The sequence below is a fragment of the Streptomyces inhibens genome, assembly GCF_022221585.1.
GTDB classification, from domain to species: Bacteria; Actinomycetota; Actinomycetes; order Streptomycetales; family Streptomycetaceae; genus Streptomyces; species Streptomyces inhibens.
The window spans coordinates 9,520,226-9,696,490 of record NZ_CP084681.1 but is presented as its reverse complement, the minus strand read 5'-3'; the positions used below and the strand labels follow the sequence as shown (position 1 = coordinate 9,696,490).

Here is a 176,265-nt window from a genome sequence, read left to right as displayed (position 1 = left end):
GCGCGCCGCTACGCGGCGGGAGATTCGCCGCGCTCCGCGCGGCGCACCGGCGGCTCCGCCGCCGGATGCAGCCAACTCCGTTGGCTGCGGCACGAATTGCTCCGCAATTCGGCCTAACGGAATTCGCTCCGCGAATTCCTGGGGCTGGCTACGGGGTTGAGGGTCGGCCACTTTCGGCTTTCCATAGATTCTCTGATGGTCCGTCAAAATAATTTCAGGGATTCTGGAGTTTCCCTTAACTATTGTTCCCGCCATCACTCCGTTGAATTTGTGAAAAGCCTCCCCTGTAGGGAAGTTCAAGACTGCGAATGGCCCGGTCCCAGTGCTGGCGCCGCCGCCCCGCCTCATCGTGTGACGCCATCAGCTAATGGGCTGTGAGATCGGCCCAATGATCTCCCTGACGGGCGTAGGAAGTGCAGGGGTGGGAGGTGCTGCCACAGGCGCTCCAGGGCGAGGAAGGCTCGGCCGTACGGGAGAACGGCATCGGGCAGGTGGCGGCGAGCCCACGTACTGGGAACCGTGGTGCGTTCAGGAGATGATGGAGCGGGCTGTTCCCGGTCGCACGGGTTCTGCTGATATGTGGTCAGACCTGAGATGCGCAGCCGACTTTGTAGCCTGCCATACCGTCAGGCCGCGAACCCGATGTTGGTGACGTACTCGTACTGGCCCCACTGGGAGCCGAGGTCGACGACGGCGTCGTTGACCCATGCGTCATCGAGGGATGCATCGTCCCCCTTGGCCCAGGCCTCGACGATGCGGTCCCAGCGGCGGACGTTGAGCGTACGGAACTCGACCACGCGCTGGAGCGGCCTGGACACCTGGGACTGGTTGAGCGGGTGGAACTCCACTCGAGTACCGCGGCCTTCGCGGTTGAGGCGGGCGATCAGGTAGCGGGCGACGTTGTGCCGACGCACCGTGAGATAGGCGGTCTCGATCTTTTCGAGGTTCTTTTTCGACGGGCGGCGCTTGCCTTCCATCCAGGCTTTGATCGTGCGGTCGGTGACCGTCAGGCCGGCGGCGCGGGCGGCGGCGCGGGCGTGGTCGGTGCGGGTGAGGTAGCGCAGCCGGGCCATCAGGCCTCGCCGGGTGGTAATGGGGGTGGTGATGTAGCCGGCGAGTGCATCGAGTTGGCGGGCGACGGCGGCGTGTCCCTTGATGCCGCGCGCGCCGTATTTGCCGAATTCGATGGTGTGCTCCGGCATCCGGTGCTCTCCTTCTTTTCGCCTCATTATTCGACGCGGTCCAGGGGCGCGATCCTCCCCGGTAAATTCGCGTTAGTACTCGCCAAGTATACTCAGAAGTAAGCCTTCATGGCGCTAGATAGAAAACACTAAGGTCCGTTAGAAGGGCGAACGCATTCACTCAGTTGCAGGGAAGAAGAATTCAATGAAATCCGCTCCCCGCTGTCCTTGATGCCGGTGGCGCCGGACTTCCCGAAGTCGATGTTCTTCTCCGGCATTACTCCTGCTTCTCCCCCGTGATCGTGTGGGTGTTGGTGCCGGTGGTGTAGGTGTCCTTGACCTTGACCTCGGTAACACCGCGTCCTGCGGGGAAGACGCGGCGCCAGTCGCCGATGACGTGGAGTTCGTCGGTGCCCATCGCGCGGACGACGGCGAGGCCTTCGTCGTGGGCCTTGAAGGCCTTCATCCAGAGGTTGGCGAAGGCCTGGCTGCGGATGATGTGCATCCAGTCCGGGCGGTAGAGCTCCCGGTTGTAGTTCGACTCGCCCATCGTGGAGACGAACTTGGAGTACATCGCCTTCACGTACTCCAGTGTCACCTCGTCGTTCTTGGTGATCGCCGTGTCGCGGGCGTCCTTCAGGGCGACGCGGAACTTCTCCAGGAGGTTCTCGGTGGCTCCGGATGTGTACGACTCATGGATCTCCGGCGGCGCGCACAGCCCGTACTTCGGGCCGGACAGGCGCAGCAGGAGGCGCAGGGTGGGTTCGGTCACCCACAGCGGGCCGGGCTCGTCCCGGTTGCCGATCGGGTTGGGCAGTACCGCCTCGTGGTCCCAGGGGGGTGGGGTGATCAGGTGTACTCCGGCGCGGCGGCGGTCGTGGGCGGGGCCGGCGGAGTGTTCGAGTTGGCCGAGTGGGAGGTGGGTCTTGAGGGCGGAGAGGTAGGCGCCGTTGATGTCGAGTGCGGTCACCTCGTGGCTGCCGGGGGGGAGTTCGTGGCGGGTCCACTTGGGGCGGGCCTCCCAGATCTGGTCCGCGCCGCGGGAGGTCTGCTTCTTGAGGATGTCCGGGATCCAGGGGTGGGCGATGACGTCGTAGCGGGCGCCCTTGCGGGTTTCGTCCAGTAGTCGCATCGCGTCGGGGATCGCCTTCTTCAACAAGGCTGTGGTGGCCGTGTCGACGTCGCCCTGGTGCTCGGCGAGCGCGTCTTGAACCGTTTGGTGGATCAGGTCGGCCGGGCCGGACGGTTTCTGGAAGGCGCGCCGGGCCGGCTCCTTGGCACGCTCTACCGGACGTGTCGTGCGTGAGGGCTGGTTCGGGGTTTGTCGTGTGGGCTGTTCGGAGGCAGGCGCAGGTGCCGTGGCCGTGGTGGGCCGGCAGTCGGCTGGGTCCAGGTGCTGGACGAACCCTGCCACCCGGTGGTGGGCCGGACGGCCGCACAGCACACAGGGCTCGGCGGTGGTGAGGGCTTCTTCCTCATCGATGCTCTGGTTCTGGTTGAGATCCGGCGAAGGGGCGGCGGCTGCTGTGGTGGCGTCCGGTGCCGCGGGCTGTTCCGCAAGGGGCGTCGCCGCGGTCTGGGTCTGGGTCTCGGCGGCTAGTTTGGCGCTCAGACCGTCCAGCAGATACGCGTACTTGGTGCGTGTCTCGCCGACGGGCTCCCGGCCGCTTTCCCATCCGCCGACCGTGGACGGGCTCACGCCGAGGGCGCGGGCCACCTGTGCTTTGGACAGTCGCGCCCGCTCCCGCAGCTCCCGCCGGGCGTCAGGAGCCGGGAGGCCGGCGTGTGGGCCGACGGCGGCGAGCAGCGAGTCGATCGCGTCGAAGTCACTCACCGGGCCGCTCCCTTTCAGATGTAGGTGATGGGGTTGCGGGACAGATGCGGGCTGGGGGTGGGTTTGCCGACGCGGGGGTCGCCGTGCAGGAGGTCGCCTTCGAGGGCGTAGCGGTCGCCGCGCTTGGAGATTCCGGTGATCGTTGCGACGGCGAGAACGGTGCCCTCGGTGTTGATGATCTGCACCTCGTTTTGAGAGAGGGCCCGGTCGGCGTTGAACTTCCAGATGCCGCGGCCGGCTTCCCAGGCCTCGTGCTCGCTCATGCCGGGGCGCCAGCCGATGTCGGTCCGTCCCAGGCCGTCGTCCGCGTCTGCGGCGCGCTCGGCGCCGATCTGGATCTGAAGCACTCGCCCACCCCTCGAAGCAATACTTTTTTACTTGTTACAAAGTTGCCATGTGTGAGGTAACTTTGCAACAAGTTGCCAGAGGTGGCCGACCTGGCCTGGTCGGTGCTGGGGTTCGAGCAGGGCAGCGTGGTGTGCAGGACCGATCACCGGCCTCTACGCCGTCCCTACGGCACGGACCGGTGGGCGGTGCCGAGTGACAAGCCATGCCTTGGCGCGCGCGCCGTCGGGGAGGTTCTGGACGGTTTTTCGAGCCCCGGTTTGGGAGCATGGCCGTGTGAATGGAAATCCGGTCTTCGGCGGGGCCGAGCCGGTAGATGTGCTCGAGGTGGCGCCGACGGCCCGGACGGCGGTGGCGTGGCTGCCGCCGCGGAGGCTCTGGCCGGTGATTCAGGACATCCGCTGGGAGCACGATCCGCAGGTCCGGCGGTGGCCGCCGCATGTGAATCTGCTGTTCGGCTTCGTGCCGGAGGAGGCGTTCGCGCGGGCCGTGCCGCTGCTCTCCGCCGGGGCGGCGCAGAGCACGGCGTTCACGGCGCGCCTGGCCGGAGTGCGGTACTTCCGGCACCGGCGCTACGCGACGTTGTGGCTCGATCCGGCTGCGGCGGACTCGGCGCCGTGGGCCCGTCTCTACCGGGAGTTGGGGCTGCGGTTTCCCCTTTGCCGCGGGCGCGTCGGTGGCTTCACCCCGCATTTGTCTCTCGGTCGCACCCAGGACCCAAAGCGCTTGGCCGCCGAGTGTGCTGTCCGGCTCGGCGCGCTGTCGGCGGTGGTCGAGGAGGTGGTCTTGCTCTCCCGGCGCAGCGAGGGGCCCATGCGGCCCCGGGCCGTGATCGCACTGGGCACGGGCGAGGTCCGCCGACCGTTGGAGTGAAGGGGTGTCCGGACCGCCTGTGCGGTGACAAGGGGTACAGCTCGCGTCGGGACAGTAACTGGCCTGTGGCACTGAGCCTTGAGCGTGTGCCGACGAAGTTTGATCGGCGGCCCACTGAGCTCTTCGGCTGCAGTGCCGCTCGGCTAGGTCACCGGGGCGTGGTTGCTGCCCGCGAGAGGCGGCAACCGCCTGTCCGTCACAGCCCGCAGTGGCTTTTGTGCGGGCGGCTCAGGGTCACTTCGTGTCGTAGACGGCGTCTTCCCAGTCGACGCCGTACGAGCACTCGGCCTTGGCGTAGCCATAGCGCCAGGCGCTGGTGTTCCGCTGTCCGTCTACGCAGGTGATCGTGATTTGTACGTAGACGCCGGGGCGCTTTTGTGGGCCCGGCCGGCGCCGCCGGGCCCGTTGTTGTCGAACCACGTGCTGCAGTTGTCGGCGGCGGCCGTGGGGTCACGACAATGGCATCGGTTCCGGTTCCAGAGGTGGGTGCGGCAGTCGCGGACGGCGCGGTAACGAAGAGGCTGGTGGTGAGGCTGGTTGTGGCGGCCCGAAGGCAAGCAGCGTGCGTTCGCGGCTAACGATCCGGGTGGCAATAGACCAGGACAACTGGACGGTTCGCCTCGTCGTGGTGTTCTGCGGCGCAGGGGCTGCTGCTCTCGGCGCATGCATGGTCAGTGCTGCGCGGTAACCGAGGTCGAAGTGCGCGCAGTGGTGGATCGCGTGGCCGCCGCGAAAGAACGAGGCGTACGGCAGATCCCGTCCGGGCACGGACGATGGCGCAAGTGCAGTTGTTCGGGCAGCGGCCGAAGGTGAAGGATGTCCGGGCGCGGTTGGGCGCCCCGGTGGCCAACAAGCACGCACGGTGGCCAACTGGGGTGCTCAGTCACACAAGCTGAGACGTAGCGGCTCGGTTGGCCCTTTAGCGTCCGAGTTGGGCGGGCTGGGCGTCGCGGTTGGCCCGCCAGGTGGGGTGGGTACCTGGCCTGGGCATTTCGGGGTCGGGTCGGGTGGTGGGTGTTCTTTGAACGTCAGTTGAGGCGTGCTGGGATGACGACGTTCCGTGGCTATGGGCGCTGGAGCAGCACTTGGAAGTGGACGACCGTGGTCTCGTCGTCCGCTGCGGTGTTGGGGTGGTGCTGCGGAAGCCGGCCAGGAGGTTCGCTGTCTCCCTTCGGTGGATGGTGATATGTCTGGGATCGCTCCGCCCTGCGGGCCGCGTACGTGGCACCTCGGGAGAGGTCCGTCACTGTGCGTCGCGTAGCTGAAGAAGGTATGCCGCAGTCAGTGCAACGGCACGGTCTTCGTCGTGTGACAGTTCCACGAGGGCGCGTGACGCCGTCGTTCCTGGGACGGCGGCCAGCGCTTGGGCCAGCCGTCCGCGTGCAGGCGCTTCAGTGGTGTCGTGGGCGAGGTGGTCGACGAGCTTGGTCGCGATCTGATGCGCCGTTGCGGTGTCGCTCGCCAGCGCGTTCAGTGCATCGGCTGCATCGGTGTCGTTCTTTCCTTCGATGATCATGTCGATGAGGGTCGGGACCGCGTCGGCCACTCCGCGTGTCCCGAGTGCCAGAGCCGCATACCCGCGGACCACGACGTCGGTGTGCGCGAGAGCGTGCCGCAGTTGCGCGGTAGCCTCATCGCCGGGCATCTCGGCGAGGGATTGAACGGCACGTTCCCGCACCGCGGCCACCGGTGAGTCGAGGCCCTTCGCGAGCAGTGCCGGGCCGCCGTCGCCCGATCGCGCCAGCGCCCATCGAAGGGCTCCGGCGACGTTCGGCTCCGTCTCGCTCAGTACCGCCTCGACCAGGGCCTCCACCGGCACCGGAACCTCGTCGGCCGAGGAAAGGGCCGCGCGCTGGCGTGCGTCGGCGCTCTTTGACCCCAGTGCCTGGAGGAGCGCGACGACCTGGAGGACGTCCTTCCAGCCGGCGGGGTCCGCAGCATCGATCCGGCGCAGCCGCGTGAGCAGCTCGGTCTCGGCCGCGATGCGTTCGCGTGTCTGACGGATGAGGTCGCCGACGAGCGCCGAGGGCGTGAAGCTGGGATCGTCGAGTGCGCGCCCGATCTCACGCAGTGACAGCCCCAGTGACCGCAGGCTCTCGATGTGGAAGATGCGCCGGATGTCCTTTGCGGAGTACTCCCGATAACCGGAGCCCGTACGGCCCGAAGGCTGCACCAGATTGAGCGACTCGTAATGCCGGAGCATGCGGGCACTGACCCCGGACTGTCGCGCCACCTCACCGATCAACACGTCTTATCATCCCTCCTGGCCGGACCTGCCGAGGGCCACAACGCGCTTCGCCTCCTCGATCGCGAACTCGAATCCGGTGTCCGGTTCGCGCAGCAGCCGTTGCGTGGCGAGTGCGTGTGTGCGCACGCACGGGTCGGGGGCCGTCGTCGCAGCGTGCAGAGCCGGCACGATCACTTCCCCCAGCGCGACCAGCGCCCGGCTGAGACTCAACTGTGTCTGGCGCCCACCGCGCCCGAGCTGCCTCGCCAGCACCGCGGCCAACGCGGACTCTTCGCCTTTCGGCACGAGCACGACCGCGGCGCGCCAAGCGCTCCGCGCCACCTCGTCGTCGGCGTCGGACAACAGCGCCCGTGTGATCGCCGGCCACGCCTGCCGGTCCCCGATCTTGGACAGCGTGTGCAGTGCCTGGCTCCGTGCTTGCGCACGCTGCGAGCGGACTTCGCGGACCAGCTCGGGAAGCGTCATGGACACTGGGTGGCGGGTGAGCGCCCAGGTCAGCATGTCGCGGACGAAGAACTCGGGCTCGATCGCGCATCGCTCGATGAGTTTGTCGACGAAGCGTGGGTCAGGCGTTGTGCCGACGGCCAGAGCAGCCCGCAGTCGTACGGACGAACGGCTGTCCTCTAGCCCTTGGAGCGCTCGTATCGCATTCGTGTCCTGTCTCGTGATCGTCATCGAGACCACCTCCTTGGCGAGCAGTGAAGGCCTTGTCACCGTGTCAAGGTCAAACAGGGCCCGCTGCGCGAGCATCAGTTGCCTCTGCGTTCCGAGCGCGCGCTTTGTGCGCTGTGCATCGTGAAGTTGCTGGCCGCGGGGCTGGTGTGCGCGGCGGGCGGCGGGCGGCGGGCGGCGGGCGGCGGGCGGCGGGGTAATCGTGCTGGCCTCGGGGGATGACTTCGGCAAGCACCCGGGCCCTTCATCGTGCGGAGTGGCTTCGTTCGCCTTCAGCGACAGCGTTTGTCGATGAGTTTCAGCAGCAGTGGGCCATCAACTTGCTTGGGAATGTTCGCGAGTGGTGACGGCGATGCTGTGTCGCCGAGATGGATGGGTCGGTCGGCGTTCGTGAGGGGGCTGGGCTGGGCTGGGCTGGGCTGGGCTGTCCGAGTCCAGTTCACTGCGCTGCGCTACTTCGCCCTGACGGCACCGACCATCGCAGCCACAAAGAGCAAGGCAGCATGATCCGCCGCTGCATCATCTGGCGAAACCGCCGCGCCGTCGACACCCGCCTATGTCAGGTCGTCGCCCGAGCCAACGTGGCTTGACCAGCGGCTACCCGAACGCCCGGTCCTCAGCCCGCGGTTTTGGTTTTGATGAGCGGATGAGCGGCACGTCCCGCGTGAGCTCCCGGAACCCGACGCTGTAGTACAGGCCGCGTGCCTTGGGATGCCCCGGCGCGCCCAGGCAGGCGACCGTCATATGAGTGGCCCCGGCTGCCCGCGCCAGATGCATTCCGTGCAGAAGCATCGCCCTTCCCAGCCCCAGACGGCGGTAGTGCGGATGCGTCCCGACCGGCTCGAACTCAGCGGTCTTGTTCGCTTCGTCGAGCCACATGATCGTCGAGGATGCCATCGTTGCGTCCGGCGCCTCCACCAGGATGTGCAGGTCGCCGCGGTACGTCGCCGTCCTCCGGACGCCCTGGTAGCCCTCGGCCGTGTACGTCGAGGGAGCCCAGGCGTCCAGATGGGCCTGGACCGCGGCCTTCGGCCCGGCCTCGTCGGCGGTGCGGAACCGGAATCCGGCTGGCAGTACCGGCTGTTCCACGTCGGTGAGGTCCCGCTCGTTGAGCTGGGTCCAGGACCCGGTGTCGCCGAGCGAGGCCGGGTCGGTCTCATAGCCGTGCGCCGCCCATCGTTTCAGGGCGAACTCATCGGCGGCGCTCGGCATCACCGTACGCTCGATGTCCGCCGCCGTACCGTCGTACCAGTCGATCACCTCGTCAACCAGCCCGGCGTGGTCGGGATGGACCTGATACGCCAGATAGGCGCCGGTGATGTCCTTCACCGACCCGTCGCTCCGCTTGACCTGGTGCGGAAGATAGGCCCAGCCCCACGCCACCAGATTCCCGCCGGAAAACCACAGCCGACGCGGCCAGCTTGCGCCGTCGCTGGCGTGCCCCTTGCCCCAGTTCCAGGCCAGCTCGCCGTACGTCGCGTCGCTGTTCACCAGGTCCGGGCGGGTGGCGGTGACACGCTGCGCCAGACCCTGCATGAGCTGCACGTCCGCGGCGGTCACAAGCTCGAAGTTCGGCATGGTGCGCCACTGTGTCAGGACCCCGCAAAGCCGTCGAACCGTTTTCCGGGGCCGCCGATCGCGGCAGTCAACAGCACAACGCGCGAAGCGCAGCGTCGTGGTGGCGGAGCCGATGGCAGGCCGGGCAGCCATGTCCCTCGGTTACGCTGGCCGGTTGCGGACATCGCCCGACGGGCGTCACGGTCTACAGGGCGAACGTTGCCTGCTACGGCACTGGCCGGCCTCGGCTTCGGCCCGGGCTCGGCTTCGGCCCGGGCTCGGGTGCTGGCGAGGCGGTAGGAGTCGGTGCCGGTCTCGATGATGGTGGCGTTGAAGGTGAGCCGGTCGACGATGGCCGCGCACAGGCGGGGGGGTGAAGGTCTTCGTCCAGCCGCCGAACGACTCGTTCGAGGCGATGGCGACGCTGTTGTTCTCCTCGCGTTCGGTCAGGGCTTGGAAGCGGAGTTCGGCGCCGTGGCGATCGCGTTCCCTGTGGTACGAGGTACGACGACAACGCCGCCACTTCGCACGCAAGGCGGCGAGGATGCGCAAGCAGCAGGACGAGGAGCAGAGCGCATGGTGGAGCGGACCACGTACCTCGACCTTCGTGTTGGGTGACGGCCCGTGTTGGGTCACCCTGTGCGTTCAGTTCCCTCATGTCGAGGCTACGGGCGAAGCGCTGCGTGTAGCCGAGCTCGACCACGACTACAGCAGCTTCACGCGCTCGCCGACCGGCTCGCGTTACCCCTTGACGGCTGGCTTGCTCCCGGCGGGCGGGAGCTGTTCCGTGGCGTCGACTTCGACTCGTTGCCCGGCGCGTTCCTGAGGTTCCTGCGTGGACAAGCCAGGGGGCGCGGTGTGTGCCTCAACGGTCGGGCGACCGCCGGGAGGGTGTGGCTTCGCCCGACGCTGTCGCCCGCCCAAGAGCGGAGACGGGGGGTTCCCCGAGCGGTCCCCCGGGTGGGTGGACCGCTGGACCGGGTACGTCGAGTTGGATGAGGCGCCCATCCGGCCCTGGGTGGGTGGCAGAGACCAGAACCTCAGTTACGGCGCGACACCCGTCAAGTTTCGCGCTGTGACGATGCCGAGCGGCGGCAAGTGCCTCTGTGGCGTGAACCTGCGAGAGCCTTGGGGCGGCGGTAGGGAGCACACCAGACTGCCCGCCATGCGGCGTGGGCGTTCGGCATCCGGGCGCCCGCCAGCACCGCCGTTGGGATCTGATCGGCGGGTCACGGTGCGGCGAGCAGGATGACGCCTTGCGCCCGCGCATCCTCCTGGTCTGGGTGGCGGACGCCTACCGGCGCCAGCACGTCGGCGCCGCGCTCGTGCAGGCATTCGCCGACGACTTCGGGGGCAGGTCGCCGAGGTGTCCTGGCCAGCCCGATCGGCGACGCGGCCGGTGCCTCGCACGCCGGCTCTCGCCCGAGGGCTCTGGGTCAGCTGATGCGCCAGCAGGCGGCCGTGCCGCCGATCAGCGGGCACCAGCGGTCAGGTACCGAAGGGAGGCGCTGCTGCGGAGGTAGTCCGTTGAAGAGGCGACTGACCTGCCGGGCACTGCCTAGCCCTCGCCGCCCGCCAGGGCGCGTGCGCCGGGAGCGCAACACTCCCGCAGTGCGGCGAGTTCAGCCGTCGGCAGCCGTTGGGAGGTGCCCCGGCGGCTGCCGTCGAGGCGCGCGCTCGCGACATCGAGCCATTGCGGGAGCGGTTCGACGCCGATGAAGTCTGCCAGTCGCGTCAGCTCTTTGCGGGGCTCGTCGAGCAGGTCCTCGTAGGCGAGCGTGGTCCGCATCGGTGCAGGCACGTCGCTGAGGTGGTCCACGCCGCGGGCGATGAGCTCCGACCACAGCGCCCCGAATCGGGTCAGCGGCAGGTCACTGTCCAGCACGAGTGCGGGGTCGAATCGCTCCGCCAGCAGCGACGCCAGTTCGGGCGGCAGGGAACGGATTTGGTCCTGTGTCAGGTCGTCGGGGCGCTCGGCACCGGTCCGCGCGAGGATTTCCCGCAGCAGGAGGATCAGCCGGTAGCCCGTATGCCGGCTCATGGACAGGGCGCAGTCGGGCCCGTCCCTGAAGAGGTGCACGAAACGCGCCCGGGGGAAGACCCTGCGCAGCAGTGGAACCCGCTCCGTCGAATAGCCGGACCGCTCAACAACCGCTGTCCGCCCGAATCGGGCGCACAGCAGATCGAACAGGGCCTCGTAGTGCCCCGCGGCAGTACGGTCCGGCCAGCGGCATACCTGCTTCTCGAGCTCGTCGAACAGCCCGTCCGGATCGTCGGTGAGGTGCGGAAGTACCATCAGGGAGAGGGCGGGGATGCCGGTGGTCTGCGTCGCGAACCGTCCGGGGCGGCGGGTGTAGACGAACTCCGGCATCGGCACGCCGCTGCGGATCATGGACTCGAACTGCGGATTGGGGTCGGCGAGCAGCCGCCAGAACTCCCCACCGCCCAGGAGGCCTTTGGGAAAGCCCCGGCTCTGCACCGACGACAGCAGCTCATTGAGGCTGAGCACGTCCGGATGCGCGTTGACGATGCCGGACAGTGCGGTCGACCCGCTGCGGCCTGTACCGACGACGAACGTCAGGGTGCGCATGTAGCCATTCTCCTTCGACGACCGACCGTGCCCATCGCGAACAGGATTCCCGCGGCTTCGCCTCCCGACTCCTCTGCCGAGGCGAGGGGTGCAGAGGCGAGGGGTGCAGAGGGGCACCGCTGGTGACACGCCGGTCGACTAGGACGGCCAGTACCTGCGTTACGGCCTGATCGCCGACCGCGCCGACCCGGCTACCCCTGCGCCGTCGAAGGTAGCTGGCCCCTTTTCGGCTAACCCACGTACTCTCCTGCGTCTGTGCCGACGGCAGCCAACGGCGGGCGACGGCGGGCGAGACCAGGAGATCGCCCTGATCGGCGAGGCCGGCCTGCCCGATAGTGTCATCGAGCCGCTCATCCGCCAGCTGAAGCGCTCAGTGACACGAGCTGTGACTGAGCGCCCTCGTTGGCCCGAGTGGCCAAGTAGGTTTTCAGAGGGGCCGGGGCAGCAAAGCCAATCGCGCCCCACCCCGACCCTGCGGGCCCTCTCGCGCGCAAAAGGGCCAACTACAGCGCTCAGTGCGGGGCCGTGCACTCAGAGGAAAGAACTATTTCGAAGCGTTCCTCAAGGCCCCGCTGGCGTGGAACTTGCCGACGGCCGGCCCCGCGGACCTGTACCCGAGGCGCTGCTGCCACTGGGGGTCGGTGGCACGCACGTAGGTCCGGCGCAGACCGGCGGGGACCAGACCAAGGCGCGCGTCAGGGACGGGATGGCCGTTGGCGGATGCCCAGGTGCACACAGCGTCGAAGTCCGCAGCAGGCGCCCCGTTGACCGCGTGCACACGAAGACGGGCAACGGTGAACACGGTTTGGGGCAAGGAGAGGCGGAAGCGTTCCTCGAAGACGGCCAGGGCGCGGCGCTCACGATCGCTGTCGTCGTCGCTTTCGTCGTCTCGAAGAGCGGTGCCGTCGGCCGTGAGGATCTGGGCGGCGACGAGATCGGGTACCAGCAGATCGGGCTCCTGGCCCCAACGGACCCGCTCCTCCCCCAGCCCGAAGCCGCAGATGCTGCGGCCGTCGCGCGCGTAGAGGACGATGGTCGGCGGATGCTCGGGGTTGTACGAGTAGTACACGGCCTCTACGCCCTCGCGGGAGACCTCCTCAAGACGCGACAGGCTCTCGCAGTGGCCGTACTCGATCGCGAATGCCCACCCGGCGTGTTCGCCAACGCGGACCACACCGTCACCGGATTCACCCGGTCTGTATGCCTCCACATCCAGATCGCAGACCTCGGCGTCGGTCATCGCATCGCCGCCCGGCCCCTGCGGTGCCCCCAGCCGCACCGCCAACTCATGGGCATCGATGCCGCGAGCGAAGACCACACCAACCATCGGTTCCCTCCCGGTGTTCCCGTCCATCAACCACTGAATCCCGTCGCTCACAGCGCCCTCCCGAGGTTCGCATGCAGATCCCCTGCGCTTTCGCCGAAACCCTAAGAGGCGGCGCTGACACCCCACCCCGCCCCGCCGGTCTGCGGTCTGCGGTCTTGCAGGACCTGAACCGCTCAGGCGGGCCAACCAGAATGCTCGGTGCGGCCAAATATCCTGGTCACTGGCCAACTGGGGTGTGTCCGATAGGTCTGCAGGAGCCGTTGGTTGTTCTGGAGTGACTCACGCGGGTGAAGCTGTGCGTGGCTCGGCAGCCGAGAGGGGAGTCACTGTGTTGGTCACGGCTTCGGCCGAAAGGAAGACATCATGGCTCTCGGCGACACCGCCTCTACCAACGTCTTCAGCGTCGAGCTGGGAGAGTTCCAGGTGGAGACGGTGAAGGGTGTCGGCGCGCCGTGCAGTAGCAGGACTGCTGTGCCGTCGGCGGGCGATGGCCCGGGCGAAATCACGATCACGCGGGGTGCGGAGGCAAGCACCGCATCACCGAGTGGTCCGCAAGACCTCCTAGCAGCAGGGGTCCGTTCACGACGCTCCCAACATCACGATCACTCAGCACGGTGGGAACAAGCCGATGGTCCGGTACCACTTCGTGAAGGCGTGGACAGCAGCTGGCAAGGCTCGACGCTCGAAGCGGGGAACGTGAGCCCGGCGACAGAGACCGTCACCATCAGCTACGAGGAACTCACCATCGAGTGATCACGGCCGGCGGTGGCTTCACGGGCCTTGGAACGAGCTCGGCCCGCAACAGCCAGGCAGGTTGGGCGCGTCCGCGTTGCTCCGCGTGGACGGATAATCTGGGCCCGTCAGCGAAGATCGCAGAAGGGCGGAGCACATGGCAGACATCGTGGAGACGGCGGCGCGGAAGGTCTTCGAGCGCTACGACATCGACGGGGACGGCCAGGTCACCGCGGCCGAATACCGGAAGGTCGTGGCGGAGTTGGAGGGCTCGGAGATCACCGAGTCGCAGGCCCAGGAGCTGATCGACTCGCTCGACACCAACGGCGACCGTCAGATGTCCTTCGAGGAGTTCTGGGCGGCCATGAATGGCTGACACTGCCGGGTCCGGCACGTGAACTGCCGGACCTGGTTCGTCATCCCGCCGATCCTCGTGTGTGCTCGTCGCCGAACGCTGCATCCGCCGGATCGCTGATTTCTGCCAGGCTCCGGAAGAGGGGTGCGGGTATGGGCGCCCCCGAGGCGCAACACGAGCTGGCTCCGTCGCGCTGGGCGGATGGCCAGCTCGCTTGCTCAGTGGATGGTGACGTAGCCGTTGCCGTCACGGGCGTTTCCGTTCCTGGTGTGGGAGTGGACGTCGAGCGACGGTGGCCGGGCTGAGCCTGGTGCTGGCGACGTTCACCACCACACGCCGGGGCCGCAGTTCTCCACCCCGCAGCTGGTCTTCGCCGCCCTGGCCGCGCTGATCCTCTGCGGCATACGTGGCTGCCGCCGGGCTTGTAGAGGTAGATGGTGTCGCGGTCGTTGTTCCAGGTGATGTTGCAGTTGTCGTGGTAGACGGCGTAGCCGCGTGGCATCCCCACCTGGCGTGCTGTGCGAAGGCGATGATCTGGGCGAATGGCTGGAGCGGCAGGCCGGCCGGTGGGCGCAGCTGTCGACGGAGCAGCACGGCGGCTGTCGCAGTTGGGCATCAAGCCCGCTGAGTGGCCGTCTGTGGCCACGGCCGAGAAGAGCGTGGTAGCGGCAAGTGAGTGGTGGGGTGAGTGGTGGGCGTGGGGTGGGTGGGGCGTAGCACCGTCGTGTGGGTTGCTGTGGCGTTTCTCGGCTGGCGGTGGGTGTTTTCGGGGTGGTTGAGGTGTGCGCAGTGGGATGTCGCGGGCAGTGCGCCGCTTGGTGATCCGGTTGTGCGTCTTGTTTTGTTGTCTGAGGGCGGGGTGTGGGCGCTGTGCGGTGGGTGTGGGGGGCCTCATAGGGTGGTTGAACTCGAGTCGGCGTCAGATAGCCGCGTCGCAACAGGGGGATGTGTATGTCCGCGTATTCACCGCCGCCCCATGGCCCCACGCCTTATGGCCCCACGCCCCATGGCCCCACGCCCTATGGTCAGCCCGGTCCGGTGCCGTACGGGGCGCCTGCCGGTCAGGGTGGTCCTGCCGCCTACGGCGCGCCTGCTGGTGGTGGTCCGCTCCCCTACGGCCAGCCGCCGGCTTACGGCCAGCCGCCGGTACAGCAGCCAGGTCGGCCGATGTTCACGCCGACGGGGCCTGTGCGGCGTCCGTGGCTGCGGCCGCTGATCGCTCTCGGCGCTGTGTTCGTTGTCGGGGCCGGGTTTTGGGTGCTGACCGTCGTCAGCGACGACGGCAAGCCTTCGGCGAAAGTCGCGCGCGATGCCGTTGTGGGGGATTGCCTGGAGAACCGCGGTACGCATGCGGACCCGGTCCTTTTCACCATCGGTTGTAGCGATGCCAAAGCCGACTACAAGGTCATGATCAATGCGACTCGTCGAGGTGCGTGCCCGCCGGAATTCGACGAGTACACCGAGCGTGGCGGCCGCCTTGGACAGACCACTTTGTGTTTGACCCCGGTGCGTCACTGAAAGGCGGAGCTCCCTGAGGTGAGCTGCGGCGTGCCGTTGTCAGGATGTGCGGGGCCGGCGGCGTGCCTTGTGGGAAGGGGGCGTCCGGCCAGCAGTCGGCATTGGCCGTTCATGCGCGAGCAGTGGGCCGTGCAGGCGCGCTGCCTGGTCGACGTGGGGCGTCGCATGTCCGGTGCCCGGTGCGGTGGTGAGGAGCGCGCCGATCGGCGTGCTGACGGTCGCCGGCCGGTTCAGTTGGAGCGTGCCGGTCAGTGTCCCCAGGTCGCTGATCGCTTGGGTGGTGGTGGTGGTGGCGTTCTGGGCCGGGTGGGTCGGCTGTGTGGGAGTGCTCCAGGACGGTGTCCGGGCGGGTTGTGGGCACGGCACAGGGCTGTCGTGCCCGTTGAGGGCCGCGGGTGCCTTCTGGTTTGTCGCCGGTCGCCGTCGGCTGCGTGTGCTGCGTGACCTGGGCGGTGGTGGGGGAAGGGGCTGGGAGCGTGGCGTTTCAGTTGGTGGCCGGTTTGCCGGTGACCGCCGGGTGGACCTTGGTGAGCATCAGGGTGAGGAACTGGTCGGGGTGGCGGAAGGACGCGAAGTGGCTGGCGCCCCGGATGAGTGCGAAGTCCTTGACCGGGGCGGTCACGTCGTCGAAGAGTCGCTTGGCCGGCCGGGGCGGTGTGAGGACGTCTGCGTCGCCCTGGAAGATGAAGAAGGGGATGTCGAACGTGGTGCCCTCGGCCCACTCGTCGATGGCCACGGCTTCGAGCGCGAGCGGCTCGGAAAAGGTCATGGCCTTCAGGTAGGTGCGCAGGCCGCGCAGGGTGTGCAGGGGTGAGAACCACAGGGAGCGGATCACCACGGTTTTCATGGTGTCGTAGGACAGCGGGTCGGTGGTGAGGACGAGCTTGTTGTATTGCGACAGCTGCTCCACGCTCCACGTTGACTTGTCGGCGCTCATGGCGGTGACGGCGGCCAGGGCCTTCTTCTTGCCTGTCTTTTGGAGTCGGGCCACCAGCGAGCGGTAGGCGGAGTGTTCGCGGCCGCCGGCGATGATGTTCTGGTCGGTGCCGACGTAGGCGGAGTACAGGTCGGGGTGGTTTCGGGCCAGGCGCAGGCCGAGGACGGTGCCGAAGGAGTTGGCGACCAGCAGCACCTTCGCGACGCCGAGCCGGGTGCGGATGTGTTCGGTGACTTCTACCGCGTCGTGGTAGAGCCGGTCGAGGCTCATCTCGCCCTGTCCGGCGGGGCCGGTGGCGGCGAAGGTGTTGGCGGCTCCGCGCATGTCCCACCGCACGATGGTGAAGTGCCGCTCCCAGGCCCGGGTGCGGGACAGGAAGATGAGGTTGGAGGCGCCGGGGCCTCCCAGGATCTCCAGGATCACGGGGTTGCGGCGGTCCTCTCCGCGGACCGAGACCCATTGGTCGATGCCGCCGATGCGGACGAAGCCGGATTCGTCGATGCCGTTCGGGGTGGTGATGCGCAGGTGTTTAGCGTTCGCGGTGCGCTTGAGTTGGCGGTGGCCCAGCAGGCCGGCGAGGGGCGTGGCGAGGGCGGTGGCGGACAGGGTGAGGATGGTGCCGAGCATAGGTGCTCCCCCTAAACTGTTTATGTCGTCAGCAGTTGTGTTTAAGGTATATACAGTTGGAGGTGGCGTCAACCGACCCGCCAAATCCACCGAGAGGGAGGCCGCATGGCGACGGAGAAGGCTCGTAACCTGCGCGAAGGCATCGCGCTGCTGTGGGGCGAGCAGGACCGGCCGACCCGCGGTCCCAAGCCGAGCCTGACCCCCCACCGCATCGCCGAGAAAGCTGTGGCCATCGCCGACGCCGAGGGCCTGGACGCCGTCTCCATGAGCAAGGTCGCCGCCGAATTCGGCCTCTCGGCGATGGCCCTGTACCGCTACGTGCCCGGCAAGACCGAACTGGTCGAGCTGATGGTCGAGTCCACCCTCGCCCCGATCCCCGACCTGTCAGCGGCGGGAAGCGGCTGGCGCCCACAGATCGCCGAATGGGCCCGCCAGTCCGCCAAGACCCACCAGGCCCACCCCTGGCTGCTGGCAGCTACCGCGATGCGCCGCCAGCTCATGGGCCCCAACCAGCTCGGCTGGCTGGACGCGGCACTGGCCGCACTGGAGCCAACCGGCCTGACAGCGGTCCAGCAGCACCGAATCTTCATTCTCGTCGCCGGCCTCGTACGCACCCTCGTCCAGCAACTGATCGACTTCGACGAGGAGCACAACAGGCAGTGGAACCACCTCACCGGCGAACTGCTCAACCGCCACGCCGACCGCTTCCCCGCCCTGACCCGCGCCATCACCGCAGGCGCCTTCGCCCCCGACGCCGTCGACCCCCTGGAATTCGGCCTCGACCGCATCCTCGACAGCATCCAGACCCTCATCGACCGCAACCAGACACCCTCACCCTGAGCAGACACATCACCGTGAGCAGACACCATCACCGTGAGCAGCGCCCGGCGCCGAAGCCTGGAACCTGCACCGAAGCCTGGAACCGGCACGGCGCGCGCCGCCCCGCTCGCACCGCGTTGGTCCCTCCCTGACCGCGGACCGCCGACCGCCGACCGCCGACCGCCGACCGCCGCGAACGCGACACCCTTCGGCAACTTGCTGCCAGCCGCACGGACACCGACGTCGAGTCGAGCGGGTGCAGCCGACACGGACGCCGGCACCTCAGGCACATGACGGCTCTTGAATGCGGCGCTGACCCGCCGCAGGCCCAGGGCCTGCGGCGCACCAGGGGTGGCGGGTGGGAGTGAAGTGACCAAGTCCCGCCCACCGGGTTAGGGACGGTCAGTGGCCGTGGCCCCAGTGGCCGTGAACCCAGTGGCCGTGTCGTCCCCAGCTTTCGGAGTCGACGAAGCGGCGGTGGGCGGCGGTGGTCGTTGCGCAGGGGGCGGTGTCGCCGTCGTTGTCCCAGACGTAGGCGCGGCGGTCCTGGTCGAGGTCGCTTCGGGTGTCACGGCCGATGCCGGTATGGACGCGGACCCGGCTGTGGCCGGCCAGAGTCGGACAGGGCCGGCCCATGATGGTCACCGGCCAGCGGCCGGTGTCTTCACGGTGGCCTCTCGGCGTTCAAGCTCCGGTGGGAGCGGTCCTCGCGTCCGGGCTGTCGTACTGGTTCGGGCCCAGGAGCACCGTGGGGCGGACCTGGTGGTGCGGGGCCGGAGCGTGGCGCCGAGGTGGCCGGCCGCGGCGGCAGGTAGAGCAGCGGTGGCTGCCGTGCCACGGGACCAAGGACGGCAGCGGCCACAGGCGAGGCGTGAGGGAACCCGAAATCGTGCTCCAAGCCAACCCACCTACCGGATCGGTCGCCTCGGAACGGTCGCCTCGGAACGCTCTCTGATCGCAACAGGCTCCAAGCTGGTTCCAACGGTTGCAGTGGGCCGGGTCGTCTTCGATGGCCCGGCCCACTGCAACATCGGCGTCACCACGGTAGGCGTTGATCCAGGATTTTCCACTCGTCGCCCAACTCACCGCGCAGCGCTTCCAGTGCAGCGTCCGCCTGCCGGCTGAACAGCTCCTGCTGTTCATAGGGCCACGGAGACGGACCCGGTGGGTTCTTCCAGTCGATGGAGGACTGAAACCACTTGCACAGCCTCGCCAGTTCGGTCCGGGTGGCCGAGCTGATCGGCAAGCGTTCCAGATCGCAGGGGTAGCCGTAGGGGCTGTCGATCTCGTGTGGCCACAGCGGGGTGTGCGGGACGCCGGGTTCGAAGAAGAACCGCAAGGAGTTGGACATGCAGCACCTTCTCACAGCGCGTGCTGACGCTCTGCTCGGGCGTCAGCCAATGCCGCGTCGCCCACGGCAGACGCACACCGTGGAACGGAACGAAGAGCGCGCCCCGGCCCATGTCAATGGACAGCGTGGGGAAAAGCCGCAGGTCAACGGAGGGCTTGCCGCTCGTGACGCTCATGGCCGTCGTCCCGCTCCAGGCTCTCGCTGAGCTTGCGTGCGCCAGCTTCTGCGAGCGTGTGTGGCTGTTCGGCTGTCACTGCGCGCGGCCGTCACCGATTTTCTCAAGGGCCGAGGACGGGACGTCGTCTTTGACGTCGTCTGCGGCCTTCACTGCTGCAGCCGCCACCAGCGCGTGTGCGTGGGATTCCCTCTGGGCACGAGCACTGGCGCGGAGGCAGAGTTGAAGCGGAGGTAGAGGTGAGGCGGAGGCGGAGGCGGAGGCAGAGGCAGAGGCGGAGGCAGAAGCGAGGCGGAGATGGACGAGGCAGAGGTGAGGCGGAGATGGACGAGGCTGCCGCCGGATCCGACGCCGACCGGCACCGCTGGCCGAAGCTTGCCCTCACCGCGCCAGCCATTGGGCACGTCCTGCACCGCGGCGCCCACGCGGCCGTCAACCGCTTCGACACCCCCCTACGCCCCCGCTGCCGGCGCACCTGACCCACCCCGGGCATCACCGACTGCTGCGCTGAGCGCGTGTCCATCGGCCGGGTCGGCGAGGCCGTCCACCAGGTTGGTGTGCCGGTTGCGCCACCACAGCACAAGCTGAACGACGCCGAACGCCACCTCGACGACGAAGAACAGCCACAGCAGCCGCGTGGCGCCGTGGGCCACCGCGTACGCCTGCCATGTCGCGAACAGCGTGCGCGCGACGCCGTCGAACAGTGCGTGCACCCCCAGCGGCTTGACGATGCGCAGGAGGGCCCAGACGACCACGACCGAACCCAACAGATTCGCGTACAGGGTCTGCATCGGGTCGCGGTCGGGCAGGACGCCCAGCCCGAGCGCGCCACCCAACGATGACAGCGCGCCGTGCAGCAGAGCGTATGTCCACGGCGTCGCGAATCCCGCCGTGACGACGAGGTCGTACCAGGCACTTGCGCGTACGACGCCAAGACAGGCGGCGCGGGAAGGGGCGAAAAGACGGATCACGATGAGCTCCTGCTGGTCCGACGGCAGCGACGGCTCACGCTAAACAGTGGAGTACGCTCCAAGGTCAAGCCCATCATCCGACGGAGGGTCATGCTGATCGGGGAACTGGCCGCGCAAGCGGGCATGACCAAGGACACCCTTCGGTTCTACGAGAAGGTCGGCCTCGTTGCCGGCCGACGGCTGCCCAACGGCTATCGCGACTTCCCGCCCGAGACAGTGGCCTGGCTGCACTACATCCGTACCGCGCAGACCCTCGGATTCTCCCTGGCGGAGATCTCCCGGCACGGCGAGGAACTGCGCGACGCGCCGGACGCCGCGGAAGCACTCTCTGCACTGTTCGAGGAGAAGATCCAGGTCATCGACGCGCGCATGGCCGAACTCGCCGCCCTGCGGACCGAACTCGATGCGCGTGTCGGCACCGGATGCCCGTTGCGAGCGGCCGCCGGCCAAGGCGGCTGAGCACGAGGGGAGATGGGCACAGTCGCGTGTTCGCGTGTCGCGGATTGCCCGAAGCAGCGGAACATACGGCAACGTAGCGTGACCCTGCCGGGCAGTATCGGAACACACCGACGTGCCGGTCCGTCAGCCGGCCACCCGGCAATGCCGACGTTGTGCAGGCGGGCGATGCCGCGCATGGCGTGGTGCACGCCGTCGCCGCGAAGCCGGCAGCACACGCGCAGCAGCCCGATCACCCGAACCGTCGCCCAACGCACGTACCTCGGGCGGCGGTTCATGAAGAACCACCGGCCCAGCCACACCGGATGCCTGTGGCCTTCGCCACCTCACGCACACACCCACCACCCACTCACCGGGCGCCGAAGCCCACTGTCGGCGCCGACGCGAGAGCGAAGACCGGCACGCCCACGCCCTGCCCTGGGTACCTGTTCAACCGCACGCTCGGCCAGCTCCACCACTGCCTGCCACGCCGATGCCAGTCGAAGCCACGTCGATGCCAGTCGAAGCCACGTCGATGCCACGTCGATGCCACGTCGATGAAGAGACGGCGTCTGCTCACCTGCCGCCGCCGGCGAGCCGCATCTCAAAAGCCGATGTCCCGCGCTTCGTAGCCCTCCAGTCCAACGGCCACAAGGGGCGGCACCAGCGTATGGAGGTACCACCCCACGTCGGTGAAGGCAGGTGAGCCGGGCAGGCTCCGCCGATTGATGGTCGGGCTGAAACTGCAGGCTGTGCGGCGCGGGAAGAAGAGGAGCTGACCGCCGGTGTCCGCTCGCACGTGGTAGACGCAGACGGCGACGTGGTAATCCGCGTTCTCGGGCGCGTCCAGGAGTGTCAGGACCTCTTGCGCGCGGTCGCTGGTGGTGGACTGCCAGTCGAACATGTCGTTGTCGTTCACCACGTACGAGATGCCCAAAGGCTCCTTGAGGGACCACCCTGCGGCCGCCAGGGCATCGACGGTCGCCCCGACCGTGACCTCGCGTGTGAATGTGAAGTCGATGTCTGCGCTCCTGGACGACACACAGGCTCCCGGGTGAGGCGATCAGTGACATCGCATCGTCCCCGATGACGCAGAGAGCGGTCGATCGAGGTGACGGGTTAAAGGGGATGAGGTGGCTTCCTGAACGCCAGGAAGCGGCGTGGTCTTTACGTGAAGTCGCCGGCTGCGTGGAGGTGGGCGGTGGCTAGGAAGGGGAGGCTCTGCGGTGACCACGTGGGAGTTCGTCAGGCGCCGCACCACACCGCACCGCACTGCATTGTTGCCGCACTGCATTGTTGCCGTACTGCATCGTTGCCGCACTGCACCGTTGCCGACGGCGGCTGCGGCGCCCTCTGGCGCTCGGCGGACAGCTGCCTGTTCAAGCGCACCGGCGGCAAGAGGTGCACGACGAGGCCGAGCTGCAACAGCGCCTCGCCCCCTGCGGCCATCTGGTACCCCAACAGGTCGACCGCGGCGGTGAAGACGACGGCGCCTGCTGCTTCACCGAACGCAGCACAGGGAGTTTTCGTTGCGTGAGATGGCCATTGCGGATTGCCGGCAACCCCGGCACGCCATACCCGCCCCGCCAGCGCTGGTGCGAGCGGGCCGCCTTCGCCGCCGACGTCTACGTCTACGTCTACGCCGAGAACGTGGACCTGGACACCGATGGCACCCGCGCTGTGATGGGCACCGCGCTTGAGCGGCCGCGCACGGTGGCGATGTGCGAGAACCGCCTCGCTACGGGATGCCAACGCCTTCCCGGGCAGCGTGATCGGCTGGCAGCACCACGCGCTCGCCCCGCTCGGCTACCCGTCCACCCAGTCTGGACATTGCCGCGTTCACGACCGGCGGCAAGGGCTACGCCTCCCCGGCCAGGCGGCAAGGGTTACGTCTTCACCCCGCCCAGTGCGCCCGCCACCTCCAGAGCCTGGACCAACAGACCACCAACCTCCTCGGCGGTCGCGGCCGAGTGAGCACTTGGGCGACTTCCTGCTGGTGAAGTGCTTCTTCTTCCTCGCGCTGATGCGCCCCACCAACCCTGCCGCCAGGCTCCGGCCAATCGGCCAGGCACGCCAAGCACGCCAAGCACGCCAAGCACGCCAAGCACGCCAAGCACGCCAAGCACGCCAAGCACGCCAAGTGGCAACACCGCCGCGCCCTGTTCCGTAACGGACTCGCCCCTACGAGGCGACCCTCACGATCGATACCGCGGCCTCCGAGGTGAGATGACCAGCCTCGTCCTCGGCATCCCGGCACTCTGCTGCGCTAGGCCGGCGCGCTGACGCCGATGCCCTGGCACACGCCACGTCCACACCCGATGCCCTTGGCCGCTCCCGCGCCCACTCGGTGATGACAGAAGAGCACACGACGTGACCGGTTTTGAGCTGTGCCGGTCGCCGCCTCCCCGGCTCGGGCATTCTCGGGCTTGGCATATGCCGCACAGCTCGCCAAGGAGACGTCATGCAGTGGCAGACCGAGGAGTTCGGGTCGTCCCACGAACGGATGGCGGGGGGCAGTCCTCGCCGACGGCAGCGAGCCCGAACCGGTGTACCTGGACATTGGGAGCAGCAGCCACATGCACCAAACCAGTCAGTGGTGGGCCTACGACGGCAGGCGGGGCAGGCAGCGGGCGGACCACATGCGCAGCTCGTGCTCATGCGGCTGGCGCGGCGCGCGCCACTACCCGATCGACTGGGACCAAGCGAACGGCGCACGCGCCTACGACCTCGACACCCCGGGGCCGTACGAAGACTGGAAAGCGCACATCGGCGAGGTCGAGTCACGGTCGGTTCCGCTGCCCGCCCAACTGGCGGACCTGCTGGAGCGGCTGGACGAGCAGCTGAGCGCTCTGGCCGACCAGGCACCGCTGGCTGCGCTGAAGGCCGTGGCGGCGCTGGAGCGCACGAGCGGCCGCGTCGGCCGTGAGGCCGCCCACGCCGCCGAGGCCGATGAAGCATCGTGGGAAACGATCGGGCAGGCACTCGGCCTGCCCGCGAAGGACGCCCGCGCACGCCTGATCCGCTACAGCCTCAGGCACTGACGTCCCCAGGGCGGGAGCCGGCCACCTCCGGTGGACGTGGCCCGTCTCGCAGTGACCGCAGCTGCTCCCTCGCTGCGCCGCCAGCCGGACCAGGCCGACACCTCTGGCGCCTTGTCGGGCATGCCCCGCCCGACTCTGACCGGCGGGCGAGGCGGGAAGGGTGTCGCAGCCAGGGTGCACCGGTGCGCCGTGGAGGGCGCCACCAGCGCCGAGGGCTGTGAGCCGCTCCAGAAAGGACTGTTGGCCAGGGACCGTTGACCGGTTTCATGGTGAGCCGTTGCGGAGCGAGCCGCGTTCGAACCGCTCCGCAGCAGCAGCTGTAGGCGGTCAGTCGTTCCGCCTGAAGCCACCTCGACCGGCACCGTCCGATGCGGGTCGAGGCGCTGAGGCCGCGGCCGGTGGGGAGCGCCTGCGACGTGCGGGCGTCCGGCGTCCCTTCCAGCGTGTTCCTACGGTGCTGTCGTCGCCTCGGAGTACTTCTTGATGAGTTCGTAGGAGCGAATGCGGTCGCGGAGGTCGTAGACGGGCGTGGTCAGCATCAGTTCGTCCGCTCCGGTCTCACCCGCCAGTTGCGCAAGCCGGCGTACGACGGTCTCGGGCGTCCCGACGGCTTGCTGCGCACGGAAGCCGGCCAGCGCCTGTCGCTCCGTTGCTGTGAAGGGGTGGGTGGCCGCGTCCGCGGGCGTGGGGAAGGCGATCTCACTGAGGCCTTTGAGGAGCCCGGCTTTGACGACGTCCATCGGTCCCACTCGCCACGCGGCTTCCTCTTCCGTCTCGGCACACACCGCCTCCACGCACACCAGCACCCGAGGCCGCTCGCACCAACGCGACGGGGTGAACGCCGCCCGGTAACGTTCCAGCGCCGCTTGGGTGTTGTCCGGCCGGATGTGGTGTGCGAGGGCGATCGGCAGGCCGAGTCTTGCGGCCAGGGCGGCACCTGCGGTGCTGGAGGCCAGCAGCCATGGCTGCGGCAGCGGGCCGAGTGCGACTTCGTCGACCAGAAAGGACAAGATCGCGGCCACGTCGCCGTGGTACTCCGCATCCGTCGTCGGTCCGGCTCCGCGGCGCAGTGCCCGTGCGGTGGCCTCATCGAAGGTGCCAGGGCCGCGGCCGATACCCAGGTCGATGCGGTCCGGGTGCAAGGCAGCCAGCGTTCCGAACTGCTCCGCCAGCATGATGGGCGCGTGGTTGGGTGCCAGTACACCGCCCGAACCGAGACGGATGACCGAGGTCGAGGCGGCAGAATGCGCGCTCAACACGAGGGGTGGGAACGCGCCGATCGCGGGCGAATGGTGATGCTCGGCGTACCAGATCCGGTGGTAGCCCAGCCGTTCCAGTCCCTGAGCAAAGGCGGCGGTATCGCGTAGGGTCTCCACGGCCCGGGCGCCCGATTGGACCATCGCGACTTCCAACGCTGAAAGAGGTACATCGATCATGCCGCCAGCATAAGATCACGTGTTCGACCAAGGTGCGGTGATCTCCCTGATCGCGCCAAGGTCTCGTGGCTCGGCCGGCGCCGGCACACCACAAAGACACGTGCGGTGTGGTGTGCACGTGCGGTGTGGTGTGCACGTGCGGTGTGGTGTGTGTGCCGGTCACGTTCGGGCCGGCGGGCCATCTGCTGCCCAGCAGCGCAGAGTTCACTGAGCGTGCCCGACAAGGATCATCATGCCTCGGGCGGAGACCGTCCGCAGATCCAGCCGGTGCCCTGCCCGGCATCAGGTCCGCATCGCCGCGAACGGCGAGATTCACCTCACCGGCGGTCAGCTCTTCCGCGGCTACTGGAACCCACACGCGGGCGAAGCCGAGTGGTGCCGGCGAGCGTGGACGGCTGGTTCCCCGCCGGCGGCATAGGGAGTTGGACGACGAGGGCTACCTGACGGCCACGGCCGCCCGCAAGAAGGAAACCTGATCCTGATCACGACGGGCGGCAAGAACGTGGCCCCGCCCATAGAGAACTGGCTTCGCTCCCCCACTGGCCCCCCATGCATGGTGCTGGGCGAGCACCGCCCGTACGACACGGCCCTCATCTCCTCGCCCCGGAGGACACCACCCCTGGCGCCACACCAATGGCAAACACGACCTCCCGCCCGAACTCCCCTGGACGACGCCCCAAATTGGGGGCAGCGCGACAGCGGGCGGTCGACAAGGCGAACAAGAGGCCTCCCGCCCCCCCCCGAGTCAATCCACCGATTCGCCGTACTGCCACGGGACTTCGCAAAGGAGATCGAGGGATGTATGAGGTTGGGGAGCGGCGCCGACCCGGTCGAAGTACACCGAAGTGCTGCACGACGCCCTCTCGAATCGCCGAATCTTCATGACTAAAACGTCGAGGGAAGCACAGACAGCGCGCACGATGACGCGATGACGAACAAAGGCGGAGGCGGGCACGGAGGCGGAGGCGGGGCGGGGACGGGGACGGAGGCGGAGGCGGGGCGGAGGCGGGGCGGAGGCGGGGGAACGGTCGAAAGTACACAACCACACTGATGGGGCCGTAGTCGGTTCCGTTGTGCAGGCCAGATCAATCATCCCGGTGAACTCTTCGATCCAGGCGCGGGGCGGTGTCGATCGACGAGGCGGTCCGTGACCCGAGGGCAGTGTTGGACATGTGCCCGGCAGCGGATTCACCAGACACAGTGGATAGTCGAACGGATGGAGAGTTCCTCGACAGACGGCGACCCGGATATCTGCGGATCGAGGCCGCCGCCGGCAGGGGAAATCCGCGGTAGCGGCTCACCTGATGCGTGAACGCGGCCGGTTCGGTCATTCGTCCGCTCCGCCAAGGCAGAAATAGTTCGGGCCGGATGCAGAACCCGGCCGGACCGTTGATCCAACACTACGGACTGTCGGATACGGCTCCCACCCACATGCTGCCGGAACAGACCATCCTCCCGAAAGGTTCGAAGCCATCCCGACCGTGCGACCCAACAGGCCCGCAAGAAACACGGCCATGTACCGCTGGTCGTGTACTGCTGCTCGTGTGCCGCTGCTCGTGTACTGCTGCTCGTGAACAGACGGAGCGGACAAAGCCGAGCGCCCACCGGGAGTCCTGCCCCGGGGTCTGCCCTGCGGTCTGCCCGGCTGCTGCGGACGACGTGCTCGTGATCGGCATCTACCGGACGGGACACCCGCCGGGCCCAGCGCCCCTCCCCCGCCCCGCCGTGCTACGGACGACGCCGACAGCGAGCACAACCAGAGTGACCTGATCACGTACCTGCGTGCGCGTGCGCAGGTCCAACAGGACGTACTGGAAGCCCAGCCAGCCGAAGCGGACGTGCGGCCGAGCAGTTCGTCTCCCGTGTGGCACACACAGCGGCGGAGAGTGGACATACCTGCGCTACGTCTGGACGAGACCGCCTGAGCCTGCGCCGCACCAGTGCCCTGGCGACCTCCTGACGGCAGTGCTTCTCCTACGCCACCCATCTCAAGGACTGGAGCCGCGACGAACACGGGCAGACTGGTCTACTGCCACTGCCACCCGCGCTGCCACTGCCACCGCCACTGCCGGCGACACTCGCGGCAACCGGTGAACCGCCCTGCGCAACGGCGCCGGAAGCTCTGGCCGCCGGCCCGTGGACCGGACGCGACGGCGGTGCCAGTACCCGTTGCAGCCCTTTCCGGCCCCACGCCCCACACTCCCCGGCGGTTCGAGACCACCACGCCGCCCTCCGCGAAGTCCTCACCAGCGTCCCCCTGACCTGGCGACCGGGCGGTGCAGCGAGCAGCAGTCATGGGCGAAGGCACTGGAACCGGTGATCGGCTCATCAAGGACACCTCCGTGCGGATCGTCACCAGCGAAATCGCCGTCGAAAGGCGTCCCTCTCGACACTGGAAGAAGATCCGTCCACCAACCCCTGGAACGGATCAACCGCGAGATCAAACGCCGCACCATGTCGTCCAGGCCTTCTCCAACCCGCCGCCCTCGAGCGGCTGACCACCACCGCGCCCCGCGAGATGCACAACGAATGGATCGCTCCCCCGCCGCTACCTCCCCAGGGCAACACGGACGAGCTCTACACCGCCACCCAACCCAACCGGAACTCACCACACAGCCGACAGACCAACCCGGCACCACCACACCACCACACCGCCACACCGCCACACCGCCACAAGGCCACAGGGCCACAGGGCCACAGGGCCACAGGGCCACAGGGCCACAGGGCCACAGGGCCACAGGGCCACAGGGCCACAGGGCCACAGGGCCACAGGGCCACAGGGCCACAGGGCCACAGGGAGCATGCCCCAACCAGGCGACGACGACGGCTTCGCCAAAGGTAAGGCGACGTACTCGAATCCCGCCCTTGAACTTCGCCCCGGCTCTCATCCGAGTGATCACCCGAGTGCTGCGCCCCGCATTGGGGCGGCGCGGAGGGTTCGCCGACGCCGGCCTGCGCACCGACAGTCCGCGCCATGGTGAGCTTTTCGCCCCGACGAGACACCCCCTTTGCATGATCATGCGCGGTTAGGCATACTCTTCCTATGTCTAAGGTCCTCACCTCCCTCCCCGCCGGCGAGCGCGTCGGCATCGCCTTCTCGGGCGGCCTCGACACCTCGGTCGCGGTCGCGTGGATGCGCGACAAGGGCGCCATCCCGTGCACCTACACCGCCGACATCGGCCAGTACGACGAGCCCGACATCGCCTCGGTGCCCGGCCGCGCAAAGACCTACGGCGCCGAGATCGCGCGCCTGGTCGACTGCCGCGCGGCGCTGGTCGAGGAGGGCCTGGCCGCGCTCACCTGCGGGGCGTTCCACATCCGCTCGGGCGGGCGCGCCTACTTCAACACCACGCCACTGGGCCGCGCCGTCACCGGCACCCTCCTGGTCCGGGCGATGCTCGAGGACAACGTACAGATCTGGGGCGACGGCTCGACGTTCAAGGGCAACGACATCGAGCGGTTCTACCGCTACGGCCTCCTCGCCAACCCGCACCTGCGGATCTACAAGCCCTGGCTGGACGCGGACTTCGTCACCGAACTCGGCGGCCGCAAAGAAATGTCGCAGTGGCTCCTCGCCCACAACCTGCCCTACCGCGACAGCACCGAAAAGGCCTACTCCACCGACGCCAACATCTGGGGCGCCACCCACGAGGCCAAAACCCTCGAACACCTCGACACCGGCGTCGAGAGCGTGCAGCCCATCATGGGCGTGCGGTTTTGGGACCCCGAGGTCGAGATCCCCACCGAGGACGTCACGATCGGCTTCGACCAAGGCCGCCCGGTGACCATCAACGGCAAGGAGTTCGCCTCCCCCGTCGACCTGGTGATGGAGGCCAACGCCATCGGCGGCCGCCACGGCATGGGCATGTCCGACCAGATCGAAAACCGCATCATTGAGGCCAAAAGCCGCGGCATCTACGAGGCACCCGGCATGGCCCTCCTGCACACGGCCTACGAACGCCTGGTCAACGCGATCCACAACGAGGACACCCTCGCCCAGTACCACAACGAGGGACGACGCCTGGGCCGCCTGATGTACGAAGGCCGCTGGCTGGACCCACAAGCACTCATGGTCCGCGAATCACTCCAACGCTGGGTCGGCGCCGCCATCACCGGCGAAGTAACCCTGCGACTGCGACGCGGCGAAGACCACTCGATCCTCAACACCACAGGCCCCGCCTTCAGCTACCACCCCGACAAACTCTCCATGGAACGCACCGAAGACTCCGCATTCGGCCCCGTCGACCGCATCGGCCAACTCACCATGCGCAACCTCGACATCGCCGACTCCCGCGCCAAACTCGAACAATACGCCGGACTCGGCCTCATCGGCACCACAAGCCCCACCATCAGCGCCACCCAAACAACCGCCACCGCACTCATCGACACCCTGCCACAGACACCCCAAGGCGACGCCGACGCCATCGCCTCCCGCGGCAAACCCTCCACCACCGACGAAATGCTCGACCACGCCGCAATGGAATCCGGCACCGACTAGGAGCTGTCCGGCCGATCATGTGACTGCCGCCTGGCCGGATCGTTGTCCCGTGTATGGGGTGGGGAAAGCGCGGTGATTTGTCGGACGCAGAGTGGGAACGGCTGCAGCCGTTTCTGCCGGTGAGCAACGGTCGGTGCGGGCGGTGGCGTGATCACCGGCAGGTGATCGACGGGATTCTGCACCGGGTCCGGACGGGGGTGCACTGGCGCGATCTGCCGGAGCGGTTCGGGCCGTGGAAGACGGTCTATGAGCGTCATCGGCTGTGGTCGGCCGACGGCACCTGGGAACGGCTGTTGCAGCAGGTCCAGGCTGAGGCCGATGCGGTGGGCGAGATCGACTGGGATGTCTCGGTGGATTCCACCATCGTGCGGGCGCACCAGCACGCGGCTGGCGCCCGCACCGACCCGCCGCCTGCCTTGGCCGCCCCAAAAGGGGGCGAGCCGCTGGAACACCAGGACGAAACCTCGTGGCGAAGCCTCGTCGACCGGCTGGTGGAGGTGGTGCAGGAGGCGAGGGCCTGGGGCGTTCGCGCGGCGGCTTCACCAGCAAGATCCACCTGAGCGCGGACGGCCGCTGCCGTCCGTTGTCCCTGATCGTCACGCCGGGGCAGCGGGCCGACTGCACCCAGTTCACGCCGGTGCTGGAGAAGATTCGGGTCCCCCGGTCCGGTTCGGGCGGGCCCCGCAAGAAGCCGGACAGTGTCGCGGCAGACAAGGGCTACAGCAATGGCCCCTGCCGTCAACACCTGCGCCGGCGCGGCATCCGGCACACCATTCCGGAGAAGACCGACAGTCGGGCCGCCCGCATACGCAAGGGATCACAAGGCGGACGGCCGCCGGGGTTCGACGAGGAACGGTACAAGAAACGCAACACCGCGAACGGGCCGTGAACAGGCTCAAGAACTTCCGCGCAGTGGCTACGCGGTATGACAAGCGCGGCTATGCGTTCCTCGGCACCGTCTCAGCTGCAGCTGTCATCGTGTGGCTCCGCTCATGACCGGCCACTCGTGCTCAAGTCGAGTGCGGAAGCTCTGCCGACCGCGGCAAACAGGATGAGTGGCAACTCCTTATCGGCCTGGCCGATCGCCAGCGCGAGCCAACGACCGCTGTCAGGGAGCGGCCACACCTGCATTCTCACGACTTGTTGGCTGAGGTAGTCGAGTGGCTCGGGCACCGGCTCGCCCTCGCAACTGGCGCTGAGATACGGTCCGAGGTCCACGACGAACGCATTGCCCCACCGAGTCGTCAGGCGTGCGGCCAGGTCGTCGAGGCAGGTCTGCAGTTCAGCTTCGGCTCCGACCCAGGCCTGCCCGTCGTCGTCATCCCAGAAGTCCCGACTGACCATCAGTACGCGCACATGATGCTCTGGCCCGCCTTCCCCGGAGGTGTCGGCATAAGTCGCCTCCGGGAACGGCTGCACGGCCAACTCGTCAATTGTCGCGAAGTACTCCTCGGTGGTCATGGGCGCAGCCTATGAGACCGCGCAGACACCTACCGCCGACCGCGCGCGCCAACCCATGATCGCCCGGACAGTTCCTAGTAGGGCTTTGTTACGTGGCCTTGTCACGGTCGGTGTCTGGTAGTTCGCTGGTTGTATGAGGTCTGGTGAACTTGCTGCGTGTCGGGGCCGGTTGGAGGAGTTTGCTGGGGAGGTGTTCGCGCCGCTGGTGCGGCGGGATCAGCGTGAGAAGGGTGCCTTGTATCTGAGGGGGCTGTTGCTGGACGGCCGACGCAAGTCGATGCAGCCGATGGCCGAGCGCCTCGGGGTGGACCACCAGCAACTCCAGCAGTTCGTTACGTCCTCCACCTGGCCCTTCGATGCGGTGCGAGCCCGGCTGGCGTGGCGGGCCGTGCGGGTGGTCCGTCCGCAGGTGTGGGTGGTGGACGACACCGGTTTTCCCAAGGACGGCATCTCCTCGCCCGGTGTGGCCCGACAGTACTCCGGCACGCTGGGCAAGGTCGGCAACTGCCAGATCGGCGTCAGTGTCCATGCCGCTTCCGACACCGCCTCGTGTCCCCTGTCCTGGCGGCTTTTCCTGCCCGAAAGCTGGGACACGCCCGAGGCGGACGGCCGCAGGGGACGTTGTCGCATTCCCGACGACGAACACCACCGTCCCAAGTGGCAGCTCGCCCTGGCGATGCTCGATGAACTTGCCGGCGTCGGCCTGAGGCCCGCCGCGCTGGTCGCGGACACCGGATACGGCGCCAACGCCGACTTCCGCCGCGGCCTGGAAGACCGCGGCCTGGCCTACGTCCTGCAGGCCAAGGCCGAGATGACCGCCCATGGTGAGGCTGCCGAACCCCACCAGCCTGCCTACAGCGGCCTCGGGCCCAGGCCCCTGCCGCGTTACCGCACCCGGCCGGTGTCCTTGCGTGAACACGTGCTGGCTGCAGGGCGAGGCCAGGGGCGGACCCTGACCTGGCGCAAGGGCTCCAAGGCCGCGATGAGCTCGCACTTTGTGCTGGTGCGGGTTCGTCTTGCAGGGCGTCGGCCCAAACCCGCCGCTGACGGCACGATCCCGCTGAGCTGGCTGATCGCACAGTGGCCCGAGGGCGCGGACGAACCGGTCAAGTACTGGGTCTCCAACCTGCCCGCCGACATCCCCGCCCGCGACCTCGTCCGCATCGCGAAGTTACGGTGGCGCATCGAGCACGACTACCGCGAGCTGAAGACCGCCCTCGGGCTCGACCATTTCGAAGGACGCTCGTTCACCGGCTGGCACCGGCACGTCACCCTCGTCACCGCCGCCCACCTGTTCCTGACCGAAGCGCGGAGGAGCCCAAAAGCCCCTGCCAGGGCCTGACCCTCTACCAGGCCCTGGACCTCCTCCAACACCTCCTGGCCACCTGGACAGGCACCTGCCCCACCTGCCACCAACCCACCCCATGGCAGCCCTACGACACCACCTAACAAAGCCCTACTAGCAGGCGGGCGCGCGGGTTGGACCAGCGGTGCGACGGGGCGGCGAACACATCGCGGTTGTTCAGAGCCCGGCGCAGCTGCTCCAGCACGCATACCACGTACGCGTCCCGGTCCACCGCGCCCTGCGGCAGATCCGGGTTGGCGTATACCGCCTTGCGCCACGCCGGCGGCACGAGCTTGTCGTCCACCTCGCGCGGCAGAAGCGGCTTTACCCCCATCTTCCGCCGCGCCAGCGCCGGAAGCCCACGCACCCCGGCCAGGACCCGCTTCCCGGCGCTCGCCGCGTCCAACGCCTTCGACTCGCCCAGCAGCGACAGGAACGGGCGCACCGTGGCGTACCGGGTCGCCAGCGCGGCCCGCATCGCGACCTCGGCCGTGTTCTCGTCCTCAGGCACCAGGGTCACCACGGTGGCCGCGGCGCTCAGCACGGCGGCACGCGGGGCGACCCCCTCGACCGCCGCCCACAGCGCGGCCACGTCCAGGTCCGCACCGTGCTCCTCGACCAGCTCCAGCTCCTCGAACAGCACCTTCGCCGCCCGCGCGAGCGTGCGCGACGCCTTCTCCAGCTGCGGCAACGTCGACAGCCGCTCCTTCTCCGTCTTCCGCTTCGCCGTGTTCAGCAACCGGGTGGCCATGAGGACCTGGAACAGGTCCAGGGCCTCGTCAATCGCCTTCGCCTCCAGGTGCCGCATCACCGCGGTCAGCATCGCCGTGCGCTTCGGTTCCGCCGCCCGCTCCAGCAGCGGCGCCTTCGACCCCAGCGCGTACCGGGCCAGCGCCGCCATCCGGTTCGGCGGGATCTGCGACAGCCTCAGCCTCCCCAGCCGGTACGCGCCGATCTCGTCCACCCGTTCCAGCGCGCGGGCGAACGCCGTCCCGGTCGTTCGCGTCGGCGGCCGGCGCAGCCGCTCCAGCTCCGAGAACCGCGACCCCTCCGGCGTCTTGAGCGTCGCCACCAACTCGCCCGGCAACGCCGGGTCAGCGCGGCGGGCGGCACCCGCGACCGTGGCGTGCAGCCGCTTGTCCGCGACCTTCCGTACCTCCGACACCTGCCGGGCCAGCACGCTCACCCCCGGCAGCAGCACCCGGTTGCGGCGCAGCCAGCCCACCGCGTGGTCGAACAGCGCCTTGGGGCCCTCGGTGTGCGTCCAGGCCCGGCCGTGCAGGAAGGTACGGAACCGCCGGGACCACTCCGGGTCGTCGTACTCGTGGTACTCGTAGGCGTCCCGGATCTCCCACGCGTGTTCGTACGCCGTCTTCGGCCGCTCGGTGTACCGCTTCACCACCGACGGGTCCTCGATGTCAAGCTGCCCAGCCAGGTGCTCGACCACCGGCCACGGCGAATCCAGCGGGTCGTCCGGGAGGAACCGGCCGATGTAGCGCAAGGTGCACATCTGTAGGGCGAAGCCGAGCTGGTGATGCTTTGAGCGCCGTAGCGCGATCAGATCCCGGTCCACATCGTCCAGGAAGGAGAACCGCTCCAGCTCGGGGCTGGTCGGCTCCTCGGCGAACTTCCCGTAAGCCTCGGCCTGCTCATCAGTCAGAAACTCCACCGGCACGAGGGGACCGTAGCCAGCGCCGCTACCCGCCCGGCGATCTTTCCGCGAACCCCGGCGGAGCCCTCAACCGGTGTGCTAGCTGACCATGATCGTTCTCAGCGCCAACGGCTGTACCGATGTTCACCGAGGCCGTGCTCGACCCGGACGCCGAGGCCGGCCAGACGACCGGCGTCACATCCCGTATCGACGACAGCATCGATGCCGCACACGTCAAGCGTGAAGGGGCCAGCAGCCACTCAGGCCGATAGCGCCGGGGCGGCTGTCCGGCAGTAGCCCGGCTCCGGGGAAGGGCGGCCGCCGCCGGCTGACACGGCTGGGTCGCGGCCCCCTGAGCCGGTCCGCGTCATCCTTCAGGTCCTGTCCCGGCCCAACGGCGCCTCTGGCGCCCCCCCAATTTCCCGCTGAGCACAACGTCCCAGCAGGTCATAGCGGGGGACATCCCAAAAAGTCGTCATGGGCCACGATCCCTGTCGCCATGGGACGCCGCCCGGCGACAGGCTGTTCACCGACCGACGGCCCACCGGGGCCCGGCCAGGGAACCGGCCGTCGGCGAAGGAGGACCCATTTCATGAACGCACGCAGGATGACCATTCGGCGCGGCGTGGCGAGCGCCGCCGTCGGAATCGCGATTCTCGGCGGGATGACCGTCGCTGCGCCCGCCCATGCCAGCACCACGGCCCAGGGAGCCTCTCCGGCAGCCGCCGAAACGGCCCGGCTCGCTTCCGGCCCCCGTGCAAGATCCACACCCACGGCTTCTTCCGTCTGGGCGTGCACACCTACTGCTCCAACCAGCCCTCCTGGCGCAGGCACCGCGCACGTGCCACCTGCGTCAGCCACCGCAACCCCATGGTCAAGTACACGCGGTGGGGCCCCTGGCGCAAGCCCGGCCAGAAGTCCTCGATGACCTGCAACTTCCAAGACGGCTACAAAGACGCCCGGGTGGACTTGAGGTGACAGAGCCGCAGCTCTATGGCTGTGGCCCCGTCTCTCGGCGGAAGCTACGCAGCTCCCGAGCGAGGTGCCCCCGGCTCGCGATGGTGCCGCCCCTGGAACAAGATCGGTAAGCGGCGGCGCGCGGCCGGATCGACGACGGACCACGCAGTGCTACATGACCGTTCGCCGTAGCAATACGAACGGACCCCCGTCACCGGTGTAGTGCCCACGACAGCCACACCAGCACTGCGATCGGGACGGCGAGAGCCACCGTGCCTAGCGCGACTCCAGCCCGTGCCGGACGGCGGTCGGCTCCCTCATCGCCCCGCATTCCGTACAGAACACTGACTCCGAAAACGATCGCGCAGATCCCGAGGGGCACGGTGAGGTACAGGGGGAAGGAGCGGATCCACGGCGGCAGGAAGAAGAGAAGTGGGCTCCCGTACATCGCGACAGCGGTCAGGCCCAGTACCAGCGAAACCGTGCCTGTCTCCCCGCGCCCGACCTGGGCTTCCTCGGGGTGCTCGTGGGAGTTCATGACCTGAGGCTAGGTGGCATGCGGCCGACGCTGCATGGGCGTGATGACTCATATCGGTGTAAGTACCGCCACCTCCCCCTCCAGCCGGCTCCCTGTCGGAGGGGGAGGTATGAGCAGCAGCTCACCGCCGCGGGCGGTGTGGACCGGGGCGCTGACGGTCGGGCTCGTCGTCCTGCCGATCCGGCTGTACACGGCGACCGAGGAGCGCTTCGTAGGGGCATGAAACGAGAAGATCCCAGCAAGACGACAGACACACTGCGGCTCACCTCCGCTCGCGCGGAGAGCACAGCTCCAGGCGACCGGCACGGGCGCCCTTGGCCGGCTCACCTCCGCTCGCGCGGGATGGTCCGGGCCACACGACACCGCGTGACGGGTCCACTGTGGCTTCGTTCGCTTCAAGCGACAGCGTTTGTCGATGACTTGCGACGGCAGTTGGTGATCAACGGCTGAGGAGTTGTCGACGCCTTATGACGGCGCTGCCGACGACTGTGGCTGTCCGAACTCCGGAGAGCCCGGGAGGGGCATGGGACACTTGATCATGCCTGTGACCAACCCGTGGCTGGCTGGCCCGTCCCCGAAGAAGCGGCTCGAACCCGAACGCCTGGAAGAGCGAATACTCAACCTGCTGTCGTCGCAGAACATGTGCGTGATCGCGACGGCCGGACCGGAGGGGCCGCTCGCGACTCCTGTCCGGTACTACCACCTCGGCTTCGCGGTGATGTTCTCCGCAGCCGCTGGTTCGCCGAAGATGAGAAACCTCGCCGCGGACCCCCGGGTGTCAGTGGGAATCTTCGCTCCGCTGGTCGGTCAGGCAAGCAGCCGAGGCGCTCAGCTCTTCGGACAGGCCCGCGTGCTGTCCGAAGACGACCCCGACTTCGAGCACTATTGGCCGGCTTTCCGCTGGCAGTCCGACCATGTCGAGCGGTCGCGTTCCCTCGACGAACCCCCGTTGGGGCCGCTCATCGTGATCGAGGCCGAGCGGATCGTTTATACCGAGCACTGGCTGCGGCGCGAGGGGTTCGCGCCGCGTCAGTTCTGGACCAGATCGGGCAGGTAGCCGCGAACCCTTGGCTGACCTCTGCCACCACTGTCCAAGAAGCGTGCGAAGCGTTCGGGGAGCATTGGCGAGGATGGCTGCCATGACCTACGTGATCGAAGTCCCCCACGCCGACGACGCCGCGTTTCTGGGGCCTCTGCAGTTGAGGATCTGGCTGCAGACATATCCCAACGAGGCGGCGGGGATCGATGAGACCTGGATCCGTGAGCACCGCGGCGCCTCCGCCACCGCGGAAGGCATCGCCCAGTGGCGGGAGTTCATCGAGGCGGCAAAGCAGCGACCGGGCCTGCTGTTTTGCCGTGTTGTCCGCTCCGAGACGGAGATCGTCGGCTTCCTCTGTGGTCGCCGGGACGAGGTGGTCACTCTCGGGCCGATGTATCTGCTGAACGAAGCCCAGGGCCAAGGTGTCGGAGGCTGGATGATGAGCGAGTTCCTCACCTGGGCGGGAAGCTCACCTATGCGCCTGTGGGTCACCGAATACAACGAGCGAGCGGTCCACTTCTACGAGCGCTACGGATTCAAGACCACAGGTGAGCGAGAGATCTGGCGAGGAAAACTGCCAAATGTGCGCATGACTCGCGACTCCACGCTGAGCGACAACCTCAGTCGAACCGCACGGGGCCAGATCACCTGAGATCGGGACCAGTTCGGCTGACGCATGACGGCTACCTGCCCCGCTGGCCAGCCGCCCTTCGAGTGGGTGGTGCGCTTGGTCGAGCAGGCCCGCTAAGCGGGGTGCCGCGTGCATCTGAAGCCGAACCTGGTCAACGGCGGCAGTCCGGGAATGCAACTTCCCAACGAATACCCGGTCTCACGCATCGCCGCGCGACAGGACATCGCCGTCCTGATCTCTCACGGAAAAGGTCCCTTCCCCGTACGGGGAGGGGACCTTTTGTGGAGCGCCCGGCAGGCCTTGCACCTGCATCTCCCACCGGTTGGTGGACGTCTTTCCTTGGACCACAGACGCGCGACTCCCGCCCGTGGGCCGAAGCTGCACCATGATCATACTGGATTGGAGGACAGGCTCCCGCTCACTTCACCGACGACCGGAGTGTCCAGGCCATCGGCTCAGTGGACGATCCGGACCGTGGTGACGACCAGGATCGAAGAGCTGACGTAGTAGACGACGAAGGCACCGGCGACGGTGACTTCGCGGTAGTCGCGGTCGCCGCGCTTGACCGCGGTGGAGCCGTGGCCGTACGGGTCGATGCCCAGCGTCTTGGCCAGGGCCCGCTCGGACGCCGCGTGGGCTTCCGGCATCATCGCTTTCCGTGCGGCCTCGGCCGGGTCGGCGTACTGGATCCGGTAGCGGCTCACGCCACCCCCGTGTGGTGCTCGTCGCCGTCCTGCGGGATGCAGCCGGTGAAGTCGCCGGCCTTCAGCCGGGCCACGATCGCCTCGTCCTCATCCTCGGCCGCCGTCGGCAGGGCCCAGCGGGCAAGGACGCGGTGGAGGTCCTGGGCCGGCGTCTGCCGGACCTCGGCATCAAAGGCGTCACGGTCCTCCTTAGGGAGAGTGGCGCGGATGCCCTCTATCGTCGCCTGGACCTCGACGAGCTTCCCGTCGATCACGGTTTTCCACGTCGCCGTCGCGATCTCGCCCATGCTGAACCTCCTCGGCTACGGACCTCAAGCTACCCGCTGCGTCCAGGCGGCAAGGGCTGATCGTTACGCCCGAGGGCCAGGTCGAGCTGGTTGTTCAGGCAGAGCTCGAACCCGCCGTGGGACGGGCCGCCCATCGAGATCCTTGGCCAGTGTGGCCCGGCTGGGGGCGGATGCCGCCCCCGCAGGCGGGCGGAGGGTCAGGTCTTGCCGGCGGAAGTGGCGGAGGGGGCCGGGGCGACCGCGTCATCGACGACCGCCTGGGGACGGTCTGCGGGGGCCTGCCCTGCTGGATGTGGTCGACCACGGGGGCAATGGCGTCGTACATACGCCGCGCCAGCGGCTCGTTCTCGTCGGGACTGTTGTGCCAGTCGGTGCCGCCGTGGGCGTCGTGGTCGAGTTTGCGCAGGTACTCCACCAGTTGCGGGCCGGTGAGCGTGACCTCGATCAGGCCGCGTTTGCCTTGCTGACCGCCGAGCTTGGCGGGTTTGACCTTGTCGAACTTCTCCGAGGCCGGCGTGTCACGGCCACTGTCGCGGGTCTGGTCCCGGTCGTGTCCCTCGTGATGGTGTAAGGGATCAACTGGTGGGCTTGTTCGTGGCATTGGGTAGCGCCGGGGCGCTTTCGGGGAGTTCGGGGTAAAGCTCGTCCATGCTGCCTTCGGACAGGTAGCGACGGGGGAAGGCGATCCACTCGTCGTGCATCTCGAAGAGCACGGCGGTCAGCCTGCCCCGGTTCTGCAGCAGGAGGACGAGGAAGAGAAGCCTGGCCGCGCGCATGAACCAATCATTCCAGGCCCGGGTCGCGTTCGGGCACCTGAGATCGCCCTGGCCCCCGCTTCTACCACCTCGACGATCACGGCCCTGCCTTCCACGGAATGGCCCACCGGGGTCACGTAGTCGTACGGCACCCGCAGTTCACCACTCTCGGCCACCTCCTTGACGTACCGGGCGGCGGCCGCGAGCCCGCTGCGCCAGAAGTCGGTCTCCGGGTGTAGCACCCGCAGCGCGACGAACTGTGCCACCTCCGCAGGATCACGCGGCGTGGAGAACTTCAGCAGTTCCCGACCCAGGTTGCCGTGGCGATCGGTCTCTCTGTGGGAGAGGTGTGTTGACCTGCTGTTTCAAGGTTTCCGCAAGGTTTATGCAAAGCGGTACCGGCACCGTGGAACTGGCACGAGAGCCGGAGCTTACGGCCCGGATACCCCTGGTTCTCGCTTGCGGGACAGGGGCCTGGCCTGCTCGAGAACCGACCGACTACGCTTGGGAGATCTCATCGTGAAACTTCTTCGGACAGTCTCTGTCGCAGCGGCTGGACTGGCGCTGACTGCTGGCACGGTCGTGATGAGCGGCAGCTCAGCGGTGGCAGACCCGTCCTCGGCTTCGGCAGCGGCCAGCTGTCGGAAGTCGCAGGACTCCAACACCTTCGGCACCTACTGCAGCTCCGCGGAAGGCCGCTACTTCCGGGCTGTCGCGGTGTGCAAGAACGGCCAGGAAGTCCGTGGCCAGCAGTGGAAGAGGGTGGGCAGCGGCAACTGGTCCTGGGCATACTGCACCCAGGTGAACTCCTCGCTCTCCTGGGGATATGCCGAGATCGGCAACTAGCCCTCGAACCTGGCTGACGGTCCTCGTCAGCCTCGCTGACGAGGACCTCCTTGATTTTCGCCGTTCTGACTACTCGCTCGGCCTTCCCAGTTCTGATCGGTCGTCAGGCCAGGTCTGTGCTGGCTGAGGCCCAAGCGTCCACCACGCTGCCCGCGTCCTGGCTGCGCGATCGTGCCGGTGTTTCAGCGCCCCTGCTTTCGGTCTGGGGCAGGCAGTTCGGCGTGCAGGCATCCGCGGACGGGGTGGCGGCGGGTTCCGGCGCTCCATGGGGCGTGGAGCTGGATTGGGCTGGTCGCGTAGCGGCTCGCGGTGGTGTGGGACAGGTTGAAGACCAGGGCGAGATGCAGCGGATCGGCGCCGATGGTCAGGGCTTCGTGCAGTACCCGGTCGCTGCGGATGTGTTCGAGGTAGACGCCCTGGTGCAGCAGGTGCCACTTGAGGTATTCGGCACTGACGGGCCCGGTCCCCAGGGCGGTCTTCGCGTTGATCAGGACGTGCCGGTTGGGGGTCTTCGGCCAGATGATGCGGCGTTGGTCGAGCCAGGCCAGCAGGGTCTGGTGGGGGAGTTCGCCGAGTCGTTGAGCGTGTCCGGCGATGGAGATGCGGCGGTTGGGCAGGTCCACTCTGCGCCGGCTGTACCGGCAACTGTCCAACGACCGCTGCCCTTTGCCCGATGCCGGCATCCAACCACCGGCTGTGGGACAGGCGACGGAACTCAGTGAACGGGTTGCGGTTCCCGGTCACCGGCTCTCGCGACCGTCTGCTGGCTCCGCAGCCGTCGGGCCGGAGCTGAGCGCCTGAGTTGGTTAACCCGCCAGCAGAAGCTACCCGACCGCAACCCCCGGCCCACCGGCTGAGTCAGACACCCGCCCGGACGACGCGGAATGCGTGTCGCGGTCTGCGGAGCCACGTTCTGCGCGTAAGCCCGAGACACTGCGCATAGCAGCGCCCACCTGGCGTCCCACCGCTCTCCGAGGGGCCGGCATGCCCGCATCCGTCATCGACATTTCCCACCTGAGTCTGGTTGTGCACCAGCGTCCCGTAGTGAGCGCTTCAGCTGAACTGGTTCGGTGCTGGTCCGGCGACCTGGACGAGCTGAAGGAATGCGTCCTGGAGCACTTCGCACCAAGCGGGGGCTACTGCGAGGTGGGTAACGATCTTCATTCGGTCACGATGGGGAGTGCCGAGACCCGCCTGAGGCCGGGACCGGACGACGCCTCATGGCACGCCGACCTCTTCCACGCTGGCTGGCACGACTTTCCCTACAAGGATGTGCCGGTGAACTACCGTCGCCAGGTGGCCGACTACGTCGACCGCAAACACGAGCTGCGTGAAGGGTGCGTACAGGAGTCCGACCTTCGCGAGGCTGCCGGAGAGGGTGGAGCACCGGCCGTCGAGCGCCTGGCCCGATATCACCGCGACGTGCTTGATCAGCAATATGCGGCTCTGGACACCCTCTTCAGTGATCTAGTCACCCCAAAGGGGAAACTGCCAGCTTGGGCGCGGAAACTGGCGCACGCCGAGGTCCAGGAGCATCACATGCGCAGGGAGTGGCTTGGCAGCGCCGTGATCGCTTACCTCTGCGGTGGCTCAGCGGGCCGGCGACCGGACACTATCTTCGGCGGCGTCCGGTACGACTTCACTGATGGCTCTTTGGATCTGACGCGCCTGGCCCCGGTTGAGTCCCAGGGGTAGCTGGAAAGCCGCCATTGCCACGAGGACCGTCCACTGCCTGATTGTCCCCGACTGGGCCGAGGCGGCAGCTGGTGCGCTACGGGCGGCACATTCTGTGCTGAGAGGTCGTTTTCATCTTGGATACCCTTGTATCTGCGGATTCTCGGGGTGCGGGGTTGTGGTGGGGGTGATGCTCTCAGTGTGGTTGAGGCTGGTTGGCCGGGAGGGGTGACCGCTGGGGCGGGATGTGGTTTGTGCCTGTCTCATCCCAGGACGCCCGACCTTCGTGACTGTGCTTCCGTCGCCGGTGTCGTGCGCCTGGGCGCACTCGGTCCGGGGCGGTACGTCAGTAGCATGCCTACGCGACGTCCGTATCCGAGTGATCTGTCCGATGCCCGCTGGGAGTTGACCGAACCGGTGCTGTCCGCCTGGCGCTTCGAGCGCCGCGGCAGGGCCCTGGACTTCGGGCGCCCGCCCGAACACGACCTGCGCGAGATCATGGACGCGATCTTGTACGTGGACCGCACCGGCGTCCAGTGGCGCTACCTGCCGCACGACTTCCCGCCCTGGGAAACGGTCTATGGATACTTCGCGAAGTGGGCGAAGGAAGGTGTGTTCGCCCAGCTCATCGGCCTGCTCAGGGAGCTCGTGCGGCGGAGGGAAGGACGTGATGCGGAGCCGTCGGCCTGCGTGATCGACGCCCAGAGCGTCAAGACCTCCACCAGTGTTCCCGTCTCCAGCCAGGGCATCGATGCCGGGAAGAAGATTGTGGGCAGGAAGCGGAGCATCGTGATCGACACGATCGGCCTGCTGCTGGCTGTGCTGGTCACTGCGGCCAGCGTGCAGGACTCCGTGGCCGGCACCCAGCTGCTCGACCAGGTCGCCGCCGACCACCCCGGCATCCGCAAGGTCTGGGTCGACGGCGGCTACCGCCAGCACCTCGTCGAACACGCCGCCACCCTCGGCATCGACATGGAAATCTCTGCACGCACCCCCGGGACCAGGGGATTCACCCCGATACCGAAGCGATGGGCGGTAGAGCGGACCTACGGCTGACTGATGTTCCACCGCCGCCTGGCCCGCGACTACGAAACCCTCCCCACTCGCTCCGAAGCCATGATCCACCTCGCCATGACCGACCTGATGGCCCGCCGCCTTACCGGCGAGGCCACCATCTCCTGGCGCGACCCGACGCCACAGGATCAAACATCGATTCCGGGATAAAACACTGGGAGAAAACGACCTCTGAGCGGCAACACCGACGCCCGTGCCGCCGCCAGGGTGCGTCGCTAGCGGTTGTCCTCAGGGTGCGGTCCCGTCGCGAACGGGTTCGGCTCATCTTCCGCGAGCACGCCCACGAAGGGTTCGCCCTCCCCCGCGAACGTGTACGCGCCGCCTTCGATCCGCTCGATCAGAGCGCGCGTCCATTCCGCGCCGCCGTCGGCCGAGTGCACCCACAGGTTCATGATCTCGCCGATGTGCCCGAGCGGCTCGGGCCCGTCCTCCGGCGTGTAGTACTCGGTGACCGCGGACCGCCACTGCTCGAGCCCCGCGATCCTCTTCTTGAGGAGTGCAACGGCCTCGCCCCGCGGCAGGTCGACGATGAAGCCGATGCCGGCCGAGAGCACGTCGGTCTTCTGCTCGTGCGAGCTCAGGGCCTCGCGCAGCAGCGTGAAGTACTCCTCGGTTCCCTTGTCGTTGATCTCGTACTCGACGCGAGGCGGGCCGCCGACGGTGCTCGGTGCGACCTCGTGGGCGACGAGGAGTCCTTGCTTGTCCATCTGCTTGAGCGCGTGGTAGATCGAGCCCGGCTTGGCGTTGGACCACTCGTGGGCCCCCCAGAACTCCAGGTCGTTGCGTACCTGGTAGCCGTGCGCCCGTCCGTGTTGACGGACCGCGCCGAGGATCAGCAGCCGGATCGCTGACATGCACATCTCCTCTCTAGGTAATTTTCACTATGGAACTATACAAGTTTGACTAGCAGGCACCTCGCAATGTAATCAAGTTTGACTAGTCGATCCAAGGCGCCGTACCTTGCAATCTCTAGTCAAGTTTGACCACTGACTGAGGGAGGGTGTTTTGTCTGACTACGATCTGGCGATCGTCGTCGAAGGTCTGCGGAAGAGGTACGGGGACAAGCAGGCCCTCGACGGCCTCGATCTCACGGTCCGAGCCGGGACCGTCCAGGGGATTCTCGGCCCGAACGGCGCCGGCAAGACCACGGCCGTACGCATCATGTCCACGCTGCTGCGTCCTGAGGAGGGACGTGTCGAGGTGGCGGGCATCGACGTGAGGACCCGGGCCGACGAGGTGCGCTCACGGATCGGGCTGCTCGGCCAAAACGCCGCCGTCGACGAAGAGCTCAGTGGCCGCCAGAACCTGGAGATGTTCGGCCGCCTCTACCATCTCGGCGCGCGCCGCGCCGGCACGCGGGCCGACGAGCTCCTGGCCCGGTTCGGGCTCGCGGACACCGGCAACAAGGCCATCAAGCAGTACAGCGGCGGTATGCGGCGGCGGCTCGACCTGGCGGCGTCTCTCATTTCCCGACCTCAGGTGCTCTTCCTGGACGAGCCCACGACCGGGCTCGACCCCCGCGGCCGCACGGAGGTGTGGAACGCGGTGCGCTCACTGGTGGGCGGCGGCACGACCGTCCTGCTGACCACGCAGTACCTGGAGGAGGCCGACCAGCTGGCCGACCAGATCGCGGTGATCAACCACGGAAAGGTCATCGCGGAGGGCACGGCGGACGCGCTGAAGTCCAAGACCGGCGGTGACCGCATCGACGTGGTCCTGCACGACACGGCCCAGCTGGCACGCGCGGCCTCTCTCCTGCCCGGTGACGTGGTGGTGGACGAGGACCGGCGGATGGTCAGTGCCTCGGTCACCGACCGGATGGCCGCGCTGACCGAGACCGTGCGGGCGCTGGAGGCAGCCGGCATCGAGGCGGAGGACATCGCGGTACGCCGGCCGACGCTCGACGAAGTCTTCATGCACCTGACGAAGGAGGACGCCGCATGAGTGCGACCCACGGTGTGAGCACGGCGCACGGCACGGGTTCGAAGCTGAGCTGGGCGGCCGTCGACTCCTGGACGATGACCAGGCGCGAGCTGGCCCACTGGGCGCGCCAGCCCGTGCAGGTGGTCGTCGGGTTGGTCTTCCCGGTGATGATGCTGCTGATGTTCAGCTACCTGATCGGCGGCGGACAGGGCATCGACGGGGACTTCAAGGCCTACCTGGTGCCCGGCATGCTCACCATGACCATGGCCTTCGGCCTTGAGGCGACGATGCTCTCGGTCACCCAGGACCTCGGCAAGGGGGTCATCGACCGGTTCCGCTCGATGCCCATGAACTCCGGCGCGGTCCTGGTCGGACGGAGCGTCGCCGACATGCTGCAGTCGGCGGTCGGACTGACCGTGATGATCGCCGTCGGATACGCGATCGGCTGGCGCTGGCACGAGGAATTCACCTCCTTCCTGGGCGCGGTGGGACTGCTGTTGCTGCTGCGGTTCGCGATGCTGTGGATCGGCATCCACCTGGCGATGGTCGCGGGCAAGCCGGAACTGGTGCAGGCGGTGCAGATCCTGGTCTGGCCGGTCAGCTTCCTCTCCAACGCCATCGCCTCGCCCGAATCGATGCCGTCGTGGCTGGGCGCGATCGTGGAGTGGAACCCGATGTCGGCGACGGCCACCGCGGTACGCGGTCTGTTCGGCAACCCGGGCGCGGGTGGCGACTCCTGGGCCGCGACCCACGCGGAACTCCTCGCGGTGGCCTGGCCGGTGGCCCTGATCGCGGTGTTCTTCCCGCTGGCAGTGAAGCGGTTCCGGTACCTGAGCCGCTAACGAACCCGGCCCCCGGCCCCCGGCCTCCGGTCCGGTTCGCCGGATCGGAGGCCGAGGCCCCTGGCGCAGTCTGCGGTGCAACCGAGGTATCGGCTGCACCGCAGACCGCATCGAGGCGGACGACGCCGGCCTACCGCGCGACAGCCGCTCCGCGAAACCAGTGACGGCCACGGATCCGCACAGCCACTTCGGCCCCACAACAGTCTTGGAGCGGCGGCTCCCTGCCGGATCGTCAGCAAGAAAGGCTGAGGGGCGCTCTGCGCAGCGGCCTGGCGCACCGGCGCTCGCAAATTCCGCAGCGCTGCCGCCGCCGCTTCGCCGGACGCGCGTGCACCACGATCACCACGCCGTCGGCGTCCTCTCCGTCCGGATCGGACTCCTCGACTTCGACCATCTCGATCAGGATCTTTTCGACACCGAACAGCCGAGTCCATATCCTTGTAGATCGCACGCCGTATCCAGGTTCTTCCGTTTCGCACAGTCGCATGTCGAAACGTACCCGGGATACGGCGTGTTCCGTCCATCGTCCCTGTTCAGCGACCCACGGAAGGAGCGCCCTTTATTGCTCGTCGCTCTCAGATAGCAGGCTCGCTGATGTACGTGAAATCGATGGTGGCGGTTCCGCCGGGTGTGATGACGGCGAGTGGGACGGTACCCGCGATGTGGGCGGGAGCGACAGCTGTGACCTCGGTATCGGAAATAACCGTGAAGTCTGCCGGCGCGGTGTCGAAGAGGACCTGACTGGTATAGGTCAGATCGGTGCCCGTGATGGTGACGTTGTTGCCGCCGGCGCTCGCTCCGGTGGCCGGGTTAACGGCGGCGATAGTGGCGCTACCCACGATGATCACGCCGCAACCAAAGCAGCATAGGGGGTTGCCAAAGCCGATGCAGCATCCACACGTGATGATGGTGCCCCAGGGCAGGCTCAGGCTGACCGGGCCAGGGCCGGGATCGTGGGCCGGGGTGGTGAAGACGAGTTCGGTGTCGGAGATGATCGTCGGAACAGCTGTGGCTGTTCCGAAGTTCACTGCCGTGACGGCGGAGAATCCCGTGCCGAAGACGGTAACGGTCTCGCCGCCGGCGGCGGACACCTCGTTGGGACTGACGCTTTCGATCTGCCCCGGGGGGAGGTAGTAGAACGGCCGCGGGTGGCTCGTTCCCCCGGGGGTGGTCACTCGGACGCCGACCTGGCCGGTACCTGTGGGAGAAACGGCTGTGACCTGGGTGGGGGACACATTGGTGACGTTGGTTGCGGGTTTCAGTCCAAAATACACCGCGCTCGCGCTGGACAGATTCACCCCCGTGATGGTGACGGTGATTCCTCCTGAGGTGGGACCTTGGTTCGGAGATATGGACATGATGCACCCTCCTTGCGAGCCTCTCTCGCGTTTCAGCTCTAACTCGATTAGTTAATCGAACCTGGCAGGCGAAAATGACGCAAGGTGGAACAGATGCGAAATGGGGGGCGCGAAAATAATAGTATTAACCGATGAACGCAATGCTGCTCCTTGTGGCGCGCCTTCGTCGCTCATGCCTCGATCATTCATGTGCGTGCGCCGGCGTGAAGGGGCGGGGAGCTGACACCGCTCGCTCACAGCGGCGGCCCGCCCCATCCTGGAATCGAGGGCCTTCGGCTACCTGTGGGCTGGTACGCGGTGAGGGCGATCTAAAGCTGGCCGATGACTCTCGACGGGGCGCTGAACTGTCCAGCGGGGCAGGCGTTCACGGCCGCAGCGCGAGGAGAGCGTCTCGGAAGCGGATATCCCACCCGGTACGTACACGCTGAGCTGTAGCGCCGGGTACGCCCACGCGGGGCACTGTGAGTGCGGCCAGGAGGTCCACGCCAGCTCCCATCGGTTGCCTTTGCCCCACAGGCGCCGGGCGCCCGTCACTTCGGCCGTTGCCGGGGCGGTCAAGGGGGTCGGTGAACCACATCGCGATGTCCCAGCTGCCGCTCGGGTCCTTCGTGGACATTCGGGTGGTGAGCGCGCCCAGCAGAGTCTGAGCTGGCGCGGACATTGCCGGCAGGCTCTCAAGGACGGTGCACTCCTCCTTCGTCAGGGGGTGGTCATCGCGCCACAGGCCGGTATGCGGTGTGGCGTCATGGTCCAGGCGGTCGGCGCGGTCGCGGGTAACGGTCATGCGTGCCCCGGTCGGCAGGTGCACCAGCTCGGCACCATTGCCGCATTCTCGCTTTACTCGGAGGCCGGGAAGTCCCCATTCGGGAAGGTGGTCACGGGGCACCAGGCGACCGACGATGGGGCGATCCCGCGGGCGCGGGGAGCAGTTCCGGCCTGCGTCCTCAACCCCCTCGCGGGCGGGGCCATCCCCGCGGGCGCGGGGAGCAGTACGACGGCAAAGTCGGCTTCGCCCGACTGCTGGGACCATCCCCTGTGTTCCATGCCGGGCGGGTTGTCGGCGGCCATCAGAGGGACTCCACTGGTCGTCTCCCGCACGCTGTGCATGAGCTTCTCGGTGTTTCCAGGGGGCAGCTGGGAGCCGAAGTTGCCATAGGTGCGGACGGCCAGCTTGCCGCCGGAAGCTCCTTGTAGAACGCCATGGTTGGCTTCGCTTCACCTGAGAAGCTGATGTACGGGCTGAGACGAGAGTTCATTGCTGCTCCTGCTGTGACGGTCCGTCGAGTCGGCATTCGTTCCGTCGCCAACTTGGCCGACCAGCACACGTGGCGCGATGGTCAACTGGCCGACCAGATGCCATCGTTGAGTCGAAACCGGCGTGATCTCCTCCCTGTGCCCGCACGATTCGTCGATGTCATGGCGGTCGGCAGTCCGTCCCGCGACGGCCCCTGGGCTGTACGTCATACGGCATACCGGCCACCTCTCAGACTGCTGCTGTCGGTGTCCGGAGCATTAGAACGACGCCGTACGGCACGTTCCCGCCATCCCCGCCCCGGCCGCCAGATTCCGGCTGCGAGATCCCGTCTCCAAGGCCCTATGACCGGGCACCGGACTCGGGCAGGCTGACTCCATGGACTTGGCCGAACACGCGAACGCGCGTCTCGTCGACCGGCCCGCACTTTCGCGCGGGCGTGCAGGGTGCGGAGCACAGTACTGCTTGTGTGCCGGATCCTGGGAGATCGTCCACTTCCACAGCGGCAGCGAAGTCGACGTCCACATGACGCGGCACATGATCGACCGGCTGGGTCCGGCCCTGCGGGGCTCCAGCGCCCTCAAGCTGCCGTCAGCGTCCGGATGGATCATGGTCCGGCTCGAGACACTCTCCGACATCGACCTGCTCGCCACCCTCGTCAGCGCCGCCCTGCTCGCGACCGGAAGCGCACCAGGGTTGACCGAACCGGACCGGACCGATCGTTGCAGCCAGTGGCCAAGGGAGAGGCCCACTCGCTGTCCTGGCAGGGGGCCCGGATGGCCATCAGGTGGCTTTGCAGGCCCCTGCGTGACAGGAGGCGGTGGCAGGGCCGCCGCGTGCCCTCCTCACGACACGGCGGGGCCCGACTCTGACGCCGTCGCCGGCTTCTGGGTCGCGGTGGCACGCATGGCGGCAGGAATGTCGGTTCGTCGCGGTGTATGCAGGTGCGATGGACCGTGGACGGCTCACGGGTTCTGTGTTCTGGCCCCCGGGTCGGGGCGTGGCGCTCTCATTCGTCGGGCCCGGCGAGTTCGAAGTCGTCCTGGCCCAGGGCGCTGCGGAGGCGTTGTTCGGCGATGCCGGCGTAGGGGGCGGAGAGTTCGGCGCCGATGAAGTTGCGGCCTCCTTTCAGTGCGGCGATGGCAGTGGAGCCAGAGTCAGAGCCGGAGCCGGTGAAGGGGTCGAGGACGGTGCCGCCGGGCGGGCAGACCTGGACGAGTTGCTGCATGACCTCGATGGGTTCTGCGCGCCACGCTTCCCATCCGACGGATCGTCGGACGTCGCCGCGCTGGCCGTCCATCTCATGTGCAAAGACGCCCTCATCGGCGGCACGTACGACATCGACAGCGGACAGCAGCTCCTCACCCACTGATGACCCGATGCAGCCCAGGACGGTTGTCTCCAACGCCTCCTGCCCAATCAAGCAGTCGCCGGCCGTCGGCCGATGACCTGGCGTTCGGGTGGTCGTATGCAATGACGTCCAGGACCCACGAACGGTGATGGCGCGCGAGAACCCCAGCGCAGGCCGCGTGGCGACGGTGCTACTCCAAACCGAGGGTCGATACTCACGCAATGCGGCTGTTTCGGATGCATTCGGCAATGCCCGGAAGCGTGACGCAGGAGGAGATCCCGGTGAAGCTGAACCTGACGGACAAGGTCGCCGTTGTCACTGGTGGCAGCAAGGGCATCGGCCTGGCCGTCACCGAGGCACTCGGCCGTGAGGGCGCGCGCGTGGTCGTGGGCAGCCGCACGGAAACAACTGAGCTGACAGCCCTGCGCAAGCGGTACGACGTCGCCTTTCACGCCGTCGATCTCGCCGACGCCGACGGTGCCGACACGCTGGCCCGGGCGGCAGCGGACCGACATGGCCGGATCGACGTACTCGTCAACAACGTAGGTGCCACCAATCCACGCTCCAGCTTCCTCGACGTCGAGGACACAGCATGGATGCAGGCCCTCAATATGACATTCCTGAGCGCGGTGCGCGCCAGCCGTGCGTCGTTGCCGCACCTGCTGGCGCATGGCGAGGGGGCGATCGTCAACATCAGCTCAGTCAACGCCCGACTGCCTTTCCCCATGGTGGTGGACTATTCAGCGGCCAAAGCCGCCCTGAGCAACCTCACCAAAGCGCTGTCGGAGGAGTTCGCTCCCCGTGGTGTCCGCGTCAACGCCGTCGCTCCCGGCCCCGTACGCACCCCGTTCTGGACTGCCCCCGGCGCCTTCGCCGACACCGTCGCTGCCAGTGCAGGCGGCACGGCACAGGAGGCACTGGACCAGGTCGTTCCCCAGCAGATGGGCATCTCCACCGGACGCATCACCGAACCCCAGGAGGTGGCTGACCTCGTTGTCTTCCTGGCCTCCCCGCGCGCCGGCAACATCACCGGTGCCGAATTCGTCATCGATGGGGGCCAGATCAAGACCATCTGACGTGTATTCGAGGCAACCGGGCCAACCGGGCCGGTGGGCAGGCCTGTTGCTGCCAGGGGCGGGACCATCCTGTGTGCTGGGGAAACGTGGCCTGGCGGCTGCGCCGGTGTCGCCGCCAGCAGTTGGTCACCGTCACGGCGACCAGGAAGTGACCGTGGCGATCAGCCCGTAGTCCAGCTCTGCACCGTCGACGAGCAACGCCTCGACCGTGCGCGTACTGGGGTCGATGTCGGCCACGATCCCGTGCCCGGCGTAGCGGGGGTAGCCCGAGGCACCCGTCTCCCCCGTCGCCTCGACGACCGCCGATCTGACGGCTGAGTCCTCCGCCAAGGCACCGCCCCTGTCCTCCACATGTTCGGGAACCAACAAGATCGTGAAACGCCGCGGCTTTGTAGTCACGCTCCGACATTTAAGTGCCTGCGTCATCAGCCGTGGGACAGGCGCGCGACACCGGGGCCCACATGCGGGCACTGCTCACCGCCTCGGCCGCAGGACACGGGACTCTCGCGCCGTCGCCACCGTGGTCAACAGCGGACCTCACCTCTTGGACAAGATCACCGAGGCCGCGTCCGACGGCTGACGCGATGGTAAGTGCCGTACTGCCATCGGCGTGCGACGTCGACGACCGGGCCGAATGAGTGCGACAGGAAGCCGCATTCTTGATCTTGGATAGCAAAGCATGGCATTCACCCATAGGATGGATATTGCTGGCGCACTGGCGTGCCAGACAGGCACGTGAAGTCGGTGCGGAAGGGCCATCGACTCGGGTACGGGATGCCTATGGATCGGGCCGCCGGTCCAGTGCGGACCGTGATCCTGACCGTGGACGACGACCCGGGCGTGTCGCGGGCTGTCGCCCGCGATCTGCGGCGACGCTACGGTGCGTCGTACCGCATTGTGCGCGCGGAGTCCGGCGAGTCCGCCCTTGCCGCCCTGCGGGAGCTGAAGCTGCGCGGCGGTCCCGTAGCGGTGATCGTGGCCGACTACCGGATGCCGGAGATGAACGGCATCGAGTTCCTGGAGCAGGCTCTCGACATCTACCCCGACGCCCGCCGGGTGCTGCTGACCGCGTACGCGGACACCAACGCGGCCATCGACGCGATCAATGTCGTCGACCTGGACCACTACCTCCTCAAGCCCTGGGAGCCGCCCGAGGAGAAGCTGTACCCCGTCCTCGACGATCTACTGCAGGCCTGGCGGGCCACCGACCACCGGCCGGTGGCCATCACCAAGGTCGTCGGGCACCGCTGGTCGGCCCGTTCGTCGGCCGTACGGGAGTTCTTGGCCCGCAACCAGGTGCCGTACCGCTGGTACTCGTCCGACGATCCGGAAGGACAGCGGCTGCTGTGCGCCGCAGGCGAGGAGGGCCTGCGGCTCCCGCTTGTGATCACTCCGGACGGCACGGCCCTTATCGAGCCCGAGGACCAGGAGCTCGCCACCCGGGTCGGCCTCGCGACGACCCCGGCAACCGACTTCTACGACCTCGTCATCATCGGCGGCGGACCAGCGGGTTTGGGTGCGGCGGTGTACGGGGCCTCCGAGGGCTTGCGGACCGTCCTCGTGGAACGCTCCGCCACCGGGGGCCAGGCGGGCCAGAGCTCGCGCATCGAGAACTACCTCGGCTTTCCGGACGGCGTGTCCGGGGCGCAGCTCACCGACCGGGCCCGGCGTCAGGCGGCGAAGTTCGGTGCCGAGATACTGACCGCGCGCGAGGTCACCGGCCTGGAGATCAACGGCGCGTCGCGCGTCGTCCGGTTCTCGGACGGCTCCGCTGTCGCCGCGCACACCGTGATCCTCGCGACCGGCGTGTCGTACCGGCAACTGGATGCACCCCACGTGACCGAGCTGACCGGCTGCGGAGTGTTCTACGGCTCGGCCCTGACCGAAGCGGCCGCCTGCAAAGGCCACGACGTGTACATCGTCGGCGGCGCGAACTCCGCAGGTCAGGCCGCGATATACCTCGCCCGCAGCGCCAAGTCGGTCACCGTACTGGTGCGCAAGCCGTCGTTGTCCACGTCGATGTCGCACTACCTCATCCAGCAGGTGGACGACACGCCCACGATCTCCGTGCGCACCAATACGGTCGTCGACGCCGCCCACGGCTCGCATCAATTGGAACAGATCACCCTGCGCGACACCGCGACCGGTCACACCGAACTCGTCGACACGCAGTGGCTGTTCGTCTTCATCGGTGCTGCGCCGCTGACCGACTGGCTGGAGGGCACGGTGCTCCGGGACTCCCGTGGGTTCATCCTGACCGGCCCCGATCTGACCGCGGACGGGCGCCCGCCTGCCGACTGGGAGTTGGACCGGCCGCCGTACCACTTGGAAACAAACGTCCCGGGCGTGTTCGTGGCCGGGGACGCCCGCGCCGAGTCCGCCAAGCGTGTCGCTTCCGCAGTAGGCGAAGGAGCCATGGCGGTCATGCTCGCCCACCGGTATCTGGAGCAGTCATGAACGGCCGGCCGCTGCCGTGCAGCCGGGAGGAACTGGGCTCGCTGTTCCTGTTCGAGAAGCTGGCCCCCGACCAGATCGCCCGGCTCTGCCGCGAAGGGCGTGTGGAGGAGTTCGGACCCGGGCCCGTGTACGAGGAGGGTGACGCTGCCACGTGCTTCTACGTGCTGCTCGAAGGGACCATCGTTCTCTCGCGCCGGATCGGGGACTACGACGTGGAGATCACCCGGAGCTCCAGCCGCGGGGTGTACGCGGGAGCCTTCCAGGCCTACCTGGGTGACCGCCTGCGCCAGGTGTACAACAGCTCCCTGCGTGTCATCGAGCCCGCACGCTTTTTCGTGCTGCCCGCGGAGACCTTCGCCGCGATCATGCGCGAGTGGTTTCCCATGGCCGTGCACCTGCTCGAAGGTCTCTTCTTCGGCGCCAAGAGCACCCAGGAGGCCGTCGGCCAGCGAGAACGGCTCCTGGCTCTCGGGTCGCTGTCCGCAGGGCTGACCCATGAGCTGAACAACCCTGCCGCCGCGGCCGTGCGAGCCACCTCCGCGCTCCGCGAGCGTGTCGCCGGGATGCGCCACAAGCTCGGCATCATCGCGGCACGCCCCTACCGGCGCGACAGCCTGGAGACGCTCATCGACGTCCAGGAGCGCACGGCCGAACGCGTCGCCAAGGCCACCACCCTGAGCCCGCTGGAAGCCTCGGACCGGGAGGACACGATCTCCGACTGGCTGGACGACCACGGCATCGGGGACGGATGGCAGCTCGCACCGACCTTCGTACAGGCCGGCCTCGACACCGACTGGCTGGACCAGATCGCCGCAGCCGTGGACACGGACACCCTCGAAGGTACCGTGCGGTGGCTCAACTACACCGTCGAAACAGAGCTGTTGATGAACGAGATCGAGGAGTCGACCACCCGCGTCTCCGCCCTCGTCACCGCCGCTAAGCAGTACTCGCAACTCGACCGAGCACCCCACCAGGTCGCAGACGTGCATGAACTGCTGGACAGCACCCTGCTGATGGTCTCCGCGAAGATCGGTCCCCACATCACCGTCGTCAAGGACTACGACCGCAGCCTGCCGAAGATCCCGGCCTACCCCAGCGAGCTCAACCAGGTATGGACGAATCTGATCGACAACGCCGTCTCGGCGATGAACAGCACCGGCGCCGACGGCACATTGACCGTACGCACCGCGCGGGACGGCGACCATCTGCTCGTCGAGTTCTGCGACACCGGCCCCGGGATCCCCGCGGAGATCCGCGGCCGCGTCTTCGACCCGTTCTTCACTACCAAACCGGTGGGTGAGGGCACAGGTCTCGGCTTGGACATCTCATGGCGCATCGTCGTCAACAAACACCAAGGGGATCTGCGGGTCCACTCCGTCCCCGGCGACACCCGCTTCCAGGTACGCCTCCCGCTGGCCTCCGCCGACCCCCATCCCCCACAGGAGGAGCCCCCATGAGTTCTCCCGACGGAATCGACCCCACGGTCCCACCCAGCGGAACCGGATGCGCCGAGTGCGACGCCGCCGGCGGCTGGTGGTTCCACCTGCGACGCTGCGCACAGTGCGGCCACATCGGCTGCTGCGACGACTCCCCCGCCAAGCACGCGACGGCTCACACACGGGCCACCGGGCACCCGCTGATCCGCAGCTTCGAACCGGGCGAAACCTGGTTCTACAACTACGAGACCTCGGAGATGTACGCCTCAGGCCCGCCCCTCGCTCCCCCCGAGAGCCACCCGGCCGATCAGCCCACCCCCGGCCCCGCGGGACGAGTCCCGGAGGACTGGGCCGACCGGCTGGGATAGGCAGAAGGGCTGAGAACTCATCGCGCGGGCACACGGGCCGAGGACAGGGCATCAGTCCGGTGCCCCAGCCGAGCACCGCCCAACCGAGCACTGGCCAAGATGGCGAGGCGATGGACCTCGTGGCACCTGGTCGGACGGGTATTCCGCGGCCGTCTGGACAGACCGGGTGTCCCACAGGGCGGGCGAACAGGCCATCCGGAGGGAGAAGGACGCTACGTGAGCCTGGAACGGGTGGGCATCGTCGTCCACGGAGGACGTCCCCGTGCCCTGGCAGCTGCCGACATCGTCCGACGATGCTGCGAACGCCCGTAGGTCGGCTGCGTCGCCATCGATGTGTGGAGTCAGGACGAACAACGGCGGGACGCGCGGGAGGATGTCGACGCTGCCAGCAGCCCCGATCTGATCGTCACGCTCAAAGGAGATGGCACCTTCCTCCGCGGCGCACGGCTGACCTCACAGAACGACGCCCTTGTCCTGGGTGTCGACCTGGGCACCCTAGGGTTCCTGATCGAGGTGCCGGCCGATGACGTCCTCGCCGCCACACCCACCGGGTCCACGGCCTACAGCTTCGCCGCCGGCGGCCGCATCATCTCCCCCGGAGCCGACACCATCGTCTTCACCCCTGTAGCTCCGCACATGGACTTCAACCGCTCAGTGGTCGCCGCACCCCACGAACTCGTTGCTCTACGCGTCCTGGGCCACTCCGGCTGGGCCGCGGTGAGCGTCGACGGCCAGTCGCACGGTGTTCTGGATCCGGGGGACTGGATCGGTGTCTACGCGGCTCCCCAGCACCTGCGCATCTCGCGAAGCGGCTGAAGACGCCGCAGGAACTCTCGTACTGGGCGACGGATGACTCCGCGGCGAACTGCTGGCCCTACTGATCTGCGGCCCGAAGGCGTTCGAGCGTGACGAGTTGGACGCCATGTTTGGCCGAGGCCCGCGCACCCAAGGTGCACGGCTGGCTCGTGAACTACGTGGTGGAGAAGAACCCGCATTCGGAAGAGATCCGCCTGGCCTGGTCCGCCGATCCGGATTTAGTGGTCGCGAGGGCCGGCCGGGCGCTGACCACCGAACGCCTGACGAAGAAGCACCTGGCAGACGTTTCATCGCCGTGGAGACCTCCGGACCTCTACAGGGCCCGGACCCGGTGAGACTGCCACAAGCCCGAACAGCGGCCCTGTCATGCCGCCCTGCGCCGGCCAGTGCTTGTTAATGATCGACGGCCGACATCACGGCGGCTTCGTCGCTTGGTCTTCGGAACCTCGTCGATCGACGTCCGCAGTCGAGGATCGCAAGGGCCGCGACTACGATGGGCATATCGCCCCATCGAGGGCTTGACCAGGGGCTCAACCCGAAACGGGGAGCGCGGTGACGCCGATGCCCTTCGGACGGGCATGACGCGCCTGACTCTCTTTACCATGGGCTTCTCGGCAGTGACAGGGAGCATTGTCATGACTGCTCGATCCTCCTCGATCGTCCTGGAGCGCCCGGCACAGGAGCTTGCCGACGCGACTTCGAACCACCCGTTTCTGTACGAGCTGAAGCCGACCGAAGCGCGCAAGGTCCTGGACGACCTGCAGGCCGCGCCGGTCGACAAGCTGCCGGTCGACGAGGAGTGGATCACCGTAACGGCCTCCGTGGGCGACGTGCGGGTGCGCATCGTCAAGCCGAAAGGCGCCTCCGGAATGCTGCCCGTCGTGCTGTACATGCACGGCGGCGGCTGGGTGCTGGGCAACGCCGACACCCACGACCGTCTGGTTCGGGAGCTTTCGGTCGGGGCCCGCACGGCTGTGGCCTTCGTGGAGTACACACCGTCACCAGAGGCCCACTACCCCGTGGCCATTGAGCAGGGCTACGCCACCGCACAGTGGATCACGCGCGAGGGTGCGTCGAAGGGTCTGGGCGCGCGGCGCATGGCGGTGGCCGGCGAGTCGGTCGGCGGCAACATGACCGCTGCGCTGGCCCTCATGGCCAAGAAGCGCGGTGACGTCACCTTCGTGCAGCAGTCGATGTACTACCCGGTCACGGACGCGGCCATGGACACCGCTTCCTACGACGAGTTCGCCGATGGCTACTACCTCAGCCGCAAGCTGATGGAGTGGTTCTGGGACGCCTACACCACGAACCCGAAGCAGCGCGTAGAGATCACCGCCTCTCCCAATCAGGCCACGGCCGAGCAACTCACCGGTCTGCCGCCCGCCCTGCTGATCGTGGACGAGGCCGACGTACTGCGCGACGAGGGCGAGGCGTACGCCGCCAAGCTGCGCGGCGCCGGCGTTCCGGTCACCACGGTGCGCTACGACGGCACGGTGCACGACTTCATGATGCTCAACTCGCTCAGTCAGTCCAAAGCCACCCGAGCAGCCGTCGATCAGGCCGTCTCGCTCCTGCGCGAAGCCCTCGGAACTGTCTAGTTGTTGCGGGTCATGACGTTGTTGACAGCGCGTCCGTGCCAGTCACTGGCACAGGGCAATAGCCATTCTCATGAGCGGATGTCATGGTCGGGTAGGTCTGGTCGTACACGCGCAGCGCCTCGGCAATGCCAGCACGATGGGCAAGTGACCAGTCGGCGAGCGCCTTGACCAGGTGGGTGAGGCCAGCCCCGGCATCGGTCAGGCGATAGTCGACCGGGACAGGGACCGTCGGGTACACGGTGCGCAGCACGAGGCCGTCGCGTTCGAGCCTGCGCTGGGAGGCGATCCAGTCGGCAGCGTAGGTGCAGGCGTGGTCCTTGGCGGGCGGCATCCACTCGGCAGGATCCTTGTCCCCTGGGGATGGTGCGAACCCCGGTGGACCGCGGCAATGCGTCGCGGCTCCGAGATCGTCGTACTACTCAACGCCCGTCGCTGAGTTCGGCACGGCACTGACTGCAGCCGACCGCCAGCGACCGGCCCGCGCCGTCGCGTTGGCGGCGATCCGGAGCGGCACTTAGCGTGAGAGGGACGGCGGTTCGCACACACGTTTCGGTGTGCGCGGCCGGACCGCTTTCGACGTGGAGGACCGGGATGGCATCTGTCTCCTTCCTGCTCGTGGCCGTGATCCTCACCGCCCTGGCCTTCGACTTCACCAACGGATTCCACGACACCGCCAACTCGATGGCCACCTCCATCGCCACCGGGGCCCTGAGCCCCCGGGTCGCCGTCGCCGTCGCGGGCCTGCTCAATCTGGCCGGAGCCTTCCTCTCCACGGAAGTGGCCAAGACGATCTCGGGCGGCATAGTCCAAGACAGCGAAGTGTCGCTGGTGATGATCTTCGCCGGGCTGATCGGGGCGATCCTGTGGAATCTGGTCACCTGGCTCCTCGGGCTGCCCTCCAGCTCGTCCCACGCCCTGTTCGGCGGGCTGATCGGCGCGGTGTGGGTGGGGGCCGGGGGATCCGCGGTGCGCTTCGGCGCGATCATCGAGAAGATCGTGATCCCGGCGGTTGCCTCACCGGTGGTGGCCTGCGTGATTGCGCTGCTGGCCACCTACCTCGCCTATGTGATCACCCGGAGGACCTCGCGCCGCGCCGTCGGGAAGGGCTTTCGCGCGGGCCAGATCGGGTCGGCGTCCTTGGTGGCGCTGGCCCACGGCACCAATGACGCCCAGAAGACGATGGGAGTCATCACCCTCGCGCTCATCTCGAGCGGGGTGCTCGCCCATGGCGCGGGGCCGCCCTGGTGGGTGGTACTGAGCGCGGGCCTGGCGATTTCCCTGGGCACCTACGTGGGCGGCTGGCGGATCATCCGGACCATGGGCAAGGGGCTCACCGACATCCAGGCCCCGCAGGGCTTCGCCGCCGAGACCAGCGCGACCGCCGTGATCCTGGCCTCGTCGCACATGGGGTTCGCGCTGTCGACCACCCAGGTGTGCACGGGCAGCATCCTCGGCGCAGGGCTGGGCCGCAGGCTGGCACACGTGCGCTGGGGCGTCGCCGGGCGGATCGCGGTGTCCTGGCTGCTGACGCTGCCGGCCGCGGCCGCCGTGGGAGGCGTGGCGGCGTGGGTGGCCGACCAGGGCGACGCCGGGGTGGCGCTGGTGGCGGGCGTTGCGCTGGCTGCCGCGGCAGCCTTCTACGTGCTCTCGCGCCGCCGTCCGGTGAGCGCGGAGAACGTCAACGAGGTGCCGGAACCCGACGCGGAGCCCACCGTCCGGTCGGCCGCCTGAGCCGGCCCGGCGGAGCGGCCCGTCGCCGAGGAAGGGGATACGGGATGGACATCGACTGGGGCGCTCTCGCCGGGGTCTTCGGAGTCAGCCTCGGGATCACCGTGGTGGTCGTGGTGATGTTCTCGCTCGGCCTGGCCGCAAGGGATCGCGCCGGACACGGAGAGCCCGCCCCCGACGTGCCCCGGGGCCGGCAGCAGAAGGTGGCGGCCGCCACGGCCGTGCTGTGCTTCGCCACCTGCCTCGCGGTCGCGGCCTACGGGATCGACCTGATCGTTCCCGTCTGAACCTGCTCCGGTCACCTCACTCGCCCGGTGCGCGAGGTGCCCCGCACGCCGGGCCCGGGAGAGTGGCGGCGCTAGCAGGTGTCGGAGGCGGACTGAAGAACTGAGCAGCGTCGGAGTGCTGCTGGGCACGCGGCTGGGCTTCCAGACCCGTGGCAGTACCGAACTCGACCTCGGTGAGGCGCTGGGCGGCTTGAAGGCCGTCGACTGATACCGATGACCAAACCATGCGTCCGACCCTGCAGGTACTTCGAGCCAGGGCTATGACGCCGATTGGCCGCGTCGATCATGGCTGGGATGGCGTCCGACCCTGCCAAGCTGGCCCTCCTCATCACCGGCGGACGGACGCCCTCAAAGCCGTCCTCATCGCCGGTCTGACCGCGCTCGGCGTGACGGTCCTCCGCCACCTCGGCCGTGCCCGTCTACCAATCACTCACGCTCTGGCCAACCTCTCCGCTGGGCTCCGGGCTGCGCCTGACGCCCAGCCATTACCGCCTTCGGAGCTGAGCTGCAGCGGGTATCGGTGCGCCGCTGATTGCGCTGCACTCGCGTTGCGAGGCCCCTGTCAGCAACCCCGCGGCCCTCGCGTACCCGTCGATCACCGCGGGGCCGTTCCACCGGCTGCGTCGTCTCGCCGCATGGTCGACAGAAGCAACCCTTCCGGGTGTGCGGCGGTTTTACCAGGCGTCGCGCTCAGAGGGGCAACCTCTGTCGAGAGGTACTGGTAAACCGACTGGAAAGGGCGTACTGCATGGTGCTCGATCCCAACTTCAGCTTGGACGTTCCAGAGGGTTTTGACGATTCGGATGCTGAGACCGGGGTGCATCCCATGGCCAGGAAGCTGTTCCTCGGCGCAACTGCCGCGGACACCTTCGGGAAAGCCCATGAGTGGCTGCGGGAACAAAAAGTCCGCCTGGTAGACGTGTCGTGGACTGTCTTGGACGGCGAGGACGAGCCCTACACGCTGAGCATCTATTTCACGTTCGAGCTGGATCCCGAAGACGCCTGACCATGACTGTGCAGTTTCGTTTGGGTCAGCCGGCCGGTCGTTGGCCGGGGCGATGCCGGACAGGTCGACGGCGTCGTCCCGGTAGCCGGGCAGGGCCGGCGCGGGCCCCTGCGGCGTGCCGGTGGGCACGGCAGGCCACCGGACACTCCTCAGGGCAGGGGGTCGCCGGCGGAGTCGGTGGCCATGGCGCGGGTGTCGCGAAAAACACCGAAGCCGCCGTGAGGATCTCCTTCGCCCGCCGCAACTCGGCTATTTCCTTGCGGAGTTGGGCCAGTTCGGTCCATTCGGCGGTGGTGAGCAGGTCGGGCTGGCTGCCCTGGTCAGCTTCGGCCTGGCGGACCCAGCCCCTCAGGGCTCCCTCAGCACTCCAGCAGCGGTTCGTGTCCTGAGCTGGTTCTTCTGCGGTAGTGGCAGTGGCGGGCGATGGCTTGGCGGTGTCGTCGCCAGGCCGACCATGTAATGCATGGGCGATGGGATCGCGGTCGGCTCGTGGGTGGGGCAGGAGAACGTCCAGGAGCCGCCGGATCTCTGCCACGGTGAGCGGGACGAGGGCTGATCCGTTTCTGCAGCCCCCTTTGCGGTGTTGCCGGCCTGGGCTGCGAGTGCGCCCAGGACTGAGTGGCGAGCGTCGCCAGGGTGATGTGCCGATACCGGCCGATGTAGCGGCGGACCTCGTACTGGTCGAGGCCGCATTCGTTCTTCGCGGCCTGGAAGGATTCCTCGATCGCCCAGCGGGAGCCGGTGATCCGGACCAACTCGGCAATCTCGATGCCGACGGGTGCGTAAGCGAGGTAGTAGGCGGGTTCGCCGGGGTCGGACAGGCTGCGGCGAGCCATCACCCAGCGGTGAGGGGTGGGCGGATCGGAGCCGAAGATGAGGTTGGCGGGCAGTTTCGCCGCGGCCCAGTCGTAGACGCGCGGGCCCTTCGCCCCGACGCCGCAGGACAGCTGCTGCCAGGCATCGGCAGGGGCATCCTCGATGAGCTCACCGATGCGCCAGATCCCGGCCAGGGAGTGTGGTCTCGAGGGGCGTAGGCAATGTAGTAGGCGGTCTCGTGTGGGGCGGTGAGGCTGCGGTGGGCCAGAACCCAGTGGCGGCGGTCCGGACGGTGCCAGGGGGTGGCCAACTCGCCTATCCGCGCGGCCGCTAACTTCACCGTCAAAGGACAACTGCGACGGCCGCCTCGCGGCGCGGCACATCCTTCGCGCCTCCGAGATCTGAACCCGCGGCTCCGGCTTGGACCGGTATACGCATCAGGCTCCCGGGTTCCCTGGGGCCTGATGGTCGAAGGTGGTCGTGGGGGCGGGAGCGCCGTCGGGCCGGGGCGGCAGCAGCGGGCCGCAGTCCCACTGCTGGAAGATCAACCGGGTCTCGACGCGCGCCACCTCGGGCCGTGAGGTGAACCCGTCGAGGACCAGCCGCTGAAGATCCGCCATGTCCGCGACCGCGACATGGACGAGATAGTCGTCGGGCCCGGTCAGATGGAAGACCGTAAGGGACTCCGGCAGCGCCCGGATCCGCTCCACGAACGGCCCCACCAACTCCCGCCGATGCGGCCTGACCTGCACGGACAGCAGTGCCTCCAGGCCCCGGCCCAGCTTCGCCGGGTCCAGCCGCAGCCGATGGCCGAGAATCACTCCCGAGCGGCGCAGCCTGGTCACCCGGTCCAGGCAGGTCGAAGGCGCGACACCGACCTGCGCGGCGAGATCGCGGTACGTCATCCGTGCGTCGTTCTGCAGCAGCCGTAGCAGATGGAGATCCACCGGATCGAGTACGACAGAATCGGTCATAGGCCGAACGTAGCACGGGGTCCGGCCCTCCGGCCCCGCTCGGTGTTCAGACTCCTGCGCATGGACTCCGGCAGCTTTGACACCTATGACGTACCGGCCGACCCGCAGGGAACCGGCCATTCTCCCGACGGCACCGGTCGTCGTCTCCCGGGCGTGCCCGCACCCCGGGCGCTCGCCACCGAGGCGGTGCACGCCGGGCGGGACGACCTCGCGCGGCAGGGGGTGCACGCCCCGCCGATCGACCTGTCCACGACCTACCCCTCGTACGACAGCCGAGGCGAGGCCGCCCGGATAGACGCCTTCGCGGCCGACGGTGCCGAACCGGAGGGCCCGCCCGTCTACGGCCGCCTCGGCAACCCGACCGTCGCCCGCTTCGAGACCGCCCTGGCACGTCTTGAGGGCACCGAGAGCGCGGTCGCGTTCGCCACCGGGATGGCGGCGCTGAGCGCCGTGCTGCTCGTACGCAACGCGATGGGCCTGCGCCATGTCGTCGCCGTACGACCGCTGTACGGATGCAGCGATCACCTGCTCACCGCAGGGCTGCTGGGCTCCGAGGTGACCTGGGTCGACCCGGCGGGCATCGCGGACGCGCTGCGCCCCGACACCGGCCTGGTGATGGTCGAAAGCCCGGCCAACCCGACCCTCGCCGAACTCGATCTGAGAGCCCTCGCGCACGCCTGCGGTTCCGTCCCGCTGCTCGCCGACAACACCTTCGCCACCCCCGTGCTGCAACGCCCCGTCGAGCAGGGAGCCCGTCTCGTCCTGCACAGCGCCACCAAGTACCTGGGCGGCCACGGAGACGTCATGGGCGGCGTGGTGGCCTGCGACGAGGAGTTCGCCGGGCGGCTGCGCCAGGTGCGGTTCGCCACGGGCGGAGTGCTGCATCCGCTCGCGGGCTATCTGCTGCTCCGTGGTCTGTCGACGCTGCCCGTACGGGTCCGAGCCGCGTCCTCGAACGCAGCGGAGCTGGCCGGCCGGCTCGCCGCCGACCCACGCGTCACCCGCGTCCACTACCCGCGCATCGGAGGCGCCATGGTCGCCTTCGAGGTAGCCGGCGACCCCCACGACGTCATCGCGGGCGTCCGACTGATCACTCCGGCCGTGAGCCTCGGCAGCGTCGACACCCTCATCCAGCACCCCGCGTCCATCAGCCACCGCATCGTGGACGCCAACGACCGCCGCGGCGCGGGAGTCAGCGACCGGCTGCTGCGACTCTCGGTGGGGTTGGAGGACGTGGAGGACCTGTGGGCCGACCTCGACCGGGCGTTGGGGACGGCGCCGGGGCCGGGCAGGATCCTCCGGGAAGCGGCGGTCGCGAACAGGTAGAACCGCAGACGACGACCGGCCCGGCCGAGACGACCGGGCCGGTCGTCGTCCTGTGCGGTCGGGACCTAGGTCTAAAACTGACGGGTCACGTACCACCCGACCTGCCACGGACTGCGGAGCCTCGGGCTCGGCGATCGGCCGCGGCGTCTTCTTCAGGCAGTCAAGGGACTTGAGCTGGTGGAGCTGCCCGGCGCCGAGGAGTGCTGCGGCTTCGGCGGCACCTTCGCGGTCAAGAACTCCGACATCTCGGCGGCGATGGGCACTGACAAGATCCGCAATGCCGAGTCGACGGGCGCCGAGGTGCTGTGCGCCGCCGACAACTCCTGTCTGATGCACATCGGCGGCACCATGGCCCGGCTGGAGGTCGCCATGCGGCCGGTCCACCTCGCCGAGATCCTGGCGAGCACGCGAGAGGAGCCCCTGGTATGAGCGGAACGCATCTCGGCATGCCGGCCTTCCCGAAGGCGGCACACGATGCCGTACGCGACACCACCCTGCGCGGCAATCTGCGCCACGCCACCCACACCATCCGTGACAAGCGTGCAGCGGCCGTCGCCGAGGTGTCCGACTGGGAGGCGCTGCGCGAGGCGGGCCGGCAGATCAAGGACCACACCCTGCGCCACCTGGACCATTACCTGGTTCAGTTGGAGGAGTCGGTCACCGCGGCCGGCGGCAGCGTGCACTGGGCCGCCGACGCCGACGAGGCCAACCGGATCGTCACCCACCTGGTCAAGGCGACCGGCGAGAGCGAAGTGGTCAAGGTCAAGTCGATGACCACGCAGGAGATCGGCCTCAACGATGCCCTGGCGGCCCAGGGCATCCGCGCCTACGAGACCGACCTCGCCGAACTCATCGTTCAGCTCGGCGAAGACCGGCCCTCGCACCTCCTGGTCCCGGCCATCCACCGCAACCGCAGCGAGACCCGCGACATCTTCCGTTCCGAGATGAGCAGGTGGGGCCGTCCGGCGCCCGAGGACCTCACCGACAGCCCGGCCGAACTCGCCGAGGCCGCCCGCGTCCACCTGCGCGAGAAGTTCCTGCGCGCCAAGGTCGGCATCTCCGGGGCCAACTTCATGGTCGCTGAGACCGGCACCCTGGTCGTCGTGGAGTCCGAGGGCAACGGCCGGATGTGCCTGACCCTGCCCCAGACACTGATCTCCGTCGTCGGCATCGAGAAGGTGGTGCCGACGTGGCGGGACTTGGCGCTGTTCTTCCAGACACTGCCCCGCTCCTCGACAGCCGAGCGTATGAACCCCTACACGTCCACGTGGACCGGGACCACGGACGCGGACGGTCCCGCGGGCCTTCCACCTGGTCCTGCTCGACAACGGCCGCACGGACACGCTCACCGACACCGTCGGCCGCCAGGCGCTGCGCTGCATCCGCTGCTCGGCGTGTCTGAATGTGTGCCCGGTGTACGAGAGGGCGGGCGGGCACACGTACGGCTCGGTCTACTCTGGGCCGATCGGCGCGATCCTCAGCCCCCAACTACGCGGCACCGACAGTGAGTTGGACGCCTCGCTGCCGTACGCTTCGTCGCTGTGCGGCGCATGTTACGAGGTGTGTCCGGACGCCATCGACATCCCCGAGGTGCTGGTCCACTTGCGGGAGCGGGTCGTCGAAGGCGGCCCGGCCACCCGGAAGGGCGAGAAAGTCGTGCTCAAGCCCGCCAAGGGGCACGCCGCCGAGCGGGCCGTGATGCGCGCGGCGCAGTGGGCGTTCAGTCACCCGGGCGCCCTGCGCACCGGCCAGCGCCTCGCTTCGCGCACGCGCCGCTGCAATCCGCGCAGGCTGCCGGGACCGGGCAAGGCCTGGAGCGCGGTCCACGAGTTGCCGCCGGTGCCCTGCGGAGCCATTCCGCGACTGGTGGCAGCGCACGAACGGAGGAACGTCGACGTGAAGAGCAGAGACGTGGTCCTGGACCGGGTGCGGAGAGCACTGGCCGACGTCACGAACGACGGCCCGCCGTACGACCGGGCCATCGACCGCAGCTATCTGCGCGAGCACGGCGAACGCACCGTCGAGCAGACCGTCGACCTGCTGGCGGAGAACCTCGCCGACTACCGAGCGATCGTGCACCGCACCGACGCCGAGGGCCTCCCCTCCCTGCTCGCCCGGCTGCTCGCCCAGCACGGCGCGGAGACCGTGGTCGTACCGCCAGGCCTGCCCGCACACTGGCTCGCGACATCCGACGCGGTCCGTGTGCCCGACCGTTCGGACAGCGGCCTCCCGCAGTTGGAGACGAGCGACAGCGTCGTCACGGGCTGCGCGGTGGCGATCGCGGAGACGGGCACCCTCGTGCTGGACGGCGGCCCCGATCAGGGCCGCCGCCGCATCACGCTCCTCCCCGACCACCACATCTGTCTCGTACGAGTCCCCGACCAGGTAGTCTCCTCGGTCCCGCAGGCCCTTGAGCGTCTGGACCCCGCGCGCCCGCTGACCTGGATCTCGGGCCCTTCCGCGACCAGCGACATCGAACTCAACCGCGTAGAGGGCGTGCACGGGCCGCGCACCCTGGAGGTCGTCCTGGTGAGCGGCGAGGTGAGGTAGACGGCTGCTCGACGCTTCCGCCTCGCCCTCCGAGGCGACCAGAGGTCAGGCGACGTCGTGCAAGGGCAAGTGATGGCTGCGACCATGGCGGGCATGCAGAAGACCCGCAGCAGGCTTCGGCAGTAGCGGCGAGGCGGCGCACGTTGCCGCTGATGCGTCCGGAGTCCTTCGGGATCGGCGCGAGGCCGGCGACGCCGACGAGGCGGTCTGCGCTGCCGAAGACGCTCATGTCGCTGCCGGTGTGGGCGATGAGCTCGGCCCTCAGGACGGGACCCCAGCCGTGATCGCCTCGGCCTGTGGCGTTGGCGCGTGGGACGGGAAGAACATGTTCTGACTGAGACTCGATCCAGGAGAGCACATGGCCTGGCACGGCAGCGACCGACGTTCACTTCTCGGCAGCGGCCAGGGCAAGCAAGGTGAGCGGGGCGGTGGACAGGACCAGTACGGGCACCGCGACGCGCGGGTGCGCCGCCCCCAGCCTAGGTACTCCAACCTGCACCTGCCGTCAGCAGACACCAAGCCTCTCATTCACGGCGCGGTGAGGGTCTCGTCAGGTCCTGCCGGCGGTCGGCGCCACCAGACGAGGTCAGGCGCAGATCGTTGCAGATCTTGGAGAGCTTGACGCCGACCCGCTTGAGGACTCCGGAGAGCTGGACGAAGGCACCGCAGTCCTGGGTGGCCTCGATGAAGTTGCCGGCGGGCCGGATCTGATCGCGGCGAGATGGGTGTCCGGCCCGCCGGACACAGCCGGACCGTGGTCCCGTCGGCGAGCAGTGCACTCACCGTGCGGGCGGCGGGGGCCGTTTCCGCCATGGCGCCACATCCCTTCTCCGGCATCGCTCCGCCTCCCGGCCTGGCGGGTGTCGCGCGGTCGGCCGACCCCTGGCTCATCAGACCCGACGGCTGTCCTCACCGGCGGCCGCCCGAGCACGCGCTGTTCCAGCTTGGCCATGTGACCTGCGGGAACGACGGGCGGTATGGGCGAGGTGATCACCGCGGCATCGTGCCCCGGCCCTGCGCCGCACAGAACCCGTTACCGGTACCACCCATCAACTCGGCGACCTACACGGTCGCAGCACCAGCTCCCGGGGAGAGGCGGTCGGGAGGGGATCTGGCGGAGGGCTGGCGGGTGTCAGGTGAGGATGAGCGGGCGCAGGGTGCGGTGGGCGATGCGCAGGCCGTCTTTGACCTTCTCCTCATCGCCGCTCCAGACGGGGTCCTCGTGTTCGACGGAGAGCACGCCGGTGAAGCCGCCCTCGTAGAGGGTGTCGACGATGCGACGCCAGTCGATGTCGCCGAGGCCGGGGATGCGGTGCCGCCACCAGCCGTTGTCCCACGGGCCGTCGCGCTCGACGCTGTCGGCGATGTGCCGCCAGTCGACGTCACCGGAACCGGGGATGCGGTGCGGCCACCAGCTGTTGTCCCACGGGTCGTCGCGCTCGATGCTCTTGCCGAAGACGCCGTGGCGGTTGCGGCGCACCGGGTCGAGCTGGGTGTCCATGGCCCGCGCGTGCGGGATGTGGTCGACGTACGGGCGGAGCGTCTCGACGGGGTCAATGCCTTGCCAGATCAGGTGCGAGGGGTTGTAGTTGAGGTAGAGGCCGAGTGAGAACATCCATTCCCACAGCTCTGGGGAGTAGGCGAGGTTGCCCGGGTAGCCGTCCGGGTGCCAGTCCGCCATCAGACAGTTCTCGATGATGATCTTCACGTCGCGTTCGCCTGCGTAGTCGACGAGTTGCGGTAGCTCCTTCTCTGCCAGTGCGGTGTTCTCCTTGACCGTGCGGCCGGGGTCGCGGCCGACGAAGGTGCCGACGTACGGGACGCCTAGGAGTGCCGCGGCATCGATGTTGTGGCGTACGTGCGCGGCGATCTCGGCGCGGCGGTGGTCATCAGGGTGCAGGTTGTTCTCGTAGTACGCGAAGGCCGACAGTTCGAGGCCGTGCCGGTCGAAGAGCGCGCGCACACGGTCGGCGTCGGCCTCGCCGAAGCGGGCCACGTCGAGGTGGGCGGCCGCCGAGTCGCGAGAACCGACGGGCCAGGTGGCCACTTCCAGCGCGTGGTAGTCGTGTTCTGCGGCCCAGACCGCGATCTCGTCGAGCGACAGGCCGGGCAGGCATGCGGTGAGGAAACCGAGTCTCATCTGGTCAGTTCACCTTCGTTCAGGGTCGGATGCGGATGGTGGCGAGCACCACCTCGGTGAGCGCCGCAGCGCGGGCGGTGTCGTAGAACGTGGGACATGTATGGGGCCGTCGTCGTCGCGCACGGCTGCGTGGCCTCGCAGACACCGTCGGCGAAGCAGTCGTCGCAGCCCATGGCATGTCCGGTGGGGAGCACGGAGAGCGGTCACAGCGTCGGAGAGGACGGTGGCGTCGCGCGGCAGGGGCTCGGTGGACCGGTGGGTGCCGGCGGGTGCCGGCGGGTGCCGGCGGGTGCCGGCGGGTGCCGGCGGGTGCCGGCGGCGAGGGTCGTCCGGGTTCTCCGCCGGGCGGGGACGCCGGGCGGGGCGTCAGCCAGTCGTTGGATCCCTTCCATGACCGTCGGCGTGCGGTTGGTGAAGTGGCCTACAGGTAGCGGCGTTTCATGGGAGGGGCGCCGGACTCCGTTGATGGGAATCCGGCGCCTGAATCCTCCTCAGTGGGGGTTGGCTGGGGTTCGTAAGAGAACACCCAGGTCAGTGTGGCCCGTCAGCTCACCTGCGACCGCTTGCGGTTGCGGAGGCGTACGGCGATGGCGCCGCCGGCAAGCGCGACCGCCACCACTCCCGAGGCGCCGAATTGCAGGGGAGCCGAGGACGAAGATGCTGGCGTGGACGGAGATGACGGTGGGGACGCCGGACCGAATCCGCCGGCCAGTCCTTTGCGGTCATACGCGGATCCCGGCATCTTGTCCGCGTAGCGGCTGTGTACCAGCTTCTGGTAGGCGGCGAGCGTCACCGTCCGCTTGCCTCCCAGTCCCGAGGCCGCTTCCCGGTTGAGCGGTTCGACGATGTCGTTCTTCAGGCGGTACCAGGCGTGGATCTGCGGCTCGGTGAAGACCTTCGAGCGGTCCGTGGTCTGTTCGCCGTAGGTGAGATCGCTGTCGCCGTTGCGCACGCCCATCAGGTGCCAACTTCCGCCGCTGCCACCGCTCTTGGCGGTGGAGGAGAGCAGGACCGTGGCCTTGTGCCCGCTGGCGTCGTTCGCCCGGGAGGCCAGGTACGACAGGCGTGTCACGTTGCCCGCGGTGGGCTTCGTTTTCCCGGTGACGAATTCGGGTGCGAGCTCGTACAGCGCGATCGGGTCCTTCAAGCTCAACGCCTGCTGGTCATTGTGTGCCCCAGGCGCCATCGGCGCCGCCGCACTCGAGCCGCCGTCGGCGCCGGCGTTCGCCGTCGCGCCGAGGAATCGGGAGACCGCGGTGTGCACATGCGCGGTCTTGAGCACCTTCCGTGCGCCCTCGTAGTCGGGAATACCGCTCGGGCCATCGGCCGCCTGTGCCGGGCCGCACAAGGCGGTGGAGAGCAGGGTCGCCGCCGCGCCGAGGGTAAGTGCGAGACGAGTAGCACTTTGCTGTAGAGAAGTTTTCTTGCTGCGCATTTCTACCCGCCTTACTTGTGTATCCCGATGCGAGAGTGGGTCCATTGGAACCTTGAGTTGCTGACGTAGTCGTTGTAGTTCCACCAGGTGTAGGTCTGCGTGGTCTTCCAGGGGTCACCGACCGCGATCATTTGTGATGACGGGTCGTAGCCGTAGATGACGTTCATGTGGCCGCCGCCGGAATTCCATCCGATACGGACGGCGAAAGGGCGTTTGCCGTCGATCTCCTTGCCTGTCTCCGAGAAGGAGGCACTGCGGTCGAGGCCGGATCCGGTGTCGCTCAGGCCGATGTTGGCCAGGCCGTTGGCTACGTCGTCGAGCGTGGCGGGCTGGTTGTCGCAGCTGAGGTTGCCGTTCTGGGCGGCAAGCCGGCAGAAGTCCTGCTGGCTGTACTGGTTGAAACCCCAGTACTTGGCGATGGTCAGGCCGCTGGCGTCCCAGCACCACTGGTCCTGAACCTGCTTCTGCATGTCTATCTTGAGGGCCGCGCGCTGGCTGGGCTTGGGATGCCGGGACGAGCAGGCCGGCAGGCTGTCGGTGTTTCCTTTGATGAACGCGTTGGCTATGTAGAAGGATCCGGAGTCCGACCAGATCCAGCGGGTGTCGTTCTCCACGGCCTCGCCCTGGACGCGGCAGGTCATCGAGACCTTGCTGCCGACCGTGGCCTGACCGACGACGCGGGCGGAAAGGCTGGCCGACGACCTTTCGTTGATGCCGGGGTAGTTGCCTTGACCGCCGGTCACGGTGCCGGTTAGGGAACCGGCCTTGGCGTTGCCACCACTGAGCAGGAACCCTGCGGTGATCGCGATCAACGCGACCACCGTTAATGTTCTCCACAGCGTTTTGAAGCGGGGAAGACGCATATATGGACTCTTTCGAGGTGTGGGGGAATGTATTGCCCAGCCATCGGGCGGATGACGCTGGCGTACGCCGAGTCGCCACCTGGCGAAGCCCCTACGGGGCAGCCGGTGCGCGTTTCATGAAATGCGGTCTGGACCTACCTGTCGGCACTTTTTGTCGTGCGCGCTCTGCTACCGCTTAATTTCGCTGTGCATTCACGCCGCGCGCAGGGCGAGCGACAGCGAACACCAGCGATACCTCCCTGGCCGTCACGCTCGGAATGCGCAGGGGAATTACTACAGCATCTTCTCCGGCTGTTCAAATGACACTCCGTCAATCCTCCCTTAGCTACTGGTGAGTTCGGGGAAATACACAGGATCGCCCACGCCACAGAACCTCTCGCTGACCCAACAAATTGCAGGAACTTGGGCACGTTTGCGCAATTCATGACGTCGCACTGAGTATGGCGCCTTGATACTGACAGTCACCTGGCGGTTGGCTTCTTCTGTGCGGTGCCGTTTCTGAAAACAGACGGAAAGGTAAGTCAACTGTGCGGTAATAAGAACTCTCCGTATAGACAAGGACCTTGGGCTTTGCTGCGGCGAATCACCTATTACGATGAGCATCAACTGATCGTCGTTGAGGCGGCGTTCGTCTCAAGGAGAAGGACTGCCCATGGGGAAACATGCACGAAGGCGCCATCGCCGGTTGGGCGCACGGGTCGCCGGCACCACAGGAGCACTGGCCGTTGCCCTGAGTGCCGGAGTCGGGTCGGCTGCCGCCGCCGGGAAGAGCGCCGGTACGCCCATGACCGCGGCGGCGGCATTGGACGACGTGGCGCAAGCCCCGCACCAGGCGGCGGCGTTGGACGTGCCGCCGGCCCCGGGCCAGCTGACTCTCCCCGCCCCGACCGGGCGCTACCGTGTCGGAACGGTCGACCTCCACCTGCGCGACTCGTCACGCATGGATCCGTGGATGCCCGGGCAGCAACGTGAGTTGATGGTCTCGCTGTGGTACCCGGCCACGCATACCAGTCACTATCCCGCCGCACAGCTGCCGGTCAGCCAGCAGGTACTGCCGGGCGGGGTGACCCTGCCCACCACTGCCGGGCACACCGGCGCCCCGGTTGACCGCAAAGCCGGCAAGCTGCCGGTGGTGCTGTACTCACCCGGGCTGCACGGGCACCGGGGCCAGTCGACTGCACTGGTTCAGGACCTGGCCAGCCGCGGCTACTTGGTCGTCACCATCGACCACACCCACGATTCCGGCGACGTGGTGTTCCCCGGCGGGCGGCATGAGGTGAACTTGATGCCGCCCGGCTCCAAATCGCGCCACACGATCGCCATACGGGCAGCGGACACCCACTTCGTCATCGACCAGCTGGGCAAGATCGCCCGCGGCCACAACCCGGACGTGGAACACAAGCCGCTCCCCCACGGGCTGGCCCAAGCCGCGAGCACGAAACACATCGGGATGTTCGGCGCTTCCCTCGGTGGAGGGTCAGTGGCCGCGGCCATGCATGCGGACTCCAGGATCGACGCCGGCGTGAACCTGGACGGCCAGCTCTTCGGATCGTCGGTCGACAAGCCGCTTGACCGCCCCTTCATGCTGTTCAGTTCCGAACACCACAACCGCAACAGCGATCGGAGCTGGGCACGGTTCTGGAAGCACCTGCACGGCGAGCGGCTCGACCTGAAACTGCGCGGCTCCGGGCACAACTCCTTCGTCGACCACCAGGTCCTCTTCCCCCAGGCACCGGGCGCATTCGGGCTGACCCCGCCCCAACTTGCCCAGATACTCGGCACGATCGACCCCAACCGCTCCATCGAGGTCCAACGCACCTACCTCGCGGCCTTCTTCGACAAGCACCTGCGCCACCGGCACAGCCACCTCCTCGACGGCCCCTCACACCATTACCCGGAGATCGACTTCATCCGCTGAACCGACCGGGGTCACCGCCGTCGCACAGTGCACAGCGCGGCGGCATACCGCAGCCGTACACCCGCACCGCACACTGCACCTGCGGCAGATGCCCGGCGGACGGGACGGTTCACCACGACACCACACGCTGAGGAGAATCATGGCCAGAGCAGCCCGGTATCTCGCGGCCCTCGTGCTACTCGTCTCCGCCCTTGTCCTTCCTGAGGCTCTCCAGCCCACTGCCGGTGCCGAGCGGGCCCCGCTGCCGTACCCGACGCGCTCCGACTACCGCATCAAGGGCATCCAGCCGGACTTCTGGCCCAACAAGGACGAGATCTCCGGCAACAACGCCGGCGGCGTGTCCATGAACCTCGTCTGGGCGGCCTGGGAGCCAAGCGCCACAACAGCACCCTGCACCGCCGGTGAGCAGGAATTCGACGGTCACTGCTTCACCATCCGGCCCGAGGTGGACTCGGCCATTAAGGAGTGGACCGACCGGGGCCTGGTGGTCACCGCCATCGTCTACGGCACGCCCACCTGGGCCCGCCAAGGCAGTCCTTGCGATCCCCCACCCGGCTACGAAGTGTTCTGCGTACCTGACAATCCGGCCGACTTCGGACGATTCGCCGGAATGCTGGCCCAACGTTACGACGGACTCCACGGGCACGGCCGGATCGCCGACTTCGTGATCGACAACGAGGTCAACACCAACACCTGGTTCAACATCGGCTGCGGCCGAGGAAAACCCTGCGACACCACGCAATGGCTCGATCAGATCGCCGCCAACTACAACGCCGCCTACGACCGCATCACCGCCCAGCAGCCCACCGCCAAGGTACTGACCTCGCTGGAGCACCGCTTCGGTACGGCCTACGACCAGCCATCCGGCAACGACGCGACACTGTCCGGCATGACCGTGCTCAAGGGCCTGGCCGCCCGGGCAGGATCACGTCAGTGGCGGGTCGCCTTCCACCCTTACGCCCCAGACCTGTTCAAGCCCGCCCTCTCCACCGATGACTTCCCCAAGGTCACCTATGGCAACATCGGCGTGGTGGTGGGCTGGCTGCGCCAGCAGTTCCCGGACACGCCCTCCGCCTGGACGATCCAGCTCACCGAGAGCGGCATCAACTCCGGAGATCAGTCCAACGAGTCGCAGCAGGCCGCAGCCGTGTGCGACTCCTTCCGCAACGTGCTCGGCACGCCGGACATCGAGAGCTACATCTACCACCGGATGCAGGACGACCCCGGCGAGGGCGGCCTCAGGCTCGGCCTCCGGCGGCAGGACGGCTCGGCCAAACCCGCTTGGTCCACCTGGGCCCTGGCCAACCGCAACGACCTGACCTCACCCCAACTCTCCTGCGGCTTCGAGCACCTGCCCTACACCCTGCTGCGCCGGGGCTACAACCCCGACCGGGGACACATCGCCTCCTCCCGGCTGCTGCCGCCCGGCTTCACCCAGGAGCAGAACTGGAAGCTGCTGCGCCACCAGGCACCCGGCACCACCATGCTCTACGAATGCAAGGTTGGCGGCCACACGCTGCTGACCCGCGACCCCGGCTGCGAAGGCCAGTTCCCCATGGGCCCCGTCGGCTACCTCCACACCACCCAGGTGACCGACTCCGTACCCCTCTACCGCTGCTACATCCCGTCCAGCGGAGACCACCTCGTCTCCAGCGCCGCCGACTGCGAAGGCCACACCAGGGAGTCCCTCCTCGGCTACGCCTTCCCCTAACCCCTCTCAGCAGGGCCGGGGCCAGCTAGGGGCGCGCGCCCTGCGGCCCGCTGGCGCAGGGTGATCAAGTGTTCTGGCGCGGGGTGAGTCGACGCCGGCCGATCAGGAACCACAGCAGGCTTCCCAGGAAGGGCGCGACGAAGGCGAACACCAGCCGGACCAGCTTCATTCCGCCATCCATCCGAGCCCTCACGATGCTGACCAGAGCACCGACGAACAGCACGACGTAGGCGGCCGACAGAGCGATCAGTATGCCGGCGCCCGTGAGGCTCAAGGCGCGGCCGGAGAGAGCTAGGAGGTGATGCTGACCTGCGAGAACGGTGTGCATGACGAGATGACGACCTTCGTGTGAGGTGGCAAGGGGACGTGCGGCACTCGGGCACCGCCGGTCTCCGCTGCAGTGTGCGGTTCGTGTATGGGCCGCCCGGGCGGTGGGCACACCAGAATCTATGTCGGCGTTGACCAGGAAATGTTCACCCGCAGTACGGTCCCGCCCAACGTGGCCGTCAGCCGCGGGGGGGGGGGAGGGACCTCCTACTCAAGGAGTGCGCGAGCAGGGTGATCACAACCGCTGCGCTGCCACGTCTGCCGCTCCCCCTTCTACGACGAAGCCGGTAACGGTCGCGGAGCAACCCGGCGACGTACACCGGGGTCCCCGACCCGATCCACAAGGCGTTCGCGAAGGCCAACGATGTCAAGACGGCGCTGTTCAGCGCCACTTTGAGGGCGTCTGTCCCGTGCCCCGGCGCCGACGTCCTGTACACCGACCGCGCGATGATGGCCGGCACCGCCACCGCCTGCGAGGAGTGCGAGGGGAAGCGGCCCAGACATCGGTGCTGGGTCACCCCTCGGCAACCGCGACATCAGCGAGGTTACTCGCGATATCGCTGGCTGAGGCCGAGGGGTCGTCGGCGCCGTCGAGGCGCGCACGCCAGCGGCCACAAGATCCGCAGGGGGACGGCCGACGTCGGGCTGGCCGACAACCTCGCCGCCCTCGACGTCGAGCTCGACACAGACGCCTGGCCCGGCTCGACCAGCCAGGTCCGCTGGGTTTCCCACACAACATCGCATGCGATCCCGGCATCACCCAGAACGCCTACGGCGACCGCTGGACCGACATCGACGACCGCCGCTCCACCTACCGCCGCACGGCACACGACGTCCTGTGACCGGCCATGGCCGGTGGACCGGAGCCGGCGCGGCGGCCGCCACCCGGCCCCACGGCGGCACCGGTTCCCACAGGGCGGAGCTCACTGGTCGGCGTTGGCCAACCGCGCCGCGCCAGAAACGGCTCCGTCCCGGTCTCGCTCGCCCGGCTTGCCTGAGACCGGAGCTCCGCCAGGTTCTGTCGTCGAACGCAGGTGTCCCGTCGGAGGGCGGTTGACCGGGTGCCCCGGATGCCGTGCTGGGCGCGGTGGCAGTGTCGGGGGTGAGAGGAAGTTCGGCGACGAAGTGGGCTCCGCCAGCGGGCGCGGGGTCGTTGAGGGTGAGGGCGCCGCGGTGGCGGTGGGCGATTTCGCGGGCGATGGCCAGGCCGAGGCCGGTACCGCCGCTGGTGCGGTTGCGGGAGGCGTCGAGGCGGGTGAAGCGCTCAAAGATCCTTTCGCGGTGCTCGGCCGGAATGCCAGGCCCGTCGTCACATACTTCGATCAGGGCGGTGGCGTCGTGCGTGGAGACGGTGATCAGGACTCGGGTGCGGGCGTGGCGCACGGCGTTGTCGACGAGATTGCGCAGGAGTCGTTCCAGTTGCCGGGCATCGCCGCGGACGGTGACGTTGTCCCCGGCTGGGCAGTCAATCTGGACATGGGTGGGGGCGTGCCGGCGGGCCTGTGTGGCTGCCTTTCGGGTCAGGGCTCCCAGTTCGACGGGGTGGGTGATGGGCGGTGTGCGGTTGTCAAGGTCGGCGAGCAGGAGCAGGTCATCGGTGAGTTGCTCAAGGCGTTCAGCGTCGCTGAGGGTGCCGCGGATGACGTCGGGCCAGTTCGTCCGGTCGGTGGACGTCGACCGGCAGTACACCGACACCCACGGCGCGTCCATCGTCGGGTTCGCCTTCGCGCACATGCTCGACTTCAAGCTGATGCCGAGGCTGAAGAACATCGGCTCCGCGAAGCTGTACCGGCCGGCCGCCAGGGAGGACGACAACTGGCCGAACCTGGGCCCGGTCCTCTCCACCAAGACGATCGACTGGGACCTGATCGCCCAGCAGTACGACCAGATCGTGAAGTACACCACCGCCCTGCGCCTGGGCACCGCCGAGGCTGAGCAGGTCCTGCGCCGGTTCACCCGCGGCGGCCCCAAGCACCCGACGTACCGGGCGATCGAAGAACTTGGACGGGCGGTGCGGACCTCGTTTGTCTGCGACTACCTCGCCGACGTCGAGATCGCCAGGAGATCCACGAGGGATTGCAGGTGGTGGAGAACTGGAACTCCGCGAACAAGGACCTCTTCTACGGCAAGGACAGCGACCTGGCCGGTTCGGACAAGGAGTCCCAGGAGGTCAGCATGCTCGCGCTGCACCTGCTCCAGTCCGCACTGGTGCACGTCAACACACTGCTGATGCAGGAGGTCCTGGCCGATCCGAAGTGGGCGGACAAGCTCACCGACGCAGACCGGCGGGCGCCGTCGCCGCTGTTCTGGACCCACGTGAATCCGTACGGCCGGTTCGAGCTGGACATGAACAGCCGCCTCGATCCGGACCTGTCCATCCGGGCCACGGTGCCCGGCCCGCGCACCCCGCAGGGGGCGGCAACCACAGCTCCGGCGTAGCACCCGGGCCCGGGAATCGGCCCGTGGCGCGGGCCCACGCCATGTCCCGATTCCCGGGCCGCCGCCGGGCGGATTCCCGGAACATGGCACATTGGCCACTCTCCGTCCACGAATCGCGGGCCTCAATCCCGCGAGACCGGGGCCGGCATGGGCAGGACGGGGATCTGCGGCTCCTCCCGGGCGAGGAGCCGAGCATCGTGTCACTGTTCCTGCTTTCAAGCCAACTTGAAGCTGTCTCGTTGTCGCCATTCCCCCTCGCCGCTCAGACTGTCATCGGTCACTACTGGGGTGGCCCTGGCAAGCCGGACGGAGCGGGGCAATGGCGTTCTTGGACGTGTCGAAGATCGATCGTCGTGTGCGGGATGAGGTGAAAAAGCGGGGCTTGTTCCTCGTCTCACCCGACGAGATGCCTGGCGGAGTGGACGTCTTCGTCTTCGTGTGTACCGACCCGAACCCGAAAGACTGCGGGTTCACCAGGGTGGGGCAGGTGGTCGGGACCGGGACGTCGGGCAATTTCTGCAACCCTTACGTGATGGACGGTGTGCGTACGGAGCAGGCGGTGTCGCTCACGAAGATCCGGGGGTTCTTCGCGAGCTGGGAAGACGGGATCAAGGCTGTGCTCGTTGCGTACGACGAGTGGCACTGACGTGAACCACGTGTAGGTAGTTGAGGCTCTGCACTGGGGCAGGATCGTCCGATGACAGGGGCTCAACTCGGGGGCAACCACGCGCCGCACGGGTCGGAATCGCCTGAGTCATACCAGCACAACGGGGTACCGCGCGTTAGCGTTAACCGCTGCACCAGCACCAAGGTCGTGCTGGTGTTCGCCGTGCTCCCACCGTCCCGGCGCAGCGCCTCGCCAGCACAACACCATGCTGACACCGTGGCGCAACTGGTGGGCGTAGAACGCGGACAGCGCCGACAGCTTGCGGTTGACCGTGGACGCGCTGACGTGCGGCTCCACCGAGGGCAGCACCGCGATCTGCCCCTTGCGACCCGACGGCGGCAGCTGCAGCCAGACGACGTACTCACCCAGGTCCTCCAGGCGGACCTCACGCCAGTCCAGGCCACGGCGGGCCAGGAACGTCCAGTAGTCCTTGAGGTCCCGGTCCGCGCCTGGCGCGCCTGGAAGGAGGAGGCCGGCCTCACCGGCCCGGACGGCTTCGCCTACCGGCCCCTGCACCCGCGCTGACACACCGTCATGGACGGCGGCCTCGACCCGGAGACCATCGGCGACGTCATCACCCGGCTCGACAAATGGGCCGACCTCAACTTCAGGCCCACCGGCCACTCACCCCGCCGGGGCCTGGCCACCAGCTCCAAGCGCGCCGGAAACGACCGCAAGGAGATCGCCAAGCAGGGCGGATGGGCCGACAACTCCGCCGCCATGGAGGGCTACTTCGAGGACGGCGACGGGTGGGAGGACAACACCCTGATCGGAGTGCTGTAGGGCACCGTCGCCCCCCGTGGCGGGAGTTGACCGGCCGGCTTCCTCCCTACGTGCAATTAAGCTGCGCAGGAAGGGAGGGGAAGGCCTCTTTGAATCGATCCGCTTGGGCGCAAGCGAAGTTGTACGCAGCTGCAGGTGTCTCCGAAGCGGAGTTCTTGAGGAGTTGCTCGGTCCTCTTCTTGATATCCGCCAGGACCTGCCCCACTGTCTGCGGATTCTTCACCACCTGCTCGCCAACCATCCAGATGGCTCGGCCGCAGGTAACTATTTTTCCTGGACCTGGGGTGTTTTCAGTTAGGTCTGGGGTTCTTTCGGCGGCGCTGGCTACCAATTTCATGGTCTCGCCGGTTTGGGAATTCTTCACCCACGCTTGCATCGTGTTGGTCCACGACGTGACCTGGTAAGCGTCGTTCAGCGCCCCCGTGAGCGGATACAGTTTTTCGACGCATTTACCTACCTGCTCCGCTGCCGGCGGCACATTGATCTGACCCTGGTCAGCGGCCGGGTTGTTCTGTTGATTTCCTTGGATCGTGCCCGTCTTGCCGCAGTAGCCGCCGCTCGGAGTGTCGGCCCAAAGCCCTCCCGCCTTCTCGCATACGCGTTGACCTGTTATCCCGCCAGTACCGTTACCAGGTTGCTTGACGGTGTCACTGGGCTGGTTTCCCGTATTGATCCCGCCGCCGTTGTCCGTGGTGCCGTTGGGGGTGGTGTTGGTGCCCTGGTGGGTGGTGTCGGTGCCCGAACTTGTGTCGCTTCCGCTGTTGTTGGGGGAAGTCGAAGAAGCGGAGCCGCCGGAAGTCTGATCGTTGCCTCCCGAGGAGTTCGGATCCTGCTGGGCTGGCAGCTGGACCGATATGTCTGGGGGCGACTCGGAGGCTGCCATAGCGGTGGTGGCTCCTGCGGAGATGAGGATCCCAGCGCTGATGCAAGATGCGCAAATAATCCGGTGAGTTCTCCGCCGGGCAGTGGTAATCATGAGGATGTCCCTGTGCGCGTAATGCAGGCGTTTAATGCGATGTGCTTTGCCTCTCGGGGGCTCAGCAATTTGAAACGGCGACAACTCGTGGCAGCCGGCCCTGAAAATGGACGGACAGCGCCAGGTCGCATACCACCCATACTTCACCTGCCGCTGGTCCCCTGCAACTGGCCATGGCCCCGTGCGGCACCAAGCTGAATGGTGAAAAGCCAACCTCTTTGGCATGCCCGATTCGGGCGTAGTGCGACAGTCCTGCAACCTGACGGGCCGCCAATTCCATTCAAAGAAGCCGGAATGGTTCGGGAAGGCTTTGTCTGGGCACTCTCGGCGTCGCGTCAGCTCGTACGCTGATCCGCTCGTACGCCCACCCTCCGCCTCATCCACGAGGTAACAGGCAGGAGTCAGACGCGGTGAACACTCCGTCTCCCGAAGCATCGAACATGATCGTCTTCTACCCGACGACCCTCAAGGACGGGCGGGAACTTTATACACGGCACCGTGAGCCGGATCTTTGGTGCTGCCACCACCACACCCCGGCGCTCGACCACGCTACCTACCGCAGGGCCGTCTGCGTGCACGAGGCCGGCCACACCGTAGTGGCCCTGGAATCCGGGATGCACATCAAGTCCGTCAGCGTCTCGGAGTCGGAGGGGGACATCGGCTGTGGACTGAGAGCAGAGTTCGAGGGGACGACGACCCCCGGTCCCTATGAGCTGTTGCGTTCGTCCGTGATCAAGATGTGGGGAGCCGGGGAGCGGGCCGAGCAGCGCTGGCTCCGGGAGAACGGCTTGTGGACGGAAGATCGCGGATGGGCTGCAGAGCTGGGCGCCCTGGGCGACCGCCAGCAGGCCATCCCCGAGCTGGAGGCGTGGCTCGGGACCACAGATGAGGGAACCGTACTGATGAACTACGCCGAACTCGGAGACCAGGTCGAGCAAGTCCTCGATCGGAACTGGGTGGCAGTGTTGGCCGTGGCCGAAGCGCTGGACGCGGCGGGCGAGCTGACGGGGGACGAGGCCGCCGCGCTCGCGGGCATGCCGAACCCGTCGGAGGCGGTCGTGGCGTGCCCTGGGCTGGCTGATGCCGGCAAGGCACCGTGGGACGAATCTACGAACACGGCCCGGTGCTCGTATAGCTGCCGCCAGCAGAAAACTGTGAGCAACTGGCATGGTCAGAGACCTGACCGACCGTCGCGGTAAACCGCGCATTTACCGCGACAGGCCGCGGATAGACCCGTCACTCTCCGGTACATGTCCGCCTGCCGTAGTGAGCTGAACGCCCCTGCGCTGACCCTGGAACTTCACGGACGAGGCGGTCCGTTGGCTGCTCAACGCTACGGCTCCAGCAACATGCGCTGGCCGTGTCGCCACTCCCTGAAGGGGCCGCACTGTCCTCTGACCTGCGGCGCGCCCGTTACTCAACGTTCGGCGAGAACGCTCAGGCTTCGCTGCGAGAGGTCATCTTGGTGGCGGGGTCCGGGGCGCTGTGTCGTGTGAACGCCCACAGCACGAGCCCGAGGCAGCTGAACGCGGCACCCAGTGCGCATACGGCGCCCCAGCCGGCCACCGTGTAGAGGGAGGTCGCGGCGATGGCGCCGGTGGCGCTGCCGGTCGAGTAGAAGACCATGTATCCGCCGATCAGCCGGCTGCCCGCGTCCGGGTGCAGCGCGTAGATCAGGGTTTGGTTGGTGACATGGACCGCCTGCACGGCGAGGTCGAGAAGGATCACCCCGACGACCAGGGCCCAGAGCGAGCTGCGGGTGAAGGCCAAGGGCAGCCACGAGGCGGCGAGCAGTGCCAGGGCGATGCCGGTGGTCCGCCGGGAGAGTCCGCGGTCGTTCAGGCGGCCCGCCACGGTCGCGGCCAGGGCGCCAGCGACACCGATCAGCCCCAGCGCCCCGATCGCGCTGTGGGGCAGGAAGTACGGGGCCTCGCTGAGCGGCAGCGCGACGCTGCTCCACAGGGTGCTGAAGGCGGCGAAGATCAGCAGACCGAACAGGGCCCGGAGCCGCAGCAGTCGTTCCCGTGCGAACAGGGTGATCGTGGAGCGCAGGAGCTGTCCGTAGCGCAGGGTTGTCGGCGGAGCGTCACTGTGGCGCGGCAGCACTCGGTACAGGACCAGGGCGAGCAGAGCGGTGAGCGACGCCGAGGCGAGGTAGACGGAGCGCCAGCCCGCGAGATCGGCCATGAGGCCGGATGCGGTGCGGGCGAGCAGGATTCCGATGACCACGCCGCTGGTGACCAGACCGACGACCCGTCCGCGCCCGGCGGGAGGGGCCAGTGATGCCGCGAAGGCCACCAGCGTCTGCGTGACGACCGCGAGAAGCCCCATCGCGGCCATGCCCGCGAGCAGGATCGCCGCCGTGTGGGCGGCGGCTACCACGGTCAGCGCCACCACCAGGAGCAGCAACTGGGCCACGATGAGCCGTCTGCGGTCGGCCACGTCGCCCAGCGGCACGAGGAAGAAGAGTCCCAGCCCGTATCCGACATGCGTGAGGGTGACCACGCTGCCGACAAGTGCCGGGCTCATGGCGAGGTCGTGGCCCATGGTCACCAGGAGCGGCTGGGAGAAGTAGACGTTGGCCACAGCGGCCCCGCAGGCAACGGCGAACAGTATGACGACGCCACGGGACAGGACGAACGCGGAACCTTCCCCGCTTCGGGCATCGGTCCGTCGTGTCACAGCCTCACCGTTGCCGGGCATCAGCACTCCTCCACACCTGGTTTCATCTTGCTACCAATGGCGACGGTAACTTGTTTGGTAGCATGTTGCAACCGTCGTGAGAGTGAGGGACGCCATGGTGACCAGGACGCGCTTCGACAACAGCGAATGCCCCGTCGCCCGGTCGGTGGACGCGATCGGCGACTGGTGGTCCCTGCTGATCGTGCGGGACGCCTTCGACGGAAGCCGGCGCTTCGGGGAGTTCCAGCGCAGCCTCGGCGTGGCGAAGAACATCCTCACCGCGCGTCTGCGCACCCTGGTCGCCGGCGGTGTCCTCGAATCTGTCCCCGCCTCGGACGGCAGCGCCTACCGCGAGTACGTACTGACTCCGAAGGGCAAGGCGCTCTTCCCCGTCATCGTGGCACTGCGGCAATGGGGCGAACAGAACTTCTTCGCCCCCGGCGAACCACACTCACAGTTGGTCGACCGCCGACAAGGACATCACCTCCGCGCACTGGAAGTGCTGTCTGCGGACGGGCGAAGGCTGAACCCCGACGACACCACCGTCCACAAGGTCTCCGCCCAGTGATCTGAGCCGGAGACCCGGTGCCGACACGCCGCTCTGCCGATGGTTCCGAGGCCGGGTGGGATGAACGGCGCGAAGGGTTGCGGCGCGTGCTGCGGAAAGCGTCCGAGGCCACCGGCCAGTCGCCTCGCACATTGCCCTGGTCGGCTCCGTGCTGCGCGGCCGCAGCCAGCACGGTGAGATGCAGGCCGACGCGCGGGTCCAGGACCAGGTGCTTTCGGGGCACCTGGTCGACGGAGCCAGCCGACATCGCGGACCGAGTCAGGCCCAGTCCGGGGGACGGGGCGGATAACTGCGCAGCCATTCGGTCAGCTCTTGCAGGTCGTCCTTCTGTCGCCGGTGCGTGGCTGTCCTCGGTCGAGGCCCTCGCGCACGCGGCGGGCGGCGACCGGCGCAGCGCCGACCGGGCACTGACCGCGTCCCGGACGGCGGCCGAGACGCTGCCGGCGGAAGTACCGCCGTGGCCCTGGGTCTTCCGGTTCGATCCGGTGAAGGCGGCGGCCTGCCGGGTGACCTGCGGCGCGCGCCTGGGCCTGCCGGAGTGGGTGCTGGGGGACGGCACCGAGGCGCTGGCCACCGGCCACGCCAAGCAGCGCGCCCTTCTGGTTCTCGACATCGCGGCCGGTCACCTCGCCGGTGGGCAGATCGAGGCGGCGTTCGCGCTGGCCGGACGGGCGCTGGAGACCGGTCTGCAGTACCGCTCCGGGCGGATCGTCGAGCGGGTACGCGCAGTACGGCGGTCGCTGACCTCCGGCGCCCCGCCCCGGGTCGTGCGGGACCTGGACGAGCGCCTCCACGGCGTCTGCCTGTGAACAGAAAGGGCGATTCGATGCGTGTGGGAATCACCGGCCACCGTGGGCTGGACCAGGACGTAGAGCGGCAGGTCCGCGGCCTCCTCGACGATGCGGTGCGCGAGTGGGAGCCGGCCGAGCTGGTCGCCGTCTCGTGCATCGCGGACGGCCCGGACAGCTGGTTCGCCGAGGCGGTGTTGAAGCACGGCGGCCACCTGGAGGTCGTCGTCCCCGCGCGGGAGTACCGCTCGGGCCTGCCCTCCTGGCACCACCCGACCTACGACGCGCTGCTCCGGCAGGCGGTCGACGTCCACGAGACTGGGCTGACGACGTCGGACTCCGCCGCGCACATGGCAGGCAGCGAAATCCTGGTCGGCTTGGCCGGCCAGCTGCTGGCCGTGTGGGACGGGAAGCCCGCGCGGAGCCACGGGGGCACCGCCGACGTCGTCGCGTATGCCGAGCGCACCGGCACCCCGGTGCAGGTGGTCTGGCCGCAGGGCGCCACCCGAGGATGACCGCTCCGAGCCGGAAGCGTCCATGCGCATGCGCCGTCACGACGCCGAACTGCTCTGTGGAGGTTGGCGATGGAACCCTGGGGGGGTTACTCGGTGGCCGTGCTGGACAGCATGCCGTTCTTCCGGAGGGTGGCGGCGCGTACGCCGCACCAGCGGGAGCAGTAGCTCCGACGGTTGGATGCTGGGCGCGGTTGTGCGCAGACCTGGCAGTGTCCTGGAGGAATGTCGGGGGCCAGGCGCTTGAGGAGCCGTTCGATGCGATCGGTCTCTTGCTGGTCGCGTGGTTCGGCGTCGGCGGCGCATCCGTCGAGCAGCTCGTTGAGTGCGGCGCGGAAGTCTGTCAGGTCTCGGCGGCAGGCGCCGAGCAGGTCGAGGTACTCCTCGACGGGCCAGCTGACCAGTGTGTCCGAGCGGGTGAGGTGGAGGCCGACGGTGTCGATCCGGTGGTGGTCGGCGGTATCGAGCAGGAGGTAGCCGAGCAGTTGCCAGGCGTCGGCTTTGCGGAGCATGTGGGGGTGTCGGGTGCTTTTGAAGTCGATCAGTATGCCGTCGGCGATGAGGTCGGCGTCGGCGGTGAGGCGCGTGTCGGGGAAGGTGGGGCCGGGGATACAGTCCTCGGGCCAGGTACGGGCGCGCAGGTCTTGGAGCGGACTGTCGGCTGCTTGGTAAAGCTGATCGACGACGTCACTCACCATGTCACGGTTCGGGAGTTCCAGGAGACCAGTGAGACTGAAGGCGCGGGGGTCGCTCAGGACCATGATGGCCAGGGGCGTGAAGGCGAAGCCGATATGCCGGATCAGAAGATGTGGCGCATCGACCGTACGGCCGACTACGGCGCCTTCCAGGACGCGGCACGCGGCCGGGTCGACCTGACCCGGATCGAGCGGCACTGGGAGGACATCCTGCGGATCATCGGCTCCATCCACACCGGAGCCGTCCGAGCCTACGACGTGATCGGATGTTCTCGCGCGACGGCCGGCCCACCCCACTCGGCGACTCGATCGCGCACTACGGCCGGTTCGCCAAGACCCTGCACGTCCTTCGCCTGGCCGACGAGCCTGGATACCGCCGCCAGATCAAAGTGCAGGCGATCTTCCACGGCAAGGCTGGGCAGCTCTACCAGCGCTACCAGGACGGCATGGAGGACCAGATCGGCACCCTGGGCCTGGTCCTGAACGCGCTCGTGCTGTTCAACACGCGGTACATGGACGCCGCAGTCACCCAGCTGCGTGCGGACGGATTCGACGTGCGTGACGAGGACGTGGCCCGCCTCTCGCCGTTCGTCCGGCATCACGTCAACATGCTGGGGCGGTACTCCTTCCAGCTTTCCGCCCTGCCTGGCGGAATGCGCCCCCTGCACGATCCGGACGCTGCCGAGGATTGAGTCCCGCGCCGCTCTTGCCGGGCAGTCGGTGAACGGAACCGACCCGGTGACGGGCTGATGCCATTGGAAGGGGCGCGCCCGAAGCCTGTCAGCTCAGGTGTTGAGCGTGTGCCCGGTCGTTGCGTCCACGTGGTCCGGGATCTCGTCGTGGCGATCGCCCACGGTCAGCGTCCCGGCGGGCTCGAACATAAGGATTGCGGCGCCGGACGGAGCGTACGGCTTGTGCTCCGTGCCTCGGGGGACGGTGAAGACCGCCCCCTGTGGGAGCAGGACCGTGCGCTCCCCATCGGGCTCGCGCAAGGAGATGTGCAGCTCTCCGTCGAGTACCAGGAAGAACTCGTCGGTGTCGTCGTGGACGTGCCAGATATGTTCGCCCTCGACCTTGGCGATGCGGACGTCATAGTCGTTGACGCGCGTGACGATGCGGGGGCTCCACAGGGCATCGAAGGAGGCCAGAGCCTTGCTGAGGGGGATGGGTTCGTTACTCATGGGCTCATCCTGAGCCGTTTTGCACAGCCGGCGTGAGTGCTAGGAATTGCACATGACGAAAGAATCCTCGCACGCAGTTCACGCAGCGGGCGTACACCAGGTTGTCGTGATCGTCGACGAGAACTCGAACCCCTTCGAGCTCGGCTGCGCGACCGAGGTCTTCGGTCTACGCAGACCAGAGATCGGCCGTGATCTCTACGACTTCAGGCTCTGCTCCCCCGAGCCCCGCACCCTGATGCGGGACGGATTCTTCACGCTCACGGGAGTCGCCGATTTGGAAGCGGCCGACACGGCGGACACCTTGATCGTCCCCAACCGCCCCGACGTCGAGGTGCCCCGCCGTCCCGCCGTGCTCGATGCCGTCCGACGGGCGCACGCGCGCGGCGCGCGCCTGGTCGGCTTCTGCAGCGGCGCCTTCACACTGGCCGAGGCCGGAGTCCTCGACGGGCGCCGGGCCACCGCGCACTGGCAGTGGGCGGATTCCTTCCGGGCCCGCTTCCCTTCTGTCCACCTCGAATCAGACGTGCTGTTCGTGGACGACGGTGACATCCTCACCGCTGCGGGCAGCACGGCCGCGCTCGACCTTGGACTGCATCTGGTGCGCCGCGACCACGGCGCGGAGGTCGCCAACTCTGTGAGCCGGCGACTGGTGTTCGCGGCGCACCGGGACGGCGGGCAGCGGCAGTTCGTGGAGCGCCCCATGCCCGACCTGCCGGACGAGTCCCTGGCGCCTGTCCTGGCCTGGGCCCAGGAACGGTTGGACTCACCGCTCACGGTCTCTGACCTTGCGGCGCGCGCGGCGGTCAGTCCGGCGACGCTGCATCGCCGCTTCCGGGCACAACTGGGAACAACGCCGTTGACGTGGCTCACGGGGGAACGACTTGCCTTGGCATGCCGGTTGATCGAGCGAGGTGAGTCCCGCTTCGAGATGGTCGCGCGGCGCAGCGGGCTTGGCACCGCTGCCAATTTGCGCACGCTGATGCGCCGCGAGACGGGCATCACTCCGTCGGCATACAAGCGTCGGTTCGGGCCGGAGGTGAATTGACAGCGGGGCATCCCCCTACGGCGAACCACGGGAATGTGCCTCAGCGTCGGCTATCGCCAGGGGCGCGGAGGCTGGTGAGCTCGACGATGGCATCCGGGGAGGGCTGAAGTAGCGGCAGACGTTCTCCGGCTTCTTGTGCCGGGACTTGGCCATCAGCATCAACAGCGACGCGCCCGCCTCGCCGAGGCGGGTCAGGCCGGAGTGGCGGTACTCGTGCAGGTCCCAGCCCGTGCCGGATCCGCGTACGGCGGTGTGCTGGTCGAGCAGGGCGCGGGCTTGCCCGTACGACAGCCGGGCGAAGCCGGTGTCCGGGCAGACGACTGTCACGAGCCCGGCGCCGCGCGATGGCCGACCTTCGCGCACGCCTCGACCGCGGCCGCGAGGACCGCGCGGCCATCCTCGACCGGACCGGGGAAGGCCGGCCCGCGAGCCCGCAGTCGGACAACGGGCGAGAGGACGAGCGCCGTGCGGCCGACCGCCGCGAACGTGGGGAACGCGAGCACCAGCAGCGTGACGACCGCGGCCGCGGCGGCCCCGAGCGCTGATTCCGATCCGGTCAAAATCAGCACAGCGGCTGAGCGTTGGCGGCACGGCACGTAGTTTCTGCAGGGCGACGGTGCGCTGTTCTTGCCTCGGCGCGGGAAGGGGCAGTCAGTTCTTCCGGCGAGCAGCCCGCGCCTTCGCAAGTCGAGACGGCTGTGCCGGCACCCGACACATGTCCTGGATCTGGCGCAGTTCCTGTGGGCCGAACCGCTTCGCCTTCCCGAGACAGATGTAGGGGAAGCCGTACTTGTTGCACCCGTCGAGAAGAAACCGTTCGCCACATCCCAGAGCCTTGGCGGCTTCCTTGGGAGTGAGGGTCACATCGCCGCGGTTGAAGGCTTGAGCGGCTGCTTCCACGATCACGTCACGCAGTTCGCCTTCGAGGGCATCGAGGACTGCCTGACGGATACCCTGGCGATTACCGGCGTGATCCATGCAGCGGGAACTTCGGCCCCGTGTCGCGAGTCAGGGAGCGCTCGGCCGTACGGGTGGGCGCCCACCACCCGCCCCAGGCGAAGCGTCGACCGCACTCCTTTGCGTACGCGGGCGCAGGCCTAGCGGCGCTGGACCAACTTGCCCGATTTCAAAGGGCATTGACATGCTTTTGGATGTTCCGTCATGTTCTGTCCGCCGCTTCGAGGCGAACGAGCGAGAAAGAGGGATCTCATGGCAGGACGAACCGAGTACGACGCGAGCCAAGCCGCCAAGCGCCTTCGGGTGCCCGCGGCCACCTTCCGGTGGGCGCGGCACGCCGGGCTCATCCCGGCGTCGGACTTCTCCTCCTGGCAGTGGTCGCGGGCCTCCGATGAGGCGATGGACGCGGACGTAATCCGGGCAGCGCTCCCGGGCAAGCCGATCTCCGGCGGCGCGGCTGCCGACCGGATCGCCGAAGCCCTCGGCACGCCGAACGCGGTGGGCGAGAAAGCGAACGTGACCTCGTTCGTGGTCCGCCGTTTCATCGGCCGTGGGCTGCTCACCGAGCAGAGCGCGAACCCCGACGGCTCACTGCTCCACCCCGACCAGGTCGCGGAGGTATGCCGGCGCGAGGACCTGGCCGAACTGGTCGCCGCCGACACCCCGCTCGGACCGGACCAGGCAGCCGAACGGCTCTCAGTGAGACGAACCGAGTTTACCGACCGTGTAAACCGAGTTCACCCACATGGTGCGCCTGGGATGGATCAAGGCCGCCGAATCGATCGAGGTCCGCTTCGGCACGTCCCGGGCCGGGGCGGTCGGCGTGCCGCTCTACCGCGCCGCCGACATCGACGCGCTGCCCACCGCCCGCACCGAGGTCGACTGAAAACAGCTGCGCACGGTCCAGAAAGGCCGGCGCTCCCCGCTCGCCTCGCTGCGTCCAGAGCCGGAGGCGGCCCCGGCGTGACGGGCGCCGGTCGGGAGCGGGCGAAGTGGCCGGAAGCCCTGCCCGCTCCCGACCGGTGCTGACACACTCGGGCTTGTTGTGATCACCGCATGCCGATGGAGGACGCGTTGAGCCAGCCGGAACAGCCCTGGCAGCCGGGCCCGAACGACCTGCCCTTCACCACCCACCTGATCAACCCGCACGGCGACCGGCACCTGGGCTTCAACGATGCCGACGGCCACTTCTACCGGCTGTGGCAGCACCGCCGGCCCGAGCCGCTGCACACCGGCGACGCAATCCTGCTGCGCCCCAGCGACGTCGATCAGATCATCAAGTTCTCCATGATCTGGGTGAAGAACCACCCGACTCATCCGCGCAGCGACGCCCTGTCGGACGAACTCGCCGCCGGAGCCAAGGCTGTCGTGCTGCACTTCGCACAGGCCGCCCAGGCCCCCGTACAGCGCTAAGACAGCCCCTCGCCGGTTCCGCCCGCCACGCCCCAGCGACCGATGAAGTCGTCCAGGGCGTGGCGTTGCTGTTCCTCGCGTGCGATCTGCTGCGCGAGCACGGTGCGGTCGACATACGGTTCGACGGCGGCGAGGACCAGGCACTGGAGCTCGGCGGGCTCCAGGGCTTCGACCTCCCACTGCACCGGACGGTCGACGTCGAAGCCGTAGCGGCGAGCGAAGGCCGGTCACCGTGCTTGCCCTCAGTCGCGGGCAGTTCGTATTCGTTGATGACCTGGTCGTAGGTGAGCAGGACGCGCTGGGTTCGGCTCCAGCACGCGGTGCGCGCCACCCAGTCGCGTTCGACGTCCTCGCCGGAGCAGTCGAAATCACCGACGTGAAGGATGCACGTCTCCTTGCCTCCGGCGATGGCCCGCCCGGCGGCATCGTGCTTGCCAGCGAGACCGTCGAAGCCGCCGCCCGAGTAGCAGGAGATTCCGAACTCCTCACCAACACGAGCAAGTTGGGGAACCATGCCCTCGGTCTCCGACCACAGCTCCAACCGCACGGCCTGACCGTGCTGGCGATCGACCCGATAGTCGCGGACGATCGCGTCCACGGTCCGCCAGGAGTGGTCGGGCCGGTGAAGGAGGGCGGCGCCTCCGCGGCGACCTGTTTGTCGTCCCGGATCGCCGACCACGGGATCCGGCCGGAGCGGCGGGCCATGCCGACGTACTCGCCCAGCCGCTTATAGTCCTGCCGCGTCTTGGCGAGTACGCCGTCGCCATGCAGGATGTAGAAGATCTGCCGGAGAGTGACCGGCAGGTAGTCGCCATAGAGGTCCAGGACTGCATCGACAGCGGCGAGCACCCGCTGGGTCTCACGTCTGGGCCGCCAGTTCGGCTGCGGTCCGCGAGGGCGCTTGTTGGGCATGACCTGGGCCTCTGTCCTGTGTTACGAGATCTTGACCATTTGCCAAACCGTCTTGACCGCTTGTTCGATCTCATCCGGTCCTGGCGTCTCCTACGCCGCGTTCAGTCGCTGGGCCTTCAGTCTCACCGAGCCTTGTCGGTGCGGTGAACGTCAGGTCGTTGCCAGTCAAGTCGCAACTGGCCGCCCATAGACGTGCCGCGGTCGTGGTGTCGACGAGGTGGTTCCAGAGGGGTTCGATTCTGGGCGTACCGCGCAGCCCGAACAGTCGGGGGCTCCACATCTGGCCGCCGCGGACGCCCGGGTCGAGTACGGCCCGAACAGCGGGCCACGCGGCAGCGTCCTTGCCCTGGACGAGAAGGCCGAGCGGCAGATGGCGCAGCCGCTCGCCGGCGGTCCGGACATGGAATGGCGGGCGCGAAGGCGTGAGGGAGTCGAGCGCGCCGCCGGGATGAACGACCACGCTCAGCGTCGTGCTGCCGGCAGCACGCAGGCGGCGGTCGAGTTCGAAAGCGAAGAGCATCTGGGCCAACTTCGACCGCGCATAGGAGCGCTTGGGCTGGTAGTCGTGCGTGCTCTGGAGATCGTCGAGGTCCAGGCGTTCGGACTTGGCGGCGAAGCTGCCGGTGGTGACGATCCGGCTCCCCGGGGTTGCCGTGAGCAGGGGGGCCAGGTGGTGGGTCAGCGCGAAGTGCCCCAGGTGGTTGGTTGCGAGCATCAGCTCGTGGCCGGCGGTGGTCTCGCGGCGCGGTGGATGGTCGAGCGCCACGCCGGCGTTGTGGACGACGGCGTCGAGGCGATCCAGTGCGAGCGCGTCCACGGATGCCTTAAGCGAAGCAAGATCGGCCAGGTCCAGGGGCAGATGCTTCACTTTGGCACCGGGGACGTACGAGCTGATGGAAGCGATCGCATATTCGGCCTTCGCCCTGTCGCGGCTACCGAGGACGACCATGGCTCCGGTGCCGGCGAGCTGCTCGGCGACGAAATACCCGATGCCCGCGTTGCCGCCGGTGACCAGGAAACTCTTTCCCTCGGCGCGAGGCAGCCGGTGGACGTCCCACTGCGGGACTTGGGTTACGGAGGGCATGGCGGGCTCCCGGTAGCTCGGGGTGGTCTCGAGGCGGGCGGGACCGCACATGCACAGCCGGCCACGCCCAGTCCCCACGGTCCCGGGCGTCACCGACATCCCGCCGACAGGTCGCTGTCCCCGCCGACAGGCGACCGACAGTTGCGCGGGCCCAGCGCGGCAACACAGCCGCAGCTTCCCCCACCGATCAAGAACAGAGCCCCGCCGTCGGCCGATGGTGCGAAGTCATCCTGACGGAAGGCGTCCTGCCGGCCCCCGCACCCGACCCCGTGTTCGGCCTCATTTTCCTTGGTGTCTTCGCCGAATCATGGGGCAACGATGAGCGGTGGCTGGCAGTCAACCCGGGCACTCCGTGCGAGGCATACTTCCCGCCCAATCCGGGGCTGTGGAAGGCCCATGCCGACCGGGGAAAAGGGTCGGACGTGCAGCGCGGCACCCTGCGGACCCTGAAGGTGGGTGCCCCCCTCCAAGGGCCCGTCGCCCACGGCCTCAGGTGCGGGGCACTGATGAATGTCTCCAACGGATCCCTGTGGAACGCCATGGGCACCCACGGCAACGGCTACTTCCTGGAGCGAAAGACTCTGGAACAGTGGTGGGGTGTGACCGACCAGAGCAGCTGGCGAGGAGCACTGGACGGCCTCCTCAAAGGCAGGGGCGTCAGGGGCCCGTGGGAGTTCGTGCTGGAGGTACGCAGCTCCCTGTCCCAGCAATTCGGGGGGCAGGTCGATCCAGCGTTGTGGCGGGAGACAGCTGAGCGGGCGCTACTCCACAGCGCCGCTGAAAGGGGCAGTGCGGTCTCCGATGCCGAGGTTGCCGGAGTGAAGCAGCTGATCGGCCGTATTACGCGCTACGAAGGCCGCTTCCGCGCGGACGGCATCCTTGCCGCGAACAGTCGCGTGCGGTCCGTTCTGGCCTGGGATTACGGACGGGCTTCCTGCATGGCCCGCTGGGGAGTCGGCGCCCGTTTCACGGACATCTGGGAAGCTGAACAGGCCGTCGGGCACGTCTCACGTCTGAGCCGCATGACATACAACTCCTGGGAAGAATTCGCGGCCGGCTACATCCTCGGGCGCTGCCTGCACTTCGACGACGAGCAGTTCGGGCACTGGTACACGGAAATGCTCCACGCCCATCACGTGCTGACCACCCATACCGAAAGCCCCTGGCGCACCGTCCCCTGGGCATGACACGTTCGTGCCGGCAACGGCTGACCCCGCCGCGCTCGACTCCGTTACCGGCCCCGGCCCACGGGGTGGGGCGGGCCGGGGCCGGTGATCGCGGCATCTGCGGGCGGTGACGAGTCCTTCAGTGGCGGAGTTGGCGCCGGTCTCTGTGGTCCGTGGCGTAGTGACCGGACAACGGTGCAGTTCAGCGTGCCTGGCAGGGCCTCGCCCATGTCCGCCGCCGCGACCAAGCCGGTGCTCAGCGGTATGGGCTCCAACGGCCAAAACGTGCCATCAGCGTCCGAGCCGCGTCCCCGTTCATCCAGAGGGCGGCGGCCTGCTCGGCGGTCGCGTCCCGCCGGGCATCGTAGGCCGGGCCAGTACCCGACCCGTACAGCGGTCACCTCCAGTCGGCGGGCTGCCCGAACGGCCGCCAGCGGTGAGGACTTCGACACCGCGGCCAAGGCGGCAGCCGCCTGGAGGCGTTGATGCGCTGCGGGGACGATGCGCCGGGCCCGGCTGTGGCCCCACTCCGATCCTGTGCTCCGACCCAGGACGTACCCGATCAGACCGGTGCCGCGGAGATGGGTGTGCGGCAACAGCCGGATAGGCGGGAGGCGTTCGCGACGCTGTCATGCTTCCAGGTGGAGTTCTACGAGTGCCTGAGCGGTCGCGGGGATTCCCTGTTCAACCTTGTGGATGCACTACTGTGCGCGGACGGCCCGGTCAAGACACTGGTGGACCTGGCGCCGGCGCCGGAACACCGCCGCGGCCCTGGATCCCTCTACGGCATCACATCTCGAAGTCGGAGAAGCCGTATGAAGCGAGGGGGCGGTAGCCCGACCTCAGTGCGAGTTGCACGGTGTCGTCAGGTCCCACGACCTCGCCGGTGAGAGGTGGCACGTGGGTACGGGCCCAGTCGACGGAGACCGTGACCTTGTCGCCGAGATCGCCCGCGAACATACGCTCGGAGAGGCTGTCAGCCTCGTTCTCCTCCTCTTCGTCGTCCTCTTCGTCGTCCGCTTCGTCGTCCGCTTCGTCGTCGCCCTCCTCGCCCTCGTCCGCTTCGAAGTCGTAGCCGATCGGTTCGCCCGGGCCCGCGAAGGTTATGTCCGGATAGCCCTGGATCGAGATCGTGATGAAGGGGTGGAGGTCGATCGACTCTGCCAGTTCGCCCTGTTGGTAGACGTCCAGCGACAGGCGTGCGCCGTACCAGCACATCAGGTACAGGTTGATCTCTTCGGCGAGTTCGGACGCCAGGTCCTCCTTCACCTCGTCCAAGGTGGCACTGATGAAATGGGCGTCCTTGCGGGCTCCGCCAGGGGCTACGCCGAAGGTCAGGTCGTAGAAGCTCTTATCGAACATGCGGACCAACGTAGCGGGCGGTACTGACATCACGTCCCGGGTACCCGTCCGATGCCTCAAGGCGATGGGGCGGCTGCTCCGTCACTGGACCGGAGCATTGAGTCCAGCCGGCCGCCCTCGGAGTCACTCTGCCAGTCGATACCGCAGGACGCGGCGAGTCTGGAGAGCGGCTACGGGGGCGGGTGGGCCATCCTGCGCGCCGGTGGCTGCCCCGGGGGGAAGGTGGGCTTCGGCATGATGTCGCCGTACAGGTGCGGCCCCGGCCTTGTGCGTCCCGTCACGGGGGCCGGGGGCTGCCCGCGCGCTCCACTCCGGCGCGGGCCGCAAGGAGCCTAGCCCGTCCGGGTAAGCGAGATGGCTGACTCCAACGGTCGGGGGCGGCCCCGCTAGCGTGCCGCCATGGAAGACACCCAGATGCCCGAGCCGCTGCGCCGCGCGGTCCACCAGCTCGTCTCCGAGACGGTCTCCAACCTCCAGGAAGTGCTGCGGTAAACCGAGCCCGACCAGGCGCACATCTGGAAGCGGATGACTCTGTACCGGGCCACAGATGCGGCGGACACCCTGGACTTGGCCTCGGACAGGACGACCGCTGGCACCGCTCCGGCGAGCAGGGCGTCGGTCGAGGGCAGTGGCGCGTTGTGGACGAACCGGTTCACTGCTCGGAATCGGGAAGTCGCCACCCGAAGGGCATCATGTCGCGCTCCCAACCGGGTGATCCGGCCAACGCGTCGGCGGCCTCGGGAACCCGCAGGAGACAGCGGTGGCGCAACAGCTCGCGCCGCTCGTCGGGCGTCAGGAGCCTCTCCTCAGGGCTGAGATTCGCCGGGTGGTCCGGGCTGATGTCCGTACTGCCGTCGATCTCGCGGTCCTCCACCACGTTGAGCCGATCGGCGGTCGGGGTCCGGTAGTCAAGGCGGAAATCGGTGCGCCACTGCGAGTTGTGACCCCACCCCTGGGACAAGTCGACCGTCGGCCGGTGTCGGCGCCGGAAGGTCCAGTACAGCGGCGAGCGGTCGGCGACGCCGCGCTGGGCGTGCTCGACGCCGGCGCGGACCCGGACGCCGGCTCGACTGAAGAGCAGTTGACCCATCATCAGACCGGGCCAGACAACCTCGGTGATCTCGATCGGCGCGTGCGGGTCGTCGGCCTGCTCGACCTCGACGATCTCGTGCAGGAATGGGTCGAAGGTGCTGACTTCGAATGGCGTCATGCCGAGTGCGGTGAACAGGCCGAGGTACTCATGCTCTGGGAGCCTGAGCCACGGCTCCGGGGAATCGACCTCGTTGGCGGGAGGCTGGAAGGCGAGCAGCAGCAGGTCACTGACCCGGCTCAGGGCGTAGAGGTTCCACAGGAGGTTCTGGCCGTCAAGAGCCGTCTCCTTCTCGGTCCACCAGGACCTGTACTCGGCCGCCGCAGCCAGCCAGGCCCGGTAGCCACCCTGGGCTCGATCGAGCCATGGCACGACAACCGCCTCGTACGTCTCCGCCCCCTCGTGCCATACCAAGGCCTCGTACAGTTCGCGTGCATCCGCCCCGACAGTCATGCACGGAGCGTACGTGGAAGTGCTGGAGGCCCAGAGGTGACCAGGACGGGCGCGGCCCTGGCGCTCAGGCAGACTTTTCGTCGTGAAACGAGGGAGCCCGTAGGAGATGCCGACGATCAAGCCATCCTCCGTGAGAAGCCTGGTCACCGTCTGTCCCCACGGCTCTGTGCGGGCCGGGTGCAATAGCTCAAAGCCCGCACGCTGAAGCTCGCCGCCTGCCGCTGCGACAGCTTTCGCGTCCTCCACCTCGTACTCGATTGACGCCTGGGGACCACCCGGTCGGCGGGCCACTCCGGTGTGCCAAAGCACGCCTCTGCCGCCTGCGAGAGCGGCCACACACCGAAGTGCTTACAGCCAGGGGTGCTCCCGCTGGAGTAGTAGCCGCCGCCTTCGCCCTCCAACGGGAGGCCGAGGGCATCAATGAACAGCTTGCGGCTCTGAGGCGGGTCAGCGGCGACAACCTCCACGCTCGCAATGTCTGTCAGAGCGGTGCCCTACGGGCCGCCTCCACTTCCAGGTAGCGGCGGCCGCCGGGACCCCGGACCTCCACCGCCTCGAAGCCCCAGTTGCGCAGCACCGCCTGGCAGCGCTGGAGCTGCTCCTGTTCCTGGTAGCGCGCGCCACTCCCCCGCGGTCCCACCCAGCGCACCTGGACCTGCTCGGGCCGGTCACCTTCGCTGGTGCGGTAGCCGGTCCTCATCGGCTCGCCGTCCTCGCCGACAGCCACCACGTCAGACGTGGCACGCGTACCGTCGTGCCAAAGGAAGCCGAACCAGGCCGGGGTGGCGATGAAGGACCAAAACAGCCAGGCGGGGCCGCCTGCGCGTACACACCGGTGCTGAACCTCCCGACGAAGAGGAAACAGACGAGACCGAGCAGCGACCAGCTGAGCTGTGGGCCACGCTCGACGGCATCCGCAACATCCGCCACCTCACCAACCTCGGTTCCGACCCGGGTGCGCGCCCTGCCGAGTGGGAAAGGCGCCGGCCGCTGCGTACGGTGAGCCTGCTGCTGGAAGCCGAAGGCGTACCTCATCAGCCGTTGCACTCCTCAGGTGAAGAAGAGCATCGGGTCGTACCCGCGTGTCCGTGTCGAGGGTGGTGGCCGCGGGTGGTCTCGCAGGCCGGGTCGGTGCTGCTGGTGGAGACGGTCCGCAAGACCGGGCTGTACCAGGCGATATCGGCGGCCCTGGCGCCGTGGCGGAAGTCGCGGGCGGTACACGATCTGGGGAAGATCCCGCTGGATGTGGCCCTCGCGGTCGCGCTCGGTGGGGACTGTCTGGCCGATGTGGGCATGCTGCGGGCCGAGCCGGGTGTGTTCGGGCCGGTGGCCTCCGATCCGACGGTCTCCCGGCTCATCGACACCCTCGCCAGGGCTGGGCCGAAGACCCTGACCGCAATCCGGGCCGCGCGGGCCGAAGTCCACGAAGACATCTGGAAGCTGGCCGGGACCGCGGCACCGGATGCCGGCCGGCAGGTGACCGTGGACATCGACGGCGTGCTCGTGCTGGCGCACTCCGAGGAGCAGGGCGCCACCGCGACCTGGAAGAAGGCCTTCGGACACCACCCTTTGATGGGGTTCGTCGACCACGGCCAAGACGGCAGCGGCGAGCCGGTCGCGGGCCTGCTGCGGCCCGGCAACGCGGGCAGCAACACCGCGAGCGATCACATCAACGTCGCGGGGCTGGCGCTGGCCCAACTGCCGAAGCAGTATCGGCGCGGACGGCAGACACTGATCCATACCGATTCCGGCGGCGGGACGCACGAGTTCGTGGCCTGGCTCGCCAAGCGGGGCAGGTGGCCGTCGTACTCGGTCGGCATGACCATCACCGACCAGATTCACCAGGCCGTCCTGAAGGTTCCCGCCCCGGCCTGGACGGCGGCCGTCGAGCCCGGCGGCGAGATCCGCGACTGCGCCTGGGTCGCCGAGATCGACGGAGATTGTCTGAAGGGCTGGCCTGCGGGAATGCGACTGATCGTCCGCAAGGAACGTCCGCACCCCGGCGCCCAGTTGCGATTCACCGACGCCGACGGACTGCGGCTGACCTGCTTCGCCACCAACACCACCCGCGTCCCCATCGCCCAGCTGGAGCTGCGGCACCGAGCCCGCGCCGAGGACCGAATCCGCGCCGCGCGCGCCACCGGCCTGCGCAACCTGCCCCTGCACGACACTGCCCAGAACCAGATCTGGCTGGAGATCATCCAGATCGCCTCGACCTGCTGGCCTGGATGCCGATGCTCGCCCTGACCGGCAAAACCCGCAGGTGGGAGCCCCGCCGCCTGCGACTCCGCCTGTTCTCCGCCGCCGCGCAGCTGGTCACCACCGCCCGCCGTCGGCACCTGCGATTCGCCCGCCACTGGCCCTGAACCGACATCATCACCAACGCGATCCAGCGACTCGACGCCCTCCCGAACCCCGGCTGACCAGCCACAACAGCCCACCCCTACAACAGCAGCACTCCGACCGGAAGCGTGGAACCCGGCGCCCACCCGACACGACAGCCGGGACATCGGCATACCCACAGCCCGCCGAACAAACCAAAACGGTCCGCCAGCGAACTGTCGGACCGCCACGAAAGATCGAAGCTAGTGTGATGCGCCGGAAATCGGGGCCTTAAGTTTGTAGTGTGTTGCCATGTCGTCGGGGCCGCGTGCTGTCGAAGTCAAGCTTTCCGCTGAGGAGTTGGCCGAGCTGTTGCGCTGGGCGGGCGGGGCGGTGGGCCCCGTCTCGCGGAGCGGGCGCGCACCATTCTGGCCAGCGCGGACGGGCGGCCGAATACGCGTGTGGCAGCAGATCTCAAGGTGACCGCGGCACGGTAAGGAAGTGGCGTTCGCGGTTCTCGACTCACCGGCCGGCTGGACTGGGTGACATGCCGCGACCGGGCCGACGCAAGGCGGAGCTGGTGCTCAGCGAGGCTGAGCGGGCCCAGCTGACGCGCTGGGCGAGGCGAGCCAAGACCGCGCAGTTCCTGGCGCTGCGGGCGAGGATCGTACTGCGGTGCGCGGAGGGCGGGACGAACAAGCAGGTTGCCGTCGAACTCGGATTGAGCGAGCAGTCGGTGAACCGATGGCGGGCACGATTCATCGCCCGTCGGCTTGACGGCCTGGCCGGCGAGCCGAGGGTCGGCCGGCCGCCGTCCATCCTCCTCGACCAGGTCGAGGACGTCGTCGTCGCGACGCTGGAGTCCACCCCGGGCAGAGACACGCACTGGTCACGGGCCTCAATGCCCGCCCGGACCGGGCTGTCGAAGTCCACCATCGGCCGGATCTGGAAGAAGTTCGACCTCAAGCCGCACCTGCAGGACGCCTTCAAGCTCTCCACTGACCCGCAGTTCGTCGCGAAGGTCGTCGATGTCGTCGGCCTGTACCACCACCCGCCCGAGAAGGCAGTGGTGCTGTGCGTCGACGAGAAGAGCCAGATCCAGGCGCTGGACCGGTCCCAGCCGGTGCTGCCGATGATGCCGGGCATGCCCGAGCGGCGTACCCACGACTACCTGCGGCACGGCATCACCAGCCTGTTCGCCGCCTTCAACATCGCCGACGGGAGCGTCATCGGCGAACTGCACCGCCGCCACCGGGCCATCGAATTCAAGAAGTTCCTGGTCACGATAGACAAGGCGGTCCCAACCGGCCCCGACGTGCACCTGGTATGTGACAACTACGCCACCCACAACACTCCCGAGATCAAGACGTGGCTGGGTAAACACCCCCGCTTCTACGTCCACTTCACCCCGACCGGCTCCTCCTGGATCAACCAGGTCGAGCGGTGGTTCGGCCTGCTGACCGACAAGCTCATCCGCCGCGGCGTCCACACCTCTGTGAAGGCGCTGGATGACGACATCAGGGCCTGGATCGACACCTGGAACGAGAACCCCAGGCCCTTTCGATGGACCAAGACCGCCGACGAGATCCTTCACTCCCTCGCCGACTACCTCACCAAGATCGCGCCGCCAACTCCCGGCAATCAGCAACAAACTTAAGACCGCGATTTCCGGCGCATCACACTAAGAGGACATCTGATCTAGATAGCGGGTAGCTCGGGATGATTTTGTGACTGGCAGCGTTGGCGGTCGTTGCTCGGTGTGTGAGTGCTCGTCGTTCGTACCGCAGTGACGTGTCCGATGTCCGCTGGGCTTTGATGGAGCCGGTCTTCACCGCTTGGCGGGAGAAACGGACCGGACCCGGCACGGCAGCCCGGGTGCACGACCTGCGGGAGATCGTCAACGCGATCCTCTACGTCAACCGCACCGGCATCCCGTGGGAGTACTTGCCGCACGACTTCCCGCCCTACAAGACTGTGTACGACTACTACGCCAAGTGGGAAGCGGACGGCACCACCGAGCTGGTCCACGACCTGTTACGGGACAAGACTCGCCGGACCCACGGCCGCAGCACGGAGCCGACCGCGGCCGTGGTGGACGCGCAGAGCGTGAAGACCTCGGGCAACGTCGCCGAGACCAGTCAGGGCATCGACGCCGGCAAGAAGATCAAAGGACGCAAGCGGCATCTGATCACCGACACTCTCGGCCTGGCCTTGGCTGTCCTCGTCACCGCCGCCTCGGTCCACGACTCCGCCGGCGGCAAGCAGTTGCTGACCGAGCTGGCCGCTACCCATCCGAGCGTGAGCAAGGTCTGGGCAGACGGTGGCTACTCGGCCAGCTTCCTCCAACATGGTGCCGGCGTTGGTATCGATGTAGAGGTCGTGCAGCGGCCGCGGGTGAAGGGGTTCCACCCGTTGCCGAAGCGGTGGGTGATTGAGCGGACCTTCGGCTGGCTGATGCAGCACCGTCGCCTGGTGCGGGACTACGAGACGTCGCCGCAGAGGTCCCGGGCGATAATCCACTGGGCAATGGCTAACAAAATGAGCCGCGAGCTCACAGGGGAATCGGCACCAACCTGGCGAAACGAAACGGAAATCCCACCCACAACCACGTGAACATTGATCAGATGCCCTCTAATACTGCAACGGTGTTTGTGCTGATGGCTGGGCAGTTCTATGGGCTGTGTCCGCGTCGTGTGTAGTGACTGATGCGGGCCTGGTGTTGTCGCTTTCGGCGCCAGTGTGACCAGTGCAGGATGTGGTCGACGGGTGTGGGTTGGCGGTTGGTGAGGCGGGTGATCAGGCGTCTGATCTCGGCGAGGCTGAGGTGGATGAGCTGGGAGGATCCGTTTCTGCTTTCCCGGCATTGAGTTCACGGGACCGCAGGACGGTCAGGCAGGCGTGTGCGGCCATGGCCAGGGTGATGTGGCGGTGCCAGCCGGGATAGCGGCGGACTTGGTAGTCGTCCAGGCCGCACTCCTGCTTCGCGGTCTGAAAGCACTCCTCGACTGCCCATCGGCTGCCCGCAACCTGGATCAACTCATCAAGAGTGGTGCCGGCGGGACAGTAGGCGATGTAGTAGGAGATTTCCTCGGGTCGCCTGACGCTGCGGCGGGCGAGAACCCAGTGGCGGCGGTCCTCGCGGTGCCAGGGACGGACTTCGACACGCGCCCAGTCGAACACCCGCATCCCATGAGCGCCGTTCCCACACGAGCGGCGTTTCCACTTCTGCCGCGGCAGGCCCGTGAACAGGTCGTGGACGGGATGGTCCAAGGCCCAGCGGGTGACCACGGTGTCGTGCCGGGTGGTGGCCATGACGTGGAAGACATCGGCCTGCTCCAGCTCATGGCGCCAGCCCTTGCTGAAGCCGTAGGCCGCATCCGCCGTCACCCACCGGAACGGGATCTTGTCCGCGATCGCACGGCGGACCATCTTCTTGGCCATGACGACCTTGGTCTCGAAGCCGACCTCGTCGTCGATACCGGCCCTGCGGCATCTCTCGCGGTCGTCTGTCCAGGAGGTGGGCAGATACAACCTGCGGTCGATCAGCGTCCGGCCACCGCCAGCTGCATAGGCGAGGAAGACGCCGACCTGGCAGTTCTCCGTCCGTCCCGCGGTCCCGGAGTACTGCCGCTGCACACCTGCCGAACGGGTCCCCTTCTTCAGGAAGCCGGTGTCGTCCACGATGAGCACCGCGTCGGGGTCGCCGAGGTTCTCGACGACGTAGTCACGCACATCGTCGAGGACCTCATCGGCCTCCCACTCGATCCGGTTCAGCAGCCGATGGATACGGTCCGGAGCGGCATGACCGGCCTGTTCGGCCAGGGTCCAGCCGTTCTTCCGCTCAAGCGGGGCGATCAGTCCCCGCATATAGGCAAGCGCCGACTCCCGCGGCTCCGTCCTGGAAAACCTGTGCACGAACCGCTCGTGCACAGCGTCCAGTTCACCGGCCCACGCCCTGACAGCAGCAAGGTCCCCACCCATGACCAGACCAACGACCAGCCTGCCCAACCGTCACGGCAAACACCGTTGCAGTACTAAGGCCTGTCCGGTGGATCAGGCCCCATGGCCTCAGTACTGCACGCCCTCCAGCCAGTGCGCGGCACGGGCCTCGTGGACGTGGGCGAGCACGTCGAACGCGGCGGTGAGGGAGGCGACGCTCAGATAGGCGTCCGCGTCCTGCGCCGGGTCGTACACCCCGCTGATGACCCGCATCTTCGCCGGGCCCGCCCAGCGGCGGTGTACGTCTTCCCCGTGCTCTCCGCGCAGATCCAGCCAGTGCGCGGGTGTGTCCGCCCGGCCGAGCTCGGTGTCCAGGAAGTCCGCGGGCGGCTCCGGGACGGTGACGACCCCCAGGTCCCCGTGGTGGAAGCCGATCGCCACCGCGACGTACCCCGCCCCGTAGCGGGCGCGCAGCTCGCTGCCGACGCTGGGCATCAGGGCGCCGTCGGAGACCATCCCGAGGCGGAACGGAGCCGCCGAGGTGTGTGCGATGCCGTCCCAGAAGACCATGCGCAGGCCCGTCCGGCGCTGGTGTCCGGCCAGCGCGTCGGCCGCCACGTCGTCCCCGCCGCCGAAGCTGCCCCGCCCGGCGACGCTCTGTTCATGGAAGTCCACGATCAGACGCATCCGCGCAAGCACGGCCTCGCTCCCCTCCGCCGTCGGCAGGGACTTGAGCAGCGCGAGCGCGTCCCGCGCGTGCTCGGCGAACGGCCGTCCCGGGTGGACCCCTTGGGCCCGCTGGACGTGCTCGTCAAGGTCGTGCGCGGTCCTGATCGGCTCCAGGTGCGCGGTCAGCTCCGGCAGCCGGTCCGGGGCGACGGCGCGGACGTGGCCGAGCACGGCGTCGTAGTCCTCGTGCTGCACCTGCGCGGGCTTCGTGCCGACGATGCGGACCTGGTCGTCCGGGTGGTCGCGGTTGAACGCCCGGATCCAGCGGAGCGCCGCGGCCGTCTCCGCAGTGCGCCACGGGCGCCACGAGGCGTCGAGCGCGCTCTCGGCGGAGCCCTCGCCGGTGCGTACGTAGCGGTCCAGGCGGTCGACGGCCCCGGCGTGCTCCTGCAGCGCAAGGAGGCGGAAGCCGTGCTGGGTGACCAAGCGGCGGAACAGCTGGTCCTGGAGGCCGGAGACCTCGCGGGAGAAGCGGGTGGACCCGCCGATGCCGACGATCGTGGCGCCGGTGGCGATCCGGGCGGCGAGTCCGTCGAGGGAGTCGGTGGAGAAGGGGAGCGCGGAGGCGTGGGCGATGTCGTGGTTCATGCCCTGCACTCTCATACGTCAAGTTGGGTTGAGGTCAAGCGTCCGGCCAGCCAGGCGGCCAGTCAGACGGCTCGCCCGCGCCGCCGGCGCCGGCCCCAGTCGCTCCCACGACTCCCACCGCTGCCACGGCCTCCGTCAACTCCCGCCCGGAGGAGCGGAGCCAGAGCCGGATCGCTGCGGCGGTGACCGTTCCCTGGAAGACGTAGGCGCGCATGTCGAATCGCGTCGCTACGGCGCGGAACCCCTTGAGGGCGTTCACAGTGCGCTCGACTTCGTTCCCGCGTGCGTACCGGTCCCGGTTGAAGCTGGTGGGTCTGCCACCCGCGCTGCCACGGCGTCGGCGGTGGGCCTGCTGGTCTCTGCGCTCGGGGATGGTGTGCCGGATCTGCCGTCGCCGCAGGTAGCGCCGGTTCCTGCGGGAGCTGTACGCCTTGTCCCCGCAGAGGTGGTCCGGGCGTGTCCGGGGTGTCCACCAGCCGGTTGTGGAACGCGGATGCGGTCCAGGACCGGGATCAGCTGAGGAGCATCGCCCCACTGCCCGGTGTGATCAGGACAGCCAGTGGTCGGCAGCCTCCGTCGCTCGCCAGGTGGATCTTCCGTTGTGAGCCCGCCGCGTGAACGGCCGATTGCCTCATCGTCCCGATGCCAGGCAGGAGAACGGCGCCGTCCTGGTATCCGTGCTGGCCGGTGCCGGGCCCCAGCGGCCTGCTGGTGGACACGGCACACCATGGAGTCCACGCTCACCACGCTCCAGTCGATCCGGCCCTCGGCGTCAGCGTCGGCCTGAACGGCCCTCAGGACCTTCTCCCACGTGCCGTCCGCTGACCACCTGCGATGCCTGGCGTGGCAGGTCTTCCGCTTCCCGAACCGCGCGGGAAGGTCACGCCACGGGATTCCGGTCCGCTGCCGGAAGAGGATCCCGTTGATGACCAAGCGGTGGTCCTTCCAGCGCCCGCCCCGTCCCACGCTCTTCGGAAGATATGGCTCCAGCCGCCCCCACTCGCCGTCCCAAAGATCACCCCGTCCCACACCGAGTGGAACGAGACACCGGCGTGATGGTCATGCGACCCACCGGACAGTCCCTAGGCCCAATCGCGTCATGAGGGCGGTCTTCGGTTGAAGCGGGCTGGTGGCGGGGGGTAGTGGTGGTTCCGTTTTCCGGGCCGGCTCCTCGTCTACCGCCCCGTCCGGCCACACACCGCTGGCCCTCGCTCCGACCACAGACCTATGCATCACGCAGTGCTACACGCCACCTGGCTGTAGCTATACGAGACCAGGGCCAACCCCGTAGCCGGCGTCTTTGTCTTTGACCCGCCTAATGCCGGCGGCGGACGGCACCGGCCGGCGCCGCAGAGTGCCGTCTGAACTCATCGACACCCACGCCCGCTGTCAGGCGTCCGCGCCTCCCGAACTGCCCGAGAAACGCTGCTCTTCGTCATCGACAGAGCCAAGCAGCGTCTTTCGCGCATGCCTTACAGGTATCCGCAGGCTCTTCAGCCAAGTTCGGCAGCCACGATCACTGGCTTCCGTGGCGCTCCTTGTTCCGGGGAGGGTGCCCTGGTGCCGCTCGCCGGGGCGGATGCGAGAGGAACGGATATAGGCGAGAGGTGAGATCCGCAACCGCTGGGCCGTGTGCAATCGTCTCGCGGATATGCCTCAGCCACCCCACGGACCGTCCCCGACCCCGCAGAGCTGGCTGCACTGTGGCGAGGGTGCCGGCCCAGAAAGCATCTTCGGCTGTCCCGGCATTCGCGTGTCCGGTCACACTGCGTGTCTCGCACACCTGGCCGATCTCGACCGCGATGCCTACCTTGCTGGTCTGGCCCCGGCGCCGACATCGACCACCGCGGCACTTCCTTCACCGGATCCCTTCTCGGCGCCCTCCTCAATGCCCTCCGTGACCCCGCAACTGGCCACCCTCGCGTGGGCGGCGCCAAGTTCGAGTCGGCAACCTTCGAGGGTGACGTCTGGTTCGAGTCGGTGACCTTCGAGGACATCGCCTGGTTCGAGTCGGCGACCTTCAAGGGCCACGCCGGGTTCCAGTCGGCGACCTTCAAGGGCAGCGCCGGGTTCGACTCGGCGGCGTTCGAGGGCAAGGCCGGGTTCGAGTCGGCGACCTTCAAAGGCGACGCTTGGTTCGAGTCTGCAACCTTCAAGGAAGCTGTGACCGTAGGGCCTTTAGTCTGCGCCGGGCGAGTCCTGCTGTCCGGGGCGACGTTCGACGGCAAACACGAGCCGGGGGCCGCGGACTTCTACTACGGGGAGATGGAGATGCGCCGCCACGCCGACGACATCCCCCGCAGTGAACGGGGGCTGCTGGCCGCGTACTGGGCGCTGTCCGGCTACGGCTTGCGCGCCTCCCGGGCCCTGGCCTGGCTCGGCGCCGCCATGCTCCTCACCATCGTCCTGCTGATGGCCGTCGGCCTCGCCAAGAACACCCCGAAGCAGACAGCGACCGGCACCGTCCCGGCCGGCGGAGGCAAGGTCACCTTCGAGATCGACAAGGACGACCCGCAAAGCCCTACCGGCAACCGATTCACCGGCAAGCGCTTCGAGAAGGCCCTGAACGTCACGCTCAACTCGGTGGTGTTCCGCTCCTCCGGCCAGGACCTGACTACTGCCGGCACCTACATAGAGATGTCCTCACGCCTGACCGAGCCCGTGCTTCTTACCCTCGCCGTCCTGGCCGTCCGTAACCGGGTCAAACGCTGACCCGCCGCCACCATCGGTGGCAGTTCGCCACGGAAAGTGATCCCTATCCGAAGTCCCCAGTCCTCGAGTTCGGGAAGGTGTTTCAACCGAAACACCTTCCCGGACATGCCAAGCCGGACTTGCCTAACCTGCCTGCACTCGCGATCAGCAGCCTGAGCTGAGGAAAGAGGCTCTAACCCCTAGATAACGGGCTCGGTCGACCGCGACCTGCCGGACGTGGAAAAGCCCTCGACCGACCAAACGCTGATCCGGCACCCTCCCGAGCATGACCACACCGTCCTTCATCCCCGGACTGGAACTCTCCCGCCGCTTCTACCTCGAAGCCGTACGGCCTTTGCTGGACGAGGCCGCCCCCGGGGTTACGCACACCGCCGCCCGCCTCGGCAGCGGCTCAGAAGTCCTCGGATTCGACACCGTCCGCTCCGCCGACCACGAGTGGGGACCTCGCCTGCAGATCTTCCTGCACCCGCAGGACGTCACCGACCACGGCGCGAGGGTCACAGCACTGCTCTCCGAACGCCTGCCGAAGACCTTCCTCGGCTACCCCACGCACTTCGCCCATACCGGAGAAGCCGGCATCGGGGTCATGCAGACAACGGACGGACCAGTCCACCACCGAGTCGAAGTCACAGACCTGGGCACCTGGTTCACCGCGCACCTGGGCTTCGACCCGCGCAAGGACATCACCCTGGCGGACTGGCTCGCCACCCCCACTCAGCGCCTCGCCGAGGCCACGGCCGGTGCCGTCTTCCACGATGGACTCGGCCAACTCGCACCAGCCCGCGCCAACCTCGACTGGTATCCCCACGACCTCTGGCTCTACCTACTCGCCTGCCAGTGGCAACGCCTCTCCCAGGAGGAAGCCTTCGTCGGCCGCTGCGGCGAAGTGGGCGACGAACTCGGCTCCGCTGTCGTCGCCGCCCGCCTGGTGCGCGACCTGATGCGGCTCTGTCTGCTCATGGAGCGCCGCTATCCGCCCTACAGCAAATGGCTCGGCAGCGCCTTCGCCCTCACTCCCCAGGCCCCCACCCTCACCCCGGTCCTCACCGCAGCCCTCACCGCCACCGACTGGCACACCCGCCAGCACCACCTGACACGTGCCTACGAGGCCGTCGCCGCCACACACAACCAGCTCGGCCTCACCGACCCTGTCGATCCCGCCACGCGGCCCTACCACACCAGACCATTTCAGGTCCTGCACGCCGAACGCTTCAGCGCGGCGCTGACCACCCGCATCACCGACCCAGACATCAGCTCCCTGCCTACGATCGGCACCGTCGACCAGTTCGTCGACAACACCGACGTCCTCAGCCATCCAGAACTGACACGCGCGGCCACCCATGCAACGCTCTGCTCTCCCTCCTGAGAGCTCCGTCTCAAAGCAACAGAGGGCAGAGCGAAGCAGCCCGACAACCGACGACGTCAATCTCTACGCGGCGTGGGAGCCGAGACCATACGCCGAAGAAACCGACAGATAGCCCGGACGAAACCCCGACAAGAAGCCTGGACAGCACATCCGAAGCCCCAGGTCACGTCGCCGCCGAACGACAAATGAACTCGGAACCTACACCTCCAGAGCCCCGAGGCCAGAGCCTGCTGCATACGGGGCCCGGCAGTGCAGGCCATCTGTCCACGGTTGGTGCCAAGAAGCAGCACGGCTGTCCATGACCGGCACTGTCGTGTCCGGGCAATCAGTAGCCTCCCCCCATGGGACTGGACATCACTGTGATGATCGTTGACTGGTCATGGCTGGGGGAGGTGCCACCTCGGGAGCGGCTGTCGCGGTTGGAGGATGCCTGGTACGCGGACGAGACGGGCCTGTGGGACCGCGGCGCACCGGCGGTCAAGGGCGACTGGGAATGGCCGTTGGGGCCCAAAGCTTCCTTCTTCGCCATCTACGAGTTCCTGCGCACCTGTGGCTCGTTCAAGCCCCACTTCTGGGTCGGGGAACAGTGGGAGTCCCTCCGCGACCATGCCGACCCGATGGTGCGGACCGGGTTGGACACCTTTCTGCTGGGACTGATCTGGAATGGGTTAGACGGTGAGGCGGAGCACACGGATCCAGGCTTCTTCTGTGATGAACCAGGAGTCTCCGACGGCCTCCTGGTCGCGCGATCGCCAGACAGCGTTCGGGAACTGGCCGCGACATGGGAAGAGGTTCGGCCTCAACTGGGCAGATTGCGTGGGGTCTTTAACGAGCATGCCGCAGTTCCCGCGGCGCGCTGGTTCCCCAGCTTCGAGGCGTTCACCGACCTGTTGGAGGAGTGGGGCCGCGTCCTCACCGAAGCAGCCCGGCGGGGCTGGGGCGTCGTGGGGCTGAGCGGATAGGGCGAGCCAGTCGCTGTCGCCCGCGCGGTGGCCGCGCCGGATCGCCACCCTGTTGACGGGACCGGGCCGAACGGGAGCGGGACAGGATGGGGACGGGATGGGAACGGGCCGGGGCGGGGCCGGAGGCCGGGCGTGAGCTGGAGTCGGGAGCACCCACCGGCTCCGGCCCCGCTCATGATCGGCAGGACAGGACCTGGACGGGGCGAGCCAGCCGGTCGACGGTCAAGACTCATGCTGGGGCAGCGCCCGAGACAGTGGTGAGGGCACCGGTTCAGCCACTGACCGACGGCGCGTCTTCCGGGGAACTCAGCATGGCCAACGGCAGGTAGGCAGATTGGACGCGCAAGTCCCAGCCGTGTACTTGGACTGCCAGTGCGGCCAGTGCGATGGTCTTGTGCGGCAGGAGACTGCGGGGCGCCGCATCGGAGGGTGCGCTCTCCCGGTGCTGGACCAGGCGATGCTCCAGGGCCTGTTCGAAAGCCGACTGGTCATCCTCCAAGAGCACGCGCAGTAGGCGCTGATCTGGCGTCAGCGCATCGAGGGCATCCAGTTGCCGCGTTGCCTGGGCGCGTTCGTCGGCGGTCGGCTTGCATAGCGTTACCGACGGCCAGTGCCGGGGCAGATGCCCTTCGGCCTGGGTGAGATAGCCGCACAAGGCGTCCATCTCCGCCAGCTCGCCCGGGTCAGACTTCGATTCCAGCTTCGAGTGCGGCACACCGCCACGGATGTCAGGCGCAAAGTCGCCGCGCAGCAGCAGCCCGACGACCAGGTCCCGTTCCCAGACCATGCCGCTGATCACAGACAACGCGAATGCGTCCAGCCAGGTCCTCGCGGTGGCTGCGTTCTCCACCACAGCCTCGAAGTCTTTATCTTCGCTGCTGAGCTTCTCGCCGATGAGGGTGAAGGAGATCTCTTGATCGCCGTTCGGATAGCAGCCCAGGCTCAGGAGTCCCAGGGCGCACTCGGCCGCGGTGCGCAGGATGCGTGAGGGGGCGGTGCCGGGCTCGGGGCCCGCCACCGTGCGGGCGGCTATGTGGTCGAGGAGTTCGTCGCGCATTGCCTGCAGCTCCTCATCGGAGTAGCAGTCGTATTGCATCGTGTGCCAGCGGTGGTGGGCCCGCCGCCAGATGTCCTCCAGCGCCTGCTCGATCCGCTGCTCACTCACGTCATGCCGGGCTACATCCTTGATCGTCATGAGCGTCATCCTGGCAGCCGCCACTGACACCGCAGGTACCCAGCTGGCTCAGCTTCTGTGGTGCGGTTGCCCGAGCGCGAGATCCCACGAGGCAAGATCTTGTGCGGACGCGGTGCTGGTCGGCTGCGGTGCCGGCGGGATTCGAACCCGCGGACATGGGGAGGGGCAGGCCCGCCCGTTCCCCGCCAGTCGGCGTGAGCGGAGCCTCGCCCACGCCGATCGCAATGGGCCGCTCTGCCACGGCTCCGCAACCTACGGGAACTGCGCAGTCCCGCTCCGGTCAGGGTAGAGATAGCAGCCTGTACCGGGCGAGCCCTTTACCTGGAGCGCCGCACGAGTCGGCACCCTGCCGTCGCCCACCCCAAGAGTCGAGTCAGAGCCACGGCTCATGGAGAAGCCCGTGCATGGCCGGGCTCGGTCGGCACTCCATGTCCGCCCTCGCCCGGCCATCGCTGGTGCAGTCGGCGAATCGCGCCGAGGCCGCTTGCCAGCGACATCCGCCGGCAGCTGGAGGTGCTCCACGGCCGCGGCCTGGTCGATGCGTCGGTCCGCCGCACCAGCCGCGCCGGCGAACGCCCTCGGCGACTACGACGCGCTGGAGCGGGCCGCGGAGAAACTCGACACTCTGAACATGGAATTGGGCGTCGATATGGAGGAGTCCACCGCCGAAATCCTGGCCCAGCTCAGCAAGTCCGCCTGACCGACCCGGGCCGCCGCGCACCGGGCGGCGCAGCACGAGAGGGCACCGCATGCTCAGCCAGCTGCTGGCCGCACTTGTGGGCCTTGTGGCCGGAGCTGCCCTGCGCCCGGTCGTCGTCGCTCTCGCCGTCCCGGCCGGGCAGCCCGCCGACGTCACCTGCCCGGCCTGCTCACCGCGGCCGGTGCCGGCGTGGGGCCCGCACGCCCTGCGGCTGCTGCCGCCCAGCGGCTGCTGCCCCAACTGCCGTGCGCGGCTGTGTGCGCCCTGGCTGCCGGAGCTCACCACCGCCGCCGCGTTCGCTGTGGTCGCGGCTGGTGGCGCCGCCGGTTGGTACGCCGCCGCCCAGTACTGGATCGCTCTTCTCGGCGCCGGTCTTCTGCTGATCGACAGCGCGGTGCAGCGGTTGCCGAACCTTCTGACGCCGGCTGCCGCCGTCGGCACGCTGGCGTTGCTCACCGCCGCATCCGCTCACCACGAGGCCAGGAGCCTTCTGCGCGCCGTGACCGTCGCGGCTGCGGCTGGAGGGTTGTTCACGGTGCTCGCGCTGTGCGGGATGGGGCTGGGTGACGCGAAACTGGCGATCTCTCTCGGTGCGGTGCTCGGGTGGCGCAGTTGGCAGGCCGCAGTCCTCGCGCTCGTTCTGACCTATCTCCTCGGCGCCACGGTGGCGATTCTGCTCCTGCTCACCCGGCGCGGACACCGCAAGAGCACGCTGGCCTTCGGGCCGTTTTTGATCGTCGGCACTCTGGGCGCGGCCCTGCTCACGAGTAGCTGAGCTGTCCTCCGAGCTGGCCGCGCCGTCTGTGGGCCAACGCTCGATCTGTCGCCGCTTCCGTTCACTGCTCTCGGCTGCGGCCCGCCCGCTCCAGGGAAATGTGCGTGGCCTTGTCCGCGAGAGCGAGAACGGGCAGCACTTCGGCAGCAGTTCGGGAGGCACCGGGCCGTTGCGGCCACGTCGAATTGTTCGCGGGTTTCGACAGCAGCGGTGAATCGAGCGGATGACGGGCCGGGTGCCGTTGGAAGGCCTTCGGCACCCGGCGCGGCGTGGGGCAGCGGCTTGGCACGCTGGGCAGGGGGGGAGGTCAATTAGGCATGCGGGGCCCAGAAGGCAACCAGCCGCCCGACACCCGGTTCAACGCCCTGCCAGGAGCCGTTGAGGGTGAGTACGGCGATCGCGGATGTGGGGAAGCCGCGCTGGAATCGTGCCAGCGCGTCATCTTCTGCCTCGCTCGCGAGGAGGTCGACGAGACCTTGTGCCCCGGGGTTGTGCCCGATGAGCAGCAGGTCGTGGACCTCGTCGGATACCTCGTTCAGGACAGCAATCAGCTCACCCGGCGATGCCTCGTACAGGCGTTCCTCGTATGACGTCCTGGGCCTCTCCGACAGCTCGGGCGCAGCGAGCTCCCAGGTCTCGCGGCAGCGCGCAGCCGTCGAGCACAACGCCAGGTCCAGGGTGATGCCGGAGCCTGCCAGCCAGCGGCCGGCGACGGGCGCATCCTTTCGACCGCGTTTTGCGAGCGGACGTTCGTGATCGTCTACCTGCGGCCAGTCGCTCTTCGCGTGACGGAGGATCACTACACGGCGGAGGGTGTCAGCACTCATGGCGCCCCATCCTGGTGCCTGGATGGCCTCCGACTCGGGCGAACCGCGTCGGATTCAGCCAAGCATGGCATACCCACCCACTGGTCGGTGGCCGGCCGTGGCCGATCGGACGCACGTCATGGCCGGTGGCCGATGGCCGGTTGGGGAATCCGGGTCGGCCATCCCAGGAGGACGGATCGGCCATGGCTGACCGACGCAACGTCATGACCGATCGGCGGCCGCGCAGACGCTTCAGCCAGCCCCGTACGCGGGTCCGCGGCGAGGCTACGAACGCGGGCGGGTATGGCGAAGGCGGCGGGATACACGGCGGAGGCACGGGCGCATGCCTCTGCGGTGCGCTGCCCAGTAGGCTCGCCAGCGCCTGCGCGGTGGAGACCGGGATCGAGCCCAGTTCGATCCGGCCTCGGTGTACGGCCAGTCCGGGAAGCTCCAGACCTGCCTGCGCGACGGCGTCTTCGAGATCAGCCACGGCGTCGTAGAGGTCCGCGGTGGATTGACGGATCTGCGTCCCCAATTCGATGGCGGTGCGGAGGTCAATGGGGCCGAGGGAGATGTACCAGGCGCCCGAGCCGGTCTTGCAGGATGCAGTGTCGACCGGCATGCCAGCGGCGCGCAGCGCCCTGTCGAGCATCCCCCGGGCGAGGACGGTCTCCAGATGCGGCGCCGCCTCATATTCCCCTGAGCGTGATGTCCCTGAGGGAGTGTGGGGTGGCATGGGTACGTGGGTGCTTGCGGTGGTCACGGTTCTCCAAGAGGGGTGGCCCTGCCCGCACGCCGAGCACACGGACTCCACATCCCACCGCAACGAGCTACCGATCAGGCCGTGGACGCCCCAGCGCTCCAGCCCCGTCCCGCAGCCCTCGCAAGGGGCGCTGTACCTGACGCCTCGCCCGCGCCGCCGGCATCGAAATCCCCGGCGACGAGCACGGCTGCCGTTGGGGCGCCGTCCAGGCCCAGCCTCTTTCTGGGGCCCTGGCCCCGCCATGGGTTCCAGCCCCGCCACGGGCCCTGTGCAACGGCCCTGTCTGGTAGTCCGCTACGGGCGCGGGGTGCGCGCCTGGATCCGGTAGTCGAAGGCGGCACCGCCGACGCCGACCGTGGTCACCCCGCCGTCGACGGTGAGGACGGCCCCGTTGACGTAGGACGCGGCGGGCGACAGCAGCCAGTCGATCGCCTCGGCGACCTCTTCCGGATCACCCGGCCGCCCGGCGGGAGTCAGCCGGTTCGCCTCCTCGTATGCCGCCTCGGCACCGCCCGCCAGCCCGGCCTCCGCCGCGAATCGCGCCATCCGCTGGTCGGCCATCTCCGTACGCACCCAGCCTGGGCACACCGCGTTGGCCCGCAGCCCCTGCGGCCCGTAGTCGACGGCGAGGGAGCGGCAGAGGTGGAGCAAACCCGCCTTGGACGTCGCATAGGCGGCGTTGCCGACGCTGTTGCGGAGCGCGGCGACCGAGGCGACCGCGACCACCGCGCCGCGGGCCGCCAGCAGATGCGGCAGCGCGGCACGCAGCAGCAGGAACGGGCCGGTGAGGTTGGTCCGTATCAGCTCTTCCCAGTCCTCGACCGCGGTGTCGCCGACCGCGCCGCCCCGCCCGATTCCGGCGTTGAGCACCACACCGTCGAGTCTCCCGTAGGCCGTCACCGTCGTCTCGACGAGCTCGCGCACGGCATCGGGGTCGGCGGCGTCGGAAGGGTGGGCCAGCGCTCCGGTCTCCTCGGCCACCCGGCGCAGTGGCTCGGGCCGCCGTCCGGAGATCACGACCTGGTGCCCGGCGGTGCGCAGCAGCCGGGCGGTGGCGGCCCCGATTCCCGTTCCCCCGCCTGTCACCAGGACAACACGCTGTTCCGACATGGTCGTTCGCCTCCGAAGTGGTCGGCTTCCGTTCCCCGCACTGCGAGCATACGAAGCGCCGGCACCGCCGGGCCGACCGGGTGCCGCTGCCGTCGGCACCGCGGCTGGGTGCGGGGCGAGGCTCTCCAGCGGCCCCTCCGCCCCGTGGCACACCCCCGGCCAGCCCGGCGTCACCGTCCGCGCTTACGCCGACCTACGTCGCGCGCCCCTGACCGGCGGCAGCTTCGACCCCGGCGCAGCCTGACCACCCGACGCTGCGCGGACTGCCTCCGGCTGGGAAGGGCCGGCTCGTGATTCCTTGCTCCAGTACGACGTGATGCTCCCCCAAGTGACCGCGCTACCGCCGGTGGCATCCCGGGTGGTCGATGCAAGGGGTCTTACGCGTGCGCCGGTCTCGCAGGGAGACGAATGAGGGCCTGGAACACATACGTTCCAGGCACTCATGGCATGCTCACCCCTTTGGGGTCAGGATGAGTTGTGCGCAGCGTCATACGCTTTTCGGACGGCTGCGGGGATGCGGCCGCGCTCGGGAGCGTCGTAGCCGTTGCGCCACGCCCATTCCCTGATGTCTTGGGACTGTACGGGGCCGGCAGTACGGGATCGTGCGGCCGTGCCCCGGCCTGGTCCCGGCCGATTGCGCATCGGCCGCCGACAGCCCCCGCGCGCCGCAATGCGCACCGCCAGCAACACCGCAGGTCGCAGGCCGTCCGGTGCGCACGATTCCGCGGACCCTACAAGGAGTTGTAGGGTCCGCGATTTGAGCCGGTCCCGCCTCCGCCAAGGGGGGCGCATTCGCCGCAGCGCTGCTGAACGACGGCCGTTCGCGGGGTGGTTCGACCGTATTGTTTTCACTGTGCTGGACCGTCGGGAGGGCTCCCCCACCAGGGCCGCCTTCACCGATGTATTCCTGGCGTGATGCCGAGAGAGTGGGAGCGGGGACAACGGTGACTGGGCACGAGACGTACACCAAGCTGATCGGACTTCTGGAGGAGCGCGGGGCGCGCTTCCGGATCTACGAGCATGCCGAGGAGGGGGCGACGGAGGCGGTCAGTGCGCTGCGTGGGAACGCCGTCGAGCAGGCCGCCAAGTGCATCGTGGTGATGGTCAAGCTGGGCAAGAAGTCCAAGCACTATGTGCTGGCGGTGGTGCCGGGTGACCGGCGGGTCGATCTGGGGGCGGTGAAGGCGCTGATGGGCGGCTCGTACGCCGGGTTCGCGACGCCGGAGGTCGCGGAGCGGCTGGCGCGCAGTGTCAGTGGCACGATCCTGCCGTTCTCCTTCGAGGAGGCGCTGGAGCTGGTCGTTGATCCGGCGCTGCTGGAGCAGCCGGAGATCTTCTTCAACGCTGCCCGGCTGGACCGTTCGCTGGCGCTGGCGACGGCGGACTATGTGGCAATCGCGGAGCCGCGGGTGGAGCCGATCGCGGGTTGAAAAGGCGAAGTGGAGCGGGTAACGCCGGGCATGAAGGGGCGTCCGGGAGAGGATCCCCGGACGGCCCCGCCCCGGCCCCGGAACCGTCTCCGGACGAGGGCGCACCAGAGATCGGTGTCCTTGGCACGGTCACCGTGACGGGCATCGCGCCGTCCGGCCACGGCTCGAAACTCGCCGCGCTGGCCGCCCTGTTGCACTTCCGACCAGGCCGCGGCCTCGATGCCCTACGGGAAGCTATGAGCCCCCACGCGCCCTGGACCACACGGACGGCGACGTGCACGTCCCGGTTGCCGGTCGCTTCGGCGATGTCCTTGGCGACGCGCTCGCCGGCCGCCACGTCGCGGACAGCCAGGGTGATGGCCGCCCCCGTACCAGCCAGGACGCGGGCCGTTTCCGCGCCGAGACCGGAGGACGCGCCGGTGACCAGCGCGCGGCGGCCGGTGAGGTCGATACCCTGCGCGACCTGTGCGGCCGTGCTGGAGAAACCGTAGGGCGTGGTGAGGAGGGGCATGAGTGAATTCCTAATGCTCTGCTGCGAGTTGAGGCCGGGGCAAGGTCTGCTCAGGGTGTGAGCATGCGGTCCTGTTCCACCGGGGGCGTGCCGCCGTGCCAGTCCAGGGCCTTGCCGAATCGGATCAACTCGCCGTACAGGGCGGGGTCGACGTGCTCGGCGAACACGACGTCGAGCACGGCCTGGGCCGCCTCGGACGGCGACCGGGCCTGGCTGTAGTCGCTGAACCACGGTCGGGAGGTCGCGGTGTCGACCATGCCGGGGCAGACGGAGGCGATCAGGGTGTCGGTCGCGAGGTCGCGCTCGCGGCGTGCGGCGGCGACCGCGCGCACGGCGGCGACCTGGGCCACCTTCGAGGGCACGTTCAGCCAGCGCGGCCAACCCGCTTCTTCCGCGGTGTTGTTGTGCAGGGCGGTGCGCCAGGACTCGACGGCGTACTCGACCTGGTCGAGGCTCGCGCCGTCGAACAGGTGGCGCACTCGGGAGTCGAGGTGGCCGAGGGTGCCCAGGCTGCTGGCCACCACGAGCAGCCGGCCGCCGGGGCGCAGGACCGGGCCGAACGAGCGCAGGACCGCGTGGGTGGCGGTGTTGGACACGTCGATGAACTCGTCGGCCCGCTCGGCCTGCGACTCGTCCGGCAGCAGGCGGGCGACGGCGTTGGAGATCACCACGTCGACGCCGCCGTACTGGCCCTGCAGTTCGTCGGTGAGCCGGCCGATCGCGTCGGTGTCGGTGACGTCCAGGACCCGGCCCCGCACCTGGGCGCGGATGCCGGGCAGCTGCGCCACCTCGCGGGCGGCCTCGGTGACGCGCAGCTCGCTGCGTCCGGTGAGCAGGACCAGGTCGTCCGTTCCCATGCGGGCCGCGAGGCCTTCGACGAGGGCGCGGCCGAGGCCCTGGTTGGCGCCTGTGACGAGGGCGATTCGGGGAGCGTTCATGCCTGCAACGGTAGGAACGCCCGGTCCATGAGTCCAACGAAACTTGCGCACGAGTAGTATGCGTGAACGTCATGGACTTCACGGATGTGTCGCTGACCGCGCTGCGGGTGTTCCGCGCGGTGGCCGAGCAGGGGACTTTCACCGCGGCCGCGGCGTCGCTGGGGTACACGCAGTCGGCGGTGTCCCGGCAGATCGCCTCGATCGAGCGGGTCGCGGGCGCGGAGTTGCTGGAGCGGCGGCGCGACGGCGTACGGCTGACCGCGGCCGGGCGGGTCGTCATGCGCCGCGCGACGGTCGTGCTCGACGAGATCGACGCAACCGCCCGCGAACTGTCCGGCCTGCCCGAGCAGGGCGGCACCGTGCGCCTGGGCTGGTTCCCCAGCGCCGGCACGACCCTGGTGCCGCACGCCCTCGCCGCGCTGCGGCGCAGCGATCCCGGCCTGCACGTGGTCAGCCGCGAAGGGGGCACCCCGGCACTGGCGCGCGCCCTGCGGGCGGGCAGCATCGATCTCGCCCTGCTGGCGTCGGCGCCGCCGTTTCGCGCACCGGACACCGAGTCGCCCCCGCTGGCGCTGCAGACGCTCGCGGAGCGCGCCCTCTGCTTGGCCGTGCCCGCGGCGCACCCGCTGGCCCGCGGGGATTTCGTCGACGTGGCCGACCTGCGCGGACAGCGGTGGATCGCCGGTCCGTCGTCCGGCGCGGACTGGCTCATGGGGGTGTGGCCGGGCCTGGACGAGCGGCCCGAGATCGTGCACACGGCCCGGGACTGGCTGGCGAAACTGCATCTCGTGGCCGCGGGCTGCGGACTGACCACCGTGTCCTCCGCGCTGGCCCCCGCCGCGCCGCCCGGGGTGCGTATCCTGCCGGTGCGCGGCGGGCCGCAGGAGCTGCGGCGCCTGCTCCTGGCCCGGCTTCCCCAGCCGCCGACCGAACCGGTCGTCCGCCTCGCGGCCGCTTTGCGGGCCGCGGCCCTCGGCACCGACACCGTCCCGAATCCATGACGCTCGGCCGCCGGTCGGGTGGCGGCCAGGCCCTCCCGGGCGCCATGGACGATCCCGTGGGTATCGCGGCAGCAGCCGCAGCGTCCGGCGCCGGCTCCGGCCCCTGCGATCCGCTGAAGCCCCGACGCCCAAGAGGTCCGAGGCGCCCACCGTCCGGCAAATCGTCGGCCGGCTCACCCGCCACCCCGGAAACCTCACCTCCCGCCAGCAGCTCCGCCTCAAGCGCATCCTCACCCGCTGGCCCGAACTCGCCGATCTCCGTCGGCACAACGCGGACTTCGCCAAGATGATGAAGAACCCCACGGCCACCTGCTGCCGCGCTGGACGAAGGCGGCCGAGACAGCGAGCTGCCCCCCTGCGCAACTTCGCCCGCAACCTCCACAAGGACCTCGACGCCGTGACTGCCGGCCTGACCATGCCCTGCTCCAGCGGCATGGTCGAAGGCCGCTTCAACAGGGTCGAATTCCTCAAACGCCAAGGCTACGGACGCGCCGACTTCGACCTCCTCCGACGCCGCTTCTTCCTGACTTACCTGACGTTCTCGCATAGAGCGTGTGCCGAAATATCGCCGGAATCATGACAGTTCGCTTCGTAGCGTGACGGTCATGACGGATTCCCGCTTGGCGCTCGCCACTGGGGCCGATGAGGGCGCGGGAGCTCGTGGGCAGCACCGTTGAGGCGCTGCGGCGGTCGGCGGAACCCTCCGCCGTGCCCGTCGTGCGGGCGTTCTCCGACAGCGATGCGGCACATCGCGGCAGAGGTGGACACCATCCACAACAGCCTCTGTTCCGCGGAGAAGGAAGAAGCCCGCGGTGAGATGCACAATCTGCTGCTCATTCTGGAACGGCGGGAGCACCTCTCCCGTGCCGAGGCCGTCGAGGAGATGTGCCGGATGATCCGTTCCCGTACGGAGCGGTCCTCGTGCTCGAAGGCCTGCTGCCCGGTCTGTGCGACGGCTTCCGCCTCACCGAGGCGCAGCGTGTACCGGTGTTCGGTTTCGCGGACGCGCTGCGGGCGGTCATGCGGGGCGACTACGACTGGGCCGAGCAGTCGGACCATTGTGCCGCGGATCGTGGACGACGAACTGTGGGCGCTGATCGAGCCATTGCTGCCGTCGTGGCCCAAGCGGTCGCCGGGACTCGTGCGGGCTCCCCCATCGCCGATGAGACCCCGGCGCATGAGTGCCTGCACACCTCATTGTGTCAGCCGCTGAGAGAGCACCACAGAAACACGGGTGGCGCAGCTCCAATTGGTGTCCCCCTCCCCTCGCTGTCCTCTGGGCCCTCATCCGTAACCGGCGCACCTGCACACACCGGCTCGGGCGTCAGACAGATCGCAGACCCATGCCAGCCCAGTCGCCTCATCGCCTCATCGCCTGTCCAGCTCGGGCGGCGGGACGATCTCCCGCTTGAGGATCTTGCCGGTGGGTCCCTTTGGCAGCGCGTCCGCGATCCATACCTTCCGCGGATACTTGTAGGCGGCGACCTGACGTTTGACGTACTCACGCAGTTCCTCGGCCGTCGTTCGGGCTCCCGGCTTGAGAACGACCGCCGCCCCGACCTCCTCACCGAGATCGGGGTTGGGGAGGCCGATGACCGCGGCGTCGGCGACGGCCGGATGCTCGTACAGCACATCTTCGACTTCGCGGGGGTACACGTTGTACCCGCCCCGAATGATCACGTCCTTCTTCCGTCCGACGATCCAGAAGTATCCGTCCTGGTCGACCCGGCCGAGGTCGCCGGTGTAGAACCAACCGTCCCGGATCGCGGCGGCCGTCTCCTCGGGGCGTTGCCAATACCGCTTCATCACGTTGTGCCCGCGGATCGCGATCTCGCCGGTTTCCCCCTGCGGTACCTCCGTGCCGTTGTCGACCACCCGCATCTCGACGCCCCGGATCGGGGTGCCGACCGAACCGGGCTTGGGTCCGGCCTGCAGGGTGTTGAACGAGGCGACGGGCGAGGTCTCCGACAGTCCATACCCTTCGAGCACGGGGCAGTGGAACGCGGCCTGGAAGTCGTGCAGCACCTGGACCGGCATCGCCGCGCCGCCGGTGAGGGACACGCGCAGCCGGGAGTCGTCGTGGGCGTCTCGGTCGGGCTGCCCCGACAGCCTGCTGAATATCGTCGGCACCCCGGCGAAGACGGTCACCCCGTGCTCGCCGAGGATTCCTAGTGCCTTCCCGGCGTCGAAGCGCGGCAGCAGCGTCAGGCACGCGCCGGAGGCGACGGCAGCGTTGAGCGTGCAAGTCTGTCCGAACGCGTGGAACAGTGGCAGCCCACCGAAGATCACATCGTCGGCGGTGAGCTGGAGCAGCTCGGCGGCCACGATGCCGCAGTTGCGGGTGAGGTTGGCGTGGGTCAGTTCGGCGCCCTTCGGCTGACCGGTCGTCCCCGAGGTGTAGAGGATCACCGCTGTGTCGTCCTCGTGCCGGTCGGTCAGGTCCTCGACGGGTGGGGCGGACACCAGCAGCTCGTCGAATGCGCCGGAACTGACGACGACCGCGTCGGCCTCGGCCTGCTGCGCACCGGTCCGTGCCTCGTCGGCGAAGGCGTGCCAGGCGAACAGCAGCCGGGCGCCTGAGTTGCCGAGGTAGTAGGCGACCTCGCGGGACTTGAGCAGGGGGTTCATCGGGACGACGATGCCGCCGGCCCGGAGTACGCCGAAGTAGGCGAGGGCGAACTCGGGCACGTTGGGCAGCATGATCGCAACTCGGTCGCCGGGCTTCACGCCACGGTCGTGGAGCAGTCCGACCATGCGGGCAGTGCCCTGGTCGAGCGTGCGATAGGACACAGCGGCGTCCCCGAGGCGGAGCGCGGCGCGATCCGGATGAGTCCGAGCGCTGCTCACCATGTGGGATGCGAGGTTCACGTCAGCTCCTCTCCTCGACTTTCTGGGTCTTTCGGCCACGCAGCCCCAGCGAGGTCGGGAAGGATGCCGGTGTCGCTCTCGCCCTCGACGGGATGGGGCAGCTCTTGTTCCGCCCAGACGACCTTGCCGCCCGTTATCCGGCGCCGGCCCCACCTTCGCGACAGCTGGGAGACGAGGAGGATGCCGCGGCCGTCCTCGTCCGTGCTGCGGGTGTGACGAAGGCGTGGGCAGGTCCTGCCGGCTTCGGAGACTTCGTAGCTCAGCAGTTGGTGCTTGATCAGACGCAGGGCAATGGCCCCGGCGCCGTGACGGATCGCGTGGGTGACCAGTTCGCCGACGATCAGCACCGTGTCGGTGACCAGACTCTCCAGTCCCCACCGGATCAGTTGCCGGGTCACCAAGCGGCGGGCAATCCTCACGACGGCCGGGTCCCAGGGCAGGTCCCAGGCCACGGTCTGGCACGGGCTCACAGCACGGGTCCGGGCCAGGAGCAGGGTGACGTTGACGTCGCTGACCCAGGCGCAGCGCAGTTCCAAGTCACGCACCACGATGCCGATCGGTGTGCGGATGAGTAGCGACTCCCGCACCGATCCGGCGATCTCCACCGCGGAAAGGGCGGCGATATTGGTGCCGGTGACGAGCCAGTGGACTGCTCCGTCGCGCCCCCACAACAGCGAGACATGCAGGCTTACGTGGAGTGTGTGGCCGTCGCGGTGATGGATCGTCGCTGGGCCGGACCAGCTGCCCCGGGCGCGGCGCTGCTCGCAGACCGCCCATACTTGCGGTGCGTTCTGGAGAAACGGCAGCACGAACCAGGCGGGCCGGCCCACCACCTCCCCGGCCGAGTAACCGTCAAGCCGCTGCGCGGTGTTCGTCCCACCGACCACCGTCCCCTCGCCGTCGATCATCGCAATCGCAGAGTCGGGCACCTCTCCAGGGCCCAGCGCCTCTGTGAGGCTGGATCGGACAATATCGGTCAACGCCGATCACCCCTAGGACGTTTCCGAAGAACGACTTGAAGGCGAGTCGATCCCCCCAGATCGCGCACCGGAGGGTCCCGTCAGTAACCAGAGGCTAGGCGTGGACCGCACAACAACCACTGGGCGCGCAGTACGACCTTCGGGTTGGAATTGGTGCCGATGAACCAATACGTCGGCGGTATTCACGCAGGCTCGCCGGAGTGCGGCCTATCGCGTCCCGAAGAAGCGGATGGGTCACGGACCGCCCTGTAGGATTCAGGTATGGCTGCGGAGCATCCAGAGGCCTCAAAACAACTTTCCGTGATCGCGGAGAACGTAGGGTCACACCTCCCGGAGGTCGGCCGCGACATAGGAGAGTTTGTTATTGCAGAGATCCCGGAGCTCAGGGGCGACGCAACCGTCATTAAAATCCTGCAGGCGAGCGTCGCGGAAAATGTCGCTACGTTGCTGCACATTTTCGAGAACGACATACCTCTGGACAAGATCGAGGGGCCTGCAGCTGCTCTTGAGTACGCCAGGAGGCTGGCTCAGAGGGGTATCCCCCTCAACGCGATGGTCAGGGCCTACAGGATCGGCCACTGGCGTTTTCTGCAGTGGTGTTTGGACGAACTCAACCGACAGGGCGCCGACGAGGATGTCTCCACGGCGACCAACCGGCGCATGCTGGAGGTGAGCTTCGGTTACATCGACCGGGTAACCGAGCATGTCATCGTGGTCTACCGACAGGAACGCGATCACTGGCTGCTCAGCCAGACCGCGGCGCGCGCTGCGCGCGTGCGAGACATCCTCACCGAGAAGGACATCGACCTCAACTGGGCTGAACCGGCTCTTGGTTACCGGCTCCGGCAGAATCACCTCGGGCTGGTGGCCTGGCTGCCCACGCTGACGGGCGGGGGTGAGGGACTTGCTCGACTCCACCGGATCACCGACGAGATCGCCCAGAAGCTGGGCTGCCCTGCCAGGCCGCTGTTCGTCCCCCGAGATGCAATTCTCTCCTGGGCTTGGGTGCCGCTCGGCTCGCACAGCGCCGTCTCCTGGAAACAGGTGTCGAATGTGGTCGAGCACAGCGATCCTTCCCTGCACGTGTGCGCTGGGGGCGTGGGGTATGGAATCGAGGGATTCCGCTCCACACACCAGCAGGCACTGCGCACGCAGGAACTTGCGGAAGCGGCCAGTCCAGCCCCCCAGTTCACAAACTTCTCCCATGTCGCTCCCATCGCCTTGATGGCTACGAACATCGACGACATGCGCGCTTGGGTGTGGGGCGTCCTGGGTCCGTTGGCCGTCGATGACGAGAACTCCGCACGGCTTCGGGAGACCGCGCAGATCTTCCTGGACACCGGCTGCAGTTATACCGCTACCGGCAGCGCTCAAATTCTGCACAAGAACACCGTGCAGTACCGCATCCGGAAAGCCGAGGAAATCATGGGGCACCCGGTCCAGAAAGGGCACACCGATCTGGAAGTCGCACTGCGTGCCGTTCAGTACCTCGGCTCGACCCTCCTTCGCACCAGCCCCGAATGAAATGGCCGACCGTACGAATGCGTCATTGGCCGCCGCTGACGACATCCGAGGTACCCGGCGGCGGACCGCCGATTCGCTGCACCCGCTGACGACGGCTTTCGAGCCTTTTCGCCACCCGCTCGCAGGCGGCAGTCGGCCCAACGGCTTCGGATCGTGCGTGCTCGTGCCCTACAACATGGCTTTCTCAGACTGAGTGGGGACCACGATGACCGTGGTGGTGTCGGCGGTCAGGGCCGCCTTGAACTCCCGCTCCAGGTCTTGAGTGGTCTCTACGTCGACCGCGCGGCATCCGAAGCCGCGAGCCACGCAGGCGATGTCGAGCCCGGGCAGGTCGAGTCCCGGAACGCCCGGAGTCTCCTCCAGCACCGCGAATGATTTGAGGATGGAGTACTCGTGGTTGCGCATGACCACGTACACGATCGGGAGGTTGTGCTGCGCCGCCGTCCAGATGGCCTGCACGGAGTACTGGAAGGAGCCGTCGCCGATCAGGCCGACCACCGGCCGGTCGACGCCGCTGTCCCGGTCGCCGAGCGCGACCCCCACCGCTGCCGGGGTGCCCCAGCCGATGCCCCCACTGGCCGTGGCGAAGAACGAGCCGGACCTGACCGTCGGAAGCCACTCGACCTGCTGGGCCATGGTGGACGTCGATTCGTTGACGATGACCGCGTCGGGCGGCCTGACCCTGCTGAGGGCGGCGTACACCTCCGGCGGGGTAAGGGGGCTGCTAGGCACCTGTGGAAGCTCACGGGGCCGCGCCATCGGCTCGGGCATGGCGCGTGCGGATCCCTCCGTGACCATGCCCAGGAGCAGCTCGATCGCCGTCGCGGGATTACCCAGGAGGCTGTCGCCCGCACGCGCCGCCGCGGCAACCCCGGGATCGCTGGTGATCTGCAGAAGCTCCGTACCTTCGGGCAGGTAGTCGCCGGGCACGTAGGGGTAGTACCGGAACACCTCCGCGCCGATCACGACCACCAGGTCGTGCCCGGTCAGCCGGTCGCCGACGGTCTTCACGGACATCCCGAGCGGGCCGCGGAAGAGGGGGTGGTCCTCCGGGAAGGAGGCGCGGTCCAGGAGCGGGGCGCCGTAGACGGAAGCGCGCAGCTTCTCCGCCAGTGCGACGGCCGCGTCCCAGCCGCCGCTGCGGTCGACCTCCGGCCCGAAGACCAGCGCGGGACGTCGGCTGGCGGAGATGCGATCGGCGAACAGCCGCAGGCGCTGCGCGTCGGGGGTGACGCGGTCGCTGACGGTCCGGATCCGGGTGAAGCCGGACAGCGGCCGCTTCCAGTCGTCCATGGGAATCGACAGGTACACCGGTCCCGCCGGCGGCTGCAACGCCTCCGCGTAGGCCCGCATGAAGGCCTCGGGGACGTCTTCGGCGCGGGCCGGCTCATAGGACCATTTCACCCACGGCTTCGGCAGCGTGGTGGACTCCCGGTTGCCGAGATACGGCTCCCCGATCACGAGTTCCCGATGCTGCTGTCCCGAGGTGATGATCAGGGGCGTGTTTCCGTGGTAGGCCGCCACCAGGTTGCCCACGGCGTTTCCCAGCCCGGCCGAGGAGTGCACGTTGACCAGTGCCGGGCGACGCGTCACCTGGGCGAAGGCGTCGGCCATCGCGATGACGGACGCCTCCTGCAGCGCCAGGACGTAGGTGAAGTCCTCGGGGAAATCCTGCAGAAAGGGCTGCTCGGTGGAGCCGGGATTACCGAAGACCGTGGTGAGGCGGAGGGTCCGCAGCAGATCGTAGGTCACGCTTCGGACGGTGGGTTGCTCGGTCATCGTTGCTCGCCCTTTCTTGCGGTGCGGAGGTGGCTGTGCCTGCGCGGCGGCCCTGGGCGGGGGCCCTGTCGGGCGGGGCTGGTGTCAGCGGCCCTGCCAGTGCGGTGAGCGCCTCTCCGCGAAGGCGTGGGCGCCCTCCTGCGCATCGTGGGACGCCAGAACCGGTGCGACGATCCGGTCCTGCTCGACGAAGGCGTCCTGGTCGCTGAACGCTCGCCGCTCGTTGACGACGCGTTTGACGGCTGCCACGGCCAGGGGCGCGTTGTGCGCGATGCTGGTGGCCAGTTCCAGGGCCCGCTTCAGGGCCTGGCCCGGTTCTGTGAGGTAGTTGACCAGGCCGAATCGCTCGGCTCGCTCGGCGGGCAGATGCTCGCCGGTGAGCAGAAGCTCCAGGGCGATGTTGCGCGGGATGTGCGCGGGCAGACGCACCATGCCTCCTTCGGGCGGCACGATGCCGTAGTGGACCTCGGTCTGGCCGAAGGTGGCGTTCCGCGCGGCCACGATCATGTCGCAGGCGAGCGCCATCTCGGTTCCACCGCCCAGCGCATAACCCTCGACGGCGGCGATGAGCGGGGTCTTGATCTGGGCGCGGGTGATGCCGGCGAAGCCCCGTCCTTCGATGATGGGCGTGTCTCCGGCCGCGAAGGCCTTGAGGTCCATGCCGGCGCTGAAGACGCCGCCGGCCCCGCTGATGATGCCGACCCTGAGGTCGTCGCGGGACTCCAGGCGGTCGACGGCAGCCGCCAGGGCCCTGGCGGTGGCCCCGTCGATGGCGTTGCGGGCCTCCGGCCGGTCGATCGTGATCACGAAAATGCCGTCGTTTTCCTCAGTTCGTACGCTCGGCGTGTCCTTGGCCGTGGTCATGATGAGGTTTCCCTTCTTCCCTCGCGCTGCTGAGCTGCGGCCTCAGACGACGGCTTCGGCCTTGCGCAGCTCCTCGATTCCGGCGGCGTCGAAGCCGAGGTCGCGGAGCACGGACTCGGTGTGTTCGCCCAGATCAGGGGCAGGGCCCGGACGGACCTTCTGTTCCTGGTCCAGCCGGAAGGGACTGTCGATGGTCAGGTGCGGGTCATCGCTGCCGTCGTCGATCGGTACGAACACCCGGTTGGCGAGGAGCTGGGGGTCGTGGGCGCACTCTTCGAGCGTCTGGACGACTCCGTAAGTGAGGCCCCCGGCATCGAGCACCTCACGCCACTCGGCCAGGGAGCGGGTCGCGAATGTCTTGTCCAGCACGGCAACGATCTCGGCGGCGTGGGCGCGGCGGCTCGGGGTGTCGGCGTAGCGCGGGTCCTCCGCTGCCTCCGGATGACCGATGGCCTTGAGGAACGGCGGGACCTCCTTTTCCTCGTTGGCGAAGCCGAGGACGATCCAGCGGTTGTCCGCCGTGCGGTACATGTTCACGAGCGCGTTGGGCGGGTCGGACCGGTCGATGGGGCGGGGCGGCTTCGCCCCGACCAGCACGGCTTGCAGCCACATGCTCGCCGCCCAGGCGCCTTCGGCGAGCAGCGAGGCCGTGACGCGTGCGCCCTGGCCGGTCTTCTCCCGCCGGTACAGCGCGGTCATGATCCCGGCGAACAGGGTGATCGCCGTGGAGTGATCGCCCGATCCGAACGCGTTCGTGGCCGGCGGCACGTCCCTTTGGCGTGTGAGGTCCATCAGGCCGCTGCGCGCCCAGTACGCCGTCACGTCGAAGCCGGGCAGATGCGCATCCGGGCCTTCCTCCCCGAAGCCGGTGACATCGGCGTAGATCAGCCGGGGGTTGAGGGAGGCCAGAGAGTCGTACTCCAGGCCCAGCTTGGCCCGCGTCCGCGGCGGGAAGTTGGTCACCAGCACATCGGCCCACCGCACCAGACTCTCGAGCACGGGCCGGGCGCCGGGCGACTTGAGGTTGAGCGCAATGCTGCGCTTGTTGCGGTTGTCCAGCTGCCAGGGGTAGTTGACCCCTTCAACATGGGGGTTGGGAGGGATGCGGCTGAGCGAACGGTATGCGTCGCCCACACGCGGTGGTTCAACCTTGACGACGTCGGCGCCGAAGTCACCGAGGACGGTGGCCGCGGCGGGCCCGGCGATGAAGCTCGCGAGATCGACGACGTGCAGTCCCTCCAGGAGGGGCGTGTTGCTCATGACTACTCCTTGTCCTCAGTGGAGTCGCGCGCGGCGCCCGTAATTGCCCCGCTGCCATGGGGCGCCGCGATACACGCCGGGTCAGTGGCTGGGCGCCACAGGCACGAAGGCGTTGTAGCCGGTGATGTCGCGGCCGACGATCAGCGCCTGCACGGTGTCGGTGCCCTCGTACGTGTCGATGGCCTCGATGTCGCAGAGGTGCCGGGCGACGTGGTAGTCGAGCAGGATCCCGTTGCCGCCGAGCATGTCGCGAGCGTCGGCGAGGATGGCCCGGGCTCGTTCGGTGTAGTGCATCTTGGCCAGCGCGACCCGGGGCATCGAGTATTCGCCCTCGTCCAGGAGCTGGCTGAGCCGGTACTGCATGCACAGCATGTCGGTGATGTCCGCCAGCATCCGGGAGAGCCGGTACTGGATGAGCTGGAAGGCGGCCAGCGGCATCCCGAACTGCTTGCGCTGCTTGGCGTAGGCCAGAGCCGTCTCGTAGCCCGCGATGGCGGCGCCGATCGACTCCCAGGCAACGCAGAAGCGCGAGGCCAGCAGGACTTTCTCGGTGTCGCGGAAGGTGTTCACCTTCGCCAGCCGGTTCTCGGTGGGCACCCGGACGTCGGTGAGGGAGATCTGCGCGTTCTGGACACAGCGCAGAGCCATCTTGCCCTTGATGACCTGGGCGTCGAAGCCGGGAGTGCCCTTTTCGACCACGTAGCCGCCCACATGCCCGTCTTCCCCGCGGGCCCAGATGATCACGTAATCGGCGAAGGTCGCGTTGCCGATCCACCTCTTGTAGCCGTTGAGGACGTAGGAATCACCGTCCCGGCGCGCGGTCGCCTCCAGCTTGACCACGTCCGTGCCGTGCGCGGGCTCGGTCAGGCCGAAGGCCCCGATCTTCTCCAGGCGCGCCATTGGCGGCAGGAAGCGCTGCTTCTGCTCCTCCGAGCCCAGCAGTGCGATCGACATCATGGCCAGGGCCGAGTGGACCCCGGCGAACGTCGAGATGCTCAGATCGCCCCGGGCCAGCTCGAGAATCACCAGGCCGGCCGTCACATTGCTCATCCCCGGGCAGCCGTTACCGGAAATTTGAAAGCCGGCGATGTCCAGCTGCGCCAGCTTGGGGACCAGTTCGTGGGGGAACTCCGCCTGCTCCCAGTAGGGGTTGATGACCGGGGTGACCTCCCGGTCCATGAACTCGCGGACCTTCTGCCGAAGGGCCCGCTGTTCGTCGGTGAGCAGGTTGTCCAGCAGGTAGTAGTCGGAGTACTCCGGTCCGCCCAGTACCGGCGGCTCCACCCCGGACGGCTCTCCGTTGCCGCTCGGGAAAGCGCCGCTCGGGACGGTCCGGCCCGGGGCAGCTGCTGTGCCATGTGTCGCCTTCATGTTCCGCTCCTTCCGATCGGGGATCCGATTGCGTCGGTGAGAACGACGCTAGGAGCGAGCAGCGGGCTGGCCATTGGGCGCGGAACACCACATTTGCTTTCAAATTGGTGCCCCTAACCCATTTCGCCCGGTAGTGCCTGCGCGTCAGCCTTGCACCACGGCTCGGGGAAAGCCGCGGCGCCGCCTCGGCTGCCCGAGCGGACCCAAGGATCAGAGGAAACAAACATGAGCACACCCCACGCATGGGTCGGACTGCTTCCGCCGACCTTCGACCCGGACTACATCGAGCGCGCCGTGGTGCCCTACCTCTCGAGCAGCGAGTACGTGGGCGAACGGCCCGCACTCCCCATGATCGACCTCGCCCTGAGCAAGGAGAACGCGGCTCCGCCACACTTTTGGGGCATGCTCTACGACGGGTGGGCGCCCGACCCCAAGGAGGGCACCACGGTCTTCATCACGGGCTACGACCAGCGAGTACCGGACAACGAGCGCAAGAAGATCTACGCCTCGGCGACCACGCCCGACCTCTGCGCAGCCAAGTACGCCCCCAAGGTCCACGGCTTCCTCGCCCGGCTCTTCGCCGAGACCAACGCCGGCAAGCCGCTGATGCACGAGTACTACCAGAATTACTTCGACCTCTACTGGGACCTCCACCTCGGCGTCACCGGCGAGGCCATCCCGCCCGAGGTGCGGTCGATCGGCGCCGGCTTCACCGCCGTCCTCGGCCACTGGTATCCCACCGAGGACATCGTGCGGGAGAACATCATGCGAGTGCGCGAACTGCGTCCGCGGCTCAAGGAGTGGATCGACCGCCGGGTGCAGGCAGTGATCGACGGCGACGTCCACGACCCGGAGGGCACCTTCGTCCACTACTGGCTCAAGAACGGCCAAGGGGGCGAGCACTTCCGCCGCGAGGACATCGTCTTCGAGTGCTTCCACAACTTCCTGGCGTTCAGCCAGTGGGGCAACATGATCTACCGCACCATGGCCCTGCTGGACGCGGGCCACGGTGACAAGGCCGTCAGGTCGTGGTTCGAGCGGACGATGACGAACAGCCCGGACACGGCGGACGGCGGCGCGTTCACCCCACTCGACCGCTACGTGATGGAGCTCTTCCGCACGGTTTCACCGAACGGAGGCAGCCTGTCGACCGTGAGCACCGAACGTGGTGCCGAGCCTCGCTTGGGCAGCGTTCTCACCCTGCACGCCTCGGCGAGCCGAGACCCCCGGCACTGGCGCAACCCGGAGGAGTTCGATCCCGACAGGTACCGGGCAGCGCCGACGAGTGCCGACAACGCGGAGACGAGAAGCCGCCAAGCCGGGCTTACGCGCTGTCCTTTCCCACCCGCACCGTTCACCGTCATGGACGGTCGCCGGGCCGACGTGACCAACAGCGCTTTCGGAGCCGTCTACGCAGTGGTCGACGGCACCGCATACCCGGTTTGCGACACGGCCGGTTATGCGCCGTTCGGATTCGGCTACCGGCGATGCGGCGGAGAGCAACTGACCACGGAGTTCGTCAAGGAGTTCCTGCGAACGGTGTGGAGTCGCGGGATCGAATTCACCACGCTCGACCTTGAGCATCCCGAGAAGCTGCCCGTTTCGCCGCGCACAGTCATCGACGACAACATCGGCTTCCGGCAGGGTCCGTGAGAACCACAGCTTGAGGCGCGGATTCCCCGGAGTCTGCAACGGCGTATCCGCGCACCTGTGAAAAAGGTCGCGGTCGATGAGCCATACGGCCGGCTGTGTGCGCGGGTTTGCGCCATCGGCCTGCGCCACGGCCGGCAAGAAGGGACTGTCCGCGCCGGTGAACCAACCGACAGGCGATCGAGCCGTGTTGCCGGAGTCGTCTGGCCGGTCGCATGGCAGGCAGACACACGGGGGCAGGGCCGACCACAAGGCCATCGCAGCCCTCGGCTCGGGTTGCTGTCCCCATTACCTTCTTGGTGGCCCCGCAATGGGGCGCCCGGCCTCCGGAGTTGGCATGACTTTCTCCCCCTGTCGAACGCATGGCCTGCGGGGCGGTGTCACCGGCTCCGGAGGCATCGACAGACCGCTGATCAGGGGCATGACCATCGGCCTTTCCTCAGGTCGGGAGGCTCTTCGTCATGTGGATGTGGCGATCGGTGCCGTGGGACGGCCGGGCGGGAACGACCAGAGGACGCACGCGATCGACAGCGAGATCGGCGCCTTCCTCGGCCTGGACGTCGGCAAGGGTGAACACCACGCCACCGCCGTCACCCCGGCCGGGAAGAAAGCCTTCGACAAGCGGCTGCCCAACAGCGAACCCAAGCTCCGCGAGGTCTTCGCCAAGCTGAAGGCCAAACACGGGACCGTGCTGGTGGTCGTGGACCAGCCCGCTTCCATCGGTGCACTGCCGCTGGCGGTGGCAAGGGACATGGGCTGCAAGGTCGCCTATCTGCCTGGGCTGACGATGCGGCGGATCGCCGACCGCTATCCCGGTGAGGCCAAGACCGACGCCCGCGACGCGTTCATCATCGCCGACGCCGCCCGCTCGATGCCGCATACTCTGCGGGCCGTCGCGCTTGCCGACGAGGCGGTCGCCGAGCTGGAGATGATCGCGGGCTTCGACGACGACCTGGCTGGCGAAACCACCCGGATCAGCAACCGGCCCCGCAATTCCCGGATCGTCGATCCGGAACTGCCCTCCCGGAGAGGAAACAAGCAGCTCAAACGGGCCTTCTTCCTCTCGGCCTTCGCCGCCCTGGCCGACCCGGTCTCCCGGGCCTACTACGACAAGAAGATCGCTCAAGGAAAGCACCACACCCAGGCTCTACTCTGCCTCGCCAGACGACGAGCCGACGTGCTCTTCGCGATGCTCCGCGACAGCACCTTCTACGACCCCCAACCCGCCCCCATGGGTTGACGAAACCCATAGGGGCCCCGCATTGTCCCCTCCTCAAACCGGGCAGGGGTCGCAGTGACCTGTCCGGCTGCCTCGTGATTGGTGTCCGGTCGCAGCAACTGGCGGCTTCATCGATCCCGGCTCGCGGCTGCGGCAGAGGCTGGCGGGCGTTGCGGTCAGTGCCTTCCCGCTCGGGTCAGCGCGTCCTCGGCCTGCGTGGCCAGGGCGGCGACGAGGTCGGCTGCGGGTCGCCGGTCGGTGATGAGGTCGACCGCTTCGCCGGCCCAAACCGGTAGCGGCGGCACGTCGCCTCGTGCCACGTCGTCCTGGTAGGCCCGCTGAGCCTGGGGGTCGGCGGCGAGTTCCGCTTCCCGGCCCCGCCATTGAGCAGTGTGCATCGTGAAGTCGCAGGTCACGGGTCTGGCGTGAGTCGTCTTCGGGATTCTCGGGCTGGTCGTGGGCGGATGCCTCTCGCGAAGATCATCGGTCAGCGGGCGATTTCGCGGTTGGTCAGCACCAGCAGGGCCCTGACCAGGGCGGTCGCCGACTTCGGGTCGGTGCGGAGCTTGGTGAGGACACGCCAGTTCTTCAGGTGGGCGAAGCCGTGCTCGACCGGGGCGCGGACTGCGGCCAGCACGGTGTTCGACAGCTTCTGGCCGGGGGTCAGGGGCCGGTTGCGGGCGGCCTTGTAGCCGGTGATCACGGCCGGGTCGGCGTCCGGGTCGTCGTTGTTGTCGAGGCCGATGAAGACCAGGTCGGCGATGGCGCCGAGGCCGGTCCCGCGCAGATGGGCGGTGAGGTGGTCGTGTCGGCAGGCGGTGATCTCCGAGGTGCGTCCGGGCCGGGCCGCGGAGACCCAGAGCAGCCGGCCACGATCGTCGGTGAGTGCGGTCACGAGTAGTCCGTGGCATTTGCTCTTACCGGAGTAGTTCTTCCGGTTCGCGTCTCCGGTGCGGCGTCGGGTGCGAATCAGCGAGCCGTCCAGCAGTACGATGCCGCCGCCCGTTCCGGCGATCTTCTTGAGCGCGCGGTCCAGGCGCGGGGCGCGGGCGGCCAGCAGGTTGACGACCTCGCGCACCCACCGGCTCACGGTGATGCGGTGGATGCCGTTGCCGCCGGCCAGGTCGCCGGGCCGCTGGTCACAGCGCAGCACCGCCAGCACGATTCCGGCGATCTTCCCGGCGGGCAGCGCCCGCCACGGCGAGCGGATCTTCTTGCAGTGGCCGCGGATCAGATCGGCGAGATAGTTCAAGGTGGCGCTCGACAGCGGCAGGCGGGCGGTGTAAACAAGGCCGTCAGGGCCCGCGACGGTTTCGTTGTGTTTCTTCACACCAAACTCAACTGCCGCCGGGGGCCCACCGGTTACGCCCACCAGCTCTTCGAGTCCGGCGATTAGGGGCGCACGGTGAACTTGCCGTCACCCGCTTGTGCAGCCAGCCGCGATCGGCCAGCTTGGTCAACTTCCCGCGCAGCGGCTCCAGCTTGCCCCGCACCCCGGTGTCCAGACCCAACGCCTCACCGACGGCCCGGGTGGCGACCGGCCCGCTGGCCTGCCGCACCGCGGCCAGGATGCGCTGGTAGTCCGCCGGCAGCGCGGACTCGGCCACCCCTGACGCCCGGTCCGGGACCAGCCGCACCGCCCGACCCGCCACCTGCACCACCGGCGACCCGGCCGTGGCCCGCTCGTCAGCGAGCTGCTCGCTCATCCGCTGCCACACTCGCACCGCCACGGCCAGCTCGTCCCGCACCTCGGACAGCTGCTTGACCAGCTCCTCTTCGAGTTCATCCAGCTCCGCGCGGCGCGCGGTGATCCGCTCATGCACCTCGGGGTCCACCATACGCCGGAGCGTACGAGCGCAACCCGCGACGGCGGAGGAGAAACCGGAAACCCGAACCTGCCAGACGATCTACGCCCCAGACTGCCGCCTTACCGAGCAGCCCCGGCGTCAGGCCGTCCGGATCCGGTCCCGCACCTCCGGCCGCACCTCGAACCCGGCCGCCTTGTACGTGGCGACGCCGCCGACATTGGAACTCGGCGTGCACACACGTACGCTCGACGAGCCCATCTCCCGCAGCGCGGCTGCCCCGGCCACGGTGATCGCCCGGCCGTAGCCGCGACCACGGTGGTCCTCGTGGACGCCCATCGGCTCAACTAGCCCCGGCTTCCCCGGGCCGGCCGACCACACCGTCACCACCGCCGCCACGCTGCCCTGGTCGTCATAGGCGCCCAGGCAGCGGGCGTCGGCGTAGAACGGTCCCGCCGACATCGCGTGCCAGTACTCGCGCGTAGGCCGCGAGGTGTTGAACGCCGACCGCAGGACGTCTGCGAAGTCCTGCGCCTGCTCCGGGCCGATCGACTTGACCCGCACGCCGGGGTCCTCCACCGGCTCGGTGAGGTCGCGGAAGAGCGGCGTCCACGGCTCGTCGACGCCCCAGCCCTCCTTGCTCAGCAGGTCGTGGAGCAGCAGGCCCAGCGGGGCCTCGATGGACACCGTTCCTTCCGGCAGCACGCCGCGCTCAGGCAGCGAGAAGTCCTCGACGAGCCGCCGCGCCAAGTCCTCATCCTGGAAAGCGTCCGGAGCGACCGTCATCCGCACCAGCGTCGGCAAGTCGAGCATCCCGACCGCGAGAATCCGCCCGTCCCGACTCCAGGTCCGGACCACCGCGGCCGTCTCGGCCGTTCCGAACCGGTAGTTCCAGCCAATGTCCCCGGAATGCAACTGCATCGGCGCTTCGTCGTACTGCCACTCCCGCAGCGCGGCCATGGCGTCGCGTACCCCGTCGACAGTCGGCGTACCCAGCACAATCGTCATAGCCGGGATCAGACACTCCACCCCGAAGGTCCGCAACCGATTAACCGGGCCGGCCGCTGCTCCCGCAGCGGCCCGACCAAGAGCTTCTGCTCCCGCAATAGCCCAGCAGCTTCGGTGCCCCCCCGTTCCGCGCGGCGCGCGGTGATCCGCTCATGCACCTCGGGGTCCACCATGCGCCGGAGCGTACGAGCGCAACCCGAGACGGCGGGCGAGAAATCGCAAAACCCGCACCTGCCAGACGATCTACACCTCAGACTGCCGCCCACGACCAGCACGAGTACGCCGAAGACAAGTCACGCCAGACCCGTGACCAGCACCTTCACGATGCACACCGCTCATTGGTCAAGGTAGCGATGGCCCAGGGTGCGCGCGGTGTACTGGGCAGGCCACCGTGAGCTGCGGGCGATGTCCAGGACGCGGTTGCGCTCGGTGTCCTGCCCGCGTCCCTCGACGATCGCGGTGGCGATCGACGGGTGGACCAGGGCTTCGGCCGTGGCCTGGAAGCGGGTGCCGATGGCCGCCCCCGCGGCCCCCAGGGCCAGGGCCGCGGCCACCCCGCGGCCGTCGGCGATGCCGCCGGCCGCCAGCACCGGCACGGGCGCCGCAAGGTCCACCACGACCGGCACGAACGGCAAGGTGGACCGTCCGTGTCGGGCGCCGTGTCCACCGCTCTCGGTCCCCTGGGCCACGATGACGTCGGCGCCCAGGTCCACCGCCTGCCTGGCCTCCTCCAGGCCGGTGACCTGAATGATCAGTGCGGCGCCTGCCTGGCGGATGCGCTCGGCGAAAGGGCTCGGATCCCCGAAGGACAACATCACCGCCCGGGGTCTGTGCTCCAGCACCCGCTCGACCGCTCCGGCATCGATCGCCCAGGTCTGAAAGCCAACACCCCAGGGATCCACGGTCTCTTACGCCACGATGGGCAGCTCGCGGGCCAGCCACTCTGGATCCCCGTTCCCCGCCCCGAGCATCCCGAGCCCGCCGCCGCACGAGACGGCCGCCGCCAGCGCGCCACCGGCCGACCCCCCCATCGGCGCCAGCGCGATCGGATGCCGCACACCGAACAACTTCGTGAACTCCGTCGACAAGGCCATAACCGCCATCATGCCCCCCTGCCGGCACGCAGGGTCATCCCCTAGAACCTCGCCACACAGATCACTCGCTGTCGCATTCGCGGCCAGACACCTCCCCGCTAAGAGGGCATCCGATCTAGTGTCCTGAGTCGGGAATTCGCTGCGTAACTTGTTCTCAGGTCGGCATCATGGGTGGATGGCGAGGACGGGACGGCCGAAGGCCGAGCTGGTGCTGACCGACGATGAGCGTGAGACCTTGACCCGCTGGGCCAGGCGCCGGACTTCCTCCCAGGCCCTGGCCCTGCGGTGCCGGATCGTGCTGGAGAGCGCGGCTGGGGCGACGAACAAGGATGTCGCCGCCCGTCTAGGCATTGAGGCGCACACGGTGAGCCGGTGGCGGGGCCGGTTCGTAGCGACCGTCTGGAAGGCCTGGCCGACGAACCGCGCCCGGGCGGCCCCCGCACGGTAACGGACGAGCAGGTCGAAGAGGTCGTCGTACGGACCCTGGAGACCACTCCCAAGGGTGCAACCCACTGGTCGACACGGGAGATGGCCCGGCAAACAGGCTTGTCGCAGTCGACCGTCTCGCGGATCTGGCGGACGTTCAGGCTCAAGCCACACTTGGTGGAAACCTTCAAGCTGTCGAAGAACCCGCAGTTCCTCGAGAAGGTCCGGGACCAGGTGGGGCTGTATCTCGCCCCGCCCGACCGGGCGTTGGTGCTGTGTGTAGATGAGAAGACGCGGATCCAGGCACTGGACCGGTCCGCACCGGTGTTACCAATGATGCCCGGTATGCCCGAACGTCGCAGTCACGACTACATGCGCGGCGGGGTTACCACCCTGTTCGCCGCCCTGAACACCGCGACCGGCGAAGTGATCGGGCAGCTGCACCGCCGACACCGGACAGTGGAGTTCAAGAAGTTCCTGGTCCGGATCGACAAGGAGGTTCCCGCCGGCCTCGAAGTGCACCTGATCTGCGACAACGCCTCCACACACAAGACGCCGGCGATCCAGAAATGGCTGCTGGCCTCTGCATTTCACACCCACCAGCTCATCCTGGCTGAACCAGGTCGAGCGGTGGTTCGGTCTGCTGACCGACAAGCAGATACGGCGAGGCATCCACAAGAACGCCCAGACCCTGGAGCGGGACATCCGCAACTGGATCAAGACGTGGAACGAGGACCCAAAACCCTTCGTCTGGACGAAGACCGCAGACGAGACCCTTGAACGCCTCGCCGGATATCTGAACTGCATTCCCGACTCAGGACACTAGGCTTTGCGGGCGAGCAGTTGAATCTCCTGGAACTGCCGCCGGTCGGTGGGCTGAGGCTCGCGAACCATCCGGGCCACCTCGGCCAACCCGGACTTACGTAGCATCGCGGCGAGGTGATCAGGCCACCACCGATAGGCCGGCGCGACTGCGTGATCGAAGACCTGCGTCGGGTGAGACGGATCATCGCTTGCCGAAAAGCCGACCAGAAGGTGGCCGCCAGGCGCCAGCACACGGTGGAACTCCGCCAGGATGACGGGGAGTTCCTGCGGCGGCGTGTGGATGATGGACCAACGTGAGAGTACGCCGCCCAGCACGCCGTCAGCGATGTTCAACGCGGTCATCGAGCCCACGTCGAACCGCAGGCCCGGACGGGCCTGTCGAGCCAACTTGATCATCGCAGGAGAGGCATCAACACCAAACGCCGTCAGCCCCAGCTCGTCCAGATAAGCGGTGATATGGCCAGGACCACACCCCAGGTCCGCAACCTGGCCGTCCCCACTCGCACTTACGACCTCGGCGAAGGCACCCAAGATCGCGCGGTCCAGGGGACTGTCACGCAGCGAGTCGCGGAACAGCTGCGCATAGGTGGAGGCAGCAGCGTCGTAAGCCTCGCGGGTGGCACTGAAGGCATCGTGTTCGACCATGCTCGCGACAGTAGTTCCTGGCCCCCGGCGAGCCGGGAGAATCACAATCTTTGCTCCCGCCCGTTCGCCCGGGCTATCGCTGGTTCAGAGAAGCCTGCGTCCGATGCTCACTCCTCCGGCCCGAGCCGTCCCAGCGAGATCGTCTGATCGAGATCCGAGACAACCTGCTCGATCGGATCACCGAAACTCAGCGCGAGGGCTGGCTCGGCGAGGTCGAGGGCCTCGAGATCAGCCTGGCCGGCGCCGAGGAGAAGCCGACTCAGCTCGATGCCGCTCTCAAGCCCTCAGCCATCCACCTGGGCCTGCCCACCTTCGGCCAGATCGCCGGACGCTCCAGCACCCCCTGATCGCCCCTCTCAGAACCTGGCAGACGGGCCGACCGGTTCGCTCTCTGAGCCCAGCGAAGCGGAGCGAACCGGTAGTTCGGAGAAGGGGCCACGAACATGGCCGTGGTCGTGCCAGTGGTCCCAGCGGGACGCGCGGCGGGGCTCCGGGCACAGCTGACACAAGTACAAGTAGCTGCCTGCCCGGGTGAGCCGGGGGAACGAGTCGTACTTCGTGCCGTGCAGACGACCTGCGTACTTCTGGTGTGACGTGGACGTGCAGTGGGGGCAGAGGGTGATCCAGCCGTCGCGGGTAGGTGCGCGCCATCCCCGGTGGTCGTCATTGGTCTTGCCGCAGCCAGAGCACTGGCGTGCCTTGTTGTCGACCGCGTCCTGGGCTGTCGCCCATCGGTCCAGGAGGTCGACGTAGGCGCGGGGAGCCAGCCACTTCGTTGTGCGGTTTGCCAACTACAGCGCTCCGGACATGGAGCACTGTCGGCTACTTGGATCGTCCGCGTCTGGCCGAACTGGAAGCCGGAGGGCGCGAGCGGTTCAGGAGAGCCAGTCGGCGTAGCGGGTGGGGGCGAGGTGGGCGTCCTTGTCGGTGAGGACGTCACCCTTGACGACGGCGAACATGCCGGCGGTGGGGTCGGTGACAACGGTGCGGCCGTCGGACTTGTGGGACAGGGTGAGCCGGCCCAGCTCGTCGAGGGAGAAGACCTCGGGTCCGGCGATGTTGCGAATGCCCCCCAGCGGGGCGCCCGCGGCGACTTCCGCCACAGCGTCGGCCACATCCTTGGAGGCGATCGGCTGGATCGGCGTGGCGGGCAGCCGGACGGTGTCGCTGTCGGCGGTCCAGGACAGGACCGCGTCGATGAATTCCATGAACTGCGTCGCGCGGACGATCGAGTAGGGGATCGGTCCGGCCGCGAGGATGTCCTCCTGGAGCGCCTTGGCCCGGTAGTAGTCCAGCTCAGGTACCTGGTCCACGCCGACGATCGAGAGAATAACGAAGTGCCGGACACCACCCTTATGGCCCGCGGCCAGAAGGTTGTCCATCGAGGCCCGGAAGAAGGCCAGGGAGGCTTCGTCGAAGGTCGGGGAGTTCGTCAGGTTAACGATCACGTCGGCCCCCGCCACCGCCTCGTCCAGCCCCTGGCCGCTGACGACGTCGACTCCGGTGGACTGTGAGTGCGGTACCGCCTCGTGCCCGGCGCTGTTCAGATTCTTGACGACCTGCGACCCGATCAGCCCGGTACCGCCCATGACCGCGAACTTCATGACATGCCTTTCGCCAGGAGATGCTCCGCAATATGGCACATGATCCCCATACAGGCGTTTGACATGAGGCCAGGGTCGTACATCCGGCCGACGTGTCGCTCAACCGACCAACTCCCGCACCCAGTGGCCCACTGAAGCGCTCGACCACAGTCACTGAGCGCACTGGTTGGCGGGATTCGCCACCTGCTGCGCTCAGCCTGGCGCCTCGACGCCGTCAGTGAAGACGCGCAGCAGATGCTGTACGAGTAGCGCCAGGCCGTCGAGCACGGAAGGATGCCGCAGGCCCGGCCCGATACCGGGCGCGCCTCAGCTCACAGCCTGCTTCACGAGCGCAGCGATCCGCGCCTCCGCATCGGCCGTCACCTCGGTCAGGGCGAAACCGGCTGCCCACATCGTGCCCTCGTCCAGCTTCGCCTGGTCGCTGAACCCGAGCGTTGCGTAGCGCGCGTTGAACTTCGCCGCGCTCTGGAAGAAGCAGACGACTTTGCCGTCCAGCGCGTAGGCGGGCATTCCGTACCAGAGCTTCGGTGCGAGGGCCGGGGCGCTGGCTGTGATGACGGCATGGACGCGCTCGGCCATGATCCGGTCCGAGTCCTGCATCTCGGCGATCTTCGCGAGCACGTCCCGCTCCGCCTCCGCCGCCTTGTCCGCGCGCGAGCTACGGCGGGCTGCCTTCTTGAGCTCTTGGGCGTGGTCCTTCATCGCGGCCCGTTCCTCGGCCGTGAACCCCTCGTGCGTGCTGCCGCTTTCGGTACTGCTCATGGCAGACCTCCCCTTGAGGATCCGATGTTCTGGATCTTGGGCGCGTGGGTGGCGACGTGCCACCACACCCAGCATCGGCACGTACTGTGCCGATCGGGTCTGAATACTGCGCGCAGCCCTCGGGATTGTCAACGGCACGCCTCGTGCCGATAGGGTGGCGGCATGACCGACACGCCCGCCACGCCGAGGCGCCGCGGCGCCGCGCGCACCGAAGAGCTGCTGCAGGTAACCCTCGATCTGGCTGCGGAGGTCGGTTACGCGGGCCTGAGCATCGAGGCGGTCGCCAGACGGGCCGGGGTCGGAAAGCACACGATCTACCGGCGCTGGTCGTCCATGGCGGCGCTGCTGCTCGACGCGCTCAGCCGTGTGTGGGCCAGCGACCTGGACTACCGCGACACCGGGGACGTCCGCGCGGATCTGCGCGAACAGTTCCTACGCTCAGGCCTCGCCCTCTCCAGCCCGCCGATCGGCCCCGTCTACCGCGCAGTCATCGCCGAGGCGCAGTCCGATTCCGCGCTGCGGGCGACCCTGCACGAACGATTCCTGGTCACCGTCGAGCAGCGCACCCTCGACCGGATCACCCGCGCCCAGCGCACCGGCGAACTGGTCGCGGAGGCAAACCTGGAATTCGCCGCCGAGGTGCTGTGCGGCACTCTGTACTACCGCAGCCTGCTGTCAACCCGCCCCATCGACGAGGACGCGGTCGACGGACTGCTGGACATGTTCATGGCCGCGTATGGAACCACCGACTAGGACTCGACCGCGGACGCCGGATCCACTCTCCCCGGCGCCCCGCCGGCAGTGGCAAAGAGGCACAGACACCGAGGCATCGACCACTGCCCGCTTCCCGCAACAGGATGAGCGATTCGAGGACCGTGCAGGTCACCTCCACGCGAAGCCTCCCAGGTCATCGCCCACCAACAGCCCAGCCGCTGCCCGCCTCCAGGCGGAAGGCAGGGACACGCCCAGGTCACCCCCGGCCCGATGCCCTGCCCTCTCCGCCAACCAGCACGCTCAGTCCCGCCAGCTAGGGCACCCAGTCACCAGTCGACGTGTGACCGAGCGTTCGAGTTGGCCGCTCTGAGCATCACAGGTGGCCGCAGGGTGGCGAGCTATCCGCCGTATCGCGGTCCAGCTGCCTTGGCGTCCACCGGTGTGACGTAGTCGCGCATCCGGACGCTGTAGCACGCGTGATGGCCGACGAGCGTCAAAGTGCTCCCCGCCCTGCTCGGGCGGGGCGCCGGCAGCGGCACGTGCAGTGCGTTTGGAGCGGTCCTGTCAACTGACCGGCGGTTTTTGCTGTCTGCCGAGCTCCGCTCGGGGTGTGACGTTTTTTGATCCTGTGACGCACTACCGAGTGAGTCCCACTGGGCACCGCTGTTCTTGATACCCGCACGAAATACCCGCACAAAGCCAAGGGGGCGCTATGGGTAGAGAGTTCTGGCGGACGATCCAGATGGCTATTGAGAAGGACAACTGGACGGCCCGCCTTGTCGTGGTGCTCTGCACGACAGGAGCCGCAGTGTTCGGCGCCTACACGATCGGCGCCGCCAGGTAACCAGGATCGGCGGCCGAGCGGTAGGTACCGCTCGGCCGTCCCGCGCGTAGAAGCGCCCCCCGAGGAACCAGGGGGCGCTTCTACGGCCTTGTGATGACCCCGGAGCGATAAGCCTCCCCGTACGCCGCGAGACGCCCAGGTGCTCCACCACGGCCCGCGTGGAGCCCTTCTCGCGCGCGAGAAGGGCGTGTCCGGTGGATCAGGGGATGCCTGATGGGTCTTACCGGGCTTGATCCGGAGTCAGATACCGCGTTCGATCATGTCGATGACGTGCTGGCCGGCGTCGTGAGCCTGGGTGGGGTGGAGGCCGCGCAGGGGGCCCTCGATGATGAGGACGGCGAGGCCGTGGACGGCTGACCAGGCAAGGAACTCGGCTCCCGGGCGCCGGTCTTCGGGCAGGATGCCCGTCTCCACGAGGCCGTCGAGAGCGGCGCCGAGGAGTTCGAAGGGGGTCTTACCGCCGGCTCCTGCGGCGTCGGCGTCCGCGGCGTGGGTCATGTCGCCGGGGACGTGGAAGGCGATGCGGAACAGGCCGGGCTCTTCCTGGGCGAAGCGCAGGTAGCCGGTGCCGACGGCGCGGAAGCGGGCCCGGGCGGCAACCTTGTCATCCGCGGCAGGGGGCAGGGCGGCCTGTTCGGCCTCCATGGTGCGGGCGATCTGGGCCATCGCGGCCTGGGAGACGGCGTGCAGGAGGGCGCCGCGGTCGGCGAAGTGACGGTAGGCGGCATTGGGCACGACGCCCGCATGGCGGGTGGCGGCGCGCAGCACCACGGCCTCCGGCCCGCCCTCGCGGGCGAGTTCGACGCCAGCCTTGATCAGGGCGTTGCGAAGGTCGCCGTGACGGTAGGTGTTCCGCTTCGGCTTGCCGGTGTCCGGGGCCATCACCAACTCCAATGTGGACAGTATCCACTTTGATCGCTTAGGCTGCTGCAAGATCGATCGGGGGCGCGGGCCACGCCGCCTTCCGAATGTGGACATCGTACACAAGGGCACTTCCGTGCCCGCCATCAACGGGGGAGTCACCTCATGCGCAAGGTCATCGCGTCCGTATACATCACGCTCGACGGCGTCATCGACAACCCGGCCTGGTCGGCCCCGTTCTTCAACGACGAAGCGGCCAAGTTCGCCCAGACGCAGCTTTTCGCCGCCGATGCCCTCCTGCTGGGCCGCGTCACCTACCAGGGCTTCGTCCAGGCATGGCCGTCGATGGCCGACGAGGACGGCTTCGCCGAGAAGATGAACAGCATGCCCAAGTACGTCGCCACCACCACCCTCGACACCCCCGAGTGGAACGCCACCTTCCTCACCGGCGACGTCCCGGCGGCGGTGACCGAGCTGAAGCAGCAGGACGGCGGCGACCTGCTCGTCTACGGCAGCGGCGACCTGCTCAACACGCTCCTGGAACACGACCTCGTCGACGAGCTCCGGCTCTGGACCCACCCGGTCATCGAGGGCACCGGCAAGCGCCTGTTCAGCGAGACCTCGCCGAAGAAGACCCTCCAGCTGGTCAGCACCACCACCTTCAGCACCGGCGCCCAGGTCCTCGCCTACGCACCCGCCGCCCCGGCAGGCCAGTAACCGCCCGCCCCGCAGATATCAGACGGTCAGCCGTCCAGCGGAACCGCTACGAGGGAACTCGGAGAACGCCATGGGTAAGATCACCCACTTTGTGCATCAGTCACTGGACGGCTACATCGAAGGCTCCAACGGCGAGTTCGACTGGCCCGTCATGGACCCCGAGCTCTCCGCCTACTCCCACGCCCTCACCGACAGTGCCGACATCTTCCTCTACGGGCGCAATGTGTGGGACATGATGTCCGGCTTCTGGCCCCGTGCCGAGGAGTTCTCCACCCACGAGCACGACCTTGCGTTTGCACCTGTGTGGCGGAAGGCGCCCAAGGTGGTCGTGTCCTCGACATTGGGCGAAGCCGACTGGAACACCCGTGTGATCAAGACGGACGTCGTCGAAGAGCTCACCGCCCTCAAGCAGAGCGGCGCCCATCTCCTGCTGTTCGGCGGCTCGACACTCGCCGGGTTCCTCACCGAGCACGGCCTGATCGACGAGTACCAGATCTTCATCCACCCCGTCGTCCTGGGCGGCGGCAAGCCCGTCTTCCGCACTCCTCAGCAGCGGATCAACCTCAGCCTCGTCGAATCCCGCACCTTCGACTCCCAGGTTGTCCTCCTCCGCCACCAGTTGGCCGCACAGCCGTCCTGACCCCTCCCGCAGCCGCCGGGGCCACCCGCACCCAGCGGCACAACAGCACGCCGCGGCGAAGCTCCAGCCCGCGACCGACACACAGAGAAAGACGGAAACCGCCATGGCCGACACCGCAAAGGGCCCTGCCAGCTACTTCCCTTCCATCGAGAAAAAGCACGGCCGCCCGATAGCGGACTGGAAGGACCTCATCTCCTCCTCGCCCCTGACCAAGCACATGGAACTCGTCACCTGGCTCAAGACCGAACACGGCCTGGGACACGGCCACGCCAACGCCCTCGTGGCGCACACCCTTGCCGAGGGCACAGGCAAGTGAACCGCCCCTCGCCCCAGCGGCACTTCGACGGAGATCGTCTGATCGGCTAAGGCATGTCTCCTTGATGGTTTGCTCAGTTGATCGGATGTGCCTGTCCGGTCAGTGATCACTGATGCGATGTGGGACCGGATCGCGCCGCTGATGCCGGCCGATCCAGTCCGTGGCAGGCGGTGGGCCGACCACCACCGAACCCTGGAGGCCATCGCGTGGAAGTACCGCACCTGCTCGCCTTGACGGGACCTGCCCGAAGAGCTCGGATCGTTCCAGACCGCTCGCAAGCGGCTGATCAGATAAGCCAACGACGGCACCCGGGAGCGGATGTGAAGGATCGGGGCGCCACATCGTGCAGGGCCTTCACTTTCGTTGCGCCAGGTGGCGTTGGAGACTGAGGTGACGGAACTGGTAGACAGCCCCGACCTGCCGCAGCACCCCTCGGCGCTCGTGTGCGTCGGCAAGGATTCCCATCAGCCGCCAGGGTGCTCGTCCCAGCACCGCCAGCGCAAAGCGCACCACCTCGAATCTCCACCACGCGGACAAGCCGCACCCGGCCACGAGGCCGCCCACCAGCGCCATCAATCGGGATCCCGACACCAAGTCCAGGGCCGAGCCCGGACCCTCCAGGGACCCGAAGACCGATCACGAGTCCGACACCAACCCCGCTGACCAGTCCAAGTGAAAGCACGACGATCCGGAAAGTACGGCGGCCTGAGCCCCCCAATGGACGCTGACGCTCATCGTCACCACGCTCAGCGACAGCTGGGGGTACTGGGTACAACGCACATGGCACCACAGGCAAGACCGTGTGGGCTCGCCTGCCCGCCACCAAGCAACACAGCCCGTAGTGCCCACCAAGACATCCACTCGCTCAGCTGAGGAGTCGGCCTAATGCCTACTGCACGCGCAGAAGTAGCCTCAGTGAGAGGTGAAATCAGCGCATTCGGCAGACCAGGGCTGGCCAAGGCTGACTCTGCGGCCGTGAGGGCACTCGGAAATCAGATGACGATCGCAGGTTTGCCTGCTCGAGGTCATTCCGCAGATGCCTGTCGGACTCGGCAGTGAGTATGCCCGCAATGCTGGCAGGGCCGGCGAGAGCCGAAGAATCTTCAGTGGTGACAGGCATCAGCGCCCGACCTCAGGCACTGCACACGTGCGCTGACTTCGCCTGATGCGTCTGCCACTCGTCGATCGTCAACACGCACGGGCGAAACTTGAGCGACCGCCGCCGCATGCATTACGCGCTGCCAGCACCAGTCGGGCAGTGCGATGCCGATGGGCTGCGCCGCCTTCTCCCCTGCCTCGCGGCTGGAGGCGCGGTACGGTGAATGGCGATCACGCTCATCGCTGTGAGGTTAGGAAAGCGCATGACTGACTCCCTTCTCCACCAGACCATCGAAAACCTCGAAAGCACACTGCCTGAACTCGAGGAACAGGAAAGGCGGTTGCGCGGCCAGCTCGAAGACGTGGTCCAGCGCGTTACTTCCGCCCGCCACGCCCTGGAGCACCTGCGCGTCCTGACCGGCACCGCTGCTCCTGCCCCACAGTCCGCACCTCTCGCCGCGGTCACAACGGACCCGTCACCTGCGGAGCCTGCACCTCTGGAAGCGGCAGGTGACAGCGCCGGCCAGGACTCCCCCAGGCCCGAGATCCCCGCCGCTCCTGAGACACTCGTTGCACCAGAACGTGCGGCGTCTGCTGTGCCACAGCCGCGTGCCGCAGCATCTTCGCGCGCCAAGGCCAGCCCCGCCAAGAAGCGCACTGGTAAGAAGACTGCGGCGAAGAAGACTGCGGCGCCCGCAAAGCCGAAGGCGAAGAAGGTGGCTTCGAAACGAGCCGCTACCGCCCAGCCGGCCGCCAAGGGCACCGGAAGCCTCATCGATGCCGCACTGGATGTGCTCAAGAATTCCAGCGTGCCGATGCGCGCCCACGAGATCAACACGGCGCTGGGGCGGGAGGCCACGCCAGGACAGATCGAATCTGTCCGCAACACCCTCGACCGTGTGGCCAAGCAACAGAAGCTGGTGACCCGTCCCGGACGGGGCACCTACGCGGCGGTCTGACGCCACCCAGCCGCGGTGATGGTGGGGCTTCGTCCTTGAGGGACGTGGCCCCACCCACCCGTGGCAGTGATCAGGCCCACGGGGCTCCGCCCTGGGCCGAGGTCAGGACACCGCTGGTTGAGTGCTCTCCACGCAGGCGGAGGTGAACCGAATACGGCGGTGACCACCCCGCCGGACCTTGGGTGCTCTCCACGCAGGCGGAGGTGAACCGGGCAGGCAAACGGCGAGCCAGGCCCTACGCCCGGGCTCCCTCGACGGCCTCGTAGCAGGCTTCGATCAGGGCACGCAGCGCGGCCCGGGGCGGACCGTTCCGCACCGCAAGGTAGGTCTGCATGACGGGCGCCGGGTCGCTCAGGGAGCAGAACACCACGCCGGGAACGGGGAGCTGATCGGCGTGCGGGGCGTAGAAGACCGTCCAGGACGGTTTGCCGTAGCCGATGGCGGCGAGGGTGTCCTGGTCGTTGGTGAACTCCGGGCCCAGGACGGGCGTGTAGCCGGCGGCCCGGCAGGAGTGCATCACCAGGTCGTGGAGTGCGGGGTTGCGGGAGCGGGGGGAGAGCCGCAGCGGTAGTTCCGCGAGCCGGGCCAGTTCGACGGTCCCCCGCGCGGCAAGCTCGTGGCCCGCGGGCAGCGCCGCCATCAGCGCGTCCTGCCACAGCGGCAGGAACTCCAGCCCAGGGTCGGTCCGTTCACCGCGCAGCAGGGCGGCGTCCAGGTCACCGGCCCGCACCTGCGCCAGACGTTCCTCGGTACTGCTGGTGACGAGTTCCAACTGGGCGTGGCCGGTATGTCGGGTGAACGCGGTGAGTACGGCGTCCAGCCAGGCACCCAGCCCGGAGCTGGTGCCCAGGCGCACCGTCGCGGCCTGTTCGGAGCGCAGTTCGTCGATGGCCTCCCGGGCGCGTGCCTGGAGGGCGAGCATCTGCCTGGCGTACGGGAGGAGCCGGTTGCCGGCCTCGGTGAGCCGGACGACGCGGGTGGAGCGGGCGAACAGCTCGGTACCCAGTTCGCGTTCGAGCCGGCGGAGCTGCTGGCTGACCGCGGACTGCACGATGTGCAACCGCTCGGCGGCGCGGCCGAAGTGCAGTTCCTCCGCCACGGTGAGGAAGTAGCGCAGCTGACGCAGCTCCATGGCCCCTGGACCCCCTGTCCGCCGTGACCAGCATTGATCACCGTTCGCGATCAGTGTAGGCGCGGATCGCTCATTGGCCGGCGGAGGTGATCGCGGTTGGCTGGGGACATCACGAACCGCGCGGCCCGCAAGGGCCCACGAGGCAGAGGAGAACCATGCCCAGCCTGGACGTCAACGACACCACGCTTCACTACGAGGACGAGGGGGCCGGCCCGGCGCTGCTGTTCCTGCACGGCTGGGGCACCAGTGGCCGGACCTGGGGCGCCCAGCTGCCCGATTTCACCCGGGACCACCGGGTCGTCACCGTCGACTGGCGGGGCTGCGGGCGGTCGGCCCGCCCCGTCCGGGGCAACACCACCGCCGGGGTGGTCAGCGACCTGGTGGCGCTGATCGGCGCGCTGCGGCTGGACCGGCCGGTGGTCATCGGCTCGTCGATCGGTGGGTCCTTCGCCACTGAACTGGGGGTGCGGCGACCCGAGTTGATCGCAGGCGTGGTTCCGGTGGGCGCGCCGGGGTACTGGCCGTCGACGCAGGCTCAGGCTCAGGCGGAGCTCGTGGCCGATCTGCGCCGCGACCGGGCCGGTACGGTCGCCGGCTGGGTGCCGGGGTGGTACGCGCCGGGCACCGCGCCCGCGCTCATCGACTGGACGGTCCGCCAGATCCTGGACTCCGGCGTCTACATCGACGAGCACCAGGCCACCGCCGACGGCTACGACCCGCGCCCGACGCTGCCCGGGCTGCAGGTGCCGATCCACTACATCCACGGTGAGCTGGACACCGCGATCCCCCTGGAGGTGGCCCGGACCTGCGCCGCCCTTACGCCCGGCGCCTCGGTCAGCGTGATCGCCGGCGCCGGCCATATGCCACACCAGGAGCTCCCCGACCGGTTCAACACCGCCCTGCGCGCCGCGCTCACCCGGATCGCCCCGGACGCCCACGCCACCGCGTAACCACATCAAGGTCAAGAATCTGCAGCGCAATCCGCACGGCGCTGCATGTGCCGGGCGGTGACGTATGGTCGGTCGCCGTCTCCGGGGTAGTACCGCAACGGTGTTTGTGCTGATGGCTGGGCAGTTCTATGGGCTGTGTCCGCGTCGTGTGTAGTGACTGATGCGGGCCTGGTGTTGTCGCTTTCGGCGCCGGTGTGACCAGTGCGGGATGTGGTCGACGGGGGTGGGTTGTCGGTCGGTGAGGCGGGTGATCAGGCCTCTGACCTGAGCGAGGCCGAGGACGGCGCGGGCAGGCTCTCGGCCGGTTCCCACTATCGCGCGCGCACCAGCACGCGGCCGGTGCCCGTACAGACCCGCCACCGCTGCCCGCCGGGTCAAAAGGGGGGCGAGGGCGGCGGTGCGGCGGTTGGACTGGGAGCGATAACGGCGTTATCGCCAGGCGTCTGGGCAACTGCTGCCGGCGCGCGGACTGCCTGTCCGTGCGTCCGACGGTTTACGAGGTATTGAGGTACTACTCCCCCAGCATTCTTGGAGTCCGTGAGTCGTGGCCTTCTTCAGCGTCAGCCAGGCGGCAGTCACAGAGCGGCCACCTCGTTGTCAGCGAACGTATCTGCCTCGTCGGAGTCGCCTTCCCAAGCTCTATGCGCTTCCACTACGCGCTTGTCCCGTCTCAAAGGATCTGGTCGGCCAAGAGCGCCGCGACCTGCGGCGACCAGATCAGTTGAGACAGCGGGTTACGGGAAATCTCAGTGATCTGGTCCCGGAAGGATGGACGGCGGGTGCCGTCTCGGTTGGCCTGGTCCGGTTCCGCCGTTTCGAACTGATGCCACGCCTGGGCGGTCAGCCACGCCTGGCAGTCCCTGGGGGCCCCGGCGTCGACCGCTGCGACGGGCATGCCGCCAGCCACGCAATGGGGCACCGCCTGTGGCTGCCGTGCAGCCCTTCTTCGACGTGCGAGAGCGACCGGACGGCCTCCCGGCCGCCCTGCGGTGCGTTGGATTCCACGGCCGCTCAGTCAGCGGTCGGCCAAGGCCAGCCGAGTTGGAGGAACATGCCGAGGCGGTCGCTGACGGCGCGGATCTCCGAGATCTTGCCGTCGTTGACGGTGAACCACCAGATCTGCTCGACCTCGCAGGAGCGGTTGGTGGGCTCGGGCATCCGGGGGTGGTAGCCGGTATGGGTGCCGGTGACGGTCAGTCGGGCGACGACGGTGTCGCCCTCGGCGACCAGGGCGTCGGGGCGCATCACGCCTTCACCGAAGGCGTCGAGCTGCTGACGGAAGCCGTCGAAGGCCGCGCCGGGCTCGTCCGGCTCGCCAAAAATGATCTCGTTGTGGTCGATCACGTCGAGCGCCATGTAGTGCGGCAGATCGTTGAGTCGCCGCTCGTTGACTGCCCGGAAGAAGCCCGCGACGACCTGCTTGTTCGCTGTCGGTGTCAGCATTGAATCCACCAAAACTTACTTTGTAAGATACCTTTCGCTCAAGGTAGACTTACGGCGTAAAAAAAGCAAGAGCGGTCGGAGGAGCCACGGTGGGAAAGCGGACGCGCGGTGAACGGGCGGGCCTGTCCCGGACGCGGGTACTGGACGCTGCGCTGGCCCTGGTGGACCGGGAGGGGGTCGGTGCGTTGACGATGCGTCGCCTGGGTGCCGAGCTGGACGTGGAGGCGATGACGCTCTATCACTACGTGCCCAGCAAGGACGCCCTGCTGGACGGCCTGGTGGAGCGGCTGTTCGCCCAGGCGCTGCCCTTCGCCGGCGAGAACGCGGATGCGGACGCAGGCGCGGGGAGCGCCGACTGGCGCGCAATGCTTCGGACGTACGCCGTATCGCTGCGCCAAGCGCTGCTGCGCCACCCGGGTGTGCTCCCCTTCGCGGCGAGCCGCCCAGCGGTGACCCCGGCAACGCTCGACGCGGTGGAACGCGGTTTGACGGTCCTGGCGGCGTCCGGATTTCCGCTGGGGGCGGCGGTGCACGCCCTCAACACACTCTCGCTCTTCGTCGTCGGCCACACCGCCGCCGAAGCCGCGCAGGTCCCCCAGGCCGGCTCCCCCGGCTCCCCCGCCTGGCTGGCCGAGCTGGACGCAGCCCGCTATCCGCTACTCATCGAGGCAGCCCGCAGCGGCGCGGGGGCAGACGACGCCGAGCGATTCGACTTCGCTGTCAACGCGCTGGTCAACGGCTTTGGCGCCGTACTCGACTAGGTACTCAGCCGGCCATCGCGTTCGCGACGGCCCGCGCGAAGCCGTCGGGGGCCACCAGGCCGGCCGCGCCCTCCGGCTCACCGCCGATCGCCGGGACCCTCGCCGCGACGTCGCCACCGGCTGCGCCCGAGACCAACGCGAACGCGAGGCGACTGCGGCGAATGAGCCGGCGACGGAGGTAACTGGGCACGCAGCACCTGTACGACTGGCTGGCCTCCTGGGTAGGCGCCAACTCACCGCTCCACGTGCAACTCGACCCGGTCACGTGGAGATCCATCACCCTGCAACTCTCGGTCGCGCGCATCTACGAGTAGCCCTCGACGGACCAAATCAACTGAGACAGCGAGCGAATCGGACCAGATCGACTGAGACGGGACACGTGTCATGGGCCATGCGGGAGGATCGGCAGGGCAGCGCCGTGTCATCGAGCCTGGCGAGGGTCAACTCTCTGATCTGGGGTTTGTCAGTCTCGTTGGTACTGACCGCGCGCCTTTCTCGCCGAACTTGGCTGTTTCGGCAGGGCAGCGCTCTGACTTGGGGTGGAGTTGCCTCAGGCGACTGAGACGCCGGGTGTTTGTCCGTCTCACTCACCTGAGCTTTCTGTCACGACTTCTTGGGCTTGTGCGCGAGGAAGAAGGCTTGCTGACCTTGTCGGTGTTTCTCGCTCTCGTCGGGTTCGCGAATCATCTGGGCGTCCATGACCAGGCCAGCCTTGCTTATCAGGTTGGCGACGTGATCAGGAGACATCCAGTAGACATCCAGTGATAGCTCGTGGCCGTAGGCCTGGTCTAGGTGCCGACGCTGGTCCCCGACCTTGAACGCCAGGAGCATGTGGCTGCCTGGGGCCAGCGCCCGGTGACACTCCGCGAACACGGTCGGCAGCAGCTCCGGTGGGGTGTGGACGGTTGAGTACCAGGCGACGATGCCGCCGAGAACGTCGTCCTCCAGGTCCAGAGCAGTCATCGACCCCTCCTCGAACCGAAGGCCCGGGTGAGTCCGCCGGGCAACGGCAATCATCTCGGGTGACAGGTCGATGCCGAACACGTTCACGCCAAGAGAATGGAGGTGGGCCGTGATACGGCCAGGACCGCAGCCGAGGTCAGCGACCGGTCCGATGCCCGGTGCCTGGACGAGTTCGGAGAACGCGGCGAGCATCGCACGGTCCAGCGGTTTGGCGTTCAGTTCGTCGCGGAGGAGTCTCTCGTAGTCGACGGCAACGGTGTCGTAGGCGGTTCGAGTGGCGTGCAGGTAGGTCGCTTCGGTCATGGTCCATGACCGTAACCCCCGTGCCTCAACACCGGGCCCGAGATCGCGTCAGACGTGCGACTGGACGCCTCACGAAGAACGAGACTGCCTCGACCTCGCAGCGACGGTCCCTATTCCGCGTCTCTGAATATCCGAACCTGCCGATACTGCTGGAGCACGTCGGCTCCAAGCGCTTCGCGGAGCTGAAGGCGGCTGGGATGAACGGCATGTACTTGACCGATCTTCTCTGCACCAACGGCACGAGCCGAAGGCGGCCGTTTCTATGTGGTGGGCGTGGCCGCATGGCGCTGAACCTCCAGGACGACCGCCGTCCCGGCCACGGATCGGTCCTCGTGCATGGTGATCACTCGGCCGGGCTGAAGGTGCTGCCACTGCGAGGGGTCAAGAGGGGCGAGTCGCACCGAGGCTCGTCCGCCGGGCTCCAAGAAGGGCGTGAACTCCACCCAGAGCCGGGCGATGTTGAGAGCCGGTTCGCCGGTCGGGGTTCGATTCCCGATGCTCCACATCGGTCGCAGGACGCCAGCACCGCCGATGGGCGTCTGCCGTCGGGCTTCGGCGGCCGGGCGGAGGGTGAGGTCGGCTCGGATGATGCCGTTGCGGGTCTCGTAGCAGCGCCAATGGCACCAGGCCGCACTCTTCTCCAGCCGCATCTGTTCGGCGGCGGTGGCCAGGGTTTCCCAGAAGCTGAGCGGAAGCGGTTGGACGTCACCGAGTTCTTCCAGCAGCCCGAGGGCCACTTCCCACTCGTCCTGGGTGAGGTACTCCCAGACGTCGTTCACCGTAATGTCGTTCTCGGTGGCGCTCGCCTCGGGGACCAACAGGGAAGCGGTTTCCAGCAGCTTGGGGACGTCCATGCCCTGATTCTGGACCAGGTTCTGGCCTTATCGACGACTCACGGGATCAGGCACAAATTCCGTGAGGACGATCAGCGGGGCGTGGTCTCGGTGACGTAGCGTCATCTGGGAGCGTGGTGCAGTGTGATGTGCTCTTCGGCGACCTGTTTCCGCACCTCAGCGAGTTGCTGGTGGAGCGCGTGTTCTTCGAGTGCGGAGTGCTTCGCATGGTGGCGAGAACTCGGGAGGCCGGGGTGGCTTGCCCCGGGTGTGCGGTGGTGTCCAACCGGGCGCACAGCAGGTACGGAAGACGCCTTGCCGATACGCCGGTCGGGGATCGGCTGGTGCGGATCGAGCTGACGGTGCGGCGGCTTTACTGCGAGAACGTTCGTTGTTCGCGGCGGACGTTCTCGGAGCAGGTCGAGGGCCTGACCGTTCGCTACGGCCGCCGCACGCCTGCGGCCCGGCGGGTTCTGGAGACTGTCGCCGTCGCGCTCGCTGGCAGGGCCGGAAGCCGTCTTGCCGCTGTCCTGCACACACGGGTGAGCCGGACGACACTATTGCGGGCGGTTATGGCTCTGCCCGACGCCGCCTGGACCGTTCCGAAGGGCCTGGGCGTCGATGATTTCGCCACCCGTCGCGGACAGCACTACGGCACCGTGCTCATCGACTGCGAGACCGGCCAGCCCATTGACCTTCTTCCCAGCCGCGATGCTGCAACCCTGGCTGGCTGGCTGGCTGGCTGGCTGGCTGGCTGGCTGGCTGGCTGGCTGGCTGGCTGGCTGGCTGGCTGGCTGGCTGCGTAAGCATCCCGGCTCCGAGATCATCTGCCGTGACCGGGCCGGTTCTTACGCCGACGGCGCCCGCACCGGTGCTCCGAACGCGGTCCAGGTTGCCGATCGCTTCCACCTCTGGCAGAACCTCGGCACCGCCGTCGAACGCAGCGTGCGCCGCCACAGCAACTGCCTCAAGACAACAGCCGGCAGGGCTGATGGCCTGCCGAACGATGCCGTCGCCGACCACGCAGATGCCGAGAAAGGAATGTCGCCGATCGAGGTCCGTATCCGCGAACGCCACGCGACCGTCCATGCTCTGCTGGCCCAGGGGCACGGCATCCGTGAGATCGCCAGGGAACTGCACTTGGGCGGCAATACCGTCCGCAGAACCGCCCGCGCCGCGGCCCTCGAAGAGCTGCTGAGCGGACGGCACCAGCACCGGTCCAGCCACCTCGACCCCTACAAGCCCCACCTGGACAAACGCTGGGCCGAAGGAGTCACCAACGCGCTCCACCTACACGCCGAGCTCCAGAACCTCGGCTACCGCGGCAGCTACCAGACGATCAGCAACTACCTGCGTCCCAGGCGCCGCCGCATCCGCGTTGTCGCCCCCGCACCACCGGGCGTCCGGCAGGTCACCGGCTGGATGATGCGGCATCCCGAGCACCTGGGCGACGAAGAACGCCGGCAGTTCACCACCGACCTCGCTCAGTGCCCAGAACTGACCGCCCTCCATGGGCACGTCCGCACATTCGCCGAGATCCTCACAACACGCTCCGGCCAGCACCTCAAAGACTGGATAACCGCCACCCGCGACGAGGATCTGCCCGGACTCCACACGTTCGCCACCGGCCTGGGGAAGGACTGGGACGCCGTTGTCCAGGGCCTCACCACCTGCTGGAACTCCGGTCCGGTGGAAGGACGGGTCAGCCACATCAAGATGATCAAACGCCAGATGTTCGGACGAGCCAAACTCTCCCTCCTCCGCAAGCGTGTCCTACTCACCGCCCGCCGACCGTCGACACAGCCAGTAGCCAACAGATAGGACCATTAATGAAGTTGCTCATGTGTGCCGAGGATGTCTACCGCGAACCGGCGGCAGACGTGCACCCGGGCGAACTGCTCTCGCATCACCTGTTCGTCTCTGAGGTTGGCGTGGCGGAAGGCCGTCATCGGCCGTAGCCCCGTCCGTCGTTCGCCGATCGCCCGGTCCGGCTCTCCGGCATCGGTGTAATAGTTCGCGTAGACGTGGAGGTAGTGCTCGCTCTCGGTGAAGCCCATCGCCCGATACCAGCGGAGCGTGTCCGGATCGTCCCTTGTCCAGGCGTCTAGCGTCGGCACGCCCAGCGCGCTGACGCGGGCGAGCGCCTCGGCGAGCAGAAGGCGGCCGATGCCCTGGTGCTGGTGGTCAGGGTGGACGGCGACGGTGTCGATGGTCGCCAGCTGGCCCTTGACGGTGATGTCGATGATCCCAGTGACTGTCCCGCATTTATCGCCGGCGACCAGCCCGAAGCCGGGAGCGAGGATCTCGGGCCTGGCCTTCAGGACATCGTCGAAGTAGGCGCTGCCCAAGAAGGAGAGCACCCGGCAGCGCAGCCAGGAAGTCTCGTCCGCAGGGCGGTACTCACGTATGACGTGGTTCAAAACGGTGATCCTCAATGTGCGTGGCGAAGTCCGGACGGTGGCGGTCGCGACATTGAGAGATCACAGCGGGGATTCTGCCCACTGTCCTGCTCGCCGACAATCAGATTTGCTGATCACTCGGGCGGTCCCAGATGACGCTACGTCACCGAGACCAGACCCCCGCTGATCGTCCTCACGGAATTTGTGCCTGATCCCCATCCTCGTAACCAAAGCCACCGCCAGTGCTCTCCGCGCAGGCGGAGGTGAACCGGATCCGCTCGAGTGCCTGCTGCGCGACAGCCCGCGCTCTCCGCCCGTGTTGACGGCCCGCTCGACGGTGTTGCGCTTCTTGTAGCGGTCCTTGTCAAAGCCGGGCGGTCGTCCGCCTCGTGATCCTTTGGGCAGGCGGGCGGCCTGACTGTCGGCCTTCTCCGGGATAATGTGACGGATGCCCCGTTGTCGCAGGTATTGACAGCAAGGCCCGTTGCTGTAGGTTTTGTCCGCCGCGACACTGTCCGGCTTCTTGCGGGGCCTGCCCGTTCCGAGGCGGGGAACCCTGATCTTCTCCAGTACCGGCACGAACTGAGTGCAGTCCGCCCGCTGTCCTGCAGTGACGATCAGAGACAGCGGGCGGCAGAGGCCGTCGGCACTCAGGTGGATCTTGCTGGTGAGGCCGCCGCGCGAGCGGCCCATGCCCTCATCTCGTTCACCACCACCGCCAGACCGCGCCACGGCCTCTCGACCTGGTGTTCTGTCGCATCGTCCCCTTTTGGCCCGGCGTGCCTCGGCGGCGGGTCGGTGCGGGCGCCGGCCGCGTGCTGGTGGGCGCGCACGATGGTGGAGTCCACCGATACGTCCCAGTCGATCTCGCCCACCGCGTCGGCCATGGCCTGCACTTGATGCAACAAGCGTTCTCAGGTGCCGTCCGCCGACCACAACCGGTGCCGCTCGAAAATCGTCTTCCAGGGCCCGAACCGCTCGGGCAGATCACGCCATTTCACACCGGTTCGCACCCAGCGGAGGATCCCGTCGATCACCTGCCGATGATCTCGCCAACACCCGCACCTCCCGTTGCTCACCGGCAGGAGCGGCCCCAGCCGTTCCCACTCGGCATCCATGAGATCGCCACGTCCCCGCCGTCCCATAGGGGCATTCTTCACCTACCGTCGCGCCAGCCAGGTCGCGATCTCGTCTACTACCGCAGTGTCGACGTGCCCTGGCCGCGCGTACTCGGCCGGGGTGGGCCGACCCTGGCCGGTAAAGAAAAGGTGGTTGGCGTCCGGGTGGATCCGGATCGCCACCTCGGGGCGGTCTGCCAGGGCACTCTGCCAGCGCGTCAGGTCGTCGGCGACGGTCACCTGGTAGTCCCGCCCGCCCTGCAGAATCAGCATCGGGCAGGCCAGACCGGCTGCCGTGGCCACGGGATCGTAGGCACGCAGGTCGAGCCAGTAGGCGGCGGAGAGCCCAAGCGGCAGCAGCTCCGACGGCGTGTCAGGCGTGAGTTCGGGGCCCGCTACCAGCGCGGCCTGCCGGACGAGCGCCGCCACAGCCTCGTCCGCGCTCGGGTGGGGGGCAAGCGCGGTGAGATAGCGGGCCACCCGGACGGCCGCCTCGTGCATCGGCTGCGCGTCCGCTGCGAGCAGGACCAGGCCGGCGATCGACCGGTCGGCGGCGGCGACCCGGGGTGCCACCTTGCCGCCCATGCTGTGACCGAGGAGGTGGATGCGGTCCGCGTCCACCTCGGACTGCTGCCGGAGCAGCCGGACGGCGGCGAGCGCATGCGGCAGGTACTCGTCGGCCATGGTGAAGTCCGATGGCAGACGGTCAGGCTGCGTGAAGGTGATCTTGTCGAAACGCAACACGGCCACATGCCGGGAGGCGAGCCCCCAAGCGAGGTCCTTGAGCGGCTTGTTCGGGCCGGTGCTCTCGTCCCGGTCGAACGCGCCGCCGCCGCTGAGCAGCACCACAGCGGGCCACGGTCCGGGGCCGACGGGCAGGCTCAGCGTTCCGGGCGCGGCGAGCGGCCCGGTGCCAAGCAGGACGTCTCGCTCAATGAACTGGGTCGGCTCCGCGTAGTGCGGCGGCTGCCACTCGGCGGCGTCGTCCGGATCGAGCCGCAGGCCGTGCAGCAGGCCATCACCGCCAACCGACGTGACCACGGTGAAGTTGCCGTCGGCGCACTTCACCGGGATGCGCACACGTACCGGGTCGGCCTCACCGGCCGCGCTCACCGGCTCCCCGATCTCCCTGACCTTGCCCCGTCCGGCCGACTCCGCCGCCCACGCGAGCCGCAACGCATCCGCGGAGACCGCAGCGCGCAGCGGTGGCGCGAACAACTCCACAATCTCGGCGAAACGCTCCGCCCGCAGCAGCGCGGCAAAGCCCTGCGCTACCTCCAGCACCTTCACTTCATCTGTTCGCATATTTGAGAAAGGTAGCAGTTATGAGAAAGTTTGGCTCATGGATTCTCTGGAGCTGCTCGCCCACTCCATCCGGCTGCGGATCGTCCATGCGATGGGCGGCGGAAGGCTGCTGACCACCGCTCAGCTCTGCGCCCGGATTCCCGAAGCCTCCAAGGCCACCGTCTACCGCCACATCGAGCTGCTGGTGGGCGGACGCCTATCTCGACCGCGACCAGGCCGACCCGGTGGCTGACCAGGTGGGCTACCGACAGCATGCGCTCTGTCTCAGCCCGGCAGAGCCAGACGAACTGATCGCTGAGCTGCGCGCGGCCATCGCGCCGAGGCTGTCCAACCTGCCGAGCCCCGAGCGCGCGCAGTACCTGCTGAGTCCGATCCACTTCCCGGTGGAACCCCCGCAGCAGGAAGCCGAGTAGGCGACGCTGAGGCCGATCGCTGAGGGGCAGTTCTGTGCGGCGCTGTGCCCTCCGCGCAGGCGGAGGTGGGCCGGCCGGCTCACCAACGCATGGGGAGAGGACCGATGTGCTCTCCGCGCGGCGGAGGTGAACCGGTCACCAGACGCGGAGGCAAGAACAAGGTGAGGTGCTCTCCGCGCGGGCGGAGGTGAACCGTCCTAGGTGAACTCGCAGGGCTGGATCGGAAAACGATCTACCGTATCGAGCGCGCGACGTACTCGACATCCATCGATCACCTCGCGGTGATCGCTAAGGCTCTCGGCGTCGACCTAGCCTCGCGCTTTCATGAGGTGGGCTGCCCAGAGGTTGATCATAAACACGGAAAGTGTCCTTGACCTGCAACGATAGGACTTGCTGAGGGTCCTGTTGGTTGCAAGGGAAAGAGCACCTTCCAGGTGAAGCACTGAGCTGTTTCAGAGTGGCCACTGATCGGGTGACGCTGGCGGTGGGCGCAACGCACGAGGCTCCCGTGCCGTTGGGGGAGGTATTCGAAGTCTCAACCCACTGGCACAGGAGCCCCGTTGGTTCCGTATTTTGCCGCACTCAACCTGCCCCACGCCCTGGTCGAGTGGGTCACCATGCTCATCGTCACCCGCGAGGGTGACCGCCGCTGCAAGCTCCCACCGCACCAGCGTGCGCTGGTCGGCCTGGTGTACCTGCGCAGGCACGACACAGCAGGTGAAGGAGCTGGTCGAACCGTTCCGCCCGTACCTCGTCCAGCCCGACCACACGTTCTACCTGCGGTGCACGGACGCCACCCTGCACGACCCGTATGGCCGGAAAACAGGACTACAACCAGGACGACGACATGGTCAACGTCCCCGGCCGGCTGACACGACTCCGCACCAATTTCGACAAAATCGCCGCCGCTGACCCCACAGGCGTCATCATCGACACGGACGACAACACCCCCGCCCAACTCGCCGACATCATCACCGCCTACCTCACGGAAGCGAGCCCATGCCCCAGCTTCAGGACGCCTCCGTGGTCGTCGCCCGCACCAAAGACGGCCGGGTGGCCGTCCTGTCCTCCCGCAGCGCCGAACACGGGGAGATGTTCCTTCCCGGTGGCCGGCGCGATCCGGGGAGACTCCCGAGGACTGTGCGCGGCGGGAGCTGAAGGAAGAGGCCGGGGCCGAGGCCACCCGGTGGCAGCATCTCGGCACCTACGCGAGCACCCTCGGAAGCAACGCCCGCCTGTCGCTGTTCCTCGCCGAACACCTCACGCTCGGACCACAGGAACTCAACGACACCGAAGAGGACTTCAAGCTGTCCTGGTGGCCGATGAACGAGGCGATCCAGGCCGCGCAGGACGGCCGGTTACACCTCCCCGGCGGTCCCCTCGCCCTGCTGCTCGCCGACCGCACCCAACCCAAAGGAGTACCGGAATGCTGAAACGTACGGGAACTGTCGTGGCCGCTGCTGCCGTTGCCGCACTTGCCCTCCCCGCCGACGCCCACGCCGCCGCCATCGCCTGCGGCGGGTCCGTCTCGACCCAGGGCATCTCCGGTAACGGCTGTATCAGCGCGGAGCGGTGGAAGGACGGCCACGTCTTCATGCGCAACATCACCGCGCACACGGTCCTGACGAATACGCGCCCGCACGCCTCCTGGGTCGAGTACGAGGCGTACTTCCGCGTCGTCTCGGGCGGTCACTGGGTGAAGATCGGCAACGGGCGTACCGTCGTCCAGCGACGGTCCACGGTCGGCCCCATCGCCATCGGCTCCACGGATCGCGTCTGCGGCCCGGTCAACGTCAAGGTCGAGATCCGCGTCCATGTCAGGCCCGCAGGGGGCGCCTGGTCCAACTGGAGCAGCGCCGCGACCTCCCAGTGCCAGACCTGACGCTGCCAGACCTGAGCCTCAGCACACGCAGCGCCCCCGCCTCCGCGACCAGGAGGACGGGGGCTCTCGTGTTTTCTGCGGAGGAATTAACCTCGCGCCTTCACGAAGCGGGCTGTCCGGCAAGTGATCAGGCAAGCAGAAAGTGCCTCTGACCAGCGAGAATGAGGAGTGCTGAGGTCCTTGTTCCCGCCCCTGTCGGAGGCACTTTCCAGGTGAAGCAGCCTATCGGGTCCTATCCCCATGTCCTTGTCCGGGACGACGGCCGGGCCGTGGTCTCGCAGGCCGGTTCAGTGCTGCTGGCCGAAACGGTCCGCAGGACCGGCCTCGACCAGGCCATATCCGCAGCACTCGCCCCCTGGCGGAAACCGCGGGCCGTCCACGACCCGGGCAAGATACTCATAGATCTTGCGCTGGCGGTCGCGCTTGGCGGGGACTGCCTCGCCGACATCGCGATGCTGCGGGCCGAGCCGGCCGTGTTCGGACCGGTCGCCTCCGACCCCACGGTCTCCCGCCTGATCGACACCCTCGCCACCGCGGACGAGAAGGCACTGAACGCCATCCGCACCGCCCGACACGAAGTCCGGGCCCGCGCCTGGTCGTTGGCCGGCAGCCAGGCACCGGACACCGATGGGCAGGTGATCGTGGACCTGGACGGAGTCTTGGTCGTCTCCCACTCCGACAAGCAGGATGCCGCCCCGACCTGGAAGAAGACCTACGGCCACCACCCGCTGATGGCCTTCGTCGACCACGGGCCGGGCGGGACCGGCGAACCCGTCGCCGCTCTCCTTCGGCCTGGGAACGCGGGCTCGAACACCGCCGCCGACCACATCACCACCGCTCGCCTCGCCCTCGCCCAACTGCCCAAGAAGTACCGGCGCGGACGGCAGACCCTCATCCGCTGCGACTCCGCGGGCGGCACCCACGAGTTCGTTTCCTGGCTCGCCCAGCGCGGGCGCTGGCTGTCCTACTCCGTGGGCATGGTGATCACCCAGGCCATCCACCAGCACGTGCTGAAGATCCCCGAGTCGGCCTGGACCCCGGCCATCGAGACCGGCGGCGAGGTCCGCGACGGGGCCTGGGTCGCCGAACTCACCGGCGATCTGATCGAGGGCTGGCCGAGAGGGATGCGGCTGATCGTCCGCAGGGAACGGCCCCATCCCGGCGCCCAGTTGAGGATCACGGATGCGGACGGCATGCGGATCACCTGTTTCGCCACCAACACTGCCGGTCGTCCCATCGCCGCACTTGAGCTCCGTCACCGGCTGCGGGCCCGGGCCGAGGACCGGATCCGGGCCGCCCGCGCAACGGGAATGCGCAACCTGCCCCTGCACGACACCGCGCAGAACAAGGTCTGGCTGGAGATCATCCAGCTCGCGCTCGACCTGCTGGCCTGGATGCCCATGCTCGCCCTCACCGGCAAGGCCCGGCTCTGGGAGCCCCGCCGGCTTCGGCTCGGCCTCTTCTCTGCAGCCGCTCAGCTCGTCACGACCGGCCGGCGTCGCATCCTCCGCATCGCCCGTCACTGGCCGTGGACCGGCGAGATCACCGCAGCTCTCGCACGGCTCGCTCTCCTACCGAAGCCCGGCTGACCAGCTACTTTACGTCCCTACGAGGAGCACCACTCCTACCGCAGCAGTGGAACCCGGCGCCCACCCGAGGCGACACTTGGGCTGTCGGCCTGCCCGCCCTCAGCCACCGAAAGCGAAACGGTCCGCCGACTCCGTCGGCAGACCGTCAAGAAAGTTCGAGACTAGTGGCACTCTTCACGGATTCGTAGCCGGCCACACGACGGATTGCCGGGCACACGAGTCACCCCGCCCGCAGCATGCACGGACGGGGCGCGATGAACTTCCGGGGTACCTACTCGACGTTTCCACAACTGCTGTTGGAACAGACGAACTGCGATTCGCCGGTAACCTGGTTGTTCTCATCAACCTCGACGGTCTTGTACATGGTGCCGCCGCATGCGCTGCAGCCGCGGGTCTGCATTTGCTGTCCCATCTCGGGGTCCTCTTTCAGCGAGGGGGCGCGGCTACCGCCGCGCAGAGCAATAGCGTGATCCAGCAGGTCGAGAGTCTCCCGCCGCATCCGCTCACGGATTTCGATGTCCACGGCTGTCTCGCCCGCCGCCGCGACCCGGCCGCATGTGCACCAGTACCGGCCGCCGCCCGGTCCCGGCGGCACCATCTCGGTTTGGCACACGGGGCATTCCACGGCGATCACTCCTTGACGTATCCGCACCGCGAGCAAACAGAGATCTGCTGCCCGTCAGAGTCCCGCTGGCCCCACATAGTGCTCTGGCACTGCGGGCATCCACTGGTCTGGATGCCACGCGGCCCGAGCGGCGGCGGGTCAGGGGTGGCAGCGACATACGAAATGACCAACTCTCTGTCCTGCGCGCTGTCCCCCGCCATGCGAAGCAGGGTTGCCAGCCGCGTACGCGCTTCGTCGGCGAAGGTCCCCATACGGCGGAGGGTATCGAGCGCGGCGCATTCTCACAGCTACCTCCAGTCGGATTACACCCTTGGGTGACATCCATTTCGTTCCCCCGTGCCGGCCGGCCGCCACCGTCAGGGGAGCGGCGGCCGGCTTTCCCACGGCGCCTCTCACGGGGGCGTCGGCGCCGGGGAGTCTCAGGAGGGGCGGAGAAACGGCGGGTCTCCGGGAAGCCGCACACCGGCGCCACGGGCGAGGATGCGGGCCACCGCCTCAGGTACTGCGCCAGGCCCGACCGTGCCAGCCCTGCACGGGCCGCACACAGTGTCCGTGATGCACGGCCCGGTGGCGGAGTCGATCTGGACGTCTCGCAGGTCGAGGTTCGAGCCGCAGGCGCAGCGCGTCGATTCGGTCGCGAGTCGCTCCCGTTGCAGGCGTGGTGCGTGGTCGCCGCGTAACCGTGGTGTCCGCGCTGTTCGGATGGGATCACACACGTCATCGTCTCGGGCCGCGCAGGTTAAGGGCAGACCACATGCCGGGGCTGACCGCCCCCGAGGATGCCGACAGCGAGGACGAATACGTGCGCGGCGAGGCACGTCCAGTACGTGGCAATCCGCCGCTGGCGGGGCGTCACGGCTGCCTCCCCACCAGCACGGCACGGACGCTGTCGCGGTCGAACTCACCCCTCCACCCCCTCTCACACCCTCCTACAACCTCTCTCAACTCTCAGAACTTCACCGATGCCTACTGGACGGGCACAGCGCGCGGAGTGCCGACACGGGCGCGAGCCATCCACCTCCTCGGCCAGATGCTGACCAGGATCGGAACCAGACTCACCCGGTCACACGCCAAGCAATGAGGTCACCGCGGGCACGGCGCACCGCGTGCTCGCCCGCGCTGCTATTTCCCGTGAACAATCACGGGCCTCAAGATCCGCAACTGCCGCCCAAACCAGCAGACAAACCCTGCCACTGGACGTGGACGAAGCCACGCGCCGGAATCGCACCGAACTGGTGCTGCCCCGGCGCACCATCTGCTGCAGCCTCTGCCCTTCCTGGTCGGTCAACCCGCGCACGCGGACAGGCTCAGTTACCACGCCCCCCAGCAGTCGGATCGGACGCCACCGCACATCCACCGCCCCACGGCAAGCGGGTGACGTCATAGCCAGCGTCGGAGGCGATGACGATGTCCGGGTCGCCTGTTTGCCACTGGCCAGCGGCGATGAGCCGTCCGGCGACGCCTCGGAGCTGGGTGGCGGTGACGGCGGTCGCATCGTCGACGGGCCCGAGACGAACCGCGTCCAGGATCGCGGTCCAGAAGGTGGCGCCCGTCTCCAGAACGGCGACGACCGAGTACGGCCGGCCGGGGATGAACTGCGAGGCCGTCTTCGCACGGCCGTAGACGTGGCAGAACAGCCGCTCCGGCGAGCACGGCGCGTCCGATCGCAGCCACGGCGAGACGTCCACGGCGAGGACCAGTCGGCCGTCGGAGAATCGCGGGAGCGGCAGGCCGACCAGTACCGTCCGCAGCCGGTCAGCATCGATCCGCCCGTCATTGAGACCGTCGTACATCGCTCCGTGCCAACGGCGGTGCTCCGGCAGCAGTGTCAGGTCCACGGCCGACTTGACCGCCCGTCCGTGCGCAGCACGGCATCCGACAGCTCGAACAGTTCATCGCGCCTGGCGGTCAGACACTCGTAGCACTCGCCCCGGAAGCGTGACGCTTCCACGAACGCCTCGCTCTGGGCAGCCTTGGGCAGCAGACTCACCTTCACGGCCTTCGTCATGGTCACGGACACCTCCGTCGGAGCACATGATCAGACGAACGCCGCCTCCACGTCCTGTGAATGCCCAGGTGAGCTACCCGGTTCGAGACACCGTTCGAGGCGGGAGAACAAGTTGAGCACCAGCGGGATCGTTCGCTTCAGTTGAGCTCAACGCCGCGCGAACCGCTCAAACGCGCCGTACAGCGCCGCGCTCATGGCAGCGCTGCCCTTGTGTCCCGAGTCTTCGATAGTCACCAGGTCCGCACCGGGCCAGGCTCGGGCGAGTTCCCAAGCCGTGTCAAGCGGTCCGCTCATGTCGAGGCGGCCGTGGATCAGGATGCCGGGGATGCCTGCCAGGCGTCCCGCGTCGCGGATCAACTGCCCCTCCTCCAGCCACCCTCCATGGGCGAAGTAGTGGGAGCAGATCCGCACGAACGCCAGCATGGCCCGAGACGGCATTTCGCCGCACGGGTTGGGCTTGCCATGCGGTTCCGCGGACAGGACTGCGTCCTCCCAAGCACACCAGTCGATCGCAGCCTTGGCCCGCACCTCCGAGTCAGGGCTCTCCATGAGACGCGCGTACGCCCCGACAAGATCGCCATCACGGTCGGCCTCGGGGACACCGTCGCGGAATCGCTCCCACGCTTCGGGGAAGAACCGGCCCACACCCCGGTAGAGCCAGTCGATCTCGTAGCGACGGGTGCTGGTGACAGAGACGAGCACGATCTCCGACACCCGCTCCGGGTACCGCTCGGCGTACGCGAGGCTGAGCGTGGCGCCCCACGAGCCGCCGAAGAGCAGCCACTGGTCGAGACCGAGGTGCGCGCGCAGCTGCTCCATGTCAGCGATCAGGTTCTCGGTGGTGTTGAGCTTCATGTCGGTGGCAGGGTCGCTCGCGTGGGGTGTGCTTCGGCCGCATCCGCGCTGGTCGAAGAGGATAATCCGGTAGCGTTCCGGGTCGAACGACTTGCGCGGCCCTGTCGAGCAGCCCGAACCGGGGCCGCCGTGGACGACGAGGGCGGGCTTGCCGTCAGGGTTCCCGCAGGCCTCCCAGTAGACGAGGTTTCCGTCGCCGGTATCGAGCATTCCGTGGTCGTAGGGTTCGATCGGCGGGTAAGGGGCGGCCATATCTGGCTCTTCTCCATCGAGTTCGTCGAAGGCGCAAGCCGAACACAATACGCGCAGACCAGGCCTGCTCTTCAGCCTTCGACCGATGGTCCGGAAGTTGAAGAAACAAGTTCAGTGCCTGTTGGTGATGTACACATGCCAGAAGCGGCTCTGCTGCTGAGCGGGGGCTTTCGTGAAAGGCATGGTCAGTCGTGAAAGGCATGGTCAGTGGCGATGACGGGGCTGAAGAGGCCGGGTTGTCGCCACTGACCGTTCGGGGTGTGGGCCGCCGGTTGTTGCAGGTTGATCGCGTTGCCTGGTCGGGACATACGGTGGCGAGCCGTTCGAGGCACTGGCGTCTCAGGTATGCCGAGACCAGAAGGCGACGAACACGATGTAGGAGATGGCGGCGGTGGCCACGAACCAGAAGTAAGGATCGCCGCTTCTTCCGGATGCCAGTTCACCGATGAAAGCGTAGAGATTCCCCACGGTAAGTACCACGCCCGTGCCGGCCCAGGCTCGCCCTCCGATCCGGGCGAAGCGCTCGTCGGGGGCCTTCTCGGTGAGGCCCTGATAGGTCTCGCTCCGGCGTCCCAGCAGCACTAAGGCAAGACTGCAGACCGCCAGGATCCCGAACGTCACCAGGCCGATAGCGAGTCGGCCGCCGAAAGTCGCGGCCACGAGACAGGCGCCTCCGAGGGCGAGGAAGAAGCCGGGGACGGACCGCCTGGCTCTGTTACTGGTCATCTGCTGGGCTCTCATCGACATGAAACATCTCCTCAACGCTGACTTCGAAGAACTTGGCCATGGACAAGGCGAGCGGCAGGGAAGGTGTGTACCGCTCGGTCTCGATGGCGTTGATCGTTTGCCGTGAGACCCCGAGGGCTGTCCCTAGCTGGCCCTGGGAGAGTCCTCGTGACGACCGCAGTTTCCTGACGCTGTTTCGCACGTGTAAAGCTTGCTTGTCACCCTGCGTTGGTGTCAAGCGTGCTTTACAGTGCTGGCGGGCCTGCGGGTCAGGCGTCGCAACACGCGCCGGGACGTCAGGTCCGCGACACGACCCTCATCAACTGCTAACCCCACGACATTAATGGGAGTTGAGGAATGCGAGACACGCCAAGAAAGCAGCGACAAACCTCTTTCAGACTGACCAGATGAGTGGGCGCAAGGCCGGCCGGGACGAGAAGGACGCCCAGGGCGAGGTCACTCACCATCACGGCTGGGGCGCCAACAAGTTGCACGCCACGATCCACTCTGTGGCGGAACTGGCGGTGCTCGGCATCCTCGCCGCCGCCATCCACCTGCCGCTGACCGCGTGGCCGGAGTCGCTATCGATCGCAGATCCCAGCGTCAGTGGGCGCTGGGTCTGCGGTCGGGCGCGGCTAGCCGAAGGGGTTGTCGGGAAAGCGGTTTGCCGAGGCTGCTGGCTCGCCGACGAACACGGGAGCCACCGGAGTGGCCTTGGGGGCGGGGGCCGATACCTGTTCCTGCTTCACGCCGGGGGGGGCAGGAAGCAGGGCGTTTCCATTGAGAAGACGAGTGCGTTGCCGCGTCCGTATGTCTCCACCGAGACGAAGAGGTTGTCGCTGCCGCCTTTGGCGTCCATGAGCACTTGCGATGGCTTCTCGCGGTAGCCGTTGATCTTGTAGCCCTCGGCTTCGAGCTTCTTGCGCATGGCGCGCAAGGCCTTCCCGCGCTCGTCTCCTCAAATCGCCGCCCGGACGGAGTAGGAGAGGTCAAAGCGGCCGTCGGTGGCATGTTCGTGGTTCTTGCCGAAGCACTCGTAGAACTCCTTGTCCACCGTCTTGTCGTCGGCTGTGAGGCCGTACTGGCTGGCTGGTGAGTCGATCAGTGTGCGGGCCGAGCGTTCGGCTCCGTCCCTGCTCTTGACGGGCAGTGGGTCGTTCTTCCCGGAGTCGGTCATGCATCCTCCAGATGCGAGCAAGGCTACGAGTGTGAGCACGCTGATACGGCTGTGGCGGCGGATGCGGCCGGTCACCAGTCCGACCCCTCTGTCTTAGGCGGGTGGGGGTGGGGGTAGGGGTAGGGGTGGGGGTGCACGCGATGCTTCCCTTCTCCAGGAGGCATTCCTGCGATGATGCGGCCCTGGTTGGCGAGGCTTTCGCTGTCCTTGTCCCAGTAGCCGCCGTGCCCCGAGGTGTCCACGTCGAACACCTTGCCTCCAAACTCCTTCTCCGCAGGTTTTTCTCCTAGAGCCTTGCCTGAGGCGTCGGTGGAGACGATGTCGTCGGGCGCCCAGCCGGCCCAGACGCGGTCCGGGTCCATGTTCAGGTCCTTGGCGTGGTCCACTGCCATTCCCCCGCTCGCGCGGCGGGTTCACCACCAAACTCCACCTGAGCGCGGACGGCCGCTGCCGCCCGCTGTCCGTCATCGTCACACCGGGCCAGCGGGCGGACTGCACGCAGTTCAAGCCGGTGCTGGAGAAGATCCGCGTCCCGAAAGCCGGGCCGGGCAGGCCCCGCAAGAAACCCGACAGCGTCGCGGCCGGCAAGGCATACAACAACGGGCCATGTCGTGAGTACCTGCGGCGCCGCGGCATCCGGCACACGATTCCGGAGAAGACCGACAGTCAGGCCGCCCGCCTACGCAAGGGTTCACGCGGCGGACGGCCACCCAGCTTCGGCGAAGAGCGGTACAAAAAACGCAACACTGTCGAGCGGGCCATCAACCGACTCAAGCAACACCAGCCGTGGCCACCCGCTATGACAAGCGCCGCTACGTCTACCTCGGGACCGCCACCGCCGCAGCCCTCACCATCTGGCTCCGAACATGATCGACCGGACAAGTCCTAATACTGCAACGGTGTTTGCCGTGACGGTTGGGCAGGCTGGTCGTTGGTCTGGTCATGGGCGGGGACCTTGCTGCTGTCAGGGCGTGGGCCGGTGAACTGGACGCTGTGCACGACCGGTTCGTGCACAGGTTTTCCAGGACGGAGCCGCGGGAGTCGGCGCTTGCCTATATGCAGGGACTGATCGCCCCGCTTGAGCGGAAGAACGGCTGGACCCTGGCCGAACAGGCCGGTCATGCCGCTCCGGACCGTATCCATCGGCTGCTGAACCGGATCGAGTGGGAGGCCGATGAGGTCCTCGACGATGTGCGTGACTACGTCGTCGAGAACCTCGGCGACCCCGACGCGGTGCTCATCGTGGACGACACCGGCTTCCTGAAGAAGGGGACCCGTTCGGCAGGTGTGCAGCGGCAGTACTCCGGGACCGCGGGACGGACGGAGAACTGCCAGGTCGGCGTCTTCCTCGCCTATGCAGCTGGCGGTGGCCGGACGCTGATCGACCGCAGGTTGTATCTGCCCACCTCCTGGACAGACGACCGCGAGAGATGCCGCAGGGCCGGTATCGACGACGAGGTCGGCTTCGAGACCAAGGTCGTCATGGCCAAGAAGATGGTCCGCCGTGCGATCGCGGACAAGATCCCGTTCCGGTGGGTGACGGCGGATGCGGCCTACGGCTTCAGCAAGGGCTGGCGCCATGAGCTGGAGCAGGCCGATGTCTTCCACGTCATGGCCACCACCCGGCACGACACCGTGGTCACCCGCTGGGCCTTGGACCATCCCGTCCACGACCTGTTCACGGGCCTGCCGCGGCAGAAGTGGAAACGCCGCTCGTGTGGGAACGGCGCTCATGGGATGCGGGTGTTCGACTGGGCGCGTGTCGAAGTCCGTCCCTGGCACCGCGAGGACCGCCGCCACTGGGTTCTCGCCCGCCGCAGCGTCAGGCGACCCGAGGAAATCTCCTACTACATCGCCTACTGTCCCGCCGGCACCACTCTTGATGAGTTGATCCAGGTTGCGGGCAGCCGATGGGCAGTCGAGGAGTGCTTTCAGACCGCGAAGCAGGAGTGCGGCCTGGACGACTACCAAGTCCGCCGCTATCCCGGCTGGCACCGCCACATCACCCTGGCCATGGCCGCACACGCCTGCCTGACCGTCCTGCGGTCCCGTGAACTCAATGCCGGGAAAGCAGAAACGGATCCTCCCAGCTCATCCACCTCAGCCTCGCCGAGATCAGACGCCTGATCACCCGCCTCACCAACCGCCAACCCACACCCGTCGACCACATCCTGCACTGGTCACACTGGCGCCGAAAGCGACAACACCAGGCCCGCATCAGTCACTACACACGACGCGGACACAGCCCATAGAACTGCCCAGCCATCAGCACAAACACCGTTGCAGTACTAACACCCTCTTCGTCCGGACCAAGAACGTCACGACCGTGAACGCCCGCGATGAGCAGGGAAAACTGCACCACTTTGCCCAGTCCGAGCACCGCGCCTTTTGGGCCTGGGCCTCAGTGGAGTTCCTCCGCCACACCGGGGCCCGCATCGAGGAAATGTTGGAGGTCAGCCACCACGCCATGATCCAGTACCGGCTGCCCACCACCGGCGAGATCGTCCCGCTGCTCCAGATCGCCCCGTCGAAGACTGACCAGGAACGGGTCCTGCTCGTCAGCCCCGAGCCGGCCGACGTGCTGGCCACGATCATCCGCCGGGTCCGCGACCCCCGGACCGGCGCCATCCCGCTCCTGTCCGCCTACGACTACGAGGAGCGCACCTGGAACCCGCCGGCACCGCTGCTCTTCCAGTGGGACCGCGGCGGTGAAAACTCCCGCATGACTGGCGAGTTCATCCGGAAAGCACTGGGCGACGTCCTGGACATTATTGGCCTGACCGACTCAACCGGCCAGCCCCTGGCCTTCTCTCCACACGACTTCCGGCGTCTATTCATCACCGACGCCATCCGCTCCGGCCTGCCACCGCACATCGCCCAGGTCATCGCTGGCCACGCCAACATCAACACCACGATGGGCTACAACGCCATCTACCCCGCCGAGACCATCGAAGCCCACCGCGCCTTCATCGCTCGCCGCCGCGCGCTCCGCCCGGCCGAGGAATACCGCACCCCTACGAACGCAGAGTGGGACGAATTCCTCGGTTACTTCGAGAAACGAAAGGTGTCCATCGGCACCTGCGCACGCGCCTTCGGGACCCCATGCATTCATGAGCACGCTTGTGTCAGATGCTCACTCCTCCGGCCGGATCCGGCCCAACGGGCACGGCTCGTCGACATCCGCGACAACCTCCTCGCCCGCATCGACGAAGCCGAGACGGAAGGCTGGCTCGGCGAGGTCGAAGGTCTCCAGGTCAGCCTGGCTGGCGCTGAGGAGAAGCTCCGCCAGCTCGATCGGGGCCACGGGCAGCATACGGTCGTTGCCCTTGGCATCCCCACCACGTGTGGTGATCGATGAACCCACGAAGGTGGGCTGCCGCATGCCCCTCAACCAAGATCGAGAACACGTTCAAAGAAGCGTGCGTCAAACGCCCTTCAGAACACGATCAAGTGCCGCCCGGCCTGCAGGTCCCCACTTCGGCTTGCCGCCGGGAAGGCCCCGATCTCCGTTCTGCCCCATGAGCATCAGGAAGAGGCTCTTCATAGCGGCCAGCCCGCGGGCGCGCCGGATCGCCGCCTCGTCTGCATGCGCGTACATGTCGAAGAACCGTGAGGCCGTGCCCGCGGGCAGCAGCACCCATGCGGCGGCGAGGTCCCACGCCGGATCGCCGGCGAACATATCCCCGAAGTCGACGATGCCCGAGAGCGTTCCGTCCGAGACGACGACGTTCGCGGGGTGGAGGTCGCCGTGCACCCACACCGGCGGGCCCTCCCACGCGTGGGCCGCAACGGCGTCGTCCCAGACGGCCCGGACATCGGCAGCGATGTCGTCGGGGGCAACGGCCTGGAAGAAGTTCTCGAAGCCGTCCGTGCAGTTCTTGGGATGGGCACCGCGGTCCGTAGCGATCGGCGCCTCGGCGGGCGCCTCCACGTGGAGCGCCCGGAGGAAGCCCGCCAGCGTGTCGGCCGCGTGGTCGCCGCGGCTGATCGAGCCGTGGTCCAGCGGCTCGCCGGGAACCCACGTCATCACGGTCCAGTGCTTGGGAAAGCGCTCGGACGGTTCGCCGAACCGCACAGGGTTCGGCACCGGGAGCGGCAGACGCGGGGCCAGCACGGGGAGCCACCGCCGCTCCTTGAGCTGGAGTTCTGGGGTGGGGTCCATGCGCTGCACGCGCACGGCCAACTCGTCCCCGAGACGCCACATTTGGTTGCCCCAGCCGCCCGCCACCTCGCGGATGGCCAGCCCTGCAAGGTCTGGATGTTGCTCCTCCAGCAGGACGCGGACCAGGTCTGCGGTGATCTCGATCTCGGTGTCGGTCATGCGAAGTCACAGTACCAAGGCGGCAGACGGAGCGGGCTCTCGCTCTCCGGAACATCTCGCTGTGATCCCTCTGGCATCACCAATTCGGTTTCAGAGAGCTACGGATCAGAGGCTTGGGACAGACCGGCCCCAAGTTCAGAGAAGCGACCAGGCCGAAGGAGACCGTTCCCTGCCAGAGCGATCGCACGACTCGACGGTATGCACAGACCACCCGGGGCACCGCCCTTCAGCATCCGTCCGGGGGCAGCGAACCGACTGCGGCAGCGGGGTGTCGTGGCCGCCGCCCGGGGCTCCGGCGACCGTTCTCCTTCAGACGTCGGTGTGGTCCCCGGCGATCTCGTCCAGGAGGTGTCGGCCGTTGTTGCGCACGTTGTTGACCGCGGTGGACACCGCGCGGGCGTCCAGGCGGCCGGCGGCGGGGGCTGCCAGCAGGGCGCGCAGTTCGCCGGCGTCGTGATGGGCGGGGTCGAGCCAGGTGCTCCAGTCGGCGGGGGCGATCGCCAGGGGCATGCGGGGGTGGACGCGTCCGGCGGCGTCGGTGGCCTCGGTCGTGATGATCGTGCAGGTGGTCCACCACGCTCCCGGGTCGTCGTCGGCCGCAGCCGGGTCGCGCCAGAACTCGTACAGGCCGGCGAGCGCCATGACCTGGCCATCTTGGGGGGCGATGAAGTACGGCTGCTTGCGGGCCTTGGTCGTCTTGGTTGCCGCGACGGCCTGCCATTCGTAGAAGCCGTCCGCCGGCAGCAGGCACCTGCGCTTGGCGAACGCCCGGCGGTAGGCCGGCTTCTCCGCGACGGTCTCCACCCTCGCGTTGATCATTTTCGCGCCGACGTTCAGGCTCTTCGCCCAGGACGGCACCAGGCCCCAGCGCAGCGGCCGCAGCTGCCGGGTGACCTCGCCGGTGTCATGCTCGACGCGTTCCAGGACCGACCACACGTTGTCGGTCGGGGCCACGTTCCAGCTCGGTTCGAGAGCCTGGTCAGGGTCCCAGCGTGTGACGTCGAACAGGTCGACCAGATCCTGCGGACGGCGGGTGGATGCGTATCGGCCGCACATGCCCCCACCCTGCCACGCGGCTGTCCGCCGGCCAGCACGAGGTCCCACCGGCCGTACGGGGGCGCCGCCCCGCACCTCAGCCGACGCGAGCGCACTGGAGACCGAGCCCGACTGAGGCGTGGCCGGTGCGGGCACGGACTCCGGGGCTGGCGCGACAGTGGTCCGCCAGGCCGCAGCCATCAATGCCTCACCTGCTCGGATCGCTGGCCCTCGCAGAGCCCCGTGGGCGCACAACGCCGACCGCATCCATCTCCTGCCAAGTGATTCCGGCCTGCGCTTCATCTTGCCGATCACCGGCTGCGAGAGGGGCGGCGGTCAGGACATGTAGAGCGCGCCGGAGGGCTGTCAGGTGCTGGTTCTGGAGGTCGAGCAGCACGCGAAGCCGACTGGCTTCTGCCTGTGCCAGCTCACGGCTGTGACGTTCCTCGACCAGTTGTCGCTCCAACGCCGAGGTGTCTTGGCTGTCGGGCCTCACTGCTTCCGCCTCGATTTGCCCTGCGGGAGCTGCCGGCGAATTCAGTAGCCCGGCTGCTCGCAGATCGTCCGTCGGGATCTGCCAGCCGTGTTCCCGATCCAGCACGGCGTTGGGGAAGCTCCCCTCCTCCCGTCGGCGGCGGATGGTGGACCGGCTCACCCCCGCACGCGAGTGCGGCATCACGCTGGGACAGCAAGGAAGGGCTCATACCTGGTGAACGAGCATGTCCATTGCCAGCTACCCAGCCGTACGCAGCAACTGGACGAGGAACCTCCCTGGGATGCGGTTTGCCGTCGGTTGCGCGCGGTCTGCCGTGTATGAGCCGGCCCCGGCGTCTCGCAGGCGACTCCGTGGTGGGCGGCGGTCCAGCAGAGCCTCGGTCTCCTCCCATTCCCGGCACGCCCCGCAGAGCGCATCGCCAGGAAGCGTCGGCGGTTAGGGCGTTGGCGTACCCTTCGCGCCGCTTGGTGGCTGCGGCAGGGGCCATGACGGCGCCCAGCCCGGTTCAGTTGCACGCGGTGAGTTCTTCGATGCGGGTGGCGAAGTCGGCATCGGGCAGCGGCAGTTCAACAACGTCGACGAAGCCGAGGGCATGCGGTACGTAGGCGATCACCGCGGTGGCGGCGGCAGAGAAGTCCGCATCGTCGTCGCGCAGGAATTCCAGGATCCACAGGGCCGCCATCAGGTCCCGTCGGTCGGCCCATTCGGGAGCGCGGGGGATGTGGACCTCCAGGCCGGCTTGGTCGTACCAGAGGCGCGCTTGTCCCGCCTCCCCCAAGGCCATGTGGTGCAGATACAGGCGGCAGGCGGCGCGGGCGCCGGTGTCGCCCGCGCCGGCGGCGAACTGCCACCAGAAGAGTCGCCGCCCGCATCGACGACCGGCCCGTGAGCGCGGACCTGGCGGGTCTGGACTCCACCACACTCGCGTGCCTGGCCGCCCAGCACGCCCGGTGAACGCGGTGACATACGCCGACGAACGCCTGCGCGACGACGACCTCGCGTACGCACACCGCACCGCGGCCACGGTGCCGGGCCTGGTGCACCATACGGTGCCCGGTACCGCCGAGACGGTGTACTACGCAGGGCTGGACGACCTGACAGCCCTACCCATCACCGACGCACTCCAATGCCTATGTGGTCACCGCCTCCATCAAACGGGCCGTGCTCGGCACCGTCGCCGAGCAGACCGGGGCGCCGGGGGTGCACTTCACCGGGGCGGCCGCTCCAGCGAAGGGAAGACGCCGCTCCAGCGAGGGGGAAGACGCCGGTCAGCACGTCCCGCAGCCGGTTGATCATCCGGACGCGGTCGGCGACCAGATCGGATCGGTGGGCGGTCAGATCGGATCGGTGGGCGGTCAGAAGGGCCAGGTCGGCGGCAAGCTGGGCCGGCACCTCGATGGTGGTGAAGTCCCGCCGGTGGCGGGCGGTTTCGGCGATGACGTAGGCGTCACGGGCGTCGGCCTTGGCCTCACCCCGGTAGGCACCGGCCATGCGCTTGACCGTTCTGCCCGGCGCGTAGACGGGCTTCTGGCCGTGGGCGGCGAGCAGAGCCGGCAGCAGCGCGGAAGCGGTGCCGGAGATGTCCACGGCCCAACTGACCTCGTCGGCAAGATCCAGGATCTCGCCGATCGCGGCCAGGATCGCGGACTCGCCATTGCCGCTCTTCTTCGACCACAGGGGCGCGCCCGTCTCGTCGACCACCGCGGCACAGTGGTGGCCCTTGCCCGCGTCGATACCGGCCCACAACCGGTCACACCGCTGATTCACTCGCCCCTCCTCGTGCCAACGGCCATCCATCAGACGGACTCGGTTTCGCCGGTGGCGCCGAACACGGGAACCGTCCCGAACCTCGCCCTGCCGACTGCTGCCGGCAGGCTGTTGGGGCTGGGCGCATCGACCGCCGATCGGTCCGGGACGGAACCCGAGTTCCCGGTGGACAGGGTCGGGCACTCCGCCGTCAGGTCACGGCGGGCTCGGCTGCGGGGGCGGGGGTGCGTCTGGCGAGGAACAGCCCGCTGCCGAAGGTGATGGCGAGGTTGACGCCGAGGGCGATCAGACCGCCGTTGACTCCGTGCACCACCGGGTGTCCGGACGCCTGCAGTGCCACGCCGACCGCGAGCCCCACGACGAGGCCCGTGAGGACCGCAGGGGCGGTGATGCGCCGGGAGAAGAGCGTCACCAGCCAGGCAGGGACCACCTGCGAGCCGATGACGTAGGCGAAGGCGAGGACGTCGAGCATGAGCCCCTGCACCGTGACCGCGAGCACGGCGGAGACGACCAGGTAGCCGGCCGTGCTGGCGGAGACCCAGCGGCGCTGCCGGGCGGGGTCGGCGGCGGGCAGCAGGTTCCGGGACAGGACGCCGCCGAAGCCGAGCGCCAGCACGGAGACGCTGAGCAGTCCGGTGAGGGCGGCGGCGCCCGCGGCGAGCCCGACCAGCCAGTCGGCTCCGGTGGCCTGGGCGGCGGCGGGGAAGGCATGGTTGGGATCGGCCAGCTTCAGATGCGCGAGGCTGTAGTAGGACGCGAAGACCAGCAGCGGGTACATCAGCATGTACAGCGGCTGGACGACGATGGTGCGGCGGACGGTCCGCTCGGAGCGTCCCGCGACGACGAACGCCAGACCCATCGTGCCCAGGTAGAAGCCCAGGGACTGCACCACCATGGTGGTCAGGGCGTGGACCAACGGTTCACCTGTGAGCGTCGCGGGCGAGCCGGCCTCGCGGGCGGCGTCGAACAGGGCACCGGGCCCGGCACCGGACTCGCTCAGGCCGGAGACGGCGAACAGTCCGACGAGCCCCACGGCCACGATCAGAGCGATGTCCTTGAGCACCGACACCATGGCGGGTGCCTTGATGCCGGTCAGCGTCACGTACACCAGGGAGATGGCGACGGTGATCACCACGGTGATCTCCGGCGTGAGGTGGAATCCCAGCGCAGCCAGCGCCGCGTGCAGCCCGGCGAACTGGAACTGGGCGTACGTCAGCAGGAAGGTGACGGTGGCGAGGGCGACCGTGATCTCCAGGGCTCGGCTGCCGAACCGGGCCCGCATGACGTCGGGGACAGTCATGGCGTCGTACCGCTTGGCCGCCCGCCACATCAGCGGGCCGACGTAGTAACCGATGGGGTACGCCAACAGGATGTAGCCGATGAACCAGACGCCGTAACCGGCTCCCTGGGAGTAGATGCCCGCCGGGAAGCCGAGCAGCGTGGCGATGCTGTAGACCTCGCCGACGGAGAGGAAGAAGAGCAGCGCGCCGTTGAAGGAGCGGCCGCCGACGAGGAAGTGCGAGACGTCGCCCTTACCGGAGCCGCGGCGGGCGGCCACGGCTATCACCAGTGAGGCGGCCACGATGATGCAGAAGACGGCGATGGCCATCAGTGGTCCTTTCCAATGGCGGATGCGGCGGAGTCGGCGGCCGCGGTAACGGCGGGGGCTGGCGCCGGGGCCGGCGGGGTGTCGTGGTCCGGATCCGGCCGATGCCGGTCGAAGAGGAACCAGGAGGTGCCCAGACACAGGCTGGTGAGGGGGATCCAGAGGAAAATCCAGAAGAACAGGAGGGGTATGCCGAAGACGCGCACCGGAGTGTCGGCGAGCAGCGGCATCGCGACCAGGAGAGCGGTGGCGGGGAGGCCGAGTCCGATCAGGGGTCCTGCGATCTTGCCGGTCATGGTGTCCTCGTACGGGTCGTGGTCGGGTGGGTGCGCCTCGCGGCCGGCGGAGGCGGGACGACGTGCGGCGGTGCGGATGACGATGGCGATGGCGACAGGACGGGGTGGGCAAAGGGCATGGGGACGGCGGCTGCCGGCCCGGCAGTGAAGGCCGGGCAGCGGGGGCGGGCAGCTGCGGGCCCGGTCAGGCCTGCCATACCTGCTGGGCGCCAACCCACGTCTCGCTCACGCCGATGGCGGCCAGTCGCTGCGGGGCGGTCGTCAGCGGGTCCTCGTCGAGGACCGTGAAGTCGGCGAGCATGCCTGGCGTCAGGCGCCCCTTCACAGCCTCCTCGCCGGCCGCGTAGGCGGCGCCCGTGGTGTACAGCGCGAGCGCCTCTGCCGCTGTGATCCGCTGGTTGCCGCCCAGCACGGTACCGTCCGCAGTCTGCCGCGTGACGCAGCTCTGCAGCCCGAGGAGCGGCTCGTACGGCCCGCAGGGGTAGTCGGACGACCCCGCGGTGGGAATGCCCGCGTCCAGCAGGTCGCGGTGCGCGAACATCCGCTCCAGCCGCTTGGCGCCGTACCAGCCTGTGAGCTTGTCGCCGTGGAAGGCGACGTAGCTCCCGAACGGCACCGTGACCATCCCGAGCGCGGAGATCCGGCGCAGGATCGTGTCGTCGACGAGGCTGCAGTGCTCGATCCGGTGCCGGGTGCCGGGGCGCGGATCGGCCGCCTGCGCTGCCTCGACGGCGTCGAGGACCAGGCGGATCGCACGGTCGCCGTTGGCGTGTACGCAGACCGTCCCCCCGGAACCGTGCACGCGCCGGACGACATCGTGCAGCTCGGCCTCGGACATCGCCTGGATGCCGTGCTCACAGGTTCCCTCGTACGGCTCGTCCAGCAGGCAGGTGCCACCCGCCACCGCACCGTCGACCAGGGCCTTGACTCCGCCGATGCGCAGCCGGGTGCCGCCGAGGCCGGTGCGCAGCCCGATCGACTCCATGCCTGGGACCGCGGTGTAGAGCAGAAGGGCATTGACCCGCAGGGTGAGCGCACCGGCTGCATCGGCGGCCTGCAGGAGATCCAATCCCTCGCTGGTGACGGCGGCGTCCCCGACCGAGGTGATGCCTGCCGAGTGCATCATCTGCTGGTAGCGGCCCAGGGCCTCGATCCGGTCGGCGAGTGGGCTGACCGGGACGACGGGGTCGCGGCCTGGGGCCGGGGAGCTCCGCAGATGCAGCATGGCCTGCTCGTACAGGACGCCGTCGAGTCTGCCCTCGGCGTCGCGGCCGTAGGCGCCGCCGGCCGGGGGCTCACTGTCGTCGTCGAGGCCCGCGGCACGCAGCGCGGCGGAGTTGAACACGGCCCAGTGCGAGGCTATGTGCGTCACCATCACGGGGCGGTCGGAACAGATACGGTCCAGGTCCTGGCGCTTGATCACCGTGCCGCCGGTGGTCTTGCCGTGGTCGTACCGGGCACCGATCAGCCATGCTCCGGAGGGCAGCTCGGCGGCCCGGCCGCGCAACGCGGCGA

The 176,265-nt window shown here is 68.0% G+C and carries 162 protein-coding genes and 28 pseudogenes (1 of these 190 running past the window's edge); 90 read left to right on the top strand and 100 right to left on the bottom strand.

Annotated features, from left to right (window positions below; genetic code table 11):
* Positions 1-626: 626 nt before the first annotated feature.
* The 3 genes from KI385_RS43770 to KI385_RS43760 all read right to left on the bottom strand — a co-directional run bounded on the left by KI385_RS43770 (position 627) and on the right by KI385_RS43760 (position 3,362).
* Positions 627-1,202, bottom strand: a complete 576-nt coding sequence (locus KI385_RS43770; RefSeq protein ID WP_238570182.1) for a transcriptional regulator — start codon at positions 1,200-1,202, stop codon at positions 627-629.
* Between the two features lie 256 nt (positions 1,203-1,458).
* Complete coding sequence (locus KI385_RS43765) at positions 1,459-3,015, bottom strand: helix-turn-helix domain-containing protein (RefSeq protein ID WP_238570183.1); 1,557 nt, start codon at positions 3,013-3,015, stop codon at positions 1,459-1,461.
* Between the two features lie 14 nt (positions 3,016-3,029).
* Complete coding sequence (locus KI385_RS43760) at positions 3,030-3,362, bottom strand: hypothetical protein (protein ID WP_238570184.1); 333 nt, start codon at positions 3,360-3,362, stop codon at positions 3,030-3,032.
* 274 nt (positions 3,363-3,636) lie between these two features.
* On the opposite strand from KI385_RS43760, the gene KI385_RS43755 reads away from it, so the two are divergent.
* A complete protein-coding gene (locus KI385_RS43755; RefSeq protein ID WP_238570185.1) occupies positions 3,637-4,233 on the top strand; it encodes a 2'-5' RNA ligase family protein in 597 nt (198 codons plus the stop codon).
* A gap of 234 nt (positions 4,234-4,467) precedes the next feature.
* Here KI385_RS43755 and KI385_RS43750 read toward each other — a convergent pair whose 3' ends face one another.
* The 3 genes from KI385_RS43750 to KI385_RS43740 form a co-directional block, all read right to left on the bottom strand.
* Positions 4,468-4,653 carry a hypothetical protein gene (locus tag KI385_RS43750; protein ID WP_238577500.1) on the bottom strand — a complete coding sequence of 62 codons (186 nt, stop codon included), beginning with the start codon at positions 4,651-4,653 and terminating at the stop codon, positions 4,468-4,470.
* An 823-nt stretch (positions 4,654-5,476) separates the two neighbouring features.
* Entirely contained in the window at positions 5,477-6,481 is a 1,005-nt protein-coding gene (locus KI385_RS43745; RefSeq protein ID WP_238577499.1) for a MerR family transcriptional regulator, read from the bottom strand.
* A 6-nt stretch (positions 6,482-6,487) separates the two neighbouring features.
* The gene (locus KI385_RS43740; RefSeq protein ID WP_238578082.1) at positions 6,488-7,156 is read right to left on the bottom strand and encodes a HEAT repeat domain-containing protein; all 669 of its coding nucleotides are present in this window, start codon (positions 7,154-7,156) and stop codon (positions 6,488-6,490) included.
* 423 nt (positions 7,157-7,579) lie between these two features.
* On the opposite strand from KI385_RS43740, the pseudogene KI385_RS44380 reads away from it, so the two are divergent.
* Positions 7,580-7,743, top strand: a pseudogene (locus KI385_RS44380) (transposase); the annotation flags it as partial.
* A gap of 7 nt (positions 7,744-7,750) precedes the next feature.
* Here KI385_RS44380 and KI385_RS43735 read toward each other — a convergent pair.
* From KI385_RS43735 to KI385_RS43720, 4 genes and pseudogenes are all read right to left on the bottom strand, one after another.
* On the bottom strand, positions 7,751-8,731 hold the full coding sequence (locus tag KI385_RS43735) for a GNAT family N-acetyltransferase (RefSeq protein WP_238577498.1): 981 nt from the start codon (positions 8,729-8,731) through the stop codon (positions 7,751-7,753).
* A 242-nt stretch (positions 8,732-8,973) separates the two neighbouring features.
* Positions 8,974-9,205, bottom strand: a pseudogene (locus KI385_RS43730) (ATP-binding protein); the annotation flags it as partial.
* Positions 9,206-10,268: 1,063 nt separating this feature from the next.
* Positions 10,269-11,300, bottom strand: a complete 1,032-nt coding sequence (locus KI385_RS43725; RefSeq protein ID WP_238577497.1) for a sulfotransferase family protein — start codon at positions 11,298-11,300, stop codon at positions 10,269-10,271.
* A 544-nt stretch (positions 11,301-11,844) separates the two neighbouring features.
* Positions 11,845-12,678: a DUF6461 domain-containing protein gene (locus KI385_RS43720; RefSeq protein WP_238577496.1), complete on the bottom strand. Its 834-nt coding sequence runs from the start codon at positions 12,676-12,678 to the stop codon at positions 11,845-11,847.
* Between the two features lie 312 nt (positions 12,679-12,990).
* On the opposite strand from KI385_RS43720, the gene KI385_RS43715 reads away from it, so the two are divergent.
* The 3 genes from KI385_RS43715 to KI385_RS43695 all read left to right on the top strand — a co-directional run bounded on the left by KI385_RS43715 (position 12,991) and on the right by KI385_RS43695 (position 15,232).
* Positions 12,991-13,380 (top strand): hypothetical protein, encoded by a 390-nt coding sequence (locus KI385_RS43715; protein ID WP_238570191.1) that lies wholly within the window; start codon positions 12,991-12,993, stop codon positions 13,378-13,380.
* A 136-nt stretch (positions 13,381-13,516) separates the two neighbouring features.
* Positions 13,517-13,735, top strand: a complete 219-nt coding sequence (locus tag KI385_RS43710; RefSeq protein ID WP_238570192.1) for an EF-hand domain-containing protein — start codon at positions 13,517-13,519, stop codon at positions 13,733-13,735.
* Positions 13,736-14,881: 1,146 nt separating this feature from the next.
* Positions 14,882-15,232 (top strand): LppU/SCO3897 family protein, encoded by a 351-nt coding sequence (locus KI385_RS43695; RefSeq protein WP_238578083.1) that lies wholly within the window; start codon positions 14,882-14,884, stop codon positions 15,230-15,232.
* A gap of 484 nt (positions 15,233-15,716) precedes the next feature.
* Here the strand turns inward: KI385_RS43695 and KI385_RS43690 are convergent, their stop codons facing one another.
* Positions 15,717-16,796 (bottom strand): alpha/beta fold hydrolase, encoded by a 1,080-nt coding sequence (locus KI385_RS43690; protein WP_238570193.1) that lies wholly within the window; start codon positions 16,794-16,796, stop codon positions 15,717-15,719.
* A gap of 105 nt (positions 16,797-16,901) precedes the next feature.
* Between KI385_RS43690 and KI385_RS43685 the strand changes: the two genes are divergently transcribed.
* Positions 16,902-17,636 carry a TetR/AcrR family transcriptional regulator gene (locus tag KI385_RS43685; protein WP_238570194.1) on the top strand — a complete coding sequence of 245 codons (735 nt, stop codon included), beginning with the start codon at positions 16,902-16,904 and terminating at the stop codon, positions 17,634-17,636.
* A 381-nt stretch (positions 17,637-18,017) separates the two neighbouring features.
* Here the strand turns inward: KI385_RS43685 and KI385_RS43680 are convergent, their stop codons facing one another.
* The 3 genes from KI385_RS43680 to KI385_RS43670 all read right to left on the bottom strand — a co-directional run bounded on the left by KI385_RS43680 (position 18,018) and on the right by KI385_RS43670 (position 20,112).
* Positions 18,018-18,251, bottom strand: coding sequence for a lamin tail domain-containing protein (locus tag KI385_RS43680; RefSeq protein ID WP_342593414.1), 234 nt, complete (start codon positions 18,249-18,251; stop codon positions 18,018-18,020).
* Between the two features lie 400 nt (positions 18,252-18,651).
* Entirely contained in the window at positions 18,652-18,966 is a 315-nt protein-coding gene (locus tag KI385_RS43675; protein ID WP_238570195.1) for a hypothetical protein, read from the bottom strand.
* Positions 18,967-19,593: 627 nt separating this feature from the next.
* On the bottom strand, positions 19,594-20,112 hold the full coding sequence (locus KI385_RS43670) for a hypothetical protein (protein WP_238570196.1): 519 nt from the start codon (positions 20,110-20,112) through the stop codon (positions 19,594-19,596).
* Between the two features lie 90 nt (positions 20,113-20,202).
* Between KI385_RS43670 and KI385_RS43665 the strand changes: the two genes are divergently transcribed.
* Positions 20,203-20,571, top strand: a complete 369-nt coding sequence (locus KI385_RS43665; RefSeq protein WP_238570197.1) for a MerR family transcriptional regulator — start codon at positions 20,203-20,205, stop codon at positions 20,569-20,571.
* A gap of 134 nt (positions 20,572-20,705) precedes the next feature.
* Here KI385_RS43665 and KI385_RS44885 read toward each other — a convergent pair.
* From KI385_RS44885 to KI385_RS43655, 3 genes and pseudogenes are all read right to left on the bottom strand, one after another.
* Positions 20,706-20,792 (bottom strand): annotated as a pseudogene (locus tag KI385_RS44885) (IS5/IS1182 family transposase); the annotation flags it as partial.
* A gap of 359 nt (positions 20,793-21,151) precedes the next feature.
* The gene (locus KI385_RS43660) at positions 21,152-21,589 is read right to left on the bottom strand and encodes a hypothetical protein (protein WP_238570198.1); all 438 of its coding nucleotides are present in this window, start codon (positions 21,587-21,589) and stop codon (positions 21,152-21,154) included.
* 203 nt (positions 21,590-21,792) lie between these two features.
* The gene (locus tag KI385_RS43655) at positions 21,793-22,299 is read right to left on the bottom strand and encodes a hypothetical protein (RefSeq protein WP_238570199.1); all 507 of its coding nucleotides are present in this window, start codon (positions 22,297-22,299) and stop codon (positions 21,793-21,795) included.
* Between the two features lie 824 nt (positions 22,300-23,123).
* On the opposite strand from KI385_RS43655, the gene KI385_RS43650 reads away from it, so the two are divergent.
* Positions 23,124-23,588, top strand: a complete 465-nt coding sequence (locus KI385_RS43650) for a hypothetical protein (RefSeq protein WP_342593415.1) — start codon at positions 23,124-23,126, stop codon at positions 23,586-23,588.
* 449 nt (positions 23,589-24,037) lie between these two features.
* Here KI385_RS43650 and KI385_RS43645 read toward each other — a convergent pair whose 3' ends face one another.
* Positions 24,038-25,024, bottom strand: coding sequence for an LLM class flavin-dependent oxidoreductase (locus KI385_RS43645; protein WP_238570200.1), 987 nt, complete (start codon positions 25,022-25,024; stop codon positions 24,038-24,040).
* A 3,043-nt stretch (positions 25,025-28,067) separates the two neighbouring features.
* Between KI385_RS43645 and argG the strand changes: the two genes are divergently transcribed.
* Both argG and KI385_RS43630 read left to right on the top strand, forming a co-directional pair.
* Positions 28,068-29,522, top strand: coding sequence for an argininosuccinate synthase (argG, locus tag KI385_RS43635; protein WP_238570201.1), 1,455 nt, complete (start codon positions 28,068-28,070; stop codon positions 29,520-29,522).
* A 53-nt stretch (positions 29,523-29,575) separates the two neighbouring features.
* Positions 29,576-30,518: pseudogene (locus KI385_RS43630) on the top strand (IS5 family transposase).
* Here the strand turns inward: KI385_RS43630 and KI385_RS43625 are convergent.
* Entirely contained in the window at positions 30,513-30,983 is a 471-nt protein-coding gene (locus KI385_RS43625; protein WP_238577254.1) for a hypothetical protein, read from the bottom strand. The pseudogene KI385_RS43630 and the gene KI385_RS43625 sit on opposite strands and share 6 nt — an antisense overlap.
* Before the next feature lie 133 nt (positions 30,984-31,116).
* Here KI385_RS43625 and KI385_RS43620 point away from each other — a divergent pair, with 133 nt between their 5' ends.
* Positions 31,117-32,325 (top strand): IS701 family transposase, encoded by a 1,209-nt coding sequence (locus KI385_RS43620; RefSeq protein WP_238570845.1) that lies wholly within the window; start codon positions 31,117-31,119, stop codon positions 32,323-32,325.
* Positions 32,326-32,437: 112 nt separating this feature from the next.
* Here the strand turns inward: KI385_RS43620 and KI385_RS43615 are convergent.
* Positions 32,438-34,003 (bottom strand): annotated as a pseudogene (locus KI385_RS43615) (DUF4158 domain-containing protein); the annotation flags it as partial.
* A 116-nt stretch (positions 34,004-34,119) separates the two neighbouring features.
* Between KI385_RS43615 and KI385_RS44125 the strand changes: the two are divergent.
* Both KI385_RS44125 and KI385_RS43610 read left to right on the top strand, forming a co-directional pair.
* Positions 34,120-34,251, top strand: coding sequence for a hypothetical protein (locus tag KI385_RS44125; protein ID WP_281066969.1), 132 nt, complete (start codon positions 34,120-34,122; stop codon positions 34,249-34,251).
* Positions 34,252-34,771: 520 nt separating this feature from the next.
* Positions 34,772-34,957, top strand: a complete 186-nt coding sequence (locus KI385_RS43610; protein WP_238577494.1) for a hypothetical protein — start codon at positions 34,772-34,774, stop codon at positions 34,955-34,957.
* A gap of 190 nt (positions 34,958-35,147) precedes the next feature.
* On the opposite strand, the gene KI385_RS43605 is transcribed toward KI385_RS43610, so the two are convergent.
* Entirely contained in the window at positions 35,148-35,474 is a 327-nt protein-coding gene (locus tag KI385_RS43605; RefSeq protein ID WP_238577493.1) for a hypothetical protein, read from the bottom strand.
* A 538-nt stretch (positions 35,475-36,012) separates the two neighbouring features.
* Between KI385_RS43605 and KI385_RS43600 the strand changes: the two genes are divergently transcribed.
* Both KI385_RS43600 and KI385_RS43595 read left to right on the top strand, forming a co-directional pair.
* A complete protein-coding gene (locus tag KI385_RS43600; protein ID WP_238577492.1) occupies positions 36,013-36,531 on the top strand; it encodes a pyridoxamine 5'-phosphate oxidase family protein in 519 nt (172 codons plus the stop codon).
* Positions 36,532-36,613: 82 nt separating this feature from the next.
* On the top strand, positions 36,614-37,165 hold the full coding sequence (locus KI385_RS43595) for a GNAT family N-acetyltransferase (RefSeq protein WP_238577491.1): 552 nt from the start codon (positions 36,614-36,616) through the stop codon (positions 37,163-37,165).
* Between the two features lie 434 nt (positions 37,166-37,599).
* On the opposite strand, the gene KI385_RS43590 is transcribed toward KI385_RS43595, so the two are convergent.
* Together KI385_RS43590 and KI385_RS43585 are read right to left on the bottom strand one after the other, a co-directional pair.
* Positions 37,600-37,848 (bottom strand): hypothetical protein, encoded by a 249-nt coding sequence (locus KI385_RS43590; RefSeq protein WP_425357052.1) that lies wholly within the window; start codon positions 37,846-37,848, stop codon positions 37,600-37,602.
* Entirely contained in the window at positions 37,845-38,135 is a 291-nt protein-coding gene (locus KI385_RS43585) for a hypothetical protein (protein WP_238577490.1), read from the bottom strand. Before KI385_RS43585 ends, KI385_RS43590 begins: the two co-directional genes overlap by 4 nt.
* A 292-nt stretch (positions 38,136-38,427) precedes the next feature.
* Here KI385_RS43585 and KI385_RS43580 point away from each other — a divergent pair, with 292 nt between their 5' ends.
* Positions 38,428-38,706: a hypothetical protein gene (locus KI385_RS43580; RefSeq protein ID WP_238577489.1), complete on the top strand. Its 279-nt coding sequence runs from the start codon at positions 38,428-38,430 to the stop codon at positions 38,704-38,706.
* Between the two features lie 4 nt (positions 38,707-38,710).
* Here the strand turns inward: KI385_RS43580 and KI385_RS43575 are convergent, their stop codons facing one another.
* A complete protein-coding gene (locus tag KI385_RS43575) occupies positions 38,711-38,911 on the bottom strand; it encodes a hypothetical protein (protein ID WP_238578115.1) in 201 nt (66 codons plus the stop codon).
* Positions 38,912-39,475: 564 nt separating this feature from the next.
* Here KI385_RS43575 and KI385_RS43570 point away from each other — a divergent pair.
* Positions 39,476-39,736 (top strand): hypothetical protein, encoded by a 261-nt coding sequence (locus tag KI385_RS43570; protein WP_238577488.1) that lies wholly within the window; start codon positions 39,476-39,478, stop codon positions 39,734-39,736.
* 182 nt (positions 39,737-39,918) lie between these two features.
* Here the strand turns inward: KI385_RS43570 and KI385_RS43565 are convergent, their stop codons facing one another.
* Entirely contained in the window at positions 39,919-40,359 is a 441-nt protein-coding gene (locus tag KI385_RS43565) for a hypothetical protein (RefSeq protein ID WP_238577487.1), read from the bottom strand.
* A 361-nt stretch (positions 40,360-40,720) separates the two neighbouring features.
* Between KI385_RS43565 and KI385_RS43560 the strand changes: the two genes are divergently transcribed.
* Together KI385_RS43560 and KI385_RS43555 are read left to right on the top strand one after the other, a co-directional pair.
* On the top strand, positions 40,721-41,431 hold the full coding sequence (locus KI385_RS43560) for a hypothetical protein (protein ID WP_238577486.1): 711 nt from the start codon (positions 40,721-40,723) through the stop codon (positions 41,429-41,431).
* A gap of 333 nt (positions 41,432-41,764) precedes the next feature.
* Positions 41,765-42,634 (top strand): annotated as a pseudogene (locus KI385_RS43555) (IS5 family transposase).
* 65 nt (positions 42,635-42,699) lie between these two features.
* Here the strand turns inward: KI385_RS43555 and KI385_RS43550 are convergent.
* Positions 42,700-43,338 carry a PadR family transcriptional regulator gene (locus KI385_RS43550; protein ID WP_238577485.1) on the bottom strand — a complete coding sequence of 213 codons (639 nt, stop codon included), beginning with the start codon at positions 43,336-43,338 and terminating at the stop codon, positions 42,700-42,702.
* Between the two features lie 151 nt (positions 43,339-43,489).
* Between KI385_RS43550 and KI385_RS43545 the strand changes: the two genes are divergently transcribed.
* Both KI385_RS43545 and KI385_RS43540 read left to right on the top strand, forming a co-directional pair.
* Positions 43,490-44,428 carry an ATP-binding cassette domain-containing protein gene (locus KI385_RS43545; protein WP_238577484.1) on the top strand — a complete coding sequence of 313 codons (939 nt, stop codon included), beginning with the start codon at positions 43,490-43,492 and terminating at the stop codon, positions 44,426-44,428.
* Positions 44,425-45,249: an ABC transporter permease gene (locus tag KI385_RS43540; protein ID WP_238577483.1), complete on the top strand. Its 825-nt coding sequence runs from the start codon at positions 44,425-44,427 to the stop codon at positions 45,247-45,249. Before KI385_RS43545 ends, KI385_RS43540 begins: the two co-directional genes overlap by 4 nt.
* Before the next feature lie 575 nt (positions 45,250-45,824).
* Here the strand turns inward: KI385_RS43540 and KI385_RS43535 are convergent.
* Positions 45,825-46,607, bottom strand: a complete 783-nt coding sequence (locus tag KI385_RS43535; RefSeq protein WP_238577482.1) for an IPT/TIG domain-containing protein — start codon at positions 46,605-46,607, stop codon at positions 45,825-45,827.
* 1,630 nt (positions 46,608-48,237) lie between these two features.
* Between KI385_RS43535 and KI385_RS43530 the strand changes: the two genes are divergently transcribed.
* A complete protein-coding gene (locus KI385_RS43530; RefSeq protein ID WP_238577481.1) occupies positions 48,238-48,972 on the top strand; it encodes a luciferase domain-containing protein in 735 nt (244 codons plus the stop codon).
* Here KI385_RS43530 and KI385_RS43525 read toward each other — a convergent pair.
* Positions 48,869-49,102, bottom strand: a pseudogene (locus KI385_RS43525) (DNA methyltransferase); the annotation flags it as partial. The gene KI385_RS43530 and the pseudogene KI385_RS43525 overlap by 104 nt on opposite strands.
* Positions 49,103-49,491: 389 nt before the next feature.
* Here KI385_RS43525 and KI385_RS43515 point away from each other — a divergent pair.
* On the top strand, positions 49,492-50,286 hold the full coding sequence (locus KI385_RS43515; protein WP_238578080.1) for an oxidoreductase: 795 nt from the start codon (positions 49,492-49,494) through the stop codon (positions 50,284-50,286).
* Positions 50,287-50,418: 132 nt separating this feature from the next.
* Here the strand turns inward: KI385_RS43515 and KI385_RS43510 are convergent, their stop codons facing one another.
* Positions 50,419-50,685 carry a hypothetical protein gene (locus tag KI385_RS43510; RefSeq protein WP_238577480.1) on the bottom strand — a complete coding sequence of 89 codons (267 nt, stop codon included), beginning with the start codon at positions 50,683-50,685 and terminating at the stop codon, positions 50,419-50,421.
* Positions 50,686-51,066: 381 nt separating this feature from the next.
* Between KI385_RS43510 and KI385_RS43505 the strand changes: the two genes are divergently transcribed.
* The 6 genes and pseudogenes from KI385_RS43505 to KI385_RS43480 all read left to right on the top strand — a co-directional run bounded on the left by KI385_RS43505 (position 51,067) and on the right by KI385_RS43480 (position 56,961).
* Complete coding sequence (locus KI385_RS43505) at positions 51,067-52,743, top strand: NAD(P)/FAD-dependent oxidoreductase (RefSeq protein WP_238577479.1); 1,677 nt, start codon at positions 51,067-51,069, stop codon at positions 52,741-52,743.
* Positions 52,740-54,200 (top strand): ATP-binding protein, encoded by a 1,461-nt coding sequence (locus KI385_RS43500; protein ID WP_238577478.1) that lies wholly within the window; start codon positions 52,740-52,742, stop codon positions 54,198-54,200. Before KI385_RS43505 ends, KI385_RS43500 begins: the two co-directional genes overlap by 4 nt.
* Positions 54,197-54,547 carry a UBP-type zinc finger domain-containing protein gene (locus tag KI385_RS43495; protein ID WP_238577477.1) on the top strand — a complete coding sequence of 117 codons (351 nt, stop codon included), beginning with the start codon at positions 54,197-54,199 and terminating at the stop codon, positions 54,545-54,547. Before KI385_RS43500 ends, KI385_RS43495 begins: the two co-directional genes overlap by 4 nt.
* 216 nt (positions 54,548-54,763) lie before the next feature.
* Positions 54,764-55,360, top strand: a pseudogene (locus tag KI385_RS43490) (NAD(+)/NADH kinase); the annotation flags it as partial.
* Positions 55,348-55,635: pseudogene (locus tag KI385_RS43485) on the top strand (DNA alkylation repair protein); the annotation flags it as partial. The pseudogenes KI385_RS43490 and KI385_RS43485, both read left to right, overlap by 13 nt.
* A 363-nt stretch (positions 55,636-55,998) precedes the next feature.
* Entirely contained in the window at positions 55,999-56,961 is a 963-nt protein-coding gene (locus tag KI385_RS43480; protein WP_238577476.1) for an alpha/beta hydrolase, read from the top strand.
* Between the two features lie 68 nt (positions 56,962-57,029).
* On the opposite strand, the pseudogene KI385_RS43475 reads toward KI385_RS43480, so the two are convergent.
* A pseudogene (locus KI385_RS43475) lies at positions 57,030-57,235 on the bottom strand (winged helix-turn-helix transcriptional regulator); the annotation flags it as partial.
* A 317-nt stretch (positions 57,236-57,552) separates the two neighbouring features.
* On the opposite strand from KI385_RS43475, the gene KI385_RS43470 reads away from it, so the two are divergent.
* From KI385_RS43470 to KI385_RS43460, 3 genes are all read left to right on the top strand, one after another.
* Complete coding sequence (locus KI385_RS43470; protein ID WP_238577474.1) at positions 57,553-58,692, top strand: inorganic phosphate transporter; 1,140 nt, start codon at positions 57,553-57,555, stop codon at positions 58,690-58,692.
* Positions 58,693-58,736: 44 nt separating this feature from the next.
* Positions 58,737-58,976 (top strand): hypothetical protein, encoded by a 240-nt coding sequence (locus KI385_RS43465; RefSeq protein ID WP_238577473.1) that lies wholly within the window; start codon positions 58,737-58,739, stop codon positions 58,974-58,976.
* Between the two features lie 748 nt (positions 58,977-59,724).
* Positions 59,725-59,982: a hypothetical protein gene (locus KI385_RS43460; RefSeq protein WP_238577472.1), complete on the top strand. Its 258-nt coding sequence runs from the start codon at positions 59,725-59,727 to the stop codon at positions 59,980-59,982.
* Positions 59,983-60,453: 471 nt separating this feature from the next.
* Here KI385_RS43460 and KI385_RS44880 read toward each other — a convergent pair.
* Both KI385_RS44880 and KI385_RS43450 read right to left on the bottom strand, forming a co-directional pair.
* Positions 60,454-60,995, bottom strand: a pseudogene (locus KI385_RS44880) (IS701 family transposase); the annotation flags it as partial.
* Positions 60,996-61,235: 240 nt separating this feature from the next.
* Positions 61,236-61,772 carry an Lrp/AsnC family transcriptional regulator gene (locus KI385_RS43450; protein WP_238577471.1) on the bottom strand — a complete coding sequence of 179 codons (537 nt, stop codon included), beginning with the start codon at positions 61,770-61,772 and terminating at the stop codon, positions 61,236-61,238.
* A gap of 60 nt (positions 61,773-61,832) precedes the next feature.
* Here KI385_RS43450 and KI385_RS43445 point away from each other — a divergent pair, with 60 nt between their 5' ends.
* The 4 genes and pseudogenes from KI385_RS43445 (at position 61,833) to KI385_RS43430 (ending at position 65,648) form a co-directional block, all read left to right on the top strand.
* A complete protein-coding gene (locus KI385_RS43445; RefSeq protein WP_238577470.1) occupies positions 61,833-63,098 on the top strand; it encodes a trans-sulfuration enzyme family protein in 1,266 nt (421 codons plus the stop codon).
* Between the two features lie 81 nt (positions 63,099-63,179).
* Positions 63,180-63,527, top strand: a pseudogene (locus KI385_RS43440) (heterodisulfide reductase-related iron-sulfur binding cluster); the annotation flags it as partial.
* Positions 63,524-64,998, top strand: a pseudogene (locus tag KI385_RS43435) (lactate utilization protein B). The pseudogenes KI385_RS43440 and KI385_RS43435, both read left to right, overlap by 4 nt.
* On the top strand, positions 64,995-65,648 hold the full coding sequence (locus KI385_RS43430) for a LutC/YkgG family protein (protein ID WP_238577469.1): 654 nt from the start codon (positions 64,995-64,997) through the stop codon (positions 65,646-65,648). The pseudogene KI385_RS43435 and the gene KI385_RS43430 overlap by 4 nt, the downstream one beginning before the upstream one ends.
* 100 nt (positions 65,649-65,748) lie before the next feature.
* Here the strand turns inward: KI385_RS43430 and KI385_RS43425 are convergent.
* From KI385_RS43425 to KI385_RS43405, 5 genes and pseudogenes are all read right to left on the bottom strand, one after another.
* Positions 65,749-65,928, bottom strand: a pseudogene (locus tag KI385_RS43425) (transposase); the annotation flags it as partial.
* Between the two features lie 295 nt (positions 65,929-66,223).
* Positions 66,224-66,346 (bottom strand): annotated as a pseudogene (locus KI385_RS43420) (lyase family protein); the annotation flags it as partial.
* Between the two features lie 434 nt (positions 66,347-66,780).
* Positions 66,781-67,788 carry a sugar phosphate isomerase/epimerase family protein gene (locus KI385_RS43415; protein ID WP_238577468.1) on the bottom strand — a complete coding sequence of 336 codons (1,008 nt, stop codon included), beginning with the start codon at positions 67,786-67,788 and terminating at the stop codon, positions 66,781-66,783.
* Positions 67,789-68,332: 544 nt separating this feature from the next.
* Positions 68,333-69,223, bottom strand: a complete 891-nt coding sequence (locus KI385_RS43410; protein WP_238577467.1) for a hypothetical protein — start codon at positions 69,221-69,223, stop codon at positions 68,333-68,335.
* 11 nt (positions 69,224-69,234) lie between these two features.
* Complete coding sequence (locus tag KI385_RS43405; protein WP_238577466.1) at positions 69,235-70,086, bottom strand: papain-like cysteine protease family protein; 852 nt, start codon at positions 70,084-70,086, stop codon at positions 69,235-69,237.
* A gap of 652 nt (positions 70,087-70,738) precedes the next feature.
* Here KI385_RS43405 and KI385_RS43400 point away from each other — a divergent pair.
* Positions 70,739-72,004 carry an alpha/beta hydrolase family protein gene (locus tag KI385_RS43400; protein ID WP_238577465.1) on the top strand — a complete coding sequence of 422 codons (1,266 nt, stop codon included), beginning with the start codon at positions 70,739-70,741 and terminating at the stop codon, positions 72,002-72,004.
* A 139-nt stretch (positions 72,005-72,143) separates the two neighbouring features.
* Positions 72,144-73,715 (top strand): DUF5722 domain-containing protein, encoded by a 1,572-nt coding sequence (locus KI385_RS43395; protein WP_238577464.1) that lies wholly within the window; start codon positions 72,144-72,146, stop codon positions 73,713-73,715.
* Between the two features lie 64 nt (positions 73,716-73,779).
* Here the strand turns inward: KI385_RS43395 and KI385_RS43390 are convergent, their stop codons facing one another.
* Both KI385_RS43390 and KI385_RS43375 read right to left on the bottom strand, forming a co-directional pair.
* Entirely contained in the window at positions 73,780-74,043 is a 264-nt protein-coding gene (locus tag KI385_RS43390) for a PLD nuclease N-terminal domain-containing protein (RefSeq protein ID WP_238577463.1), read from the bottom strand.
* 755 nt (positions 74,044-74,798) lie between these two features.
* Positions 74,799-75,752 (bottom strand): sensor histidine kinase, encoded by a 954-nt coding sequence (locus KI385_RS43375; RefSeq protein WP_238577462.1) that lies wholly within the window; start codon positions 75,750-75,752, stop codon positions 74,799-74,801.
* Between KI385_RS43375 and KI385_RS44875 the strand changes: the two are divergent.
* Both KI385_RS44875 and KI385_RS43360 read left to right on the top strand, forming a co-directional pair.
* Positions 75,682-76,481 (top strand): annotated as a pseudogene (locus tag KI385_RS44875) (Tn3 family transposase). The gene KI385_RS43375 and the pseudogene KI385_RS44875 overlap by 71 nt on opposite strands.
* A 319-nt stretch (positions 76,482-76,800) precedes the next feature.
* Positions 76,801-77,127, top strand: coding sequence for a hypothetical protein (locus KI385_RS43360; protein WP_238577460.1), 327 nt, complete (start codon positions 76,801-76,803; stop codon positions 77,125-77,127).
* 108 nt (positions 77,128-77,235) lie between these two features.
* Here KI385_RS43360 and KI385_RS43355 read toward each other — a convergent pair whose 3' ends face one another.
* On the bottom strand, positions 77,236-77,676 hold the full coding sequence (locus KI385_RS43355; RefSeq protein WP_238577459.1) for a site-specific integrase: 441 nt from the start codon (positions 77,674-77,676) through the stop codon (positions 77,236-77,238).
* A gap of 6 nt (positions 77,677-77,682) precedes the next feature.
* Between KI385_RS43355 and KI385_RS43350 the strand changes: the two genes are divergently transcribed.
* A complete protein-coding gene (locus KI385_RS43350) occupies positions 77,683-77,931 on the top strand; it encodes a site-specific integrase (RefSeq protein ID WP_238577458.1) in 249 nt (82 codons plus the stop codon).
* Between the two features lie 46 nt (positions 77,932-77,977).
* Here KI385_RS43350 and KI385_RS43345 read toward each other — a convergent pair whose 3' ends face one another.
* Positions 77,978-78,814: a hypothetical protein gene (locus tag KI385_RS43345; RefSeq protein WP_238577456.1), complete on the bottom strand. Its 837-nt coding sequence runs from the start codon at positions 78,812-78,814 to the stop codon at positions 77,978-77,980.
* A 533-nt stretch (positions 78,815-79,347) separates the two neighbouring features.
* Between KI385_RS43345 and KI385_RS43340 the strand changes: the two genes are divergently transcribed.
* Positions 79,348-80,106: a hypothetical protein gene (locus KI385_RS43340; protein ID WP_238577455.1), complete on the top strand. Its 759-nt coding sequence runs from the start codon at positions 79,348-79,350 to the stop codon at positions 80,104-80,106.
* 238 nt (positions 80,107-80,344) lie between these two features.
* Here KI385_RS43340 and KI385_RS43335 read toward each other — a convergent pair whose 3' ends face one another.
* A complete protein-coding gene (locus KI385_RS43335; RefSeq protein WP_238577454.1) occupies positions 80,345-81,610 on the bottom strand; it encodes an MFS transporter in 1,266 nt (421 codons plus the stop codon).
* Between the two features lie 94 nt (positions 81,611-81,704).
* On the opposite strand from KI385_RS43335, the gene KI385_RS43330 reads away from it, so the two are divergent.
* The 3 genes from KI385_RS43330 to KI385_RS43320 are packed head-to-tail and all read left to right on the top strand — an operon-like array spanning position 81,705 to position 83,460.
* A complete protein-coding gene (locus tag KI385_RS43330; RefSeq protein ID WP_238577453.1) occupies positions 81,705-82,157 on the top strand; it encodes a winged helix-turn-helix transcriptional regulator in 453 nt (150 codons plus the stop codon).
* 17 nt (positions 82,158-82,174) lie between these two features.
* Entirely contained in the window at positions 82,175-82,966 is a 792-nt protein-coding gene (locus KI385_RS44915) for an NsdA family TPR-like regulatory protein (RefSeq protein WP_483439811.1), read from the top strand.
* A 17-nt stretch (positions 82,967-82,983) separates the two neighbouring features.
* Positions 82,984-83,460, top strand: coding sequence for a hypothetical protein (locus KI385_RS43320; protein WP_238577451.1), 477 nt, complete (start codon positions 82,984-82,986; stop codon positions 83,458-83,460).
* Positions 83,461-83,546: 86 nt separating this feature from the next.
* On the opposite strand, the gene KI385_RS43315 is transcribed toward KI385_RS43320, so the two are convergent.
* The gene (locus KI385_RS43315) at positions 83,547-84,350 is read right to left on the bottom strand and encodes a hypothetical protein (protein WP_238578114.1); all 804 of its coding nucleotides are present in this window, start codon (positions 84,348-84,350) and stop codon (positions 83,547-83,549) included.
* Between KI385_RS43315 and KI385_RS43310 the strand changes: the two are divergent.
* Positions 84,243-84,844: pseudogene (locus KI385_RS43310) on the top strand (Tn3 family transposase); the annotation flags it as partial. The gene KI385_RS43315 and the pseudogene KI385_RS43310 sit on opposite strands and share 108 nt — an antisense overlap.
* Positions 84,845-84,937: 93 nt before the next feature.
* Here the strand turns inward: KI385_RS43310 and KI385_RS43305 are convergent.
* Positions 84,938-85,333 carry a cupin domain-containing protein gene (locus KI385_RS43305; protein WP_238577450.1) on the bottom strand — a complete coding sequence of 132 codons (396 nt, stop codon included), beginning with the start codon at positions 85,331-85,333 and terminating at the stop codon, positions 84,938-84,940.
* A 52-nt stretch (positions 85,334-85,385) separates the two neighbouring features.
* Between KI385_RS43305 and KI385_RS43300 the strand changes: the two genes are divergently transcribed.
* Positions 85,386-86,378: a GlxA family transcriptional regulator gene (locus tag KI385_RS43300; protein ID WP_238577449.1), complete on the top strand. Its 993-nt coding sequence runs from the start codon at positions 85,386-85,388 to the stop codon at positions 86,376-86,378.
* A gap of 40 nt (positions 86,379-86,418) precedes the next feature.
* Here the strand turns inward: KI385_RS43300 and KI385_RS43295 are convergent.
* From KI385_RS43295 to KI385_RS43285, 3 genes and pseudogenes are all read right to left on the bottom strand, one after another.
* Positions 86,419-86,813 (bottom strand): annotated as a pseudogene (locus KI385_RS43295) (site-specific integrase); the annotation flags it as partial.
* Positions 86,702-86,947: a hypothetical protein gene (locus KI385_RS43290; RefSeq protein ID WP_238578113.1), complete on the bottom strand. Its 246-nt coding sequence runs from the start codon at positions 86,945-86,947 to the stop codon at positions 86,702-86,704. The gene KI385_RS43290 and the pseudogene KI385_RS43295, both read right to left, overlap by 112 nt.
* Before the next feature lie 82 nt (positions 86,948-87,029).
* Positions 87,030-87,356 carry a helix-turn-helix domain-containing protein gene (locus tag KI385_RS43285; protein WP_238577448.1) on the bottom strand — a complete coding sequence of 109 codons (327 nt, stop codon included), beginning with the start codon at positions 87,354-87,356 and terminating at the stop codon, positions 87,030-87,032.
* 724 nt (positions 87,357-88,080) lie between these two features.
* Here KI385_RS43285 and KI385_RS44375 point away from each other — a divergent pair.
* Both KI385_RS44375 and KI385_RS43275 read left to right on the top strand, forming a co-directional pair.
* Entirely contained in the window at positions 88,081-88,221 is a 141-nt protein-coding gene (locus KI385_RS44375) for a hypothetical protein (protein ID WP_342593518.1), read from the top strand.
* A 170-nt stretch (positions 88,222-88,391) separates the two neighbouring features.
* Positions 88,392-88,748: a hypothetical protein gene (locus tag KI385_RS43275; protein ID WP_238577447.1), complete on the top strand. Its 357-nt coding sequence runs from the start codon at positions 88,392-88,394 to the stop codon at positions 88,746-88,748.
* Here the strand turns inward: KI385_RS43275 and KI385_RS43270 are convergent.
* Positions 88,745-88,933, bottom strand: coding sequence for a hypothetical protein (locus KI385_RS43270; protein ID WP_238577446.1), 189 nt, complete (start codon positions 88,931-88,933; stop codon positions 88,745-88,747). The two genes, KI385_RS43275 and KI385_RS43270, sit on opposite strands and share 4 nt — an antisense overlap.
* Positions 88,934-89,124: 191 nt before the next feature.
* On the opposite strand from KI385_RS43270, the gene KI385_RS43265 reads away from it, so the two are divergent.
* Positions 89,125-89,481 carry a hypothetical protein gene (locus KI385_RS43265; RefSeq protein ID WP_238577445.1) on the top strand — a complete coding sequence of 119 codons (357 nt, stop codon included), beginning with the start codon at positions 89,125-89,127 and terminating at the stop codon, positions 89,479-89,481.
* A gap of 249 nt (positions 89,482-89,730) precedes the next feature.
* Here KI385_RS43265 and KI385_RS43260 read toward each other — a convergent pair whose 3' ends face one another.
* Positions 89,731-90,744 (bottom strand): SDR family NAD(P)-dependent oxidoreductase, encoded by a 1,014-nt coding sequence (locus KI385_RS43260; protein ID WP_238577444.1) that lies wholly within the window; start codon positions 90,742-90,744, stop codon positions 89,731-89,733.
* 506 nt (positions 90,745-91,250) lie between these two features.
* Here KI385_RS43260 and KI385_RS43255 point away from each other — a divergent pair.
* Positions 91,251-91,931, top strand: a complete 681-nt coding sequence (locus KI385_RS43255) for a DUF1266 domain-containing protein (RefSeq protein ID WP_238577443.1) — start codon at positions 91,251-91,253, stop codon at positions 91,929-91,931.
* A gap of 768 nt (positions 91,932-92,699) precedes the next feature.
* Here KI385_RS43255 and KI385_RS43245 read toward each other — a convergent pair.
* From KI385_RS43245 to KI385_RS43235, 3 genes are all read right to left on the bottom strand, one after another.
* Entirely contained in the window at positions 92,700-93,272 is a 573-nt protein-coding gene (locus KI385_RS43245) for a hypothetical protein (protein ID WP_238577442.1), read from the bottom strand.
* Positions 93,273-93,924: 652 nt separating this feature from the next.
* On the bottom strand, positions 93,925-94,815 hold the full coding sequence (locus KI385_RS43240; RefSeq protein WP_238577441.1) for a hypothetical protein: 891 nt from the start codon (positions 94,813-94,815) through the stop codon (positions 93,925-93,927).
* A 481-nt stretch (positions 94,816-95,296) separates the two neighbouring features.
* Entirely contained in the window at positions 95,297-95,545 is a 249-nt protein-coding gene (locus tag KI385_RS43235; RefSeq protein WP_238577440.1) for a hypothetical protein, read from the bottom strand.
* A gap of 324 nt (positions 95,546-95,869) precedes the next feature.
* Here KI385_RS43235 and KI385_RS43230 point away from each other — a divergent pair.
* The 3 genes and pseudogenes from KI385_RS43230 to KI385_RS43220 all read left to right on the top strand — a co-directional run bounded on the left by KI385_RS43230 (position 95,870) and on the right by KI385_RS43220 (position 99,750).
* Positions 95,870-97,181, top strand: a pseudogene (locus tag KI385_RS43230) (IS1380 family transposase).
* Positions 97,182-97,684: 503 nt separating this feature from the next.
* Positions 97,685-98,794, top strand: a complete 1,110-nt coding sequence (locus tag KI385_RS43225) for an IS630 family transposase (RefSeq protein WP_238577439.1) — start codon at positions 97,685-97,687, stop codon at positions 98,792-98,794.
* 104 nt (positions 98,795-98,898) lie between these two features.
* On the top strand, positions 98,899-99,750 hold the full coding sequence (locus KI385_RS43220; RefSeq protein ID WP_238577438.1) for an IS5 family transposase: 852 nt from the start codon (positions 98,899-98,901) through the stop codon (positions 99,748-99,750).
* A gap of 183 nt (positions 99,751-99,933) precedes the next feature.
* Here the strand turns inward: KI385_RS43220 and KI385_RS43215 are convergent, their stop codons facing one another.
* The 3 genes from KI385_RS43215 to KI385_RS43205 form a co-directional block, all read right to left on the bottom strand.
* Positions 99,934-101,118, bottom strand: a complete 1,185-nt coding sequence (locus KI385_RS43215; protein WP_238570223.1) for an IS701 family transposase — start codon at positions 101,116-101,118, stop codon at positions 99,934-99,936.
* Between the two features lie 87 nt (positions 101,119-101,205).
* On the bottom strand, positions 101,206-102,393 hold the full coding sequence (locus KI385_RS43210; RefSeq protein WP_238577437.1) for an erythromycin esterase family protein: 1,188 nt from the start codon (positions 102,391-102,393) through the stop codon (positions 101,206-101,208).
* Between the two features lie 255 nt (positions 102,394-102,648).
* Entirely contained in the window at positions 102,649-103,359 is a 711-nt protein-coding gene (locus KI385_RS43205; RefSeq protein WP_425357051.1) for an IS5 family transposase, read from the bottom strand.
* 957 nt (positions 103,360-104,316) lie between these two features.
* On the opposite strand from KI385_RS43205, the gene KI385_RS43200 reads away from it, so the two are divergent.
* From KI385_RS43200 to KI385_RS43190, 3 genes are all read left to right on the top strand, one after another.
* On the top strand, positions 104,317-105,105 hold the full coding sequence (locus tag KI385_RS43200; protein WP_342593517.1) for a pentapeptide repeat-containing protein: 789 nt from the start codon (positions 104,317-104,319) through the stop codon (positions 105,103-105,105).
* A gap of 265 nt (positions 105,106-105,370) precedes the next feature.
* On the top strand, positions 105,371-106,471 hold the full coding sequence (locus KI385_RS43195; RefSeq protein WP_238577436.1) for a DUF4037 domain-containing protein: 1,101 nt from the start codon (positions 105,371-105,373) through the stop codon (positions 106,469-106,471).
* A gap of 341 nt (positions 106,472-106,812) precedes the next feature.
* Positions 106,813-107,433 (top strand): hypothetical protein, encoded by a 621-nt coding sequence (locus KI385_RS43190; protein ID WP_238577435.1) that lies wholly within the window; start codon positions 106,813-106,815, stop codon positions 107,431-107,433.
* Between the two features lie 271 nt (positions 107,434-107,704).
* Here the strand turns inward: KI385_RS43190 and KI385_RS43185 are convergent, their stop codons facing one another.
* A complete protein-coding gene (locus KI385_RS43185) occupies positions 107,705-108,628 on the bottom strand; it encodes an immunity 49 family protein (protein WP_342593516.1) in 924 nt (307 codons plus the stop codon).
* Between the two features lie 484 nt (positions 108,629-109,112).
* Here KI385_RS43185 and KI385_RS43180 point away from each other — a divergent pair, with 484 nt between their 5' ends.
* Positions 109,113-109,328, top strand: a complete 216-nt coding sequence (locus KI385_RS43180) for a hypothetical protein (RefSeq protein WP_238577434.1) — start codon at positions 109,113-109,115, stop codon at positions 109,326-109,328.
* Positions 109,329-109,377: 49 nt separating this feature from the next.
* Positions 109,378-110,103: a prepilin peptidase gene (locus tag KI385_RS43175; protein WP_238577433.1), complete on the top strand. Its 726-nt coding sequence runs from the start codon at positions 109,378-109,380 to the stop codon at positions 110,101-110,103.
* A gap of 311 nt (positions 110,104-110,414) precedes the next feature.
* Here KI385_RS43175 and KI385_RS43170 read toward each other — a convergent pair whose 3' ends face one another.
* Both KI385_RS43170 and KI385_RS43165 read right to left on the bottom strand, forming a co-directional pair.
* Entirely contained in the window at positions 110,415-110,930 is a 516-nt protein-coding gene (locus tag KI385_RS43170; RefSeq protein WP_238577432.1) for a SixA phosphatase family protein, read from the bottom strand.
* Between the two features lie 1,036 nt (positions 110,931-111,966).
* Positions 111,967-112,782 carry an SDR family NAD(P)-dependent oxidoreductase gene (locus KI385_RS43165; protein ID WP_238577431.1) on the bottom strand — a complete coding sequence of 272 codons (816 nt, stop codon included), beginning with the start codon at positions 112,780-112,782 and terminating at the stop codon, positions 111,967-111,969.
* Here KI385_RS43165 and KI385_RS44870 point away from each other — a divergent pair.
* A complete protein-coding gene (locus KI385_RS44870) occupies positions 112,781-113,026 on the top strand; it encodes a DUF6207 family protein (protein ID WP_425357050.1) in 246 nt (81 codons plus the stop codon). The genes KI385_RS43165 and KI385_RS44870 overlap by 2 nt on opposite strands.
* Positions 113,027-113,247: 221 nt before the next feature.
* Here KI385_RS44870 and KI385_RS44865 read toward each other — a convergent pair whose 3' ends face one another.
* Complete coding sequence (locus KI385_RS44865; protein WP_425357049.1) at positions 113,248-113,424, bottom strand: Lsr2 family DNA-binding protein; 177 nt, start codon at positions 113,422-113,424, stop codon at positions 113,248-113,250.
* 302 nt (positions 113,425-113,726) lie between these two features.
* Between KI385_RS44865 and KI385_RS43160 the strand changes: the two genes are divergently transcribed.
* Entirely contained in the window at positions 113,727-114,212 is a 486-nt protein-coding gene (locus KI385_RS43160) for a YbaK/EbsC family protein (RefSeq protein WP_238577430.1), read from the top strand.
* Positions 114,213-114,480: 268 nt separating this feature from the next.
* On the opposite strand, the pseudogene KI385_RS43155 reads toward KI385_RS43160, so the two are convergent.
* Positions 114,481-114,723, bottom strand: a pseudogene (locus KI385_RS43155) (SDR family NAD(P)-dependent oxidoreductase); the annotation flags it as partial.
* A 50-nt stretch (positions 114,724-114,773) separates the two neighbouring features.
* Positions 114,774-115,661 carry an SDR family NAD(P)-dependent oxidoreductase gene (locus KI385_RS43150; RefSeq protein ID WP_238577429.1) on the bottom strand — a complete coding sequence of 296 codons (888 nt, stop codon included), beginning with the start codon at positions 115,659-115,661 and terminating at the stop codon, positions 114,774-114,776.
* Between the two features lie 71 nt (positions 115,662-115,732).
* On the opposite strand from KI385_RS43150, the gene KI385_RS43145 reads away from it, so the two are divergent.
* The 3 genes from KI385_RS43145 (at position 115,733) to KI385_RS44860 (ending at position 117,875) form a co-directional block, all read left to right on the top strand.
* Positions 115,733-116,662, top strand: coding sequence for a LysR family transcriptional regulator (locus KI385_RS43145; protein WP_238578078.1), 930 nt, complete (start codon positions 115,733-115,735; stop codon positions 116,660-116,662).
* Positions 116,655-117,242 carry a transposase gene (locus KI385_RS43140; RefSeq protein ID WP_342593543.1) on the top strand — a complete coding sequence of 196 codons (588 nt, stop codon included), beginning with the start codon at positions 116,655-116,657 and terminating at the stop codon, positions 117,240-117,242. The genes KI385_RS43145 and KI385_RS43140 overlap by 8 nt, the downstream gene beginning before the upstream one ends.
* Before the next feature lie 159 nt (positions 117,243-117,401).
* Positions 117,402-117,875 (top strand): terpene synthase family protein, encoded by a 474-nt coding sequence (locus tag KI385_RS44860; RefSeq protein WP_425357048.1) that lies wholly within the window; start codon positions 117,402-117,404, stop codon positions 117,873-117,875.
* A gap of 155 nt (positions 117,876-118,030) precedes the next feature.
* Here the strand turns inward: KI385_RS44860 and KI385_RS43135 are convergent, their stop codons facing one another.
* Positions 118,031-119,512 carry a long-chain-fatty-acid--CoA ligase gene (locus KI385_RS43135; RefSeq protein ID WP_238578076.1) on the bottom strand — a complete coding sequence of 494 codons (1,482 nt, stop codon included), beginning with the start codon at positions 119,510-119,512 and terminating at the stop codon, positions 118,031-118,033.
* 14 nt (positions 119,513-119,526) lie between these two features.
* Positions 119,527-120,438: an ATP-binding protein gene (locus KI385_RS43130; protein ID WP_238577428.1), complete on the bottom strand. Its 912-nt coding sequence runs from the start codon at positions 120,436-120,438 to the stop codon at positions 119,527-119,529.
* Between the two features lie 333 nt (positions 120,439-120,771).
* Here KI385_RS43130 and KI385_RS43125 point away from each other — a divergent pair, with 333 nt between their 5' ends.
* Positions 120,772-122,034: a PucR family transcriptional regulator gene (locus tag KI385_RS43125; RefSeq protein WP_238577427.1), complete on the top strand. Its 1,263-nt coding sequence runs from the start codon at positions 120,772-120,774 to the stop codon at positions 122,032-122,034.
* Between the two features lie 168 nt (positions 122,035-122,202).
* On the opposite strand, the gene mdlC is transcribed toward KI385_RS43125, so the two are convergent.
* The 4 genes from mdlC to KI385_RS43105 all read right to left on the bottom strand — a co-directional run bounded on the left by mdlC (position 122,203) and on the right by KI385_RS43105 (position 127,308).
* Positions 122,203-123,813, bottom strand: coding sequence for a benzoylformate decarboxylase (mdlC, locus tag KI385_RS43120; protein ID WP_238577426.1), 1,611 nt, complete (start codon positions 123,811-123,813; stop codon positions 122,203-122,205).
* A gap of 84 nt (positions 123,814-123,897) precedes the next feature.
* Positions 123,898-124,677 carry a crotonase/enoyl-CoA hydratase family protein gene (locus KI385_RS43115; RefSeq protein ID WP_238577425.1) on the bottom strand — a complete coding sequence of 260 codons (780 nt, stop codon included), beginning with the start codon at positions 124,675-124,677 and terminating at the stop codon, positions 123,898-123,900.
* 42 nt (positions 124,678-124,719) lie between these two features.
* A complete protein-coding gene (locus KI385_RS43110; RefSeq protein WP_238577424.1) occupies positions 124,720-125,937 on the bottom strand; it encodes a CaiB/BaiF CoA transferase family protein in 1,218 nt (405 codons plus the stop codon).
* 81 nt (positions 125,938-126,018) lie between these two features.
* Positions 126,019-127,308 (bottom strand): acyl-CoA dehydrogenase family protein, encoded by a 1,290-nt coding sequence (locus KI385_RS43105; RefSeq protein ID WP_238577423.1) that lies wholly within the window; start codon positions 127,306-127,308, stop codon positions 126,019-126,021.
* A 225-nt stretch (positions 127,309-127,533) separates the two neighbouring features.
* On the opposite strand from KI385_RS43105, the gene KI385_RS43100 reads away from it, so the two are divergent.
* Positions 127,534-128,961 carry a cytochrome P450 gene (locus KI385_RS43100; protein WP_238577422.1) on the top strand — a complete coding sequence of 476 codons (1,428 nt, stop codon included), beginning with the start codon at positions 127,534-127,536 and terminating at the stop codon, positions 128,959-128,961.
* A gap of 520 nt (positions 128,962-129,481) precedes the next feature.
* Positions 129,482-130,198, top strand: coding sequence for an IS110 family transposase (locus tag KI385_RS43095; RefSeq protein ID WP_425357123.1), 717 nt, complete (start codon positions 129,482-129,484; stop codon positions 130,196-130,198).
* 155 nt (positions 130,199-130,353) lie between these two features.
* Here the strand turns inward: KI385_RS43095 and KI385_RS43090 are convergent, their stop codons facing one another.
* The 5 genes and pseudogenes from KI385_RS43090 to KI385_RS43070 all read right to left on the bottom strand — a co-directional run bounded on the left by KI385_RS43090 (position 130,354) and on the right by KI385_RS43070 (position 134,084).
* Positions 130,354-130,593 carry a nitronate monooxygenase family protein gene (locus KI385_RS43090; RefSeq protein ID WP_238577420.1) on the bottom strand — a complete coding sequence of 80 codons (240 nt, stop codon included), beginning with the start codon at positions 130,591-130,593 and terminating at the stop codon, positions 130,354-130,356.
* Between the two features lie 71 nt (positions 130,594-130,664).
* Positions 130,665-131,507, bottom strand: coding sequence for a transposase family protein (locus KI385_RS43085; RefSeq protein WP_238577419.1), 843 nt, complete (start codon positions 131,505-131,507; stop codon positions 130,665-130,667).
* 7 nt (positions 131,508-131,514) lie between these two features.
* Positions 131,515-132,015, bottom strand: coding sequence for a hypothetical protein (locus KI385_RS43080; RefSeq protein ID WP_238577418.1), 501 nt, complete (start codon positions 132,013-132,015; stop codon positions 131,515-131,517).
* A 108-nt stretch (positions 132,016-132,123) separates the two neighbouring features.
* A complete protein-coding gene (locus tag KI385_RS43075; protein WP_238577417.1) occupies positions 132,124-132,990 on the bottom strand; it encodes a GNAT family N-acetyltransferase in 867 nt (288 codons plus the stop codon).
* A 335-nt stretch (positions 132,991-133,325) separates the two neighbouring features.
* Positions 133,326-134,084 (bottom strand): annotated as a pseudogene (locus KI385_RS43070) (nitronate monooxygenase).
* Positions 134,085-134,259: 175 nt separating this feature from the next.
* Between KI385_RS43070 and KI385_RS43065 the strand changes: the two are divergent.
* Positions 134,260-135,336 (top strand): annotated as a pseudogene (locus KI385_RS43065) (IS630 family transposase).
* Here KI385_RS43065 and KI385_RS43060 read toward each other — a convergent pair.
* Positions 135,333-135,980 carry a class I SAM-dependent methyltransferase gene (locus KI385_RS43060; RefSeq protein WP_238577416.1) on the bottom strand — a complete coding sequence of 216 codons (648 nt, stop codon included), beginning with the start codon at positions 135,978-135,980 and terminating at the stop codon, positions 135,333-135,335. The pseudogene KI385_RS43065 and the gene KI385_RS43060 sit on opposite strands and share 4 nt — an antisense overlap.
* A gap of 50 nt (positions 135,981-136,030) precedes the next feature.
* Between KI385_RS43060 and KI385_RS43055 the strand changes: the two genes are divergently transcribed.
* On the top strand, positions 136,031-136,327 hold the full coding sequence (locus KI385_RS43055) for a hypothetical protein (protein WP_238577415.1): 297 nt from the start codon (positions 136,031-136,033) through the stop codon (positions 136,325-136,327).
* A gap of 528 nt (positions 136,328-136,855) precedes the next feature.
* On the opposite strand, the gene KI385_RS43050 is transcribed toward KI385_RS43055, so the two are convergent.
* Together KI385_RS43050 and KI385_RS43045 are read right to left on the bottom strand one after the other, a co-directional pair.
* On the bottom strand, positions 136,856-137,584 hold the full coding sequence (locus KI385_RS43050; RefSeq protein ID WP_238577414.1) for an SDR family oxidoreductase: 729 nt from the start codon (positions 137,582-137,584) through the stop codon (positions 136,856-136,858).
* A 306-nt stretch (positions 137,585-137,890) separates the two neighbouring features.
* Positions 137,891-138,346: an iron chaperone gene (locus tag KI385_RS43045; protein WP_238577413.1), complete on the bottom strand. Its 456-nt coding sequence runs from the start codon at positions 138,344-138,346 to the stop codon at positions 137,891-137,893.
* Positions 138,347-138,508: 162 nt separating this feature from the next.
* Here KI385_RS43045 and KI385_RS43040 point away from each other — a divergent pair, with 162 nt between their 5' ends.
* Positions 138,509-139,099 (top strand): TetR/AcrR family transcriptional regulator, encoded by a 591-nt coding sequence (locus KI385_RS43040; RefSeq protein WP_238577412.1) that lies wholly within the window; start codon positions 138,509-138,511, stop codon positions 139,097-139,099.
* A gap of 1,045 nt (positions 139,100-140,144) precedes the next feature.
* Here the strand turns inward: KI385_RS43040 and KI385_RS43035 are convergent.
* Positions 140,145-140,786: a TetR/AcrR family transcriptional regulator gene (locus KI385_RS43035; protein WP_238577411.1), complete on the bottom strand. Its 642-nt coding sequence runs from the start codon at positions 140,784-140,786 to the stop codon at positions 140,145-140,147.
* Positions 140,787-140,930: 144 nt separating this feature from the next.
* Between KI385_RS43035 and KI385_RS43030 the strand changes: the two genes are divergently transcribed.
* The 5 genes and pseudogenes from KI385_RS43030 to KI385_RS43010 all read left to right on the top strand — a co-directional run bounded on the left by KI385_RS43030 (position 140,931) and on the right by KI385_RS43010 (position 144,495).
* Positions 140,931-141,482, top strand: a complete 552-nt coding sequence (locus KI385_RS43030; protein ID WP_238577410.1) for a dihydrofolate reductase family protein — start codon at positions 140,931-140,933, stop codon at positions 141,480-141,482.
* Between the two features lie 70 nt (positions 141,483-141,552).
* The gene (locus KI385_RS43025; protein ID WP_238577409.1) at positions 141,553-142,122 is read left to right on the top strand and encodes a dihydrofolate reductase family protein; all 570 of its coding nucleotides are present in this window, start codon (positions 141,553-141,555) and stop codon (positions 142,120-142,122) included.
* Between the two features lie 103 nt (positions 142,123-142,225).
* Positions 142,226-142,438 carry a DUF4287 domain-containing protein gene (locus tag KI385_RS43020; RefSeq protein WP_238577408.1) on the top strand — a complete coding sequence of 71 codons (213 nt, stop codon included), beginning with the start codon at positions 142,226-142,228 and terminating at the stop codon, positions 142,436-142,438.
* A gap of 87 nt (positions 142,439-142,525) precedes the next feature.
* Positions 142,526-142,669 (top strand): annotated as a pseudogene (locus KI385_RS43015) (transposase); the annotation flags it as partial.
* A gap of 1,130 nt (positions 142,670-143,799) precedes the next feature.
* The gene (locus KI385_RS43010) at positions 143,800-144,495 is read left to right on the top strand and encodes a Rok-like winged helix domain-containing protein (RefSeq protein ID WP_238577407.1); all 696 of its coding nucleotides are present in this window, start codon (positions 143,800-143,802) and stop codon (positions 144,493-144,495) included.
* A 235-nt stretch (positions 144,496-144,730) separates the two neighbouring features.
* Here the strand turns inward: KI385_RS43010 and KI385_RS43005 are convergent, their stop codons facing one another.
* Positions 144,731-145,627 carry a LysR family transcriptional regulator gene (locus KI385_RS43005; RefSeq protein WP_238577406.1) on the bottom strand — a complete coding sequence of 299 codons (897 nt, stop codon included), beginning with the start codon at positions 145,625-145,627 and terminating at the stop codon, positions 144,731-144,733.
* Between the two features lie 155 nt (positions 145,628-145,782).
* Here KI385_RS43005 and KI385_RS43000 point away from each other — a divergent pair, with 155 nt between their 5' ends.
* On the top strand, positions 145,783-146,577 hold the full coding sequence (locus KI385_RS43000; RefSeq protein ID WP_238577405.1) for an alpha/beta fold hydrolase: 795 nt from the start codon (positions 145,783-145,785) through the stop codon (positions 146,575-146,577).
* Positions 146,578-147,247: 670 nt separating this feature from the next.
* Here KI385_RS43000 and KI385_RS42995 read toward each other — a convergent pair.
* Together KI385_RS42995 and KI385_RS42990 are read right to left on the bottom strand one after the other, a co-directional pair.
* The gene (locus KI385_RS42995; RefSeq protein WP_238577404.1) at positions 147,248-147,472 is read right to left on the bottom strand and encodes a hypothetical protein; all 225 of its coding nucleotides are present in this window, start codon (positions 147,470-147,472) and stop codon (positions 147,248-147,250) included.
* 116 nt (positions 147,473-147,588) lie between these two features.
* Positions 147,589-148,020 carry an ester cyclase gene (locus KI385_RS42990; protein ID WP_238577403.1) on the bottom strand — a complete coding sequence of 144 codons (432 nt, stop codon included), beginning with the start codon at positions 148,018-148,020 and terminating at the stop codon, positions 147,589-147,591.
* Positions 148,021-148,109: 89 nt separating this feature from the next.
* Here KI385_RS42990 and KI385_RS42985 point away from each other — a divergent pair, with 89 nt between their 5' ends.
* On the top strand, positions 148,110-148,781 hold the full coding sequence (locus tag KI385_RS42985) for a TetR/AcrR family transcriptional regulator C-terminal domain-containing protein (RefSeq protein ID WP_238577402.1): 672 nt from the start codon (positions 148,110-148,112) through the stop codon (positions 148,779-148,781).
* A gap of 4 nt (positions 148,782-148,785) precedes the next feature.
* Here KI385_RS42985 and KI385_RS42980 read toward each other — a convergent pair whose 3' ends face one another.
* From KI385_RS42980 to KI385_RS42970, 3 genes are all read right to left on the bottom strand, one after another.
* Entirely contained in the window at positions 148,786-148,971 is a 186-nt protein-coding gene (locus KI385_RS42980; protein WP_238577401.1) for a hypothetical protein, read from the bottom strand.
* A 413-nt stretch (positions 148,972-149,384) separates the two neighbouring features.
* Entirely contained in the window at positions 149,385-150,047 is a 663-nt protein-coding gene (locus tag KI385_RS42975) for a class I SAM-dependent DNA methyltransferase (RefSeq protein WP_238577400.1), read from the bottom strand.
* Positions 150,048-150,307: 260 nt separating this feature from the next.
* The gene (locus KI385_RS42970) at positions 150,308-150,901 is read right to left on the bottom strand and encodes a hypothetical protein (RefSeq protein WP_238577399.1); all 594 of its coding nucleotides are present in this window, start codon (positions 150,899-150,901) and stop codon (positions 150,308-150,310) included.
* Between the two features lie 113 nt (positions 150,902-151,014).
* Here KI385_RS42970 and KI385_RS42965 point away from each other — a divergent pair, with 113 nt between their 5' ends.
* Positions 151,015-151,686 (top strand): transposase family protein, encoded by a 672-nt coding sequence (locus KI385_RS42965; protein ID WP_281066968.1) that lies wholly within the window; start codon positions 151,015-151,017, stop codon positions 151,684-151,686.
* Entirely contained in the window at positions 151,592-152,701 is a 1,110-nt protein-coding gene (locus tag KI385_RS44120; RefSeq protein WP_281066967.1) for a transposase, read from the top strand. Before KI385_RS42965 ends, KI385_RS44120 begins: the two co-directional genes overlap by 95 nt.
* 5 nt (positions 152,702-152,706) lie before the next feature.
* On the opposite strand, the gene KI385_RS42955 is transcribed toward KI385_RS44120, so the two are convergent.
* The 3 genes and pseudogenes from KI385_RS42955 to KI385_RS42945 form a co-directional block, all read right to left on the bottom strand.
* Positions 152,707-153,300: a GNAT family N-acetyltransferase gene (locus KI385_RS42955; protein ID WP_238577398.1), complete on the bottom strand. Its 594-nt coding sequence runs from the start codon at positions 153,298-153,300 to the stop codon at positions 152,707-152,709.
* A gap of 137 nt (positions 153,301-153,437) precedes the next feature.
* A pseudogene (locus KI385_RS42950) lies at positions 153,438-154,424 on the bottom strand (IS5 family transposase).
* A gap of 15 nt (positions 154,425-154,439) precedes the next feature.
* Positions 154,440-155,687 (bottom strand): alpha/beta hydrolase family protein, encoded by a 1,248-nt coding sequence (locus KI385_RS42945; protein ID WP_238577397.1) that lies wholly within the window; start codon positions 155,685-155,687, stop codon positions 154,440-154,442.
* A gap of 52 nt (positions 155,688-155,739) precedes the next feature.
* Here KI385_RS42945 and KI385_RS44370 point away from each other — a divergent pair, with 52 nt between their 5' ends.
* From KI385_RS44370 to KI385_RS42920, 8 genes and pseudogenes are all read left to right on the top strand, one after another.
* A complete protein-coding gene (locus KI385_RS44370; RefSeq protein ID WP_342593515.1) occupies positions 155,740-155,934 on the top strand; it encodes a winged helix-turn-helix domain-containing protein in 195 nt (64 codons plus the stop codon).
* On the top strand, positions 155,927-156,115 hold the full coding sequence (locus KI385_RS44365; RefSeq protein ID WP_342593514.1) for a hypothetical protein: 189 nt from the start codon (positions 155,927-155,929) through the stop codon (positions 156,113-156,115). The genes KI385_RS44370 and KI385_RS44365 overlap by 8 nt, the downstream gene beginning before the upstream one ends.
* A 209-nt stretch (positions 156,116-156,324) precedes the next feature.
* A pseudogene (locus KI385_RS44115) lies at positions 156,325-156,489 on the top strand (helix-turn-helix domain-containing protein); the annotation flags it as partial.
* 186 nt (positions 156,490-156,675) lie between these two features.
* Positions 156,676-156,828: pseudogene (locus KI385_RS42935) on the top strand (IS5/IS1182 family transposase); the annotation flags it as partial.
* 286 nt (positions 156,829-157,114) lie between these two features.
* On the top strand, positions 157,115-157,273 hold the full coding sequence (locus tag KI385_RS44360) for a hypothetical protein (RefSeq protein WP_342593513.1): 159 nt from the start codon (positions 157,115-157,117) through the stop codon (positions 157,271-157,273).
* Entirely contained in the window at positions 157,270-157,548 is a 279-nt protein-coding gene (locus KI385_RS44355) for an NUDIX hydrolase (RefSeq protein ID WP_342593542.1), read from the top strand. Before KI385_RS44360 ends, KI385_RS44355 begins: the two co-directional genes overlap by 4 nt.
* A complete protein-coding gene (locus tag KI385_RS42925) occupies positions 157,542-157,997 on the top strand; it encodes a hypothetical protein (protein WP_238577396.1) in 456 nt (151 codons plus the stop codon). Before KI385_RS44355 ends, KI385_RS42925 begins: the two co-directional genes overlap by 7 nt.
* A gap of 212 nt (positions 157,998-158,209) precedes the next feature.
* Positions 158,210-159,586: an IS1380 family transposase gene (locus KI385_RS42920; RefSeq protein WP_238577395.1), complete on the top strand. Its 1,377-nt coding sequence runs from the start codon at positions 158,210-158,212 to the stop codon at positions 159,584-159,586.
* Positions 159,587-159,857: 271 nt separating this feature from the next.
* Here KI385_RS42920 and KI385_RS42915 read toward each other — a convergent pair whose 3' ends face one another.
* The 8 genes and pseudogenes from KI385_RS42915 to KI385_RS42880 form a co-directional block, all read right to left on the bottom strand.
* Positions 159,858-160,211, bottom strand: a complete 354-nt coding sequence (locus KI385_RS42915) for a hypothetical protein (RefSeq protein WP_238577394.1) — start codon at positions 160,209-160,211, stop codon at positions 159,858-159,860.
* A gap of 1,361 nt (positions 160,212-161,572) precedes the next feature.
* Positions 161,573-162,219 (bottom strand): annotated as a pseudogene (locus KI385_RS42910) (transposase); the annotation flags it as partial.
* A 147-nt stretch (positions 162,220-162,366) separates the two neighbouring features.
* Positions 162,367-163,326 carry a prolyl aminopeptidase gene (gene pip / locus KI385_RS42905; RefSeq protein WP_238577393.1) on the bottom strand — a complete coding sequence of 320 codons (960 nt, stop codon included), beginning with the start codon at positions 163,324-163,326 and terminating at the stop codon, positions 162,367-162,369.
* Between the two features lie 339 nt (positions 163,327-163,665).
* Positions 163,666-164,073 carry a hypothetical protein gene (locus tag KI385_RS42900; RefSeq protein ID WP_238577392.1) on the bottom strand — a complete coding sequence of 136 codons (408 nt, stop codon included), beginning with the start codon at positions 164,071-164,073 and terminating at the stop codon, positions 163,666-163,668.
* A complete protein-coding gene (locus KI385_RS42895; protein WP_238577391.1) occupies positions 164,042-164,254 on the bottom strand; it encodes a helix-turn-helix transcriptional regulator in 213 nt (70 codons plus the stop codon). Before KI385_RS42895 ends, KI385_RS42900 begins: the two co-directional genes overlap by 32 nt.
* Before the next feature lie 543 nt (positions 164,255-164,797).
* Positions 164,798-164,980, bottom strand: a complete 183-nt coding sequence (locus KI385_RS42890) for a hypothetical protein (RefSeq protein WP_238577390.1) — start codon at positions 164,978-164,980, stop codon at positions 164,798-164,800.
* A 30-nt stretch (positions 164,981-165,010) separates the two neighbouring features.
* On the bottom strand, positions 165,011-165,229 hold the full coding sequence (locus KI385_RS42885) for a hypothetical protein (RefSeq protein WP_238577389.1): 219 nt from the start codon (positions 165,227-165,229) through the stop codon (positions 165,011-165,013).
* Between the two features lie 71 nt (positions 165,230-165,300).
* On the bottom strand, positions 165,301-165,615 hold the full coding sequence (locus KI385_RS42880; RefSeq protein ID WP_238577388.1) for a hypothetical protein: 315 nt from the start codon (positions 165,613-165,615) through the stop codon (positions 165,301-165,303).
* Between KI385_RS42880 and KI385_RS42875 the strand changes: the two genes are divergently transcribed.
* From KI385_RS42875 to KI385_RS42865, 3 genes are all read left to right on the top strand, one after another.
* The gene (locus tag KI385_RS42875; protein ID WP_342593541.1) at positions 165,528-166,118 is read left to right on the top strand and encodes a transposase; all 591 of its coding nucleotides are present in this window, start codon (positions 165,528-165,530) and stop codon (positions 166,116-166,118) included. The genes KI385_RS42880 and KI385_RS42875 overlap by 88 nt on opposite strands.
* A gap of 53 nt (positions 166,119-166,171) precedes the next feature.
* Positions 166,172-167,356: an IS701 family transposase gene (locus KI385_RS42870; protein WP_238577387.1), complete on the top strand. Its 1,185-nt coding sequence runs from the start codon at positions 166,172-166,174 to the stop codon at positions 167,354-167,356.
* A gap of 199 nt (positions 167,357-167,555) precedes the next feature.
* A complete protein-coding gene (locus tag KI385_RS42865) occupies positions 167,556-168,587 on the top strand; it encodes a tyrosine-type recombinase/integrase (RefSeq protein WP_238577386.1) in 1,032 nt (343 codons plus the stop codon).
* Between the two features lie 66 nt (positions 168,588-168,653).
* Here KI385_RS42865 and KI385_RS42860 read toward each other — a convergent pair whose 3' ends face one another.
* The 7 genes and pseudogenes from KI385_RS42860 to KI385_RS42830 form a co-directional block, all read right to left on the bottom strand.
* Positions 168,654-169,550 (bottom strand): aminoglycoside phosphotransferase family protein, encoded by an 897-nt coding sequence (locus tag KI385_RS42860; RefSeq protein ID WP_238577385.1) that lies wholly within the window; start codon positions 169,548-169,550, stop codon positions 168,654-168,656.
* Between the two features lie 309 nt (positions 169,551-169,859).
* On the bottom strand, positions 169,860-170,606 hold the full coding sequence (locus KI385_RS42855) for an SOS response-associated peptidase (protein WP_238577384.1): 747 nt from the start codon (positions 170,604-170,606) through the stop codon (positions 169,860-169,862).
* Between the two features lie 980 nt (positions 170,607-171,586).
* On the bottom strand, positions 171,587-171,865 hold the full coding sequence (locus KI385_RS42850; protein ID WP_238577383.1) for a hypothetical protein: 279 nt from the start codon (positions 171,863-171,865) through the stop codon (positions 171,587-171,589).
* 470 nt (positions 171,866-172,335) lie between these two features.
* A pseudogene (locus tag KI385_RS42845) lies at positions 172,336-172,878 on the bottom strand (IS110 family transposase); the annotation flags it as partial.
* 160 nt (positions 172,879-173,038) lie between these two features.
* Entirely contained in the window at positions 173,039-174,457 is a 1,419-nt protein-coding gene (locus KI385_RS42840) for a sodium:solute symporter family protein (protein ID WP_238577382.1), read from the bottom strand.
* Positions 174,457-174,750 carry a DUF3311 domain-containing protein gene (locus KI385_RS42835; RefSeq protein WP_238577381.1) on the bottom strand — a complete coding sequence of 98 codons (294 nt, stop codon included), beginning with the start codon at positions 174,748-174,750 and terminating at the stop codon, positions 174,457-174,459. The genes KI385_RS42840 and KI385_RS42835 overlap by 1 nt, the downstream gene beginning before the upstream one ends.
* 184 nt (positions 174,751-174,934) lie before the next feature.
* A protein-coding gene (locus KI385_RS42830) for an amidohydrolase (protein WP_238577380.1) crosses the window boundary here: on the bottom strand, positions 174,935-176,265 show its 3' portion. The gene runs 310 nt beyond the window's last position; only the last 1,331 of its 1,641 coding nucleotides appear in the window; its start codon lies beyond the right edge, outside the window — the gene reads right to left on this strand; it ends in the stop codon at positions 174,935-174,937.

Excerpts from the sequence above, each read along its gene's own strand:
- KI385_RS43770 (WP_238570182.1), bottom strand. The coding sequence starts at position 1,202 with ATGCCGGAGCACACCATCGAATTCGGCAAATACGGCGCGCGCGGCATC.
- KI385_RS43740 (WP_238578082.1), bottom strand. The coding sequence starts at position 7,156 with ATGACGATCACGAGACAGGACACGAATGCGATACGAGCGCTCCAAGGG.
- KI385_RS43735 (WP_238577498.1), bottom strand. The coding sequence starts at position 8,731 with ATGCCGAACTTCGAGCTTGTGACCGCCGCGGACGTGCAGCTCATGCAG.
- KI385_RS43725 (WP_238577497.1), bottom strand. The coding sequence starts at position 11,300 with ATGCGCACCCTGACGTTCGTCGTCGGTACAGGCCGCAGCGGGTCGACC.
- KI385_RS43715 (WP_238570191.1), top strand. The coding sequence starts at position 12,991 with ATGGCTCTCGGCGACACCGCCTCTACCAACGTCTTCAGCGTCGAGCTG.
- KI385_RS43710 (WP_238570192.1), top strand. The coding sequence starts at position 13,517 with ATGGCAGACATCGTGGAGACGGCGGCGCGGAAGGTCTTCGAGCGCTAC.
- KI385_RS43695 (WP_238578083.1), top strand. The coding sequence starts at position 14,882 with ATGTTCACGCCGACGGGGCCTGTGCGGCGTCCGTGGCTGCGGCCGCTG.
- KI385_RS43690 (WP_238570193.1), bottom strand. The coding sequence starts at position 16,796 with ATGCTCGGCACCATCCTCACCCTGTCCGCCACCGCCCTCGCCACGCCC.
- KI385_RS43685 (WP_238570194.1), top strand. The coding sequence starts at position 16,902 with ATGGCGACGGAGAAGGCTCGTAACCTGCGCGAAGGCATCGCGCTGCTG.
- KI385_RS43680 (WP_342593414.1), bottom strand. The coding sequence starts at position 18,251 with ATGGGCCGGCCCTGTCCGACTCTGGCCGGCCACAGCCGGGTCCGCGTC.
- KI385_RS43675 (WP_238570195.1), bottom strand. The coding sequence starts at position 18,966 with ATGTCCAACTCCTTGCGGTTCTTCTTCGAACCCGGCGTCCCGCACACC.
- KI385_RS43665 (WP_238570197.1), top strand. The coding sequence starts at position 20,203 with ATGCTGATCGGGGAACTGGCCGCGCAAGCGGGCATGACCAAGGACACC.
- KI385_RS43650 (WP_342593415.1), top strand. The coding sequence starts at position 23,124 with ATGCACCAAACCAGTCAGTGGTGGGCCTACGACGGCAGGCGGGGCAGG.
- KI385_RS43645 (WP_238570200.1), bottom strand. The coding sequence starts at position 25,024 with ATGATCGATGTACCTCTTTCAGCGTTGGAAGTCGCGATGGTCCAATCG.
- argG (WP_238570201.1), top strand. The coding sequence starts at position 28,068 with ATGTCTAAGGTCCTCACCTCCCTCCCCGCCGGCGAGCGCGTCGGCATC.
- KI385_RS43625 (WP_238577254.1), bottom strand. The coding sequence starts at position 30,983 with ATGACCACCGAGGAGTACTTCGCGACAATTGACGAGTTGGCCGTGCAG.
- KI385_RS43620 (WP_238570845.1), top strand. The coding sequence starts at position 31,117 with ATGAGGTCTGGTGAACTTGCTGCGTGTCGGGGCCGGTTGGAGGAGTTT.
- KI385_RS44125 (WP_281066969.1), top strand. The coding sequence starts at position 34,120 with ATGTTCACCGAGGCCGTGCTCGACCCGGACGCCGAGGCCGGCCAGACG.
- KI385_RS43605 (WP_238577493.1), bottom strand. The coding sequence starts at position 35,474 with ATGAACTCCCACGAGCACCCCGAGGAAGCCCAGGTCGGGCGCGGGGAG.
- KI385_RS43600 (WP_238577492.1), top strand. The coding sequence starts at position 36,013 with ATGCCTGTGACCAACCCGTGGCTGGCTGGCCCGTCCCCGAAGAAGCGG.
- KI385_RS43595 (WP_238577491.1), top strand. The coding sequence starts at position 36,614 with ATGACCTACGTGATCGAAGTCCCCCACGCCGACGACGCCGCGTTTCTG.
- KI385_RS43585 (WP_238577490.1), bottom strand. The coding sequence starts at position 38,135 with ATGGGCGAGATCGCGACGGCGACGTGGAAAACCGTGATCGACGGGAAG.
- KI385_RS43575 (WP_238578115.1), bottom strand. The coding sequence starts at position 38,911 with ATGCGCGCGGCCAGGCTTCTCTTCCTCGTCCTCCTGCTGCAGAACCGG.
- KI385_RS43570 (WP_238577488.1), top strand. The coding sequence starts at position 39,476 with ATGAGCGGCAGCTCAGCGGTGGCAGACCCGTCCTCGGCTTCGGCAGCG.
- KI385_RS43560 (WP_238577486.1), top strand. The coding sequence starts at position 40,721 with ATGCCCGCATCCGTCATCGACATTTCCCACCTGAGTCTGGTTGTGCAC.
- KI385_RS43550 (WP_238577485.1), bottom strand. The coding sequence starts at position 43,338 with ATGTCAGCGATCCGGCTGCTGATCCTCGGCGCGGTCCGTCAACACGGA.
- KI385_RS43540 (WP_238577483.1), top strand. The coding sequence starts at position 44,425 with ATGAGTGCGACCCACGGTGTGAGCACGGCGCACGGCACGGGTTCGAAG.
- KI385_RS43535 (WP_238577482.1), bottom strand. The coding sequence starts at position 46,607 with ATGTCCATATCTCCGAACCAAGGTCCCACCTCAGGAGGAATCACCGTC.
- KI385_RS43530 (WP_238577481.1), top strand. The coding sequence starts at position 48,238 with ATGGACTTGGCCGAACACGCGAACGCGCGTCTCGTCGACCGGCCCGCA.
- KI385_RS43505 (WP_238577479.1), top strand. The coding sequence starts at position 51,067 with ATGGATCGGGCCGCCGGTCCAGTGCGGACCGTGATCCTGACCGTGGAC.
- KI385_RS43500 (WP_238577478.1), top strand. The coding sequence starts at position 52,740 with ATGAACGGCCGGCCGCTGCCGTGCAGCCGGGAGGAACTGGGCTCGCTG.
- KI385_RS43495 (WP_238577477.1), top strand. The coding sequence starts at position 54,197 with ATGAGTTCTCCCGACGGAATCGACCCCACGGTCCCACCCAGCGGAACC.
- KI385_RS43480 (WP_238577476.1), top strand. The coding sequence starts at position 55,999 with ATGACTGCTCGATCCTCCTCGATCGTCCTGGAGCGCCCGGCACAGGAG.
- KI385_RS43470 (WP_238577474.1), top strand. The coding sequence starts at position 57,553 with ATGGCATCTGTCTCCTTCCTGCTCGTGGCCGTGATCCTCACCGCCCTG.
- KI385_RS43465 (WP_238577473.1), top strand. The coding sequence starts at position 58,737 with ATGGACATCGACTGGGGCGCTCTCGCCGGGGTCTTCGGAGTCAGCCTC.
- KI385_RS43460 (WP_238577472.1), top strand. The coding sequence starts at position 59,725 with ATGGTGCTCGATCCCAACTTCAGCTTGGACGTTCCAGAGGGTTTTGAC.
- KI385_RS43450 (WP_238577471.1), bottom strand. The coding sequence starts at position 61,772 with ATGACCGATTCTGTCGTACTCGATCCGGTGGATCTCCATCTGCTACGG.
- KI385_RS43445 (WP_238577470.1), top strand. The coding sequence starts at position 61,833 with ATGGACTCCGGCAGCTTTGACACCTATGACGTACCGGCCGACCCGCAG.
- KI385_RS43415 (WP_238577468.1), bottom strand. The coding sequence starts at position 67,788 with ATGAGACTCGGTTTCCTCACCGCATGCCTGCCCGGCCTGTCGCTCGAC.
- KI385_RS43410 (WP_238577467.1), bottom strand. The coding sequence starts at position 69,223 with ATGCGCAGCAAGAAAACTTCTCTACAGCAAAGTGCTACTCGTCTCGCA.
- KI385_RS43405 (WP_238577466.1), bottom strand. The coding sequence starts at position 70,086 with ATGCGTCTTCCCCGCTTCAAAACGCTGTGGAGAACATTAACGGTGGTC.
- KI385_RS43400 (WP_238577465.1), top strand. The coding sequence starts at position 70,739 with ATGGGGAAACATGCACGAAGGCGCCATCGCCGGTTGGGCGCACGGGTC.
- KI385_RS43395 (WP_238577464.1), top strand. The coding sequence starts at position 72,144 with ATGGCCAGAGCAGCCCGGTATCTCGCGGCCCTCGTGCTACTCGTCTCC.
- KI385_RS43390 (WP_238577463.1), bottom strand. The coding sequence starts at position 74,043 with ATGCACACCGTTCTCGCAGGTCAGCATCACCTCCTAGCTCTCTCCGGC.
- KI385_RS43375 (WP_238577462.1), bottom strand. The coding sequence starts at position 75,752 with ATGGACGCGCCGTGGGTGTCGGTGTACTGCCGGTCGACGTCCACCGAC.
- KI385_RS43360 (WP_238577460.1), top strand. The coding sequence starts at position 76,801 with ATGGCGTTCTTGGACGTGTCGAAGATCGATCGTCGTGTGCGGGATGAG.
- KI385_RS43350 (WP_238577458.1), top strand. The coding sequence starts at position 77,683 with ATGGACGGCGGCCTCGACCCGGAGACCATCGGCGACGTCATCACCCGG.
- KI385_RS43345 (WP_238577456.1), bottom strand. The coding sequence starts at position 78,814 with ATGGCAGCCTCCGAGTCGCCCCCAGACATATCGGTCCAGCTGCCAGCC.
- KI385_RS43340 (WP_238577455.1), top strand. The coding sequence starts at position 79,348 with ATGATCGTCTTCTACCCGACGACCCTCAAGGACGGGCGGGAACTTTAT.
- KI385_RS43335 (WP_238577454.1), bottom strand. The coding sequence starts at position 81,610 with ATGCCCGGCAACGGTGAGGCTGTGACACGACGGACCGATGCCCGAAGC.
- KI385_RS43330 (WP_238577453.1), top strand. The coding sequence starts at position 81,705 with ATGGTGACCAGGACGCGCTTCGACAACAGCGAATGCCCCGTCGCCCGG.
- KI385_RS43320 (WP_238577451.1), top strand. The coding sequence starts at position 82,984 with ATGCGTGTGGGAATCACCGGCCACCGTGGGCTGGACCAGGACGTAGAG.
- KI385_RS43305 (WP_238577450.1), bottom strand. The coding sequence starts at position 85,333 with ATGAGTAACGAACCCATCCCCCTCAGCAAGGCTCTGGCCTCCTTCGAT.
- KI385_RS43300 (WP_238577449.1), top strand. The coding sequence starts at position 85,386 with ATGACGAAAGAATCCTCGCACGCAGTTCACGCAGCGGGCGTACACCAG.
- KI385_RS43285 (WP_238577448.1), bottom strand. The coding sequence starts at position 87,356 with ATGGATCACGCCGGTAATCGCCAGGGTATCCGTCAGGCAGTCCTCGAT.
- KI385_RS44375 (WP_342593518.1), top strand. The coding sequence starts at position 88,081 with ATGGTGCGCCTGGGATGGATCAAGGCCGCCGAATCGATCGAGGTCCGC.
- KI385_RS43275 (WP_238577447.1), top strand. The coding sequence starts at position 88,392 with ATGCCGATGGAGGACGCGTTGAGCCAGCCGGAACAGCCCTGGCAGCCG.
- KI385_RS43260 (WP_238577444.1), bottom strand. The coding sequence starts at position 90,744 with ATGCCCTCCGTAACCCAAGTCCCGCAGTGGGACGTCCACCGGCTGCCT.
- KI385_RS43255 (WP_238577443.1), top strand. The coding sequence starts at position 91,251 with ATGAATGTCTCCAACGGATCCCTGTGGAACGCCATGGGCACCCACGGC.
- KI385_RS43245 (WP_238577442.1), bottom strand. The coding sequence starts at position 93,272 with ATGTTCGATAAGAGCTTCTACGACCTGACCTTCGGCGTAGCCCCTGGC.
- KI385_RS43240 (WP_238577441.1), bottom strand. The coding sequence starts at position 94,815 with ATGACTGTCGGGGCGGATGCACGCGAACTGTACGAGGCCTTGGTATGG.
- KI385_RS43225 (WP_238577439.1), top strand. The coding sequence starts at position 97,685 with ATGCCGCGACCGGGCCGACGCAAGGCGGAGCTGGTGCTCAGCGAGGCT.
- KI385_RS43215 (WP_238570223.1), bottom strand. The coding sequence starts at position 101,118 with ATGGGTGGGGACCTTGCTGCTGTCAGGGCGTGGGCCGGTGAACTGGAC.
- KI385_RS43210 (WP_238577437.1), bottom strand. The coding sequence starts at position 102,393 with ATGAACCACGACATCGCCCACGCCTCCGCGCTCCCCTTCTCCACCGAC.
- KI385_RS43195 (WP_238577436.1), top strand. The coding sequence starts at position 105,371 with ATGACCACACCGTCCTTCATCCCCGGACTGGAACTCTCCCGCCGCTTC.
- KI385_RS43190 (WP_238577435.1), top strand. The coding sequence starts at position 106,813 with ATGGGACTGGACATCACTGTGATGATCGTTGACTGGTCATGGCTGGGG.
- KI385_RS43185 (WP_342593516.1), bottom strand. The coding sequence starts at position 108,628 with ATGACGATCAAGGATGTAGCCCGGCATGACGTGAGTGAGCAGCGGATC.
- KI385_RS43175 (WP_238577433.1), top strand. The coding sequence starts at position 109,378 with ATGCTCAGCCAGCTGCTGGCCGCACTTGTGGGCCTTGTGGCCGGAGCT.
- KI385_RS43170 (WP_238577432.1), bottom strand. The coding sequence starts at position 110,930 with ATGAGTGCTGACACCCTCCGCCGTGTAGTGATCCTCCGTCACGCGAAG.
- KI385_RS44870 (WP_425357050.1), top strand. The coding sequence starts at position 112,781 with ATGGTCGTTCGCCTCCGAAGTGGTCGGCTTCCGTTCCCCGCACTGCGA.
- KI385_RS43165 (WP_238577431.1), bottom strand. The coding sequence starts at position 112,782 with ATGTCGGAACAGCGTGTTGTCCTGGTGACAGGCGGGGGAACGGGAATC.
- KI385_RS44865 (WP_425357049.1), bottom strand. The coding sequence starts at position 113,424 with ATGCGCAATCGGCCGGGACCAGGCCGGGGCACGGCCGCACGATCCCGT.
- KI385_RS43150 (WP_238577429.1), bottom strand. The coding sequence starts at position 115,661 with ATGAACGCTCCCCGAATCGCCCTCGTCACAGGCGCCAACCAGGGCCTC.
- KI385_RS43145 (WP_238578078.1), top strand. The coding sequence starts at position 115,733 with ATGGACTTCACGGATGTGTCGCTGACCGCGCTGCGGGTGTTCCGCGCG.
- KI385_RS44860 (WP_425357048.1), top strand. The coding sequence starts at position 117,402 with ATGCGGCACATCGCGGCAGAGGTGGACACCATCCACAACAGCCTCTGT.
- KI385_RS43135 (WP_238578076.1), bottom strand. The coding sequence starts at position 119,512 with ATGGTGAGCAGCGCTCGGACTCATCCGGATCGCGCCGCGCTCCGCCTC.
- KI385_RS43130 (WP_238577428.1), bottom strand. The coding sequence starts at position 120,438 with ATGATCGACGGCGAGGGGACGGTGGTCGGTGGGACGAACACCGCGCAG.
- KI385_RS43125 (WP_238577427.1), top strand. The coding sequence starts at position 120,772 with ATGGCTGCGGAGCATCCAGAGGCCTCAAAACAACTTTCCGTGATCGCG.
- mdlC (WP_238577426.1), bottom strand. The coding sequence starts at position 123,813 with ATGACCGAGCAACCCACCGTCCGAAGCGTGACCTACGATCTGCTGCGG.
- KI385_RS43115 (WP_238577425.1), bottom strand. The coding sequence starts at position 124,677 with ATGACCACGGCCAAGGACACGCCGAGCGTACGAACTGAGGAAAACGAC.
- KI385_RS43110 (WP_238577424.1), bottom strand. The coding sequence starts at position 125,937 with ATGAGCAACACGCCCCTCCTGGAGGGACTGCACGTCGTCGATCTCGCG.
- KI385_RS43105 (WP_238577423.1), bottom strand. The coding sequence starts at position 127,308 with ATGAAGGCGACACATGGCACAGCAGCTGCCCCGGGCCGGACCGTCCCG.
- KI385_RS43100 (WP_238577422.1), top strand. The coding sequence starts at position 127,534 with ATGAGCACACCCCACGCATGGGTCGGACTGCTTCCGCCGACCTTCGAC.
- KI385_RS43080 (WP_238577418.1), bottom strand. The coding sequence starts at position 132,015 with ATGGTGGACCCCGAGGTGCATGAGCGGATCACCGCGCGCCGCGCGGAG.
- KI385_RS43075 (WP_238577417.1), bottom strand. The coding sequence starts at position 132,990 with ATGACGATTGTGCTGGGTACGCCGACTGTCGACGGGGTACGCGACGCC.
- KI385_RS43060 (WP_238577416.1), bottom strand. The coding sequence starts at position 135,980 with ATGGTCGAACACGATGCCTTCAGTGCCACCCGCGAGGCTTACGACGCT.
- KI385_RS43050 (WP_238577414.1), bottom strand. The coding sequence starts at position 137,584 with ATGAAGTTCGCGGTCATGGGCGGTACCGGGCTGATCGGGTCGCAGGTC.
- KI385_RS43045 (WP_238577413.1), bottom strand. The coding sequence starts at position 138,346 with ATGAGCAGTACCGAAAGCGGCAGCACGCACGAGGGGTTCACGGCCGAG.
- KI385_RS43040 (WP_238577412.1), top strand. The coding sequence starts at position 138,509 with ATGACCGACACGCCCGCCACGCCGAGGCGCCGCGGCGCCGCGCGCACC.
- KI385_RS43035 (WP_238577411.1), bottom strand. The coding sequence starts at position 140,786 with ATGGCCCCGGACACCGGCAAGCCGAAGCGGAACACCTACCGTCACGGC.
- KI385_RS43030 (WP_238577410.1), top strand. The coding sequence starts at position 140,931 with ATGCGCAAGGTCATCGCGTCCGTATACATCACGCTCGACGGCGTCATC.
- KI385_RS43025 (WP_238577409.1), top strand. The coding sequence starts at position 141,553 with ATGGGTAAGATCACCCACTTTGTGCATCAGTCACTGGACGGCTACATC.
- KI385_RS43020 (WP_238577408.1), top strand. The coding sequence starts at position 142,226 with ATGGCCGACACCGCAAAGGGCCCTGCCAGCTACTTCCCTTCCATCGAG.
- KI385_RS43010 (WP_238577407.1), top strand. The coding sequence starts at position 143,800 with ATGACTGACTCCCTTCTCCACCAGACCATCGAAAACCTCGAAAGCACA.
- KI385_RS43005 (WP_238577406.1), bottom strand. The coding sequence starts at position 145,627 with ATGGAGCTGCGTCAGCTGCGCTACTTCCTCACCGTGGCGGAGGAACTG.
- KI385_RS43000 (WP_238577405.1), top strand. The coding sequence starts at position 145,783 with ATGCCCAGCCTGGACGTCAACGACACCACGCTTCACTACGAGGACGAG.
- KI385_RS42995 (WP_238577404.1), bottom strand. The coding sequence starts at position 147,472 with ATGCCCGTCGCAGCGGTCGACGCCGGGGCCCCCAGGGACTGCCAGGCG.
- KI385_RS42990 (WP_238577403.1), bottom strand. The coding sequence starts at position 148,020 with ATGCTGACACCGACAGCGAACAAGCAGGTCGTCGCGGGCTTCTTCCGG.
- KI385_RS42975 (WP_238577400.1), bottom strand. The coding sequence starts at position 150,047 with ATGACCGAAGCGACCTACCTGCACGCCACTCGAACCGCCTACGACACC.
- KI385_RS42970 (WP_238577399.1), bottom strand. The coding sequence starts at position 150,901 with ATGGACGTCCCCAAGCTGCTGGAAACCGCTTCCCTGTTGGTCCCCGAG.
- KI385_RS44120 (WP_281066967.1), top strand. The coding sequence starts at position 151,592 with ATGCTGCAACCCTGGCTGGCTGGCTGGCTGGCTGGCTGGCTGGCTGGC.
- KI385_RS44370 (WP_342593515.1), top strand. The coding sequence starts at position 155,740 with ATGGATTCTCTGGAGCTGCTCGCCCACTCCATCCGGCTGCGGATCGTC.
- KI385_RS44360 (WP_342593513.1), top strand. The coding sequence starts at position 157,115 with ATGCCCCAGCTTCAGGACGCCTCCGTGGTCGTCGCCCGCACCAAAGAC.
- KI385_RS42925 (WP_238577396.1), top strand. The coding sequence starts at position 157,542 with ATGCTGAAACGTACGGGAACTGTCGTGGCCGCTGCTGCCGTTGCCGCA.
- pip (WP_238577393.1), bottom strand. The coding sequence starts at position 163,326 with ATGGCCGCCCCTTACCCGCCGATCGAACCCTACGACCACGGAATGCTC.
- KI385_RS42900 (WP_238577392.1), bottom strand. The coding sequence starts at position 164,073 with ATGTCGATGAGAGCCCAGCAGATGACCAGTAACAGAGCCAGGCGGTCC.
- KI385_RS42890 (WP_238577390.1), bottom strand. The coding sequence starts at position 164,980 with ATGCGCAAGAAGCTCGAAGCCGAGGGCTACAAGATCAACGGCTACCGC.
- KI385_RS42885 (WP_238577389.1), bottom strand. The coding sequence starts at position 165,229 with ATGACCGACTCCGGGAAGAACGACCCACTGCCCGTCAAGAGCAGGGAC.
- KI385_RS42870 (WP_238577387.1), top strand. The coding sequence starts at position 166,172 with ATGGGCGGGGACCTTGCTGCTGTCAGGGCGTGGGCCGGTGAACTGGAC.
- KI385_RS42860 (WP_238577385.1), bottom strand. The coding sequence starts at position 169,550 with ATGACCGACACCGAGATCGAGATCACCGCAGACCTGGTCCGCGTCCTG.
- KI385_RS42855 (WP_238577384.1), bottom strand. The coding sequence starts at position 170,606 with ATGTGCGGCCGATACGCATCCACCCGCCGTCCGCAGGATCTGGTCGAC.
- KI385_RS42850 (WP_238577383.1), bottom strand. The coding sequence starts at position 171,865 with ATGGCCTTGGGGGAGGCGGGACAAGCGCGCCTCTGGTACGACCAAGCC.
- KI385_RS42840 (WP_238577382.1), bottom strand. The coding sequence starts at position 174,457 with ATGGCCATCGCCGTCTTCTGCATCATCGTGGCCGCCTCACTGGTGATA.
- KI385_RS42835 (WP_238577381.1), bottom strand. The coding sequence starts at position 174,750 with ATGACCGGCAAGATCGCAGGACCCCTGATCGGACTCGGCCTCCCCGCC.